206 protein-coding genes, 5 tRNA genes, 1 other RNA gene, 5 pseudogenes and 1 riboswitch (2 of these 218 only partly in view) are annotated in these 228,862 nt (G+C 65.1%); of the genes and pseudogenes, 84 read left to right on the forward strand and 133 right to left on the reverse strand.

The features are described 5' to 3' along the window. The 5 genes from ppk1 to lpxH all read left to right on the forward strand — a co-directional run. Nucleotides 1–1,735, forward strand: the 3' portion of a protein-coding gene (gene ppk1, locus AC1POX_RS16850; protein WP_008571427.1) for a polyphosphate kinase 1. The gene continues 368 nt to the left of window position 1, outside the view; the window shows 1,735 of its 2,103 coding nt (coding positions 369–2,103); its start codon lies off the left edge, out of view; it ends in the stop codon at nt 1,733–1,735. 177 nt (nt 1,736–1,912) lie between these two features. Continuing rightward, nucleotides 1,913–3,433: an exopolyphosphatase gene (ppx, locus tag AC1POX_RS16855; protein WP_008571425.1), complete on the forward strand. Its 1,521-nt coding sequence runs from the start codon at nt 1,913–1,915 to the stop codon at nt 3,431–3,433. Nucleotides 3,434–3,721: 288 nt separating this feature from the next. Next, nucleotides 3,722–4,858: a glycosyltransferase family 4 protein gene (locus AC1POX_RS16860; protein WP_372356412.1), complete on the forward strand. Its 1,137-nt coding sequence runs from the start codon at nt 3,722–3,724 to the stop codon at nt 4,856–4,858. Continuing rightward, a complete protein-coding gene (locus AC1POX_RS16865) occupies nt 4,839–5,381 on the forward strand; it encodes a phosphatase PAP2 family protein (protein ID WP_008571423.1) in 543 nt (180 codons plus the stop codon). Before AC1POX_RS16860 ends, AC1POX_RS16865 begins: the two co-directional genes overlap by 20 nt. Nucleotides 5,382–5,890: 509 nt before the next feature. Next, nucleotides 5,891–6,634 (forward strand): UDP-2,3-diacylglucosamine diphosphatase, encoded by a 744-nt coding sequence (lpxH, locus tag AC1POX_RS16870; protein WP_008571623.1) that lies wholly within the window; start codon nt 5,891–5,893, stop codon nt 6,632–6,634. A 182-nt stretch (nt 6,635–6,816) separates the two neighbouring features. On the opposite strand, the gene AC1POX_RS16875 is transcribed toward lpxH, so the two are convergent. The 10 genes from AC1POX_RS16875 to AC1POX_RS16920 form a co-directional block, all read right to left on the reverse strand. Further along, nucleotides 6,817–7,236: a hypothetical protein gene (locus AC1POX_RS16875; RefSeq protein WP_338334948.1), complete on the reverse strand. Its 420-nt coding sequence runs from the start codon at nt 7,234–7,236 to the stop codon at nt 6,817–6,819. 134 nt (nt 7,237–7,370) lie between these two features. Continuing rightward, nucleotides 7,371–8,624: a zinc-dependent metalloprotease gene (locus tag AC1POX_RS16880; RefSeq protein ID WP_008571625.1), complete on the reverse strand. Its 1,254-nt coding sequence runs from the start codon at nt 8,622–8,624 to the stop codon at nt 7,371–7,373. Nucleotides 8,625–9,189: 565 nt separating this feature from the next. Next, a complete protein-coding gene (locus AC1POX_RS16885) occupies nt 9,190–10,035 on the reverse strand; it encodes a ferritin-like domain-containing protein (protein WP_065628497.1) in 846 nt (281 codons plus the stop codon). A 174-nt stretch (nt 10,036–10,209) separates the two neighbouring features. Further along, nucleotides 10,210–11,676 carry an amidophosphoribosyltransferase gene (gene purF / locus AC1POX_RS16890; RefSeq protein ID WP_008571628.1) on the reverse strand — a complete coding sequence of 489 codons (1,467 nt, stop codon included), beginning with the start codon at nt 11,674–11,676 and terminating at the stop codon, nt 10,210–10,212. Nucleotides 11,677–11,706: 30 nt separating this feature from the next. Continuing rightward, nucleotides 11,707–12,453 carry a CvpA family protein gene (locus AC1POX_RS16895; RefSeq protein WP_372356413.1) on the reverse strand — a complete coding sequence of 249 codons (747 nt, stop codon included), beginning with the start codon at nt 12,451–12,453 and terminating at the stop codon, nt 11,707–11,709. Nucleotides 12,454–12,666: 213 nt separating this feature from the next. After that, a complete protein-coding gene (locus AC1POX_RS16900) occupies nt 12,667–13,701 on the reverse strand; it encodes an SPOR domain-containing protein (protein WP_372166387.1) in 1,035 nt (344 codons plus the stop codon). Between the two features lie 67 nt (nt 13,702–13,768). Continuing rightward, nucleotides 13,769–15,067, reverse strand: coding sequence for a bifunctional tetrahydrofolate synthase/dihydrofolate synthase (folC, locus tag AC1POX_RS16905; RefSeq protein WP_372356414.1), 1,299 nt, complete (start codon nt 15,065–15,067; stop codon nt 13,769–13,771). A 328-nt stretch (nt 15,068–15,395) separates the two neighbouring features. After that, nucleotides 15,396–16,040, reverse strand: a complete 645-nt coding sequence (locus AC1POX_RS16910) for a histidine phosphatase family protein (protein ID WP_029818786.1) — start codon at nt 16,038–16,040, stop codon at nt 15,396–15,398. A gap of 90 nt (nt 16,041–16,130) precedes the next feature. Further along, nucleotides 16,131–18,215, reverse strand: a complete 2,085-nt coding sequence (locus AC1POX_RS16915) for a S46 family peptidase (RefSeq protein WP_218496115.1) — start codon at nt 18,213–18,215, stop codon at nt 16,131–16,133. 236 nt (nt 18,216–18,451) lie between these two features. Further along, nucleotides 18,452–20,539: a phosphocholine-specific phospholipase C gene (locus AC1POX_RS16920; protein ID WP_372356415.1), complete on the reverse strand. Its 2,088-nt coding sequence runs from the start codon at nt 20,537–20,539 to the stop codon at nt 18,452–18,454. Between the two features lie 106 nt (nt 20,540–20,645). On the opposite strand from AC1POX_RS16920, the gene AC1POX_RS16925 reads away from it, so the two are divergent. Together AC1POX_RS16925 and tdh are read left to right on the forward strand one after the other, a co-directional pair. Further along, a complete protein-coding gene (locus AC1POX_RS16925) occupies nt 20,646–23,069 on the forward strand; it encodes a TonB-dependent receptor (protein ID WP_109291217.1) in 2,424 nt (807 codons plus the stop codon). A 272-nt stretch (nt 23,070–23,341) separates the two neighbouring features. Continuing rightward, entirely contained in the window at nt 23,342–24,376 is a 1,035-nt protein-coding gene (tdh, locus tag AC1POX_RS16930; protein ID WP_008571638.1) for an L-threonine 3-dehydrogenase, read from the forward strand. A 664-nt stretch (nt 24,377–25,040) separates the two neighbouring features. Here the strand turns inward: tdh and AC1POX_RS16935 are convergent. From AC1POX_RS16935 to AC1POX_RS16955, 5 genes are all read right to left on the reverse strand, one after another. Next, complete coding sequence (locus tag AC1POX_RS16935) at nt 25,041–25,757, reverse strand: TorF family putative porin (RefSeq protein ID WP_218541880.1); 717 nt, start codon at nt 25,755–25,757, stop codon at nt 25,041–25,043. Nucleotides 25,758–26,036: 279 nt separating this feature from the next. Next, nucleotides 26,037–27,068, reverse strand: a complete 1,032-nt coding sequence (locus tag AC1POX_RS16940) for a sulfate/molybdate ABC transporter ATP-binding protein (protein ID WP_372356416.1) — start codon at nt 27,066–27,068, stop codon at nt 26,037–26,039. Nucleotides 27,069–27,075: 7 nt separating this feature from the next. Continuing rightward, on the reverse strand, nt 27,076–28,029 hold the full coding sequence (cysW, locus tag AC1POX_RS16945) for a sulfate ABC transporter permease subunit CysW (RefSeq protein WP_029818781.1): 954 nt from the start codon (nt 28,027–28,029) through the stop codon (nt 27,076–27,078). After that, nucleotides 28,026–28,886, reverse strand: coding sequence for a sulfate ABC transporter permease subunit CysT (gene cysT, locus AC1POX_RS16950; protein WP_011346559.1), 861 nt, complete (start codon nt 28,884–28,886; stop codon nt 28,026–28,028). The genes cysW and cysT overlap by 4 nt, the downstream gene beginning before the upstream one ends. A 3-nt stretch (nt 28,887–28,889) precedes the next feature. After that, a complete protein-coding gene (locus AC1POX_RS16955; RefSeq protein WP_014089499.1) occupies nt 28,890–29,987 on the reverse strand; it encodes a sulfate ABC transporter substrate-binding protein in 1,098 nt (365 codons plus the stop codon). Between the two features lie 90 nt (nt 29,988–30,077). Here AC1POX_RS16955 and kbl point away from each other — a divergent pair, with 90 nt between their 5' ends. Together kbl and AC1POX_RS16965 are read left to right on the forward strand one after the other, a co-directional pair. After that, entirely contained in the window at nt 30,078–31,286 is a 1,209-nt protein-coding gene (kbl, locus tag AC1POX_RS16960; protein ID WP_031421297.1) for a glycine C-acetyltransferase, read from the forward strand. A 2-nt stretch (nt 31,287–31,288) separates the two neighbouring features. Continuing rightward, on the forward strand, nt 31,289–31,681 hold the full coding sequence (locus AC1POX_RS16965; RefSeq protein ID WP_122273214.1) for an HNH endonuclease: 393 nt from the start codon (nt 31,289–31,291) through the stop codon (nt 31,679–31,681). Here the strand turns inward: AC1POX_RS16965 and AC1POX_RS16970 are convergent. The 3 genes from AC1POX_RS16970 to AC1POX_RS16980 all read right to left on the reverse strand — a co-directional run bounded on the left by AC1POX_RS16970 (nt 31,632) and on the right by AC1POX_RS16980 (nt 34,317). Further along, nucleotides 31,632–32,492, reverse strand: a complete 861-nt coding sequence (locus AC1POX_RS16970) for a pseudouridine synthase (protein ID WP_014089496.1) — start codon at nt 32,490–32,492, stop codon at nt 31,632–31,634. The genes AC1POX_RS16965 and AC1POX_RS16970 overlap by 50 nt on opposite strands. 19 nt (nt 32,493–32,511) lie before the next feature. Further along, nucleotides 32,512–33,027, reverse strand: coding sequence for a hypothetical protein (locus tag AC1POX_RS16975; RefSeq protein ID WP_007968908.1), 516 nt, complete (start codon nt 33,025–33,027; stop codon nt 32,512–32,514). 192 nt (nt 33,028–33,219) lie between these two features. After that, nucleotides 33,220–34,317, reverse strand: coding sequence for an OmpA family protein (locus AC1POX_RS16980; protein ID WP_008571649.1), 1,098 nt, complete (start codon nt 34,315–34,317; stop codon nt 33,220–33,222). Between the two features lie 415 nt (nt 34,318–34,732). Between AC1POX_RS16980 and AC1POX_RS16985 the strand changes: the two genes are divergently transcribed. The 4 genes from AC1POX_RS16985 to AC1POX_RS17000 all read left to right on the forward strand — a co-directional run bounded on the left by AC1POX_RS16985 (nt 34,733) and on the right by AC1POX_RS17000 (nt 40,834). Beyond that, nucleotides 34,733–35,755 (forward strand): zinc-binding alcohol dehydrogenase family protein, encoded by a 1,023-nt coding sequence (locus AC1POX_RS16985; protein WP_014089494.1) that lies wholly within the window; start codon nt 34,733–34,735, stop codon nt 35,753–35,755. A 203-nt stretch (nt 35,756–35,958) separates the two neighbouring features. After that, nucleotides 35,959–37,998 carry an NADPH-dependent 2,4-dienoyl-CoA reductase gene (locus AC1POX_RS16990; RefSeq protein ID WP_057681047.1) on the forward strand — a complete coding sequence of 680 codons (2,040 nt, stop codon included), beginning with the start codon at nt 35,959–35,961 and terminating at the stop codon, nt 37,996–37,998. Between the two features lie 1,351 nt (nt 37,999–39,349). After that, entirely contained in the window at nt 39,350–39,811 is a 462-nt protein-coding gene (locus AC1POX_RS16995) for a cell wall hydrolase (RefSeq protein ID WP_005915848.1), read from the forward strand. Nucleotides 39,812–40,219: 408 nt separating this feature from the next. Then, complete coding sequence (locus AC1POX_RS17000) at nt 40,220–40,834, forward strand: glutathione binding-like protein (RefSeq protein ID WP_008571654.1); 615 nt, start codon at nt 40,220–40,222, stop codon at nt 40,832–40,834. Between the two features lie 83 nt (nt 40,835–40,917). Here AC1POX_RS17000 and AC1POX_RS17005 read toward each other — a convergent pair whose 3' ends face one another. Next, nucleotides 40,918–41,904: a malate dehydrogenase gene (locus tag AC1POX_RS17005; RefSeq protein WP_008571655.1), complete on the reverse strand. Its 987-nt coding sequence runs from the start codon at nt 41,902–41,904 to the stop codon at nt 40,918–40,920. A gap of 118 nt (nt 41,905–42,022) precedes the next feature. After that, nucleotides 42,023–42,517 carry a peptidylprolyl isomerase gene (locus AC1POX_RS17010; RefSeq protein WP_003486644.1) on the reverse strand — a complete coding sequence of 165 codons (495 nt, stop codon included), beginning with the start codon at nt 42,515–42,517 and terminating at the stop codon, nt 42,023–42,025. Nucleotides 42,518–42,758: 241 nt separating this feature from the next. Between AC1POX_RS17010 and typA the strand changes: the two genes are divergently transcribed. From typA to AC1POX_RS17025, 3 genes are all read left to right on the forward strand, one after another. Then, a complete protein-coding gene (gene typA / locus AC1POX_RS17015) occupies nt 42,759–44,588 on the forward strand; it encodes a translational GTPase TypA (protein WP_003486646.1) in 1,830 nt (609 codons plus the stop codon). Nucleotides 44,589–44,655: 67 nt separating this feature from the next. Continuing rightward, the gene (locus tag AC1POX_RS17020) at nt 44,656–45,075 is read left to right on the forward strand and encodes a DUF2127 domain-containing protein (RefSeq protein ID WP_008571656.1); all 420 of its coding nucleotides are present in this window, start codon (nt 44,656–44,658) and stop codon (nt 45,073–45,075) included. A 104-nt stretch (nt 45,076–45,179) separates the two neighbouring features. Then, a complete protein-coding gene (locus AC1POX_RS17025) occupies nt 45,180–46,829 on the forward strand; it encodes an amidase (RefSeq protein WP_218558628.1) in 1,650 nt (549 codons plus the stop codon). 240 nt (nt 46,830–47,069) lie between these two features. On the opposite strand, the gene AC1POX_RS17030 is transcribed toward AC1POX_RS17025, so the two are convergent. Next, on the reverse strand, nt 47,070–48,197 hold the full coding sequence (locus AC1POX_RS17030; RefSeq protein ID WP_008571659.1) for a mechanosensitive ion channel family protein: 1,128 nt from the start codon (nt 48,195–48,197) through the stop codon (nt 47,070–47,072). A gap of 85 nt (nt 48,198–48,282) precedes the next feature. Next, on the reverse strand, nt 48,283–49,680 hold the full coding sequence (locus AC1POX_RS17035) for a class II 3-deoxy-7-phosphoheptulonate synthase (protein WP_071118679.1): 1,398 nt from the start codon (nt 49,678–49,680) through the stop codon (nt 48,283–48,285). Between the two features lie 246 nt (nt 49,681–49,926). Here AC1POX_RS17035 and AC1POX_RS17040 point away from each other — a divergent pair, with 246 nt between their 5' ends. Continuing rightward, on the forward strand, nt 49,927–52,050 hold the full coding sequence (locus tag AC1POX_RS17040; RefSeq protein ID WP_372356417.1) for a TonB-dependent receptor: 2,124 nt from the start codon (nt 49,927–49,929) through the stop codon (nt 52,048–52,050). Between the two features lie 59 nt (nt 52,051–52,109). Beyond that, nucleotides 52,110–52,407 (forward strand): annotated as a pseudogene (locus tag AC1POX_RS17045) (hypothetical protein); the annotation flags it as partial. A gap of 148 nt (nt 52,408–52,555) precedes the next feature. Here the strand turns inward: AC1POX_RS17045 and AC1POX_RS17050 are convergent. The 28 genes from AC1POX_RS17050 to rpsJ all read right to left on the reverse strand — a co-directional run bounded on the left by AC1POX_RS17050 (nt 52,556) and on the right by rpsJ (nt 67,788). Further along, nucleotides 52,556–53,074 carry a disulfide bond formation protein B gene (locus AC1POX_RS17050; protein WP_008571663.1) on the reverse strand — a complete coding sequence of 173 codons (519 nt, stop codon included), beginning with the start codon at nt 53,072–53,074 and terminating at the stop codon, nt 52,556–52,558. 441 nt (nt 53,075–53,515) lie between these two features. Beyond that, nucleotides 53,516–53,899, reverse strand: a complete 384-nt coding sequence (gene rplQ / locus AC1POX_RS17055) for a 50S ribosomal protein L17 (RefSeq protein ID WP_003486665.1) — start codon at nt 53,897–53,899, stop codon at nt 53,516–53,518. Between the two features lie 180 nt (nt 53,900–54,079). Continuing rightward, complete coding sequence (locus AC1POX_RS17060; protein WP_002811635.1) at nt 54,080–55,078, reverse strand: DNA-directed RNA polymerase subunit alpha; 999 nt, start codon at nt 55,076–55,078, stop codon at nt 54,080–54,082. 53 nt (nt 55,079–55,131) lie between these two features. Then, complete coding sequence (gene rpsD / locus AC1POX_RS17065) at nt 55,132–55,758, reverse strand: 30S ribosomal protein S4 (protein WP_002811641.1); 627 nt, start codon at nt 55,756–55,758, stop codon at nt 55,132–55,134. A 15-nt stretch (nt 55,759–55,773) separates the two neighbouring features. Then, entirely contained in the window at nt 55,774–56,166 is a 393-nt protein-coding gene (rpsK, locus tag AC1POX_RS17070) for a 30S ribosomal protein S11 (RefSeq protein WP_003486671.1), read from the reverse strand. Between the two features lie 10 nt (nt 56,167–56,176). Beyond that, complete coding sequence (gene rpsM / locus AC1POX_RS17075; protein ID WP_003486672.1) at nt 56,177–56,533, reverse strand: 30S ribosomal protein S13; 357 nt, start codon at nt 56,531–56,533, stop codon at nt 56,177–56,179. 332 nt (nt 56,534–56,865) lie between these two features. Next, nucleotides 56,866–58,230 carry a preprotein translocase subunit SecY gene (gene secY, locus AC1POX_RS17080; RefSeq protein ID WP_008571664.1) on the reverse strand — a complete coding sequence of 455 codons (1,365 nt, stop codon included), beginning with the start codon at nt 58,228–58,230 and terminating at the stop codon, nt 56,866–56,868. A 7-nt stretch (nt 58,231–58,237) separates the two neighbouring features. Then, complete coding sequence (gene rplO, locus AC1POX_RS17085) at nt 58,238–58,681, reverse strand: 50S ribosomal protein L15 (protein WP_003486676.1); 444 nt, start codon at nt 58,679–58,681, stop codon at nt 58,238–58,240. 4 nt (nt 58,682–58,685) lie between these two features. Next, a complete protein-coding gene (rpmD, locus tag AC1POX_RS17090) occupies nt 58,686–58,877 on the reverse strand; it encodes a 50S ribosomal protein L30 (protein WP_003486678.1) in 192 nt (63 codons plus the stop codon). Next, nucleotides 58,870–59,412: a 30S ribosomal protein S5 gene (gene rpsE / locus AC1POX_RS17095; protein ID WP_003486682.1), complete on the reverse strand. Its 543-nt coding sequence runs from the start codon at nt 59,410–59,412 to the stop codon at nt 58,870–58,872. The genes rpmD and rpsE overlap by 8 nt, the downstream gene beginning before the upstream one ends. Nucleotides 59,413–59,570: 158 nt before the next feature. Next, nucleotides 59,571–59,930 (reverse strand): 50S ribosomal protein L18, encoded by a 360-nt coding sequence (rplR, locus tag AC1POX_RS17100; protein ID WP_003486684.1) that lies wholly within the window; start codon nt 59,928–59,930, stop codon nt 59,571–59,573. A 91-nt stretch (nt 59,931–60,021) separates the two neighbouring features. Further along, the gene (gene rplF, locus AC1POX_RS17105) at nt 60,022–60,549 is read right to left on the reverse strand and encodes a 50S ribosomal protein L6 (protein WP_031421274.1); all 528 of its coding nucleotides are present in this window, start codon (nt 60,547–60,549) and stop codon (nt 60,022–60,024) included. 15 nt (nt 60,550–60,564) lie between these two features. Beyond that, on the reverse strand, nt 60,565–60,963 hold the full coding sequence (rpsH, locus tag AC1POX_RS17110; RefSeq protein WP_003486688.1) for a 30S ribosomal protein S8: 399 nt from the start codon (nt 60,961–60,963) through the stop codon (nt 60,565–60,567). A 205-nt stretch (nt 60,964–61,168) separates the two neighbouring features. Then, nucleotides 61,169–61,474 (reverse strand): 30S ribosomal protein S14, encoded by a 306-nt coding sequence (rpsN, locus tag AC1POX_RS17115; protein WP_008571667.1) that lies wholly within the window; start codon nt 61,472–61,474, stop codon nt 61,169–61,171. Between the two features lie 18 nt (nt 61,475–61,492). Continuing rightward, on the reverse strand, nt 61,493–62,035 hold the full coding sequence (rplE, locus tag AC1POX_RS17120; RefSeq protein ID WP_008571668.1) for a 50S ribosomal protein L5: 543 nt from the start codon (nt 62,033–62,035) through the stop codon (nt 61,493–61,495). 11 nt (nt 62,036–62,046) lie between these two features. Continuing rightward, nucleotides 62,047–62,364: a 50S ribosomal protein L24 gene (gene rplX / locus AC1POX_RS17125; RefSeq protein WP_372356418.1), complete on the reverse strand. Its 318-nt coding sequence runs from the start codon at nt 62,362–62,364 to the stop codon at nt 62,047–62,049. Nucleotides 62,365–62,379: 15 nt separating this feature from the next. Then, nucleotides 62,380–62,748 (reverse strand): 50S ribosomal protein L14, encoded by a 369-nt coding sequence (gene rplN, locus AC1POX_RS17130; RefSeq protein ID WP_003486699.1) that lies wholly within the window; start codon nt 62,746–62,748, stop codon nt 62,380–62,382. A gap of 14 nt (nt 62,749–62,762) precedes the next feature. Next, on the reverse strand, nt 62,763–63,032 hold the full coding sequence (rpsQ, locus tag AC1POX_RS17135; RefSeq protein ID WP_003486701.1) for a 30S ribosomal protein S17: 270 nt from the start codon (nt 63,030–63,032) through the stop codon (nt 62,763–62,765). A gap of 11 nt (nt 63,033–63,043) precedes the next feature. After that, nucleotides 63,044–63,229 carry a 50S ribosomal protein L29 gene (gene rpmC / locus AC1POX_RS17140; RefSeq protein ID WP_003486703.1) on the reverse strand — a complete coding sequence of 62 codons (186 nt, stop codon included), beginning with the start codon at nt 63,227–63,229 and terminating at the stop codon, nt 63,044–63,046. After that, complete coding sequence (gene rplP / locus AC1POX_RS17145) at nt 63,229–63,642, reverse strand: 50S ribosomal protein L16 (protein ID WP_003486706.1); 414 nt, start codon at nt 63,640–63,642, stop codon at nt 63,229–63,231. The genes rpmC and rplP overlap by 1 nt, the downstream gene beginning before the upstream one ends. A 5-nt stretch (nt 63,643–63,647) precedes the next feature. Continuing rightward, on the reverse strand, nt 63,648–64,382 hold the full coding sequence (rpsC, locus tag AC1POX_RS17150) for a 30S ribosomal protein S3 (protein ID WP_008571670.1): 735 nt from the start codon (nt 64,380–64,382) through the stop codon (nt 63,648–63,650). A 17-nt stretch (nt 64,383–64,399) separates the two neighbouring features. After that, nucleotides 64,400–64,735: a 50S ribosomal protein L22 gene (gene rplV / locus AC1POX_RS17155; protein WP_003486710.1), complete on the reverse strand. Its 336-nt coding sequence runs from the start codon at nt 64,733–64,735 to the stop codon at nt 64,400–64,402. 12 nt (nt 64,736–64,747) lie between these two features. Continuing rightward, a complete protein-coding gene (rpsS, locus tag AC1POX_RS17160; protein ID WP_005917128.1) occupies nt 64,748–65,017 on the reverse strand; it encodes a 30S ribosomal protein S19 in 270 nt (89 codons plus the stop codon). Between the two features lie 6 nt (nt 65,018–65,023). After that, nucleotides 65,024–65,851, reverse strand: coding sequence for a 50S ribosomal protein L2 (gene rplB, locus AC1POX_RS17165; protein WP_003486715.1), 828 nt, complete (start codon nt 65,849–65,851; stop codon nt 65,024–65,026). A 10-nt stretch (nt 65,852–65,861) separates the two neighbouring features. After that, the gene (gene rplW / locus AC1POX_RS17170; RefSeq protein ID WP_014089487.1) at nt 65,862–66,176 is read right to left on the reverse strand and encodes a 50S ribosomal protein L23; all 315 of its coding nucleotides are present in this window, start codon (nt 66,174–66,176) and stop codon (nt 65,862–65,864) included. Continuing rightward, complete coding sequence (gene rplD, locus AC1POX_RS17175; RefSeq protein ID WP_005917124.1) at nt 66,173–66,778, reverse strand: 50S ribosomal protein L4; 606 nt, start codon at nt 66,776–66,778, stop codon at nt 66,173–66,175. Before rplD ends, rplW begins: the two co-directional genes overlap by 4 nt. 12 nt (nt 66,779–66,790) lie before the next feature. Further along, the gene (gene rplC / locus AC1POX_RS17180) at nt 66,791–67,441 is read right to left on the reverse strand and encodes a 50S ribosomal protein L3 (RefSeq protein ID WP_005917121.1); all 651 of its coding nucleotides are present in this window, start codon (nt 67,439–67,441) and stop codon (nt 66,791–66,793) included. Nucleotides 67,442–67,452: 11 nt separating this feature from the next. Then, nucleotides 67,453–67,788 (reverse strand): 30S ribosomal protein S10, encoded by a 336-nt coding sequence (gene rpsJ, locus AC1POX_RS17185; protein WP_008571672.1) that lies wholly within the window; start codon nt 67,786–67,788, stop codon nt 67,453–67,455. 1,008 nt (nt 67,789–68,796) lie between these two features. Between rpsJ and AC1POX_RS17190 the strand changes: the two genes are divergently transcribed. Further along, nucleotides 68,797–69,471, forward strand: coding sequence for a secreted signal peptide protein (locus AC1POX_RS17190; RefSeq protein ID WP_218501510.1), 675 nt, complete (start codon nt 68,797–68,799; stop codon nt 69,469–69,471). 287 nt (nt 69,472–69,758) lie between these two features. Here the strand turns inward: AC1POX_RS17190 and tuf (AC1POX_RS17195) are convergent, their stop codons facing one another. The 25 genes from tuf (AC1POX_RS17195) to AC1POX_RS17315 all read right to left on the reverse strand — a co-directional run bounded on the left by tuf (AC1POX_RS17195) (nt 69,759) and on the right by AC1POX_RS17315 (nt 95,766). Further along, nucleotides 69,759–70,949: an elongation factor Tu gene (gene tuf / locus AC1POX_RS17195; protein WP_003486726.1), complete on the reverse strand. Its 1,191-nt coding sequence runs from the start codon at nt 70,947–70,949 to the stop codon at nt 69,759–69,761. A gap of 48 nt (nt 70,950–70,997) precedes the next feature. Beyond that, nucleotides 70,998–73,115, reverse strand: coding sequence for an elongation factor G (fusA, locus tag AC1POX_RS17200; RefSeq protein ID WP_008574200.1), 2,118 nt, complete (start codon nt 73,113–73,115; stop codon nt 70,998–71,000). A gap of 137 nt (nt 73,116–73,252) precedes the next feature. Beyond that, entirely contained in the window at nt 73,253–73,720 is a 468-nt protein-coding gene (gene rpsG / locus AC1POX_RS17205) for a 30S ribosomal protein S7 (protein ID WP_005917592.1), read from the reverse strand. Between the two features lie 12 nt (nt 73,721–73,732). Beyond that, on the reverse strand, nt 73,733–74,107 hold the full coding sequence (gene rpsL, locus AC1POX_RS17210) for a 30S ribosomal protein S12 (protein ID WP_002811712.1): 375 nt from the start codon (nt 74,105–74,107) through the stop codon (nt 73,733–73,735). A gap of 218 nt (nt 74,108–74,325) precedes the next feature. Continuing rightward, the gene (gene rpoC / locus AC1POX_RS17215; RefSeq protein ID WP_011346539.1) at nt 74,326–78,540 is read right to left on the reverse strand and encodes a DNA-directed RNA polymerase subunit beta'; all 4,215 of its coding nucleotides are present in this window, start codon (nt 78,538–78,540) and stop codon (nt 74,326–74,328) included. A gap of 100 nt (nt 78,541–78,640) precedes the next feature. Further along, nucleotides 78,641–82,792, reverse strand: coding sequence for a DNA-directed RNA polymerase subunit beta (gene rpoB / locus AC1POX_RS17220; protein ID WP_029818764.1), 4,152 nt, complete (start codon nt 82,790–82,792; stop codon nt 78,641–78,643). 291 nt (nt 82,793–83,083) lie between these two features. Then, nucleotides 83,084–83,449 (reverse strand): 50S ribosomal protein L7/L12, encoded by a 366-nt coding sequence (gene rplL, locus AC1POX_RS17225; protein ID WP_008574194.1) that lies wholly within the window; start codon nt 83,447–83,449, stop codon nt 83,084–83,086. 54 nt (nt 83,450–83,503) lie between these two features. Next, nucleotides 83,504–84,037 carry a 50S ribosomal protein L10 gene (gene rplJ, locus AC1POX_RS17230; protein ID WP_005930748.1) on the reverse strand — a complete coding sequence of 178 codons (534 nt, stop codon included), beginning with the start codon at nt 84,035–84,037 and terminating at the stop codon, nt 83,504–83,506. Between the two features lie 542 nt (nt 84,038–84,579). Then, nucleotides 84,580–85,278, reverse strand: a complete 699-nt coding sequence (rplA, locus tag AC1POX_RS17235; RefSeq protein WP_003486747.1) for a 50S ribosomal protein L1 — start codon at nt 85,276–85,278, stop codon at nt 84,580–84,582. Between the two features lie 3 nt (nt 85,279–85,281). Beyond that, the gene (gene rplK / locus AC1POX_RS17240; RefSeq protein WP_372356419.1) at nt 85,282–85,710 is read right to left on the reverse strand and encodes a 50S ribosomal protein L11; all 429 of its coding nucleotides are present in this window, start codon (nt 85,708–85,710) and stop codon (nt 85,282–85,284) included. A gap of 198 nt (nt 85,711–85,908) precedes the next feature. Next, the gene (gene nusG / locus AC1POX_RS17245; protein WP_011346537.1) at nt 85,909–86,466 is read right to left on the reverse strand and encodes a transcription termination/antitermination protein NusG; all 558 of its coding nucleotides are present in this window, start codon (nt 86,464–86,466) and stop codon (nt 85,909–85,911) included. A gap of 13 nt (nt 86,467–86,479) precedes the next feature. Further along, the gene (gene secE, locus AC1POX_RS17250; protein WP_005917581.1) at nt 86,480–86,887 is read right to left on the reverse strand and encodes a preprotein translocase subunit SecE; all 408 of its coding nucleotides are present in this window, start codon (nt 86,885–86,887) and stop codon (nt 86,480–86,482) included. A gap of 49 nt (nt 86,888–86,936) precedes the next feature. After that, nucleotides 86,937–87,012 (reverse strand) — tRNA-Trp (locus AC1POX_RS17255). A gap of 106 nt (nt 87,013–87,118) precedes the next feature. Next, a complete protein-coding gene (tuf, locus tag AC1POX_RS17260; RefSeq protein ID WP_003486726.1) occupies nt 87,119–88,309 on the reverse strand; it encodes an elongation factor Tu in 1,191 nt (396 codons plus the stop codon). A 46-nt stretch (nt 88,310–88,355) separates the two neighbouring features. Then, nucleotides 88,356–88,431, reverse strand: a tRNA-Thr gene (locus tag AC1POX_RS17265). 33 nt (nt 88,432–88,464) lie between these two features. Next, nucleotides 88,465–88,538: transfer RNA gene (locus tag AC1POX_RS17270), tRNA-Gly, on the reverse strand. 29 nt (nt 88,539–88,567) lie between these two features. After that, nucleotides 88,568–88,653, reverse strand: a tRNA-Tyr gene (locus tag AC1POX_RS17275). Between the two features lie 154 nt (nt 88,654–88,807). After that, nucleotides 88,808–89,899: a redox-regulated ATPase YchF gene (gene ychF / locus AC1POX_RS17280; RefSeq protein WP_011346536.1), complete on the reverse strand. Its 1,092-nt coding sequence runs from the start codon at nt 89,897–89,899 to the stop codon at nt 88,808–88,810. 77 nt (nt 89,900–89,976) lie between these two features. Next, on the reverse strand, nt 89,977–90,558 hold the full coding sequence (pth, locus tag AC1POX_RS17285) for an aminoacyl-tRNA hydrolase (RefSeq protein WP_011346535.1): 582 nt from the start codon (nt 90,556–90,558) through the stop codon (nt 89,977–89,979). 51 nt (nt 90,559–90,609) lie between these two features. Further along, nucleotides 90,610–91,245, reverse strand: a complete 636-nt coding sequence (locus tag AC1POX_RS17290; RefSeq protein ID WP_003486759.1) for a 50S ribosomal protein L25/general stress protein Ctc — start codon at nt 91,243–91,245, stop codon at nt 90,610–90,612. Nucleotides 91,246–91,353: 108 nt separating this feature from the next. Continuing rightward, complete coding sequence (locus tag AC1POX_RS17295) at nt 91,354–92,313, reverse strand: ribose-phosphate diphosphokinase (protein ID WP_003486761.1); 960 nt, start codon at nt 92,311–92,313, stop codon at nt 91,354–91,356. A 165-nt stretch (nt 92,314–92,478) separates the two neighbouring features. Further along, a tRNA-Gln gene (locus AC1POX_RS17300) sits at nt 92,479–92,555 on the reverse strand. 3 nt (nt 92,556–92,558) lie between these two features. After that, nucleotides 92,559–93,446, reverse strand: coding sequence for a 4-(cytidine 5'-diphospho)-2-C-methyl-D-erythritol kinase (ispE, locus tag AC1POX_RS17305; protein ID WP_372356420.1), 888 nt, complete (start codon nt 93,444–93,446; stop codon nt 92,559–92,561). After that, a complete protein-coding gene (gene lolB, locus AC1POX_RS17310; protein ID WP_372356421.1) occupies nt 93,428–94,081 on the reverse strand; it encodes a lipoprotein insertase outer membrane protein LolB in 654 nt (217 codons plus the stop codon). Before lolB ends, ispE begins: the two co-directional genes overlap by 19 nt. Further along, complete coding sequence (locus AC1POX_RS17315) at nt 94,078–95,766, reverse strand: tetratricopeptide repeat protein (protein WP_014089481.1); 1,689 nt, start codon at nt 95,764–95,766, stop codon at nt 94,078–94,080. Before AC1POX_RS17315 ends, lolB begins: the two co-directional genes overlap by 4 nt. A gap of 65 nt (nt 95,767–95,831) precedes the next feature. On the opposite strand from AC1POX_RS17315, the gene hemA reads away from it, so the two are divergent. From hemA to ppk2, 5 genes are all read left to right on the forward strand, one after another. Then, nucleotides 95,832–97,130 carry a glutamyl-tRNA reductase gene (hemA, locus tag AC1POX_RS17320; RefSeq protein WP_122273222.1) on the forward strand — a complete coding sequence of 433 codons (1,299 nt, stop codon included), beginning with the start codon at nt 95,832–95,834 and terminating at the stop codon, nt 97,128–97,130. After that, nucleotides 97,108–98,193 carry a peptide chain release factor 1 gene (gene prfA / locus AC1POX_RS17325; RefSeq protein ID WP_008578155.1) on the forward strand — a complete coding sequence of 362 codons (1,086 nt, stop codon included), beginning with the start codon at nt 97,108–97,110 and terminating at the stop codon, nt 98,191–98,193. Before hemA ends, prfA begins: the two co-directional genes overlap by 23 nt. Then, on the forward strand, nt 98,190–99,896 hold the full coding sequence (locus AC1POX_RS17330) for an O-linked N-acetylglucosamine transferase, SPINDLY family protein (protein ID WP_031421251.1): 1,707 nt from the start codon (nt 98,190–98,192) through the stop codon (nt 99,894–99,896). Before prfA ends, AC1POX_RS17330 begins: the two co-directional genes overlap by 4 nt. 401 nt (nt 99,897–100,297) lie before the next feature. Next, nucleotides 100,298–100,816: a molybdenum cofactor biosynthesis protein B gene (gene moaB / locus AC1POX_RS17335; RefSeq protein ID WP_011346528.1), complete on the forward strand. Its 519-nt coding sequence runs from the start codon at nt 100,298–100,300 to the stop codon at nt 100,814–100,816. A 32-nt stretch (nt 100,817–100,848) separates the two neighbouring features. Then, the gene (gene ppk2, locus AC1POX_RS17340) at nt 100,849–101,631 is read left to right on the forward strand and encodes a polyphosphate kinase 2 (protein WP_008578152.1); all 783 of its coding nucleotides are present in this window, start codon (nt 100,849–100,851) and stop codon (nt 101,629–101,631) included. Here ppk2 and AC1POX_RS17345 read toward each other — a convergent pair. The 4 genes from AC1POX_RS17345 to AC1POX_RS17360 all read right to left on the reverse strand — a co-directional run bounded on the left by AC1POX_RS17345 (nt 101,613) and on the right by AC1POX_RS17360 (nt 105,079). Then, nucleotides 101,613–102,842, reverse strand: a complete 1,230-nt coding sequence (locus AC1POX_RS17345) for a hypothetical protein (protein ID WP_372356422.1) — start codon at nt 102,840–102,842, stop codon at nt 101,613–101,615. The two genes, ppk2 and AC1POX_RS17345, sit on opposite strands and share 19 nt — an antisense overlap. Before the next feature lie 85 nt (nt 102,843–102,927). Next, nucleotides 102,928–103,194: an acylphosphatase gene (locus AC1POX_RS17350; protein ID WP_008578150.1), complete on the reverse strand. Its 267-nt coding sequence runs from the start codon at nt 103,192–103,194 to the stop codon at nt 102,928–102,930. After that, nucleotides 103,194–103,805, reverse strand: coding sequence for a TlpA family protein disulfide reductase (locus AC1POX_RS17355; RefSeq protein ID WP_055026988.1), 612 nt, complete (start codon nt 103,803–103,805; stop codon nt 103,194–103,196). The genes AC1POX_RS17350 and AC1POX_RS17355 overlap by 1 nt, the downstream gene beginning before the upstream one ends. Further along, complete coding sequence (locus tag AC1POX_RS17360; RefSeq protein WP_008578148.1) at nt 103,802–105,079, reverse strand: YihY family inner membrane protein; 1,278 nt, start codon at nt 105,077–105,079, stop codon at nt 103,802–103,804. The genes AC1POX_RS17355 and AC1POX_RS17360 overlap by 4 nt, the downstream gene beginning before the upstream one ends. A gap of 111 nt (nt 105,080–105,190) precedes the next feature. Here AC1POX_RS17360 and wrbA point away from each other — a divergent pair, with 111 nt between their 5' ends. After that, a complete protein-coding gene (gene wrbA / locus AC1POX_RS17365; protein ID WP_033837399.1) occupies nt 105,191–105,787 on the forward strand; it encodes an NAD(P)H:quinone oxidoreductase in 597 nt (198 codons plus the stop codon). Further along, entirely contained in the window at nt 105,784–106,128 is a 345-nt protein-coding gene (locus tag AC1POX_RS17370; RefSeq protein WP_008578146.1) for a DUF2069 domain-containing protein, read from the forward strand. Before wrbA ends, AC1POX_RS17370 begins: the two co-directional genes overlap by 4 nt. Before the next feature lie 222 nt (nt 106,129–106,350). Here the strand turns inward: AC1POX_RS17370 and AC1POX_RS17375 are convergent, their stop codons facing one another. Next, entirely contained in the window at nt 106,351–107,571 is a 1,221-nt protein-coding gene (locus AC1POX_RS17375; protein ID WP_209261716.1) for a glycoside hydrolase family 30 beta sandwich domain-containing protein, read from the reverse strand. A 509-nt stretch (nt 107,572–108,080) separates the two neighbouring features. Here AC1POX_RS17375 and AC1POX_RS17380 point away from each other — a divergent pair. Then, complete coding sequence (locus tag AC1POX_RS17380; RefSeq protein WP_008578144.1) at nt 108,081–108,566, forward strand: asparaginase domain-containing protein; 486 nt, start codon at nt 108,081–108,083, stop codon at nt 108,564–108,566. Nucleotides 108,567–108,570: 4 nt separating this feature from the next. Next, a complete protein-coding gene (gene ybaK, locus AC1POX_RS17385) occupies nt 108,571–109,044 on the forward strand; it encodes a Cys-tRNA(Pro) deacylase (protein WP_014089474.1) in 474 nt (157 codons plus the stop codon). 198 nt (nt 109,045–109,242) lie between these two features. Here ybaK and AC1POX_RS17390 read toward each other — a convergent pair whose 3' ends face one another. From AC1POX_RS17390 to sufT, 5 genes are all read right to left on the reverse strand, one after another. Further along, nucleotides 109,243–110,940, reverse strand: a complete 1,698-nt coding sequence (locus AC1POX_RS17390) for a S8 family peptidase (RefSeq protein ID WP_372356423.1) — start codon at nt 110,938–110,940, stop codon at nt 109,243–109,245. Between the two features lie 342 nt (nt 110,941–111,282). After that, nucleotides 111,283–112,692 carry a S8 family peptidase gene (locus AC1POX_RS17395; protein WP_008578141.1) on the reverse strand — a complete coding sequence of 470 codons (1,410 nt, stop codon included), beginning with the start codon at nt 112,690–112,692 and terminating at the stop codon, nt 111,283–111,285. A 259-nt stretch (nt 112,693–112,951) separates the two neighbouring features. Continuing rightward, nucleotides 112,952–114,685: a S8 family peptidase gene (locus AC1POX_RS17400; RefSeq protein WP_014089471.1), complete on the reverse strand. Its 1,734-nt coding sequence runs from the start codon at nt 114,683–114,685 to the stop codon at nt 112,952–112,954. Between the two features lie 306 nt (nt 114,686–114,991). Further along, nucleotides 114,992–116,077: a branched-chain amino acid aminotransferase gene (locus AC1POX_RS17405; protein WP_014089470.1), complete on the reverse strand. Its 1,086-nt coding sequence runs from the start codon at nt 116,075–116,077 to the stop codon at nt 114,992–114,994. A 64-nt stretch (nt 116,078–116,141) separates the two neighbouring features. Further along, a complete protein-coding gene (gene sufT / locus AC1POX_RS17410) occupies nt 116,142–116,696 on the reverse strand; it encodes a putative Fe-S cluster assembly protein SufT (protein ID WP_003488784.1) in 555 nt (184 codons plus the stop codon). A 186-nt stretch (nt 116,697–116,882) separates the two neighbouring features. Here sufT and AC1POX_RS17415 point away from each other — a divergent pair, with 186 nt between their 5' ends. Continuing rightward, nucleotides 116,883–117,302 carry a hypothetical protein gene (locus AC1POX_RS17415; RefSeq protein WP_014089469.1) on the forward strand — a complete coding sequence of 140 codons (420 nt, stop codon included), beginning with the start codon at nt 116,883–116,885 and terminating at the stop codon, nt 117,300–117,302. Between the two features lie 565 nt (nt 117,303–117,867). Here AC1POX_RS17415 and AC1POX_RS17420 read toward each other — a convergent pair. After that, on the reverse strand, nt 117,868–119,325 hold the full coding sequence (locus tag AC1POX_RS17420) for an NAD(P)(+) transhydrogenase (Re/Si-specific) subunit beta (protein ID WP_071118843.1): 1,458 nt from the start codon (nt 119,323–119,325) through the stop codon (nt 117,868–117,870). Continuing rightward, nucleotides 119,322–119,627 (reverse strand): NAD(P) transhydrogenase subunit alpha part 2, encoded by a 306-nt coding sequence (locus AC1POX_RS17425; protein WP_008578134.1) that lies wholly within the window; start codon nt 119,625–119,627, stop codon nt 119,322–119,324. The genes AC1POX_RS17420 and AC1POX_RS17425 overlap by 4 nt, the downstream gene beginning before the upstream one ends. A 123-nt stretch (nt 119,628–119,750) precedes the next feature. Here AC1POX_RS17425 and AC1POX_RS17430 point away from each other — a divergent pair, with 123 nt between their 5' ends. Genes AC1POX_RS17430 through AC1POX_RS17440 form a run of 3 tightly spaced genes read left to right on the forward strand, consistent with a single transcriptional unit; the run spans nt 119,751 to nt 121,158 of the window. Then, nucleotides 119,751–120,314, forward strand: a complete 564-nt coding sequence (locus tag AC1POX_RS17430; protein ID WP_109291196.1) for an RNA polymerase sigma factor — start codon at nt 119,751–119,753, stop codon at nt 120,312–120,314. Then, the gene (locus AC1POX_RS17435) at nt 120,311–120,661 is read left to right on the forward strand and encodes a hypothetical protein (protein ID WP_008578132.1); all 351 of its coding nucleotides are present in this window, start codon (nt 120,311–120,313) and stop codon (nt 120,659–120,661) included. Before AC1POX_RS17430 ends, AC1POX_RS17435 begins: the two co-directional genes overlap by 4 nt. Before the next feature lie 5 nt (nt 120,662–120,666). Continuing rightward, nucleotides 120,667–121,158 carry a DUF3106 domain-containing protein gene (locus AC1POX_RS17440; RefSeq protein ID WP_372356424.1) on the forward strand — a complete coding sequence of 164 codons (492 nt, stop codon included), beginning with the start codon at nt 120,667–120,669 and terminating at the stop codon, nt 121,156–121,158. A gap of 410 nt (nt 121,159–121,568) precedes the next feature. On the opposite strand, the gene AC1POX_RS17445 is transcribed toward AC1POX_RS17440, so the two are convergent. The 3 genes and pseudogenes from AC1POX_RS17445 to AC1POX_RS17455 all read right to left on the reverse strand — a co-directional run. Beyond that, nucleotides 121,569–122,666: an NAD(P) transhydrogenase subunit alpha gene (locus tag AC1POX_RS17445; RefSeq protein WP_372356425.1), complete on the reverse strand. Its 1,098-nt coding sequence runs from the start codon at nt 122,664–122,666 to the stop codon at nt 121,569–121,571. Between the two features lie 146 nt (nt 122,667–122,812). Further along, on the reverse strand, nt 122,813–125,170 hold the full coding sequence (locus AC1POX_RS17450) for a DUF1631 domain-containing protein (protein WP_011346511.1): 2,358 nt from the start codon (nt 125,168–125,170) through the stop codon (nt 122,813–122,815). Between the two features lie 222 nt (nt 125,171–125,392). Next, nucleotides 125,393–125,648: pseudogene (locus tag AC1POX_RS17455) on the reverse strand (DUF1631 domain-containing protein); the annotation flags it as partial. A gap of 108 nt (nt 125,649–125,756) precedes the next feature. Here AC1POX_RS17455 and AC1POX_RS17460 point away from each other — a divergent pair. The 4 genes from AC1POX_RS17460 to AC1POX_RS17475 are packed head-to-tail and all read left to right on the forward strand — an operon-like array spanning nt 125,757 to nt 128,641. Further along, on the forward strand, nt 125,757–126,332 hold the full coding sequence (locus AC1POX_RS17460) for a nitroreductase family protein (RefSeq protein WP_008578127.1): 576 nt from the start codon (nt 125,757–125,759) through the stop codon (nt 126,330–126,332). Continuing rightward, entirely contained in the window at nt 126,329–127,315 is a 987-nt protein-coding gene (locus AC1POX_RS17465) for a 5'-3' exonuclease (RefSeq protein ID WP_218196063.1), read from the forward strand. The genes AC1POX_RS17460 and AC1POX_RS17465 overlap by 4 nt, the downstream gene beginning before the upstream one ends. Continuing rightward, nucleotides 127,312–127,863: an NUDIX hydrolase gene (locus tag AC1POX_RS17470; RefSeq protein ID WP_029818743.1), complete on the forward strand. Its 552-nt coding sequence runs from the start codon at nt 127,312–127,314 to the stop codon at nt 127,861–127,863. Before AC1POX_RS17465 ends, AC1POX_RS17470 begins: the two co-directional genes overlap by 4 nt. Next, a complete protein-coding gene (locus tag AC1POX_RS17475) occupies nt 127,856–128,641 on the forward strand; it encodes an N-formylglutamate amidohydrolase (protein WP_277573168.1) in 786 nt (261 codons plus the stop codon). The genes AC1POX_RS17470 and AC1POX_RS17475 overlap by 8 nt, the downstream gene beginning before the upstream one ends. Nucleotides 128,642–128,851: 210 nt before the next feature. Here AC1POX_RS17475 and pip read toward each other — a convergent pair whose 3' ends face one another. Both pip and prmC read right to left on the reverse strand, forming a co-directional pair. Further along, nucleotides 128,852–129,793 (reverse strand): prolyl aminopeptidase, encoded by a 942-nt coding sequence (pip, locus tag AC1POX_RS17480; protein ID WP_122273231.1) that lies wholly within the window; start codon nt 129,791–129,793, stop codon nt 128,852–128,854. Between the two features lie 234 nt (nt 129,794–130,027). Further along, complete coding sequence (prmC, locus tag AC1POX_RS17485) at nt 130,028–130,888, reverse strand: peptide chain release factor N(5)-glutamine methyltransferase (RefSeq protein ID WP_218556804.1); 861 nt, start codon at nt 130,886–130,888, stop codon at nt 130,028–130,030. Nucleotides 130,889–131,090: 202 nt separating this feature from the next. Between prmC and ahpC the strand changes: the two genes are divergently transcribed. From ahpC to AC1POX_RS17515, 6 genes are all read left to right on the forward strand, one after another. Then, entirely contained in the window at nt 131,091–131,654 is a 564-nt protein-coding gene (gene ahpC, locus AC1POX_RS17490) for an alkyl hydroperoxide reductase subunit C (protein ID WP_372356426.1), read from the forward strand. Nucleotides 131,655–131,840: 186 nt separating this feature from the next. Then, nucleotides 131,841–133,433 (forward strand): alkyl hydroperoxide reductase subunit F, encoded by a 1,593-nt coding sequence (gene ahpF / locus AC1POX_RS17495; RefSeq protein ID WP_372173334.1) that lies wholly within the window; start codon nt 131,841–131,843, stop codon nt 133,431–133,433. A gap of 91 nt (nt 133,434–133,524) precedes the next feature. Next, nucleotides 133,525–134,466 (forward strand): LysR substrate-binding domain-containing protein, encoded by a 942-nt coding sequence (locus AC1POX_RS17500; protein WP_372356427.1) that lies wholly within the window; start codon nt 133,525–133,527, stop codon nt 134,464–134,466. A gap of 468 nt (nt 134,467–134,934) precedes the next feature. After that, on the forward strand, nt 134,935–135,375 hold the full coding sequence (gene rnk / locus AC1POX_RS17505) for a nucleoside diphosphate kinase regulator (RefSeq protein WP_011346504.1): 441 nt from the start codon (nt 134,935–134,937) through the stop codon (nt 135,373–135,375). 51 nt (nt 135,376–135,426) lie between these two features. Next, nucleotides 135,427–136,395 (forward strand): transaldolase, encoded by a 969-nt coding sequence (gene tal / locus AC1POX_RS17510; RefSeq protein WP_031421219.1) that lies wholly within the window; start codon nt 135,427–135,429, stop codon nt 136,393–136,395. A gap of 355 nt (nt 136,396–136,750) precedes the next feature. Then, complete coding sequence (locus AC1POX_RS17515) at nt 136,751–137,320, forward strand: type 1 glutamine amidotransferase family protein (RefSeq protein WP_008576347.1); 570 nt, start codon at nt 136,751–136,753, stop codon at nt 137,318–137,320. Nucleotides 137,321–137,736: 416 nt separating this feature from the next. On the opposite strand, the gene msrA is transcribed toward AC1POX_RS17515, so the two are convergent. Together msrA and AC1POX_RS17525 are read right to left on the reverse strand one after the other, a co-directional pair. Further along, entirely contained in the window at nt 137,737–138,387 is a 651-nt protein-coding gene (msrA, locus tag AC1POX_RS17520; RefSeq protein WP_011346502.1) for a peptide-methionine (S)-S-oxide reductase MsrA, read from the reverse strand. A 95-nt stretch (nt 138,388–138,482) separates the two neighbouring features. Further along, nucleotides 138,483–138,998 carry an SgcJ/EcaC family oxidoreductase gene (locus AC1POX_RS17525; protein ID WP_011346501.1) on the reverse strand — a complete coding sequence of 172 codons (516 nt, stop codon included), beginning with the start codon at nt 138,996–138,998 and terminating at the stop codon, nt 138,483–138,485. Between the two features lie 124 nt (nt 138,999–139,122). On the opposite strand from AC1POX_RS17525, the gene AC1POX_RS17530 reads away from it, so the two are divergent. Genes AC1POX_RS17530 through AC1POX_RS17540 form a run of 3 tightly spaced genes read left to right on the forward strand, consistent with a single transcriptional unit; the run spans nt 139,123 to nt 142,198 of the window. After that, complete coding sequence (locus tag AC1POX_RS17530; RefSeq protein ID WP_109291192.1) at nt 139,123–139,830, forward strand: helix-turn-helix transcriptional regulator; 708 nt, start codon at nt 139,123–139,125, stop codon at nt 139,828–139,830. Further along, complete coding sequence (locus tag AC1POX_RS17535; RefSeq protein WP_008572609.1) at nt 139,827–141,737, forward strand: ATP-binding protein; 1,911 nt, start codon at nt 139,827–139,829, stop codon at nt 141,735–141,737. The genes AC1POX_RS17530 and AC1POX_RS17535 overlap by 4 nt, the downstream gene beginning before the upstream one ends. Then, nucleotides 141,734–142,198 carry a response regulator gene (locus AC1POX_RS17540; protein WP_003487509.1) on the forward strand — a complete coding sequence of 155 codons (465 nt, stop codon included), beginning with the start codon at nt 141,734–141,736 and terminating at the stop codon, nt 142,196–142,198. The genes AC1POX_RS17535 and AC1POX_RS17540 overlap by 4 nt, the downstream gene beginning before the upstream one ends. Before the next feature lie 93 nt (nt 142,199–142,291). Here the strand turns inward: AC1POX_RS17540 and AC1POX_RS17545 are convergent, their stop codons facing one another. Then, entirely contained in the window at nt 142,292–142,522 is a 231-nt protein-coding gene (locus tag AC1POX_RS17545; protein WP_029818734.1) for a putative signal transducing protein, read from the reverse strand. A gap of 1 nt (nt 142,523) precedes the next feature. Continuing rightward, complete coding sequence (locus AC1POX_RS17550; RefSeq protein WP_014089452.1) at nt 142,524–143,165, reverse strand: glutathione S-transferase family protein; 642 nt, start codon at nt 143,163–143,165, stop codon at nt 142,524–142,526. Between the two features lie 414 nt (nt 143,166–143,579). Between AC1POX_RS17550 and AC1POX_RS17555 the strand changes: the two genes are divergently transcribed. The 3 genes and pseudogenes from AC1POX_RS17555 to AC1POX_RS17565 all read left to right on the forward strand — a co-directional run bounded on the left by AC1POX_RS17555 (nt 143,580) and on the right by AC1POX_RS17565 (nt 146,632). Then, nucleotides 143,580–145,319: a glutamine--tRNA ligase/YqeY domain fusion protein gene (locus tag AC1POX_RS17555; RefSeq protein ID WP_011346499.1), complete on the forward strand. Its 1,740-nt coding sequence runs from the start codon at nt 143,580–143,582 to the stop codon at nt 145,317–145,319. Between the two features lie 123 nt (nt 145,320–145,442). Beyond that, a pseudogene (locus AC1POX_RS17560) lies at nt 145,443–145,691 on the forward strand (hypothetical protein). An 11-nt stretch (nt 145,692–145,702) separates the two neighbouring features. Beyond that, complete coding sequence (locus tag AC1POX_RS17565; protein WP_372356428.1) at nt 145,703–146,632, forward strand: DMT family transporter; 930 nt, start codon at nt 145,703–145,705, stop codon at nt 146,630–146,632. Between the two features lie 326 nt (nt 146,633–146,958). Here the strand turns inward: AC1POX_RS17565 and AC1POX_RS17570 are convergent. Beyond that, a non-coding RNA gene (locus tag AC1POX_RS17570) (sX9 sRNA) lies at nt 146,959–147,033 on the reverse strand. A 265-nt stretch (nt 147,034–147,298) separates the two neighbouring features. On the opposite strand from AC1POX_RS17570, the gene AC1POX_RS17575 reads away from it, so the two are divergent. The 3 genes from AC1POX_RS17575 to rlmM are packed head-to-tail and all read left to right on the forward strand — an operon-like array spanning nt 147,299 to nt 149,322. After that, nucleotides 147,299–147,679 carry a hypothetical protein gene (locus tag AC1POX_RS17575; protein ID WP_046932418.1) on the forward strand — a complete coding sequence of 127 codons (381 nt, stop codon included), beginning with the start codon at nt 147,299–147,301 and terminating at the stop codon, nt 147,677–147,679. Further along, on the forward strand, nt 147,679–148,239 hold the full coding sequence (locus AC1POX_RS17580; RefSeq protein ID WP_008572602.1) for a nucleoside deaminase: 561 nt from the start codon (nt 147,679–147,681) through the stop codon (nt 148,237–148,239). Before AC1POX_RS17575 ends, AC1POX_RS17580 begins: the two co-directional genes overlap by 1 nt. A gap of 39 nt (nt 148,240–148,278) precedes the next feature. Next, complete coding sequence (gene rlmM, locus AC1POX_RS17585) at nt 148,279–149,322, forward strand: 23S rRNA (cytidine(2498)-2'-O)-methyltransferase RlmM (protein WP_008572601.1); 1,044 nt, start codon at nt 148,279–148,281, stop codon at nt 149,320–149,322. A gap of 589 nt (nt 149,323–149,911) precedes the next feature. On the opposite strand, the gene AC1POX_RS17590 is transcribed toward rlmM, so the two are convergent. Beyond that, on the reverse strand, nt 149,912–151,021 hold the full coding sequence (locus AC1POX_RS17590; RefSeq protein WP_011346492.1) for a Gfo/Idh/MocA family protein: 1,110 nt from the start codon (nt 151,019–151,021) through the stop codon (nt 149,912–149,914). 123 nt (nt 151,022–151,144) lie between these two features. Here AC1POX_RS17590 and AC1POX_RS17595 point away from each other — a divergent pair, with 123 nt between their 5' ends. From AC1POX_RS17595 to AC1POX_RS17625, 7 genes are all read left to right on the forward strand, one after another. Next, nucleotides 151,145–152,050, forward strand: coding sequence for an SMP-30/gluconolactonase/LRE family protein (locus AC1POX_RS17595; protein ID WP_008572599.1), 906 nt, complete (start codon nt 151,145–151,147; stop codon nt 152,048–152,050). An 81-nt stretch (nt 152,051–152,131) separates the two neighbouring features. Beyond that, nucleotides 152,132–152,854 carry a hypothetical protein gene (locus AC1POX_RS17600; RefSeq protein WP_014089445.1) on the forward strand — a complete coding sequence of 241 codons (723 nt, stop codon included), beginning with the start codon at nt 152,132–152,134 and terminating at the stop codon, nt 152,852–152,854. A 200-nt stretch (nt 152,855–153,054) separates the two neighbouring features. Further along, nucleotides 153,055–153,456 carry an EF-hand domain-containing protein gene (locus tag AC1POX_RS17605; protein ID WP_031421198.1) on the forward strand — a complete coding sequence of 134 codons (402 nt, stop codon included), beginning with the start codon at nt 153,055–153,057 and terminating at the stop codon, nt 153,454–153,456. A 137-nt stretch (nt 153,457–153,593) separates the two neighbouring features. Continuing rightward, nucleotides 153,594–154,067 (forward strand): MarR family winged helix-turn-helix transcriptional regulator, encoded by a 474-nt coding sequence (locus tag AC1POX_RS17610; RefSeq protein ID WP_008572595.1) that lies wholly within the window; start codon nt 153,594–153,596, stop codon nt 154,065–154,067. Nucleotides 154,068–154,112: 45 nt separating this feature from the next. Then, complete coding sequence (locus tag AC1POX_RS17615; protein WP_008572593.1) at nt 154,113–154,940, forward strand: p-hydroxycinnamoyl CoA hydratase/lyase; 828 nt, start codon at nt 154,113–154,115, stop codon at nt 154,938–154,940. A gap of 83 nt (nt 154,941–155,023) precedes the next feature. After that, complete coding sequence (locus tag AC1POX_RS17620; protein WP_372356429.1) at nt 155,024–156,493, forward strand: aldehyde dehydrogenase; 1,470 nt, start codon at nt 155,024–155,026, stop codon at nt 156,491–156,493. A gap of 206 nt (nt 156,494–156,699) precedes the next feature. Then, nucleotides 156,700–158,178 (forward strand): AMP-binding protein, encoded by a 1,479-nt coding sequence (locus tag AC1POX_RS17625; protein WP_122273238.1) that lies wholly within the window; start codon nt 156,700–156,702, stop codon nt 158,176–158,178. Between the two features lie 177 nt (nt 158,179–158,355). Here AC1POX_RS17625 and AC1POX_RS17630 read toward each other — a convergent pair whose 3' ends face one another. From AC1POX_RS17630 to AC1POX_RS17640, 3 genes are all read right to left on the reverse strand, one after another. Then, a complete protein-coding gene (locus tag AC1POX_RS17630; RefSeq protein WP_008572588.1) occupies nt 158,356–159,357 on the reverse strand; it encodes a LysR substrate-binding domain-containing protein in 1,002 nt (333 codons plus the stop codon). A gap of 66 nt (nt 159,358–159,423) precedes the next feature. Further along, the gene (locus tag AC1POX_RS17635; protein WP_011346487.1) at nt 159,424–159,783 is read right to left on the reverse strand and encodes a protocatechuate 3,4-dioxygenase subunit alpha; all 360 of its coding nucleotides are present in this window, start codon (nt 159,781–159,783) and stop codon (nt 159,424–159,426) included. A gap of 10 nt (nt 159,784–159,793) precedes the next feature. Continuing rightward, complete coding sequence (locus tag AC1POX_RS17640) at nt 159,794–160,690, reverse strand: gallate dioxygenase (protein ID WP_011346486.1); 897 nt, start codon at nt 160,688–160,690, stop codon at nt 159,794–159,796. 233 nt (nt 160,691–160,923) lie between these two features. On the opposite strand from AC1POX_RS17640, the gene AC1POX_RS17645 reads away from it, so the two are divergent. After that, a complete protein-coding gene (locus tag AC1POX_RS17645; protein WP_005917283.1) occupies nt 160,924–161,598 on the forward strand; it encodes a GntR family transcriptional regulator in 675 nt (224 codons plus the stop codon). 166 nt (nt 161,599–161,764) lie between these two features. Here the strand turns inward: AC1POX_RS17645 and AC1POX_RS17650 are convergent, their stop codons facing one another. From AC1POX_RS17650 to ubiH, 5 genes are all read right to left on the reverse strand, one after another. Further along, nucleotides 161,765–162,796, reverse strand: a complete 1,032-nt coding sequence (locus AC1POX_RS17650) for a SphA family protein (protein ID WP_011346485.1) — start codon at nt 162,794–162,796, stop codon at nt 161,765–161,767. 150 nt (nt 162,797–162,946) lie between these two features. Then, complete coding sequence (locus AC1POX_RS17655) at nt 162,947–163,378, reverse strand: nuclear transport factor 2 family protein (RefSeq protein WP_008572574.1); 432 nt, start codon at nt 163,376–163,378, stop codon at nt 162,947–162,949. A 102-nt stretch (nt 163,379–163,480) separates the two neighbouring features. Continuing rightward, a complete protein-coding gene (locus tag AC1POX_RS17660) occupies nt 163,481–164,203 on the reverse strand; it encodes an alpha/beta fold hydrolase (RefSeq protein WP_029818728.1) in 723 nt (240 codons plus the stop codon). Nucleotides 164,204–164,330: 127 nt separating this feature from the next. Further along, a complete protein-coding gene (locus AC1POX_RS17665) occupies nt 164,331–165,512 on the reverse strand; it encodes a UbiH/UbiF family hydroxylase (protein WP_136733626.1) in 1,182 nt (393 codons plus the stop codon). Beyond that, on the reverse strand, nt 165,509–166,717 hold the full coding sequence (ubiH, locus tag AC1POX_RS17670) for a 2-octaprenyl-6-methoxyphenyl hydroxylase (RefSeq protein ID WP_008572568.1): 1,209 nt from the start codon (nt 166,715–166,717) through the stop codon (nt 165,509–165,511). Before ubiH ends, AC1POX_RS17665 begins: the two co-directional genes overlap by 4 nt. A gap of 340 nt (nt 166,718–167,057) precedes the next feature. Here ubiH and AC1POX_RS17675 point away from each other — a divergent pair, with 340 nt between their 5' ends. From AC1POX_RS17675 to AC1POX_RS17715, 9 genes are all read left to right on the forward strand, one after another. Next, nucleotides 167,058–167,636: a hypothetical protein gene (locus AC1POX_RS17675; protein WP_008576405.1), complete on the forward strand. Its 579-nt coding sequence runs from the start codon at nt 167,058–167,060 to the stop codon at nt 167,634–167,636. 3 nt (nt 167,637–167,639) lie between these two features. Next, entirely contained in the window at nt 167,640–168,197 is a 558-nt protein-coding gene (locus AC1POX_RS17680; RefSeq protein ID WP_008576403.1) for a cob(I)yrinic acid a,c-diamide adenosyltransferase, read from the forward strand. A gap of 37 nt (nt 168,198–168,234) precedes the next feature. After that, complete coding sequence (locus AC1POX_RS17685; protein WP_008576401.1) at nt 168,235–169,143, forward strand: histone deacetylase family protein; 909 nt, start codon at nt 168,235–168,237, stop codon at nt 169,141–169,143. Between the two features lie 128 nt (nt 169,144–169,271). After that, the gene (gene lptD, locus AC1POX_RS17690; RefSeq protein ID WP_074053464.1) at nt 169,272–171,695 is read left to right on the forward strand and encodes an LPS-assembly protein LptD; all 2,424 of its coding nucleotides are present in this window, start codon (nt 169,272–169,274) and stop codon (nt 171,693–171,695) included. Continuing rightward, entirely contained in the window at nt 171,692–173,083 is a 1,392-nt protein-coding gene (locus tag AC1POX_RS17695) for a peptidylprolyl isomerase (RefSeq protein ID WP_372356430.1), read from the forward strand. The genes lptD and AC1POX_RS17695 overlap by 4 nt, the downstream gene beginning before the upstream one ends. A 19-nt stretch (nt 173,084–173,102) precedes the next feature. Then, complete coding sequence (gene pdxA, locus AC1POX_RS17700; protein ID WP_014089436.1) at nt 173,103–174,074, forward strand: 4-hydroxythreonine-4-phosphate dehydrogenase PdxA; 972 nt, start codon at nt 173,103–173,105, stop codon at nt 174,072–174,074. Between the two features lie 118 nt (nt 174,075–174,192). Beyond that, on the forward strand, nt 174,193–174,981 hold the full coding sequence (rsmA, locus tag AC1POX_RS17705) for a 16S rRNA (adenine(1518)-N(6)/adenine(1519)-N(6))-dimethyltransferase RsmA (protein ID WP_008576393.1): 789 nt from the start codon (nt 174,193–174,195) through the stop codon (nt 174,979–174,981). Nucleotides 174,982–175,017: 36 nt separating this feature from the next. Then, complete coding sequence (gene apaG / locus AC1POX_RS17710; protein WP_007965232.1) at nt 175,018–175,401, forward strand: Co2+/Mg2+ efflux protein ApaG; 384 nt, start codon at nt 175,018–175,020, stop codon at nt 175,399–175,401. 28 nt (nt 175,402–175,429) lie between these two features. Continuing rightward, nucleotides 175,430–176,386 (forward strand): symmetrical bis(5'-nucleosyl)-tetraphosphatase, encoded by a 957-nt coding sequence (locus AC1POX_RS17715; protein ID WP_011346478.1) that lies wholly within the window; start codon nt 175,430–175,432, stop codon nt 176,384–176,386. Between the two features lie 51 nt (nt 176,387–176,437). Here the strand turns inward: AC1POX_RS17715 and AC1POX_RS17720 are convergent, their stop codons facing one another. The 8 genes from AC1POX_RS17720 to AC1POX_RS17755 form a co-directional block, all read right to left on the reverse strand. Continuing rightward, nucleotides 176,438–176,932: a dihydrofolate reductase gene (locus AC1POX_RS17720; protein ID WP_011346477.1), complete on the reverse strand. Its 495-nt coding sequence runs from the start codon at nt 176,930–176,932 to the stop codon at nt 176,438–176,440. Continuing rightward, entirely contained in the window at nt 176,929–177,216 is a 288-nt protein-coding gene (locus AC1POX_RS17725; protein WP_011346476.1) for a hypothetical protein, read from the reverse strand. The genes AC1POX_RS17720 and AC1POX_RS17725 overlap by 4 nt, the downstream gene beginning before the upstream one ends. Before the next feature lie 53 nt (nt 177,217–177,269). Then, nucleotides 177,270–178,064 carry a thymidylate synthase gene (locus AC1POX_RS17730; RefSeq protein WP_372356431.1) on the reverse strand — a complete coding sequence of 265 codons (795 nt, stop codon included), beginning with the start codon at nt 178,062–178,064 and terminating at the stop codon, nt 177,270–177,272. Further along, nucleotides 178,061–178,951: a prolipoprotein diacylglyceryl transferase gene (lgt, locus tag AC1POX_RS17735; RefSeq protein WP_008576385.1), complete on the reverse strand. Its 891-nt coding sequence runs from the start codon at nt 178,949–178,951 to the stop codon at nt 178,061–178,063. The genes AC1POX_RS17730 and lgt overlap by 4 nt, the downstream gene beginning before the upstream one ends. A 54-nt stretch (nt 178,952–179,005) precedes the next feature. Then, nucleotides 179,006–179,497: a TPM domain-containing protein gene (locus tag AC1POX_RS17740; RefSeq protein ID WP_011346473.1), complete on the reverse strand. Its 492-nt coding sequence runs from the start codon at nt 179,495–179,497 to the stop codon at nt 179,006–179,008. Next, a complete protein-coding gene (locus tag AC1POX_RS17745) occupies nt 179,497–180,393 on the reverse strand; it encodes a TPM domain-containing protein (RefSeq protein ID WP_372356432.1) in 897 nt (298 codons plus the stop codon). Before AC1POX_RS17745 ends, AC1POX_RS17740 begins: the two co-directional genes overlap by 1 nt. 340 nt (nt 180,394–180,733) lie before the next feature. After that, nucleotides 180,734–181,372: a LemA family protein gene (locus AC1POX_RS17750; RefSeq protein ID WP_008573598.1), complete on the reverse strand. Its 639-nt coding sequence runs from the start codon at nt 181,370–181,372 to the stop codon at nt 180,734–180,736. A gap of 96 nt (nt 181,373–181,468) precedes the next feature. Continuing rightward, nucleotides 181,469–181,849, reverse strand: coding sequence for a diacylglycerol kinase (locus tag AC1POX_RS17755; RefSeq protein WP_005910722.1), 381 nt, complete (start codon nt 181,847–181,849; stop codon nt 181,469–181,471). A gap of 181 nt (nt 181,850–182,030) precedes the next feature. Between AC1POX_RS17755 and AC1POX_RS17760 the strand changes: the two genes are divergently transcribed. After that, complete coding sequence (locus tag AC1POX_RS17760; protein ID WP_014089428.1) at nt 182,031–182,732, forward strand: SGNH/GDSL hydrolase family protein; 702 nt, start codon at nt 182,031–182,033, stop codon at nt 182,730–182,732. A gap of 418 nt (nt 182,733–183,150) precedes the next feature. On the opposite strand, the gene AC1POX_RS17765 is transcribed toward AC1POX_RS17760, so the two are convergent. The 3 genes from AC1POX_RS17765 to AC1POX_RS17775 form a co-directional block, all read right to left on the reverse strand. Next, nucleotides 183,151–184,422, reverse strand: coding sequence for a sensor histidine kinase (locus AC1POX_RS17765; protein ID WP_039417740.1), 1,272 nt, complete (start codon nt 184,420–184,422; stop codon nt 183,151–183,153). Nucleotides 184,423–184,564: 142 nt separating this feature from the next. After that, complete coding sequence (locus AC1POX_RS17770; protein WP_242898829.1) at nt 184,565–185,299, reverse strand: response regulator transcription factor; 735 nt, start codon at nt 185,297–185,299, stop codon at nt 184,565–184,567. A 91-nt stretch (nt 185,300–185,390) separates the two neighbouring features. Then, complete coding sequence (locus tag AC1POX_RS17775; protein WP_005910775.1) at nt 185,391–186,059, reverse strand: arylesterase; 669 nt, start codon at nt 186,057–186,059, stop codon at nt 185,391–185,393. Nucleotides 186,060–186,168: 109 nt separating this feature from the next. On the opposite strand from AC1POX_RS17775, the gene AC1POX_RS17780 reads away from it, so the two are divergent. The 7 genes from AC1POX_RS17780 to AC1POX_RS17810 all read left to right on the forward strand — a co-directional run bounded on the left by AC1POX_RS17780 (nt 186,169) and on the right by AC1POX_RS17810 (nt 193,652). Further along, a complete protein-coding gene (locus tag AC1POX_RS17780; protein ID WP_372356433.1) occupies nt 186,169–186,768 on the forward strand; it encodes an ABC transporter ATP-binding protein in 600 nt (199 codons plus the stop codon). Beyond that, nucleotides 186,765–189,248, forward strand: a complete 2,484-nt coding sequence (locus tag AC1POX_RS17785; RefSeq protein ID WP_372356434.1) for an ABC transporter permease — start codon at nt 186,765–186,767, stop codon at nt 189,246–189,248. Before AC1POX_RS17780 ends, AC1POX_RS17785 begins: the two co-directional genes overlap by 4 nt. Nucleotides 189,249–189,496: 248 nt before the next feature. Continuing rightward, on the forward strand, nt 189,497–190,414 hold the full coding sequence (locus AC1POX_RS17790; protein WP_338338763.1) for a TauD/TfdA dioxygenase family protein: 918 nt from the start codon (nt 189,497–189,499) through the stop codon (nt 190,412–190,414). A 40-nt stretch (nt 190,415–190,454) separates the two neighbouring features. Beyond that, nucleotides 190,455–191,501, forward strand: a complete 1,047-nt coding sequence (locus AC1POX_RS17795) for an ABC transporter substrate-binding protein (RefSeq protein WP_008573582.1) — start codon at nt 190,455–190,457, stop codon at nt 191,499–191,501. Nucleotides 191,502–191,504: 3 nt separating this feature from the next. Continuing rightward, nucleotides 191,505–192,338, forward strand: a complete 834-nt coding sequence (locus AC1POX_RS17800) for an ABC transporter ATP-binding protein (RefSeq protein ID WP_338334399.1) — start codon at nt 191,505–191,507, stop codon at nt 192,336–192,338. Further along, nucleotides 192,335–193,219 carry an ABC transporter permease gene (locus AC1POX_RS17805; protein ID WP_014089425.1) on the forward strand — a complete coding sequence of 295 codons (885 nt, stop codon included), beginning with the start codon at nt 192,335–192,337 and terminating at the stop codon, nt 193,217–193,219. The genes AC1POX_RS17800 and AC1POX_RS17805 overlap by 4 nt, the downstream gene beginning before the upstream one ends. A gap of 79 nt (nt 193,220–193,298) precedes the next feature. Continuing rightward, nucleotides 193,299–193,652, forward strand: coding sequence for a DMT family protein (locus AC1POX_RS17810; RefSeq protein WP_005910790.1), 354 nt, complete (start codon nt 193,299–193,301; stop codon nt 193,650–193,652). A gap of 127 nt (nt 193,653–193,779) precedes the next feature. Here AC1POX_RS17810 and AC1POX_RS17815 read toward each other — a convergent pair whose 3' ends face one another. From AC1POX_RS17815 to AC1POX_RS17835, 5 genes are all read right to left on the reverse strand, one after another. Next, nucleotides 193,780–194,703, reverse strand: coding sequence for a DUF6607 family protein (locus tag AC1POX_RS17815; RefSeq protein ID WP_029818711.1), 924 nt, complete (start codon nt 194,701–194,703; stop codon nt 193,780–193,782). A gap of 57 nt (nt 194,704–194,760) precedes the next feature. Next, nucleotides 194,761–195,363: a Hemin transport protein gene (locus tag AC1POX_RS17820; protein WP_338340101.1), complete on the reverse strand. Its 603-nt coding sequence runs from the start codon at nt 195,361–195,363 to the stop codon at nt 194,761–194,763. 5 nt (nt 195,364–195,368) lie between these two features. Continuing rightward, nucleotides 195,369–197,600 (reverse strand): TonB-dependent hemoglobin/transferrin/lactoferrin family receptor, encoded by a 2,232-nt coding sequence (locus AC1POX_RS17825; RefSeq protein ID WP_372356435.1) that lies wholly within the window; start codon nt 197,598–197,600, stop codon nt 195,369–195,371. A gap of 258 nt (nt 197,601–197,858) precedes the next feature. Further along, nucleotides 197,859–198,098, reverse strand: coding sequence for a hemin uptake protein HemP (gene hemP, locus AC1POX_RS17830; RefSeq protein ID WP_029818708.1), 240 nt, complete (start codon nt 198,096–198,098; stop codon nt 197,859–197,861). A gap of 162 nt (nt 198,099–198,260) precedes the next feature. Continuing rightward, nucleotides 198,261–199,229 (reverse strand): potassium channel beta subunit family protein, encoded by a 969-nt coding sequence (locus AC1POX_RS17835; protein ID WP_372356436.1) that lies wholly within the window; start codon nt 199,227–199,229, stop codon nt 198,261–198,263. Between the two features lie 909 nt (nt 199,230–200,138). Here AC1POX_RS17835 and AC1POX_RS17840 point away from each other — a divergent pair. The 5 genes from AC1POX_RS17840 to AC1POX_RS17860 all read left to right on the forward strand — a co-directional run bounded on the left by AC1POX_RS17840 (nt 200,139) and on the right by AC1POX_RS17860 (nt 207,310). Beyond that, the gene (locus AC1POX_RS17840; protein ID WP_372356437.1) at nt 200,139–201,437 is read left to right on the forward strand and encodes a NupC/NupG family nucleoside CNT transporter; all 1,299 of its coding nucleotides are present in this window, start codon (nt 200,139–200,141) and stop codon (nt 201,435–201,437) included. A 90-nt stretch (nt 201,438–201,527) separates the two neighbouring features. Then, complete coding sequence (locus tag AC1POX_RS17845) at nt 201,528–202,478, forward strand: ribokinase (protein WP_008573562.1); 951 nt, start codon at nt 201,528–201,530, stop codon at nt 202,476–202,478. A 526-nt stretch (nt 202,479–203,004) separates the two neighbouring features. Beyond that, nucleotides 203,005–205,347: a glycoside hydrolase family 98 domain-containing protein gene (locus AC1POX_RS17850; RefSeq protein ID WP_277574140.1), complete on the forward strand. Its 2,343-nt coding sequence runs from the start codon at nt 203,005–203,007 to the stop codon at nt 205,345–205,347. Nucleotides 205,348–205,455: 108 nt separating this feature from the next. Continuing rightward, nucleotides 205,456–206,454 carry a tRNA dihydrouridine synthase DusB gene (dusB, locus tag AC1POX_RS17855; RefSeq protein ID WP_008573556.1) on the forward strand — a complete coding sequence of 333 codons (999 nt, stop codon included), beginning with the start codon at nt 205,456–205,458 and terminating at the stop codon, nt 206,452–206,454. 28 nt (nt 206,455–206,482) lie between these two features. Further along, entirely contained in the window at nt 206,483–207,310 is an 828-nt protein-coding gene (locus AC1POX_RS17860; protein ID WP_065628434.1) for a class I SAM-dependent methyltransferase, read from the forward strand. On the opposite strand, the gene AC1POX_RS17865 is transcribed toward AC1POX_RS17860, so the two are convergent. Beyond that, on the reverse strand, nt 207,304–208,404 hold the full coding sequence (locus AC1POX_RS17865; protein ID WP_014089414.1) for a metal-dependent hydrolase: 1,101 nt from the start codon (nt 208,402–208,404) through the stop codon (nt 207,304–207,306). The genes AC1POX_RS17860 and AC1POX_RS17865 overlap by 7 nt on opposite strands. A gap of 244 nt (nt 208,405–208,648) precedes the next feature. Here AC1POX_RS17865 and metK point away from each other — a divergent pair, with 244 nt between their 5' ends. Then, nucleotides 208,649–209,860 carry a methionine adenosyltransferase gene (metK, locus tag AC1POX_RS17870; protein WP_005910819.1) on the forward strand — a complete coding sequence of 404 codons (1,212 nt, stop codon included), beginning with the start codon at nt 208,649–208,651 and terminating at the stop codon, nt 209,858–209,860. A 576-nt stretch (nt 209,861–210,436) separates the two neighbouring features. On the opposite strand, the gene AC1POX_RS17875 is transcribed toward metK, so the two are convergent. Together AC1POX_RS17875 and AC1POX_RS17880 are read right to left on the reverse strand one after the other, a co-directional pair. Beyond that, nucleotides 210,437–212,050: a histidine-type phosphatase gene (locus AC1POX_RS17875; protein ID WP_031421147.1), complete on the reverse strand. Its 1,614-nt coding sequence runs from the start codon at nt 212,048–212,050 to the stop codon at nt 210,437–210,439. Continuing rightward, nucleotides 212,040–214,811 (reverse strand): TonB-dependent receptor, encoded by a 2,772-nt coding sequence (locus tag AC1POX_RS17880; protein ID WP_127167635.1) that lies wholly within the window; start codon nt 214,809–214,811, stop codon nt 212,040–212,042. Before AC1POX_RS17880 ends, AC1POX_RS17875 begins: the two co-directional genes overlap by 11 nt. Here AC1POX_RS17880 and AC1POX_RS17885 point away from each other — a divergent pair. Continuing rightward, a pseudogene (locus AC1POX_RS17885) lies at nt 214,810–215,175 on the forward strand (hypothetical protein). The gene AC1POX_RS17880 and the pseudogene AC1POX_RS17885 sit on opposite strands and share 2 nt — an antisense overlap. 140 nt (nt 215,176–215,315) lie before the next feature. On the opposite strand, the gene AC1POX_RS17890 reads toward AC1POX_RS17885, so the two are convergent. The 6 genes and pseudogenes from AC1POX_RS17890 to AC1POX_RS17915 all read right to left on the reverse strand — a co-directional run bounded on the left by AC1POX_RS17890 (nt 215,316) and on the right by AC1POX_RS17915 (nt 225,997). Beyond that, entirely contained in the window at nt 215,316–216,518 is a 1,203-nt protein-coding gene (locus AC1POX_RS17890; protein ID WP_481108588.1) for an OmpA family protein, read from the reverse strand. 141 nt (nt 216,519–216,659) lie between these two features. After that, nucleotides 216,660–218,654 (reverse strand): annotated as a pseudogene (locus tag AC1POX_RS17895) (esterase/lipase family protein). Further along, complete coding sequence (locus tag AC1POX_RS17900) at nt 218,651–219,688, reverse strand: DUF4105 domain-containing protein (protein WP_057681865.1); 1,038 nt, start codon at nt 219,686–219,688, stop codon at nt 218,651–218,653. Before AC1POX_RS17900 ends, AC1POX_RS17895 begins: the two are co-directional and overlap by 4 nt. Then, the gene (locus AC1POX_RS17905; RefSeq protein WP_008573539.1) at nt 219,685–220,257 is read right to left on the reverse strand and encodes a TetR/AcrR family transcriptional regulator; all 573 of its coding nucleotides are present in this window, start codon (nt 220,255–220,257) and stop codon (nt 219,685–219,687) included. Before AC1POX_RS17905 ends, AC1POX_RS17900 begins: the two co-directional genes overlap by 4 nt. Nucleotides 220,258–220,393: 136 nt before the next feature. Further along, nucleotides 220,394–223,108: a phosphoenolpyruvate carboxylase gene (gene ppc / locus AC1POX_RS17910; protein ID WP_011346444.1), complete on the reverse strand. Its 2,715-nt coding sequence runs from the start codon at nt 223,106–223,108 to the stop codon at nt 220,394–220,396. A gap of 354 nt (nt 223,109–223,462) precedes the next feature. After that, on the reverse strand, nt 223,463–225,997 hold the full coding sequence (locus AC1POX_RS17915) for a S9 family peptidase (protein WP_338334393.1): 2,535 nt from the start codon (nt 225,995–225,997) through the stop codon (nt 223,463–223,465). A gap of 125 nt (nt 225,998–226,122) precedes the next feature. Next, nucleotides 226,123–226,235, forward strand: a riboswitch (S-adenosyl-L-homocysteine riboswitch). 31 nt (nt 226,236–226,266) lie between these two features. Between AC1POX_RS17915 and ahcY the strand changes: the two genes are divergently transcribed. Then, nucleotides 226,267–227,709: an adenosylhomocysteinase gene (gene ahcY, locus AC1POX_RS17920; RefSeq protein ID WP_057681862.1), complete on the forward strand. Its 1,443-nt coding sequence runs from the start codon at nt 226,267–226,269 to the stop codon at nt 227,707–227,709. 238 nt (nt 227,710–227,947) lie between these two features. Here the strand turns inward: ahcY and AC1POX_RS17925 are convergent, their stop codons facing one another. Both AC1POX_RS17925 and AC1POX_RS17930 read right to left on the reverse strand, forming a co-directional pair. Further along, the gene (locus AC1POX_RS17925) at nt 227,948–228,730 is read right to left on the reverse strand and encodes a class I SAM-dependent methyltransferase (protein WP_218532120.1); all 783 of its coding nucleotides are present in this window, start codon (nt 228,728–228,730) and stop codon (nt 227,948–227,950) included. A gap of 31 nt (nt 228,731–228,761) precedes the next feature. Beyond that, nucleotides 228,762–228,862, reverse strand: partial view of a sulfotransferase domain-containing protein gene (locus AC1POX_RS17930; protein ID WP_029818694.1) — the final stretch only. 832 nt of this gene lie beyond the right edge of the window; the window shows 101 of its 933 coding nt (coding positions 833–933); the start codon falls outside the window, past its right edge; it ends in the stop codon at nt 228,762–228,764.

Raw genomic sequence — 228,862 nt, forward strand, 5'->3', positions numbered from 1 at the left:
GATGGAAGACGCAGGCGTTGCCGTACTCAGCCGCTCGGCATGGACGGCGCGGCAGAAACGCTGGCTGCGTGCGTATTTCCGCAACGAGATCATGCCGGTGCTGTCGCCGCTGGGCCTGGACCCGGCGCACCCGTTCCCGAAGATCCTCAACAAGACCTTGAACATCGTGGTGGTGCTGGAAGGCCAGGACGCGTTCGGTCGCGCCGGGCATCTGGCCATCGTGCGCGCACCACGTTCGCTGCCGCGCATCATCCAGCTGCCGGCCAGCCTGTCGCCGGAGGGCACGCAGAGCTTCGTGTTCCTGTCGTCGGTGTTGTCCGAATTTGTCGACGAGCTGTTCCCGGGCATGCAGGTGATGGGCTCATACCAGTTCCGCGTCACCCGCAATTCCGAACTGGTGGTGGACGAGGAAGAAGTCGAAAACCTGGCACTGGCGCTGCGCGATGAGCTGGTCACGCGCGGCTACCGTCCGGCGGTGCGGCTGGAGATCGCGCACGATTGCCCGGCGCCGATCCTGCGCACCTTGTTGCAGAATTTCGGCCTGAACGAGAACGCGGTGTACCGCATCACCGGGCCGGTCAACCTGAGCCGCGTCACCCAGGTCTATGACCTGGTGCAGCGCCCCGAACTCAAGTATCCCTCGTTCAATCCGCGCACCTTGCGCGACAGCGAGGGCATCTTCGAGATCGTCAAAAAAGGCGATGTATTGCTGCATCACCCCTTCGATGCGTTTACCGCGGTGCTGGATGTCATCCGCCAGGCCGCGGTCGACCCGAACGTGCTGGCGATCAAGCAGACGCTGTACCGCACCGGCAAGGATTCGTTGATTGTCGATGCGCTGATTCTGGCCGCGCGCAACGGCAAGGACGTCACGGTGGTGGTGGAGTTGCGTGCGCGCTTCGATGAAGAAGCCAACCTGGGCCTGGCCGACAAACTGCAGGAAGCCGGCGTGCAGGTGGTCTACGGCGTGGTCGGCTTCAAGACCCACGCCAAGATGCTGCTGATCGTGCGCCGCGAGGGCCGCAAGCTCAAACGCTACGTGCACCTGGGCACCGGCAATTACCACAGCGGCACCGCGCGCCTGTATACCGACATCAGCCTGATCACCGCCGATGCCGAGATCGGCAACGACGTGCACATGCTTTTCCAGCAGTTGTCCGGACTTGCGCCGCGCATGAAGCTGGACCAGTTGCTGCAGTCGCCGTTTACGCTGCATGCGGGCGTGTTGAAGCGGATCGATCGCGAGACACGGCTGGCCCGCAAGGGTCGCCCGGGCCGCATCATCGCCAAGATGAACGCCCTCAACGAACCACAAGTGGTGCGTGCGTTGTACATGGCCTCGCAGGCAGGGGTTCAGATCGATCTGATCGTGCGCGGGGCCTGCACGCTGCGCCCCGGGGTGCCAGGCGTGTCCGACAACATCCGCGTGCGTTCGATCGTGGGCCGCTTTCTGGAACATAGCCGCGTGTACTGGTTCGGCAACGACGGGGCCGCCGAGTTGTACTGCGCCAGTGCCGACTGGCTGGAACGCAATCTGCTGCGGCGGGTGGAGACCTGCTTCCCGATCCTGGAACCGGACCTGGCCAAGCGCATCTACCGCGAAGTGCTGCAGAACTATCTGGACGACAACGTCAGCGCCTGGGAGCTGGACGCCGAGGGCGTGTACCACAAGCGCACGCCCGCTCCGGGCGAGCCGGCGCATTCGGCGCAGATGACCTTGCTCGAGCGGATCTGAGCGCGCACTGCCGCACGCCAGGTGCAAGCCGCTTGCGCAGGCATGCGGCATGCCCATCACGGCGATTGACCGCCCGCTTGCCGCGCTTGCGAATGCAGATCTGGTGCGCCTGCCGCTGGGCGCACGCATGGCCTCTCACGTGGCCAACAGCCCATCGGCTACCATGCGGCCATGCCAATGCCCTCCCCCACGATTCCGCCCCTGCGCGATGGCGATTTTCTTGCCGCCATCGACCTAGGCTCCAACAGTTTCCACATGGTCATTGCGCGCTACCTGATGGGTCAGCTGCGCGTCGTCGATCGCCTGCGCGAGACCGTGCGCATGGCCGATGGCCTGGATGGCAAAGGTGGGCTCTCCAATGAAGCGCGACAGCGCGCACTGGAATGCCTGGCGCGGTTCGGCCAGCGCATTCGCGACGTGCCTTCGCTGCGCGTGCGTGCGCTGGCGACCAACACGGTGCGTCAGCTGCGTTCGCCACAGGCGTTTTTGATGCCGGCCGAAACCGCGCTGGGCCATGCGATCGAAGTGGTCAGCGGGCGCGAGGAAGCGCGCCTGATCTATCTCGGTGTTGCGCATGCGCAACCGCCCAAGCCCGACCAACGCCGGCTGGTGATCGACATCGGCGGCGGCTCGACCGAGTTCATCATCGGCCGCGGGTTTCAGACACTGGAACGCGAAAGTCTGCAGGCCGGATGCATTGCCAGCACGCGGCGGTTTTTCCCCGGCGGCAAATTGTCCAAGAAGAAATGGAAGGACGCGCTGACCGAGATCGGCGCCGAGTTCCAGCAATTTGCCGGCCAGTACAAGGCACTGGGCTGGCACGAGGCGATCGGCTCGTCCGGCACGCACAAGGCCATCGGCGAGATGTGCGCTGCGATGAAGCTGACCAAGGGCGCGATCACGGCGCAGGCATTGCCGGCGCTGCGCGATGAGTTGCTCAAGGCCAAGCGCATCGAAGACATCCAGCTGCCCGGCCTGGCGGCCGAACGGCGGCCGATCATCGCTGGTGGCATCCTGGTGCTGGAAGCTGCATTCCAGGCGCTGGGGCTGGAGAAACTGATGGTCAGCAAGGCGGCGATGCGCGAAGGCATCCTGTACGACATGCTTGGCCGCGGCGGCGAGAACGACCCGCGCGACAGTTCGGTGACCTCGCTGATGCAGCGCTACGGCATCGACGAAGTGCAGGCGCAGCGCGTGGAAGCGACCGCCTGCCGCCTGTTCGACCAGGTCTGCGAATCCTGGCAACTGGATGGCGACGATGCGCAGGTGCTGCGCCGCGCCGCGCGCCTGCACGAGCTGGGGCTGATCATCGCGCACAGCCAGTACCACGTGCACGGCAGCTACATCCTGGAACATTCGGATATCGCGGGTTTTTCGCGACAGGAACAGCAGGTGCTGGCGGCGCTGGTACGCACGCACCGGCGCAATGTGCCCAAGACGGCCTTCGATGCGCTGCCCGACCGCCTGCTGCTGCCAACCCGACGCAAGGCTGCGCTGCTGCGACTGGCGGTGTTGCTGCACCGCGCGCATGAGTCCGACCCGATTCCGACCCTGGAACTCACCGCCGACGACACCCGGCTGTCGTTGATCCTGTCGCAAAGCTGGATCGACTCGCGCCCGCTGCTGCGCGCCGACCTGATCGGCGAAGTCGACAGCATGGCCGGGCTGGGAATTGCGTTCAAACCGTTTGTGACCTGAGGCCTGCGGCCGCAGGCGGGATTGGTGATTGGTGATTGGTGATTGGTGATTGGTGATTGGTGATTGGTGATTGGTGATTGGTGATTGGTGATTGGTGATTGGGGATTCGGGATTCGGGATTCGCTTAAAGCCAGAGCAGCATCGTTGTGGGGTACGTGCCGAAAAGATGAAATTCGCTGTTGCGAATCTCCAATCCCGAATCCCGTCACAGCTGTCACCGCCACGTCTTACTAGCGCAACATCAATGCCATCGCACTCCCGGAAGCTAGTCAAAACGGGAGAACGGGCATGCGCTACGCGATCGTTACCGAAACCTATCCCCCCGAGGTCAACGGTGTTGCGTTGACCGTGCATGGTCTGGAAACCGGTCTGCGCACGCGCGGACACCAGGTGGATGTGGTGCGGCCACGCCAGAGCGCCGATACCGCCCCGACCGATGCGCTGCTGGTGCGTGGCGCCTCGTTGCCGCGCTACCCGGGATTGAAATTCGGCCTGCCGGCGACGCAACGCCTCGTCCGTCATTGGCGCAGCACGCAGCCGGACGCGATCTATGTGGCCACGGAAGGCCCCCTGGGCTGGTCGGCAATGCGCGCAGCCCGCCGGCTCGGCATTCCGGTCGCCACCGGCTTCCACACCCGCTTCGACGAATACCTGCCCGACTACGGCGCTGCCTGGCTGCAGGGCACCGCGTTGCGCTGGATGCGGCGCTTCCACAACCAGGCCGATGCCACCCTGGTGCCCACGCGCGAGCTGCAGCAGTTCCTGCGCAACGATGGCTTTGAGCGTGTGCAATTGCTGGCGCGGGCAGTGGATAGCCAGCAATTCGATCCGAGCCGTCGCGATTGCGCATTGCGCGCCGATTGGGGCATCGAAGGCGAAGGCTTTGCCGCCATCTATGTGGGGCGCATCGCCAGCGAAAAGAATCTGCCGTTGGCCGTACGCGCCTTTCGCAAACTGCAGCAGATCCGCCCGAAGGCACGCTTCGTCTGGGTGGGCGATGGCCCGGCGCGCGAGAAGCTTGCGCACGACAATCCGGACTTCATCTTCTGCGGCGTCCAGCGTGGCGATGCATTGGCCCGTCACTTCGCCAGCGGCGATCTGTTCCTGTTTCCCAGCCGCAGCGAAACCTTCGGCAACGTGACGCTGGAAGCGATGGCCAGCGGCGTGGCGACGGTCGCTTTCGATTACGGCGCGGCCCGCGAATATCTGCGCAACGGCCATACCGGCGCGGCGGTGGACATCGACGAGGCCTTTATCCAGGCCGCCGTCGCGCTCACCGAAGACGACGCCCTGCGCCAGCGCATGGGCACGGCGGCGGCGCAGGCGATGAAAAAATTGCATCCGGACAATGTGGTCTGCGACTTCGAAGCCTTGTTGCTGGGGATCAGCGCTGCACGGGGGCGTTATGTCGTCAACGCGGCTTGAGGTCTTGCGCGGTCACGAAGCGCGCTGGTGCCGACGCGCCAATCTGTGGTGCCGACGCCACCCGGTACGGCGCGTCTTCGCCACTATCAGCCGCCTGGGCGACGGCGTGTTCTGGTACGCCTTGATGGGGTTGCTGGTGGTGCTCGACGGCATGGACGGTGTACGTGCATCGGCGCACATGGCTGCCACCGGCGTGCTTGCATTGACGCTCTACAAGGCGCTCAAACGCTGGACCCGGCGTCCGCGGCCATATGCGGCGGACGTGCGTATTCGCGCATGGGTGGCACCGCTGGACGAGTTCAGCTTTCCCTCCGGCCATACCTTGCACGCGGTGTCCTTCAGCATCGTGGCGCTGGCCTATTACCCCTGGCTGGCCCCCTTGCTGGTGCCGTTTTCGGCCGGCGTGGCGCTCTCGCGGGTGGTGCTGGGGCTGCATTATCCCAGCGACGTGCTGGCCGCCACGCTGATCGGCGTGCTGCTGGCCAGCCTGTCGCTGTGGGGCTTGCCGGTGGTGTTGGGATAAGCGCTAGGGGTTGCGTGATGGCGGCTCGCTGACAGGTAAGCGTAACGGCAAACGGACAGGTACCAAGACGCTGCCCAGTCAGCAACAAGGCCTCTTCGCCTCATCTTTCTCCCTTCGGGACATTGTCCTCCTTTATGGGGGAGAAGGGCCGATGAGGGTACGTGCGAAGCCTCATGCACTCGCCGTCGATGGGTGTTTTCGCTAAAGCCGAAAAGAGCCCCAGCGCAGCAATTGCGACTCCAGCGCGTGGCTTCGCCCCGTACCCTCCCCCCCCCACCCCTCTCCCGCAGGGAGAGGGGATCTTGCGCTGCCGGTACGCGGTGAACTGACGGCAGGTTGCCCACCCACGCGCATGTCCCACGGCGCGTGCGACCCGCAGGATGTCTGAATGGCGATCGCCAGCCTGCGGCGTCGTTGCAAGTTGGCACACCAATCGCCGCGAAGCTGCAATGCTTCTGCGATTCCCGATTCCCGATTCCCGCCCCGCTCTACCGCCGTACAATGGCGCAATGACGACCCTGTTCATTTCCGACCTGCATCTGGATCCGGCCCGGCCGGCAATCACCGAGTTGTTTCTGGAGTTCCTGCGCACGCAGGTTCCCGGCAGCGACGCGCTCTACATCCTGGGCGATCTGTTCGAAGCCTGGATCGGCGACGACACCCCATCCACCGCCGCCGATGCAGTGGCGGTGGCCCTGCATGCAGTGGCAGATTCCGGGGTGCCGGTGTTCTTCATGGCAGGCAACCGCGACTTCCTGGTAGGCGAAACCTATGCGCAGCGCGCGGGCTTCCGGATCCTGCCCGACCCCACCGTCATCGATCTGTACGGGCACACCACGCTGCTGATGCACGGCGATTTGCTGTGCACCGACGACACGGCCTACCAGGCCTTCCGCGCGCAGACGCGCGACCCGGTGTTCCAGGCGCAGTTCCTGGCCCAGCCGCTGGCTGCACGCGTCGCGTTCGCGCAGCAGGCGCGCGCTGCCAGCCAGGCGCGGCATGCAGAACTCAAGCAGGGCGACCAGTCGCGCTTCGAAACCGTCACCGATGTCTCGCCGGCCGAAGTGGAAGCCACCTTCGTGCGTTACGGGCTGGATCGGCTGATCCACGGCCACACCCATCGCCCTGCGATCCACACCTTGCAGGCCGGCGGCAACACCTGCACGCGCATCGTGCTGGGCGACTGGTACGAGCAAGGATCGGTCCTGCGCGTGGATGCCGATGGCGTGTCGCTGGAGCAGTTGGCGTTATAGCGCGGCAGATCCACGCGCCTGCCATGGCAGGCGCAGCGACGCGGTGCTGCATTCAAGGCACGCAGCACGATCGAAAGCGCGCCTGACGCCACAGACACGCGGCGATGCAACGATGGATCGGCAGCGCTTGCCGATCGAGGTACGCAGCATCGTCGAGCGTGCCAATCAATGACCGCACCGCATCACTGCAGGCTTCGCGCACGCTCGGCGTAGTCGACGAAATCGGCATTCACCACGTCGTACCACAGCAGCGTGCCATCGGCCTGTACGCGGAAACGGTCGCGTACCGGGCTGGTCTGCGGGTCGCCGGGGCAGCCGTCGCCATGGCGTTCGCGCACCGCAAAATCGAACGTGTCCGGCGCAGGCGCAACGCCGTCCTCGGCCATGATGCTGATGCAGTTATCCGGGTACACCTTGTCGCCCTGCAAGCGGCTTTCGAGCGCCTGCAGTGCGCGGGCCTGCGCGTCGCCGCCGGGGGGTGGCGCCGGTGCGCTCACGGCAGGTTTGGGTTGCGTGGCGACAGGGTCGGCCGGTTGCTGCTTGCATCCGGCAACCGTCAGCGCGGCCAGGAACACAAGCGCATGACGCAGAGACGTGGACATGAGGGCTCCGCTCGACAGGACAAGGCCGGCAGTCACCGGCGGTGCGCCTAGTCTGCGCGATCCATGCGCGCGGGTGTAGCCAAAACGCCCGGCACTTGCGGTGCCGGGCCGGGCTTGGATCGGTCAACAACCGCTCAACGGAAGGCCGCAATCGTGGCCTTGGTATTGACCAGCACGCGTTGGTTGTCGGCGGTGCTGGCATTGCCCATGGGCACGCCGTTGTAGCTGATGTTGGGGTTGGACCAGTAGTTCAGGCGTGGGCAACCGCTGGTGCAGTCGTAGGCCATGATGGTGCGCCAGCTGTTGCCGTAGCGGTAGCCGTGGCCATACGCATACGGGGAGGTGCTCGGGTCGTTGGTGGCGTCGTGGCGTGCGCTTTGCAGATGCCCGATTTCATGAGCGAAGCTGTAGTAGCCGGTGGCGCAATCCCAGTACACCGACGCAAATGCGCTCGCGGCGTTAGAGCCAATACCCGACGCCAGGCCGCAGTAGCTGCTGTTGTCCAGCACGATGACTCCCACATCGGCCGTGTAGGTGTTGCGGCTGGTGTGGATGCTGTCCATGTAGCCGTCGTTGGTCACGCGGAAACGCTGCAGGTCGGTCGTGAAGTTGCCGGTCTCGGTGTAGCTGGTGGTCTCGTAGCGCGCCAGCTGCAAGGTGATACCCACGTTGCTGTTGATGTAGCCCTGGTTGGCTTCGGCCACCGCCAGTTGCACCAGCGACTGCATGTTGCCGCCGTAAGCGGTCACGGCCTTGTTGGTGGCCACCACGAGCACGCGAATGGTGGCCGGGCTACCTGATGAGGCAGCAGCGGCAGTCACGCGTCCGTCGCCGGGCATGTCGAACTTCGGCAGCAGGCTGTATTCGGCCGGATGCTCCTGCGGCATGCGCTGCTCATCCACCTGCACCAGCACGTGGCGGCCATCGGCCAGCGGACGCAGGCGATAGAGCTTGCCGGCGTAGCGAATCGTGCCGGTCACGGTGTCGCCGCTGCGCACCAAGATGGCCGAGTTCAGCGGGTCCACGCCCGAGAGCGTGCGTGCGCGGGTGCCGGCACGCGGCCCGAGGTTACCGTACCAGACGCTGTCGCCACCCTCCAGGGCATCGACCTTGGCCTGGGTAGCGGTGATGGTCTGGCCATCCAGCTGTAGCTCCAGCAATTTTTCCGAGGCGGTTACCGCGCCGGCATCGAGCTGAACCACCTGCGCGTTGGCAGTGGACGGGGCGCTCAACAGGCGTTGCAGCGAAGGTTCGGCTGCAGCGGTGGCGGCGGCACTGCGGCTCAGCGCAGGGCCGGTTTGATACAACGGCTTGCCGGCAGCGGCGGCCGAGCCGGCCAGGCACATGGCAATCAGACCGACCGTGGTGCACATCGACTTCGACTTCATCGTCTTTCTCTCCTAAGACATGAAAGTTACGGATGTGAAACACCGGGCCCCTGTCCCCGGGACGCCATTAGGGCGCGTGGCACTGCACAGAATGCAAGTTGTTACAACGGAAAATTATGTTTCTGTGATGTTTACCAATCCCTGGATGCGATTCCAGCAGCTCTCGAACGGGAACCAGCGCACAGTCGTACTGAAAGAGCGCGTGCTGAAGGCGTGCGTCAAACGAGCACAAGCCGTCACGGACAATACGGCGATCCTGCATCGCCCTATGGATCGATGCACATGGACCGGATTGCGTCCGCCCAGCGATTGGCTGCGTCGATCCTCGCCTGTGTCGTGGACACCGCTGCGTCGGCGTCGGTGCAGATGGCGAGTGACGCCAGGTCGTCATGCATGGCATCGCGTGCATGGATGCCCGCCTCATCGGCCATGACGTGAAGGTGCGCTCCAAGCTGTGGCGCGTGACGCGGCGTGTGTGGCGTCATCGGAATCCGCGCACGCATGCGTCAGGTAGATTCACAGTACAGGTCACGAACGCAGATTCGCGGCTCCCGTGCAGGCACGCTCAGCCAGCCTGCTCCACCAGGTCGGCCAGCTCGTCCTCGTCGAAACCGGCAAGCAGGCGCGCCTGCAGATTGAACGGCCCATGCAGATACCCGCCAGCGTATTCGCGCAGCAGCGCCTTGAAGCGTGCGCGCGGCTCGACACCGGCCTGCTCGCAATACCACCGGTACCAACGCGAGCCGGCGGCCACGTGCGCCACCTCTTCGCGCAGGATGGTTTCGAGCACCTCGGCAGTGGCAGCGTCGCCGAGCGAACGAAGTTTGACGATCATCGCCGGTGTCACGTCCAGGCCGCGCGCTTCGAGCACGCGCGGCACCAGGGCCATGCGCGCCAGGCCGTCGTGTGCAGTCTTCTCGCACATTTCCCACAGCCCGTTGTGCGCGGCGAAATCGCCGTAGTCGTGGTCGTGCGCCTGCAATCGTGCGCGCAGCAGCATGAAGTGGCGCGATTCATCGTCGGCGACCGCGACCCAATCGGCATAGAACGCCGCGGGAAGCCCGCGAAAGCGATACACCGCATCCCAGGCCAGATCGATGGCGTTGAGTTCGATGTGCGCAATGGCATGGATAAACGCAGCGCGCCCTTCCGGCGTGCCCAGTCCACGGCGCGGCAAGTGGCGCGGATGCACCAGCATTGGCGTGGCCGGACGGCCTGGCATACGGATCGGCGCAGGCGCAGGCGCTGCCGGATCGAGCGTCAAGACGCCTTCGCGAAAGGCGGCCGCGTAGTGCTGGGTCAGCGCGACTTTCTGTCGCGGGTCGGCCTGGTCCAGGCACAGCCGCGCAGCGTCGAACAGATCCGCGCTTGCGAACGGATCGCTGCTCACGCCGTTGGCCGCACGGGGCACTGGCGCGCTGCAGAAACCCACTGCGCTTGCACACGTTCGGCCGCAGGTAGCTGCCCGTTGCGCAGGCGCGCTTCATCGAGCGTGTCGATAGCTGCGGTGTTTTGTTTGCCGCCCCTCGCCGACACTCTCCGCACGCCAACCAGCGCGGCCAATCGGCCGCCCTGGTTCGGCGACTCAGGCGCGGCGACGCTTCTTGGCATCGTCCGAACGCAGCTGCTGGATACGTTCGAAATACCCCGGCTCGATGCCGGTGATGTATTCGCCGTTGAAGCACGAGGAATCGAACTGCTTGATGTCCGGGTTGCCCTCGCGCACTGCCACTTCCAGGTCTTCCAGATCCTGGTAGATCAGCCAGTCGCAGCCCAGAAACTCCTGGATTTCCAGCTCGCTGCGGCCATGCGCGATGAGCTCTTCGGCCGCCGGCATGTCGATGCCGTAGATGTTGGGGTAACGCACCGGCGGCGCGGCCGAGGCCAGGTACACCTTGCGCGCACCGGCATCGCGCGCCATCTGCACGATCTGCCGGCTGGTGGTGCCGCGCACGATGGAATCGTCCACCAGCAGCACCACACGGTTACGGAATTCCAGGTGGATCGGATTGAGCTTGCGGCGCACCGATTTCTGCCGTTCGCCCTGCCCCGGCATGATGAAGGTGCGGCCCACGTAGCGATTCTTGACGAAGCCCTCGCGGTACTTCACGCCGAGCACATTGGACATCTCCAGCGCCACATCGCGCGAAGTGTCCGGGATCGGAATGATGGTGTCGATGTCATGGTCCGGTCGCAGGCGCAGGATCTTTTCGCCCAGCTTCAGGCCCATGCGCATGCGCGCCTTGTGCACCGAGATGTTGTCGATCATCGAATCGGGGCGCGCGAAATACACGTACTCGAAAATGCACGGCGCGTTGTTGGTCGGCGCGGCGCAGACTTCCGAGAACAGCTCGCCGCGCGCGGTGATCACCAGCGCTTCGCCCGGGCGCACATCGCGCATCCGCTGGTAGCCGAGGATATCCAGCGCTGCCGACTCGGAGGACACGATGTATTCGGTGCCTTCGGCGTGTTCGCGCTTGCCCAGCACCAGCGGGCGGATGCCGTGCGGGTCGCGGAACGCCACCAGGCCCAGGCCCAGCACCACGCTGACCACCGCATAACCGCCCTTGCAACGGCGGTGCACGCCGGCCACCGCGCGGATCGCCGCTTCGGGGGTGAGCATGCGCTGCGCGTCCAGCTCGTAGGCGAACACGTTCAACAGCACTTCGCTGTCCGAATCGGTATTGATGTTGCGGCGGTCGGCTTCGAACACCTGCTGGCGCAAGGCCTCGGTGTTGATCAGGTTGCCGTTGTGCGCCAGCGCGATGCCGTAGGGCGAGTTGACGTAGAACGGCTGCGCCTCGTCCATGCCTTCCGAGCCTGCGGTCGGGTAGCGGCAATGGGCGATGCCGACGCGCCCTTCCAGCACCGCCATCTTCTTTTCGTCGAAGACGTCGCGCACCAGGCCGTTGGCCTTCTGCACGCGCAGGCGCGTGCCATCTGCGGTCGCGATGCCCGCGGCGTCCTGCCCACGATGCTGCAGGACGGTCAGGCCGTCATATAGCTGCCCGGCGACGTTCTGGTTGCCGACAATACCGACGATGCCACACATGGTGCGCGTTCTCCGCTTCGGCTTGCGCCGTTACTGTGAAGGTGGCCGTGCCTGGCCTTGGGATTCGACCCGAGCCGGGTCGCTTTCTCCGCCGCGAACCTGCGCCGGATCGATGTTGGCCGGCATCGCCTGCGTCGGATCGCGTCCGTCGCCAGCCGTCTTGCCGGGGTTGCCAAGCGCACGGGTGATGGTGTCGCTCAGCCCGGAACCGCCAAGTGCCTTGCCCAGGTCCGTATTATCGCCTGCCGAAGGCAACTTCCCCAACTCCATGGGCAAGTTGCCGAGTTCCATTGATGGCATCTCCATCGATGGCATTCGCCAGGCCGGCAGTTGTGCCCGCATCCAGCCCGCGCCCGGCTGCAGCATGGGCAGCAGCACCGACTGGCGCCATGCCGGCTCGCGCGGCAGCGGGGTGAAGCCCATCAGCAGCACCAGCACGCTGGCCAGAAACGCACCGCGCACCACGCCCAGGCCGAACCCGAGCATGCGGTCGGTGCCGCCGAGCTTGATCGCATCCACGCCCGCGCGGATCACCATGCCAATCACCGCCACGCTGATCAGCACACCGACGAACACCATGGCGTAGCCGCCGAACGATTCGGTCGCAGACGGATGCTTGCCATCGGCCAGCCAGCGCGCGGCCGCGCCGCCGAACATGAAGGTGGCCCAGCCGGCCAGCAACCATGACAACGTACCCACCACGATGGCCACAAAGCCGCGCAACAAGCCCAACAGGGCTGACACCAGAATGATGACGCCCAGCACCATGTCGATCATGGGCAACCTCTCCGCGTGGCGCGCGCGCCGTGAATGCAATGGGGCTCGGTCGTCATTGCCCTCCCCTCCATGGGTGCGAGGCGTTGGAAAATCCAGCAGCTGCAGGCGCGCAGTGCAGGCAGTTGGCAGACACGTGACGGTCCGCCGGCAGTGCAGTGTACGAGCGGCTGCCACCTGCGCGGCGGCCGCGTTTGCTTGCGGCCGGCATGGCGGTTACGGATGCGGACGCACCATGCCGGAGATACCGACCTTGGCTGCCACCTGGGCACGCAACTGTTCGGCATCGCTGCGATTGGCGACCGGGCCGACGCGCACGCGGTTCAACGCGCCCTTGTCGGTCCGCACCTGTTCGACGAAGGCACTGAAGCCGGCGGCGCGCACGCGGTCGCGCAAGGCATCGGCATCTTCGGCACGACCGAACGCGCCCAGCTGCACTGCAAACCCGACCGCACTGGCCGCAGGCGCTGCCGGCGCGGTGGCCACCGGCTTGGCGGGGGCGGGCTTGGTGACCTCAGGCTTGGCCGGCACGGGCTTGGCCACCTCGGCCGGCTTGGGCGCGGCGACCACCGGTTTGGCGGGCTCCGGCGGCAGGCTTTCGGTCTTTGTCGGTGCGGTGGTGCTGGCGGCGGCGACGCTGCTACCGGGTTTGACGGCAGGCGCAGGCGCCGGTGCGCTGGCGACAGGCGCCGGCGCGGCGGCGTTGGCGTCCAACGTCACCACCTGGGCGTTGACGTCGCTGCGTACCTTCACTGCCTGCAGCCGGGCCGATTCGGCCTGCGCCTGGTCGGCATACGGCCCCACGCGCACGCGCCAGGCGGGGCGGCCGTTGATCTGGGTCTTTTCGCTGAAGCCGGGCAATTGCGCCTGCTTGAGCCGCGCAATCACCGCGTCGGCGTCGGCGCTGGTGGCGTATGCACCAAAATTCACTGCGTAGTTGCCGGCCGCCACTTCCGGAGCCGAGGGCGTGCTGGACGGAGCGGCCAGATCGGCGGCATCGGGGTTGTTCTGCACCGGCGCCGGCGCGCCGGCCATGCCTAGCGCCCCACCGGCCGGCGCATTGCCCGGGGTGACCAGCGGCAATTCGCGGGTTTCGAACTCGCCATTGGCGGGCGCTGCGGGCGCCTCGAGCGGTACATCGGCCACACCGCTCGACGGCGCGGGGCCCTTGACCAGCATCGGCAGGAAGATCACGGCAAGCGCCACCAGAACGATGGCGCCAATCAGTCGCTGTTTCAGAGCAGTATCCACGGAAGAGACGAGAGGCGGCGTGGCGGGGTGCCGCGGCGATTATAAGGCCGGCGCCACCCCGACGACCTCAGCGGGCTGAATGAAGTGCGTCGAGCGCGTCGGCCACGGTGTGAAACGAGCCGAACACCAGCACGCGGTCGCCGGGGCTGGCCCTGTCCAGGACCGCGCGCACTGCACTGGCAACATCGCGATGACACGGCGCCTGCGCGGCGGCACTGCCTTGCAGACGGGCATGCAATGCTTGCGCCGATTGGCCGCGCGCGCCTTCCAGCCCCGCCAGCGCCCAGTGGTCGATCTGCCCAGCCACTGCCTCCACCACGCCCAGCACATCCTTGTCGGCCAATGCGGCGTAGATCGCATAGGTGCGGCCGGCATGCGCCTGCGTACCGAGCACGGCGGCCAGCGCGCGTGCGGCCTGCGGGTTGTGTCCGACATCCAGCAGTACCTGTACGCCATTGACCTCAAGCCGCTGCAGTCGGCCAGCCACTTGCGCGTTGCCGATGCCCTGCGCCCAGGCCGCGTCGGGCACTTCCACCGGCAATGCCTGCAACGCGGCGATCGCGGCAGCGGCGTTGGCCAGCTGCACTGGCGCACGCAGTGCCGGCATCGGCAGTTCCAACGTCACTGCCACATCGCGCCAGCGCCAGCGCGGCGCGTCGGATTGCGGGCTCTCGGCGTGCCGTGTGTCGATCGGCTCGAAGAAATAATCGCTGCCGGCACGGATGGCATTGGCACCCAGCTGGTAGGCGCGACGCAGCACACTGGACGGCGGGTCGATCTCGCCCAGCACCACCGGCTTCCATGCGCGGATGATGCCGGCCTTCTCGGTGCCGATGGCCTCGCGGTCCTCGCCCAGCCAGTCGGTGTGGTCGAGATCGACCGTGGTGATCACCGCCACATCCGAATCGACGATGTTGACCGCATCCAGCCGTCCACCCAGGCCGATTTCCAGCACCGCCAACTCCAGCGCGGACTGCTGAAACAACCACAGCGCCGCCAGCGTACCGAACTCGAAATAGGTCAACGCGGTGTCGCCGCGTGCTGCTTCGACCGCTGCAAACGCGTCGACCAGCTGCGCGTCGCTGGCCTCTTCGCCATCGATGCGCACGCGCTCGTTGTAGCGCAGCAGATGCGGCGAGGTGTAGGCCCCCACCTTCCAGCCGGCAGCACGCCCGATCGCCTCGATGAAGGCCACCGTCGAGCCCTTGCCGTTGGTGCCGCCCACGACGATGACATGCGTGGCCGGCGCGGCGATCTGCAAGCGCGCCGCAACCGCGCGCACGCGCTCCAGGCCCATCGCAATGGCACTGGGATGCTGCTGCTCGATATAGGCGAGCCAGGCGGAGAGGGAGTCGGTTGCGTTCATGGGGAGGGCTGCGCAGAGAGGGGCACATTATCGCCATTTGCGCTTGCGCAACGCACGCCACGTCGGTGTTGGATGTATCGCGCGTGCTTGGTTAGTACGACGCAGCTCGGTTGATCGCGCATGGTGCGAACGCCGTCACCAGCGCATCCCAGGACGTTGAGCGATCACCCCAAGACGCAGCCCCGACACGGAGCGTTGACTACGCAACCGCACCGAGGCCTGTTCCACCAACTCACCCAGACCTGCAAGCGTGTATCAACGACGTTCGGCATTTTGGCACCTGCAACGACATGGCGTGTCATTGGCGATACAGCGTCCTTGCCTCGCCTTACAACGCCCGATGCTTTGCCTCACCAAAGAACGGTGTGTGGTGCGCACAGTCGTTGAGGCGCACCACTTCGAGATGCTCCACGTCATCGCCTTCGAGCAGGTTCAACGTGGTCGGGGCCTGGCGGAAGCTCCATAGCTTGGACAACGGCAGGCCCAGGATCTTGCACAGGATCACGCGATTGACCGCATCGTGTGCGACCACCAGCAAGGTGTCGCCGGCGCCCAGTCCATCGGTGGCGCGCACCAGGCCGCGCCAGCTGCGGTCCAGCACCTGACGCAACGATTCGCCCCCCGGCATCAACACGGTATCGGGCTCTTCGCGCCAGGCGCGTAGGCGTGCGGGGTCTTTGTCGTTGATCTCGCTGGCCAGCAGGCCCTCCCACTCGCCGTGCGCAATTTCCTGCAGATCGGCATCGGTCTGCAGCAGCGCTTGACGCGAAGCGCCCAGCGCGGCCTTGGCAGTGGCCTGCGCACGCGACAACGGCGATGCCACCGCGCGGTCGATCTGCAGCGTGTGCAGCCGTTCGCCCAATGCGCGCGCCTGGCCTTCGCCAACCGGCGAAAGCGGAATATCGATCTGGCCCTGGTAACGGCCTTCGGCGTTCCACGGCGTCTCGCCGTGACGAGCAAGCAGGATGCGCATGCGCTGGGAGTTCCTTGGGGGAGGGGGCCGCTCGCCGCAGCGAAAACGGGACCGCATGATAACCCCTGCCGCCCCCGCACCGGCGCCGCGTCAGCGCACGCCTAGCTCCTTCAACAGCTGTGGCGCCGGAGCGACCTCGGTCATGATCCAGCGCAGATAGCGGCTGTCCACGGCAATCATGCGGGTCATTGCCGGGTCGAAGATCCAGTTGCTGCTTACCGACTCCCAATTTCCGTCGAATGCCAGGCCGACCAGCTTGCCTTGCGCGTCCATCACCGGCGAACCGGAGTTGCCGCCGGTGATGTCCAGGTCAGACAGGAAATTGACCGGCACCGAGCCCAGGCGTTTGTCCTCCAGCCCGGCGTAGCGCTTGGCCTTGACCGCATCCAGCAGGGCCTTGGGCGAATCGAACGGATCGGCGCCGGTCTCCTTGGCGACCACCCCTTCCAGCGTGGTGAACGGTGTGTAGGCCACGCCATCTTTCGGGGCGTAGCCCTTGACGTTGCCGAAGGTGATGCGCAGCGACAGGTTGGCATCCGGATAGACCGATTCGCCCCGGCTCTTCCTGTAGTCGGCCAGGGCTTGCAGATACACCGGCCGCGCCTTGAGCTGCTCGCCGGTACGCAGTTTGTCCTCGCGCTCGATCTGCAACAGGGCCGGTGTCACCGCCACGGCGTACTGGATCGCCGGGTCGGTGCTGGCTTCGAAGGCGGCCCGGTCGGCGGCGAGCCACGTCAGCCGCGCTTGCGTGCTCCCCAACGCCGTGCCATCGAGCTTGCCCACGGCCGCCTGCACGGCCGCCGCATCGCGACCGCCCAACCACTGGTCCAGCGCGGCGATGCGCTGGTTGGCCGGCAGCTTCAGGTACTGGCTGAGCCAGTACTGCTGCAGCTGACGATCCATGGCCGGCACGTAACGGCGCTCCATCTGCTTCATCGTCGCTTCGATCGACGGCAGGTCGCGGTCCTGGTACCCGGATTCGCGTTGCGCATTGGGCTTGGCACGCTCCAGCGCCAGCCGGTACAGCGTCACCGCGGCACCCACCGTGCCGGTGGAGTCGAACTGGCGCAGCACGAAGTCGCGCTGTTGCGTGGCCTGGGTCTGCTTGAGCAGCTTGACCAAGGTGTCGTGCGCGGCAAGCGCATTACGCCCGCTCGCACCCCGCCCCTTGAGCCAGGCCAGCACGGCCGCTTCGTCGGCCTGCTTGGTGGCCTGCGCATTGATGCGCTTGAAACCTTCAAGTTGCCCGTCGAAGTTCTTGGCGGAGTTATTGAGGCTGGCGACGGTGCTGGCATATTTCACCTGGATGTCGGGATCCTGCTTGCCTGCCTGTTCGATCAGGCCGATCACGTCCTTCAATTGCTGGCCGACCACCGGGTAGGTCCAGCTAGCGGTGTTGTCGAATTCGGCAGCCAGCGCGTAGCGATTGGTGCGGCCCGGATAGCCGGCCACCATCACGAAGTCGCCGGCGCCCAGCGGCTGGTCGGCGAACTTCAGGAAGTGCTTGGGCTGGTAGGGCATATTGTCCTTGGCGTAGGCAGCAGGCGTGCCGTCCTTGCCGACATAGGCGCGATAGAACGAGAAATCGCCGGTGTGGCGCGGCCACATCCAGTTGTCGATGTCGCCGCCGAACTTGCCCACGCTGCCGGGCGGTGCATAGACCAGGCGCACATCCTTGATCTCCAGGTTCTTGAACAACCGGTAGGCGTTGCCCCCGGCAAAACTGAAGAACTGGCAGCGGTAACCCGGCTGCGCTTCGCAGGACGCGATCTGTTGCTTGCTGAAATCCTCAAGGGCCAGCGTGCGCTTGAGCGCATCGTCGCCTGCAGTGGCCATCGCTGCCCTTGCCGGTGCCGTGACGTCGGTAATGGCATCGAGCACGTAGATACGCGCACTGGGACCTGCGCTGAGCTCGTCGGCGGGACGTACAGCGTTGAACCCGTCCTTGATCAGGTTCTTTTGCGCGGTGGAGTTGAGTTGGATCGCGCCATAGGCACAGTGGTGGTTGGTGACGACCAGACCCTGCGGCGAGACGAAGCTGGCGGTGCAACCACCCAGGGCAACCACGGCGCCCATCGGATCGCCGGTCAGGTCGGCCAGCTGCTGCGGCGAAAGCCGCAAGCCTGCTTGCTGGAGGGGCCCGGCGATCTCGGGCAGCTGTTGTGGAACCCACATCCCCTCGCCCGCCTGTGCAGACGAAACGACAGCCAGCGTGGCCAGCACGGAAACAGCGAACAGGTTCGGACGCATCGACAGCCCCAAGGGTTATTGTCGTTACAGTGTAACGCCAACGTCTGCTGGCAAATCCACGACCGATGACAGGATCGGCGCGCGCCCTTTCCCCACGCACGCACGTATGCCGCGCAGCAGGCGCCCGCGGTTCGCCTGCAGCTCCGTGGCCGGGCGCCCGCCTAGACGCGGCCGAACGCGGGGTCGCTGCGGCTGGGCCTGCCGGTTTCCAGATGCCCGGCCAGCCGGCGGCGGAAAGCGCTGCCCGGCTGTTCCACCACCAGGTCGTACCAGTGATCGCTGGCGGCAAGCGCCAGGCGAATGGTCTCGCGCTGACCTGGGGCCAGCGGGAAGGTGCGCGCATCTGGGTCTGCGTAGTCCAGCGCACGCAGCTGCACGGTGCAGGCGCGCTGCCCGGCATTGCCGATTTCCAGCACCAAGGCGTCGCCCTCCTGCCGCGCCTCCACCCATGGCGCGGCCGATGGCGCAGAGGCACTTGGCACCTGCCCGGCGAACTCGCGCAAGAAACCATTCGGCCCGTGCACGCGCAAGGCGTATGCACCCGCGTGCGTGACCCCGACCGGCGCATCCTCCAGCTGCGTGCCGGGCAGCACCGTGTAATACCAGGGGCCGCCACTGGCCGCGCTGCTGTAGACGTTGAACGCCGCGGCCGCCGCGCCGCTGTTGACGAACTGCAACTGCACGGTGGCGCCCTCTTGCACGCGTGCATGCACCTGCAAGGCATACGGCAGTGCGCGCGCCGGCCGTTGCCCCGGTTCCTGGCGCGGCATCGCTGCGGCGGCAGGCACCGACGGTAGCGGTTTGTCGCGCACGGCAGCGGTACGTGCGCGATAGTCCTCGACCGACGGCAATGCGCTCAACGCCGAATCGTCCGGTTTGCGGAAGTCGAACACGCTGGTGAGATCGCCACTGACCGCACGCCGCCATGGGCTGATGTTCGGCTCGGCCACGCCGAAGCGGCGTTCCAGCAGACGCAGGACCGAGGTGTGATCGAACACCTGCGAGTTGACCCAGCCACCACGTGTCCACGGCGAGATCACCAGCATCGGCACGCGAATGCCCAGGCCGATCGGCACGCCATCGTAGACCTCGCCACGCGTGTCGACATTGCTGCGCCCCATGCGTGCGTCCACTGCCGGCAACGGCGCGGGCACGTGATCGAAGAAGCCGTCGTTCTCGTCGTAATTGATGATCAGTGCCGTCTTGGCCCACACCTCGGGATTGGCGGTGAGCGCATCGATCAGACGCGCCACCAGCGACTCGCCATAGGCAGGCGGCGCTTCGGGATGTTCGCAGTACGCGGTGGGCGGGATGACCCACGACACCTGCGGCAGGCGATTGGCCTGCACATCGGCAGCGATCGCGGCGACCAGATGCTCGGCCTGGGTGGTGGCGGCATTGTCCGCGGTTGACCCGGGCACGCACGCACGTGCACGCCGGTACCGTTCGTCGTCGGTGCGTAGATCGCGGTAGTGCGAGAAGTACGCCAGCGAGTTGCAGCCGAAGTTGTCGTATTCCTGATACACGCGCCAGTCCACGCCGGCAGCCTGCAAACGCTGCGCGTACGTGGTCCACTGCAGTGCTGCGTAGCCGGGCTTGTCGCGCGCCATGTCGGCGGTCCAGTTGCCATCGTCGGCATTGGTCACCGCCTGCGCGCCGACGTTGCCCACGCTTGGGCCGCTGGTACCGGTGAACAGATACATGCGGTTGGGATTGGTCGGCCCGTGCAGCGAGCAGTAATAGCCGTCGCAGATGGTGAACGCGTCGGCCAGCGCGTGGTAGTACGGGATGTCGTGACGCTGGAAGTATCCCATCGTCAATTCCCCCTTGTACGGCACCCACGCATCGTATTCGGCCCAGCGTGCCGGCTCCTGCCCGTGACCGGCCTTCCAGGAATGATCCAGGCTCTTGATCAAGGGCGCGCAGGTATTTTGCGAATCGAACGCGAACGGCAGCAAGCGTCGTCCATCGGACATGGGTTGACTCCATACCGGATGGCCATCGCGCAGTTGCAGCGCGCGCGGATCGCCAAAGCCACGCACGCCACGTAGCGCGCCGAAATAATGATCGAACGAGCGGTTTTCCTGCATCAGGATCACCACATGTTCGAGATCGCGCAACGTGCCGGTCCGCGCGTTGGCCGGCAGCGCGAGCGCACGGCCGATCGAAGACGGCAAGGCGCCGGCAGCAGTGAGCGCAGCGACGCGCTTGAGGAAATCGCGACGCGAAGAGGAAGAGGAAGAGGTCATGGCGGCAGAACCTGCAAAAAATGGTGCTTTTTTCACCGCGCAGCGCGGTTGGACACGACACGTATAGCGGGCGAGCGCGACAGTTTTGCGACAGCGACCGTCATCAATGTTTCATGAGCCGTTGACACCCTGCGTCGCGAAACGCCGGCTTTGCACCGTGCGTCCGCCCTCAGCCGTGGCCGAACAGGACTCCCCCATGACTTCCGCTCGTCGCTTTCATGTCACACCGCTGGCGCTTGCCCTGGCAACGCTGCTTCCCGTCGTTTCGCAGGCCGCGTCGCCGGCTGAGCCGGTTGCCGTTGCTCCGGCAGCGGAGGCAGCGACACCTGTGGCCGACGCCGCCAATGCAACGCAACTGGATGCAATCAATGTGGTGTCGCAAGGCAGCACGCGCCAGGTGCAACGCATCAGCCAGCAGGACATCGAGCAGCTGACGCCCGGCAGCAGCGCATTCAAGGCAGTGGAAAAACTGCCTGGCGTGCAGTTCCAGTCCGCCGATCCATTCGGCACCTACGAATGGTCCACGCAGGTGACCCTGCATGGCTTCGACCAAAGCCGCCTGGGTTACACGCTCGACGGCATTCCACTGGGCAACATGAGCTATGGCGTGACCAATGGCCTGCACATTACGCGCGCCATCATTTCGGAAAACCTCGGTTCGGTGGAAATTGCGCAAGGCGCCGGTGCACTAGGCACTGCGTCCAACACCAATCTCGGCGGCACCATGCAGTTCTACTCGGCCGACCCGCAGACCACGCCTGGCGCACGGTTGGTGCAGACGGTGGGCAGCGATGCAACGCGCCGCACCTTTGTGCGCGCCGACACCGGCGATCGCGATGGGTTGTCGGCGTATCTGTCGTATGCCAATGCCAGCACCGACAAATGGAAGGGCTATGGCGATCAGACATCCGAACAGGCCAATCTCAAGACGGTGTACCAATGGGGCGACGGCAACCGCCTGAGCCTGTTCGTCGATACCTCGCGGCGCAAGGAATACGACTACATGGATCTGTCGTTGACCAGCCAGCGCGCGCTCGGCTGGGACTACGATTACCTGCAGCCGGATTGGGCCACCGCCGTGCAGATGGCACGCGCGTATCAGAACACCGGGGCCACCAGCGGCGTGGCCAACGGCTACCCGCAATCGCTGGCCGGCCTGCCCAGCGACTACAGCTGGCTCGACGCCAGCTATTACGCTGGCGGCGGACTGCGTCGCGACAACCTGGCAGGCCTGTCGGGCACGTTCGTGTTCGGCGGCGCCACGCTCGATGCCAGCGGCTATTACCACGGCAATCGTGGCGAAGGCCAATGGGTGACACCGTATGTGCCCACCTCCGCGCAGATGCCGCTGTCGATGCGCACCACCGACTACGGCCTGGATCGCTTCGGCGGTACCAGCGCATTGAAGTGGTCATGGGGCAACCACGATCTGGAAGTGGGCGCATGGGCAGAAAACGCGCGCACCACGCAGGGCCGCAATTACTTCGCGCTTGGTAACGAAGGTTACACCTCGCTGTACAACGTATACGAGGCACAGACCCCGTTCCGTCGCGACTTCCTGCAGCGCTACACCACCCAGACCCGCATGCTGTATCTACAGGACACCGTGCGCCTGCTCGACGACCGTCTGACCCTCAACTACGGCGCAAAGGCGCTCAGCACCACCACGCGCGCACAATCGCTGGTGCCGACCACCGCACTGGCGCAAGGACGCATTCGCGCCGAAGATAATTTCCTGCCGCAGGTGGGCATCAACTACAAGCTCGACGAACGCCAGGACCTGTACGCGTCCTACAGCAAGAACATCGCGGCGTTCGGCTTCACCCCGTTCGCCACCTCGCAGGCGGCGTTCGACCGCAGCCGCTCCACGCTGGAACCGGAACAATCGCAGACCGTGCAGGTGGGTTACCGCGTGCAGGATGCGCAGTTCCAGCTCTCGGCCGACGCCTATTTCACCAAGTTCTCCAACCGCTTGCTGACCACCTCGCCGTGCACCGCGGTGCAGACCTGCGCTTCGATCCTGAGCAACGTCGGTGCGGTGCACAGCGCCGGCGCGGATCTGGCACTGATGTGGCGCCCGACCGAAGGAGTGAGCTGGTTGAACTCGTTGTCGTGGAATCGCTCGCGTTACCAGGACGATTACCTCAACAACGGCGTGGTCGCCACCTCCGGCAAGGACGTGGTGGGCATCCCGGCGTTGATGTTCTCTTCCAGCGCCAGCTACCAGATCGGCAACCTGCGCCTGGATCTGGACGGCAAGTACGTGGACAAGCGCTACATCACCTTCCTCAACGATTCGCAGGTGCCGTCCTACTGGCTGTTCAATGCCGGGGCACGTTACGACTTCGGCCGTGTCGGCGGGGTGGCCGATGTGGCGCTGGCGCTCAACATCAGCAATCTCACCGACAAGCGCTACTTCGCCAGCACCGGCACCAACGGCTATGTCGCCTCCGATCCGGATGGCTACAACCAGACCATGGTGGTCGGCGCACCGCGGCAGTACTTCATGAGCCTGGATGTGAAGTTCTAGGCGCGGCTGACAAGCATTGGAGCGGTGCTGGCGCCGATGACGCACGCCTGCCGTTTGGCCAACGCGCTAGCCCTGGCAGGCGGCGGCAGGTCTGGAGCGTGGTTCCCATCCTGGGCCGAGGCGCTAGCTTCGTCGCAACGGGCACGGGCCGGACCGGCCCTGCCCCACCGTGGATCCAGGGCCGCATCACGTCCATTCCCGCACCGCCGCATGGCATACAGGCCGCGACGCCTATAATCGCCGGCTTACTTTCACTCAGCAGGTTCCGCCAGATGGCGCAGACGATGAAGGCGCTGGTCAAGCGCGAAGCGAACAAGGGCATCTGGCTGGAACAGGTGCCAGTGCCGACGCCCGGCCCCAACGAGGTGCTGATCAAGCTGGAAAAGACCGCCATTTGCGGCACCGACCTGCACATCTACCTGTGGGACGAATGGAGCCAGCGCACGATCAGGCCGGGCCTGACCATCGGTCATGAATTCGTCGGCCGCGTGGCCGAGCTCGGTTCGGCCGTGACCGGCTATCAGGTCGGCCAGCGGGTGTCGGCCGAAGGCCACATCGTGTGCGGCCATTGCCGCAACTGCCGTGGCGGCCGTCCGCACCTGTGCCCCAACACGGTCGGGATCGGTGTCAACGTCAACGGCGCTTTCGCCGAATACATGGTGATGCCGGCCAGCAACCTGTGGCCGATCCCGGACCAGATTCCGTCCGAGCTTGCCGCGTTCTTCGACCCCTACGGCAACGCCGCGCACTGCGCGCTGGAATTCGACGTCATCGGCGAGGACGTACTGATCACCGGCGCCGGCCCGATCGGCATCATTGCCGCCGGCATCTGCAAGCACATCGGTGCGCGCAATGTGGTGGTCACCGACGTCAACGATTTCCGCCTCAAGCTGGCGGCCGACATGGGGGCCACGCGCGTGGTCAACGTCTCCAAGACCTCGCTCAAGGACGTCATGGCCGACCTGCACATGGAAGGCTTCGACGTGGGCCTGGAAATGAGCGGCAACCCACGTGCGTTCAACGACATGCTCGATTGCATGTACCACGGCGGCAAGATCGCCATGCTCGGCATCATGCCGCGTGGCGCCGGTTGCGACTGGGACAAGATCATCTTCAAGGGCCTCACCGTGCAGGGCATCTACGGCCGCAAGATGTACGAGACCTGGTACAAGATGACGCAGCTGGTGCTGTCGGGTTTTCCGCTGCACAAGGTGCTGACCCATCAGCTGCCGATCGACGATTTCCAGAAAGGCTTCGACCTGATGGAAGAAGGCAAGGCCGGCAAGGTCGTGCTGAGTTGGAATTGATCGGCTGACACTGCAGATCTGCGAAAGGCGCCGCGAGGCGCCTTTTGCGTTTTTAAGACATGCGCTTGCTGACGAATGCTGCGAGCGATTTTCAGGAGCTGGCGAAGCGTCTCAAGCAACGCGGGGTGGGCTAGGGTCTGGATAAACGCCTAGTGGGCCGATTGCGCGGTGCCCTCGCCGCTCGCGGGACACGCCGCAAGTACGTCCATGTAGGCGCGATGGCGGCATCCATGCCGCCAACGGTCCCGCAATCGGCAAGGACACCGCACCGGATAGTTTGCTGGTGGATTCATTGAAGAACGAACACACCGCAGCAGATCGTCCACTGAATGCCTCCTTGGAACTCGACGCACCGACCAGCTCAACTGATCCTTGCCCGCTCACCGTCGCGGGACCCGTGGCGACATGGACGACGCCACGGAGCTTGCACGGACGCACGTGTCGCGTGCTGCGCGATGGTGGGCGGGCAAGGCCCCTGCAGACGGTCCGCCGATCGGCAGCTCCACAAGTGATCGATCCACAAGCTGCAGTCATTCAAGAATCGAACCAGCCAAGCCTCGAGTCTTGACCGAGTTTGGACGCAGAGGCAGACAACCCAGTGCGTCGGCGCTTCCCGCATGACGACGACTCTGCACGTTGTCAGAGTCGCTTCAATCAGTCGCCATCACGGCCAGGTGACGGTCGCCGTTGCCACCAGATGGTTCTGCGAATTCTGACGACCGAAGCCGAATTCGGCGGCTTTGCTGGTGTCGTAATAACCCACACTCAAACCCAGCGGGCCGAACGTCTTGCCGACGTTGACGCCGAAATCATTGTAGTCGTGGTCCACCTGACTCAGCGACGAGGTGTAGACGCTGTGCCCTGCGTGCGCCCCGAGCGTAAAGTCGTACGGCAACGTCCAGTTGGCATCGAAGGCGTAGTAATAGCCATCGGTCTTGCTGCCGTACAGATCGTCGGTGTAGGCGACCGTCACGCTATAGGTCTTCAGGAACGTGGTCTTGGTGATCAACTCGGCGTAGTTGGATGCGCCCGCTCCCAGATACTGGTAACGGTTGATCATGACATCGAAGTTCCAGTGGGTGCCCAGGTCGGTGTTGTAGCCGACGAAACCATCCACTTCCCAATCCGGGTCGCCGGCGCCGAAATCGACGTTGGACGACCAGGTCCCCAGGTACAACCCGAATGGCGTCTTGTAGGTCAAACCGGCCTGAAACGCAGGCTCTTCATTTGTCTGCGAAATACCGCGGAACAGGTAATCGCTGGTCACCGCAAAGGTGCCACTGAACGGCGATGTAGACGCATCTTCTTCCTGCGCCTGCGCAAGCGGTGCAACGCCCAACAGGAGTAACGAAAGACAACAAGCGAGCGGGGACGACTTCATGGGCATCTCCTGGAGCGATGAACGGTGGGATGGCGCGAAGCGAGGCTGCAAGGACTTCTTAGTCCAACTGTCATTGCAGCGCAACATGAAAGTCGCGTTCGCTTGATCCAGCGCACACACTCAAGAGCCCATGCGCGAATCAGGTGTCGATGTCATCGACCGCTTGCGCCGAATCTTGATGTTCGGGGTTGAAATCGGGCAGCGGGAATTGGTCACAGCAAAGGCGAAACGCGCCTCGCACATCCATTCCCGCGCCCTGCGATCTCAGCCGGCGCCCGCTTACGCGGGAAATATCCCGTACTGCCGTGCTGCCAAGCGCACTTGCTGCCCTGGCTGGAAGCTACCGGCAGAGGCCGGCAGTTCCACCTCCACTTCGTTGCCCGCCGGTTCCAGCGTTGCGCGCAGCCGCAGGCGTGGCCCGCTGCGTTGCGACCACGCCACCGTCGCCGGCCAGCCCGCCTCGTCGGGCACCAGATCTTCCGGCCGCACATACACCTCCACCGGCCCTGCAGCCAGCGCGGCATTGGGCAGGGGAAGTGCGTGCCCAGCCACCTGGATCTGCCCCTGCGCCAGCACCCCGGGGATACGGTTCACCGCACCCACGAACGAATACACGAATGGCGAGGCCGGCTTGTCGTAGATCATGGCCGGCGTGTCGAGTTGCTCGATGCGGCCGCGGTTGAGGATGGCCACGCGGTCGGCCAGTTCCAGGGCTTCTTCCTGGTCATGGGTGACGAAGACCGTGGTCAGGCCGGTACGTTCGTGCAACTCGCGCAGCCAACGGCGCAGGTCGCGGCGCACCTGCGCATCCAGCGCCCCGAATGGCTCGTCCAGCAACAGCACGCGCGGCTCGATCGCCAGCGCGCGCGCCAGCGCCACGCGCTGCCGCTGGCCGCCGGAGAGCTGGGTGGGATAACGCTGTTCCAGGCCGTGCAGCTGCACCAGCGCCAGCAGTTCCTCCACGCGCGCACGGATGCGTGCTTCGGCCCAACGCGCGTTGCCGCGGCGCACGCGCAAGCCGAACGCGATGTTCTCGAACACGTCCATATGCTTGAACAATGCGTAGTGCTGGAACACGAAGCCGACCCGGCGCGATTGCACGCTCATGCGGGTGGCATCTTCATCGCCGAACAGCACCTGGCCGCCATCGGCATGCTCCAGCCCGGCCATGATCCGCAGCAGCGTGGTCTTGCCCGAGCCGGAGGGCCCAAGCAAGGCCAGCAACTCGCCCTGGCGCACTTCCAGATTGATGTCGTCCAGCGCGGTAAAGGTCTCGAACTGCTTGCGCAGGCGGTGAATGCGGATGCCCATGGTCACCTCAATGGCGGTGGTTGGCGGCCAGCGAATCGCCGTGTCGCCATTCCAGATACGTCTTCAGCGCCAACGTCAGCAGCGCGGTCAGTGCCAGCAGCGACGCGCAGGCAAATGCGGCGCTGTAGGCATATTCGTTGTAGAGAATTTCCACATGCAGCGGCAGCGTATTGGTGCGTCCACGGATATGCCCGGACACCACCGACACCGCCCCGAATTCGCCCATCGCGCGCGCCGCGCACAGCAGCACGCCGTACAGCAGGCCCCAACGGATATTGGGCAACGTCACCCGCCAGAACATCTGCCAGCCGTTCGCGCCCAGGCTTAGTGCCGCCAGTTCCTCGTCGCTGCCCTGCTGCTCCATCAGCGGCATCAGTTCGCGCGCGATGAAGGGGAATGTCACGAACGTGGTCGCCAGCACGATGCCCGGCAACGCGAACACGATCCGCGGCAGCTGAATCACCAACTCGCCCAGCACCGGCAGCTGCACATGCCAGCCTTCGTCGATCAGCGGCCAGGCCCAGCCGCTGCGGCCGAAGATCAGTACGAAGATCAAGCCCGCCACCACCGGCGACACCGAAAACGGCAGGTCGATCAGGCTGACCAGCAGACGTTTGCCCCAGAACTGATGCTTGCTGATGGCCCACGCCGCGGCCACGCCGAATACCAGATTCAACGGCAGCACGATCGCCGTCACCAGCAAGGTCAGCTTGATCGCCGACAACGCGTCCGGGTCGACCACCGCACGCAGGAAGGTTTCCCAACCGCCACGCAATGCCTCGGCGAACACCAGCACCAGCGGCAGCAGCAAGAACGCCAGCAGAAAGAGCACGGCCCCCAGGATCATCAGCCATTGCACCCAGCGCGGCTCATTGGTGGCCGAATCGCTGATGCGGCGCGCCTGCTTGGTCATGGCGTGGGTAGGCAACATGGAAGGCAGCGATGAAACGGCATTGTTCATACGGGCCTCCGTTGATAGCGCAGCAGCCGTGCCTGCAGCGTATTGACCACCAGCAGGATCACGAACGACAGCAACAACATGGCCGCGGCAATGGCAGTGGCGCCGGCGTAGTCGAATTCTTCCAGCCGGATGGTGATCAGTAGCGGGGCGATCTCGGTGGAATTGGGCAGGTTGCCGGCAATGAAGATCACCGAGCCGTACTCCCCCACGCCGCGCGCAAATGCCAGCGCAAACCCGGTCAGGACCGCTGGCCACAGCCCCGGCAGCACCACCCGCCATACCGTCTGCCAGCGCGAGGCACCCAGCGTGGCGGCGGCAGCCTCCATTTCACGATCGCTCTCTGCCAGTACCGGCTGCACCACCCGCACCACGAAAGGCAGGCCCACAAAGACCAACGCCAGCACGATGCCCAGCTGCGTGTAAGCCACCTTGATCCCGATCGCCTCCAGCCAGCGCCCCACCCACCCGTTGCCGCCGTACAGCGCGGTCAGCGCAATGCCGGCCACCGCGGTGGGCAACGCGAACGGCAGATCGATCACCGCATCGAAAAAGCGCTTGCCCGGGAACCTGTAACGCACGAAGACCCAGGCCACCCAGGTGCCCATCACCGCGTTGAAGGCACCGGCCGCAAACGCGGTGCCGAAGCTCACCCGCAGCGCCGACAGCACGCGCGGCTCGCTCCATACCCGCCACAGGCCCTCCCAGCCCAGACCGCTGGTCTTGATGAAGATGCCCAGCAGCGGGATCAGCACGATCAGGCCAAGCCAGGTCAGGGTGATGCCCAGACTCAGGCCCAGCCCCGGCATCACGCGTCGGCGCGATGACGGCGCTGGGTGGGGTGCAACCGACATCGACATCGCCTACTTGTTGGCCTGGATCTGGTCGAACACGCCACCGTCGGCGAAGTGCTCCTGCTGCGCCTTCTCCCATGAGCCGAACGCCTGCTGGATGGTCACCAGCTTGATGTCCGGAAACCGCGCCATGTCGGCCGGGTCGGCAAATTCGGGATGCCGCGGGCGATAGAAATGCTTGGCTGCCAGCTTCTGCCCTTCAGGCGCATACAGATCGCGCAGGTAGGCTTCGGCCACCTCGCGGGTGCCATGCTTGTCGACGTTCTTGTCCACCAGCGCCACCGACGGCTCGGCCAGGATCGACAACTTCGGCACCACGATCTCGAACTTGTCCTTGCCCAGTTCCTCGCGCGCCAGCAGCGCTTCGTTTTCCCAGGCCAGCAGCACATCGCCGATGCCGCGCTGCACGAACGTGGTGGTGGCACCGCGTGCGCCGGTATCCAGCACCGGCACGTTGCGGAACAGCGCCTGCATGTAGCGCAGGATGCGCTGGCGGTCGCCCTTGAAGATGTGGTCGGCATACGCCCAGGCGGCCAGATAGTTCCAGCGCGCGCCTCCGGAGGTCTTCGGGTTCGGCGTCACCACCGCTACGCCAGACCGCAGCAGGTCCGGCCAGTCGTGGATGTTCTTCGGGTTGCCCTTGCGCACCAGGAACACGATGGTCGAGGTATACGGCGCACTGTTGTCGGGCAGGCGCTTTTCCCAATCGGCATCGATCAGCTTGGCCTTCTGCGCGATGGCATCCACGTCGTAGGCCAGCGCCAGGGTCACCACGTCGGCCTCGATGCCATCGATCACCGCGCGCGCCTGCTTGCCAGAGCCGCCGTGCGAGGTTTCTACGGTCACCGTGTCCTGCGGGTGCTGCTGTTTCCACTGCGCGGCGAAGGCGGCGTTGTAGTCGCGGTAGAACTCGCGGGTGGGGTCGTAGCTTACGTTGAGCAGCCCGATCTCGCGCGCGCCAGCCGGCCCGGCCAGGACCAGCAAGGCGCAAAGAAGGGAGGCAAAACGGAAACGGGGGTATGTCACGACGATCTCCTGGCCGGTTGAGCACAGCTGAACAGCAAGCATGCCATGCTGCGCAGCGGCACGCAGGCGGTGAAATGACATCAGCGCCGCCTCTTATGCCGATTTTGCATGACGTAGTGGTATGCCACCGTGATCGTTAAAATTGCGCTTCTTTCTGCCACTGCGACCGCCATGACCACCGCTCCCGCCGCGCTGACTGCCCATTACGCCGCCGAACTGGATGCCATCCAGGCCCAAGGCCTGTTCAAGTCCGAGCGCATCATCACCGGTCCGCAGTCGGCCGAGATCACCCTGGCCGATGGCCGCCGCGTGCTGAACTTCTGTGCCAACAACTATCTGGGCCTGGCCGACCACCCGGACATCATCCAGGCCGCCAAGGACGCGCTGGACAGCCACGGCTTCGGCATGGCCTCGGTACGCTTCATCTGCGGCACCCAGGACCTGCACAAGCAACTGGAACGCAGCATCGCCGAGTTCTTCGGCACCGAAGACACCATCCTCTACGCGGCCTGCTTCGATGCCAACGGCGGCCTGTTCGAACCGCTGCTGGGCGAGCACGACGCCATCATTTCCGACGCGCTCAACCATGCCTCCATCATCGATGGTGTGCGCCTGTGCAAGGCCAAGCGCTTCCGCTACGCCAACTGCGACATGGCCGATCTGGAGGCGCAGCTGCAGGCCGCCGACGCCGCCGGTTGCAAGACCAAGCTGATCACCAGCGACGGCGTGTTCTCGATGGACGGCTTCATCGCCCCGCTCGACGAAATCACTGCCCTAGCCCGCAAGTACAACGCGCTGGTGCATATCGACGAATGCCACGCCACCGGCTTCCTCGGCGCCACCGGCCGCGGCTCGGCCGAGGTCAAGGGCGTCCTGGATCAGATCGATATTTTCACCGGCACCCTGGGCAAGGCCATGGGCGGCGCACTCGGCGGCTTCACCACCGCAAAGCGCGAAGTGATCGAGTTGCTGCGTCAGCGTTCGCGCCCCTACCTGTTCTCCAATTCATTGCCGCCGCACGTGGTGGCTGCCGGCATCAAGGCCTTCGACATGCTGGATGCCGCGGGCGAGCTGCGCACGCAGCTGGTCGAAAACACCACCTATTTCCGCGCCCGCATGACCGCCGCCGGTTTCGACGTCAAGCCGGGCGTGCATCCGATCAGCCCGGTGATGCTGTACGACGCACCGCTGGCGCAAAAATTCGCCGAGCGCTTGCTGGAAGAAGGCATCTACGCCATCGGCTTTTTCTTCCCGGTGGTTCCGAAAGGCCAGGCGCGCATTCGCACCCAGATCAGCGCAGCGCATACGCGCGAGCACCTGGATCAAGCGATCGAAGCGTTCATCAAGATCGGGCGCGAACTCAAGGTCATCGACGCCTGAGCATGCGCACGGTGCTGCGCCAACGGCTGCTGCTGGCGGCGCAGACCGATGCGCAGGCGCAGCTGCGCGACGGCCATTGGGAGACACGCTGCCTGCATTGCCGTCGGCATCTGCAAGTGCGCGCCGACGGCGAACCGCTTGGCCACACCACGCTGGAACACGTGGTGCCGCAGGCCTGGTTCGGTCGTCGCGCGGCGGCGGCGCTGTGCGCGCTGGTGGGCGGCGATGCCAACGATGCGCGCAATCTGGCGCTGGCCTGTGCCGGCTGCAATCACGCCAAGGGGCGCCGCCACGATGCCAACGGCGCCGGCGACGCACGCGCTTACGAAGTGGTGAGCGCCCTGCTCAGCGCGCGTCTGGCGCGCTGGCGCGCGCTGCCGGTACCAACGCCCTGACTTCCTCGGCGCTCAGCATCCGCCACGCGCCTTTGCCGAGCTCCCCCATCGCCAGCGGGCCGATCGCCACGCGCACCAGCCGCAGTACGCCGATATCGACTGCGGCCAACAGCCGGCGGATCTGCCGATTACGGCCTTCGTCCAGCACGATTTCCAGCCAGGCATTGCGCTCGCCTTCGCGCAGCACGCTGACCTGTTTGGCACGCAACAGCACGCCCTCGCCCTCAGGGTCGGCATCTGCCACACCGGCCTGCAGCTGCGCCAGTTGCGCGGCACTGGGGCGGCAATCGATCTGCACGTGGTACGTCTTGTCCGGCCCTCTCGCCGGGTCGGTCACCGTCGCCGCCCATTGGGGGTCGTTGCTGAAAAGCAGCAGGCCTTCGCTGGCCTTGTCCAGGCGCCCCACCGGCGCGATCCACGGTAGGCCGGCGCCATCGAAGCAACGGTAGACCGTGTCCCTGCCCTGCTCGTCGCGCACGGTGGTGACCACGCCACGCGGCTTGTTGAGCATCAGATAGCAACGTGCCGGCCCCGCAAGCGGCTGCCCATCGACAGTGATGGACGATTGCTGATCGCCGCGGATCGGAAATTCGGGGTCGCGCACCACACGCGCCGACACGCTGACGCGGCCATCGGCAATCCAGCGCGCTGCCTCGGTGCGCGAACACACGCCAAGCTTGGACAGCACACGCGCCAGCCCATGGCGTGGCGCGGCATTGGCGGATGCGGCAGCGGAGGTGCGCACTGCACCGGCCGCTCCCGGACCACGCTGACGCTGCCGGGACGTTGCCGGCGCAGGTCGCCGGGGCATGCCGTCCCGACCGCAGGGCTTACTTGTTTTCGACCGACTTGGCGTCGGCTGCAGGTGCTGCGGGCGCTGCCGCGGCAGGTGCCGCGCCAGCGGCCGGGCGTGCCTTGACCACGCGCACACCGCGGGCCTTCATCCAGGCATCGAATTCTTCTGCCGTCATGCGCTTGCCGTTCTGGCTCATGTCGAAGCGCCACGGGGTGTTGTCGAACGCGGTGGTCGCCTTGTAGGCCGCCGGGTCGTTCGGGTTGACGGTGCCGCCAGGCGGAATGACCTTGGCCAGATCCTGGCAGCCTTCCACGCGCAGGCGCAGCAGCACGCGATCCACCGACTGGTCGCTGCTATAGGGCTGTGCCAGCACGCCAGTGGGCATGCCCAGCTGCACGCTGCGGGTGTAGAACTCGGCAGCCGCCGGTGCAACCACGGTGGCGGGCAGCGGCAGTGGCTGGGACACCATGCTGCCGGCGCAGTTCGGAGCGGCGTAGGCGGCGGGGATCAGAGCGAGACAGAGCAGTCCTGCCGTAGCGGTACGCAGCATCGGGTTCTTCCAAGTATGAGTGTGGTATTGACGCGGCGAGTGTAGGCAGCGATGAACGCTGTTTCAACAGGAACCGTGCCTGGATGGCAACACAGACAGGATCGGCAGCGCCTGAGCGCGCTTTTCTAGGGCCTGCATAGACAAAACCCGGCGCAAGGCCGGGTTTTGTATGCAGCAAAGCTAGCGGTCCAATTAGTTCTGGACGTTCAGCTCGGTACGACGGTTCTTCGCACGACCTTCCGGATTGTCCGAACCATCCGGGTTGGTGTTCGGAGCAATCGGACGGCTCTCGCCGTAGCCGATCGGGCCGACCAGACGCGACGCATCGACGCCGTTCTTGGTCAGGTAGTCGTACACGGTGGTCGCACGACGCTCGGACAGCTTCTGGTTGTACGCGTCGGTACCCTTCGAGTCGGTGTGACCGGCAACCTCGACCTTCAGGTCGGGGTAACGTTTCAGGATTTCGGTCGCTTCGCTCAGGATCGAGACGGCATCCGGACGCAGGGTCGACTTGTTGAAGTCGAAGTTCACGCCCTTCAGGTCGATCGAGACAGGAACCGGGCAACCGTCCGGACCGATGGTCTGGCCAGGCTGCGAGTTCGGGCACTTGTCGTCGCAGTTGTTGACGCCGTCACCGTCGTCATCCAGATCGGCGCAGCTCGGAGCAACCGGAGCCGGAGCCGGCGGCGGAGCGGTCGACGGAGCCGGTCCCAACGGGATCACGACGCCGACCGAAGCCAGCACGTCACCGAACCAGTCTTCGCGCGGAGCGGCAACGCTCTGGTCGTTGAAGTCAGCGCGGTAGGCCAACTCGGCACGCACGGCGACGCGCTTGTCGAAGGTGGTCTGCAGACCGACACCAGCCTTGGCGGCAAAGTTGCCGTCCTTCTGCTGGCCCGGCGAAACCGGGTTCGGGGTCGCGTCGAATTCTTCTTCCGAACGCTGGTAGCCCAGGCCGAACAGCAGGTAGGGGTTCCAGCCGCGGCCTTCCTGGATGAAGTGGCGACGCAGGTCGAACGAGATGCCGTACTGGCTCCAGTTCAGATCCTGGTTGGCATCGAAGTTCGGGTTCTGATAGTTCAGCTCACCGTCGATCGACCAGTTCGGGCTGACGAACTTGCCCAGACCCAGGGTGACGAACGGGGCATCATTGGTCAGGCGATCGCTGTCCTGGAAGTTGAAGCCAGCGCTACCGGTCAGGTACCAACGGTCGTCGAACTCCTGCGCGGAAGCAGCCTGGGCAACTGCCAGACCGCCGAGCAACGCGGCAGTGAGAATTTTCTTGTTCATTTATACAGCTCCTTCTTTGGGAGATAAAACCGATAGAGGCGTTGTGCTTGGTAAAGATGCTCGTCACATCCAGAGCCATCGGGGCGCAGATTAAGCCGGCCTCGGTGAAGATCGCGTTAACGGTCATATAACATGTGAAAGCAATCACCGGGTCCCGCAACGCCAAGCAATACTACGTATACAGCTTCATGAAGGAAAGGACCGCGCGCCCAAATCGGATAACGCACCTGCATGAACCGCAGCCCAATTAAGTCACTTGAATACGCTTTCAGGCTGACTGGTTTTTAGCGTTCCAGGCGGCCTCGAAAACTACATTGGTGAACGCCAGGCCCCGTCCGAGCTGAATTGTGGGGTCGGTGGTTGCGGGCAACTTGCTCCACAACGCACCCTGAACCTCCCGCTCTGGAGCGCTCCAATGAAAGCTGTCGCCCTCACCCGCCATCTTCCGATCGACGATCCCGAATCGCTGCTTGATATGGAACTTCCGACACCTGCGGCGCCGTCGGGGTATGACTTATTGGTGCGGGTGGAAGCGATCTCGGTGAACCCGGTCGATACGAAGGTGCGCGCGCCCAAGCCGCAACCGCTGCACGCGCCGAAGATCCTGGGTTACGACGCCGCCGGGGTGATCGAGGCGGTCGGCCCGGAGGTCACCGCCTTTGCGGTCGGCGACGAGGTCTACTACGCCGGCGATATCGGGCGGCCGGGCAGCAATGCGCAGTACCAGCTGGTGGACGCCCGCATTGCCGGATGCAAACCGACCTCGCTCAGCTTCGCGCAGGCGGCCGCGTTGCCGCTGACCACCCTGACGGCATGGGAGTTGCTGTTCCAGCGCATGCCCTTTTCGTTCGACGGTGCACGCAATCGCGGCAGGCATCTGCTGATCATCGGCGGCGCTGGTGGCGTGGGCTCCATCGCGATCCAGCTGGCGCGGCATGCCGGATTCACGGTGATCGCCACCGCCTCGCGCCCGGAGAGCATCGAGTGGGTTCGCCAAATGGGCGCGCATCACGTGATCGATCATCACCAACCGCTGCAGCCGCAACTGCAGGCGCTGGGACTGGACACGGTGGACGCGGCGCTCAATCTGGCCGACACCGACCGCTACTGGCAGCCACTGGGCGAAGTGCTGGCGCCGCAGGGCCATGTGGGCCTGATCGTGGAGCCGCGCGGGCCGTTGTCGATCGGCGACCCCTACAAATCCAAGTGCATCGGCATCCATTGGGAGCTGATGTTCACGCGCGCGCGCTATGCGACTGAGGACATGGTCGAGCAGCACCGTATCCTCAACCGGGCAGCCAGCCTGATCGATGCCGGCGAACTGCGCACCACGCATACCGAGACGCTGTCGCCGATCAATGCGCAGCAGCTGCGCGAGGCGCATCGTCGCCTGGAAAGCGGCAGCACGATCGGCAAGCTGGTGCTGGCCGGCTGGTAAGGCGGCCGGCGGGCCACGGTCGCTGCCCCGATGCCCTGGTGCGAAAGGCGCCTGCGCATCGGGGCGCGCCTGTGCGGGCGGCAGCACAGGCGTGGTGCCGAACGGGCGTCTGCAGCATCGGCGCGCCGCTGCATGCACCAGGACTTGCCGCCAGGCCGGTTTGCCGGCATCGTGCGCAATCCGTACGCCAGCGTATCCACATCATGTCGCCCGCCACCGGCCCCTCCGCCTTGTCTTTCCCGCACCTGTTCACCCCGCTCGATCTGGGCTTCACGCAATTGCGTAATCGGGTCCTGATGGGCTCGATGCACACGGGCCTGGAAGACCGCGCGCGCGACTTCCCCAAGTTGGCGGCGTATTTCGCCGAGCGCGCCGCCGGTGGCGTGGGCCTGATCGTGACCGGTGGGTTTTCGCCCAATGTGGTGGGCTGGCTCAAGCCATTCGGCGGCAAGTTATCGTGGCCGTGGGAAGTACGCCCGCATCGCCAGGTCACCCGCGCAGTCCACGAACACGGCGCCAAGATCTGCCTGCAGCTGCTGCACGCCGGGCGCTATGCGTACCACCCGCTGTCGGTTGCGCCGTCCAGGCTCAAGGCACCGATCAACCCGTTCACTCCGCGTGCGTTGTCGGCCGGCGCGGTGGACCGGCAGATCGCCGCGTATGCGCGTGCCGCGCGGCTGGCGCGCGAGGCAGGCTACGACGGCGTCGAGGTCATGGGCTCGGAAGGCTATCTGATCAACGAATTCACCGCCGCGCGCACCAATCGGCGCAGCGACGCCTGGGGCGGCGATGCCAGCAAGCGCATGCGCTTTGCGGTGGAGATCGTGCGGCGCATCCGCGAGGCCTGCGGGCCGGACTTCATCATCATCTACCGGCTGTCGCTGGTGGATCTGGTCGAAGACGGCAACCAATGGCAGGAAATCCTGGCGCAGGCACAGGCGATCGAAGCGGCCGGCGCGACCATCATCAATTCCGGTATCGGCTGGCACGAAGCGCGCATTCCCACCATCGCCACCTCGGTGCCGCGCGCCGCGTTTGTCGGGGTCACCGCCAAGCTCAAACCGTATCTGCGCATTCCGGTGGTGGCCACCAACCGCATCAACATGCCGGAGGTGGCCGAGGGCATCCTGGCCGACGGTGCCGCAGACATGGTGTCGCTGGCGCGGCCGCTGCTGGCCGACCCGCAGTGGACCAATAAAGCGCGCGCCGGGCAGTCGCACACCATCAATACGTGTATCGCCTGTAATCAGGCCTGCCTGGATCATGTTTTCGACAACAAGCTGGCCAGCTGCCTGGTCAACCCACGTGCCGCACACGAGACCGAACTCAACTACACCCCGACTGCCACGCCCAAGCGCATCGCCGTGGTCGGGGCCGGCCCGGCCGGTCTGGCCTGCGCGACAGTGGCGGCAGAACGCGGGCACCGGGTGACCTTGTTCGATGCTAGCGATGCGATCGGGGGGCAATTCAATGTCGCCAGGCGCATTCCGGGCAAGGAAGAATTCAACGAGACCTTGCGTTACTTCGGCCATCGCATCGAAGCGACCGGCGTGCAGCTGCGTCTGAACACCCCGGTACAGGCGGCCGATCTGAAAGACTTTGACGAAGTCGTGCTGGCAACCGGCATCGAGCCGCGCAAGGTGGATTTCCCCGGTGCCGATCATCCGATGGTGGTGAGCTATCTCGACGTGGTGCTGGGCCGCCACGTGGCCGCCGACAAGGTGGCGATCATCGGTGCCGGCGGCATTGGCTTTGATGTCGGTGAGTTTCTGGTGCACACCGGCCAATCGCCTGCGCTGGATCCGCAGCGCTGGATGGCCGAATGGGGCGTAGACCCGAACTTCGAAGCGCGCGGTGCGTTGACCAAACCGCAACCCGAGCGCGCCGCCCGCCAGGTCTGGCTGTTGCAGCGCAGCCCCGGCAAGCCTGGTGCACGCCTGGGCAAGACCACCGGCTGGATCCACCGCGCGACGCTCAAGGCCAAGGGCGTCAAGATGCTCGGCGGCGTGGAATATCTGGGCGTGGACGATGCCGGCCTGCGCGTTCGCGTGGAAGGCAGCGAACAGCTGCTGGATGTCGGTACGGTGGTGGTGTGCGCCGGGCAGGAGCCGCGTCGCGAGTTGCTGGCTGCGCTGCAGGCCAATGGCCAGCAGCCGCATTTGATCGGTGGCGCGGACGTGGCGGCCGAACTGGATGCCAAGCGCGCGATCAACCAGGCAAGTCGGCTGGCCGCGACCCTGTAAGGGGTTTTCGAAGACGGCGTCACCACGACGCCGTCGTTGTGTTCGCGTCCTAGCTGCACTGCTGACGTGCATGCGGCGTTACCGACGCCGACATGCACGCGGATGTGGTGGTCTGCAACGCCCATTCTTTTTCTTGTCGTGCGGCTCGGCGATAAGTGCCAGATGCATCGTCACCGCGCGCACTGCCGCCTGCCATATTGCGTGCCTGCACGACAGCACATTTCGACACGCGCCTGCCTGGTAGACGGCCGGGCACTTCGCGCACCTGAAACGCGCTCGGGTCGATGCTTGTTTCTTGCGTTGTCGATTCGCAGTTACCGCGAGAGCATCAACGCGGTTATGGGATGCGAATACACCGCACGCTTTGTCACTTGGACAAGGAATTTCGAAAGCTGCATGCGCGCGCTGCCGACAGTGCGTGCTGCACTGACTGCAGCACCTGGCGCCTCATCGCCTCCTTCGCCTTGGCGTCCATTCGTTTTGAAACTTATGTGCCTGGCACTTCTGCACTTGAGCTTCTTCGTGCTCTTGCGCGCATAAGCAGGCGACCTCGGAACCCATCGCAACGCACTAGGGCGCATCCCTGGCGCATCGAATGATCGACGAGCTGTCGAAACATGGTCACGCATCCTCCGAACGTCATGCAGTGACGGAAATCGCGTCGTAATGGCAGATAGCTTTCGCTGCAGCGGATGGCGTCTGTGCTGCTTCCGATGGCGTTATCAGCAAGATGCGTCGAGACCGCGCATCTGTACGCATCCAAGATGATGTCTAAATCGCCAAGACTGCAGCACGACGATGTATCTCGGACACGTAGCACTTGCGCCATCGCTGGCGTCACCGCAACGCTCGTTTTTCTCGCGCATCCGTGGTCGATGTACGAAACCAATTGCGTAACTCAACTGGACAACACAACAACGCGTGACGAGCGCGTGTAAGAAAAATTCGCTTATGCGGAGGGTGCTTTTTTGGCCGCCAGGCGATCTTCCCAAACCAACGCGCAATGCCGCAGCGTGCGCGATGTGGCAAAAAATTCAGGCAACACAACAGTCGCTGCAACGATGCGACGCAGATGCGATGTTGCGATGCACGCGAGGCTTGTGTGCAGCGCCATGCGTTGCGGGCGGTTGCAGTCGTCAACCCCTCTCATTCAGCCGCGATTGTGTGATCGACGCCTACCTTGCGCCAACTTTTTGACCCACCGCATTTGGTGGGCGCCTTCGGCAGATGGTCTTTCGCCGAAGCATTTGGCGACCGGTGGCAGGTCGCCTCCCCATGACGCCAAGCCCTCTGCACTGGTGCATCCACATTGGATGCTCTGCGGACCGGCCCATACGGAGCAAGGAGTTCTATGAAACTTGTTTGGATACTCTGGCTGTCGCATGTGTTGCCGCAGCCAGCCGCAGATTCGCTGTGTTTGAGCACGACCGTCTATCTGGAAGCGCGCGACCAGACCTTGCGTGGCCAACAGGCCGTTGCAGAAGTTGCGTTGCGTCGCCTGGATAGTGGTTTGTGGGGCGATTCGATGTGTCAGGTGGTCACTGCACGCAAGCAGTTCGCGCCGACGATCGTCGCGCCAGGCACGCAGCTGAAGAACGACGATGCCTGGAACAAGGCATTGGGCGTGGCACTGGCGGCGCAGCGCAACTGGGCATTGCCGGTTGGCCAACGCAAGGAGATCGTGCCGGGCGCCAGCCACTTTGCCGCAAGCGCAATTGCGAGCCCCAGCTGGCGTAATGCCTATCAGGTGGCCACCATCGGCGACCACACGTTCTATCGCGTGCAATCGCTGCGCCCGCGCAACGCGTCCTGAGCGCGGACTGTCGCGGTATCTCTGAGCGTCATACGTCGCTGGGATCGTTGATCATCGAGACGCAGTGCCGCTGCGTTTGACGTGTTTCAAGCGCCTATCTGAAGACGCTCATGCGTCGCATACAACGGACACGCTGCACGCATGGCGATCGACCGGCGCGGCAGCAAGCCTTATCAGGCACCGACTCGCTTCCTGCGCCCGGACAGGTTGCAAAGAAGAGCCTGACCAGGCCGGAGCCGCCACGTGCGCGCTGCCAGTTCGGTGATGCCGTTCATATCGGCGCGACACCAGCGCGAGCGACCCATGGGCCAATGAGCGGCGCCCTGCTGAAGCACAATTCCCGCTGCGCGCTCCACACGGCATCGTCTGCCCGCTAAGCTCGGGTCTTCATTCCCGCGTGGATCGTCCATGAAGCTGTATACCAAGCCCGGCGCTTGTTCGCTGGCAGATCACATCGTGTTGCGTTGGTCGGGGCTGCCGTTCGACCTGAGTGTGGTCGATGCGGCAACGATGAAATCTCCCGAGTATCTGCGTCTGAATCCAGCAGGCTCGGTGCCATTGCTGATGGTCGACGATTGGGCACTGACCCAGAATGCAGCCATTCTCAATTACATCGCCGACATCGCACCACTCACCGGCCTATCCGGCGATGGCACCGCGCGCAGCCGTGCCGAGATCAATCGGTGGATCGCCTTCGTCAATGCCGACGTGCACCCCACCTTCAAGCCGATCTTCGGCAGCACCGCGTATCTGCAGGACCCGGCGCTGATTGCGCGCAGCCAGGACGATGCGCGCAGCAAATTGCGCACGCTGTACGAGCGCGTCGATGCGCATCTGCAAGGCCGCACCTGGCTCGCCAGCGACAGCCACACCGGTGCCGATGCGTATTTGTTCGTCACCTTGCTGTGGGCGCAGAAAGTTGCGGTGAATCTGGATGGATTGAATGCGCTGCAGGCGTTCGTGCAACGCATGCTGGCCGATGCCGATGTGCAGGCTGCACTCAAGGCCGAAGGCCTGGCCTGACCGCGCAGTCTCTGCCACGCGAGGCGCAATAAAAAAACGCCGGGCAATGCCCGGCGTTTTCATGACAGCAGTGACCGAATAACTCAGCCCAGCAGGTGCGCCACGCCGCTGCGCTCTTCTTCCAGCTCGGCCAGGGTCTTGTCGATGTACTTCTGGCTGAAGTCGTCGATCGGCAGATCCTTGACGATGGTGTACTTGCCATTTTCGGTGGTGACCGGGAAGCCGAACATCACGCCTTCCGGAATGCCGTAGGAGCCGTCCGACGGCACGCCCATCGTCACCCACTTGCCGTTGGTGCCCAGCACCCAGTCACGGATGTGGTCGATGGCGGCATTGGCGGCGGAGGCGGCCGAGGACAGGCCACGCGCTTCGATGATCGCTGCGCCGCGCTTGCCCACGGTCGGGATGAAGGTGGAAGCGTTCCACTCCTGGTCGTTGATCGCATCACCGACAGAGGCACCATCGGCGGTGGCGAAACGATAATCCGGGTACATGGTCGGGCTGTGGTTACCCCACACCGCCAGCTTCTCGATGCCGGCAACCGGCTTGCCGAGCTTGGCCGAGAGCTGGCTCAGCGCGCGGTTGTGGTCCAGGCGCAGCATGGCGGTGAAATTCTTCGGGTCCAGGTCCGGCGCCGACTTCATGGCGATGTAGGCGTTGGTGTTGGCCGGGTTGCCGACCACCAGCACCTTCACGTCGCGCTTGGCGACCTTGTTCAGGGCCGCGCCCTGTGCGGTGAAGATCTCCGCATTGGCCAGCAGCAGGTCCTTGCGCTCCATGCCCGGGCCGCGCGGACGCGAACCGACCAGCAGGGCGATATCAACGTCCTTGAAGGCCACTTCGGCGTCGTCGGTACCGACCATGCCGGCCAGCAGCGGAAACGCGCAGTCTTCCAGTTCCATCATCACGCCCTTGAGGGCGGCCTGGGCCTTCTCAATGGGCAGTTCAAGCAACTGCAGAATGACCGGCTGGTCCTTGCCCAGCATTTCGCCGGAAGCGATGCGGAACAGCAGGGCATAGCCGATCTGGCCGGCAGCGCCGGTCACAGCAACACGAACAGGTGCTTTCATGGGGTGTTTCCTCTGCTAAAAAACGTTGGTGGGGGTCGCACGCTGGCGGGGCGCAGGGCCTGGCGGCGCGCGTTGACAAGCGAACGGCCGCACATGGCGGCCGTTCGACGGGATGCGATCAGGCGGCGAGGATCTTGTTCCACTCCGCAACGCGGTCGGCCTTGGCGGCCAGCACGGCGTCGGTGTCGCCTTCGATGGTGAGCGTATTGATGGTGTCGCCCTGGGCAACGCTATCGACCACGTCCAGGCCCTGGGTGACCTTGCCGAATACGGTGTGCTTGCCGTCCAGCCACGGGGTGGCGGTGTGGGTAATGAAGAACTGGCTGCCGTTGGTGTTCGGGCCGGCATTGGCCATGGACAACACGCCGCGCTCGTGGCCCACGCCGTTGTTGGTCTCGTCTTCGAAACGGTAGCCCGGGCCGCCGCGGCCGGAACCTTCCGGACAACCGCCCTGGATCATGAAGTCGGCGATGACGCGATGGAAGCTCAGGCCGTTGTAGAAGCCGCGCTTGGCCAGGTTCACGAAGTTGGCAACCGTCAGCGGGGCCTTGTCCGGGTACAGCTCGACGACGATCGGGCCGCGGGAGGTGTCGAAAGTGGCGATCAGGGACATAGAAATCCTTGCAGGTTCTGGGGTGATCAATAGCCCGCTAGGATACACCCGGGTGCGTGGCCGGCCGCATGGGTACGACCATCGTTCAACGCTCCCGCCCGCCCGGCGCGCGGCCCGTCACGCTGGCTGAATGGGCGATCTGAATCGACTCCGGGCAATCGGCAACGGCAGCGCAACGAAACCGCTATAATGTCGGGCTTACCTCATCTCAAGACTGGCGCCAGACAGGGGCCCTTTCCGCATGTCTATCGAAAAACTCCGCAATATCGCCATCGTCGCGCACGTCGACCATGGCAAGACCACCCTCGTCGACTGCCTGCTGAAGCAGTCCGGCACCCTGTCCGAACGCACCGTGTTGGCTGAACGCGTGATGGACAGCAACGACCAGGAAAAGGAACGTGGCATCACGATCCTGGCCAAGAACACCGCCATCACCTGGCAGGGCAACCGCATCAACATCGTCGACACCCCCGGACACGCCGACTTCGGTGGCGAAGTCGAGCGCGTGCTGTCGATGGTGGACTCGGTGCTGATCCTGGTCGACGCGATGGACGGCCCGATGCCGCAGACCCGCTTCGTGACCCAGAAGGCCTTTGCGATGGGCTTCAAGCCGATCGTGGTGGTCAACAAGATCGACCGTCCCGGCGCACGCCCTGACTGGGTGATCGACCAGGTGTTCGACCTGTTCGACAAGCTCGGCGCCACCGACGAGCAGCTGGATTTCCCGATCGTCTACACCTCCGCACTGAACGGCTACGCCAGCCTGGATTCGGACGTGCGCGAAGGCGACATGACCCCGCTGTACGAAGCGATCATGCAGCACGTCTCGGCCCCGGACGTGGACCCGGACGGCCCGTTCCAGATGCGCATCAGCCAGCTGGACTACAACAACTTCGTCGGCGTGATCGGCATCGGCCGCATCCAGCGCGGCACGTTGAAGAAGAACATGCCGGTCAGCGTGATCGACCGCGAAGGCAAGAAGCGCCAGGGCAAGGTGCTGCAGGTGCTGGGCTTCCTGGGCCTGGAGCGTATTGAGCAGGACACCGCCGAGGCCGGCGACATCGTGGCCATCTCCGGCATCCAGGAACTGACCATCTCCGACACCGTGTGCGCGCTCGATCATCCCGAAGCGCTGCCGGCGCTGACCGTGGACGAACCGACCATCTCGATGACCTTCCAGGTCAACAACTCGCCGTTCGCCGGCAACAAGGACCTGTCCGGCGGCAAGTTCCTGACCAGCCGCCAGCTGCGCGACCGTCTGGACCGCGAGAAAGTGCACAACGTGGCGCTGAAGGTCGAGGAAGGCTCGGACGCCGACAAGTTCCTGGTCTCCGGCCGTGGCGAGCTGCACCTGTCGGTGCTGATCGAAAACATGCGTCGTGAAGGCTACGAGCTGGCCGTGTCGCGTCCGGAAGTGATCATCAAGGAAATCGACGGCAAGTTGATGGAGCCGATCGAGCAGCTGGTGGTGGACATCGAAGAACAGCACCAGGGCGGCGTGATGGAAAAGCTGGGCACCCGCAAGGGCCAGCTGAAGAACATGGAGCCCGACGGCAAGGGCCGCGTGCGTCTGGATTACATGATCCCGGCGCGTGGCCTGATCGGCTTCCAGAACGAATTCCGCACCCTGACCCAGGGCTCGGGCCTGCTGTTTCACGTATTCGACCACTACGGTCCGAAGGAACAGGGCGCCATCGCCAAGCGCCAGAACGGCGTGATGATTGCCAATGCACCGGGTGCGACCCCGGCATATGCCTTGGGGCCGCTGGAAGAGCGTGGCCGCCTGTTCGCCGCCGAAGGCGACAACGTGTACGAAGGCCAGCTGGTGGGTATCCACTCCAAGGACAACGACCTGACCGTCAACGCGATCAAGACCAAGCCGCTGACCAACATGCGCGCCTCGGGCAAGGACGATGCGATCAAGCTGACCCCAGCGATCAAGTACACGCTGGAACAGGCGCTGGACTTCATCGAGGACGACGAGCTGGTGGAAGTCACCCCGAAGGAAATCCGCCTGCGCAAGAAATTCCTGACCGAAAGCGACCGCAAGCGCGCTGGCCGTTCGGGCTGAGTTGTTGAGCTGACGCGTGAGTAACAAACCCTATAGCCCGGATCCGCGCGCGCATCCGGGACTGCATGTGATCGCCTTGCTTGAGGCGGTCAAGGGGACGCTTGCGCTGTTGGCGGCGACGGGCCTGGAAATTCTGGGCCCGCTCCCGCTGCAAAACGCGGTCATCACCCTGATCCGCCGCTTCAACCTGGACCCCGACCACGGCGCACTGCCGTCGTTGCTCAAGACCATCAGCCCCGATGCGGTGCATCTGGCCGCTGCCGCCATGCTGGCCTATGGCCTGCTGCATGTGGTGGAAGCCTGGGGTCTTTGGCGTGCCAAGGCCTGGGCCTCGGTGCTGGGCTGCCTGTCGGCGGCCATCTATCTGCCATTCGATATCTACGCCATCGTGCGTCATCCCGGCTGGACCGCCTGGGGCGTGCTGGCGATCAACCTGCTGGTGGTCGGCGTGCTGGCACGCGACCTGGTGCGACGCCGCCGTCGCTGAGCCTGCCTGCCCGTTGGCGGGCACGTCCTTACGTTGTCACCCCGACGCAGCGCCGTTAGCCTGCGACTTCTCCCCGGGGACGACCATCCATGCGATCCACCCTTTTGTCCTTCGCGCTGCTTGCCGCGCTGTGCGGCTGTGCGCATGCCGATGATCCGTCGCGTTCTGCGGCCAGCGCTGCCGACGCGTCCACCGCCCACCCTCTCGATCTGAGCGAGGCCGACGTGGCCGGCCTGCAGGCGCGCATGGCCAGCGGCCAGAGCAGCAGCCTGCAACTGACGCGCGCGTATCTGCAGCGTATTGCCGGCATCGATCGCGCCGGCCCCAGGCTCAACGCGGTGATCGAACTCAATCCACAGGCCGAAGCCGACGCACGCGCCCTGGATGCCGAACGCAAAGCCGGCCACGTGCGTGGGCCGCTGCACGGCATCCCGGTGCTGCTCAAGGACAATATCGACGCGCTGCCGATGGTCAACAGCGCCGGCTCCCTCGCCCTGGCCGAGTTCCGCCCCGCTCGCGATGCGTTTATGGTGCAGCGCCTGCGCACCGCCGGCGCGGTGATCCTGGGCAAGACCAACCTCAGCGAATGGGCCAATTTCCGCTCCACCCAATCCAGTTCCGGCTGGAGCGGACGCGGGGGGCTCACGCGCAATCCATATGCGCTGGATCGTAATCCCTGCGGCTCCAGTGCCGGCACCGGTGCGGCCATCGCGGCCAGCCTGGCCACCGTCGGCATCGGTACCGAAACCGACGGCAGCATCACCTGTCCGGCATCGGTCAACGGCCTGGTCGGGCTCAAGCCGACCGTTGGCCTGGTCAGTCGCGACGGCATCATCCCGATTTCCGCCAGCCAGGACACCGCCGGCCCGATGACCCGCAGCGTCGCCGATGCGGCTGCAGTGCTGCAGGCCATTGCCGCACCCGACCCGCAGGACCCCGCCACCGCCAAGGCGCCGGCGACCAGTGTCGATTATCTCGCCCACCTGAAACCCGACAGCCTGCGTGGCGCGCGCCTGGGCCTGTTGCGCAACCCGCTGCGCGAGGATCCGGCAATCGCCGCGGTGCTCGACCGCGCCGTGCGCACCCTGCGTGACGCAGGCGCCACCGTGGTCGAGACCGCCCTGGCCACGGATGGCAAGTGGGATGCTGCAGAGCAGATGGTCTTATTGGTCGAATTCAAGGCCGGCTTGAACGCGTATCTGCAGAACCACCACGCGCCTGTGGCGAACCTGGAGCAGTTGATTGCGTTCAATCGCAAGCACGCGCAGCGCGAAATGCCGTACTTCGGGCAGGAATTGTTCGAACAGGCGCAGGCAGCGCCCGGTCTCGACGATGCGGGGTATCTGAGCGCGCGCGCCAACGCCAAGCGATTGGCGGGGCCGGAAGGCATCGACGCAGCCTTGAAGGCAGATCGCCTGGATGCCTTGATCGTGCCCACGACGGGCGCGGCGTGGATCACCACACTCGGCAAGGGCGATACCTTCCCCGGCGCCGGCTATGGTGCCGCGGCGGTGGCCGGCTATCCAAGCCTGAGCGTGCCGATGGGACAGACCCAGGGCTTGCCACTGGGCCTGTTGTTCATGGGCACCGCCTGGAGCGAGCCGCGCCTGATCGAGCTGGCGTATGCATACGAGCAACGCAGCCATGCGCGCTTTACGCCTGGCTATGCGCCGAGTGCGCCGGCTGCGCCAGGTGGGGCCACGTCAGGCACGACACCCGTCGCGCCTGCGCCCGGTTCGCGCCAGCATGATTGACCGCCGCTATACCTGGCGCCCAAGAAGAATGCCCTGGCGGGTGCTTGTGCAACTGCCTGCCGAACACATTCGATGCCGGCAGTTGCGCAACACCACCCGATAAAAGCAGTCCCACAAACGCAACGAGCGTCGCCAGGCGGGCGTGGGCGGCGCGCAAGAACCGCCTGCCCGCGGAATACATGCCGGTTCCGGGCACCGGCCGCACGCGCCTGGCTGGGATGCCGTCGTTTTCTTGGCGCGCTAGATGCTGGCCGCAGGCTCGCCGTCTTCTGCGCCCGGCGAGCGCACGCTCTCCTGTGCAATCGGCTCGGCAGGGCGTGATGGCGTTCTTTCCTGCGTTGCGATTTCGGCGCGCAGCCTCGGCAAGGCATACGCATGCTCGCGGGTCAGGAAATCGATCATGCGTTCGCGCACCAGGCAGCGCAGATCGAAGGCATCGCCGGAATTGCGCGCGCTCACCAGCAGTCGCACCTGGATGGTGTTGTCGCTGGTGTCGGTAATCTGGGTCACGCACACGCGGCCGTCCCATAGCGGTTCGCTGTGGCAGATACGCTCCAGTTCCGCACGTACCGCTGCAATCGGCGTACGGTAATCCAGCCACAGGAACGCGGTGCCGAGCAGATCGGCACTGCTGCGCGTCCAGTTCTGAAATGGGTTTTCAATCCACCAGGTCAGCGGCACCACCATGCGGCGCTCGTCCCAGATCCGCACCACCACGTACGAGCTGCCGATCTCTTCGATGCGGCCCCACTCGCCTTCCACGATCACTACATCATCCAGGCGAATCGGCTGGGTCAGTGCAATCTGCAAACCGGCGATCAGGTTGCCGAACACCGGTTTGGCCGCGATACCGGCCACCAGCCCGATGATGCCGGCCGACGCCAGCAAGGTCTTGCCGATCTGGCGTACCTGCGGGAAGGTCAACAGCACCACCGAAATGCCGAGCAAGATCACCGTGCCCATCAGCACGCGGCTCAGCACCCGCGTCTGGGTCTGGATGCGCCGCGCGGTGAGGTTGTCCGACACCTCGATCGGATTGCTGCGCAAGATCGCCGCCTCGCCGGCGGCCACCGCGCGTACCAGCAACCAGGTGACGCAGCCGACGATTCCCAGGTGCAGCAGATGCTGCACCGCTGCCAGCGCCTTGCCGGCCAACGGGGTCGCTTCGGTGGCGACCCCCAGAAACAACAGCGGCAAGATAAACGCCGCCGGTAGCGTGATCACGCGAATGATGCGCGCACGGCGGTAGTCGCGACCCTGCATGCGGCGAAACAGCCACAGCATCAACGACCAGGTGACGATGCCCGCCAGCAGCGAGGCACCGAGCGGAATTGCATATTCGCGGATGACGTTCCAATCGGCAGTCAAACCGTTCCTCCTGTGGGGGGAAAGAGGGATGGCTGCCAGAGCATGCCGCACGCGGCATGAGCATCACGTCATGCGCACACGTTGATCATCCGCCCAGCGGCTGCGAAGCCACCTGTTGTTGCTTGCGCACGATCGCCATCGCAATTTCCAGCGACTGTTCGTAGTTCAGCCGCGGATCCACGCTGGAGCGATACGCCCGTTCCAGATCGCGCTCGGTGAGCTCGCGCGCACCGCCGGTGCATTCGGTGACATCTTCGCCGGTAAGTTCCAGATGCACGCCGCCCAGCCGCGTGCCGGCGGCCGCGTGCAGGTCGAAGGAGGTCTCCACTTCGTTGCGGATATTGTCGAAACGCCGCGTCTTATAGCCATTTCCGGTGCTTTCGGTATTGCCATGCATCGCATCGCACACCCACAGCACCCGCCGCCCGTCGCGCTTGACCGCATCCAGCAACGGCGGCAACTTGTCGGCGATCTGCGCCGCGCCCATGCGATGGATGAAGCTCAAACGCCCGGGCTCGTCCTCGGGATTGAGCACATCGATCAGGCGCAGCAGCTGGTCCGGCTGCACCGACGGCCCCACCTTGATCGCAATCGGGTTACGCACGCCGCGCAGGTATTCCACGTGCGCGCCATCCAGCGCGGCCGTCCGCATCCCGATCCACGGGTAGTGCGTGCTGAGATTGAACCAGCCCCACTGACGCGGCACCTGACGGGTCAGGCCTTCTTCGTACGGCAGCAACAACGCCTCGTGCGAGGTGTAGAAATCGATGCGATTGAGGTTGTACACCTCTGCCCCGGACAGCGTTTCCATGAAGCGCACGGCGTCGCCGATCGAGGCAACCATCTTCTGGTAGTCCGCCGCCAGCGGCGAATAGCCCACCCAGTCCAGATTCCAGTATTCGGGGTGATGCAGGTCGGCGAAGCCGCCGTCGATCAACGCGCGCACGAAGTTCATCGTCATCGCCGAGCGCGAATGTGCGGTGATCATGCGGCGCGGGTCGGGCACGCGCGCGGCCTCGGTGAAGGCCGGCGCATTGATCACATCGCCGCGATAGCTCGGCAAGGTCACGCCATCGCGCGTTTCGGTGTCGGCCGAGCGCGGCTTGGCGTATTGCCCGGCAAAGCGACCCACCCGCACCACTGGCAAATGCAGGCCGTGCACCAGCACCAGGCTCATTTGCAGCAGCACCTTCAAACGGTTGGAGATGGTGCCCGATTCGCAATCGCTGAAATTTTCAGCGCAATCGCCACCCTGCAGCAGGAAGCGCTTGCCTTCCTGCGCTTCGGCCAGCTGGCGCTTGAGCGCGAAGATTTCCCACGAGGTCACCAGCGGCGGCAGCCGCCCCAACTCGTGCATGGCCGCCTGCAGCGCGTTCTCATCCGGGTACACCGGCAGCTGCAATGCAGGCTTGCCGCGCCAGCTGTCCGGCGCCCACGCTGCGGCGGCCGAATCGGTAGCGGAAGTGGCAGCGGAAAGATTCATGAAAGGACTCCTAGGCAGCCTGCGATGTTGGCAGAGCCGGAACGCTACGCAAAGCGCCTGAAGGCCAATGGCACCGAATTGCCGCCGCGTCCGTCCGACGTGCGGTCGCGCGCCGGCCCTTTCGACCTGAACAGCAAACAACATCGCCCGTCGAGCCATGACTTTCGACCTACGCTAGCGCTCGCCAAAGCGCTCAACGTTACAAAATAACAACACCCTCCCCCTCACCCGCCTCGCGAAACTGCCATGACTCCTCGTCTTCTGTCTGCTGCCATCACCGTCGCCCTGCTGGCCGCCCCCATCGGTGCGGCGTTTGCCGCCGATGCCGACTCCGAACGCACGACCGATCTGGACACGGTCAACGTGATCGCCAAGCTCGAGGCGGCGCGCAATGCCCTGTCGCCGGACATCGGCAGCAGCCAATTTGCCATCACCGCTGACGATATCGATCGCCTGCCGCTCGGCGCGGCGACTCCACTCAATCAGGTCCTGCTGCAGGCGCCGGGCGTGGTACAGGATTCCTACGGCGGCATTCACGTCCGCGGCGACCACGCCAACCTGCAGTACCGCATCAACGGGGTGATGATTCCCGAATCCATCTCCGGTTTCGGCCAGAGTCTGGAGCCGCGCATCATCAAGAACCTCAAGCTGCTCGATGGTGCGTTGCCGGCGCAGTTCGGCGACCGCACCGCAGCCGTGGTCGACATCACCACCAAGAGCGGTGCCGAACTCGGCAATGGCGGCAGCTTCGGCATCACCGCCGGCTCATTCGGCACCATCAACCCCAACGCCTCGCTGTGGGGCAGCAGCGGGCGTTGGAGCTGGTTCGTCAGCGGCGATTACGACCAGAACAAGAATGGCCTGGAAAACCCGGTCGACAGCCTCAACCCCATCCACGACAAAACCCATCAGGGCAAGGGCTTCGCCGATCTGACCTACCTGGTCAACGAGAACACCCGTCTCAGCCTGCTGGTCGGCTACGCGAACAACCGCTTCCAGATCCCCAACAATCCGGGGCAGACGCCGGCCTTCGATTACCTGGGCACCACCGATTTCGACTCCTCGCGCCTGGACGAGAACCAGCGCGAAAACACCCGTTTCGGCACCCTGGCCCTGCAAGGCACGCTCGGCGACACCAACTATCAGCTTTCCGCCGGCCAGCGTTACAGCAGCGTCGCCTTCTCCCCCGACGTTGCCGGCGACCTGATCTTCAACGGCATCGCCTCGCAGGTGGACCGCAGCAACCGCGCCAATACCGTGCAGGCGGACTTCGCAACGCCATGGGGCGGCTCGCATACGCTGCGCTACGGCGTGTACGGCAATTTCGAACACGCCATCGCCAGCAACAATTCGTCTGTCTTCCCCGCCAACGACGACGGCAGCCAGAGCAGCAACGTGCCGCTGTTCATTCCCGACGGCAGCCGTTTCCATGCCAGCACCTACGCGCTCTACCTGCAGGACGAGTGGAAGATCGGCGAAGATTGGACCGTCAATTACGGGTTGCGCGGCGACAAGTACAAGGCCTTCGGCACGACCGAAGGTCAGCTCAGCCCGCGCCTGGGCGTCATCTGGCGCGCCACCGACAGCACCACCGTGCATGCCGGATACGCGCGTTACTTCACCCCGCCGGCCAGCGAGCTGATCTCCACCAGCGACATCGCGCTCTACGACGGCACCACCAACCAGCAGTCGGCCGGTGACGGCCCGACCACGCCACTGAGCGAACGTAGCGACTACTACGACCTGGGCATCTCGCAAGTGGTCACCGACCATCTGACGCTTGGCCTGGACACCTATTACCGCAAGGCCGACCGGCTGCAGGACGAAGGCCAGTTCGGTGCCGCCTATATCTATTCCACCTTCAATTACCGCTATGGCCGCATCCGCGGCGCCGAATTCAGCGCCGACTACACCAACGGGCCGGTGACGGCATATTTCAACCTCGCCTACAGCAAAGCCATGGGCAAGCGGGTCATGACCAGCCTGTACAACTTCGATCCGGATGCGCTGGCCTACACCTACGACAACTGGATCCACCTGGATCACGACCAGAAGCTGACCTCGTCCGGCGGCATCAACTACGCCTTCAGCGAAGGCAGCAAGGTCGGCCTCAACTATCTGTTCGGCAGCGGCTTGCGCACCGATACCGACACCGTGCCCAACGGCGCCTCGCTTCCGTCGTACTTCCAGTTGAATGCCAGCGTCGGCCACGACTTCGACGTCAATACGCATCCGCTGCATGTGCAACTGGCCGCGGTCAATGTCCTCAACCGCAGCTACCAGTTGCGCGATGGCGGCGGTATCGGCGTCTTCGCGCCGCAGTGGGCGCCGCGCCGCGGCGTCTATGTGAGCCTGCAGCAGGACTTCTGACGCGGTGCAAGGCAGCGAATGGACCGGAACAATACCGGCCCATTCGTTGCCGAAGTCCGATGACCAAGCCTGCAGCACGGCTGGCCACGCTGCGGACCGCCTGCATGGCTGATGCGCATCGTTTGGCAGACACGTAAATATCGGCTTATCGATTGAAGCAATGCCGCGATCCATCCGCGCTAGCCAGCGGAAAGAGCCAGGAATCAGTCACGTCTCCAATGTCGTTCTTGGCGCTCGCGGTCGACACGCCGCAGACGCATGCAAGCGGCAGCAACGGCATCCAGTATCAAGGCCAGGAAGCAGACGCGTCGAGCAAGCGCAGCGCAGGTCGGGCGCCTTGCGACGAATCAAGCCGCCCGACCTGCAGCGGATCAGGCGGCCCTTCAAACGCCAACCGCGCATCAGCCTCGCCTGAGCAGCGCACAGCGCCCGTTGCCCGTCACGATCCCACTGCACGCCTACAAGGCTGCCGCAGGGCTTTGCAAGGCGCTAGACCTGCCATGCGTCAGTGATGGACCGAGCTACGCCGCGCCTTGAAGCCCGCGTACAGCGCCCACAACGCCAACCCCACGAACCACACCATGCTCCACATGGGCATGCTCAACCCGAGGAAGCGCCAATCGATATTGCCGCAATCGCCGGTGCCGGTCAGCACGGTGCGGAACACCTCGAAGGGCCCCATGGTCTCGCTCAGAAAGCTCAACGGCGGCCCGCACGAAGACATCATGTCCTTGGGCCGGATCTGCACCCACACATGCCGCGCAGCGATGCCCATGCCCACGCCCGCGGCAATGAAACTCAAGACCCCATAGACCTTGCGCCCGGCGGCGGCACGCGGCCCATGCAGCGCGCCGAGCAGAAAAAACACGGCCAGCGCCGCGAAGGCGATCCGTTGGAAGATGCACAGCGGGCAAGGCTCCAGGCCCAGATGCAACTGCACATAGATCGCGTAAGCCAGCAATCCTGCGCATGCAAGAAAGCCCAGCAGAAACTGCGCCCGGAAACTCCAGCGAAATGGATTCATCGTCACTGCTTGCCTTGGGTCAAGTCGTCGATTATCAGCCATCGCCACGGCCGTGACCACGCATGACTGAGCGAGCGGTCCAATCGCGCGAGCGTCTGCTGCTTGTGCGCTGCAGCGCCGCCGCGGCACGGGGTGACACGCATGCGATGTCCGAAAGACCAGGGCCCACCGCACGCCCACCCGCGAGCGGCAATCCAGAGCCCGCAAGCCGTCGTCGACCAAGCGGAAGGAGATTGCAATTGGCCGAGCAAGCGGCAGCAGCTGCACTGGATCATAGGCTTTGGCGACGTCGCCCTGCTTGCTGCGTAACGCACACATCCACGCGCACGCACGCGTGCCCGTGCAGTCGACAGCCGTCGGCAGACAGGCAGTTTCAAGCATCCAACAAAAAAGCCCGGCGTCAGCCGGGCTTCTTCGAGAATCTGTGCAGCAGCGATCCGATTACTCGGCCACTTCTTCGGCAACGACCGGACGGTCGACCAGCTCGACATACGCCATCGGCGCATTGTCGCCGGCACGGAAGCCGGCCTTCAGGATGCGCAGGTAGCCGCCGGGACGGGTCGCGTAACGCGGGCCCAGTTCGACGAACAGCTTGCCCACGGCTTCCTTGTCGCGCAGGCGAGCGAACGCCAGACGACGATTGGCAACGCCATCGACCTTGCCGATGGTGATCAGCGGCTCGGCGACGCGACGCAGTTCCTTGGCCTTCGGCAAGGTGGTCTTGATCAGCTCGTGCTTGAACAGCGATGCGGCCATATTACGGAACATGGCTTCGCGATGCGCGCTGGTGCGGTTGAACTTACGGCCGGATTTCTGGTGACGCATGAGTATGGTTTCCTAGGGAATGTTGAGACTGCTTGAGAAACGTTGTCGCCATCCTGGCGCTGTTGAATGGACTGCGGTTGGTCCGAGCCGGCCGTCCTTGAACCGGATGTCATCGCAGGCTTTAACCCGTCGATGTAGAAAACAAACATGGGCGCCCGAAGACGCCCATGCCTTGATGCATTAACCAAGCATGCCGTGCTGGGCGACACCGGCCGGCGGCCAGTTCTCCAGCTTCATGCCCAGCGCAAGGCCGCGCTGTGCCAGCACTTCCTTGATTTCTGTCAGCGACTTCTTGCCCAGATTCGGGGTCTTGAGCAGCTCGACTTCGGTCTTCTGGATCAGATCGCCGATGTAGTAGATGCTCTCGGCCTTGAGGCAGTTGGCCGAACGCACGGTCAGCTCGAGGTCGTCGATCGGGCGCAGCAGCACCGGATCCACGCCGCTGGCAGCCGGCTTGGCCGCACCGCGATCGCGGTGGGTGAAATCGCCGAACACCGACAGCTGATCGCTGAGGATGTCCGCGGCGGTGCGCACAGCTTCCTCGGCATCGATCGTGCCGTTGGTTTCGATATCGATGACCAGCTTGTCGAGGTCGGTACGCTGTTCGACGCGCGCAGCTTCCACGGCGTAGGCAACGCGACGCACCGGCGAGAACGACGCATCCAGCATCAGACGACCAATGGTGCGGGTCTCTTCATCCGGGCGACGACGCGCAGCAGCCGGCTGGTAGCCAAAGCCACGCTCGATCTTCAGGCGCATGTTCAATGCGGTGTCTTTGGTCAGGTGGCAGATCACGTGGTCGCCGTTGATGATCTCAACGTTGTGATCGGTCCTGATGTCTGCCGCAGTGACCGTACCCGGACCCTGCTTGGACAACGACAGCGTGGCGCTGTCGCCACTGTGCATACGAATCGCCACGTCTTTCAGGTTCAGCAGGACGTCAAGCACGTCTTCCTGCAAACCTTCCACCGTGGTGTACTCGTGCAGCACGCCGTCGATCTCGACCTCGGTGATCGCAAAACCGGGGATCGACGACAACAACACACGACGCAGGGCATTGCCCAGCGTGTGCCCGTAACCGCGCTCCAAGGGTTCGATCACGACCTTGGCGCGGTTGTCGGTAAGACGTTCGATCTGCGGACCACGGGGGCGCAGAACCTGGTTGGCGGTAACCGTCATGTTGCGGGGTCTCCTGCGAACCTCCGGCAGTACCGGAGGTTCTCCAATGTGAATTACTTCGAATACAACTCGACGATCAGCGCTTCGTTGATATCCGAAGGCAGGTCAGCGCGATCCGGAACGGCCTTGAACACGCCGCTGAACTTCTTCGAATCGACTTCAACCCACGACGGCGTCATGTCGTGCTGCTCAGCCACGGTCAGGGCTTCCTGCACGCGGAGCTGCTTCTGTGCCTTTTCCGACAGCGTGATCGCATCGCCAGCCTTGATCTGGTACGAGGCCAGATTCACCGACTTGCCGTTGACCAGCACGCCACGGTGCGACACCAGCTGGCGCGCGGCCGGACGGGTGACGGCAAAGCCCATGCGGTAGCAGACGTTGTCCAGACGGGTTTCCAGCAACTGCAGCAGGTTCTCGCCGGTGTTGCCCTTCTTGGTCGAGGCCTTCTTGTAGTAGTTGCGGAACTGACGTTCCAGCAGACCGTAGATACGCTTGACCTTCTGCTTTTCGCGCAGCTGGGTGGCGTAGTCGGAGAGCTTGCCCTTGCGAGCAGCACCGTGCTGGCCGGGCTTCTGCTCAAGCTTGCACTTGGAGTCCAGCGCACGCGCCGGGCTCTTGAGGGAAAGGTCGGCGCCTTCGCGACGCGCGAGCTTACAGGTAGGACCGATATAACGAGCCATTTCTTATCGCTCCCTTTAGACGCGACGCTTCTTCGGCGGACGGCACCCGTTGTGCGGGATTGGCGTCACGTCGATGATGTTGGTGATCTTGTAGCCCACGTTGTTCAACGAACGCACGGCCGACTCACGGCCCGGACCCGGACCCTTGATACGCACTTCCAGCGACTTCACGCCGTAATCGAGCGCAGCGCGGCCAGCCTTCTCGGCGGCAACCTGGGCAGCGAACGGGGTCGACTTGCGCGAACCACGGAAACCGGCGCCGCCGGACGTAGCCCACGACAGCGCGTTGCCCTGGCGATCGGTGATGGTGACGATGGTGTTGTTGAACGAAGCGTGGACGTGAGCGACGCCGTCAGTGATGACGCGCTTGATCTTCTTCTTCGTTTTCTTTTCTGCTGGCTTGGCCATGATCTATCCCTTACTTCCTGATCGCCTTGCGCGGACCCTTACGGGTGCGGGCGTTGGTACGGGTGCGCTGACCACGCAGCGGGAGACCACGGCGATGACGCAGACCGCGATAGCAGCCCAGGTCCATCAGTCGCTTGATCGCGATACCGATTTCGCGGCGCAGGTCGCCTTCGACGACATACTTGCCGACTTCGGCGCGCAGGCGCTCGATTTCGGGTTCGGACAGATCACGAATCTTCGTGGTCGAGGTAACGCCTGCGGATTCGCAGAGCTTCTTCGAACGGGTACGGCCGATGCCGTAGATGCTTTGCAACCCGACCCAGACGTGCTTCTGGGCTGGCAGGTTGACGCCTGCAATACGCGCCATGACGCGATTCTCCAACTGAGTGATGGCCCGACAGCGCCCAGGCGCCATCCGGCAGGATGGATCAAAAGTGAACTCGGAATTATAGCAAGGCCTCGGATTGCTTTGAAGCCCGTGAAACCAGAGGTTCCATGGACCCGGCGTGGGGAGTGTGCCCTCGCTCCGGCGCCGGACGGTGTTGATCCAGAAAACTGCTCCGAATCGCCTGTGCTACTCCCGCACAGGACCACCCCGTCACACCCGCGCGCGAGACGTCGCGCGAGCCGCCCTTCTGATCGGAAGATCGTGGCCCGGGAACCAGGCCGTCTTCACGCAATGAAGATCTAGTGTACCACTTAACCGCGCGCAAGACCGCCGCGCGAGCCGCCCTTGAGGTTGGCCTTCTTCAGCAAGCTCTCATACTGGTGCGACATCAGATGCGCCTGGATCTGCGCAATGAAGTCCATCACCACGACCACTGCGATCAACAGCGAGGTGCCGCCGAAGTGGAACGAGGTGCCGAGCTGCGTGCGCATGATTTCCGGCAACAGGCACACGATCACCAGGTACAGCGAACCGGCCGCGGTCAGACGCGTCAGCACGCCATCGACGTAGTCGGCGGTGGCCTTGCCAGGACGGATGCCCGGAATCAGCGCGCCCGACTTCTTGAGGTTGTCGGCGGTTTCCTGCGAGTTGAACACCAGCGCAGTGTAGAAGAACGCAAAACCGATGATCAGCGCAGCGAAGACCAGCATGTGCACCGGCTCACCGGGCCCAAGCGCGTTGGCGATCTTCTGCAGCCAAGACCCCACCCCACCCGACGCCGCCTGGCCCGACCACATCGACAGTGTCGCCGGGAAAGCGAGGATGCTGGACGCAAAGATCGGCGGAATCACGCCGGCCATGTTGAGCTTGAGCGGCAGGAACGAGGTCTGGTTCATGTACGCATTGCGACCGCCCTGGCGGCGCGCGTAGTTGACCGTGATCCGGCGCTGCCCCCGTTCGACAAATACGACGAACAGCGTGAACGCCAGAATCGTGATGACGATCAACAGCAGCGAAATGAAGCTCAGATTGCCTTCGCGAAAAGCTTCGACCGTCTGGATGGCCGCCGACGGCAGGCCAGCCACGATGCCGGCAAAGATGATCAGCGACACGCCGTTACCGATGCCGCGCTCAGTGACCTGCTCGCCTACCCACATCAGGAAAATGGTGCCAGCGGTCAATGCGATCACCGCGGTGAGCACGAAGCCCATGCCCGGCGCATACACCACCGGAGCGCCACCGGGCGCGGTCTGGTTCTGCAGTGCCAGCGCGATACTGCCGCCCTGCACCACAGCCAGCAACACCGCACCGATGCGCGAATATTGGGTGATCTTGCGTCGACCCGACTCGCCTTCCTTCTGCATCGCCTTGAGGGCGGGAAAGATATGCGTGGCCAACTGGATCACGATCGACGCCGAGATGTACGGCATCACGTTCAACGCAAAAATACTGAAACGGTGCAGGGCGCCGCCCGAGAACATGTTGAACATGTCCACGATGCCGCCGCCCTGCGCCTGCATCAACGAAAGCATGGCATCGGGATTCACGCCCGGCACCGGCACATAGCAGCCGATGCGATAGACGATCAATGCCCCGAGGACGAACAGTAGCCGCTGGCGAAGTTCCGTGAACTTGCCGAGCCCGCCACCGAGGTTACCAATGCCAGCCTGCGCCATCTGCCGATTACTCCTCTACGCTGCCGCCGGCAGCTTCGATTGCCGCCTTGGCGCCTGCGGTTGCCGCAACGCCCTTCAGCACGAACTTCTTGCTCAGCTCGCCCTTCAGCACGATCTTCGCCTTCTTGGCGCGGCTCGGGACCAGATTGGCCGCACGCAGCGCTGCGAAGTCGACATCGCCGGCATCCAGCTTGTCCAGCTGGTAGGACAACACTTCTGCGGTATCGCGCGCCATCTTGGAGCGGAAACCGATCTTCGGCAGACGGCGCTGCATCGGGGTCTGGCCGCCTTCGAAGCCGGCCTTGATCTTGCCGCCGCCCTTACGAGCGAACGAACCCTTGTGACCGCGACCAGCGGTCTTGCCGAGGCCCGAACCGATACCACGACCGACGCGGGTGCGCTCGGTACGGGCGCCGTCGGCCGGCTTGAGGTCATTAAGACGCAGAGTCATGGGATTACTCCTCAACCTTGACGAGGTAATGAACCGTATTGATCAGGCCACGCACCTGCGGGCTGTCCTTCAGTTCACGCACATCGTTGAGCTTATTCAGGCCCAACGCACGCACCGACAGGCGGTGACGCGACTGGGTTCCACGCAGGCCACGCACCAGGCGCACCTTCACGGTCTTGTTGGTGTCCTTAGCCATGATTGAGCTCCTCCACCTTCTTGCCGCGCTTGGCCGCAACGCGTGCCGGCGACTGCACTTCCGACAGACCCTTCAGGGTCGCACGGACCAGGTTGATCGGATTACGCGAACCGACAGCCTTGGCCAGCACGTTCTTGACGCCAACCGCTTCCAGCACAGCGCGCATGGCGCCGCCTGCGATGACGCCCGTACCTTCCGAAGCCGGCTGCATGTAGACGCGTGCTGCGCCATGGCCCGACTTGACGGCATGCCACAAGGTGCCGTTGTTCAGATCGACAGTGGCCAGATTCTTGCGCGCCTGTTCCATCGACTTCTGGATGGCAACCGGCACTTCGCGCGCCTTGCCGTAACCGAAACCGACCTTGCCCAGACCATCGCCGACCACGGTCAGCGCGGTGAAGGTGAACTGGCGACCGCCCTTGACCGTCTTGCTGACGCGATTGACCGCGACCAGCTTTTCGATCATGCCATCGTCGACTTTCTCTTCGCGGTTACGGTCGCGATCACGACCCCGCGGTGCACGTTCTTCTGCCATCTTGATTCCTTGATTGATTGAGTATGTACGGCTCGAAGCCGCTTATGGTTGTGAAGTGAAGCGGTGTTCCCGGCACCGTTGCAAAAGAACGGGACGGTCCGGCATCTCCCTGCCGGCGGTATCGCGAAGGTGGTCGATGACCACCTCCGCAGCAGTGCTTAGAACTGCAGGCCGCCTTCGCGCGCAGCGTCGGCAAGCGCCTTGATGCGGCCGTGGTAGCGGTAGCCCGAGCGGTCGAATGCGACCTTCTCGATGCCCGCAGCCTTGGCGCGCTCGGCGATCAGCTTGCCGACCTTGGCGGCCGCATCGCTGTTCTTGCCGTTCTTCAGGCCATCCTTGACGTCGGCCTGCAGGGTGTTCGCAGCAGCGATCACCTTGGAGCCGTCGGCAGTGAAGACCTGCGCATACAGGTGTTGACCGGTGCGCAGCACCGACAGGCGGGCAACGCCGAGCTCACGGATGTGCGCACGGGTGGACTTGGCGCGACGCAGACGGGCGATGTTCTTGTTGATGCTCATGATATTTATCCTACGAAAGCTGAAGGAAAACAGGCTTGTACATTGAAAAGTCCGGCCATTGATGGCCGGGCTCCTCGCAGAGGGACCTGCCTTACGCCTTCTTGGCTTCCTTGCGAATGATGACTTCACCGGCGTACTTCACACCCTTGCCCTTGTAGGGCTCCGGCGGACGGAAACCGCGAATCTTGGCGGCAACTTCGCCGACGCGCTGCTTGTCGGCGCCCTGGACCACGATTTCGGTCTGGGTAGGAGTCGACAGCGTGATGCCTTCCGGCGCCACGAACACCAGCGGGTGCGAGAAACCGAGCGCCAGGCTCAGGTCCTTGCCCTGCATGGCAGCGCGGTAACCGACACCCACCAGCTCGAGCTTGCGCTCGAAGCCTTCGGAGACGCCCTTGACCATGTTGGCCAGGATGGCGCGCACGGTGCCGGTGAGGGCGATCTGCGACGGATCGTTAGCCGACAGCGTGGCAACGTCGCCATCGATGGCGATTTCGACACCAGCCGGCTTGGGCAGGGTCAACGTGCCCTTCGGGCCCTTGACGCTGACCAGCTCAGGCTGGACCTTGAGTTCAACACCCTTCGGGAGGGAGACAGGCTTCTTGGCTACACGGGACATGTTCGATTCCTTCCCTTAGGCCACGAAGCACAGAACTTCACCACCAACGCCGGCTTCGCGAGCCTGCGCATCGGTCATGATGCCCTTCGACGTGGAGATGATGGCGATACCCAGGCCACCGAGGACCTTGGGCAGCTCGGTCTTGCCGCGGTACTGGCGCAGACCCGAGCGCGAAAAACGCTTCAGGGTCTCGATGACCGGGCGGCCTTCGAAATACTTCAGCACGATTTCCAGTTCCGCCTTGTTGTTTTCGGTCTGGGTCACGCGCAGGTCGGTGATGTAACCCTCGTCCTTCAGGACCTGGGCGATCGCAACCTTAATCTTGGACGACGGCAATTTCACCGTCTGCTTACCAACCGCGGCCGCATTCTTGATGCGAACCAGCAGGTCGGCGATGGGATCAGTCATGCTCATGTGAGTACCTTTGAGTGCACCGATATCCGCTTTCGCGAAAATCTTGTGTTTTCCTGGGGACGGGCCAGGACCCTTGACGCCACGCCAGGCCCGAACGGGCAAGACAGAAGCGGAAGTATACGACAAAAGAGCCCGACTTGCGTCGGACTCTCTTGTTGAACAGAACCATCCTGTTCAAATCCGGCTGCGAACGGCCGGAATACTGTTACCAGCTCGCCTTACGCAGGCCCGGAACGTCGCCGTTCATCGTGGCCTTGCGCAGCATGTTGCGACCCAGACCGAACTTGCGGTAGACACCGCGCGGACGACCGGACAGCTCGCAACGGTTGCGGTAGCGGCTCGGCGACGAATCGCGCGGCAGCTTCTGCAACTTGGTCGACGCTTCGATTTTCTCTTCGTAGGACGCATCCTGACTGGAGAGGATCTTCTTCAGCGCATCACGCTTGCCGGCGAATTTCTTCGCCAGCTTTGCACGCTTGATGTCGCGGTGGATCATGGAGGTCTTTGCCATTTCGGATGTCCTCGACGGTCAGTTACGGAACGGGAACTTGAACGCTGCCAGCAGCGCCTTCGCTTCCGCATCCGTCTTGGCGGTGGTGGTGATGGCGATATCCATACCGCGAATCGCGTCGACGGCGTCGAAGTCGATTTCCGGGAAGATGATCTGTTCCTTCACACCCATGTTGAAGTTGCCACGACCGTCGAAGGAGCGACCGGACACACCACGGAAGTCGCGCACGCGCGGCAACGAGATGTTGATCAGGCGATCCAGGAACTCGTACATCTTGGCGCGACGCAAGGTGGTCTTGCAGCCGATCGGCCAACCGTCACGGATCTTGAAGGATGCGACCGAAACGCGCGACTTGGTGACCACCGGCTTTTGGCCGGAGATCTTGGCCATGTCGGCGACCGCATTTTCCAGAATCTTCTTGTTGGTAGCGGCTTCGCCCACGCCCATGTTGAGCGTGACCTTGACCAGCTTCGGCACTTCCATCGGATTGGTGTAGCCGAATTCCTTCATCAGGGCCGGCACCACGTTTTCCTTGTAAAACTTTTCGAGACGAGTGTTCATGATCTCATTCCTCAGGCGTCGAGCGCCTCACCGCTGGAGCGGAACACACGCAGTTTGCGTCCATCCTCCAGCACCTTGAAGCCAACGCGCTCGCCCTTGCCCGTTGCCGGGTTGACGATATTGACGTTGGAGATATGGATCGACGCTTCACGCTCGACCACGCCGCCGGCAACGCCTGCCTGCGGGTTCGGCTTGGTGTGGCGCTTGATGACGTTGGAGTTGGAGACGATCACGCGATCGCCGTCCACACGCACCACTTCACCCTGCTTACCCTTGTCCTTGCCGGTGTTGATGACGACCTGGTCGCCCTTCTTGATACGGTTAGCCATGTGTATGTCCTCCGCTCACAGCACTTCGGGAGCGAGCGAGACGATCTTCATGAACTTCTCGGAACGCAGCTCGCGCGTCACCGGCCCGAAGATGCGGGTCCCGATCGGCTCCTGCTTATTGTTCAACAGCACAGCGGCGTTGCCATCGAAGCGGATCAGCGAACCGTCGGGACGGCGCACACCCTTGCGGGTACGCACCACGACGGCGTCGTAGACTTCGCCCTTCTTGACCTTGCCACGCGGAATGGCGTCCTTGACGGTCACCTTGATGATGTCACCAATGTGTGCGTAACGGCGCTTGGAGCCGCCCAGCACCTTGATGCACATCACTTCCTTGGCACCCGAATTGTCGGCGACATCGAGGTAGCTCTGCATCTGGATCATGATTCAGATCTCCCTTATTCGGCCGAACGGGTGACGATTTCCACCACCCGCCAGTTCTTGGTCTTGGACATCGGAGCAATCTCGGTCACACGCACGACGTCGCCTTCGTTGCAGGCATTGTCGGCATCGTGTGCGTGCAGCTTGGTCGAGCGCTTGATGTACTTGCCGTACAGCGCATGCTTGACCTGGCGCTCCACCAACACGGTGACCGTCTTGTCCATCTTGTTGCTGACGACACGGCCTTCGACCGTGCGCAGCGTTTGCTTTTCGTTATTGTCGCTCATCGCGGCCGTCCTTACTTGGTGCTGCCGAGCAGGTGCTTGACGCGAGCAATCTCGCGGCGCACCCGGCGGGTTTCGTGGGTCTTCGGCAGCTGGCCGGTGACCTGCTGCATACGGAGCGAGAACTGCTCCTTACGCAGATCGGTCAGGTGGGCCTTCAATTCGTCAGCCGACTTCTCGCGGAGTTGTTTGATATCCATCAGCGCACCGTCCGGGTCACGAAAGTGGTGGTCACCGAGAGCTTGGCAGCGGCAAGGCGAAACGCCTCACGTGCGGTCTCTTCGGGGATTCCCTCGATTTCATAGATCATGCGGCCCGGCTGAATCTGCGCGACCCAGTACTCCACGTTGCCCTTACCGGAGCCCATGCGGACTTCGATCGGCTTCTTGGTGATCGGCTTGTCGGGGAACACACGGATCCACATCTTGCCGCCCTTCTTGACGTGGCGGCTGATCGTGCGGCGTGCTGCTTCAATCTGGCGTGCGGTCAGCTGACCGTGCGCCGTGGCCTTGAGGCCGTACTCGCCGAAGCTGACGGCGTTTCCGCTCCATGCCAGGCCGTCGTTACGGCCCTTGTGCATCTTGCGATATTTGGTTCGCTTGGGTTGCAACATTGCCGTTACCTCGCTTCACGAGCCGGGCGCGACGGGCGGTCACCACGGTCGCCGCGATCGTTACGATCGTTGCGCGGGCTGTCGTCCTGCTTTTCCTGGCCAACCTGAGAGAAGTCGAAGACTTCGCCCTTATAGATCCAGACCTTGATGCCGATGATGCCGTACGTCGTGGACGCCTCGGCAAAACCGTAATCAATGTCGGCACGTAGCGTGTGCAGCGGCACGCGGCCTTCGCGGTACCACTCCGAACGGGCAATTTCTGCACCGTTGAGGCGGCCAGCCACATTGACCTTGATGCCCAAGGCACCCAGGCGCATCGCGTTACCGACCGAGCGCTTCATTGCACGGCGGAACATGATGCGACGCTCAAGCTGCTGCGCGATCGACTCGGCGACCAGCTGCGCATCCAGCTCCGGCTTGCGCACTTCGGTGACGTTGATGTGCGCCGGAACGCCCATCAGCTGGCTCACTTCCTTGCGCAGCTTTTCGATGTCCTCGCCACGCTTGCCGATCACCACACCCGGACGGGCGGTGTGAATGGTCACGCGGGCGGTTTTGGCAGGGCGCTCGATCAAGATCTTGCTGACACCTGCCTGCGCGAGCTTCTTGCGCAGCATTTCACGCACTTTCAGGTCGGCTGCCAGATAGGAGGCGAACTCGGCCTTGTTTGCGTACCACTTGGAATTCCAGTCCTTGGCGATGCCGAGGCGGATTCCAGTCGGATGAACTTTATGACCCATGGTCTTTTCCTTTCCGCTTACTTGGCGGCGCCCACAACCACAGTGATGTGGCTGGTGCGCTTGAGGATGCGGGTACCGCGGCCTTTCGCCCGCGCCATGAAACGCTTCAGGGAGGGACCTTCATCAACCATGATGGTCTTGACCTTCAGCTCGTCGACATCCGCGCCCTGATTGTTCTCGGCATTGGCGATCGCCGACTCCACCACCTTTTTGATCAGGTGTGCAGCCTTCTTGTCCGAGAACTTCAGCAGATTGACCGCACGTTCGGCGGACAAACCACGCACCTGGTCAGCGACCAGGCGGGCCTTCTGCGGGGAGATGCGCGCGGTGCGCAGGATTGCTTTCGCTTCCATCGTCATCTCTCCTTACCTGCCCGACTTCTTGTCGCCACCGTGACCCTTGAAGGTCCGGGTGACGGCAAATTCGCCGAGCTTGTGGCCGACCATATTCTCGTTGACGAGCACCGGAATGTGGTTCTTGCCGTTATGCACGGCGATGGTGATGCCTACCATTTCAGGCAGGATCATCGAACGGCGCGACCAGGTCTTGATCGGCTTCTTGCTACCCGCAGCGGACTCCACCTTCTTTGCAAGGTGGTGATCGACGAACGGGCCCTTCTTAAGTGAACGTGCCATGGTCGATTAGCCCCTACGATCGCGGACGATGAACTGCTGGGTGCGCTTGTTCTTGCGCGTCTTGTAACCCTTGGTCGGAACACCCCACGGGGTGACCGGATGCGGATTACCCTGACCAGCCTTCGCTTCACCACCACCGTGCGGGTGATCGACCGGGTTCATGGCCGCACCGCGAACGGTCGGACGAACACCGCGCCAACGCTTGGCGCCGGCCTTGCCCAGCTTCTCAAGGTTGTGCTCGTCGTTGCCGACTTCGCCGATGGTGGCGCGGCACTCGACCGGCACCTTGCGCATTTCGCCCGAGCGCAGACGCAGCGTGGCATAGATGCCTTCGCGAGCGACCAGCTGGACGGCTGCACCGGCGGCACGTGCGATCTGAGCGCCCTTACCCGGCTTCAGCTCGATACCGTGAACCGTCGTACCGACCGGGATGTTGCGCAGCGGCAGCGTGTTGCCGGTCTTGATCGGTGCGTTGGCACCGGCAATGACCTGGTCGCCGGCCTTCAGGCCCTTGGGGGCGATGATGTAGCGGCGCTCGCCGTCGACGTAGCACAGCAGGGCGATATGAGCGGTACGGTTCGGATCGTATTCGATCCGCTCCACACGCGCCGGAATGCCTTCCTTGTTGCGCTTGAAGTCGATGATGCGGTAGTGCTGCTTGTGGCCACCACCGACGTGACGCACGGTGATGCGGCCGTGGTGGTTACGACCACCGGACTTGCTCTGCGAGTCGAGCAGCGCCGCGTGCGGTGCGCCCTTGTGCAGATCGGGAGTAACCACGCGCACGGCGGAACGACGGCCGGGAGAGGTGGGTTTGAACTTCATCAATGGCATGGGATGGACCTCAGGCCTTGGCCGTTACGTCGATGGACTGACCATCAACCAGGCGGACGTACGCCTTGCGCCAATTGCCGCGGCTGCCAGCACGGTTACGGAAGGACTTGCTCTTGCCCTTGACGTTGACCACGTTGACTGCCTTGACCTTGACGTCGAACAGCTGCTCAACCGCGGCCTTTACATCGGCCTTGGTGGCTTCGTTCGAAACTTCGAAGACATACTGGTTGGAAATTTCCTGCAGGCGCGCGGTCTTTTCGGAGACTCGCGGAGCACGCAGCACGCTGAAGATTTTTTCGTTGCTGCTTTTTTCGTTGCTGCTCATGCCAGCCACTCCTCGACCTTCTTGACCGCGTCGGCGGTGATCACGACCGTATCGGCCCCGACCAGAGCGACCGGATCCAGACCCTGCACGTCACGCACCTGCACATACGGCAGATTGCGAGCGGACAGATACAGGTGCTCGGAAGCCTCTTCGGTAACGATCAGCGGGCGCTTGCCCACTTCCAGCCCCTTGAGCTTTTCGATCAAGCCCTTGGTCTTGGTCGCTTCGAGGTCGAACGCGTCGACGATCATCAGACGACCCTGACGGTTCAGCTCGGAGAAGATCGCGCAGATGGCCGCACGGTACATCTTGCGGTTGACCTTCTGCTCGAAGCTGCGCGGCTTGGCCGCGAAGGTCACGCCACCGCCGACGAAGATCGGAGCCGTCAGCGCGCCATGACGCGCACCGCCGCCCTTCTGCTTTTTCGACTTCTTGGTCGTGCCCGCAACTTCCGAACGCGTCTTCTGTGCCTTGGTACCGGCGCGACCGGCATTGCGATAAGCGACAACGACCTGGTGAACCAGATCTTCGCTGAATTCGCGACCGAACACGGCATCGGAGACCGAGACCTTGTTGTTGCTACCCGTGATAACGAGTTCCATCGTCATCTCTCCTTATGCCTTGCTCGCCGGACGGACGATCACATCGCCACCAGCTGCGCCAGGCACGGCGCCGCGGATAGCAATCAGACCACGCTCGACGTCGACCTTGACCACTTCCAGGTTCTGCGTGCTTTGCTGCACTGCGCCCATGTGGCCCGACATCTTCTTGCCCGGGAAAACGCGACCCGGGGTCTGGCGCTGACCCAGCGAACCCGGCGCGCGATGCGACAGCGAGTTACCGTGGGTTGCATCGCCCATACGGAAGTTGTAGCGCTTGATGGTGCCCTGGAAACCCTTACCCTTGGTGACGCCCTGGACGTCGACCTTCTGGCCGACCTCGAAGATGTCCGCCTTGATTTCGCCACCGACGGCGAAATCGCCGAGCTGGGCATCTTCAACACGGAATTCCCACAGGCCGCGACCCGCTTCCACCTTCGCCTTGGCGAAGTGGCCTGCAGCCGGCTTGTTGACCAGCGCGGCACGACGGGCGCCAACGGTGACCTGCACGGCGCTGTAGCCGTCAACTTCGACGGTCTTGATCTGCGCGATGCGGTTAGGAGTTGCTTCGATCAGCGTGACCGGTACCGAGCGGCCATCTTCAGTGAAGACGCGGCTCATACCAGCCTTGCGGCCCACGAAGCCCAACGAATATTTCTTCGTCATGGTCGTAGTCCTCAGGTCAACTTGATCTGGACGTCGACGCCAGCCGCGAGCTCGAGCTTCATCAGCGCGTCCACGGTCTTGTCGTTCGGGTCGATGATATCGAGCACACGCTTGTGCGTGCGGGTTTCGTATTGGTCACGCGCATCTTTGTCAGCATGCGGGGATACGAGGATGGTGTAACGTTCGATCTTGGTCGGCAACGGGATCGGGCCACGCACTTGCGCGCCAGTCCGCTTAGCCGTTTCGACGATCTCGCTGGCCGAACGGTCAATCAAGCGATGATCGAACGCCTTCAGCCGGATACGGATCTTCTGATCCGCCTTCTGACCGGTCTTTTGCTCCGCCATGACGGTGGGTTCCTTCGTTAAAAGAGCGACGGGCAAGGCCTCTGGGATACCTGCCCCGATATTCCTGACGTTGATGAAATCGCCGCGCATCCTGCTGGCGAGGGCATTTCCTCCGCCCAAAAACTGAGGCAGCCCGGTGACCCGGCCTGCCCAGACGGAAAAGTATAATGCGCAACAAGAGCACGGTCAACAACGTGAGAGTTGTTGAGTGCTCCATGCAACGCGACCTTCCCGGTCTGGCGAACACGAGCGGCATCCTGCCGTTCTTTTCGCTGTAACTCAGCGCCCTACCCAGGGACACCGAGCCGCGCATTCTAGCGGCTCACCTCCGCTCCTGCAAGCGCGCTACTCTGATCCAGAGTTAGCCCGGTAGCAGCTGTGACGCATAAATCCGCCCCGGACACCACCTTTGTCGTGGCGCCAGTCCGGACTGACCAAACTCAGGGCCGGGAATCAAACACGGCGGGCATGGACAACGGCTGGAGTATAGCGACCCTGGTTCCAGGCAATATCGGACCCCAGCGGCGTTGCCGGGATACTGCAGTGATCGTTGCAGGGCTCTACTTTGCCAACGCGTTTGCATCACCGGTCTGCTGGTGCAGGCAAAGCCTGCCACGACTGCAGCAATGCGGCTTCCGAAGATGGCCCTGCAGATAACACCTAAGCAGCACGCCCCCGATCCGCCCGGTGGCAGGGTGTCGACCACCGGCAAGAATCCGCCCACTACACTGGGAACGCCATCCATATCGAACTCACCAAAGACGTCCGTATCCGCGCAAGCGGCGCGCCATTTGACGACGCTGATGCTAGACCGTATCGCGGTGAACGCTTCCGGTCTCAGCGACATCGACGGCCCCACCGGCGCTTATCGGGTCGACCTCCGTCGCGGACCGGATTACCGACAGCTGCAAAGGCGGCATAAGGTAGACGTATCAGCCAATACAAGTAACCAACCTTTCTTTCCCACCCGGCCTCGTCCTTGCAGGATTTCCCCACCGGACACCTCCTATGCCCCGGCACCCTCTCTTGTTTTGCGGCCTGCTACTCTTCGGACTCGTCGCCCCGCCTTCCCGCGCTGCCAGCAACGATGGCAAGGCCTGCTCGCGTGCGTTGCACCAGACGTTTACTATCTCCGCCAGCGCGACCACGTTGCCGGTGGCATGCGCGCACATCGGTCCGCTCGCACTTGGAATGCGCAAGCAACAGGTACTGGCCGCGCTAGGGCAGCCTGACGTTACCCACACCGATGCGGTGGATCCGAACAGACTCAGCCTGCTGTATCTATACCCGCGCGACATCAAAGCACAGCTGGCGCAGCATCCGCGTCGAGCTGGCACCCTCGTGCAAGGCGAGCTGGCGGTGGGATTGCGCAATGACCGTGTCAGCAACCTGATCGCCTTCGCCGATCAGAGGGCGCACCTGCCCTTCCATCTACTCGGCCATCCGGTCGGCACCCAGATCAACCGCATCCTCCAAACCATCGGCGGCAGCCCGCAATGGAATGCCAGCCGCGATTACGTCCAGTTCTCCGCCATGCCACTGGGCATTGACGTGGACCCGGACACTTTGGCCATCGTCGGGCTGAATATCGCAACCACCAAACAGGAGCTGGACAATTTCGACTTGCCCGGCCTGAATCTGCTCAAGAACCCGACAAGCGGCTTGATCAACGGCATTCGCTGACTGTTGCCGGCATCTGCGCGCCATGCCTCCTTACGTCATGACAGCCGGTTCACCAATCCGCAATCATGCCGCCGATGCGACTTGCGCACGCACCATCTGCCCACCGGACGCAGCGTTATGAGTGGGGCAGGCGCCTGTTTTCTTCATCTTTCTCTTTGCATCGGCAAGCGCATTCCCGCGCCAGGCAGGGTCCCGGCCAACACGCGGACAAAGAAAAAGGCCGGCTTTCGCCGACCTTTTCTTTTCCAGCGACACGGCAGCCGAAGCTGCCGTGCTGCAGGTGTTGCTTACTTGATGATCTTGGCAACCACGCCGGCGCCGACGGTACGACCGCCTTCACGGATGGCGAAGCGCAGACCTTCGTCCATCGCGACCGGGTTGATCAGGGTCACGACCATCTTCACGTTGTCGCCCGGCATCACCATCTCCACGCCTTCCGGCAGCTGGCAGGCGCCAGTGATGTCGGTGGTGCGGAAGTAGAACTGCGGACGGTAGCCCTTGAAGAACGGGGTATGACGGCCACCCTCGTCCTTGGACAGCACGTAGACTTCGGCTTCGAACTCGGTGTGCGGCTTGATCGAACCCGGCTTGCACAGCACCTGGCCGCGCTCGACGTCGTCACGCTTGGTGCCGCGCAGCAGCAGACCGGCGTTGTCGCCTGCCTGACCCTGGTCCAGCAGCTTGCGGAACATTTCCACACCGGTGACGGTGGTCTTCTGCGTGTCGCGGATACCGACGATTTCGATTTCGTCGCCCACCTTGATGATGCCGCGCTCGATACGACCGGTCACCACGGTGCCGCGGCCGGAGATCGAGAACACGTCTTCGACCGGCATCAGGAACGGACGGTCCACGTCGCGGGTCGGCTCCGGAATGAACGAATCCAGCGCCTCGACCAGCTTCAGGATCGCCGGCACGCCGATGTCGCTCTGATCGCCGTCCAGCGCCAGACGCGCCGAACCGTGGATGATCGGGGTGTCGTCGCCCGGGAAGTCGTACTTGCTCAGCAGTTCGCGCACTTCCATTTCGACCAGCTCGAGCAGCTCGGCGTCGTCGACCATGTCGGCCTTGTTCAGGAACACCACGATATGCGGCACACCGACCTGACGCGAGAGCAGGATGTGCTCACGGGTCTGCGGCATCGGGCCGTCAGCGGCCGAGCACACCAGGATCGCGCCGTCCATCTGCGCTGCACCGGTGATCATGTTCTTGACGTAGTCGGCGTGGCCGGGGCAGTCAACGTGCGCGTAGTGGCGGGTCGGGGATTCGTATTCGACGTGTGCGGTCGAAATCGTGATGCCGCGCGCCTTCTCTTCCGGCGCCGCGTCGATCGCGTCGTACGCCTTGAACTCACCACCGAAACGCTCGGCACCGATCTTGGTCAGCGCAGCGGTCAACGTGGTCTTGCCATGGTCAACGTGACCGATGGTGCCGACGTTCACGTGCGGCTTGGTGCGCTCGAATTTAGCTTTTGCCATGACTAACTACCTCTAATTGAAAAATTTGTGAGAAGCGGCTGAGCGAACTCAGCCCTTCTTGGTGACGGCGTCGGCGATGTTGGCCGGTGCCTCTTCGTAGTGGTCGAACTCCATCGAGAACGTCGCACGGCCCTGGCTCATCGAGCGCAGCGAAGTGGCGTAACCGAACATTTCACCCAACGGGATCATCGCGTTGATGATCTTGCCCGACGGGCTGTCGTCCTGACCCTGCAACACGCCACGACGGCGGCTCACGTCGCCCATCACGTCACCCAGGTAATCCTCCGGGCTGACGATTTCGACCTTCATGATCGGCTCCAGCAACACCGGGCTGGCTTTCGCGAAGCCCTGCTTGAACGCCATCGATGCAGCCAGCTTGAACGCCATTTCCGAGGAGTCGACGTCATGGTACGAGCCGAACACCAGCTTGACCTTCACGCCCACCACCGGGAAGCCGGCGATCGGACCACTGGTGATCGTTTCGCGCAGACCCTTTTCGACCGAGGGGATGAATTCCTTCGGAATGATGCCGCCGGTGATGTCGTTGATGAAGAGGAAATCGTCCTTGACGTTCTCGCTCTTGCGCTCTTCCTCGGTCATCGGCGACAGCTCGATCACGACGTGACCGTACTGACCCTTACCACCGGACTGCTTGGCGTGCTTATAGTCAGACTTGACGTCGGACTTGCGGATCGTTTCGCGGTAGGCCACCTGCGGCTTGCCGACGTTGGCCTCGACATTGAACTCGCGACGCATGCGGTCGACGATGATGTCCAGGTGCAACTCGCCCATGCCCGAGATGATGGTCTGGCCGGATTCTTCGTCGGTCTTGACGCGGAACGAGGGATCTTCCTGCGCCAGACGGCCCAGGGCCATGCCCATCTTTTCCTGGTCCGACTTGGTCTTCGGCTCCACCGCCATCGAGATCACCGGCTCCGGGAACACCATGCGCTCCAGGGTGATGATCTTGTCCTGCGCACACAGCGTGTCGCCGGTGGTGACATCCTTCAGACCCACGGCAGCGGCGATGTCGCCCGCGCGCACTTCCTTGATCTCTTCGCGATTGTTGGAGTGCATCTGCAGGATGCGGCCCACGCGCTCCTTCTTCGACTTGACCGGGTTGTAGACCTGGTCGCCGGAGTTCAGCGTGCCCGAATAGACACGGAAGAACGTCAGCGAGCCCACGAACGGGTCGGTCATGATCTTGAACGCCAACGCCGAGAACGGCGCGGTATCGGTGGCAGCGCGCGTGTCTTCCTTCTCGTCTTCGTCGATACCCTGCACCGGCGGACGGTCAGCCGGCGACGGCAGCAGGTGCACGACGCCGTCGAGCATGGCCTGCACGCCCTTGTTCTTGAACGCCGAGCCGCAGAACACCGGCACGATCTCCACCTTCAAGGTGCGCTCGCGCAGACCCGACAGGATCTCCTGTTCGCTCAGGTCGCCCTCGTTGAGGTACTTGTCCATGAGGTCTTCGCTGGCTTCTGCAGCCGCTTCGACCATGAACGAGCGTGCCTCGGTCGCGACATCGACCAGGTCGGCCGGAATATCGCGGTATTCGAAGGTGGTGCCCTGCGATGCGGTATCCCAATGGATCGCCTTCATCTTCAGCAGGTCGACCACGCCCTCAAAGCCGTCTTCGGCGCCGATCGGCACCTGCATCGGCACGGCGTACGCACCCAGACGGGCCTTCAGCTGCTCAACGACCTTGTCGAAGTTGGCACCGGTACGGTCCATCTTGTTGACGAAGGCCATGCGCGGCACGGAATACTTGTTGGCCTGGCGCCACACGGTCTCGGACTGCGGCTGCACGCCACCGACGGCGCACAGCACGAACACCGCACCGTCGAGCACGCGCAAGGAGCGCTCCACTTCGATGGTGAAGTCGACGTGCCCGGGGGTGTCGATGATGTTGAAGCGGTGCTGCGGCATGGACTTGTCCATACCCGACCAGAACGCGGTAGTCGCAGCGGAGGTGATGGTGATACCACGCTCCTGCTCCTGCTCCATCCAGTCCATCACTGCAGCGCCGTCATGGACTTCGCCGATCTTGTGACTCACACCGGTGTAGAACAGGATGCGTTCGGAAGTGGTGGTCTTGCCGGCATCGATGTGGGCCATGATGCCGAAGTTGCGGTAACGCTCGATAGGGGTGGTGCGGGCCACGGGGAGCCTCTCAATTTCTTGGATTTCGGATGGCCGAACGCCGCCTTTCGGCGGCCTTCGGATTGGATGCGACGCAACATGCGTCGCAAACAGCACTCATATGGTGCTGAAGGGCCCCGTTACCAAGGCCCCCGAGGTCACCAGCGGTAATGTGCGAACGCCTTGTTCGCCTCCGCCATACGGTGGGTCTCTTCGCGCTTCTTGATCGCGCCGCCGCGGCTTTCCGAGGCGTCCAACAGTTCTGCAGCCAGCTTACGCGGCATGGTGTTCTCGCCACGCTTGCGCGCGGAATCGATCAACCAGCGCATTGCCAGCGCCATGCGACGGGAGGAACGCACTTCGACGGGCACCTGATAGGTAGCACCACCGACGCGACGCGATTTAACTTCGACAGCCGGGGCCACGTTGTCCAGTGCCTTCTGCACCAGTTCGATGGCATTCGGATTCTTTTCGCCAATGACGTCCATTGCGCCATAGACAATTTTCTCAGCAACCGACTTCTTGCCACTCTGCATCACCATATTGATGAAGCGGGCAATGGTTTCGCTGCCATGCTTTGGATCTGGCAGGACGGTGCGCTGCGGAGTAGAACCTTTACGGGACATTTGAGTATTTCCTTAGCTCTTCGGGCGCTTGGCGCCGTACTTGGAACGGCCTTGACGACGCTTGGCGACGCCGGCGGCGTCCAGCGAACCACGGACGGTGTGATAACGCACACCGGGAAGATCCTTGACGCGGCCACCGCGAATCAGGACCACGGAGTGCTCCTGCAGGTTGTGGCCTTCACCACCGATGTAGCTGATGACCTCTTCCTGGTTGGTCAGGCGCACCTTGGCGACTTTACGCAGGGCCGAGTTCGGCTTCTTCGGGGTAGTGGTGTAGACGCGTGTGCAGACGCCACGGCGCTGCGGACACTTGTCCAGTGCCGGAGAGGCACTCTTGTAGGTGGTCGCTTGCCGAGGCTTGCGGACCAGCTGGTTGATCGTCGTCATCAGTTGATTCTTCTGATTGATAGGCCGAGACGGCCTGCACGAAAACGAAGGCAGGCCGAGACCGGCCCACCGAGACAGAGAAGTATAGCTGGCAGGACGAAACTCCGTCAACTTCACGGAATCTGAACCTGCTGGCCCATCCAAGGCCGGAAAACGGAGGGCGTCCTGCCCTCCTTTTCGCCTGGCTTACGGCGGTCTTGCGACCGCCGTCGGAGCGCTTACTCCTCGTCCGCGCCAGCGTCGGCCACTGCAGCGACCGGTTCGGCGGCTGCCGGCTTGCCCGACAGCGTTTCCATTTCCGAGTCGGTCAGACCCGAGGCCTTGCGACGTCCGGCGTGATACGCCAAACCCGTACCGGCCGGGATCAGGCGACCCACGATCACGTTTTCCTTCAGACCGCGCAGGTTGTCGCGGGTGCCGCGGACGGCCGCCTCGGTCAACACGCGGGTGGTTTCCTGGAACGATGCCGCCGAGATGAACGACTCAGTGGCCAGCGACGCCTTGGTGATACCCAGCAACACCGGATCGTACTTGGCCGGCAGTTCGTTGCGCTTGACCAGGCGGGCATTTTCCTCGATGACGCGCTGGCGCTCGACCTGCTCGCCGTTGAGGAACTTGCTGTTGCCCTGGTCAACGATCTCGACCTTACGCAGCATCTGGCGCGTGATCACCTCGATGTGCTTGTCGTTGATCTTCACGCCCTGCAGGCGGTACACGTCCTGGATTTCCTTGACCAGGTATGCGGCCAGCGGTTCGACACCCAGCAGGCGCAGGATGTCTTGCGGACTCGGCTCGCCGTCCACCACGGTCTCGCCCTTGGTCACGTGTTCGCCTTCGAACACGATGATCTGGCGGTACTTGGGAATCAGCTCTTCGTGTTCCGAACCATCGGTGTCCTTGATGATCAGGCGCTGCTTGCCCTTGGTGTCCTTACCGAAGCTGATGATGCCCGAGCGTTCGGCCAGGATCGCCGGATCCTTCGGCTTGCGTGCTTCGAACAAGTCGGCAACGCGCGGCAGACCACCGGTGATGTCGCGGGTCTTGGACGCTTCCTGCGGGATCTTGGCCACCACGTCGCCCACGCCGACGGCAGCGCCGTCCTGCAGGTTGACGATGGAGCGCGGCGGCAGCAGGTACTGGGCCGGCAGATCCGTATTCGGAATCGTCAGGTCGTTGCCCTTGGCATCGACGATGCGCACGATCGGGCGCAGTTCCTTGGCCTGTGCACCGCGACGCTTCGGGTCGGTGATTTCGCGCGACGCCAGACCGGTCAGCTCGTCGGTCTTCTCGATCACGGTGACGCCGTCGACGAAGTCGATGAAGCGGATGAAACCGGCCACTTCCGACACGATCGGGTGGTTATGCGGATCCCAGTTGGCAACGCTCTGCCCGGCCTTGACCGCATCGCCGTCTTTGGCGGTGATGGTCGCGCCGTACGGCAGCTTGTAACGCTCGCGCTCGCGGCCATGGCCGTCGAGCACGGACAGTTCGCCAGAACGCGAGACCGCAACCAGCGAACCGCTGGCATGCGCCACCGACTTGAGGTTGTTGAACTTCACCGAACCGGTGGTCTTGACGGTGATGTTGTCCACCGCAGCCGCACGCGATGCCGCACCACCGATGTGGAACGTACGCATGGTCAGCTGGGTACCCGGCTCGCCGATCGACTGCGCGGCGATGACGCCGACCGCTTCGCCGATGTTGACCTGGTGACCACGTGCGAGGTCGCGGCCGTAGCAGCGTGCGCACACGCCGAACGAGGATTCGCAGCTGATGGTCGAACGCACCTTCACCGACTGCACGCTGGCATCTTCGAGCTTGGCCACCCAGGCTTCGTCGAGCAGCGTGTTGCGGGTGACGATCGGCTCTTCGTCGTTGCCCGGCAGGTACACGTCCTCGGCCACCACGCGGCCCAGCACGCGCTCGCGCAACGGCTCCACCACGTCGCCGCCTTCCACGATCGGGGTCATGATCAACCCTTCGGTGGTGCCGCAATCGATTTCGGTGATCACCACGTCCTGCGCCACGTCGACCAGGCGGCGGGTCAGGTAACCGGAGTTCGCCGTCTTCAGCGCGGTATCGGCCAGACCCTTACGGGCACCGTGGGTGGAGTTGAAGTACTCCTGCACGTTCAGACCTTCGCGGAAGTTCGCCTTGATGGGCGTCTCGATGATCGAGCCGTCCGGACGCGCCATCAGGCCGCGCATGCCGGCCAGCTGACGGATCTGCGCCTGGCTACCACGGGCACCGGAGTCGGCCATGATGTACAGCGAGTTCATCGACTTCTGGTCGATGGTCTCGCCCTTGGCGTTCTCGACCTTTTCGGTACCGATGGTGTCCATCATCGCCTTGGCGATGCGCTCGCTGGTACGCGACCAGATGTCCACGACCTTGTTGTAGCGCTCGCCGGCGGTGACCAGGCCCGACTGGTACTGCTCCTGGATTTCCAGCACTTCGGCTTCTGCCTCGGTGAGGATGCCCTTCTTCTCGTCGGGGATCAGCATGTCGTCGATACCGATCGACACGCCGGCGCGGGTTGCGTAGGCGTAGCCGGTGTACATCAGCTTGTCGGCGAACACGACGGTGTCCTTCAAGCCCAGCAGACGGTAGCTGGAGTTGATCAGACGCGAGATGTTCTTCTTGGTCATCTCGGTGTTTGCCAGCTGGAACGGCAGGCCTTCAGGCAGGATTTCGCTCAGCAGCGCACGGCCGACCGTGGTGTCCACGATCGAGGTGCCGCTGCTGCGCTTGCCGCCGGCTTCCACGTCCACCTGGGTGATGCGCACCTTGACCTTGGCGTGCAGTTCGACCACGCGGTTGTCGTAGGCGCGCTTCACTTCGCTGGTGTTGGCGAACACCATGCCCTCGCCCTTCTTGTTCTCCAGGGCGCGGCTCATGTAGTACAGGCCCAACACCACGTCCTGCGACGGCACGATGATCGGCTCGCCGTTGGCCGGCGACAGGATGTTGTTGGTGGACATCATCAACGCACGCGCTTCCAGCTGGGCTTCCAGCGAGAGCGGCACGTGGACGGCCATCTGGTCGCCGTCGAAGTCGGCGTTGAAGGCAGTACACACCAGCGGATGCAGCTGGATGGCCTTGCCTTCGATCAACACCGGTTCGAACGCCTGGATGCCCAGACGGTGCAGGGTCGGCGCACGGTTCAACAGCACCGGATGCTCGCGAATCACCTCTTCCAGGATGTCCCAGACTTCGGCTTCTTCGCGCTCGACCAGCTTCTTGGCGGCCTTGATGGTGGTGGCCAGGCCACGACGCTGCAGCTTGGCGAACACGAACGGCTTGAACAGCTCGAGCGCCATCTTCTTCGGCAGGCCGCACTGGTGCAGCTTCAGGTACGGACCGACGGTGATGACCGAACGACCGGAGTAGTCCACGCGCTTGCCGAGCAGGTTCTGACGGAACCGGCCCTGCTTGCCCTTGATCATGTCGGCCAGCGACTTCAGCGGACGCTTGTTGGTGCCGGTGATGGCACGGCCGCGACGGCCGTTGTCCAGCAGCGCATCGACCGATTCCTGCAGCATGCGCTTTTCGTTGCGCACGATGATGTCCGGCGCATTGAGCTCGAGCAGGCGACGCAGACGGTTGTTGCGGTTGATCACGCGGCGGTACAGATCATTCAGATCCGAGGTCGCGAAGCGGCCGCCATCCAGCGGCACCAGCGGACGCAGGTCCGGCGGCAGCACGGGAAGCACGGTCATGACCATCCACTCCGGACGGTTGCCCGATTCCAGGAAGGCTTCGATCAGCTTGATGCGCTTGGTGAGGCGCTTGAGCTTGGTTTCCGAACCGGTGCTGGCGATTTCTTCGCGCAGGCGGGTCATTTCCGACTGCAGGTCGATCGTGCGCAGCAGCTCGTACACCGCCTCGGCGCCCATGGCGGCGTCGAAGTCGTCGTTGTACTCCTGGCGTGCGGTCAGGTACTGCTCTTCGGTCAGCAGCTGGCGGCGCTCGAGCGGGGTCAGGCCCGGCTCGGTGACGACATAGGCTTCGAAGTACAGCACGCGCTCGATGTCACGCAGGGTCATGTCCAGCATCAGGCCGATGCGCGACGGCAGCGACTTGAGGAACCAGATGTGCGCGACCGGCGAGGCCAGGTCGATGTGACCCATGCGCTCGCGACGCACCTTGGCCAGGGTGACTTCGGTGCCGCACTTTTCGCAGACCACGCCACGGTGCTTCATGCGCTTGTACTTGCCGCACAGGCACTCGTAGTCCTTGATCGGTCCGAAGATGGCGGCGCAGAACAGGCCGTCACGCTCGGGCTTGAAGGTACGGTAGTTGATGGTTTCGGGCTTCTTCACTTCGCCGTAGGACCACGAACGGATCAGGTCCGGCGACGCCAGCGCGATCTTGATCGCGTCGAAATCCAGCGTCTGGCGCTGCTGATTGAAGAGGTTGAGCAGGTCTTTCATTTGATATCTCCGGGTCGGAGGAATTTCGTATCTGAGATGAAACCGAGGGCGTTACGTTCCGGATCCCGGCAGCGCATTGCGGCGCCGGGATCCGTCTCGATCACTCTTCCAGTTCCATGTTGATCGCCAGCGAGCGGATTTCCTTCACCAACACGTTGAAGGATTCCGGCATGCCCGCGACCATCTCGTGCTCACCATCGACGATGTTCTTGTACATCTGGTTGCGGCCCTGCACGTCGTCGGACTTCACCGTCAGCATTTCCTGCAGGGTGTAGGCCGCGCCGTAGGCTTCCAGAGCCCAGACTTCCATCTCACCGAAGCGCTGACCACCGAACTGTGCCTTGCCGCCCAGCGGCTGCTGGGTCACGAGCGAGTACGGGCCAGTCGAGCGCGCATGCATCTTGTCGTCGACCAAGTGGTTCAACTTCAGGTAGTGCATGTAGCCGACCGTGGTCTTGCGATCGAACGCTTCGCCAGTGCGACCGTCGTACAGCTGGGTCTGACCGCTCTGCGGCAGGTCGGCCAGTTCCAGCATGCGCTTGATTTCCGCTTCGCTGGCGCCGTCGAACACCGGGGTCGCCATCGGCACGCCGTCGATCAGGTTCTTGCCCAGGTTGAGCAATTCCTCATCGCTGAACTGCGACAGGTCCACGCGCTGTGCATTGATCGCGTTGTCGTGGTTGTAGATGTCGTTGAGGAACTTGCGCAGCTCGCTGACGGCGGCCTGGGCTTCCAGCATGCGCTGGATCTTGCGACCCAGGCCCTTGGCGGCCCAACCCAGATGCACTTCCAGAATCTGGCCGATGTTCATACGCGACGGCACGCCGAGCGGGTTCAACACGATGTCGACCGACTCGCCGGTGGCCATGTACGGCATGTCTTCCACGGGCACCACGTTGGAGACCACACCCTTGTTGCCGTGGCGGCCTGCCATCTTGTCGCCCGGCTGGATACGGCGCTTCACGGCCAGGAACACCTTGACCATCTTCAGCACGCCCGGTGCGAGGTCGTCGCCCTGGGTGATCTTGCCGCGCTTGTCGGCAAAACGTGCTTCGAATTCCTTCTCGTGCGCCTGGATCTGCTTCTGCGCACGCTCGATGGCGTCGGCAGCGTCTTCGTCCTTCATGCGCAGCTGGAACCAATCGGACTTCTTCAGCCCGTCCAGGTACGCGTCGGTGACGGTGTCGCCCTTCTTCAGGTTGGCGCCGCCGTTGGCGACCTTACCCACGATCTGCGAGCGCAGACGTGCGTAGATGGCCGCTTCCAGGATGCGGAACTGGTCGTCGAAGTCCTTCTTGACCCGCTTGATCTCGTTTTCCTCGATCTGGCGGGCGCGCTTGTCCTTCTCGATGCCGTCGCGGGTGAAGACCTGCACGTCGATGACGGTGCCGTCCATGCCCGGGGGCACGCGCAGCGAGCTGTCCTTCACGTCGGACGCCTTTTCGCCGAAGATCGCACGCAGCAGCTTTTCTTCCGGGGTCAGCTGGCTCTCGCCCTTCGGCGTGACCTTGCCGACCATGATGTCGCCGGCGCGCACTTCCGCACCGATGTACACCACGCCGCTTTCGTCCAGACGGTTCAAGGCCTGCTCGGACACGTTCGGGATGTCGGCGGAAATTTCCTCCGGCCCCAGCTTGGTGTCGCGCGCAACGCAGGTCAGTTCCTCGATGTGGATCGTGGTGTAACGATCCTCTTCCACCACGCGCTCGGAGAGCAGGATGGAGTCTTCGAAGTTGTAGCCGTTCCAAGGCATGAAGGCGATCAGCATGTTCTGGCCCAGCGCCAGTTCACCGATGTCGGTGGACGGGCCGTCGGCCAGCACGTCGCCGCGCGCGATCACGTCGCCCACATTCACCAGCGGGCGCTGGTTGATGCAGGTGTTCTGATTGGAGCGGGTGTACTTGATCAGGTTGTAGATATCCACGCCGGCATCGGTGCCGCCGCCGATTTCTGCCTCGTTGACCTTGACCACGATGCGGGCTGCGTCGATCTGCTCGATCACGCCACCACGCAGCGCATTGACGGTCACACCCGAGTCGCGCGCAACCGCACGCTCGATGCCGGTACCGACCAGCGGCTTCTGCGAACGCAGCGTCGGCACGGCCTGGCGCTGCATGTTGGCGCCCATCAGTGCGCGGTTGGCGTCGTCGTGCTCCAGGAACGGCACCAGCGCCGCTGCGACCGACACGGTCTGCATCGGCGAGACGTCCATGAAATGCACTTCGGACGGCGGCTTCAACAGCGATTCGCCCTGGAACCGGCACGGCACGAACTGCTCGGTGAGCATGTTCTTGGCATCGGTCAGCGCGTTCGCCTGGGCGATCACGTACTCGTTTTCTTCGATCGCCGACAGGTATTCGACGTCGTCGGAGACCTTGCCGTCCAGCACCTTACGGTACGGCGTCTCGAGGAAGCCGTACTGGTTGGTGCGGGCGAACACGGCCAGCGAGTTGATCAGGCCGATGTTCGGGCCTTCCGGCGTTTCGATGGTGCAGACGCGGCCGTAATGGGTCGGGTGCACGTCGCGCACTTCGAAACCGGCGCGTTCGCGGGTCAGGCCGCCCGGACCCAGCGCGGAGACGCGACGCTTGTGCGTCACTTCCGACAGCGGATTGTTCTGGTCCATGAACTGCGACAGCTGCGAGGAGCCGAAGAATTCCTTGATCGCAGCAGCCACCGGCTTGGCATTGATCAGTTCCTGCGGGGTCAGGCCTTCGGACTCGGCCATCGACAGGCGTTCCTTGACCGCGCGCTCGACGCGGACCAGGCCCACGCGGAACACGTTCTCGGCCATTTCGCCGACCGAACGCACGCGACGGTTGCCCAGGTGATCGATGTCATCGACCACGCCGCGACCGTTGCGGATTTCGGTGAGCACCTTGATCACTTCCAGGATGTCGGAGGTGTCGGCGTGCTCGGCGACCAGGCGCTTGGATTCTTCGTCGTTACGCTCGGCAAAATACTTCTTGTCGTACAGCACCGACTCGCCCAGCACGTCCTTGCGGCCGACGCGACGGTTGAACTTCATGCGGCCGACCGTGGACAGGTCGTAGCGCTCGAAGGTGAAGAACAGGTTGTGGAACAGGTTCTGCGCCGCTTCCTTGGTCGGCGGCTCGCCCGGACGCATCATGCGGTAGATTTCGACCAGCGCTTCCAGCTGCGTCTTGGTCGGGTCGATGCGCAAGGTGTTGGACAGGTACGGACCACGATCCAGATCGTTCACCCACAGGGTGCCGACCGCGTCGACGCCGGCCTTGCGGAAGGCAGCCAGCTGGTCTTCGTTGATCTCGTCGTTGGCATTGGCCAGCAGTTCGCCGGTGGAGCCATCGACCACGTCGTGCGACAGGATGCGACCGACCAGGTAGTCGTCCGGCACGGCCAGCGCGGCAACGCCGGCAGCTTCCAGTTGCTTGACGTGGCGCGCAGTGATGCGCTTGCCCGCTTCCACGATGACCTTGTCGCCGTCGGCCAGGTCGAAGTTCAGCGTTTCACCACGCAGGCGCTCCGGCACCAGCTCCAGCTGGACGCCCTCGTCCGGGTTGATGTGGAAGGTGTTGATCTCGAAGAACTCGGCCAGCATTTCTTCGTTGCTGTAGCCAAGCGCACGCAGCAGGATCGACACCGGCAGCTTGCGGCGACGGTCGATACGGGTGAACAGCGCATCCTTCGGGTCGAACTCGAAGTCCAACCACGAGCCACGGTAAGGAATGATGCGGGCGCTGTACAGCAGCTTGCCCGAGCTGTGGGTCTTGCCACGATCGTGGTCGAAGAACACGCCCGGCGAGCGATGCAGCTGCGAAACGATCACGCGCTCGGTGCCGTTGACGATGAAGGTACCGTTGCCGGTCATCAGCGGAATTTCGCCGAGATAGACCTCCTGCTCCTTCACGTACTTGATCGCCTTGGTCGACGACTCGCGGTCGTAGATCACCAGGCGCACGGTCACGCGCAGCGGCGCGCCATAGCTCATGCCGCGCTGACGGCATTCACGCTCGTCAAACACCGGCTGACCCAACTTGTAACCGACATACTCCAGCGCAGCGTTGCCGCTGTAGCTGGAAATCGGGAACACCGACTTCAATGCCGCGTGCAGACCGAGGTCCTTACGCTTGTTCGGCTCCACGTCTTCCTGCAGGAATTCGCGGTAGGAATCCACCTGGATGGCAAGCAGGAACGGCACTTCGAGGATCGAGCGCTGCTTACCGAAGTCCTTGCGGATACGCTTTTTTTCGGTGAACGAATAAGACGTCATGAGGTCTTCACCCTAGGCTGCGGGGGCCACATCGCGGCGGCCCTGAAATAACAAAATTGTCAGTTGGAAGTCGCTGGTATTGCCGGCACCAGCACGCCTTCTCCCGCTACTTCCAACTACCAACTCGGTGAGGCCGGGATCGGGAATCGAGAAATGGGAATCGGATGATCGCGCGATGCTGCACTGCGATTGTCCAATCCCGATTCCCCTCCGAAACGGCCAAAGGCCGGGAGCTTTACGCTCCCAGCCTTCAGTGCATCACCATGAAACGCTGGCGATGCAAGGTGCTGCTTACTTGATTTCGACAGTCGCGCCAGCTTCGGTCAGTTCCTTCTTGATCTTCTCGGCTTCGTCCTTCGAAGCGCCTTCCTTCAGCATGCCACCGGCTTCGGTCAGATCCTTGGCTTCCTTCAGACCCAGGCCGGTCACGGCGCGCACGGCCTTAATGACGCCAACCTTGTTGGCGCCACAGTTGGTCAGCACCACGTTGAACTCGGTCTGCTCTTCAACCACGGCGGCCGGGCCAGCTGCAGCAGCAGCGACCGGGGCAGCGGCGGAGACGCCGAACTTTTCTTCGATGGCCTTGACCAGCTCCATCACTTCCATCAGGGACTTCTCGGCGATGGCGTCGACGATCTGTTCGTTGGTAAGGGACATTGTGATTACCTTTAAATGATTTTCTGGATTGGGGTTCTAGCGAACGCTAGGACATCAAGCTTCGGCAGTCTCGGCAACCGGCGCGGCGGCTTCGTCGCCACCACCCTGCTTGTCGCCAACGGCCTTGACGGCACGGGCGAACATGGCAGCCGGTTCGGACAGCACGCGGGCCAGCATGGCCAGGGCCTGGTCACGGGTCGGCAGCGAGGCCAACACGTCGACGTGTCCCGCCGGGAACAGTTCCCCGCCGATGGACACGACCTTGGCCTGCAGCTTGTCGTTGCTCTTGGCAAATTCCTTGATCAGGCGACCGGCTGCGCCGGGCTCCTCCATCGAAAACGCATACAGCAAAGGACCGACCAGCTTGTCAGCAGCGACAGCGAAATCAGTACCTTCAACGGCGCGCGCGGCCAGGGTGTTCTTGACAACTTTCAAGAACACGCCGGTTTCGCGGGCCTGCTTACGCATCGCGGTCATCTGGGAGACCGTGGTGCCAGCGTATTCGGCGGCGATCAGGGAGTGGGCCTTGGCGGCGATGTCTGCCAGCTCGGCGACTACTTCTTGCTTCTGGGACAGATTGAGAGCCATTGCACTCCTCCGTTAAAGCCGGGATTCGGGATTGGTACTTCGGGATCCGTCACAGCGATCACGCCGTTGCCAGATCTCACATGCCGAATCGTCATCCCCGCTTCAAACTACTCCGCTCGCGGCTCCTGCCGGTTGCGGTCCAGGGCAGCCTCCTTCCTGGAAGCCGGGAACATCGACCGATGTTCCTTTGGTGGCCGTTCTAGACCTGGAGTGGACTCGATCCGGGATGTCCCAGACGCGCGTAAACCAGAAAGCTCCAGAAGGGCGACACCATCTACGCCGGCCGGTTCGACACGAACCAATTAAGCGATCCCGCTGCATCGACGGCGACTCCTTGCCAGTGCGAGCATCCGTGCCCGTCGTCGATCTGCGCTGACCGCGCCTGCGGTCTTTGACGGCTACCGCCGGACGTGCCGGCGATCGCCTTCAAAATGTCCGTTGCCCCAAAGGAGGGAACGGACTCCCAGCACACGGTGACCCGGGCCGGAAAAACAATGCTGTACTGCCAAATACGTCAGGCGCATGACGCCGGACGCATTCGCTTACTTCAACGACAGGCTCGACTGATCCACCGTCACGCCCGGACCCATGGTCGAGCTGACCGACACCTTCTGCAGGTAGGTACCCTTGGAGGTGGCCGGCTTGGCCTTGACCAGATCCAGCAACAGCGCCTGCAGGTTCGACTTCAGCGCTTCGTCGTCGAAGCTGGCCTTGCCGATCGTGCAGTGGATGATGCCGGCCTTGTCAGTGCGGTAGCGCACCTGGCCCGACTTGGCATTCTTGACCGCTTCGCCCGGATTGGCCGACACGGTGCCGACCTTCGGGTTCGGCATCAAGCCGCGCGGACCCAGCAGGGTGCCCAGCTTACCGACGACGCGCATGGCGTCCGGGGTCGCGATGACCACGTCATAGTTCAGATCGCCGGCCTGCATCTTCTCGGCCAGGTCGTCCATGCCCACCGCCTCGGCGCCCGCAGCCAGGGCTTCGTCGGCCTTGGCGCCTGCCGGTGCGAACACTGCAACGCGCACGCTCTTGCCGGTACCGGCCGGCAGCACGGTGGAACCGCGCACCTGCTGGTCGGACTTCTTGGCGTCCACGCCCAGGCGCACGGCGACGTCGATCGACTCGACGAACTTGGCCTTGGTGGCAGTCTTCAGGATCTTGATTGCGTCTTCGAAGGCATAGGTCTTGCCCGGAACGACAGCGGCCGTGATGGCCTTAACGCGCTTGCTCTGTGCCATGTCTTAGCCCTCCACCGTCAAACCCATGCTGCGGGCAGAACCCGCAATCGTGCGCACCGCCGCTTCCAGCTCGGCTGCCGTCAAATCGGCTTCCTTGACCTTGGCGATTTCTTCCAGCTGCTTGCGCGTCACCTTGCCCACCTTGTCGGTGTTGGGACGCTTCGAGCCGGAGGTCACGCCTGCGGCCTTCTTGAGCAGCACGCTGGCCGGAGTGCTCTTGGTGACGAACGTGAAGGTACGGTCGGAATACGCGATGATGATCACCGGCGTCGGCAGACCCGGCTCCAGCTTCGACGTCGCGGCGTTGAATGCCTTGCAGAATTCCATGATGTTCAGACCGCGCTGACCCAGTGCAGGGCCGACCGGCGGTGCAGGGTTGGCCTGACCGGCCTTGACCTGCAACTTGATGAAAGCAGTAATCTTCTTAGCCATTTCAATACTCTCCGGGTGCTAGCGCCTGACCTGCAGGCTCCCCATCGGACCGGGATTCACGTGTCCCGGCTTCACGTTGTTGACCACACACGCAGATGGCCGCCATGCGGCAGCCATTGGTTCCAGGCGGTTCGCCAGGACAGCGAGCCGCGCACTATAGCAGCATTTGGGGCGAGCGCCTAGCTGGCGCCCGCAGGGTCAGCCCTTCTCGACCTGACCGAATTCGAGCTCGACCGGCGTGGAGCGGCCGAAGATGAGCACGGCAACCCGCAGCCTGCTCTTTTCGTAATTGACTTCCTCGACAACGCCATTGAAGTCGTTGAACGGACCCTCGGTGACGCGCACCATCTGGCCCGGCTCGAACAACACCTTCGGACGCGGCTTTTCGACGCCATCCTGCACTCGCTGCAGGATCGCATCCGCTTCTTCGTCGCGAATCGGCAGAGGACGGTCGGCGGTACCGCCGATGAAACCCATCACCTTCGAAGTCTCCTTCACCAGGTGCCAGCTTTCGTTGTCGATGCGCGGAATACCGCCCTCTTCATGCGTTTCGATCTGCACCAGCACGTAGCCGGGGAAGAACTTGCGCTCGGACCGACGCTTCTGGCCGGCGCGCATTTCGATGACCTCTTCGGTCGGCACCAGCACGTCGCCGAAACGGTCTTCCATTTCGGCGCGCGCGATACGGTCACGCAATGCCTGCGCAACGGATTTTTCGAAGCCTGAATAGGCGTGAACGACATACCAACGCTTCACTGCTTGATTCTCCTCAACGAGCCAGGAACCACTGCGTGAGCTTCTGGATGACAAAGTCGAAGCCGCCCAACAGCAAACTCAGAATGATTACAACCACAATCACGACCCAGGTGGTGCGGATAGCTTCCTGGCGCGTCGGCCAGACAACCTTACGCAACTCGAACCTGGATTCGGACAGGAATTCGCGGGTCTCCCGGCCCTTGCCGGTACCCAAAAACACAAATGCGCCCGCCACCAACCCAACGATGACAGCCAACGCACGCAACTGCGGCGTCCACGCGCCCAGCTGGGTCGCGCGCTCGGGAGCGGAGAACCAGAACCACACAAAAAGCCCCGCAACCACCAGGGCAGCGGAGACAACGTACTTAACGACATCAGCGCTAGAGGACGCGCTCTTGGAAGGCTCGATTTTGCTATTCATCCGGCTCTAGTTACCGATCTGACCCGAATCGCTGGGCCGGAAAGAGGAGTGGCACGCCAGGAGGGACTCGAACCCCCAACCTGCGGTTTTGGAGACCGCTGCTCTGCCAATTGAGCTACTGGCGTATGTACTCGTTTACCGCAAACCCCAAGACAACGAAGGCGGACCGCGGTTCAGCCGGCCCGCCATTCGTTTGAATCCAGCCGCCCATAGGCAGCTGGATACAGGCACTTACTTGATGATCTTGGCAACCACGCCGGCGCCGACGGTACGACCGCCTTCACGGATGGCGAAGCGTAGACCTTCGTCCATTGCGACCGGGTTGATCAGGGTCACGACCATCTTCACGTTGTCGCCCGGCATCACCATCTCCACGCCTTCCGGCAGCTGGCAGGCGCCAGTGATGTCGGTGGTGCGGAAGTAGAACTGCGGACGGTAGCCCTTGAAGAACGGGGTATGACGGCCACCCTCGTCCTTGGACAGCACGTAGACTTCGGCTTCGAACTCGGTGTGCGGCTTGATCGAACCCGGCTTGCACAGCACCTGGCCGCGCTCGACGTCGTCACGCTTGGTGCCGCGCAGCAGCAGACCGGCGTTGTCGCCTGCCTGACCCTGGTCCAGCAGCTTGCGGAACATTTCCACGCCGGTGACGGTGGTCTTCTGCGTGTCGCGGATACCGACGATTTCGATTTCGTCGCCCACCTTGATGATGCCGCGCTCGATACGACCGGTCACCACGGTGCCGCGGCCGGAGATCGAGAACACGTCTTCGACCGGCATCAGGAACGGACGGTCCACGTCGCGGGTCGGCTCCGGAATGAACGAATCCAACGCCTCGACCAGCTTCAGGATCGCCGGCACGCCGATGTCGCTCTGATCGCCGTCCAGCGCCAGACGCGCCGAACCGTGGATGATCGGGGTGTCGTCGCCCGGGAAGTCGTACTTGCTCAGCAGTTCGCGCACTTCCATTTCGACCAGCTCGAGCAGCTCGGCGTCGTCGACCATGTCAGCCTTGTTCAGGAACACCACGATGTGCGGCACACCGACCTGACGCGAGAGCAGGATGTGCTCACGGGTCTGCGGCATCGGGCCGTCAGCGGCCGAGCACACCAGGATCGCGCCGTCCATCTGCGCTGCGCCGGTGATCATGTTCTTGACGTAGTCGGCGTGGCCGGGGCAGTCAACGTGCGCGTAGTGGCGGGTCGGGGATTCATATTCGACGTGTGCGGTCGAAATCGTGATGCCGCGCGCCTTCTCTTCCGGCGCCGCGTCGATCGCGTCGTACGCCTTGAACTCACCACCGAAACGCTCGGCACCGATCTTGGTCAGCGCAGCGGTCAACGTGGTCTTGCCATGGTCAACGTGACCGATGGTGCCGACGTTCACGTGCGGCTTGGTGCGCTCGAATTTAGCTTTTGCCATGGGTGCGTGTCTCGGTAATCGTTTGGAGTTGAAGACGATTGAGTAATGGTGCTCACGAAAGGAATCGAACCTTCGACCTCCTCCTTACCAAGGAGGTGCTCTACCGACTGAGCTACGTGAGCGAGTTTTGCATTATGCCATGCATTTGCGTTCAATGGAGCGGGAGACGGGAATCGAACCCGCACCATCAGCTTGGAAGGCTGAGGTTCTACCGTTGAACTACTCCCGCGCCGGGAACTGCATGCCACAACGTGAAACTGGTGGAGGGAGGTGGATTCGAACCACCGAAGGCGTAAGCCAGCAGATTTACAGTCTGCCCCCGTTGGCCGCTTGGGTATCCCTCCAGCTTTTACTACCGGACCGGTGCGCCGCAAGGCATATTCGGTCCGGGGTGAAGCAGCCCGTTATTTTGTTGTGGGACGCATGCAGTGTCAACAAAAATTTTGAGCAATTCTTCACTCTCAACGATACGCGGCGTCAGGTGCCACGCACAGCCGATCACACGTTGAAGCGGAAGTGCAGCACGTCGCCTTCCTGGACGCGGTATTCCTTGCCTTCCAGGCGCAGGCGCCCGGCATCGCGGGCACCGGCTTCGCCGCGGTACTTGATGAAGTCGTCGAAACCGATCGTTTCGGCGCGAATGAAGCCCTTCTCGAAATCGGTGTGGATCACGGCTGCAGCCTGCGGCGCAGTCGAACCGGCCTTGACCGTCCAGGCACGCACTTCCTTGACGCCTGCGGTGAAATAGGTCTGCAGGCCCAACAGCGTATAGGCCGCACGGATGACGCGATTCAAGCCTGGCTCTTCCAGGCCGAGATCGGCCAGGAAGCTGTCGCGATCGGCATCGTCCAGCTGCGAGAGCTCCTCTTCGATGGCCGCCGAGACCGGCACCACTTCGGCACCTTCGACAGCCGCATGCGCACGCACCGCATCCAGGTGCGGATTGTTCTCGAAGCCGTCTTCCAGCACGTTGGCGATGTACAGCACCGGCTTGAGCGTCAGCAGGAACAGATCGCGCACCAGTGCCTTTTCTTCATCGTCCAGACCGGCGGCACGCCCCGCCTTGCCGTCGGCCAGCGCGGCCTGCAACTTGGCCAGCACCGGCTTGCGCGCCGCTGCATCCTTGTCGCCGCCCTTGGCGCTGCGTTCGGCACGGTTGAGGGCCTTTTCCACGCTATCCAGATCGGCCAGCGCCAGCTCGGTATCGATGGTTTCGATATCGGCGATCGGGTCGACCTTGTTGTTGACGTGGATGACGTCGTCGTTCTCGAAGCAACGCACCACGTGGGTGATCGCATCGACTTCGCGGATGTGCGCCAGGAACTTGTTGCCTAGGCCTTCGCCACTCGCCGCACCAGCCACCAGACCGGCGATATCGACGAACTCGACCGCAGTAGGAATCAGCTTTTGCGGCTTGACGATGTCAGCCAGCTGATTGAGACGCGGATCCGGCACCGGCACGATACCGACGTTCGGCTCGATGGTGCAGAACGGGAAGTTGGCCGCAGCGATGCCCGCCTTGGTCAGCGCGTTGAACAGGGTCGACTTGCCGACATTGGGCAGGCCGACGATGCCGCATTTGATACCCATGGGTTTTCCAGTGAATGGAGAATCGGGAATGGAGAATGGCAGGAGCAGCGCCCTGTCCATTCCCTATTCCCCATTCTCTATTTTTTTTCGGTATGCAGGCGTTTCATCGCCTCGTTGAAATTGCCTTCCATCGCCAGCGGCAGCACATCGATGGCGGCATCCACCGCAGCGCCGATCGCTGCGTCGTCCTCGCGCCCTGCCCGTCCCAGCACCCAGGGCACCACGCGGTCCTTGTGACCGGGATGACCGATGCCAACGCGTAGACGGTGAAATTTACCGTGCCCGAGCAGGCGAATGGTGTCGCGCAAGCCGTTTTGCCCGCCGTGACCGCCATCGAACTTGAGCCGCGCCGTGCCGGGCGCCAGATCCAGTTCGTCGTGGGCGACCAGCAGGTGTTCGGGCTCGATCTTCCAGAATCGCAATGCGGCGGTGATCGACTTGCCGCTGAGATTCATGAAGGTGGCCGGCTTGAGCAGCCAGACCGGTTGTCCTGCGACCTCGACCTTGGCGGTCTCGCCGAACAACTTGCTGTCCAATGCCCAGCGGGCGCCACTGCGCTCGATGAGGGCATCGACGAAACGAAACCCGGCGTTATGCCGGGTTTGCGCGTGTTCCGGGCCGGGGTTTCCCAGCCCGACGATCAGACGAAGTGCAGACATGCCAGTGACCGCAGCCGATCCCGCGCGCAATGCAGGGGACCGGCCGACGGATTACTTGGTCTCGGCGCCTTCGCTGCCTTCTTCGCCGGCAGCGTCGTCTTCTTCGATCCGTACGTGCTTGGCAGCCACCACGGCAACGTCGTGTTCCTTGCCCAGCTTCAGTTCCGGAATTTCAACACCGGCCGGCAGCTTGATTTCGGACAGGTGGATCACGTTGCCCACTTCCAGTGCACCGAGGTCCACTTCGATGAACTCCGGCAGATCCTTCGGCAGGCAGACCACCTGGACTTCGTTGAGTTCGTGGGTGACGACCACTTCGCTCGACTTGCCAGCCGGCGAAGACGCTTCGTTGATGAAGTGCAGCGGCACGGCAGCACTGAGCTTCTCGTTGGCGCTGACGCGCTGGAAGTCGATGTGCATGATCAGCTGCTTGAACGGATGGCGCTGCATGTCACGCAGCAGCACCTGCTGCACGTCGCCATTGAGGTTCAGGTCCAGGATGGAAGAGTAGAACCACTCGTTCTGCTGGGCGAGCCAGATCTGCTCGTGGTTGAGCTGGATGCTGACCGGCTCGAGTTCGCCACCGTAGACGATGGCCGGGATGACGCCAGCGTGACGCAGGCGGCGGCTCGCACCCTTCCCCTCGTCAGCGCGGCGCTCGACCTTGATTTCATGAGTCTTTGCCATTGGATTTCACTACCTAGTTGGAACACCGCCTCGCGGCGATGAAGCGTCTCACCCGCGACCAGGTGAGACGTGTGGCGGCACCCGGGAATCCGGGCACCGAATGGGGTATCAGTCGACGTAGAGCGAGCTGACCGATTCGCCGAAGGCGATACGGCGGATGGTCTCGGCCAGCAGTTCGGCCACGCTCAGCTGACGAATCTTGGCGCAGGTACGCGCCGCTTCGCTCAGCGGAATCGTGTCGGTGACCACCAGTTCGTCGAGCTGCGAATTGTTGATGTTGTCCACCGCCGGACCCGACAGCACCGGATGGGTGATGTAGGCCACGACCTTGAGCGCGCCGCGCTGCTTCAGCGCTGCGGCAGCTGCGCACAAGGTACCGGCGGTGTCGACCAGGTCGTCGACCAGCACGCAGGTCTTGCCCTGCACGTCGCCGATGATGTTCATCACGGTGGCCACATTGGCGCGCGGACGACGCTTGTCGATGATGGCCAGATCGGCGTCGTCCAGGCGCTTGGCGACGGCGCGTGCGCGCACCACGCCGCCAACGTCCGGCGACACCACGATCAGGTTGTCGGTGCCGTAGGCGCGCCAGATGTCGGCCAGCAGCAGCGGCGAGGCATAGACGTTGTCGACCGGCACATCGAAGAAGCCCTGGATCTGGTCGGCGTGCAGGTCGACCGTCAGCACGCGGTCCGCCTCCATGGCGCAGATCATCTTGGCAGCCACCTTGGCAGTGATCGGCACGCGCGAGGAGCGCATGCGACGGTCCTGGCGCGAATAACCGAAGTACGGGATCACCGCGGTCACCGACTGGGCGCTGGCGCGCTTGAGCGCATCGATCAGCACCAGCAGTTCCATCAGGTTCTCGGCACTGGGCGCGCAGGTGGGCTGGATGACGAACACTTCCTGCCGACGCACGCTCTCTTCGATCTCCACCTGCACTTCGCCGTCGGAAAAGCGCGTGACCAACGCCTTGCCCATGCGAACGCCGAGTTCCTTGCAGATGCTCTGGGCAAGCGGCTTGTTGGCATTGCCGGAGAACACCAGCAGATTACGTTGGTCTTGCATGAGATCTCTCGGGCGGCGGCGAAGAGCGTGCGGATCGATGGTGGAGCAGGACAAAGCCGAACCAATGCCGGGCTTTCGTTCGATTCCCGCGCAAGGATGCGCGAGGTATTGCAGAAGGATCTGCAGTGAAACCTGGTGCAGGCGGACCTGCCTTTCTCGACAAACTGGCAGGGGCGGTAGGATTCGAACCTACGAATGCCAGGATCAAAACCTGGTGCCTTGGGCCTCTTGGCGACGCCCCTGCATCAAACCTGTGTCGCGTCCAGCGCATCGAGCAATGGCGAGTGCGCTGCACCCTCCACCACCCACGCCCGCAGGCTGCCCGGCAACTGCGCCAGCGCCTGCTCTGCAGCAGCGCGCGTGGCGAACTCGACGAAACAGCCACTTCCCGACCCGGTCAAACGCGGTGTACCGACCCTGGAAAGCGCCTGGAACACGGCCTCGACGGCGGGTTCGCGGCGCCGCAGGACCGGCTCGAACGCATTGTCGAGCAGGGAACCGGAAGCGAAGTCCGCTATTTTCGCGGGCGCAGCATCCCGCGTCAATTCCTGTGATCGAAATAACGCCGGGGTCGGTACATGAACGCCGGGATCGACCAGCAGATACGCCGCTTCCGGCAGGGAAATCGGGGTCAGTTGTTCGCCCACGCCTTCGGCCCAGGCATTGCGGCCGCGCACGAAGACCGGCACGTCCGCACCCAGCTGCAGGCCCAGCTCGGCCAGCACATCGGCCGCCAGGCCCAAGCCCCACAAGGCGTTGAGCGCCACCAGCACGGTCGCCGCGTCCGAGGAACCGCCGCCGAAACCGCCGCCGGCGGGGATGCGCTTGTCGACCCGAATCTCCGCGCCCGCCTCGGTGCCGGCTGCCGATTGCAGCAGGCGCGCAGCGCGGATCACCAGGTCATCGTCTTCGGATACGCCGGGCAGACTCTCGCCCAGGCGGCGGATCTGGCCGTCACGACGCACGCGAAGATGAACGGTGTCCCCCCAGTCCAGCAGCCGGAACACGGTCTGCAGCAGGTGGTAGCCGTCGGCACGGCGCCCGGTGATCTGCAAAAACAGATTGAGCTTGGCCGGCGCAGGCCACGCCGACCAATCAGTGCCCGGCGCGTCCATCAGGGCGACACGGTCCATTGGTCGACCAACAGGCGCACCTTTGCCTCGCCGTTGCGGGCTTCGATCCGCCGCGGCAGCTCGGGCTGGTCGGCGCCGGCTGGTGTCCAGGCCAAAAATTCGATCGTCCAGCCATCCTGCTGCACGGTGCGCGGGCGCCCGGCGGCATCCAGGTCGACGCGTGCGGCACCGGCGTCGGCGATGCGCAGCGCGCGCACCCAGTCAGGCATCTGGTTGACCGGGATGGTCCAGCCGGTTGCTTCCAGCAGCACCTGCTCGGCATCAGGACCACTGCGCGGACCGCCGTCCAGCCCTTCCAGCCGGCCGGCGCCGCTGGTGGTGTCGCCGGTGAGCACCCAGCTTTGCCGGGTGACCGGCGCACTGAGTTGCACGCGGTAGCGTGGGCCATCCTGCTGCCAGTCGATGCGGCCGCTGCCGCCATTGCGGTCCTTGCTGATCGCCACCCGGCCCTGGAAGGACCAATTGGGGTGCGCCTGCAACCAGGCCTGGCGAGCGGCTTCGGCCTGGCGCGCACTGTCGGAGACGTGATCGGCCACGGCCGCCCCACTGCCCTGCCCGCGCGGCACGCTGACGCAGGCCGACAGCCCGACCAGCACCAGCCCGCCCAGGGCCAGCGTTCGAACCGCCCTGCTCATAGCCCGAACTTTTCCACGGCGCGCTGCAGCGCACGGTTGTCCGGGTCGAGGCGGCGCGCTTCATCGAAGTAGCGACGCGCTTCGTCCTGCTTGCCGCTGACCCACAGCACTTCGCCCACGTGGGCCGCGATTTCCGGGTCTTTGACCAGCGCCCAGGCGCGGCGCAGCTGCACCAACGCTTCCTTGGTGCGGCCCATCCGGTACAGCACCCAGCCATAACTGTCGACAATGGCCGGGTTGTCCGGGTCGGCGGTGCGGGCACGGTCGATCAGCGCCAATGCTTCCTTGTAGCGGGTGGTGCGGTCGGCCAGGGTGTAGCCCAGCGCGTTCAGGGCCGCGACGTTTTCCGGCTCGGTCACCAGGATCTTGCGCAGATCGGCCTCGGCACGCGGGACATCGTCGCGCCGCTCCCAGGCCAGCCCGCGGGCGTACAGCAACGCGCTATCGTCCGGGTAGGCGGCCAGGCCACGTTCGAAGGCGTCCAGTTCGCCCGGCGCATCGTCGGCCCGCTGATGCAGCTCGGCTTCGAGCACGTAGGCGTCGCGGCGCGCGTCATCGTCGGCACTGGCGTCGCCCTGCAGGGCGCGGGCTTCGGCAAGCGCTTCGGGCTTGCGGCCCAGTTCGTACAAGGCACTGGCGGTGCGCAGACGCGCCTCGCTGACCTGCGGACCACCCGGCACGCCGCGATACCACTCCACCGCCTCGTCGTAGCGCTTGAGGAATTCGGCGATCTTGCCCAGCAGCAGACGGCGGTCCGGATCGGGCTTGGTGGCGTTGCTCTTGAGCTCGGCGTACAGCGCCTCCAGCGAGCTGCGGTCTTTCTCCTTGGCCAGCATCGAGGCACGCAAGCCGTAGGTCTGGGTGTCCTGCGGCCCGGTCGAAAGCACGCGTGCAGCAGCTTCGGTCTGGCCCATGGCGTCGTAGGCAAACGCCAGCGCGCCGCGCAGCTCGGAGTCCTTGACCGCCTGCGGTTCGATATTCTTCAGCAGCGCCAGCGCTTCGTCGTTCTTGCCTTCCTGCTGCAACTGGGTGGCATGCAGCAAGGCCACGCGCGGCTCTTCGGGGAAGCGTCGTACCACCTCGTCGACGATGCGCTTGGCCAGCGCGGGGCGCTCCATGCGCAGCGCGAGCCGGCCGAATTCCTGCCAGGCTTCGATCTGATTCGGGATGGCGCCGGCCTTGACCAGGTCTTCGAGCACGTCGGCCGAGGCTTCCGGCTCGCGGCCGCCGTTGGCCAGGGCGATCAGCGCAAAGCGCCAGCCACGCGGATCGGGCTCCTTGAGCAAGCCGAGCAAATCGCGGCGCGCGGTGCGCAGGTCGTTGCGGCGCAGGGCCAGCGAGGCCTCGGTGCTGCGCATGGACATCGACGACGGCGCGCGGGCGCGCCACAACGCCAGCGCTTCGATCGCGCGCGGGTCGTCGTTGGCCAACATGGAGATACGGGCGGCGCGCTCGGCCAGCCCGGCATCGCCGGCTTCGGCCTTGGCGGCGTCCAGGTAGGCGCGCGCGGCATCGTCCAGTTGCCCGGCCTGCAAGGCGAATTCGCCGGCCAGCACGGGTTCCAGCGACGAGGTGCCGGCATTGCCTGGGGGCGGAGCGGGCAGTGCTTTCTTGGGTGCTGCAGTGGCGCTGGCGGAGACTGCGACCAGCAAAAGAACACTCAGGATGCGAATCGGTACAGGCATCGGGGGCAACCGGGCCGTAAAATGGGGCCCTGAATGGCCGCCAGCTTATCGCAAGCAACTGAACAATGACGTTGTGGGTGCTCGGACTGAATCACCAGACCGCACCTGTGGACCTGCGCGAACGCGCGGCGTTCGCAGGTGATGCGCTGCCGCGCGCGCTCGAATCGCTGCGTGCGCTGCCCCAGGTAAGCGAGGCTGCGCTGTTGTCCACCTGCAACCGTACCGAGTTGTATGCGATGGCCGACGAGGCGCACAGCCTGGTCAACTGGCTGGAAACGCACGCGCCCGGGCTGAGCGGTCATCTGTACCAGCACCGGGAAGCCGAGGCGGTGCGCCACCTGTTCCGCGTCGCCACCGGGCTGGATTCGATGGTGCTGGGGGAACCGCAGATCCTGGGCCAGGTGAAGGACGCCTGGGCGGTGGCGCGGGCGCACGGCGCGCTGGGCAGCGGGTTGGACCGGCTGTTCCAACAGACTTTTTCGGTGGCCAAGCGCGCGCGTACCGACACCCGTGTCGGCGCAAATCCGGTTTCGGTCGCATCCACGGCGGTGCGGCTGGCACAGGACTCCTTTGCCCGGCTCAACGAGTCGACGGTGTTGCTGATCGGTGCCGGCGAAACCATCGAACTGGCGGCCAAGCATCTGAGCGAAGGCCGCGTGCGCCGCCTGCTGATCGCCAACCGCACCCTGGCCCATGCCCAGACACTGGCCAGCCAACACGGCGGCTTCGCCTTGCCGCTGACCGATCTGGAACGCCACCTGGCCGAGGCGGATGTGGTGTTTTCGGCCACCGCTGCGCGTGAGCCGCTGGTGACCCGCGCACAGGTGGAACAGGCGTTGCGCACGCGCAAGCGCAAGCCGATGCTGCTGTTCGACCTGGCGGTGCCGCGCGATATCGAGGCCTCGGTAGGCGAGTTGAGCGACGCCTACCTGTACACGGTGGACGACCTGGAACGCGCAGTCGAAGACAACCGCCGTGGCCGCCGCGAAGCGGCCGACCAGGCCGAAGCCATCATCGACCTGCAAGTGGCGCGGTATGTCGAAACGCTGCAGGCCACTGCGCGCCAGGCACCCCTCAAGCGGCTGCGCGCCTTTGGCGATAGCACCCGCGACGAGCTGCTGGCCAAGGCACGCCAGCAGTTGCACAACGGCAAGCCGGCCGACGAAGTGCTGGAACAGTTGGCGCATGCGCTGACCAACCGTTTGCTGCATCCGCCCACGGCCGCATTGCGCAATGCGGCGCTCAACAACGACCTGGAATTGACCACTGCGGCCGACCGGCTGTTTCCGGAAAAGCCGGGTTACCAACACCCCCCCATAGCTACCCCGATCGTGAGGACCGATGACGCCGACCCTGCGCCGTAAGCTCGAAGCGCTGGCCGAGCGCCGCGAAGAACTGCAGCACCTGCTCTCCGACCCCGACGTGGTGGGCAACAACGACACGTTCCGTACTCTCTCGCGCGAACTGTCGCAACTGGAGCCGGTGGCGGTGGCGCTGGAAGAGGAGGCGCGCGCCAAGGCCGACCTGGCCACGGCCGAAGCGCTGCGCAACGACCCGGAGATGCGCGAACTGGCCGAAGAGGAAATCGCCGCTGCACAGGCGCGCCTGGAACAACTCGATGCACAACTTGCATCGCTGCTGGTACCGCGCGATCCGCGCGACGACGGCAACCTGTTTCTGGAAGTGCGCGCCGGCACTGGCGGTGACGAAGCGGCGATCTTTGCCGGCGACCTGTTCCGCATGTACGCACGCTACGCCGAGCGCCAGGGCTGGAAGGTGGAAATCGAATCCGACAGCCCCGGCGAGCATGGCGGCTACAAGGAAGTGGTGGCGCGGGTGGTCGGGCGCGGTGCGTATTCGCGCCTGAAATTCGAATCCGGCACCCATCGCGTGCAACGCGTGCCGGCAACCGAATCGCAAGGCCGTATCCACACCTCGGCTGCCACGGTGGCGATCATTCCCGAAGCCGACGACGTGGAAGAGATCACGATCAATCCGGCCGATCTGAAGGTGGACACGTTCCGCTCGTCCGGTGCGGGCGGCCAGCACGTCAACAAGACCGAATCGGCAATCCGCATCACCCACGTGCCCAGCGGGGTGGTGGTGGAATGCCAGACCGAGCGCAGCCAGCATGCCAATCGCGACAAGGCGATGAAGCGGTTGAAGGCGCAGCTGCTGGACGCCGAACGCAGCAAGGCGGCAGCGGCCGAAGCGCAGACGCGCAAGTTGCAGGTGGGCAGCGGCGACCGCAGCCAGCGCATCCGCACCTATAGTTTTCCGCAGGGTCGCATCACCGACCATCGCGTCGAAGGGCTGACCTTGTACGACCTGCCCAACATCATCGAAGGCGATCTGGATGCATTGATCGGCCGGCTGCTGCACGAACATCAAGCCGACGAACTGGCACGGTTGAGCGATAGTCCGTGAGTGCGCAAGTCCCGCGCGAGCTGCTGCAGCTGCGCGAGCAAGTGCGACGCCAGCCCGGCGATTTCGTCGCCTGGTTGATGCTGGCCGATGCCGAGCTGGGCATGGGCGTCACCGCTGCCGGCGAGGCGGCCGTGCAGCGCGCGCTGGCGCTGCATCCGGGTCATCCGGAAGCGGTGGCGCGGCTGGGACGGGTGCGCTGGGCGCAGCAGCGCCATGCAGAAGCGGCCACGCTGCTCCAACAGGCCTCGGACCTGGTACCGCAGCATCCGGGGATCGCCCTGTGGCTTGGGCACGCGCTCGAAGATGCACTCCAACCGGAACAGGCCGCGGCCGCCTATACGCGCGCCCACAAGCTGCTGCCCGACGAGCCCTACATCACCGCACAACTGCTCAACTGGCGACGCCGCCTATGCGATTGGCGCGAGCTGGACTCACTGGCTGCACAGGTGCGCGCCGCAGTCACACAAGGCGAGGCGGCCGTGGAGCCTTTCGCGTTCCTGAGCGAGGACGCCAGCGCCGCGGAGCAACTGGCGTGCGCCCGTACCCGTGCGCAGGCCATTGCCTCCTCGGTGCGCCCGCTGCCAGCGTCCACGCTGCGCAGCCGCGGCCCGCTGCAACTCGGGTTCGTGTCCAACGGCTTTGGCGCCCACCCGACGGGCTTACTGACGGTGGCCTTGTTCGAAGCGTTGCAGCAACGCCAACCGGATCTGCACGTGCAGCTGTTTGCAACCAGCCCGGACGATGGCAGCGACATTCGCGCGCGCCTGGCGCAGGCAACGCGCATGCACGAGGTCACTGCGCTGGGGCATCTGGCAACCGCGCAACATATCCGCGACCAGGGCATCGATCTGTTGTTCGACCTGCGCGGCTGGGGCGGTGGCGGACGGCCGGAAGTCTTCGCATTGCGGCCGGCGCCGGTGCAGCTCAACTGGCTGGCGTATCCGGGCACCTCGGGCGCGCCGTGGATGGATTATGTGCTTGGCGATACCGTTGCATTGCCGACGTCGCTTGAGCCGTTCTACAGCGAACAGGTGCTGCGCCTGCCGCGCGCCTTCCAGCCATCGGACACCTCGCGCACGGTAGCCGAACCGCCATCGCGTGCGCAGTGCGGGCTGCCTGAGCACGCTGTGGTGCTGTGCTGCTTCAACAACAGTTACAAGCTCAATCCACGCAGCATGGCGCGCATGCTGGCGGTGTTGCGCGCGGTGCCTGGCAGCGTGCTGTGGCTGCTGTCCGGCCCGGGTGAGGCGGATGCGCGATTGCGTGCAGCAGCGCAGGCACAGGGCGTGCACGCGCAGCGTTTGGTCTTCATGCCCAAACTGCCGCACCCGCAGTATCTGGCGCGCTATCGACATGCGGATCTGTTTCTGGATACGCACCCCTACAACGCGCACACCACCGCCTCCGATGCGTTATGGGCAGGTTGCCCGGTCTTGACCACACCTGGCCAGACGTTTGCCGCGCGTGTGGCCGGCAGCCTGAATCATCATCTGGGGCTGGATGAAATGAATGTGGCCGATGACGCTGCGTTCGTGGCCACGGCGGTGGCGTTGGCGAGCGATCCAGCGGCACTGGGTGCGTTGCGTGCTCGGGTGGCGGAGCGTCGGCGCGAATCGGACCTGTTCAATATGGACGGGTTTGCGGATGCGTTTGGAGAATTGGTGCGTGGGGTCGCGGGAAAGCATGGCTGGTTAGGGGTTTAGCAACGGCCGCTACGTGATGGATCGCTGTCTGCCGCCGCACCCTGCCCCCAACCTCCGCGCCCCGCCGTGGCCGGCGCTTGCAGCGCGGGCGCTCCGGGGCACGTGCACCCAGGGCGCGCAGCCGTCCTTCCCACCCCGGGCCGGAGAGGATTGAAAGGGCCATCAAGTTTCGTCGAGACCTTTTCAGGCCATGGAAGCCACGCGCCGAGTCGGCAGCGTGGCCGGGGATTGGCGGAAAGCGGCACACGGATGTGCCGCGACGGCGAGCCAGACAGGATGTGTGCCGGGCCGAGGAGCCGATCCGCGGCCGCGCTGTCGCCCTGACCGACGCCAGCAGCTGCGTTGTGCGGCTTCACGCCGTGGTGCTGTACCCGGTCGTCCCGGCTCGCTAGGCTTGTGGCATGCCTTCCACTCTCGACTTCATTCCCTTGCGCCTGTGCGTGCTGACGGTGTCCGACAGCCGCACGCTGGCCGATGATCGCTCCGGCGATTACCTGGCCGATGCCCTCACCCACGAAGGCCATGTGCTGCACGAACGTGCACTGTGCCCGGACGACCGTTACCGCATGCGTGCGATCGTGTCGCGCTGGATTGCCGATGCGCAGGTCGACGGCATCCTGATCACCGGCGGCACCGGCTTCACCGGACGCGACAGCACCCCGGAAGCGATCACCCCGTTGCTGGACAAGGTCATGCCTGGCTTCGGCGAGATGTTCCGCGCGATCAGCGTGGAAGAAATCGGTACCTCCTCGCTGCAGTCGCGCGCCTTTGCCGGGCTGGCCAATCACAGCTTCGTGTTCTGCCTGCCCGGCTCCACCTCGGCCTGCCGCACGGCCTGGGAGAAGATCGTGCGCGCGCAGCTGGATGCGCGCACCAGGCCCTGCAATCTGGCGACATTGCGTCCACGCCTGGGGCAATAGCCTGCGCGCTCTCCACTGTTGCTGGAACGCGCATGTCGCATCTGAAACGCAAGGCCTATAAAAAGTTGCTGGCGCCGATGCAGCTGGAACTGGTGGACATGGCGCGCTGGTTGCGCCACACCAACCAGCGCGCCCTGGTGCTGGTGGAAGGCCGCGACACCGCCGGCAAGGGCGGCGTGATCCAGACCATCGCCAGCCATCTCAACCCACGCCAGTGTCGCGTGGTGGCGCTGCCCAAGCCCAACGACCGCGAAAGCACGCAGTGGTATTTCCAGCGCTATGTGACGCACCTGCCGGCGGGCGGCGAACTGGTGCTGATGGACCGCAGCTGGTACAACCGCGCCGGCGTCGAGAAGGTGATGGGCTATTGCACCGACGCGCAATACGACCTGTTCCTGGAGCAGGCGCCACGTTTCGAACAGATGCTGGTCGACGACGGCATCCTGCTGTTCAAGTACTGGTTGTGCGTGGACCAGGCCGAGCAGGAAAAGCGCTTTGCCGAACGCCGCGAAGACCCACTCAAGGGCTGGAAGCTCTCGCCGGTGGACCTGCAGTCACGCACCAAGTACGACGACTACACCGCCGCGCGCGAACGCATGCTGGAGGCGACGCATACGCCCGATGCACCGTGGACGCTGGTGGATTTCAACGACCAGAAGCGTGGCCGCCTGAGCCTGATCCGCGATCTGCTGGACCGGCTACCGGACACCGCAGTGCCCGACGAGCTGGTGCAGCTGCCGCCATTGCCCGGCAAGCTGCACAAGGAACGCTATGGCGTGCTGGAGCCGATCGACGATTACGCCGCCCAGTCTTGAGAGATTTCGTCGCTGGCCGCGGTGGCACGCGGTAGCGGGTGCAGGCCGGCCTGACGTTCGGCCTGCTCGGCCTGCAGCACCAGCTGGCTCAGGCGCTGACTGAACAATTGCATGAAACCGCGATGCAGCGGGCGCATCGCTTCCATGTAGTCCACATCGTCGGCCTGCGCGCCGAGCGGGCTACAGGACGACAGCAGCACTTCGTCCAGACGCAGCGCGCTGTCGGGCAGGCGCACCAGCGCGGCGCGGCGCAGCCAGTCGCGCATGCCTTCGCGGTATTCGGCGGCCAGGATGTAGGCCACTTCGACCTGGTCCAGGTCCACATCCGGGTTCCATGCCAGCACCTGGATCACCTGCGAACGCTCGTCCAGCATGCGACCTTCGGCGACCAGCGCATGCAATTGCTGCAGCAGGCGCCATTGCACGCCGGCGGCCTCGCGCTGGGCGGTCGGCATGGCCTCGATGGCCAGTGCCAGGCGCCGTGCAAACAATGCCGGCACCTCGGACAGCACGATCGGGCCGGCATCGGCGCCCAGCAGGAAACGTTCGGTACGCAGCGCGGCGGTGTCGGGAAGGTAGCCGTCCTGCAGCGGGCGCATCACGCCGTGGTCGAGCAGCGACAACACCACATCCAGCCAGTAACGGCGCTCCTGCTGCAGCGTGCGGTTGGCGGCAGCGTTGTGCCAGGACTGACGCACATCGTCCAGACGCAGGATGCAGGACTGCGCATCCAGTCCGTCCCACGGCGCACGGGTGGCGTCGTTCGGGTCGAAGGTTTCCGCGCTGAGCATGCCGCCGCCGAAGCGATGCCAGGCTGCGCCACGCTGGGCGCCGGCCGGGTCCGGCCGGGCCGCGGCCATCGGAGCTACCGTGGCCGGGCGCAGGAGTGCGGCGTAGGCATCAGCCCACGAGTCGGGCAAGCGCGCCGACAGCGGGTAGCTTGCCGAGGGCTGACCCAGCCCCTGGCGTGCCAGACGCAGGCTCCACACCACTGCGCCGATCACGATGCCGCCAAAGATCCAGGCCAGCAGCCAGCTGGTTGCCGCCTGTCCGGTTGCTAGCACGCGGGTTTGCGGGTGCAGGAACAACAACCAGCCGCTGCCCAGCAGGACACCGAGATACAACCACGGCGCCAGCTGCGCCATCTGGCGGTGGCGGCGATGCGCGGGCAGGTCGTGCCCGTCGTTGCGGTCTTGAGATGGAGCGGCCATTACATTCCCCGTGCACGCCTGATCGCGTTGACAAGGTTATCGGCGAGGCAACCCAACTCTGTTGCCCCGCTTCAGTGGCGCACGCTCACCCAGTTACAAAGTCTTCAGTCGGCGGAACCGCGCAGGCAGTGCGCGTGACCGCCGCGACCGTGGCGGCCGGCGGGCCCTGCCATAGCCATGCTTCCAAGGCGTCCAGCGCCGCCGCGCTACCGGCGGCGACCACTTCCACGCTGCCGTCGGCCTGGTTGCGGGCATGCCCGACCAGGCCGAGTGCGACTGCGCGCTGGCGGGTGGACGCGCGGTACCACACGCCCTGCACCACCCCGCTCACCACGAAACGCGCCGCCTGCATCAACCCGCCTTGCCGGTGATGCCGACGGCGGCCTCGATATCGCGTGCGGTCACCGGGCCAAGGAATTGCTTGGCGACCTTGCCGTCCGGGCCGATCAGGTAGGTCATCGGCAGGCCGCGCGGGGTGGCGAAGTCCTGTGGCGGCTGGTACGGGTCGAGGATGGCGATCGGGTACGACACCGGGTGGTCCTTCAAGAACGCCTGCATGTCGGCGCTGGTGATGTCTTCGTAGGCCAGACCCACCACCTCGACGGTGTCGCGCATGGTGTGCAGCGCCGACAGTTCGGGCATTTCCTTCAGGCACGGCGCACACCAGGTGGCCCAGAAATTCACCACCACCCATTTGCCGCGGTGCGCGGCCAGGTCGTAGGTCTCGCCGGTCACGGTCGGCAGCGAGAGCCTGGGCATCTGGGCGGTCTGCTGCACCACCGAGCTGTTGGGCGGTGCAGCCGGGTCGGCCGGGGTGGCTGGCGTGGCTGGCGCCTGGGGCGTGGCGGCAGGCGCAGCGCCGTTGCCGGCAGCGGGAGTGGCCTCGCTGGCCGGCTTGCAGGCGGTCAGCAACAGCAGTGGCAACAGCAGCGCACAGGCGCTGCGGACAAGACGCACGGTCATGGAGGATCTCCGGGAAGGTGGGTGTAGAGGTCGCCGACCGGCTGCGCCAGCACGCTGCGCAAGGGTTGGCGCAGCTGTTCCAGCGCGGCGGCGGCGGCCTGGCCGTAGGCATCGTCGCGGCACGGCAACGGGCGGTCTTCGATCGGCACGCGCAGCTGGCAGTTTTCGTAGAGTTCGGCCAGCGGCACCACGTCAAGATCGCGCGCCAGCAGCCACTGCCCGCGCTCGTCGCGACGCAGCAGGCGGATGCGTTTGAGCTCGCACAGCAGTTCCTGCATCAGCGTGTCGGTGAGCATCGGCTCCAGCGCCAGGATGCGGTCTTCGTCCAGGCCATCGCCGTGGACGCGCGCCTGGCGGAACCGGCCGAGCAGACGCAGCAGGCCGTAAATCTCAAAGCCCGGCGGCAGCCGCATGGCCTCGGGCTGGTAGCGGAAGGCGGACATCGAGGAGGCCAGCGAGGCGCCCAGCAACACCGACACCCAGCTCAGGTAGATCCACAACAGCAGGATCGGCAGTGCCGACAGCGCGCCGTAGATGCGTTGGTAGGTCTGGAAATTACCCAGGTAAAAGCCAAACCCCCATTTGACGATTTCCATCAGGATCACCGCCAGCAGCGCGCCCGGCAGCGCATGCCGCAGCCGCACCACGTGCTGCGGCACCACCCGGTAGATCAGCACGATGCACACGAACTCCACCGCCATCGGCGCCAGCCGCCAGGCGAATTCGGCCAGCCACTGGCCCTCGGTGGTGCGGAACAGCGGCAGCGCGAACACGTAGGCCGCCATCGCCATGGAGGCGGCAGCCAGCATCGTGCCCAGCGTCAGCACCGTCCAGTAGATCAGGAAGCGCGTCACCTTGGGACGGGCGGCGGCAACCCGCCAGATGCTGTTGAAGGTTTGTTCGATGCTGTGCAGGGTGATCAGCAACGAGGCCACCAGCGCGACCATGCCGGCCACGGTGAACTTGCCCAGGTCTTCCAGCGAGCGATTGAGATAGTTCTGTACCGAGCGCGCCGCGCCTGGCACGAAATTGTTGAAGATGAAGTCGGTCAGCGCGTCCTTCCACTCGTTGAAGGCCGGAAACGCCGACAGCACGCCGAATACCACGATCGCCAATGGCACCAGCGCGAACACGGTGGTGTAGGCCAGCGAGGCGGCGGCCTGGAACAGCCGGTCGTCCAGGAAGCGGCGCCACAGAAAGCGCCCGAAACTCACCGTCCGCGCGCGGTCGCGCAGACGTTCTTTCCATTGGTGGAGTTTGTTCACGCGCGACATCGCGCAAGGGTACCCGATGCGCCGTCATCGCGGCCTTGCCGCAGCTGCGGCGTGCAGCAACAGGCTGGCTTGGCCGATACTGCGGCAACTCACACAGGCGGCAACGACACGATGGCGGAGATTCTGGTGCTGTATTACAGCCGGGGCGGTTCGGTGGCGCGGCTGGCGCGGCAGATCGCACGCGGCATCGGCGAAGTGCCCGGCATGAGCGCGCGGCTGCGCACCGTCCCACCGGTGGCTGCGGTCACCCAGACCAGCGCCCCGCCGGTCCCGGACGAAGGCGCGCCCTATGTAGACCGCGCCGATCTGGCCGACTGCAGCGGCCTGCTGCTGGGCAGCCCCACCCGCTTCGGCAACATGGCCGCACCGATGAAGCATTTCCTCGACAGCCTGGGCGCCGAATGGGCCAGTGGCACCCTGGCCGGCAAACCGGCTGGCGTGTTCACCTCTACCGCGTCGATGCATGGCGGACAGGAATCCACCTTGCTGTCGATGCACCTGCCGCTGCTGCATCACGGTTGCCTGATCGTGGGGATTCCGTTTACCGAAGCTGCGCTCAGCCATACCACCAGTGGCGGCACGCCCTATGGCGCCAGCCATGTCTCCGGCGCTGGCGGCGACCCGCAACCGAGCGAGGACGAAGCGCTGCTGGCGCGTGCGCTGGGCCGCCGGGTGGCCGATGTCGCACGGCGGCTGGCAACCCCGTGAGCGTGCGCGCCACGCACTGGCTGCTGAGCGCTGCGCTGCTGGCGCTGGCGGCGTTGTTTGCGGTGTGGTTCCACGACGACCCGCGCCCACTGGCCGCGCTCATCGTGTTCGTGCTGCCGGCCGCGCTGACCGGTGTACTGGCAGTGCGCAGCGCGCGTGCGCGCTTCTGGGCCGGTGTGTTTGCGCTGGGCTGGTTCAGCCACGGCGTCATGGCCGCCTGGAGCCAGCCGCAGGCACGTGGAATGGCGTGGATGGAACTACTGCTCGCCCTGGCCGTGGTGGGCCTGGTAGGTGGTCCCGGCATGGCGGCGCGCTTGGGCAGGAAGCGCCCGCCACGTTGATCGGCGAGCCGATCAAACCGTAGGCGCAGCTGCGCGATGCAGCTGCGCATGCAGCTAGCCGAGGTGGTCAGCCGCGACTACCCCAAGGCAACCACGACACCAACTTCGATCATCGTCAGGCGAACGCGGCCGGCGATCAGGTGGCATGCACAGCCTGCACTCTGGCCCGAGCGCGCCGTCCACGCCACCTGACGAGGACGTGCGGCGTTTCGGCGGCCGCTGTCAGTTTCCGACCAGCGTGGCCACGCTCTGCGGGTCGACATACAGCGAGGTCTTGCCGTTGACCACGCTGTAGTTGCCGCCGAACCCGACATTGAGCGTGCTCGAGGTGCTGTATTTGGCGAACTGCGTGGCAGTGCCGGAGGGCAGCGTCAGGTCCAGCCGCTGGTGGCCGGTGCCGGTGTTGACCGCCACCACCACCAGCTTGTTGTCCGGCGTGCGGTAGGCGGTCACCGAGACATCGCTGTACGGGTGTTCGGTGGCGCCCACGCGCACCGACCCTGGCCGCACGAAGCGTGCGAACTGCGACATCGCATAGCCGCGTTTGCTCACCGCGCCGTTTTCGCTGATGAGCCCGTAGCTGCGCCGGATGTACCACCAGATGTAGGCGTTGAAATTGGCCGCCATGCTGGCGTGCAGTTCGCTGGCCACTCCCAGTGCCGACGGCCATGCGTTGCCATCGGTGTTGTCGGTGTAATGCTCGGTCATCCACACCTGCTTGCCCTTGCTACGCGCCAAGGCATAGTCGCGCGGCTTTGCGCCATACAGATGGCCGGCCACGATGGAGGTGGCCTGACTGGCAGTGGCGTTGTTGAGGACCGGGTCGGTGATGGAGAAGTTGAACCCCACCGATTCGCCGACGATGACCTTGAGGCTGCCGAACCTGCTGCCTTGGCTCACGAGATAGTTGACGAAGTCGCTGCTGCTCCAGTCGGCCGATTCGTAATCCGGGTGCCAATCCGGCTCGTTTTGCAGGGAAATCGCATACAGCGGCGCGCCCTTGCCCGACATGTAATTGGCGAAATCCAGCAGGTGCTGGGTGTAGGCGCCGTAATAGTTCGTCAGCAGCTTGCCGCCATTGGTCAGGCTGTTGTTGGACTTCATGTAAGCCGGCGGGGTCCAGGGGGTTGCGAACACCAGCCCGCCCAGCGCATGCACGCGCGTTGCCGTCGGCACCTGGGTGGCCCAGCCGGAGCTGGAGGGGTCGATGCGCATGCGCAGGATCGACAACCCGATCTGCCCGGTGCCGCTGCCATAAGCCAGATCCACCTGCGCCGGTGTCAGGTCGTTGATCCAGCCGGCGCCATTCATGCCGCCGAACCCGCGCACCGTCTGGTAGGTCTGCGTGGGCGTGATCGTCACCGTCTGCGCAGCGGCATGACCCGCCAGCAGCACAGCCATCGCGCAGGTAAGTGCGCGTAACATCGACAAGGACTTGTTCATGAGGCTCTCCGGGAAGGGAATGCCGACGGCATGCGTACCGACGGCTCGCCGACTATCGACCGCACAAATGTCAAGTCAATTTCCGTAATGTCTCTTTATTGAGTTCGTGACGTAGCACACGCACCCGGCGCAGCGGAGCGGTGCGTGGATCACACTGCGTTTTGCGCTGCGGCATGTGGAGGCTGGGCACGGGCAACGCTGAAGCAACGCGTTCAGTGGCAACTCCAGTTGCACGCTGACTTGGCGCAAGCACGCCATGGGCAGGGCTACGCCAGCCTGCACGACACCCGCTGCCCTCGAACATGCAGGCACCCTTAGGCATGTCGGCGTGCGCCTGCGCCAGGCCATCTCAATCGGATGCAGCGCCGCCACATAGTCGGCAGCCAGGCGCCGGTCTTGCCCCCGCTGGTCTATCGCGATGGCTACCGTACTGCCAGCCCCTTGGCCGGGCGGTATCATGGCGGCCCGCGCGCGGCCTGCGCCGCGTTAGCCCTACAGGATCCGCAGCAATGGAAGACCTCCTGATCGTCACCACCGGTGGCACGATCGACAAGATCTACTTCGACGACAAATCGGACTACCAGATCGGCGACCCGCAGATCGGACAGATTCTGAAAGAACTGGGCGTGACGTTTCGTTTTTCGGTGATTCCGATCATCCGCAAGGATTCGCTGCACATCACCGATGCCGACCGCGAACTGATCCGCGCCACCATCGCCGCCCAGCCCACCCGCCACGTGTTGATCACCCACGGCACCGATTCGATGGTGGAAACCGGCAAGGTGCTGCAGACGATCGCCGACAAGACCATCGTGATGACCGGTGCCTTGAATCCGGCGCGCTTTCGCGGCTCGGATGCCGAATTCAATATCGGTTGCGCGGTGGGCGCAGTGCAATCGCTGCCGTCGGGTGTTTATATCGCCATGAACGGCCGCATCTGGAATCCGCAAAAAGTGCGCAAGAACGTGGCCGCCAACCGCTTCGAATCGGTCTGAGTGCATGAGCAAGGCCACCCGCGCCACCAAGGCACTGGACGCGGCCGGCGTGGGTTATGTGCTGCATCCTTACGACTATCAGGCCGATGCCGATGCGAAGGGATTGCAGGCCGCACATGCGTTGGGCCTGCCGCCGCATACCGTGTTGAAGACACTGATGGCATGGGTCGACGACAAGGCGGTGTGCGTGGTGATTCCATGCGACCGCCGGGTGTCGTTGAAAAAACTGGCCAGCGCCTACGGTGGCAAGTCGGCACGCATGATGGACGTGGCCGATGCCGAACGGCGAACCGGCTACAAGGTCGGCGGTATCAGCCCGCTCGGCCAGCAACGGCAGGCGCCGGTGCTGGTCGAAATCACCGCGCTGGACGCACCGGCGCTGTGGATCAACGCCGGCCAGCGGGGACTGCTGCTGGAATTGCCCGGTACCCAGCTGGTGCATGCACTCGCCGCACGCGCTTGCGCGCTGTGCGAGTGAACGCGTAGACGCAATGCGCGCATGCCGCTTGGCATGCGCGTGACGCGTTTGGGACTTAACTCACGCGATGCCTCTCGACGGACCGCTTGCGTATTTCGATCTTCCGCCAGTGTCTTCGCACTTCACCCATGCACCACTGCCGCACCACAACACCATGTCGCGTGTTTCGGCACGGCAACGACGCCGCGCCGGCACCACTCAATACGCTGCCGTGACACTGACGCCGGAAAAGCCCAGCGTTGCCTTCAAGCGCACGTAATAGACGCCCGCGGCCGGCGCGGCCAGCCTGCAGCTGTCGCCATTGCCCGGCAACATGCTGCGGCAGTTGTACGCCGCGTCGGTCGGTAACGCACCGGCCCGTACCGAAAGGTCGGCATTGCCGCTGCCACCGGCAAGCGCGACCTTGAGCGAACGAGCGCCGGCCGGCACATTGACCTGGTAATACAGCGAGTCGGAAAGCGCTGCGCTCAGCCCGGTGCGTGCCACATTCCTGGCCAAAGTGGTCGACTCGATCACCGCCGCCACCGCGCCATCGGCATTCACCAGCCCTGCCCCGCAGCCCTGCGTGCAGGCGACCGGCATGGGCCGCGCGCTGGCCTTGAGCAGGGCTTTCACCGTTGCCGGCGGCAGCGGATTCAGGGCCACCGACTGCATCAACGCCACCACGCCAGCCACATGCGGCGCCGCCATCGAGGTGCCGCTGTACACCGCATATGCCGCATTGCCCGGTGCCGTGGTGCCGGTATTGAGCGTGGACACGATGGATTGCCCGGGCGCGGCGATATCCACGCCCTTGCCGAAGTTGGAGAAGCCGGCCTTGGCGCCGGCCGAGGTGGTGGCCGCCACGGCGATCACGTTGGCGCAATTGGCCGGCACGCTGGTGGAGACGTCCATATTGCTGTTGCCGGCGGCCACGACCACCGCGCTGCCGCGCGTGACCGCTGCGGCGATGGCGTTGTTCAACGTCGCCGAGCAGGTGCCCGTACCGCCCAAGGACAGATTGATCACCGTGGCCGGATTGGGGTTGGTCGGCACGCCGGAGACCTTGCCGCCGGACGCCCACACGATCGCATCGGCGATATCGGACATGTAGCCGCCGCAGCGGCCCAGCACCCGCAACGGCAGGATCCTGGCGTTGAACGCGGTACCGACCACGCCCACCGCGTTGTTGCCCACCGCCGCCACGATGCCGGCCACATGCGTGCCATGCCAACTGGAATTGGACGCCGACGCTCCGGGCCCGCATTCGTTGGCCGCGGCCCAGTCGCCCTGGTCGGCCGCGTTCGCATCGCGCGCCGTGCCATCGCGCGCCGTGGCCGGATCAACGATGAAGTCGTAGCCGGGCAGCACATTGGCTGCCAGGTCCGGATGATTGGTGATGCCGGTGTCGATCACCGCCACCACGATGCCCTTGCCGGTGGAACGGTCCCAGGCCGGACGGATGTTGAGGCTGGCGGCGGTCGCGCCCATCGCCCACTGCTGCGGCACGCCGGGGTCGTTGGGAACCAGCAGTGGCCGCATCAGGATGTCCACTTCCACGCGTTTGACCGCCGGGTCGGCGGCCAGGCGCCGCATCAGGCTTTCCGAATCCACGCGGTCCAGCTTGCGGTCGGCCACCAGCAACATCGGCCCGCCACTGAGCCGGCGCGTGGCCGACAGGCCCAGCGCCTTCCCGCGCGCTTGCGGCACGGCACGCGCGATGTCGCCCCATGGCGCAGACAACCCGGTCGCCCGGCCGCTGCCGACGCTGTTCTTGTAGCTGACGATGAAGCGCTGATGGGTGCTGCTGGAATTCAATCCTTGCAGACTGACCTCGCCAGCGGCGGCATGAAACGTGCATGACAACGCACAGACGAATGCAACGCGGCGCAGTGCGCCCACTGAGTGATACGGCATGACTTCATCCCTCCCCAAGGATCTTGCAACCCGGTTGGCAACGCATTGAAGCCACTGCGCTGCGCCGTTCCCGTTGCGCGTGCATGCAGATGTTGCATGCCTCACGTGGGCTGGCTATCGGCGTGCTACCGGGCGCACTGAAGGCAGCCATGCCGTGCTGGCACGCGCTTCATTCAGCCAGCGCTGGCGGCCCTGGCCGGCGGTGCGGCCATTACCGCTTCCCGAACGCACACTGCCCCGCGTAGAGCGGGGCAGTGCAGGTTTCAAAGCACCGACACCGGCGTCGGAAAAGACCCGACGCATTGCCGGCATCGCGCCGGCATCGCGGTCGTCGGCGCAGGTTTACGGGGTCTGGCTGACCGCGCCGGCCGCGTTGACGATGCCCGCGCCGCAGCCGCCCGAGCAGGCGCCCGGCAGCGGACGTGCAGTGTTCTTCAGCAGCGTTTCCACCGCCGCAGGCGTCAGCGGACGACTGGCGACCGACTGCACCAGCGCCACCACGCCGGCCACGTGCGGGGCCGCCATCGAGGTGCCGTTGTAGCTGGCGTAGCTGGCCGAACCCGGCGTGGTGGTGCCGCTGTTCAAGGTCGACAGGATCGCCGAACCCGGCGCGGAGATATCGATGCCGGTGCCGTAGTTGGAGAAGCTCGAACGCGCGCCGGCCGAGGTGATCGATGCCACCGAAATCACGTTGGCGCAGCTGGCCGGGGTGAAGTTGGCCACGTTGGCATTACTGTTGCCGGCCGCCACCACCACGGTGGTGCCGCGCGACACCGCGCTGTTGATGGCGTTCTGGTAACTGCTCGAGCAGCTGCCGCTGCCGCCCAGCGACATGTTGATCACTTCGGCCGGGTTGGCATTGGCCGGCACGCCGGACACGGTGCCACCCGAGGCCCACACGATCGCATCGACGATATCGGAGGTCGCGCCGCCGCAGGCGCCCAGCGCACGAATCGGCACGATGCGCGCGTTGAACGCGGTACCGGCCACGCCGGTGCTGTTGTTGGTGACCGCCGCGATGGTACCGGCCACATGGGTGCCGTGCCAGCTGGAATTGGCGGCCGACGTACCGCTGCCGCACTGGCCGGCCGTGGTCCAGTCACCCTGGTCGGCCGGATTGCTGTCACGCCCGTTGTTGTCGCGTGCACGCGTGGCATCGCTGATGAAGTCGTAACCCGGCAGCACGTTGGCGTTGAGGTCCGGATGGCTGGTGATGCCGGTGTCGATCACGGCCACCACCACGCCGGTGCCGGTGGCGGTATCCCAGGCCGGGCGCACGTTGATGCTGGAGGAAGAGGTACCGAAGCCCCACTGCTCGGACAGGCGCGTGTCGTTGGGAGTCAGCACCGGGTACATGATCTGGTCCACTTCCACGTAGTCCACGCTGGGGTCGGCGGCGATGCGGCGCATCAGGGTTTCGGCGTCGGCGCGGTCCAGGCCACGATCGGTCTTGAGCACTTCCGAACCCAGCGCCGTGCGGCGCACGTGGTTCAGGCCCAGCGCACGGCCGGCGCGTGCCGGCATCGCGCCGGCAACCGAATTGAGCGATGCGCGCATCGAGGTCGGGCTGACCGCCGCACTGGAACCGTCTTTGTATTTGACGATGAAGCGGTCCAGGGTGGGCTGCGAGTCCAACCCGGACAGATTGACCTGACCGGCAAACGCCGGCACGGCCAGCAGCGAGGTCAGCGCGGAAACACCCAGGACTACCAGCGCGCGCGTGGGCGCACGACGTTGCGACACATTGGACATCGATCGTTCCTTATTGGAGAGGTACCGCAGCTGCGGCGAGAGGGCCGGCCCGTTGCCGCACGCTGCGGTTCGGAGCCGGAAACTGCACGGGCGCCAGGCCCGTCGGGGCGACTGGCCGGTGTCCATTCCGGCCAAGCGGCAACACGTCGCCTGCGCCTGCCGAAACGGCAGACCTGGGCGAGGTATCGCAGATGGGGTTGAAGCGAGGAAGGCGCGTTCCCTGGCGGTCATGCCAGGGAACGCGTGCAGCGATCCAGCGTCAGTAGCTGGCGGTCAGGGTCACGCCGGAGAACGTGCTGTAAGCCTTGATCCGCACGTAATAGGTTCCCGACGGCGAAGTGATGTTGCAGGTTTCGGCATTGCCATCGAGATACGGACGGCAGGCATAGACGGTGTCGGTGGGCGCGCTACCGGCCCGCACGTACAGGTCTGCATCGCCGCTGCCGCCGCTGGTGGTCACCGTCAGCGTGCCGCTGCCGGCCGGCACCGTGATGGTGTAGTTCAACTCCGCGCCCGTGGCTGCACCCAGGCCGGTCACCGGCGTGCCGTTGGTCAAGGTGTTGCCGGTTCCGCCACCACCACCGCCACTGCTGCCGGCGATGGCCGCCGTCACCGCCGCATCGGCATCGACGATGCCCGCACCGCAACCGCCCGAACAGGCGCCCGGCAAGGCGCGTGCGGTGTTCTTCAGCAGTGTTTCCACTGCGGCAGGCGTCAACGTGGTGGGCGCCACCGACTGCACCAGGGCAACAACGCCGGCCACATGCGGCGCCGCCATCGAGGTGCCGTTGTACGAAGCGTAGCTGGCGTTGCCCGGCGTGGTGGTACCGCTGTTGAGCGTGGACAGGATCCCCGACCCTGGCGCGGAGACGTCGATCCCGCTGCCGTAGTTGGAATAGCTGGCCTTGGCACCGGCCGAGGTCGTGGCCGCCACTGCGATCACGTTGGCGCAGTTGGCCGGCAACGAACCGGACACGTTGGCGGCACTGTTGCCGGCCGCCACCACCACCGTGGTACCGCGCGAGACGGCGCCGTTGATTGCGCTCTGCATCGTGGACGAACAGGTGCCACCGCCGCCCAGCGACATGTTGATGACTTCGGCCGCGTTGGGATTGGCCGGCACACCGCTGACGGTGCCGCCGGAGGCCCAAATGATGGCATCGGCGATGTCCGACAGCGAACCGCCGCAACGGCCCAGCACGCGGACCGGCACCACCTTGGCGTTGAACGCGGTACCGGCCACGCCGGTGGTGTTGTTGGTCACCGCCGCCACCGTGCCGGCGACATGGGTGCCGTGCCAGCTGGAATTGGACGTGGCGCACCCACTGGTCGAGTTCCAGTCGCCTTCGTCGGCAGGATTGTTGTCGCGCCCATTGCCGTCGCGCGCGGCGGTGGCATCGCTGATGAAGTCATAGCCGGGCAGGATGTTGGCGTCCAGGTCGGGGTGGCTGACGATGCCGGTGTCGATCACCGCAACCACGACGTTGGCACCGGTGGCCTTGTCCCAGGCCGGGCGGATGTTGAGCCCGGCGTTGGTGGTGCCGAAGGCCCATTGCTCGGACAGGCGGCTGTCGTTGGGGGTCAGCGTGGGGTACAGCATCTGGTCCACTTCCACGCTTTGCACGTTGGGGTCGGCGGCCAGCTGGCGCATCAGGGTTTCGGCTTCGGCGCGATCCAGCGCGCGGTCGGCCTGAATCAGCTCCGGTCCCACGGCCAGACGACGCACGCTGTTCAGGCCCAGCGGCTTGCCGGCCTTGGCCGGCAACGCACGTGCAGCGGTGCGCAACGAGGTGGTCAACACACTGGGGCTGCTCAGGGCGCTACTGCCGTCCTTGTAGGTCACGATGAACTTCTGGTGGGTCTGCGCGGTGGCCAGGCCACCCAGGTAGACATCGCCGGCAAATGCCGGCGTTGCCAGCAACAGCGAGGTAAGTGCCGAAGCACCCAGGATGCAGAGCGCACGGTGGCGCGGACGAAACGACGCGTTAGACATCGAATTCCCTTCCAGTCAAGAGAACCGCCGAAGCGGTAGTTCCGAAACCGTCGCGATGGCGACTGGCCCAGTGCCCCGGACCGCCCCTGTTATCGATCCGTTCAGCGAACCTATCCCAAAGAAACCGAACTGGACAATACGGAGTTGGTAATTTTCGAAATCAAAATGTCATTGCGTGACTTCAATCACACTTGACTCATGCTGAATTCGACCGGTTCCCAGGCGAAAAAGGGTCTTTTTGCTGTTACGCAAACAAAAGGCCCCCGTGCTGACACACGGAGGCCCTTGTTTGACGAATATGTCTGCTTACGACAAACGCACCAACCACCCGTGGCGGTCCGGCACGCGGCCGTACTGGATATCGGTCAGTTCCTGGCGCAGCGACATGGTCACCTCGCCCGCCGGCGCGGACAGATCGCCCACCGCGAACCCCTCGCCCTTCAGCTCGCCGATGGGGGTCACCACCGCCGCGGTACCGCAGGCAAACACCTCGGTGATCTCGCCCGAGGCCACGCCCTGCTTCCATTCGTCGATGGCGACCTTGCGCTCGATCACCTGCATGCCACGGTCGCGGGCCAGTTGCAGGATGCTGTCGCGGGTGATGCCTTCCAGGATGCTGCCGGACAGTTCCGGGGTCACCAACGTGCCGTCCTTGTAGACCAGGAACACGTTCATGCCACCGAGTTCTTCGATGTACTTGCCTTCCACCGGGTCCAGGAACAACACCTGCGAGCAGCCCTGGGCATAGGCCTTCTGCTGCGGCAACAGCGAGGCGGCGTAGTTGCCGCCGCACTTGGCCGCACCGGTGCCGCCCTTGGCCGCACGTGCGTACTCGGTGGACAACCAGATCGATACCGGTGCCACGCCCTTGGCGAAATACGGGCCGGCGGGGCTGGCGATCACGTAATACGACGCCTTGTGCGCCGCACGCACGCCCAGGAAGGCCTCATCGGCAATCATGAACGGGCGGAAATACAGGCTGGTCTCCGGCGCCGACGGCACCCAATTGCCGTCCACGGCGACCAGCTGGCGCAACGATTCGACGAACAGGTCCACCGGCAATTCCGGCAGCGCCAGACGGCGCGCCGACCGCTGCAGGCGCTCGCCGTTGGCCTGCGGACGGAAGGTCCAGATCGAGCCGTCGGCGTGCCGGTAGGCCTTGATGCCTTCGAAGATCTCCTGGCCGTAATGCAGCACCGACGCTGCCGGATCCAGCTGCAGCGGGCCGTACGCGCGCACTTGCGCGTCGTGCCAGCCCTGCTCGTTGTTCCAGGAGATGGCGACCATGTGGTCGGTGAAATGCAGCCCGAAACCGGGTGCGGCCAGGATCACGGACAATTCGTCGGCGCTGCGCGGCGACGGAGAACGGGTGGAAGCGAAGGACACGGACACCGGGAGATTCCTGTATGGCGGGCGAAAGGACGCAGCGCCACATCGTGGACATGGCGCGTGACGATCAGAGCATGCCGGTCTCGAGACGGGCCGCTTCGGACATCATATGCCGGCCCCACGGCGGGTCGAACACCAGCTCGACGTCGGCCTCGGCGATGGTCGGGATCATCTCGACCTTGCTGCGCACATCGTCGACCAGGATTTCGCCCATCCCGCAACCGGGCGCGGTCAGGGTCATCTTGACGTCGACCCGGCGCTGGTCGTCTTCCTCGCGATGGCTGACCACCGCCTCGTAGACCAGGCCCAGATCGACGATATTAAAGGGAATTTCCGGGTCGAAACAGGTGCGCAGCTGCTGCCACACCAGCGCTTCCACCTCTTCGTCGCTGGCATTGGCGGGCAGTTCCAGCCCCGGCGGCGGCTCCTTGCCGATCGCATCGCCGTCCTTGCCGGCAATGCGGAACAGATTGCCTTCGACAAAGACGGTATAGCTGCCACCCAGCGCCTGGGTGATATAGCCGTAACTGCCTGCGGGCAGGGTCACCGAATCGCCCTGCGGCACCATGACGGCATCGCAATCGCGTTCGAACTGGACGGGTTCGCTGCTACGGGAATACATGGGCTGGATATGGGGCCGCGCAGGTCGCGCGCAAGTCGGCCATTCTAGCCGACCACGACGCCACCGCCGCCGGCCACCGCGCCAGCCGGGAACGACGCTGCATTCCATCAGCCGCACTGTCGTGGCGTGGCGTGCGTCGCAAAGGCCGGCGCGCGCTCTATCATGTGCGCACTGTCAGGAGCTCCAATGCCGCCCACCACCGCGTCCGCCAGAACGGCCCACTGGCTCTGGCCCCCGCTCCTGTTGCTGGGATGCGTCACCGCCCTCATCGCCTGGCTGCTCATCGCCCTGGCCCTGGGCAACCAGGCCGGCTGGATGGCCGTGGTCGCAGCACTGGAGATCGTCTGGATGCTGCGCCTGGGCACCCTGCATGCAGGCCGCCTGCGCATCGGCGTGGCCATGGTGGCGACGGCGCTGATCATCGCGGGCGCCAACTGGGGCATCGCCTCGGCGCAACTGGGCGGACCGCTGGGCCTGGACCCGTGGACCTCGGCACAGAAGATGGGCACCGGCCTGGCCTGGACGCTGCTGCAACTGGCCAACAACGGCTTCGACTTGCTGTGCTACGCCGCCGCACTGTTGGTGGCGTGGTGGGCGGCGCGTTGAGCCAGGCGCGATTGTTTCAGTAGCCAACATCGCACGTCGTTGAAGCTGATGCGTCAGCTGCACAGATTCGAGCGCCGGTGCTCGTCAAGCGCCATCGCTCCCATCAGAGATACATCGGAAAGCGCTGCGCGTTTGCCGCAGGATCCGTGCCCGCCCACCATCGCGAGCCACGCTGCAAGTACGTCCTTGTAAGCTCCTTGGCGGCATCCATGCCGCCGGGGGTTCCGCGACGGTGGGCGGGCAAGGACCAGTCACGTTGGTCGGGTGCGTAGCGTTCAAAAGAGCAGCAAGCAAAACTGCCCCGGTGCCTTTGTTCTTGAACAAGGCAATCAGCAAACTGTCTGGCGCGGTGCCCTTGCCGATTGCGGGACCGTTGGCGGCATCGATGCCGCCATCGAGCCTCCAGGCACGGATTGACGGCGTGTCCCGCGAGCGGTGAGGGCGCCGCGCCTTCGACTAACCCTGGCGTTGATCCGCGCGTGTAAGCGTCACCTGTAACGCAACAAGACACGACCGACCGTGCGTTGCCTCAAGCATCCGAGCGCGCCTGACGACACACCAGCACTCAATGCCCGCCGCCATCCAGCGCTTTCAATTCACTCACCAGCGCACCAGCGGCTTCTGCTCCATCGCCGTACAACATGCGCGTGTTGTCGGCGTAGAACAGCGCATTCTCGATGCCTGCAAAGCCCGTCCCCTTGCCGCGCTTGATCACCACCGTGTTGCGCGAATTGACCACGTCCAGAATCGGCATGCCGTAGATCGGGCTGGCCGGATCGGTTTTGGCAACCGGATTGACCACGTCATTGGCACCGATCACCAACGACACGTCGGTGCTGGCAAATTCCGGATTGATGTCGTCCATGTCGGCGATCAGATCGTAGGGCACACCTGCCTCGGCCAGCAGCACGTTCATGTGCCCGGGCATGCGCCCGGCGACCGGATGGATCGCAAACTTCACCTTGACCCCGCGCGCCATCAAGCGCTGCGCCAGCTCCCAGATCTTGTGCTGTGCCTGCGCCACTGCCATGCCATAGCCGGGCACGATCACCACCCGCTCGGCAAAGGCCATCATCGCCGCCACATCGCCGGCCTCGATCGGCTTCTGCACACCGCTGATTTCCTGCGCCTGCCCGCCACCGCCGAAGTTGGAAAACAGCACGCCGCCGATCGGCCGATTCATCGCCTTGGCCATCAACCGCGTCAGCAAGATGCCGGCGGCGCCGACCATCATGCCGGCGATGATCAATGCCTCATTGCCGAGCACATAGCCCTCGAACGCCACCGCCAGCCCGGTAAACGCGTTGTAGAGCGAAATCACCACCGGCATGTCGGCACCGCCGATCGGTAGCGTCATCAGCACGCCCAAGGCCAACGCCACCACGAAGAACGCAATGATCGCCAACGGCTGCAGACTGCTCGCCGCCCAGACGGCCAGGGCCAGCACCGCCACGGCCACCACCAGATTGAACACCTGTTGACCGGGGAAGGTCACCCGCCGGTCCAGCCGGCCGTCGAGCTTGGCCCACGCGATGACCGACCCCGACAGCGACACCGCCCCGATCGCCGAACCGATCACCGCCAGCACCACCGTGGTGGTGTCCGGCTGCCGCGCCGCCAGCTGCGCAATCGCCTGCGCGCTCCAGTGCGCCGTGTCGCGATTGGCGAAGAACGAAAACCGCAGCAGCTCCACTGCACCGATCGCCGCCGCCGAGCCGCCGCCCATGCCGTTGTACAGCGCCACCATCTGCGGCATGTCGGTGATGGCGACCTTCCTGGCCGACCCCCACGCCACGCCGGTGCCGATCGCCAATGCCGCCAGGATCAGCGGCACGTTGTGCAGCTCGGGCAGGAAGAACGTGGCCACGGTAGCGATCAACATGCCCAGCCCGGCCCAGCGGATGCCGCTGCGCGCGCTCAATGGAGACGCCATGCGCTGCAGGCCGAGCAGGAACAAGGTCGCTGCCACCAGATAGCTCGACTTCACCAGCCACGACAGCAATTCGGCAATAGACACGTTCATGGCGCATCCCCGCCCGGCGGCTTCTTGCTGGACTTGAACATCTCCAGCATTCGCTCGGTCACCACATAACCGCCCGCTGCGTTGCCCGCGCCCAGCGCCACTGCGACAAATCCCAGCGCTTTTTCCAGTGTGGTGTCGGCATGCCCCAGCACCACCATCGCCCCGATCAACACGATGCCGTGGATGAAGTTGGAACCGGACATCAGCGGCGTATGCAGGATCACCGGCACCCGCGAGATGATCACATGGCCGGCGATGGCCGCCAGCATGAAGATGTACAGCGCTACGAATCCGTCGCTCATCGTCTCTGGCTCCACTGGCCGGTGCGGCCCGCCGATCATACCCACGCCACGCCCGTGCGGGCGCCTGTCAACCGAATCCGCGCTCGCTCGTTGACGTCGTATCGTCTCCGCGGAAGCTACGCTGTGCTGGTGGGAACTCCTTTCGATCCGCAAGCTACCGCACCGGCCGCCACCACACCGGTGTCGCTGGATGCATTTCTGGCCGGCATCGGGCCGCGTGCCTTCCGTTTTGCCGAGGCCGGCTTGCGGCACCGCGAAGATGCGCTGGACGCCGTGCAGGACGCCATGGTGAAGCTGCTGGGCTATCGAGAGCGGCCAGCGGAGGAATGGACGCCGCTGTTCTGGAGCATCCTGCGCAGCCGCATCATCGACCTGCAGCGGCGACGCAGCTTTCGTCTGAAGTTCTGGGCACCGGCCGAGCGCGCCGACGACGAAGGTCCGATCGACTGGGCCGACCCCGGCACCGGACCGGTCGACGAACAACAGCATCGACAGGCCTACCAACGGCTGGTCGATGCATTGCGCACATTGCCGGCGCGCCAGCGCGAAGCCTTCACTCTGCGCGTGCTCGAAGACCTGGACGTGGCCACCACTGCCAAGGCGATGGGCTGCTCCGAAGGCTCGGTCAAAACCCACCTGTCGCGCGCGCGCGACGCGTTGCAAAAACAGTTCGAGGATTTCCTGTGAACCGCTCCCACGACCCCGCCCGGCTGGATGCGCAGCTGCGCCAGCTGCACGCCACCGCGCTGACCAGCCTGCCGCCGCAAACCCTGGCGCGCCTGCGCCAGGCCCGCCACGCCGCGGCCCCGACGCGCAGCCGACGTGGCTACTGGTTGCTGGCCACCGCGTGCTCGGGCCTGCTGGCGATCGGCATCGGCCTGCAGCTGCATCCGAGCCAAAGCGTCTCGTCTGGCACCGCGCCGACCTCGCCGGTTGCCAGCACCAGCGCCACCACCGAGACAGACGACCTGCTGGCCCAGAACCCGGACCTGTATGTCTGGCTCGGCTCCGACACCGCCCTGGCCATGGAATAAGCACGATGACCCACACCACCCGCCTGCTGTTGACCCTGTTGCTGTGCACCAGGCCATGCGCCTCCACGCTGGCTCAGGACGGCCCACCCGGACCTCCTCCCCCGGGTCCGCCCATGGACGCGCCTGGCCCACGCGGCCAAGGTCCGCGTGACGAGACGCCCATGCCCGAGTGGGACCAACTGACCAAGCAGCAGCGCCAGGTCATGATCGATGCGCTGCGCGAGCGCTGGAACGACGTGCCCGAAGAACGTCCCAGGATGTACCGGCACGCCCGCCGCTGGCTGGACATGACGCCCGAGCAGCGCAAGCAGGCCAAGGCCGGCATGGACCGCTTCCGCAACATGAGTCCGGAGCAACGCCGCGAGGCCAAGGCCTTGTTCGACCGCATGCGCACGCTCAACCCGCAGCAGCGCAACGAACTGCAGCAACGCTGGCAGAAGATGAGCCCGGCCGAGCGCAGCGCTTGGTTGCGCGAGCATCCGCCGGTCGAGGACTGACGTTTCCCAGGACTGCGCAGCGGACGCGGCGGCGGATTGCGTTTGCTCAGGCGCCGCGCAGGGTTGCGATGGGCGGTGGATATGATCCAGCCGTCGCGCTTGGCATCTTGCAGCATGCCAGGGCCAGTCGCTGCAGCGACGCGCACCCTGCGCACCCCGCGCGCGCGGCCGCGTAAGTGTGTGTAGCGCACGCAGCTGCATGACGTCGCGGCAACCAGATGCATGCCAGCACCCGTGCTGGCATCGGTGGCGTCGCTGCGTCGCTGGTTGCAAGGACAACCACGAAATCCCTGACCGCGCCAAATCTCAACCTGCCCGAAAGAGCGCTCTTCAGCGCCGGACCGACGACGGCTCGCGATGCGCAGCGTGCTGCCCTTGCCGCATTGCACGCACCGAACTTTCTGCGATGCCTACGCGTTGGTCGGCGCCGGCGCCGACCAACGCGTCTTCGCCAGCAACTCATCGTCCCAGTCGAGCGTCAACGCACGGTCCTTGATCAACAAGGCGGCGAAGGCGTACACGTTGCGCGCGAACATCTCGCTGGCTTGCACTGCGCCCTGGCTGGCCAGATTGAGCGGGCCAGCGATGACCACGCCGTCGAGCTCATACGTTTCGCCCGGGCGGGTGGCCGCGCAATTGCCGCCGGTTTCCGCCGCCAGATCTACGATCACGCTGCCGGCGCGCATGCCACGCGCCATCTCGGTGGTCACGATCTTCGGCGCCGGCCGGCCCGGAACCGCTGCGGTGCACACCACCACATCCACACCTGTGAGATGTTCGGCCAAACGGCGCTGCTGTTCGGCGCGTTCGTCGTCGCTGAGCTGGCGCGCGTAGCCGCCTTCGCCGGCAGCGCTCACGCCCAGGTCCAGAAATCGCGCACTCAGCGAGGCGATCTGCTCACGCGTTTCCGGCCGCACATCGAAGCCTTCCACCTGCGCGCCCAGCCGTTTGGCCGTTGCGATCGCCTGCAGGCCGGCCACGCCCGCACCGATCACCAACACCTTGCACGGGCGCATGGTGCCGGCCGCAGTGGTCAGCATCGGAAAAAAGCGCGGCGCCAGTTGCGCGGCAATCAGCACCGCCTTGTAGCCGGCCATGCCGGCCTGCGAGCTCAACACATCCATCGATTGCGCGCGCGTGGTGCGCGGCAGGCGCTCCAGTGGAAACGCGATCAATTGCCGCGCGGCAAATGCCTGCGCGCGCGCCGGATCCGTGTCCGGCGCCAGCATGCCGATCACCACCGTGTGCGGTTTGCAGCCAAGCAAGGTCCCGGTAGAGGGCGCCTGCACGCACAGCACCATCTCGGCCTGTGCCACGGCGTCGGCGCCGGCAAGCTGCGCACCGGCCTGCAGATACGCGGCATCGTCCATGCTGCTGGCCCGGCCGGCCCCCGGCTCGATCCACACGCCGGCACCGAGCGCGACCAGTTTCTTGACCGTTTCCGGCGTCGCGGCCACGCGGCGTTCGCCAGCGGCCCGTTCTTTCAGCACCAGCACCTGCACAGCCATGCGTTGCTCCGGTCTTGCGCCCAGTCGCGGCGATGCTAGCAGAGCGCGGCGCCACTGCCGGCGGTACCGGCAACGACGCCAGTGCAGCACGCGCGTGCCACATGTCTACGGGAAGCCGCAGCGGCTACCCGTGCGCGTGGGACCGCTCAGTGCACCGTGCTGTTGTTCTGCAACGGATCCAGACGATCGATCACACCCTGCATGGCGCTGTCGAAAGCGCCATCGTTGATGTGCTCGCGCAGGCGGCCCAGGCGCACCATTACCGCCAGTTCTTCCGGCGAGGCGACGCAGAAACGCACGCCACGTCGATTGACGAACAGCAGGCGCTGCGAAATCGGGCTCACCCACGACAGCTTGCCGGCCTGCACCTTGCCATCCTTGTCGACAAAATCCAGCCACGTGCCGATATCCATCGCGCGGAAACGTTCGGCGTCGGCACTGTCGATGCTCTGCGCGACCGCTTCGGCACCCAGCACCACGCTGACGCTTTCGGCGGCCGGTGGCGGCAGATTGACCTGCGGCAGTTCCGGCAGGGCTTTTTCCAGTTCCGGGCGCGCTTCGGCGATCGCCTGCAGGGTGTCGTGCAAGGCGGTGATCGCCACCACCACCGCATCCCCGTGCAGGCCTACGCTGGCGAACACGCGGTGCAGCGCCGGCTGCCACACCTGCAGCCATGGCTTGCCGACGATATGGCGGCGCGCTTCGGCCAGTTCTTCCAGCACGCCGTCGGCCAGCGCCAGGGCCTCGATGGTGCCGGGACCTTCCTCGCCGTCGCGCAGGATCGCCATGGTCAGGTGATGCAGCCACGGCTGGCGCAGGAAGTCGTCCACCGCCTTGGGCAGGCCCGCGTCTTCGGGGGCACGCTGCTCCAGTTCCGACAGCGCGCGGCTGCGCGCCAGTTCGAGCTTTTCCTGCCCGCGCTGGGTCTCGGTAGCACGACGCTCGGCAATTTCCACCCGGCGCCGGTGCTGCGACAGGAAGTCGCGGAATTCTTCCTCCAGGGTGAGAAAGATCGCCAGGTTCTCGTTGAATTCGGCCACCAGGCGGTCGACGATCTCTTCGACCTTGCCCATCAGCACGCGCTCGGCAGCGCTGTCGCCGTTGTTGCCTTCGCAGGCCTCGGCCAGCGAGTTGAGCAGGCGCCGCGCGGGGTGGGTCTTCTGCACGAACATCTTGCGGTCCAGCAGCGCGACCTTGACGAACGGCACCACCAGGCGGCCGATCATTTCGCGCGAGCGATTTTCCAGATCGCGCTCGTCCAGCATCACATCGAACAGCATGCCGACCAGGTCGATGGCGTCTTCGTCCATCGGGTCGAGCTTTGCAGTGGCCGGGTCCACGCCCAGCCGCGTGGCGCTGGAAAGCACCTCGTTCTTCAATCGCTGCGCAAGCGATTCGGTGTCGTCGCCGATGGCCGCCTGCAGCGTCGCGCTGGGGGTGGCCTGCAACAGCGACAGCACCGACATCATTTCGCGCTGGCTCAACGGGCGTTGCTGCCCCACCGCGACGGTGGCGGCAGAAGCGGCGGTGTCGCGCACGCTGCGGGTCTGTTGCAGCAACTCGTGCAGCGCCTCGAGCAGCATGCCCTGGCTACCGCCAGGATGGTCGGCCTCACCGTCCATGCCGCCAGCCCCGCCACCATCGGCATGCCCGCGCTGCGTCGCAGCCTGCATGCGGCCGCGGCTATGCGCCCAACGGTCAAGGAAACGGTTGGCCCAGGCCGGTGCGTACTGATCACCCTGATCGTCGCCACCTACCTCGGCGTGACCGCCCTGCGCCTCGACCTGGGCGCGCTCTTCCGGCGTTTCGCCACGCGGCTGCATGCGCGGCGGCGCGCGCTTGGCCTGTGAAATTTCCGGCATCACCCCGGCCTTGGCCAGGGTTTCGTCCAGGCGTGCGTACAACTTGCCGATCGGCTCGGCCAGATCGCGCTCGCACAGCTTGATCAGCACCAGTCGCACTTCCGGCGCCAGATCGCAGGTGGCGAAGGCTTCGTGGATCGCCACACCCAGATGTTCGGGGCCAATCGGGTTGGTGTCGGCCATCAGCTCCAGCCCGCCGGCGATCCAGCCCAGGCGGCGGTCCACCCGTGCCAGCACCTGTTTGAAATCGCGCAACAGCACCGTGGCCAGATTGCGCACAGCCAGCCGCGATTCGAGCACGTGCTCGGGCACCAGGCTCAGCGGGCCGCTGCCCATGTCGCCGGCCAGCACCACTTCGGCCGACAACGGCGTGCCGAGCACCAACGCCTGCCAGCCGTCTTCCAGCTGCTGGCGGAACTGGCGGGCGACCTCTTCGCGCTTGCGGCGCAATTCGCGCATGCCATCGAGAAACAGCAACTGCGACGCGCCAGCGGATTCGGCACGGTCGAACAGCACATCGTCGAAATGCGCAACTGCAGCAGCAAAAACCTGCGCGAGCGCCGGCACGAACACGTCGTGGGCCTGCTCGAGCAAGCGTTGGTCACGGCCCGGGTGTCCCGACGGACTGGGCTGAAAAGTCATGCGCAAAGGCTCCCCGCCTCTGCAGGCGTGAAAATTTTCGAACGAGAAAAAACAGACGCGGCCCCAAATTCCGCCCGTGCATGGTAGGCGGTTCGCGCATCCGTTAAGTGTGACATGTTACTCACTTTACTCGTGACCGCCCAGGGTTTGCGTGTCAAGCGGCCATCCTAGCTCGCCACGTCGCGGTGGAGCTTGCCGGCAGTCATTCTGCGCCTGCGGGTGTTAAGCCTTCAGCTTCGCGGGCGCTTCCGGACCATCAGCCACGCCTTGCATCGCGCCGCAGCGGCAGCGGCAGCGGCATCGCAGTGCAGGCGCAGGCCGTCCAGCAACGCCGTCATCGCCAGCTCCTCCGGTGAAGCGAGGCACAGCTGCCACCACGCCGGTTGGCGAACATCAGGCGCCCGGAGATCGGGCTGATCCACGACAGCGTGCCTACTTGTCCGAGAACGTCGCGGCCAATGAAATCCAGGTGGGTGCCATTACATGAGGTCGATCGCGGCGGCCACGGCCCCCACCGGCCATGCTGCGGCGAGCGTTGGGAAGCGGCCGTCTATAATTCAATGCCTCGTTGCCCCGACCCGGATTTATGCACGCACCGTATTCGCTCCAGGCGCTGGACGCGCGCCGTTCGGTTCCCTCCAAACAACTCGGCGCGCCCGGGCCGGATGAAGACACCTTGCTGCGCATGCTCACCTCGGCGGTGCGCGTGCCCGACCACGGCAAGCTGGTGCCGTTCCGTTTTCTGCGCATCAGCGGCGCCGCGCGCGCTGCGCTGGGGGATTTCCTCGCCGAGCGCACCCTGGCCGCCGACCCGCTGGCATCGCCGGCCACCCTTGCCAAGGAACGTGGACGCTTCAGCGACGCACCGGTGGTGATCGTGGTGATCGCCTCGCTGCGCCCCGAGCACAAGGTGCCCGTGCAGGAGCAACTGCTCACCGCCGGCTGCGTCTGTTTCGCGCTGCTGCAGGCCGCGCAGGCGCACGGCTTCGGCGCGCAGTGGTTGAGCGCGTGGATGGCCTACGACCCGGCGGTGACGGGCTACCTGGGCCTGGAAGACAACGAACGCATCGCCGGCTTCATCCACATCGGCACGCCACGCATGCAGGTGCCCGAACGCGAGCGCCCGGACCCGCGTGCCTTGCTGCGCGACTGGACCCCGTGACCACACCGACCGACCCGCTCGACGCTGCGCCGCTGGCCATCCGGCGCCCGACCCCGCTGTATCTGGTGGATGCCAGCCTGTACGTGTTCCGCGCCTGGCATTCCATCCCGGACGAATTTCAGGATGCGCAGGGCTGGCCGACCAATGCGGTGCACGGGTTTGCGCGGTTTCTGCTGGACCTGCTCGAACGCGAGGATCCGCAGCACATCACCATTGCCTTTGACGAAGCCCTGGACAGCTGCTTCCGGCATGCGATCTACCCGGCCTACAAAGGCAACCGCACGCCTGCGCCGGATGCGTTGCGCCGCCAGTTCGCGCATTGCAAGGCGCTGTGCGCAGCGCTCGGGCTGAGCGTGCTGGCCCACCGCGATTACGAGGCCGACGACCTGATCGGCAGCGCGCTGCACAGCGCGCGGGCGCACGGCTTGCGCGGAGTGATCGTGTCGGCCGACAAGGACCTGTCGCAGTTATTGCTCGAGCATGACGAGCAATGGGACTACGCGCGCAACCAGCGCTGGGGCATCGACGGGGTGAAGGCGCGCCATGGCGTGCATGCGCACCAGATCGCCGACTACCTGGCGTTATGCGGCGATGCCATCGACAACATCCCCGGCGTGACCGGCATCGGCGCCAAATCGGCGGCGGTGCTGCTGGCGCACTTCGGCAGCCTGGATGCGCTGTTGGAACGCATCGACGAGATTCCCTTCCTGCGCCTGCGCGGCGCGGCGCAAATGGCGGTGCGGCTGCGCGAACAGCGCGAACACGCATTGCTGTGGCGTCAGCTCACCACCATCGCGCTCGACGCGCCGCTGGCGCTGACCGAAACCGGCTTCACGCGTGCCCACGCCGATGCGGACATGCTCACAGGGTTGTGCGAGAGCCTGCGCTTCGGCCCGCTCACCCGGCGCCGTCTGTTGGCCGCCAGCACCGGCGCCGCCGCACCGTTTCCTCCCGTTTCCCTGGCACAAGGTCCCCGCCCATGAACCGACACGACACCCCGCCCACCGTGGTCTACGAAGGCAAGTACCAGCGCATGGTCGTGCGTGGCACCTGGGAGTATTCCGAGCGTGTGCATGCCGGCGGCCTGGCCGCGATCATCGTGGCGGTGACGCCGGACGATGCGATGTTGTTCGTCGAACAGTTCCGCGTGCCGCTGCAGGCGCGCACCATCGAAATGCCGGCCGGACTGGTAGGCGATGTGCATGCCGATGAGTCGATCGAACTGTCGGCCATTCGCGAACTGGAAGAAGAAACCGGCTGGACCGCCGAGCATGCCGAAGTGTTGATGATCGGCCCCACTTCGGCCGGCGCCAGCAGCGAGAAGATCGCCTTCGTGCGCGCCACCGGTCTGCGCAAGGTCGGTGACGGCGGCGGCGATGCTAGCGAAGACATCACCGTGCACGAAATTCCACGCGCGCAGGTCGGCGCCTGGCTGGTGCAGAAGATGGCCGAGGGCTATCAGATGGACCCCAAACTGTGGGCCGGCCTGTATCTGGCCGATCACGCATTGGACGGCACCCCGCGTGGCTGACGCAGCCATCGAACCCTTGCTCGGCGCCGACGATCCGGCGCCGTTCACCGTGCACAACGCGCAGGCCGCATCGCCGTGGCTGTTGATCGCCGACCACGCCGGCCAGCGCGTGCCGGCGCGGCTGGCCGACCTGGGCCTGCCGCAGGCTGAGCTGGATCGCCATATCGGCTGGGATATCGGCATTGCGCAGGTCACGCAGCGGCTGGCCGAGGCGCTGGATGCGTTGGCCATCGCGCAGACGTATTCGCGCCTGGTGATCGACTGCAACCGCCCGCACGACGCACCCAGCCTGATGCCGGCGGTCAGCGACGGCACCTTGGTTCCGGGCAACCAGCACCTGACCGACAGCGACCGGCAGCAGCGCATCGCTGCGATCTTCGCGCCGTATCACGCACGCATCGCCGCCGAACTGGATGCGCGTGCACAGCGCAGTCAGCCGACAATATTGGTGTCGATGCACAGCTTCACCCCGGTCATGGCCGGCAACGCGCGGCCCTGGCATGCCGGCGTGCTCTACCACCGCGATACGCGGCTGGCGCATCGCCTGTTGCAGGCGCTGCGTGCCGAACCCGACCTGGTGGTGGGCGACAACCAGCCGTATGCGGTCAGCGATGCCACCGATTACGCCATCCCGGTGTATGGCGAGGGCCGCGGCCTGCTGCATGTGGAACTGGAAATCCGCCAGGACCTGATTGCCGACGCGGCCGGGCAACAGGCCTGGGCAGCGCGCCTGGCGCGCATCCTGCCGCCGTTGGCAGATGCCTTGCTGGCGCCTTGAGCAGCAGCGTTTGGCGCCTGCATGCAGGCACGTTGAACATCTGCAATCTGTAGGAGCGCGCTTGCGCGCGATGGAGCGTTACCGGTAACGCCGCAGTGTGCGCAAGCGCGCTCCTACACGTCATGCGTATGTCATCGCACCTCAGCGCGTGCCGCGGAGTGATCATGCACATCGACCAAAGCGAACTCTGATCGATGTGCATGCATTCGCTCACGCAAACCCGTCGGTGGCACACACCAAGGCATCGACGTTTTCCGGCTCGAACGCCGAATGCCCGGAAGCCGGGCTGATCTGCAACTGCGCCTTCGGCCACACCTTGTGCAGGTCCCACGCGCTTTGCAGCGGGCAGACCACATCGTAGCGGCCGTGCACGATCACGCCGGGAATGTCGGCAATGCGATGCGCGTCGCGCAGCAACTGGTCTTCGACCTCGAAGAAACCGCCGTTGACGAAGTAATGGTTTTCGATGCGTGCGAACGCCAGGGCAAAGTGCGCGTCTTCATGCCCGGTGACGAAGTCCTCGTCCACATGCAGGAAGCTGGTGGCGCCTTCCCACACGCTCCAGGCCTTGGCCGCGGCCAGGCGCGTGGCCTCGTCATCGCTGGTGAGGCGGCGATGGAAGGCAGCGATCAGGTCGCCGCGCTCGTCCTGTGCAATCGCGTTGATGTAGTGCTCCCAGGCATCCGGGAACAGCCGGCTGGCGCCTTCCTGGTAGAACCATTCCAGTTCGAAGCGGCGCAGCAGAAAGATGCCGCGCAGCACCAGCTCGGTGACCTGCTGCGGGTGGGTCTGCGCATAGGCCAGCGCCAGCGTGGAGCCCCAGCTGCCCCCGAACACCTGCCAGCGGTCGATGCCCAGATGCGTGCGCAGCCGTTCGATATCGGCCACCAGATCCCAGGTGGTGTTGTCCACCAGATCGGCATGCGGCGTGGACCTGCCGGAACCGCGCTGATCGAACAACACGATGCGGTACTTGGCCGGGTCGTGGAAGCGCCGCATCTTGTCGTTGCATCCGCCGCCAGGGCCGCCATGCAACATCACCACCGGCTTGCCCTGCGGATTGCCGCACTGCTCGAAATACAGCGTGTGGCGGTCGTCGACCTTCAGGCTGCCCTGCTGGTAGGGCGTGATCTCGGGATAGAGCGTGCGCATGCGTCGGTCCTGCGGGAAACCGCTAGTGTATCGGCTGCTGCGGGCGCACACGGGCAACGCCATGTGATCGAAAAGACCGGTGCGCGGTGATGGGCGAGGCGCTGAAGAGCACATCGACCTTGCGCGCTTGCCGGCAGGCGGGCGCACTCGGTGCGCACGACCGCTCGATCGAACGCGCGTGCTCCGCTTCGGAACGCGCGGCCAGTCTGCCGACAATGACGCTGCGGCAATTGCTCAGCCGGCCTGGCCCGCAGTTGGCGACCAGCGCCCCAAGGTCACGCGATCGCGCCGCTCCAGATCCTGATGCGTGGCCACCGCAGCGAAGCCGCGCGCGGCCAGCAGTTCGGACACCGCCGCTCCCTGGTCCCAGCCATGCTCCAGCAGCAACCAGCCGCCGGGCAGCAGATGCGCAGGCGCATCGGCCACGATCAGGCGAATATCGTCCAGCCCGTCGCTGCCCGAGGCCAGGGCACTGGCCGGTTCGTAGCGCAGATCGCCCTGCTGCAGGTGCGGGTCGTGGGCAGCGATATACGGCGGGTTGCTGGCGATCAGGTCGAAGGCCTCGCCAGCCAGCGGCGCAAACCAGCTCCCCTGCCGGCAGTCGACATTGCGCAGCCCATGGCTGTCTGCATTGCGCCGGGCCATCGCCAGCGCCGCGGCGCTGGCATCGGTGGCGATCACCTGCGCCTGCGGACGTTCACTGGCGATGGCCAGCGCGATCGCGCCGCTGCCGGTCCCCAGATCGGCGACACGACGGCCTGGCACGGTGTCCAGGCGCTCCAGCGCGAGCTCGACCAGCACCTCGGTATCGGCGCGCGGGATCAGCGTGGCCGGCGAGACCGCCAGGTCCAGCGTCCAGAATCCGCGCGAGCCGGTCAGATAGGCCACCGGCTCGCCGGCCTCACGGCGCTGCACCAAGGCATCGAAGGCCTGCGCGACCGATAGAGGCACCGCATCGCGCCCGTGCATGAACAACCAGGCACGATCACGGCCCAGCGCGTGCAGCATCAGCGCTTCGGCATCGCCACGCTCGACCCGCCCGGCAACGCGGCGAAGCAGCTGATCGGCGGGAATGGCGGCGAGATCGTCGGACATACGGGCTGTTCACCTACACGCAACATTGGCTGACCATTATCGACCATGGCGTGCACCGCGATTGCGCTAGATGCCATCTGACGAGTCGATAGCCTAAGACTATCTATGCAATTCCATCAATCGATTTGAGGAATCTATCGATCCTGCCTACCATGGCGCCTGTTCCATCCCCCGCCCCCTTTTCACCGCACGAGGAAACTCAATGTCTCTCATCAACACTCAGGTCCAGCCGTTCAAGGCGAATGCGTACCACAACGGCAACTTCATCGAAGTCACCGAAGCCAGCCTGAAGGGCAAGTGGTCGGTGCTGATCTTCATGCCGGCCGCGTTCACCTTCAACTGCCCGACCGAAGTGGAAGACGCCGCCGACAACTATGCCGCCTTCCAGAGGGCTGGCGCCGAGGTCTACATCGTCACCACCGACACGCATTTCTCGCACAAGGTGTGGCACGAAACCTCGCCGGCCGTGGGCAAGGCGCAGTTCCCGTTGATCGGCGACCCGACCCACAAGCTGACCCGCGCGTTCGGCGTGCATATCGAAGAAGAAGGCCTGGCGCTGCGCGGCACCTTCATCATCAATCCGGAAGGCGTGATCAAGACCCTGGAAATCCACGACAACTCCATCGCTCGCGACGTCACCGAGACGCTGCGCAAGCTGACCGCGGCACAGTTCGTGGCCAACAATCCTGGCCAGGTCTGCCCGGCCAAGTGGAAGGAAGGCGCCAAGACCCTGGCTCCGTCGCTGGACCTGGTCGGCAAGATCTAAGCCGGCTGTCACTTCCGGCCCGATAAGGGCCGGGGGTGAACCGGAGCCGGTGCCGGGCTGCCCGCCAGCCGCCGCCAGCACGCATCCCGACCTCGCGCCGGCTGCGGTTCACTCCCTTCCTTCCCGGCGACCTGCCTCAGCGCAGCGACGCCACGCCCTCCCCTTGCCCATTCCCAGGAGTTCTCCATGTTGGATGCCAATCTCAAGACCCAGCTGACCGCCTACCTGGAACGGGTGACGCGGCCGATTCAAATCAACGCCTCGATCGACGACAGTGCCGGCTCGCGCGAAATGCTCGACCTGCTGGAAGAGTTGGTCCTGCTCTCGGACAAGATCAGCCTGGACATCCACCGCGACGACAACCAGCGCAAGCCGTCGTTCGCACTGACCACGCCGGGCCAGGACATTTCGCTGCGCTTTGCCGGGCTGCCGATGGGCCACGAGTTCACGTCGCTGGTGCTGGCGCTGCTGCAGGTGGGCGGCCACCCGTCCAAGGCGGCTGCCGAACTGATCGAGCAGGTGCAGCACCTGGAGGGCGACTACCAGTTCGAAACCTATTTCTCGCTGTCGTGCCAGAACTGCCCGGACGTGGTGCAGGCGCTGAACCTGGCGGCCGTGCTCAACCCGCGCATCAAGCACGTGGCCATCGACGGTGCCTGGTTCCAGGACGAAGTGGAGGCCCGCCAGATCATGTCGGTGCCCACCGTGTACTTGAACGGCGAGCTGTTCGACCAGGGCCGCATGACGCTGGAGCAGATTGTCGCCAAGCTCGACACCAATGCCGCCAAGCGCGACGCAGCGAAAATCGCCGCGAAAGAAGCGTTCGACGTTTTGGTGGTGGGCGGTGGCCCAGCCGGTTCGGCGGCGGCGGTGTATGCCGCACGCAAGGGCATCCGCACCGGCGTGGCGGCCGAGCGTTTCGGTGGCCAGGTGCTGGACACCATGTCGATCGAAAACTTCATCTCCGTGCCGGAAACCGAAGGCCCGAAGATGGCCGCCGCGCTCGAGCAGCACGTGCGCCAATACGACGTGGACATCATGAACCTGCAGCGTGCCGAGCAGCTGATTCCGGCCGGTGCCGACGGCCTGATCGAAATCAGGCTAGCTAACGGTGCCTCGCTCAAGAGCAAGACCGTGATCCTGTCCACCGGCGCGCGCTGGAGGCAGATGAACGTGCCCGGCGAAGACCAGTACAAGAACAAGGGCGTGGCGTACTGCCCGCACTGCGACGGCCCGCTGTTCAAGGGCAAGCGCGTGGCGGTGATCGGCGGAGGCAACTCCGGCGTGGAAGCGGCGATCGATCTGGCCGGCATTGTGGCGCATGTCACGCTGGTGGAATTTGACGACAAGCTGCGCGCCGACGAAGTGTTGCAACGCAAGCTGCGCAGCCTGCACAACGTGCGCATCATCACCAGCGCGCAGACCACTGAGGTGCTGGGCGACGGGCAGAAGGTGACTGGCCTGGTCTACAAGGACCGCACCGGCGGCGATATCCAGCACATCGAGCTGGAAGGTGTGTTCGTGCAGATCGGCCTGCTGCCCAACACCGAGTTCCTGCGCGGCACGGTGGCGCTGTCGCCGCGCGGCGAAATCATCGTCGACGACCGTGGCCAGACCGATGTGCCCGGCGTGTTCGCCGCGGGCGACGCCACCACGGTGCCGTACAAGCAGATCGTGATCGCGATGGGCGAAGGTTCCAAGGCCGCGTTGAGCGCATTCGACCATCTGATCCGCACCAGCGCACCGGCCACTGCCGACAGCGTGGCCCAGGCGGCATAAGCGAGCGCCTGCTTAGCGCCCGGCCGACCCGGGCGCTAAGCTTGCAACACGCGCCAGTCGTTCCCCGTCACCGCAATGAAGGCTGCTGCACATGAATCTGCGTGACCTGAAATATCTGGTAGCCCTGGCCGACCACAAGCATTTCGGCCGCGCTGCGTCGGCCTGCTTTGTCAGCCAGCCGACGCTGTCCACCCAGATCAAGAAACTCGAAGACGAACTCGGCGTGTCGCTGGTGGAGCGTGCGCCGCGCAAGGTCATGCTGACCCCGGCCGGCCGCGAAGCTGCCGTGCGTGCGCGCAGCATCGTGGCCGAGGTGGAACAGATGAAGGAAGCCGCACGCCGCAGCCAGGACCCGGAAGCGGGCACGGTACGTCTGGGCATCTTTCCCACCCTGGCACCGTATTTGTTGCCGCACGTGGTACCGCGCATCCGCGAGCGTTTTCCGCGTCTGGAATTGCTGCTGATCGAAGAAAAGAGCGACCAGCTGATGCACCAGTTGCGCGAAGGCCGGCTGGATGCCGCGCTGCTTGCATTGCCATTGCAGGACGACCAACTGCATGCCGAATTCCTGTTCGAAGAACCCTTCGTGCTGGCCGTGCCGGAAGGCCACCCGCTGTCGCGACACGACAGCTTGACCCTGGACGACTTGTCCGAGCAGCGCCTGTTGCTGCTGGAAGATGGCCACTGCTTGCGCGACCAAGCACTGGATGTCTGCCACCTGGCCGGGGCGATGGAAAAATCCGAATTTCAGGCCACCAGTTTGGAAACCCTGCGCCAGATGGTCGCGGCGAATGTCGGCGTGACCTTGCTGCCGCTGCTGGCGGTCAAGCCTCCGGTTGCGCGCTCGGAAAACATCCGCCTGATCCGCTTCCGTGAAGACAAGCAGCCCAGCCGCCGCATTGCGATGGCGTGGCGGCGCAGTTCGGCCATGACCGCGTTTCTGGAGCAGTTGTCGCAACTGTTCAAGGAATTGCCCGAGAGCCTGTTCACCCTGGATCAGCCTGCGATGGGACCGAAGGCGGTTGCGGCTTAGGGAATCGGGAATCGGGAATCGGGAATCGTAAAAGCGTATCGCGGTTGCGGTCGCTTTGGCTGCGGTTGGAGGTTTGGAATTGGGCGGCGCGCGAGCGTCGCTTTTTGTTTGTGTGCAGCACTCTTGCCCAAGGTCGGCGGCGCATCAATCCGCCGCTGTCCGCGCGACGCGGCTGGCGGGCGGCACACTGCCCACGCGACCATGCGATTTATTCCCTTGCTTGAGACCGATGGCGCGGCGTTTGCGGCACGCGGTGGGCGCAGGCTCGTTTGCAGCGGCTGTATGCCTTCCCCCTCCGGTTGTCTCAACCGCAGCGCTTGCTCGCCGCACCAGGCCCGCAGCGACTGCCTGGCGTCCCTGCCGATGTCTTGGCTTCGCACCATCCATGCATTGCGATCAGCCGCCGGCGCCCTCATCTTGTCAGTGCTGCTTGCCATGTCGGCGAGCCGTTTCTATGAGGAGATTGCCATGACTTCGCAACACCACAGCGGCTTGCCGCCATCCATCCTGGTGTCCAGCCACGACCTTGCCCGGCTTGAGGCATTGCTCGATTCGCCAGCCTTCAACAAGCATCCCGCCGCCACTGCGCTGAGCGACGAACTGGGCCGCGCCCGCGTGCTGCCGCCCGACCAGATTCCCGGCGATGTTGTCACCATGCACTCACGCATCGAATGCGAGGACCAACTGCATGGCGAACGGCATACGCTCACCCTTGTGTACCCGCATGAGGCCGATGTGCAGCACGGCCGCATCTCGGTGCTCGCGCCGGTCGGCAGCGCATTGCTCGGCCTGTCGGTCGGCCAGAGCATCGATTGGCGTACGCCCGACGGACGCGACCTGCGCCTGCGCGTGACTGCCGTGCACGACCAACCCGCAGCGGCGGGCGACTTCCGGCGCGCGGCGCGCTAACGTAACGCGCTGCGCCATCCCCGACCCGTTCCACGATTCGAGAGAACCCGCATGACTGCATCCCCCTCCAAGCTCGCCCAGCTGCGTGAACTGTCCGTTGTCGTTGCCGATACCGGCGATTACGACGCCATCAAGCGCCTGAAGCCGGTCGACTGCACCACCAATCCCACCCTGGTCAAAAAGGCATTGGATCTGCCGGTGTATGCCGACCTGATCGAGCGCGAACTGGCCTGGGGCCGCGAACACGGTGGCGAAGACCGCACCAGCACCGTCAACGAAGTGGCCGACCGCCTCACCGTCGGCGTCGGCGTCAAGCTGGCCGAGCTGGTCCCGGGCCGTGTCTCCACCGAAGTCGATGCCGACCTGGCGTACGACACCCAGGCCACCATCGCCAAGGCGCGCAAGTTCGTTGCGATGTACGCCGAGCGCGGCGTGTCCAAGGACAAGATCCTGATCAAGATTGCAGCGACCTGGGAAGGCATCGAAGCCGCGCGCCAGCTGCAGCGCGAAGGCATCGACTGCAACCTGACATTGATCTTCAACCGCGCGCAGGCGCTGGCCTGTGCGGAAGCCGGCGTGTTCCTGATCTCGCCGTTCGTCGGCCGCATCCTGGACTACTACGTCGCCCAGGGGCAGACCCCGGCCAGCATCGACGAAGACCCGGGCGTGGTCTTCGTGCGCACCGTCTACAACGAGTTCAAGCAGCGCGGCTCGTCCACCGTGGTCATGGGCGCCTCGTTCCGCTCCACCGCGCAGATCGAAGCGTTGGCAGGTTGCGACCGCCTGACTATTTCGCCGGACCTGCTGGAAAAGCTCGACGCCGAGCACGGCGAATTGCCGCGCAAGCTCTCGCCGGCCAAGGCCGACAATGCCCAGTTCACCCCGATCGACAGCGACAGCTTCGCTTCGGGCCTGGCCGCCGACCCGATGGCCACCGAGAAGCTGGCCGGCGGTATCGACACGTTCGCCAAGGACTTGCACGCACTGCGCAAGACCATCGCCGACAAGCTCGCTGGCTGATCACCCAGCGAGCCTGTTCTGCATACAACGCCTGCAGCTGCCTGGCTGCGGGCGTTGTCGTTTTTGAGTCTGGTTTAGAGATGTGCGGCCAAGCCGGTCTGCATCGCGATGACGGGTAAGGATGCGGGCAGCTCGTGGACGTGGGCGTTACCGCTTCCGCAGCCGGCATTGCCGGGGATCGACAGCGGCCGCCTATCAGCACCTCTGCACGACAGACAGAAGACCGCGCGGCACAGTACAGCCATGCCTGCGCCGTGTACCGCTTGGACCAACCCCCCTGCTCTCCACATATCGCTTACACCCGCTGCACGCGCACTGCCTAGAATTCGGATTCACTCAACTGGCGTAACGGACAATGGCAAACATTGCAGTGGTGATGGTCGATGGCGTGGCCGATTGGGAAATCGGCGTGGTGCTGCCGGCAGCACGCGAATGGTTCGGCGACCAGGTCGCCATCGCCAGTATCGACGGGCAACCGCTGCAGTCCATCGGCGGGGTGCGCATCACGCCAGAATTCGCCCTCTCCGATCTGGCGCCACTGCAGGCCGATCTGTGGATCCTGCCCGGCAGCGAACGCTGGCAAGCCGGCGAAATTCCCGGGCTGAGCGGCTTGCTGGTCGAGCGCGTGCAGCAGCAGCGCCCGGTCGCGGCGATTTGCGGCGCCACCCTCGCCTTCGCCTATGCCGGCCTGCTCGATGAGCGCGCGCACACCAGCAACGCGTTGGCCTTCTTGCAGGAGCACGTGGTGCCGTACGCAGGCGCCGCGCACTATCGCCACGAAAAGGTCGTCAGCGCCGATGGCGTCATCACCGCACCTGGCACCAGCCCGGTGAATTTTGCATTGGCATGCATGCGGCAATTGCATCCGGAGCGCACCGATACGCTTGCCCAGTTGCGCGGCATGTTTGCCGGAGAATTCGTTTAATCCAACGGATTTAAGCCGGTAAGCTGATGCCCGCCCTGGCTCACCGTGCTGATTGCTTGTATCGAGTCTGCATACCGTTCGCGGCCAATCACCAGGAGTATTTGCCCGCGCTGAGCAGCCTCCGATGATGTGCTGCCCGGCCCTCTGCGGCGCTCGCCGCAACAACTCACACCACCGATTCGCTGTACAGCGTCGCCGAGCCGGTTCACCTTACAGACATATCGTCCCATCGCCAGCGTGTGCTGCGATCTCCGTTAAAAAAAATGGCCGCGCCGTCTCCGACGCAGCCATTCAAGTTGCCTAGCACGCACTCCCATGCAGTGCCTGATCGTGATAACGCTGCCGGTCACTGTCGGCCATCGGCACGCTGCCACGATCATGTGGACGACAGCGTTTCAATCCGGCCCGCCTTTCCGTCAGGCATCCAGCCCGATCGGGCAGCTCACTCCCGTGCCGCCAAGCCCGCAATAACCATTGGGGTGCTTGGCCAGATATTGCTGATGATCGTCTTCGGCGTAATAGAACGTGGGCGCCGGGAAACGGATCTCCGTGGTGATTGCGCCGTACCCGGCTGCAGTCAGTTGTTGCTGATACGCATCGCGGCTGGCAAGCGCGGCGTCGTACTGCGCCTGCGTGGTGCAGTAAATCGCCGAACGGTATTGCGTGCCGACATCGTTACCCTGCTGCATGCCCTGGGTGGGGTCGTGGCTTTCCCAGAAGGTGCGCAGCAATTGTGCGAACGACACCGCTTGTTCGTCGAACACCACCAGCACCGCTTCGGTGTGGCCGGTCTGCCCTGAACACACTTCCGAGTAGGTCGCGTTCGGCGTCTGCCCGCCGGCGTAACCCACCGCTGTGGTGTAGACCCCTGGCACGTTCCAGAACTTGCGTTCCGCGCCCCAGAAACAGCCGAGCCCGAATTGCACCTGGGCCAGACCGATGAACTCTCCGCGCAACGGATGGCCGTTGACCAGGTGCGTGTTATGCAGCGGCAGCGCTTGCTCGCGCCCGGGTAGTGCCTCGCCCGGGCGTGGCATACGTTGTTTGAAGGCGCCGATTCCCAGCATGGTGCAACTCCGCAATCGTGAGGATTGCCTGTTGGATGGCGCCGGCCAGAGCCACTTTCAAGCCTGCCCGGCCAGCGCCTGTCGCCCGCGCCGCATTACTTCGCCTTGGCAACCGCCGCGCGCGTGTCCACTTCCGGCATCGCCGAGCTGTGGTGGTTGATGATCAACCACTTGCCGTCGCGCTTTTCGTACACGAAGGTGTAGCGGGCCTGCACGTTGCTCTTGTTGCCGTGCTTGTCGGTCAGCGTGAAGGTGTACACCCCGGCATCCACGGCGCTGTCGTCGTCGAGCACGCGCACGGTGCGGTAATTGACCACGCCCTGCGGCTTCTTGGTCAGGAACATCGCGAAGTAGTTTTCGATCTGCTCGCGCGAGGCGCGCACTTCGTTGGAGACCGTCGGCAGCAGCACGCCGTCCGGTGCGTACAGGTCGGCCACCTTGTGCGGATTGCCCGTGGCCAACGCCGCATTCCAGGTGTCGAACAGCGCAGCGACTTCGCGTTCCTCGCCGCCGGCCGGCAGCTTGGCCTTGTCGGTGTAATGCATCACGCCGCCAGCCAGCGCCGGGGTGGCAGCCAGAGCCAGTACCAGAGAGAAGAGGGTGCGACGCATGGGAAATCTCCGTGTGATTGATGGGGGTGCCTCAGCGGGCAGGGCCAGTATCGAAATCAAGCAGCCCCAACAATTCTGCCGGGTGGCATATACTCAAATATGCTGATCGGCCTAGAGCGAGCCTATGGAAACTCCCACCAATGCTGGCGATTGGCGCCTAGCCTTGCGCCGCGAGGCCTCCGATAGCGCGCGTTGGCAGGCGCTGTGGGAAGCTGCCGTTGCACTGCGCCAGGTGCACAGCCCCGAGCAGGCCTGCGATGCGGTCCTTGGGCGGGTGCTGCTGCTGCTGGGCCTGGAACACGGCGCGGTACTGGCGCAGCGCGGCCCGCGCGCGCAAGTGTTGGCCAGCCGCGGCCGTGCATTGCCGCCCGGTGCCAGCGCCGCTGGCGACGGCCAGGAAGCGGCCTGGTTGATGCCACCGCGCCCGTCCGACATCCGCGAAGCCAGGGTGCCGATCCACGCGCTGGGCACCACGCACGGCATGCTCTGCGTGGCCTGGAGCGAAGGCCGCCCGGCCCCCGGCAATGACGACGTGCAGGCGCTGCAGGCGTTCGCGCTGCTGCTGCCGGCGATGGTGGCGGAGCCGGCCAAACCGGTTGCCACGCGGCGGCGCAAACCACTGCAGGACGACCGTCTGGGCGCGTTGAGCAAGCGCGAAAAACAGGTGTTGTCGTTGCTCCCGCGCGGACTCACCAACGCGACCCTCGCAGCTGAACTGGGGATTTCTCCCGGCACGGTGAAGGTGCACGTGGAGCGAATCCTGCAGAAACTTGAGGTAAAAGATCGCACCCAGGCCGCGGTGTACGCGGTCCAATCCGGACTTGCGCTATGAATGCATTGGCGGTGCGTTGGAACGATTGGCCGATTACCCGCAAAAGCCTGGCGGTGGTCACCCTGCCGCTGCTGTTGCTGGCCGTTGCGTTGATGGCGATCTACAGCGTGGAACGGCAGAACATCGCCGCCGAAAACGACGTGCGGCAGACCCTGGAAGTGCTCAGCGATCTGTATGAAGCGCACGCACTGTTGGCCGAAACCGCGGCCGGCGTGCGCGGATATCGTCTGGTGCGGCGCGATGAATTCCTGACCCCGTATCGCGATGCCGAGCCGCGGCTGCAGCGCGTGGCCGACCGTCTTTCGCAACGCATCACCGATCCCAGCCAAGCGCGGCGCTTTGCGCGCATCAAGCCGCTTTTTGCGGAAAAAATGCAGGGTTGGCGCCGATTGCTGGCACCGGATCTGAGCCGCGAAGAAGAGATCCGGCAACTGTGGGATGGCAAGTACAAACTCGACATCCTGCGTGCGGAACTGCGCGAGTTGCGCAACTACGAAACCGCGCAGTTGCAGGTACGTACCGCCAAGGCGCAAGGGCTGCGCCAGCGCAACCTCATCATCACCTTGAGCGCGGCGATGCTGGGCGGGCTGGGCGCGGTATTTGCCGTGGCATGGTTCGCCTCGGCATTGTCCGGGCGCCTGCGCACCCTGGCCGCCAACGCCGACCGGCTGGGCGAAGGCCTGCCGCTGGCACCGCAGCCGCGTGCCGGCGACGAACTGGGCCAGGTCGGCCAGCGTCTGGCGCAAGCCAGCGAATTGTTGGCCGCACGCGCAGCCGAAGCGCAACTGGCGCGGCGCGAGGCCGAAACCGCCAACCGCGCAAAAACCGAATTTCTCTCGCGCAGCAGCCATGAACTGCGGACTCCGCTCAATGCGATCCTGGGCTATGCGCAGGTGCTGGAAATGGATCTGCCCGAGCCGGGTCATCGGCGGCATCTGCAGCACATTCTGGGTGCCGGCAGGCACTTGCTCGGGTTGATCACCGAGCTGCTGGACATCGCGCGTATCGAAGCCGATCAACTTGATCTGAGCCCGGAGCCGGTCTCGGTACGCGCGGCCGTGCACGAAGCCCTGGGACTGATCGCACCGGATGCCGACAAGCATGGCATTGCGCTGCAACCGGCCTCCATCGACGGACCGTGGACGGTGCGCGCCGATGCGCAGCGGCTGCGCCAGGTGCTGCTCAATCTGCTGTCGAACGCGGTCAAGTTCAATCGTACTGGCGGGCAGGTGCAGGTGAGCGCGCAGGCCGATGGCGAACAGGTGCGTATTACGGTTGCCGACCAGGGCGCGGGGCTGACCCCGGCGCAGATCGACCGCCTGTTTACACCGTTCGAGCGCTTGGGCGCCGAGCGCTCTGCGGTGGAAGGCACCGGGCTGGGGTTGGCGCTGAGCAAGCGCTTGATCGAGGCGATGGGTGGACAGATCGGCGTGCACAGCAGCAGCGATGGCGCGCGGTTCTGGATTTCGCTGCCGCAGGGCGAGCATCGGCACAGTGAACCGGCGCGGCCGCTGGTACCTCCAAGCAGTGCCGGCAGCGGCGTGTGCCGGCTGTTGAGCATCGAAGACAATCCATCCAATCAGGCGTTGATCCGCACGCTCACCGAGCGTCGCCCGCAGTGGCAGCTGCTCGAGGCGGCCAGCCTGGCGCAGGCGCGTGCGCTATTGCAGCACGGCGCGCCGGATTTGATTCTGCTGGACCTGCACCTGAGCGATGGCAACGGCGAAGAGCTGTTGCGCGAATTGCAGGCGCAGCCGGCGCTGGCGGCCATCCCGGTGGTGGTGATCAGTGCCGATGCCACCACCGCCACACTGGCGCGCGTGGGCAATCAAGGCGTGCGCGCCTATCTGACCAAGCCGCTCGACGTGGCGGAATTCTTCACCGTGATCGACGGGTTGCTGGCATGACACGCGACGAAATTCTCGGTTCCCGCATCCTCATCGTCGACGACGAGCCGGCCAACGTGCGGTTGCTCGAAGACCTGCTGCAACGCGAAGGTTTCCAGCAAGTGATCGCCACCACCGATCCGCTCCGGGTCATGGGCCTGGTCTCGGCATTTGCCCCGGACCTGATCCTGCTGGATCTGAAGATGCCCGAGTTGGACGGCTACGCGCTGCTGGAACAGCTGGCGCGGCTGTCAGACCCTGGCCAGTTCCTGCCCGTGATCGTGCTCACCGCCGACCCCAGCCGCAGCGCGCGCCACCGCGCCCTGGGCCTGGGCGCCAAGGACTTTTTGACCAAGCCGCTGGATACCTTCGAAGTCGCACTGCGGGTCTGGAACGTGGCCGAAACCACCGTGTTGTTCAAGCGTCTGCGCGCATTGGCCGCGCCGGATGCAGCGCCGCCGGGGTGGCGTCAGCAGGAATGACGCGCATACATCGTAGGAGCGCACCTGGGCGCGACGTGGCGTTTATCGGCAGAGCCTCCTCGGCCCGGGTGCGCTCCTACGACCGGCGCTGCGCTACAGCGCCCGCGTGACCTGCCCGCACAAGCCGATCTCCGCCAGCACCGCCTGGGCCTGAGTCAAATGCATATCTGCCACGCAGACCTGCAGCACGCCGAAGGCGGGCAGCTCGCCGGCACCGCCCAGCAGCGATTCGCCGAAGACAAACGCGGTGATGCCGGCATCTTCCAGCGCGTGCTTGGCCAGATGCGCATCGATGAGGTAACTGGCGCGGTAGGCGATCTGCATCTCAGCTGCGCTCTGCACGTTCGCGCTGCGCGCCATTGCGCCAGTCGCGTAGCGCCGGCAATGCATCCAGCGCCGCCACATAATCTCCGGCCGCTTCAAATAGCGGCACGCCGTAGCTGGAAAAACGCAGCGCCACCGGCGCATACATCGCATCGACAATGCCGAACTGCCCGCACAGGAACTGCCCGGCATGGCCGTGCTCGGCGCGCAGGCTGGCCCACAGCGCCTGGATGCGCGTGATGTCGCGCTCGGCCGCGGCATCCCACTGGGCAGGGCCCGGCGCGCGGGCCAGATTCATCGGCAATTGGCTGCGCAAGGCCGCAAAGCCTGAATGCATCTCTGCCGCGGCCGCGCGCGCCTGTGCACGCACGGCCAGGTCGGCCGGCCAGCCGCGGCCGTCCAACCAGCGCTCGTTGATGTATTCGCAGATCGCCAGCGAATCCCACACATGCAGGGCGTCGTCCCACAGCACCGGCACCTGGCGGGTCGGCGAATACCCGGCAATGCGCGCCTGGAATTCGGGCGTCGCCAGCGGCAGCGCGACTTCCTCGAACGGCACCTTGAAGTGTCGCAACAGCAGCCACGGCCGCAACGACCAGGAAGACAAGGTCTTGTCGCCGATCACCAGACGGGGCAGTGGCATGGACAGGAGGCTTCAACGGGGTCGGCGCAGCGTACGCGTCGCGGCCGATACCCGCCAGCCATGCCCGGCCGCAGGCACGCCTGGTCCTGCAGCACGCGCGCAAGGCCGCGCGTGCGGGCCAACAACGTGAAAAGGCCAAGCGCGAGGTGAGAGGGGCCTTGCACCGTGGTTGCTGCGCAATGGGCACGCCGACCGCGCCTGCTCGCCAGGTCCGTCGGCGCCGCCTGGCGTGCCGTGGGTTGCATCGTGAAGCCGGCGACGACAGATCCGCGCATCGCCGGCACGGCCTGCAGGGGCTATCCGGGACCCAACCCCGCGCAAACCAACGCCCGGAAGCCGCCCCGCCGCGCCGCGCGCCTACCCCTAACCGGTGCCACCGCCTAAACTTGCGGTTTACCCATTGCTGATGCGCGCATGTCCGAGACCCTAGCCACCGACGCCACCGCCCCGGCGGAGAAGAAAGACTTCATCCGCCAGATCGTCCGCGAGGATCTGGCCAGCGGCAAGCACACGGTCATCCGCACCCGCTTCCCGCCCGAGCCCAACGGCTACCTGCATATTGGCCATGCCAAGGCGATCTGCCTGGATTTCGGCCTGGCGGCCGAGTTCGGCGGGCTGTGCAACCTGCGCCTGGACGATACCAACCCGGCCAAGGAAGACCCCGAGTTCGTGGTGGCCATCCAGGACGACGTGCGCTGGCTGGGCTATGAGTGGGCACAACTGCGCCACGCCTCGGATTATTTCCAGGTGTATTACCTGGCCGCGCAGAAGCTGATTCGCGATGGCCATGCGTTCGTGTGCGACCTGTCCGCAGAACAGGTGCGCCAATACCGTGGCACGCTGACCGAGCCCGGCCGCAATTCGCCGTTCCGCGAGCGCAGCGTCGAAGAAAACCTGGAGCTGTTCGCACGCATGCGTGCCGGCGAATTCCCGGACGGCGCGCGCACGCTGCGCGCCAAGATCGACATGGCCAGCGGCAACATCAACCTGCGCGACCCGGCGCTATACCGCATCAAGCATGTGGAGCACCAGAACACCGGCAATGCGTGGCCGATCTACCCCATGTACGACTTCGCGCATTCGCTCGGCGATGCGGTGGAAGGCATCACCCACTCGCTGTGCACGCTGGAATTTGAAGACCACCGCCCGCTGTACGACTGGTGCGTGGACAAGGTGGACCTGGCCGGTCACCCGGAACTGCTGCAGCCGCTGCTGGACAAGGGCTTACCGCGCGAAGCGGCCAAGCCGCGTCAGATCGAGTTTTCGCGCCTCAACATCAACTACACGGTGATGAGCAAGCGCAAGCTCACCGCGCTGGTGGAAGAGCAGCTGGTGGACGGTTGGGACGACCCGCGCATGTACACGCTGCAGGGCCTGCGCCGGCGTGGCTATACGCCGGCGGCGATGCGGTTGTTCGTGGACCGCGTGGGCATCAGCAAGCAGAACTCGCTGATCGATTTCTCGGTGCTGGAAGGTTGCCTGCGCGAGGATCTGGACGCTGCGGCGCCGCGCCGCATGGCGGTGATCGACCCGCTCAAGCTGGTGCTGACCAACCTGCCGGAAGGCCACACCGAAACGCTGCAGTTTTCCAACCACCCCAAGGACGAGAGCTTCGGCACACGCGAAGTACCGTTTGCGCGCGAGCTGTGGATCGAACGCGAGGATTTTGCCGAGGTTCCGCCCAAGGGCTGGAAGCGCCTGGTGCCGGGCGGCGAAATCCGCTTGCGCGGCGCAGGCATTGCGCGCGTGGACGAGGTGATCAAGAACGCTGACGGCGAGATCGTCGAACTGCGCGGCTGGCTCGATCCGGAATCGCGTCCGGGCATGGAAGGCGCCAACCGCAAGGTCAAGGGCACCATCCACTGGGTCAGCGCCGTACACGCGGTGGAAGCGGAAATCCGCCTGTACGACCGCCTGTTTTCGGTGGAAAAGCCCGACGACGAATCCGAAGGCAAGACCTACCGCGATTATCTGAACCCCGAGTCCAAGCGCAACGTGCGCGGCTACGTGGAGCCGAGCGCTGCGATGGCTGCGCCGGAGCAGGCGTTCCAGTTCGAACGCAGCGGTTACTTCGTTGCCGACCGTCGCGACCATAGCGCGGCCACGCCGGTCTTCAATCGCAGCGTGACCTTGCGCGATACCTGGGCCAAGTAACAACGCAGGACAGACAGCGGCGCTCTTGCAAGGCGGGCGTCGCTGCTCCCTAGGTTGGGCGGCGGCTGCACGGCTGCAGAGGCGGCACCTGCGTCGTCACGCACCCTCTTGGCCGCAACGCCGATGCGCAGCAAGCGGCTGCCACGCCGTGGACCGCTTCAGGCCATCACGATCGTGGCGGTGGCGCATGCGCTGCGATGGCATCCCATTGATTTGCGCAGCGCCATCGCACGCACGCGGCGCCATGCGTGTGACCGACGACATCACAGAAGCTGGAACAGCGCACTGATGCAGCGTGCGGCGTTGCATCCGTCTGCAGCGCCCGCCTTGATCAACGCCCTGCCGCACGGCACGCTGCAATGCATGCCCTGAGGAACAGCACGATGCGTGAACGCTTGATGGTGGGTGTCGCCTGCGGAATCGGTGCGGGCGCGCTGTGGGGGCTGGTGTTTCTGGCGCCGCAATTGCTGGGCGCTTTTACGCCGCTGCAATTGGCGGTGGCGCGGTATCTCTCGTATGGCGCCGTGGCGACCTTGCTGCTGGCGCCACGCGCGCGGCAGACCGCTGCCCGGCTGGGCGCTGCCGAATGGTGGGCGTTGGTGCGCTTGAGCCTGATGGGAAACCTGATGTATTACGTGCTGCTTGGCAGCGCCGTGCAGTGGGCAGGCAGCGCGGCAACGGCGTTGATCATCGGGCTGTTGCCGGTGGTGGTCACCGTGATCGGGACGCGTGCCGCCGGTGCGGTGCAATTGCGACGTCTGGCCGCGCCCTGCGTCTTGTGCGTGATCGGCGTGACATTGGTGGCAGTGGATACCGTGCAGGACGACTCCGGCCAGCAGGCAAGCGATCGCCTGACCCGGATCGCCGGCCTGCTGTGCGCGGCGGGTGCGCTGGTGTCGTGGTCGGCCTATTCGATCGCCAATGCACGCTGGTTGCGGCGGCGCCCGGATCTGTCCGGCGGCGACTGGTCGCTGCTGATCGGCGTGGTCACCGGCGCACTGGCGTTGTTGCTGGCGCCGGCGGCCCTGATCGGCAGTGCCGCGCATGCACCGCTCGAGTGGGCCAGTTTCTGGGGCGTGTCGCTGTTGCTGGGCATCCTGGCCTCGATCATCGGCAATGCGCTGTGGAATCATGCCAGCCGCGTGCTGCCGCTGACCCTGGTCGGGCAGATGATCGTGTTCGAGACGGTGTTTGCGCTGCTGTACGGCTTCGCCTGGGAAATGCGCCTGCCCACGCCATTGGAGCTGGCCGCCATCGCCTGCCTGCTGGTCGGCGTGCTGTGGTGCGCAGCACTGCATGCGGAAGCGAAATGACCCCGGTACCTGATGCACGCAGCGGCCTAGATTGCAGGCTGTATCAGCCAGCGATGCCGCCATGTGCCTCCCGCGACCATGCTTACGCCCACCTGCAAATACCTTGCGCGGCGCGGTGTTTTCGCTGTCGATCGGCCTGGCGGCCTGCTCGCCGCAGCCGCCCGTCTCGAACGCGGCCACTCCGGCCGAGGTGTTCTGTACGCTGCTCCCGGGTCGGCCGGATGACGATCTGCCTAGCGATCGCCGCGACGAAAGCATGCAGCAACTGGACCTTGCCACGCGCTGCCACCGGTCACTGCGCAGACGGCGTTGACTTCACCAAGAGCAGCTGACAACACCTAGCAGGCAGTCGTCAGGCGAATACGACGGCGCGGAGCAACCGGAGTGGACGCGTGGTACATGCCGATTCCGGGCAGCGGCCGCGCCCGCCTGGCGGCTGCACAGTCGTTTCGTTAGCTGCTCCAAGGCTGCAGGCGTGTTTCGGTCACACGCGACGCCGTCGCCAGCGTCATCAGCCACAACGCGCGCACGATCTGGATTGCGGAATTTTCTAGCTGATCCTGCGCGTGCCACATTCCGCGCACCCGGGGCTTACCATGGCCGCTCACCTATCCTGATCGGAGCGGCCGCATGTCCCGTCTTTTGTCCCGGTGTCTGAGCACGCTGTTGCTGCTGGCCTGTCTTGGGTCGATTGGCTGCGTGGCCGCACCACCGACCGATACCGCCACGCCACCTCCGGCGACCGGCTCGACACGCGGCCCGGCAGCCGGCAAAGCGGTCGTCGTCACCACCACTTGCCGCACCGATGCCGATTGCACGGTGAAGAACGTCGGCAACTGTTGCGGTGCGTTTCCGGCCTGCGTCAACGTCAACAGCGCCACCGACCCCAACGGCGTACTGGCGCAATGCCAGGCTGGCGGCATGATGAGCGTGTGCGGCTTCCGCGAGATCAGCGCCTGCCAGTGCGTGGCCGGTCAATGTGCCGCAAAGGACGCGCAGGCCGATACACTGCGCCCCGCCACTCCCCCTACAGAAACGGTCCACTGATGCTTTACGCGCACATCCACCTCACCCTGCCCGACTGGATCCACGCGCATGTCGACGACAGCCGCGCCTATCCCAGCGATGAGGACAAGGTGGCCCTGGCGATCGAGCTGTCGCGGATGAATGTGCGCGAACGCAGCGGCGGCCCGTTCGGCGCGGTGGTGTTCGGCCCGGACCATCGCATCATCGCCGCCGCAGTGAACCGCGTGGTGCCGCAGACCACCTCGCTGGCGCATGCCGAAAACATGGCTTACATGCTGGCGCAACAGCGCCTGCAGACGCCACGCTTGAACGATGTGCTGTCGCCGGTGACGCTGGCCACCTCCGCGCAGCCGTGCTGCCAGTGCTACGGCGCGACCGTATGGGCCGGCATCGACCGCCTGCTGATCGGCGCGCGCGCCGACGACGTGATGGCGCTGACGCAATTCGACGAAGGCCCGTTGCCGGCCGACTGGGTGGGTGAACTGAGCCGCCGCGGCATCGAGGTGGTGCGCGACGTACTGCGCGACCAGGCGTGTGCAGTGCTGCGCAACTATGGCGAGGGCGGCGGTGACCATTACTGATGTCGCCGGCGCAGCGGGCGCCCTCCTGCAGGTGCAGCGATGAGCGGCCTGCTGTGTTATTGCCGGCAGGGTTTCGAACCTGAGCTGGCCGCAGAACTGAGCGCGCGCGCTGCATTCGTCGGCATCGCCGGGTATGCGCGCACCCAACGCAACGACGGCTATGTGCTGTTCGTCTGCGACGAGGCTGCGCAACTTGCAGCAAAACTGCAGTGGCGCGAGTTGATCTTCGCCCGGCAAAAGCTGGTAGTGATTGCCGAGCTGAAAGGTATCGACCCCAAGGACCGCATCACGCCGATCCTGGCCGCGTTGGACGGGCAGCAGCGGTTTGGCGATCTGTGGGTGGAACACCCGGATTCGGACGCTGGCAAGCCGCTTGCAGGCCTGGCGCGCAGCTTCGGCAATGCACTGCGACCGGCCCTGCGCAAGGCCGGCCTGCTCACCGACAAGCCGCAGCCGCGCCAACCGCGGTTGCACGTCTGTTTTCTCGACGGCGACCACGCCTTGCTGGCGGTGGCCGACAACGCCGACAGCGCGCCGTGGCCGCTGGGCATTCCACGCCTGAAATTGCTGCCGGAAGCGCCTTCGCGCTCTGCCCTCAAGCTCGACGAGGCCCTGCTGACGCTGCTCACGCCCGAAGAACGCGACGCACTGGTCAAGCCGGGCATGCGCGCGGCCGATCTGGGCGCTGCGCCCGGCGGCTGGACCTGGGTACTGACGCGGCAGCACGTGCACGTCACCAGCGTGGACAACGGCCCGCTGCGCGAGCATGTGCTGGAGACCGGGCTGGTGGAGCACCTGCGCGCCGACGGCTTCCACTGGAAGCCCGCGCAGCCGCTGGACTGGATGGTCTGCGACATGGTGGAGCAACCGCGCCGCGTGGCCGAACGCATGGCCACCTGGGTGCGCGAAGGCTGGTGCCGCAACACCATCTTCAACCTCAAGCTGCCGATGAAAAAGCGCTGGGACGAGACCCGCCTGTGCCTGGACCTGTTCGAGCAACAGGCAGAAAAATCATTGATCGTGCGCGCCAAGCAGCTGTATCACGATCGCGAGGAGATCACGGTACTGGCGATGCGGGAGTGAGGCTGGGATTCGGGATTCGGGATTTGGGATTCGGGATTTGGGATTCGGGATTCGGGATTCGGGATTCGGGATTCGGGATTCGGGATTCGGGAATCGGGAATCGGGAATCGGGAATCGGGAATCGGGAATCGTAAAAGCGGTTGGCCGGTTCGGCTGTATATGCTGTCGTCGATTCCTTCGACCACCGCGCGACGTTCACGGAGCGTTTTGAATCATTCCTGCACAGCGATGCTCTGAGCGTTTGAAGCGCGCCTGAGGCGTGCAACGGGAATCCTCGTGATGGTTGGTCCCGTGCCTTGTAGTAGAAATTGCTTCCCGACTGGCGCGACTCGCTTTTGCGAAATTGACGCTTGCTCTTCTCACTGAATCAACATTTCTGCGGCCGCTGGTTGCCGCTGGTGTGCTGCTTGCAGCTGTCGGCCATTGATTGCGGGCGTGACGCACCGCGGCCGGTTGGTCGGTTGGCCGCTTGCTCGCTCCATAGTCAGGATGTGTGTTGGCCGCTGTGTGCTGCCATGCCTGGCGGCCCTGGGCCGCTGCTTGCTATTGCGGTGGCCCCGGCGGCACTTGGCCGCCGGAACCAGCTCATTTACAGCACGATGCGCTTGCTGCCCTCGCGCGCCGAGCGGTAGATCGCATCGACGATGCGGATGTCGCGCAGGCCTTCTTCGCCCGGCGCACGTAATGGCGTGCCGTTCATGATGGCCAGCGCGTCTTCGTCCATCTGCAGCGCTTGCTGATGCGGCACCTTGGCGTCGAACACGCGGCCATCGCTGGCCTTGCCGGTCACGCCCTGGTAGCTCTGGAACGGCGACAACTCGTACCAACCGCGCTCGCATTCGGCGCGCAGCACATTCATGTTCTTGCCGAAGCTGGTCTTGCACTCGGCGCGCACCGCATTGGGAAACTCCAGGGTGAAGTCCATGTGCTCGTCGACTTCATCGAACAGATCGGGTCGGTCGGTCCAGCGCTTGGCCGTTACTGCCAGCGGCTCGGTGCCCACGGTGTAACGCGCGGCATTGAGCGGATACACGCCCATGTCGTACATCGCGCCGCCACCGAACTGCGAGCGCAACCGCCACGGGCGGTCGGCCTTGGCGGTGCCTTGATAGCCGTTGTACCCGGCCTCGGCACGCACGCGTTGCATCGCGCCGAACGGTTTTTCGCTGGCCATCGCAATCACGCGCCGCGTGTTGGGCTCATGCTGCATGCGGTAGCCGATCGTCAGCGCCACCTTGTTGCGTTTGCAGGCAGCAATCATGGCCTCGCATTCACCGGCGTGCATCGCCATCGGCTTCTCGCACCACACATGCTTGCCCGCGGCAGCCGCACGCAGGGTCAGTGGCGCATGCAGATGCGTTGGCGTGACGATGTACACCACATCGATGTCGTCGTTGTCGGCGATACGATCGAAGTTCTCGTAGTTGTAGACATTGCGGTCGGCGATGCCGTACTTGGACTGCCACTGCGGAATCTTCGACGGCGTGCCGGTGACGATCCCGGCAAGCTTGCAATGCTTGGTCAGCGCCAGGCCGGGCGCGAGCTGTTCGCTGGCATAACTACCCAACCCGACCAACGCGACATTGAGCGGTTTTCCGGGCTTTTTCTTCGGCACTGCCCACGTCGGTGCAGCCAGCAGGATGCCTGCACCGCCAAAGGCGGCAAGCAAGCGGCGACGTGTGATCGATTCCACGGACATGCAAACCTCCTTCGCGAGTGTGGGCGTACTGCTCGCGCACCTTACTTGATCGGGTGTGATCACCGCCATGGTCGCGCTGCACGTTCTGGCACACTGCTGGCGATCACATCCGGAGCATTGCGCATGACCGTCGTTGCCCATCTTCGCTATCTGCCGCTGGCGCTCCTGTTGTCCAGTTCGCTCGCCAGCGCTGCCGACACTCCCTTCGTTGCGCGCGATCTGATCGGCGATGGCGCATTCACACACAATGCCGAAGGCCCGGCGACCGGTCCGGATGGCGCGCTGTACGCGGTGAACCTGGGCAAGGACGGCACCATCGCGCGCATCGCGCTGCAGGCCGACGGCGGCGCACGTGCCGAGGTGTTCGTCACCTTGCCCGAGGGAAGCACCGGCAATGGCATCCGCTTTCGCGACGGCACCATGTATGTCGCCGATTACACCGGCCACAAGATCCTGCAGGTCAACATGCAGACGCGTGCGGTCAGCACGTTCGCGGCATTGCCCGAGGCAGATGGCCCCAACGATCTGGCGCTGGCGCCCGATGGCAGCTTCTACGCCAGCGACCCGAACTGGAAGGACAATGGCGGGCGCTTGTGGCACATCGGCCGCGACGGCGCGGTGCGGCTGCTGGAGGCAGGGATGACCACGCCCAACGGCCTGGATGTCAGCCCCGACGGCAAACAGCTGTATGTCAATGAAAGCATGTCGCGCAAGGTGTGGGCCTACGACCGTGGCAGCGACGGCAGCCTGCGCAACAAACGGCTGCTGATCAGCTTCCCCGATTTCGGCATGGACGGCATGCGCTGCGATGCCGACGGCAATCTGTACATCGCCCGCTACGATGCCGGGCAGATTGCAGTGGTGTCGCCGCAGGGCAAGCTGCTGCGCACGGTTGCATTGAAGGGGCGCAAGGCCAGCAACGTGGCCTTCGGCGGCGCCGATGGCAAGCAGGTGTTCGTCACCTTGCAGGACCGCGGCGCAGTTGAAACGTTCAGGTCCGATCGTCGCGGGCGCGAAACCGGACACTGAAACTGGCGTGTGCGTCGCATTGGTTCTCAGGCCGCGCAACAGCGTCCTGGCATGCTGCAGGTCACCTGTGGAGGACTCCCCATGCAACCGATCGAATTGAAGGACGCGGCCGCCTTCGGCAGCGAATTTCTGCGCCTGACCCTGTTGCAGGGGTTCCAGTCGCTGACCAAGCGTGACCTGGAATTGTTGATCTTCGTGCTGCTCGAACGCGATGGCGCCATCTCGCGCAACAGCTCCAACGCTGCGGTCGCATTGCAGTTGCGGGTGACCTCGGCCAAGGTCAAGGCGCTGCGGCGCGATGGCTATGCGCGTTGGCGCTCGCTGGTGCCCGAAGAGGGCGACGCCGCGATGCAGCGCATCGTTGCCAACGTGCTCACCGAAGACAATCTGCGCTCGGGTGCAAAACATGTCAGCGAACGCAGCCGCAAGGAAGGCTTTTTGGCGGTGCGCATCGAACATCCCGACGACGCGCAACAGTTCGAGCAAGCCATTCTCGATGTCGGTGCGCTGCCGGTGTACGAACGCAACCGCGAAGTGGTCGCGGTGCGCTTCGACACGCTGCTGAAAATCGCCGAGCGCTGGGGCTACCTGCAACCGGACCCGCACGCCACTGTGCGCGCATTGCAGAAGCTCACGCCCACCGCAGAAGAGGTGTCGGATCTGCTCAAGAAGGACATTGCGCAGTTGCGCTGGGACGACGTGCGCCGCGCACTCAACAGCCTGGGTGCCAAGGCGGTGACAAGCACGGCGGAGGGCGGCCTGAAGGGACTACTGAAGATCGTCTTCCCCTTCATTCCCGGCTGAGTGGCGCCAACCAGAGCACTGCGCGATGCAATGCGCAGTGCTCGCTCAGGGCAACGATGCAGCAGCGCGACAAGACCCGTTCGCCGCCTCTGACACTCCAACAGCGTATCCCCATCGCCAAGCGGCGCGCCACCGTCACGCACAGCGCAAAAGGCCGCCAGGCTCTATGCTTGTGGGCTGTTCCGCATCAGGGGGATCTGATGACCAACCGCAGTCTTGCCACACTCGTCTCCACGCTGTCGCTATTGCTCTGCACTGCCGCACAGGCGCAGCAGGCGCCCACGCCGGCCAGCAGCATGCCGCTGATCGACGTGCCCAGTGCCATCCGCACCCAGCCGCTGTCCAGTGGCGAGGTCACCCATCAAACCGAACTGGAGCGCCCGCGCGGCGAATCCAGCGTGATCGTGCGTTCGATCCAGCCCAATAGCGTGGTCGGCAGCTACCGCATCGATTTTGAAGCCATGGATACCGATGGCGATGGCCGCATCAGCCGTGCAGAGGCGCAGGCCAACCCTGCCCTGGCCGATGAATTCGACGCGCTCGACACCCGTCACAGCGGTTACCTGACCCGCGAACAGCTCGCTGGCTGGCTGATCCGCTGATCCGCTGATCGTCGTACGGCGGGCGCGGCTGTACTACGCAGCCGCGCACTGTGCTTCGCATCACGCCATCGCCCCCTCTTGCAGGGCCCGCTTCGGTCGGCTAGATTGTATTTAACGGATACAATCTGGACGGACCGATGACTGCTCGCCTTTCACTTGCCGCCGATCTTGGCTACCAGCTGCAACTCGCCGCCCTGGCCTCCAGCCACGCCGCGCGCCAGGAATTGGCCGAGCTACAGCTCACCCCGGCGCGCGTGACCGCGTTGATCCACATCCGCGATCAACCCGGCTGCGACCAGACCGAGCTGGGCAACCGTCTGCTGGTCAACCGCGCCGCCGGCATGAAGATCGCCAATGCGCTGGCCGAGCAAGGGCTGATCGAACGCCTCGCTGGCCGCGACCGTCGCAGCAAGGGCCTGTACCTCACCGACTCGGGCGAGCGCACGCTGCTGGTTGCGCAGGGCTGCCTGGCGCGTGCGGGCGAACGCACCTGCACCGGCCTGCAGGCTAGCGAACAACAGACCCTGCTGCGCCTGCTCTGCAAGTTAAACGCCAGCGCTGCACTGGAGCGCGCCGCCGCGCCAGACACGGCGCTGGCCGAAGCACTCTGAGCCCATCAACACACCAGCACTCTCACGACTCGAAGGAGACGCCGCTTGAACGAGCATGACGTGGTATCGGTTCGCATCGAAAACCGCATCGCCTGGGTGAAGTTCGCGCGCCCCGACAAGCGCAACGCGATGAGCCCGGCGCTCAACCGCCGCATGATGGACGTGCTGGACGAGCTGGAGTTCGACGACAACGTCGGCGTGCTGGTGCTCGGCGGCGAAGGCACCGCCTGGTCGGCGGGCATGGACCTGAAGGAATATTTCCGCGAAACCGAAGCGCAGGGCCTGCGTGGCGTGCGGCGCTCGCAGCGCGAATCGTATGGCTGGTTCCGTCGTCTGCGCTGGTATCAGAAGCCGACCATCGCCATGGTCAACGGCTGGTGTTTCGGCGGTGGCTTCGGCCCGCTGTTTGCCTGCGACCTGGCGATTGCCGCCGATGAGGCGCAGTTTGGCCTGTCGGAAATCAACTGGGGCATCCTGCCCGGCGGTGGCGTCACCAAGGTCGCGGTGGAACTGCTGTCGATGCGCGATGCGATGTGGATGACGCTGACTGGCGAAATGGTGGATGGCAAGAAGGCTGCCGAATGGCGCCTGGTCAACGAAAGCGTGCCGTTGGAACGCCTGGAGGCACGCACCCGCGAAGTGGCCGAACTGTTGCTGCGCAAGAACCCGGTCGCGCTCAAGTACGCCAAGGATGCGGTGCGCCGCGTCGGCACCATGACCTACGACGAAGCCGAGGATTACCTGGTACGCATGCAGGAAGCGGCCAACTCGTTCGACAACAACGCCCGCAAGGAAGGCATCCGTCAGTTCATCGACGAGAAGAGCTACAAGCCCGGCCTGGGCGAGTACGACCTCAGCAAACACCGAGCGTAAGCGCGTCCTACGGCGTCCGAAGCGGTGCGCGTTGTGCGTGCATCGCTGGCGCTGCCAGTGGTTTTCTGCACCGAGGAGGGAGTATGGAAGCCTTATTCGAAACGCTGCGCGGCATCGCCGCGCGAGGTCCCCTGGGTCTGTTCATCGACGGGCAATGGCGCGCAAGCACCGGCGATCGCTCGGTCGATGTGATCGCGCCGCATACCGAAGAACGGCTGCTGCGCTACACCGAACCCTCGCACGCAGATACCGAAGCGGCCATCGCAGCTGCACGCCGCGCCTTCGACCACGGCCCCTGGCCGCAGCTCTCCCCGCAAGCGCGCAGCGTGGCACTCAAGCGGGTGGCCGACCACTTGCGTGCACGCATGCCGGAGTTGGCCGAAGCATGGACGGGCCAGGTCGGCGCGACCCTTGGCTTCAGCAAGCGCGCCTCGCAGCAGGCGCCGGATTTATTCGACTACTACGCCGACCTGATTGCCACCCACGCATTCGTCGAACCACGTGTGCGCCCCAACGGTGGCCGCGTGCATGTGGTGCAGGAGCCGGTCGGCGTGGTCGCCGCGATCACGCCCTGGAACGCGCCGCTGGTATTGCTGTGCTACAAGGTCGCCGCCGCGCTGGCTGCCGGCTGCACGGTGGTGGCCAAGCCCTCGCCGGAAACGCCGATCGATGCCTATATCCTGGCCGAGTGCATCAGCGCCGCCGGCGTGCCCGATGGCGTGTTCAACCTGCTCCCCGCCGGCCGCGAGGTGGGCGAGCAATTGATCCGCCACCCGCACGTGGACAAGGTCAGCTTCACCGGCTCCACCCAGGCCGGCCGCTCGATCGGCATCGCCTGCGCCGAGCGCCTGGCACGGGTTGGGCTGGAGCTGGGCGGCAAATCGGCAGCAATCGTGCTGGAGGACGCCGACATCGCCAAGGTGCTGCCCACCCTGGTGCCCTACTCCATGCCGATCGCCGGACAGGTGTGCTTCTCGTTGACGCGCGTCCTGGTGCCGGCGCAGCGCCGCGAAGAAGTCCTGCAGGCATATTGCGCGGCACTGAGCGCAGTGAAGCTGGGCGACCCGTTTGCGGCAGACACCGGGATGGGCCCGTTGGCCCTGGGCCGCCAGCTCGAGCGTGTGCAGTCCTACATCGCCAAAGGCAAGGCGCAGGGCGCACGCCTGGCCATGGGGGGAGGCCGCCCGGCACACCTGTCGCGCGGCTTCTTCGTCGAACCGACGGTGTTTGCCGAGGTAACGCCGGACATGACCATTGCGCGCGAGGAAATCTTCGGACCGGTGGTGAGCTTCATCGACTACCACGACGAAGCCGACCTCATCGCCAAGGTCAATGCCAGCGACTACGGCCTGCACGGCACCATCTACAGCGAAGACGCCGAACGCGCCTATCGCATCGCGCGCCGCGTGCGCAGCGGCAGTCATGCGATCAACGGCATGTGGGTCGATATCAGCATGCCGTTTGGTGGCTTCAAGCATTCGGGTATCGGCCGCGAAGGCGGTATCGAAGGTCTGCATGCCTTCCTCGAAACCAAAACCCTCTACCTGAGCTAGCGCACAGTCGAAACAACGCGCGCCTGCGTGCGGACTGGCATGCACACATCGCCAACCGATAGCGCATTGCGTGCCTGCTATGCGCAGGCGCACGCGTGGGCTGCATCCGCCACGTGCGCATCACGTTCTCCGGGACGTCTAAACCTTTCGCACGCAGCACTCGCACTCACACCCAGTCACTTCCCACTCTTCCAGAAGACCGCGCCATGGCCATGCCGACCGACTCGATCGCCTTCCACGCCCGTCTCTCGCCGCAACAGTTTGCCGCACGCGACCTAGTGCTGGGCCTGAAATGGACCTATGCCGAACTGGACGCCTTGGTGGGCCGCCTGGCGGCCTTGTTGCGCCGGCGTGGCTGCGTCGATGGAGAGCGGCTCGCCGTGCTGGCGCGCAATTCGGTGTGGCAGGTGGCCTTGCACTTCGCCTGCGGGCGGGTCGGCGCGATCTATGTACCGCTCAACTGGCGGTTGAGCGCGAGCGAGCTCGATGCGCTCCTGCAACGCGCAGAGCCACGCGTATTGCTGGGCGACGATGTCGCTGCCGGTCGCACGGACATGGAAGCCTTGGCAGGCTTTATCGCGAGCGCCGATGCACTGGAGCCTGCCGACACGCCATCGATTCCGCCGGATCGTGTCAGCCTGATCCTGTTTACCTCCGGCACCTCGGGTCAGCCCAAGGGCGTGATGCTCAGCGAGCAGAACCTGCAGCATGCCGCGCATAACTTCGGCGTCACCACACGCGTGGACGCACGCAGCAGCTTTCTGTGCGAAGCACCGATGTTCCACATCATCGGCCTGGTCACCAATGTGCGCTCGGCGCTGGCGGTGGGCGGTTCGATCCAGGTCTCCAATGGCTTCGATCCCAAACGCTCGTTGGGCTGGCTTGCCGATCCATCGCTGGGAATCACGCATTACGTCGGCGTGCCGCAGATGATGCAGGCATTTCGCAATCAGCCCGGCTTCGATGCGGCAGCGCTGCGCCACCTCACCGCATTGGTCAGCGGCGGCGCGCCGCACGCCAGCGACGATCTGCTTGGCTGGCTGGACGATGGCATCCCGATGGTCTGCGGCTTCGGCATGAGCGAAGCCGGCACGGTGTTCGGCATGTCGGTGGACTGCGATGTGATCCGCAACAAGCTGGGCGCGGCCGGCATCGCAACGCCATCGGTGCAGACGCGCGTGGTCGATGACCACGGCAACGACTGCCCGGCGGGCGTTCCCGGTGAATTGCTCTTGCGCGGTCCCAACCTCAGCCCCGGTTACTGGCGCGACCCGCACGCGAGCGCCGACGTGCTCGATGGGCAGGGCTGGTTCCGTACCGGCGATATCGTGCAGCGCGATGCCGACGGCTTCTTCTGGGTCGTCGACCGCAAGAAGGACATGTTCATTTCCGGCGGCGAGAACGTGTACCCGGCAGAGATCGAAGCGTTGCTCGCAGACCATCCGGACATCCGCGAGTGCGCAGTGGTCGGCCTGGCCGACCCGCAGTGGGGCGAGGTGGGCTATCTGGCGATCGTGCCGGCCGCTGCGGCGCCGGACCTGGAGGAGATCCGCACCTATCTGACCGCACGGCTGGCCAAGTACAAGGTGCCCAAGCATCTGCGGTTGGTGGATGCCTTGCCGCGCACGGCGACCGGCAAATTACAAAAAGCGCGCTTGAAGGACACCTTGGCCAGTGACACCTGAGGTGCCGTCGCATCGGGCGCGCATGCGCACCGCCAACTGCAACGGGCAGCCTGGGCTGCCCGTTGCTGTGGCGCGGCGCACGACCCGCCGTGTGCAGCCGCGCGCGACAACCCGTTGCGCGTTGATGCAGCTCAGCAGGAATCGCGAAGCGCCGCGCGTTGCGCCGGCCTTACGCGATCACGCAGAGGCATCCAGCAGCACATCGTCTTCGCCAACGCGGTCGTCCACCCACACCGCGCCCTGTTCGGCCATGAGGGCCAGCTGGTGCTCCAGCTCGCGCATCAGCAAGCGCACGCCCGGCTTGTGGATTGCGGCGCCATCGCGATAGATCACCCCGCCTGCGCGCGCCTGCGAGGGCTGCTGCAGCTGGAAGGCACGCAACTCGCCGCGTGCGATGTCGCCGGCCACCATCATGCTCGGCATCACCGCAATGCTGTCGGTGCCGAGCAGGATCTCGCGCGTGAAACTGGCCGAGCTGGAACGCAACTGGTCGCGCGTTGCAAGACCGTGCTCGCGCATGACCTGCGCCACGTCGCGTTCGACATGCTGGCTCAGGGTCGGCAGCACCTGCCGGTACGCGACCGCCTCGGCAACGCGCACCGGCCCATTGGCGAACAGCGGGTGGTCGCTGCGCGCCACCAGCGCAATCGGGTCCTGGTACAACACCTTGCGAATCAGTGCGTCGTAGCGGGCCAGCGGATACAACCGCCCGACCACCAGATCGATCTCGTTACCGGCCAGTTTGGGCAACAGCTCATCGGTGCGCCCGTGCAGCAGGCGCACCCGCAGCGTGGGCTCGGTGCGATACAGCGCGGCCAGCACCGCCGGCAGCAGACCGCTGGCCGCCACCGGCAAGGCACCCACGGTGATCGTGAGCGCATCGTCCTGCAGAAGCCCTTCGAAGGTGTCCTGGGCGCGTCGCAGCTGCCCAAGTACCACATGCGCCGTCTGCACCAGCACCTCGCCCATCGCGTTGGGGCGAACGCCGCGCGAATGCCGCTCGAACAGCGGCGCACCGACGATCTCTTCGATCTCCTGCAAGGCGCGCGTGAGCGCAGGCTGGGTGACATTCAAGACGCGTGAGGCGCGCAACAGGCTTTTCTGTCGGTCCAGCGCCTCGATGACACGCAGGTGCCGCACCTTGATGCGGTGTTCGAAGAACACGGAGGACATGGTCATTGGGGGAGACCTTGGGTTGGGAAGTCGGGTAACGCGACGATGCGGCGCTGAGCCGATACGCCCGGCTCAGCGCGCATGGGGCACACGCCGTGTCTGCATGAAGTCTTCGAACGATTCGCCGCGCATGATGGCGTAGACCTGCAGATTGGTCATGCGCACCACGCGCGCAAATTTTTCGATGACGAAGAAGTTGGCGCCGTACTGCACTAGGCCCAGCCAGTCGCGTGCACGGATCAGCGCCTTCTCCTGCTCGGTGAGTTCGGCTTCCTGCATCAATGCTTCTGCATCCTGCAAGAAACGATCGCGCCACGGGGCGCGGATCATGTGCCAGAAAAAGCGGTTCAGGCGCAGCGCGCGATTGCTGGTGCGCAGATCGAACAGGTACGTGCCGCCGATCTGCTCCATGCCATGGGTTTGCGGATTCATCAGCACCTCCTCAGGCCGCAGCGGCAGTGCGCGCAAGCAGCTCGGCCGAACGCGGCGCGCCGGCCGCTTCTTCGCCCGGCTCGTACAGCACCACGGTCATCGCCGTGGTGGTCATCAGGTAGTAGTTCTGATGCAGCTTGCGGATCGGCCCATCTAGCGCGCCGCGCATCGCCAGCCACATGATCTGCTCCACGCTCTCCGCACCGCCCAGGCGCACGTAATCGGTGTGGGTGAGATCGGTGAGTGTCTCGGGCGCATGCTGGAACCGGTCCAGAAATTCCATGTCCCATTCGGTGTTGTTGAAGCCCGTGCGCTCGCCATGGATCTGGTGCGATAGCCCACCGGTGCCCACCACCACCACCCGAAGATCTTCCGGATACGATTCGATCGCGCGGCGCACTGCCTGGCCCAGGCGATAGCAGCGCCGCGCCGTCGGCAGCGGGTACTGCAGCACGTTGATGGCGATCGGCACCACCGTGCCCGGCCAGTCCGGCACATGCGGCCACAGCAGCGGCAGCGGCGCTGCGCAGCCGTGGTCGATCGGCTTGTCCTGGAACACGGTCAGGTCGAATTCGTCATTGACCAGGCATTCGGCGATATGCGCCTGCAACTGCACGTCGCCGCGGATCGGCGGCAGCTCGCGCAGCCCCGCGCCTTCGTCGGCAACCGGAAAGCGTTCGCCCACGCCCAGCGCGAAGGTGGGATACAGATCGAAGAAGAACGTCGTGCAGTGGTCGTTGTAGAAGAACACCAGCACGTCGGCCCGTTGCTCGGCCAGCCACGCGGCCACTGGCGTGTAGCCGTCGAACAACGGTTTCCATACCGGGTCCTGCTGCTTGCCCTTGTCGTAGGCCACCCCGATGGTGGGAACGTGCGAGGTCCCGATACCGCCGATGATGCTTGCCATGTTGTGCTCCTGCGACGCGGGCCGGGCCCGGTCGGGGCAGGCGCGCATCAGTGGGTGATTGGGATCTGCAACGCAATGGATCCCAACAAAGGACGACCAACGACTTCGGATCGCCAAAACGGTATCCTTGGGATCCAAATTGCCATCAAGCGATCTCATCCGCAAGGTTTTTATACACGTAAGTGCGAGTTTTCCCTGTCGAAGGAACGTGCGCTGCGGTATGGCGCGAGAGAATGGAGCCAATGGCGAACAACCACCGATTGCAAGCGATTCAGCAGCTACGCGAATTGATCCTGTGCGGCACCTTCGCGCCGGGCGAGCGCCTCACCGAGGCGGCACTGGCCGAGCGCCTGGCACTTTCGCGCACGCCGATCCGCCAGGCCCTACCGGCGTTGTGCCAGGAAGGCCTGCTGGTGCAGGCAGGCAACCGTGGTTACGCCGTGCGGCGCTTCAGCCAGCAGGAAAGCCTGGATGCACTAGCGGTGCGCGCAGTGATGGAAGGCATGGCCGCGCGCACCGTCGCCGAACGGGGCGCCCCCGCCGAGTTGCTCGCCACCTTGTACGCCTGCCTGGGCGAAGGCGACCGCATCCTGGCCAGCCGCAATCTCCGTGCCGACGACGAGCAGGCATATGGCGCAATGAATGCCCGTTTCCATCGCGCCATCGTGGAGGCGGCCAACAAGCCGATCCTGACCGAAACGGTGGAGCGCTGCACTTTGGTGCCGTTCGTCAGCCCGGTCAACGTCGTGTTCGGCCAACGCACTGCCGCGCTTGCCTACGACGATCTGTTTTACGGACACAGGCAACACGGCGCGATCGTCTCGGCCATCGAGCAACGCGATGGCGCACGCGCGGAATTGCTGTTCCGCGAACACGCCAACACGCAACGGCACAGCATGGGACTGTGAGACGAGCGCTTTGCTCGTCGATACCCCTGCGCGCCAAGCACCCGGCTTGAGCGATAAGGCCGGCCCCCCTGCGCAAGCAGGTTCGCGTGACGGATCGCATCGCATCAGCATCGTCCACATGCCGGCACCGCGGCACAGGCAATGCAGGACACATGACCCGCACACGTTACAGCGAGTGCACAATCATCAGGTTGTAGCTATTGCCCGCCACCGAGTTCTCGACCTCGATGGGGAGGTAAACGTTGAAGTTGAGAAGGTTCTTTTCGTCGAACCGCCAGGACAACCCGGGACCAACGTAGAACTGCCTGCGCTTGCTGTCGGGAATGCTCTGGTCGTTGGTGCGGTTGTTCTTTAACTGCTGCAGGTAATACCCATTGATGCCCAGACGCAATTGTTCGGTGACCTTGACCGAGCTGGCGAAGTTTGCCCACAGCACATCGCCGGCCTGGCCGTTGCGAAAACGGAACCCGGGAATCGGCGGCACACCGCCGGCGCGGCTGGTGCGGAAGTTGTAGAGGTAATTCAGCCGCCCGCTGATTTCCCAGTTGTCGCTGGGTTGCACGGTGAAGGCCCAATGCGGTGCGACCGACCAGAAACCGGTGCTCTGGTTGATGGCGACATCGCGATCGAACTTGCCCACGGGCGCGAAGGCGTCGATGGCAAATCGCTGGAAGAACAGCACCCGCCCATCGCGCATCACCGGCGGCATCTGCAGCGCCGGCCCGAACGAGATATCGCCCAGACCCAAGCCATTGCTGCTCAAGCGCACCGGGCTATCGGCAGCGACGGAGGTGTCGTAATTGACCAGCGGCACGATCGCATTGAAGCTCAACGAACCGCCCTTCCAGGTGTAGGGCGTGACGTAGATGAGCTGGGTCAACGCGACGCTGACCCCGACGTTGGGGTCGCGGAACGCCGGCGAATTATCGCCGTTGGCATTTTTGATCGCATCGAAATCGTAGTACCGCAGATACTCGATGGCCGTCCATCCAGGCTTCATGGAACTGAAGCCATCTAGAAAACTGGTGCCACCCAAATTGATGCCTTGCGGTGGCGCCGCGGTTTCCGGCACGGCCTGCGCCCACGCTGCTGGCGACGCTGCGGCCAGCAAGGCAGCGATGATCAGCGCAGGTTGACGAGGCGACAGCGCATGCGGCAACACCGAACCACAACGAACAGACGAACGGACGCGTTCCACTAGGCGAATCTCCGATGCAAAGGGAATGGATGACTGCGATGCGACGCGACGGGGAGGGGGAGAAAACAGGACTCAAAGACGGCGGCACGCGACATGCGCCATCGGGACAGCGATGGGTAACGGTGTTGTCTGCAGCCCGGATGCGCCGACTCAGCCGGTGCCGACCCGCAGCAGCAGCGACCCGAGCCGTTGCTGGAACAACCAGCGCCCCTGCTCGAGCACCAGCACATCCTCGAAGCTGCCCAGCAATGCCGGCGATTGCGCCGTCCACGGCGGCGCTGCGGAGGTATCGCCGGCGGTGTAGAGCAGGACATGGCTGTGCGCGTGCGCCAGCGTGTGCGACTGGACGCTGACCAAGGTATTGAGCATCAGGTGGCACGTGGTGCGCGGCGCACGCTCGCGAAACGACTGCAAGATGGCCTCGCGCCCCCGCACGGGCGCATCCGGTGCACTGGGACGCGCGAACACACCATCGTCGGTGAACAACGCGGCCAGGCCGGCATGATCATGGCGGTCGTTGCACAGCGCGAACCGGCGGATCGCTTGCTCGCAGGCAATGATGATCGAGACGTCGTCGTGCATGCAGCGTTCCTCAAGGCGTGACCAAGGCAATCTCGACACCCGGCGAACTGCGTGTTTCGGCAGCAGTGGCCCCGTAGTCCCATGCGTTCGGCGGGCGCGCCATCACGCGGCCTGCAACCAGTCGCGCAGCGCGTCGCTGACGGCGGCAGGTGCTTCCACCGGCGCCATGTGCCCGCAGTGTTCGAAAATCGCCAGCCGCGCCTGCGGAATGTGTCGTGCCATGTCCTGATGCCGCGCCAATGGGCTCCACGCGTCCTGTCGCCCGACTCCCAACAACGTCGGGCATGTGATGTGCGCGAGCACCGGTGCCGCATCGGGGCGTTCCAGCAGGGCATTGGTCTGCCCAGCAAAACTTTGCGCGCTTTGCCGTTGCACCATGGCCATCAAGCCATCCATCAACGCGCCATCGGCGCGGTGATCGGGGTGCAGCATCGGCGGCAACCAGCGCTGAGCCAGCGCCTGCATTCCCTGGGCATGCGCCAGTCGCACCAATGCAAGCCGCTCTTCGCGTTCGCCGTCGCGGCGCGGCGCGATGCCTGTATCGAGCAGGGCCAGCCGCAGCACGCGCGCTGGCGCCTGGCGCATGATTTCCAGCGCGACCCGCCCGCCCATCGAATGTCCCGCCAGCGCAAAGTGCGGCGGCGCAACGTCCAATACATGCGCGGCCATCTGCGCGATGCTGTCGAAGCCGGCGAAATCCATCACCTGCACATCGGCCAGATCGCGCAGCGCGACGCGCTGCGATTGCCAGATGGCGGCGTCGCACAGCAGGCCGCACAACAACAGCACTGCCGGCTTGGACGATGGAGGCGCAGACGAGGTCATGGCGCGACTGTAGCCATGGCAGCCACGCACGTCGTATGGAACCTGCTGCCTTCGCTATAGCATCAAAGGCATATCAAGGCATGACAGACAGCCGCCGACGCCGATTCCGGCGACGGGTGCGATTGGCTCATGCGCCGCCGGAGGCGCGCTTCCACAGCGCATCGACCAACGGCGGCAACGTGCCGGCCAGGCCCAATACCGATCCGCGCAACAAGGTCAGGTGCATTTCGTCGTTGGAAAACACCGTATTGATCGCATCGAAGCCGTAGGCGGCCACGGTGTTCTCGCTGCGCCGGGTACGTGCCCAGCGTTGCAGGCGATGCGGCGCGGCCCAATCGGCACGTTTGGCCATCGCCTCGCGCACGCTCTGCCGCAATGCCGCCACATCGCGCAGGCCCAGGTTGACGCCCTGCCCGGCCAGCGGATGCACCACATGCGCGGCATCGCCCAGGGTCAGCACGCGGCCGCTGACGTACTGCTGCACCAGCTGCCGTTGCAGCGGGAAGGCAGTGCGTGCCGACACCACGCGCACCTCGCCCAGGCGCGCGGCAAAGGCCTGGGTCAACTCGCGCGAGAAATCGGCATCGTCCAGCGCCAGCACGCGCTCGGCGTCGGCATCCGGCAAGGTCCACACGATCGAACTGCGGCCATCGGCGAACGGCAGGAAGGCCAGCGGCCCGGTGGTCAGAAAGCGCTGCCAGGCGGTGGCCTGATGCGGGTGCTCGGTTTCCACGAAGGCAACCACGCCGCGCTGTGCGTAGGCATGCCGGGAGACCGGCAGCCCGGCGAGTTCACGCAGGGTGGAGGCTGCACCATCGGCGGCAATGGCCATTGCCGCTTCCAGCCGGCTGCCATCGTCCAGGCGCAGGCGCACGCTGGCGGTGTCCTGCTCCAGTTCGACCACGCGTGCCGGGCAATGCACTTCGATGCCGGCCGCATGCACGGCGGCCCACAAGCGGTCCACCAGCACGTCGTTTTCGATGATCCATCCCAGTTGCTCGCGTCCCAGCGTGTCCGCGTCGAAGCCCAGCTCGCCACCGCCACCGGCATCCCAGACCCGCATGCGCCGGTAAGGCTGCACACGCGCGGCACGCACCGCATTCCACACGCCCAGGCTGTCGAGCAACGCAGCGTTGTCGGCGGCGAAGGCATAGACACGCAGATCGGGGAGATCGGCGTGCCAGCGGACAGGCTCACGCCCTTCGACCAGGGCAACGCTCAGGCCGGCATCGTTCAACGCCAGCGCGCAGGCGGCGCCGACGACGCCACCGCCGACGATCACCGCATCACGCGTGCTGCGCCGGCTCATGCGCTGCTCCGGCACAGCTGCGGCACATCGCCACGAAAGCCCATGGCACCGCCCACCAGCATCGATTGCAGCGGGGCCGCCTGCGACGTGGCAAACAAGCCCAGGCTACGCAACGGCCGCAGCAACGGCGCCGGGTTGCCGGTGAGCCGCGCCAGACCGCTGGAAAACCCGATGGTGTGCTCGCGGTCCACCCGCCGCCGCGCCAGATACTCGGCCAGCAACGCACCGGCACCGGCATCGCTGCGATCGTGCTCGATCAATTCGGCCAGCGTCAGCGCATCGCGCAGCCCCAGGTTGAAGCCCTGCGCACCGATCGGATGCAGCGTCTGCGCGGCATTGCCCAACAGCACCACGCGCTCGGCGATGAGGCTGTTGGCCAGCACCTGCACCAGCGGATAGGCACTGCGCTCGCCGGTGGCGACGAAGCGCCCGGCACGCCAGCCGGCGGCACGCTGCAGGCGCGCCAGCCAGCCGGCGTCATCGAGCGCAGCCACGGCCTCGGCCTCGGCGCGCGCCACGCAGTGGATCGCACCGTAATGGCGGTCGCCGCGTGGCAACAGCGCAGTTGGCCCATGTTCGCCAAAACGCTCCCAGGCCGTGCCATCGGGCGGTCGTGACGCACGCACGCGCGCCACGAACAGGGTCTGCAGGAAATCGTGGGCATCGGTACCGATGTGCAGCAGCTCGCGCACCGCGCTATGGCTGCCATCGGCGCCGACCACCAGTCTGGCCTGCACACGTTGCTCGCCCGCATCGGTGGCCAGGCGCACCGCGCGCACGTCGTCCTGCACCGGCTCTATGCCGATGCACCGCGCAGGCCGGTAACGCCGCAGATGGGTCAGTTCGTCCAGACGGGTCTGCAAGGCATCGCCGAAGTCGCGTGCCACCACCACCTGGCCGAAGGCGTCGCGGCCGTAATCGGCCGCGTCCAGTTGCACGCGGCCGAAGTCCCCGGCGCGGCTGACATGGATGCGCCGGATCGGCCCGGGCGGGCTGCGCAGCTTGGCCATCACCCCGAGCGCACCCAGCGCGTTCACCGTGGCCGCGGCGAAACTGAGGTTGCGTTGATCAAACACTGCCGGCGGCGTGCCGGCCGGGGTGGCCTCCACCAGCCCGACATCCAGGCCGAGGCGGTCCAGCGCAATCGCAAGGCTGGAGCCGACCAGGCCGCCGCCAACGATCAGAACGTCATGGGGATGTGTCATTCCCACATGATAAGCCTTCGCCCCCTGCGCGTTGCCGCCAAAGGGCGGGACATCTGCCGCGCCCGCTGCCCACCTGCGCCTTGCCCGGCTCGCACGCAGCGCAGCGCGTCACGCGCTCCCCAAAACGCATGCAGCGGCTGGCACAGCGTGGCGGGCAGTCGCAGGGCGGGCGCGGACGGCGCACCCGGACGCGGCGATCTAGGCGTGGTGCAGGCCGATTCCGGGCGCCGCCCACGCGCGCCTGGCACTGCGCACTCGTTCTGCAGCTGCCGTGCCCAAGCCGCGGGCAGCACCACTTCCACGCTACACTCCAGGGCCTGTAATCCGGCCCGCTCCGCGCATGACTTCTCGCTCGCACGACACCCTGATTCTGAGTCTGCTCGCCGTATTGATGGCAGCCACGCGGATCAATCACTTCGCGCCGGTTCCGGATGCGTCCTGGGCGGTGTTCTTCATCGGCGGATTTCATCTGGCTGCGCGCACCAAGCTGGCATTTCCACTGCTGATGCTGCTGGCCGTGGCGGTGGACTGGCTGGTGATCACCGGCCAGGGCCTGAGCTTCTGGCAGCACTACTGCGTGTCGCCGGCCTACTGGTGCCTGATCCCGGCGTATTTCGCGCTGTGGGCCGGCGGCATGTGGCTGCGCCGGCACTATCATGGCGCACAGTGGAGCGCGCTGGCGCGGCTGGTGCCGGCCCTGCTGATCGCCGTGGCGTTGTGCCAGCTGATCGCCCAGGGCAGCTTCTACTGGATCAGCGCCAGCGTGGCCGACCCGACCGTGGCCGGCTGGTTCAAGAATTACACCGACTGGCTGGGGCCCTATCTGCGCAGTGCCGCGCTGTACGTGGCGGCCGCCGCGGTGATCCAGGTGGCTGCCGAGCGCCTGTCCGCACCGCGTCGCCAGCCCTACGCCGGCTAAGCCATGGGCAATCGACTCTCTCGTATCTATACGCGGACCGGCGACGACGGCAGCACCGGCCTGGGCGACGGCAGCCGGACCGGCAAGGATGCGTTGCGCGTCAATGCCTACGGCACCGTGGACGAAGCCAATTCGGCCATCGGCGTGCTGCTGGCCGCCCCCGGTGTGCCGGAGCCGATCGCCGCACTGCTGACCACCGTGCAGCACCAGTTGTTCGACCTGGGCGGCGAGCTCTGCATCCCCGGCCACGCGGCCATCGACGCGGCCGACATCCAGGCGCTGGAGACGCAGCTGGACGCCTTCAACCAGACGCTGCCCGCACTGCAGGAATTCATCTTGCCGGCCGGCGGTGAGGCCGCCGCGCGCTGCCATCTGGCCCGCACCATCGTGCGCCGGGCCGAGCGCGAGACCGTTGCGCTGTCGCGCCAGGAAGCGGTACGCAGCGAGGCGATCGGCTATCTCAACCGCTTGTCCGACCTGCTGTTCGTGTTGGCGCGCGTGCTGGCGCGTGCCGATGGTCGGCAGGAAGTCCTGTGGCGGCACGACCGCCGACGCGGTTGAGCATGTGCCCGGGTCGGCACAGAGGCTAGAGTTGCCCATGTTGGTCTTTACCCATCCCGCCTGCCTCGGTCACGACGCCGGCCCTGAGCACCCGGAGAGCCCCGCCCGCCTGGAAGCGGTCGTCCAGGCCCTGCGCGGCGCATTCCCAGATCTGGACTGGCGCGAAGCGCCGTTGGCCAAGCTGGGCGACCTGTGCCGCGTGCACGAGCGCGAGCAGGTGGATGCGGTGCTGGAAACCGCCTTCGACGGCTATCGTCAGCTGGACGTGGATACACGCATGGTGCCGGCCTCGCGCGCGGCCGCCTTGCGCGCCGCAGGCGCCGGCATCGCCGCGGTCGATGCGGTGATGCAGGACCAGGCCCGCACCGCCTTCTGCGCCGTGCGTCCGCCCGGTCACCACGCCACCGCACAGGTGTCGATGGGATTTTGCCTGTTCAACAACATCGCCGTGGCCGCCGCCCACGCCCGCGACCGGCATGGGCTGGAACGCATCACCATCGTGGATTTCGACGTCCATCACGGTAACGGCACCCAGGCGATCTTCGAACGCGACCCCACCGTGCAGTACCTGAGCACCCACCAGTCCGGGCTGTATCCGCATTCGGGCAGCGTGTACGAGCGCGGCGTCGGCAATATCCACAACCTGCTGCTGCCACCGGGCAGCGACGGGCTGCGCTTCCGTAATGTCTGGGAAGACGAGATGCTGCCGCTCGTCGATGCCTTCCGCCCGCAATTGATCCTGATCTCCGCCGGCTTCGATGCGCATCTGCGCGACCCACTGGCCGACCTGATGCTGGACGACGACGATTTCGCCTGGCTCACCGGCGCGCTGCGCACACTCGCCGACCGCCATGCACGCGGCCGCGTGGTCTCGATGCTGGAAGGCGGCTACGACCTGCAGGCGCTGCGCGAAAGCAGCGTGGCGCACGTGGCAGCGCTGCGCTGAACCCCGGCCAGGGCGCCGGTCGCGTCACCGAGTGCGATGAACCTCGCCCTCCCGGCGCCGGCGCTCTTCATTGCCCCTATGCGGGGTATGCGGCAAGCTAGTCGCCATTTTATTGGTTGAACCCACGCGTGCGCCGAGCTCTCCGCCTGCTGCCCCTGCCTTTGAGCATCGCCATCTGCCTCCCGGCCATGGCTGCCGACAAGCCGTTGAACTGGGGACTGTGCCCGGCCGTAGACCCGCTACCCGGCTTCGACGGCGCCCCCGCCGCCGACCCCAAGGCCGCAGAAATGCGCCAGCAGTTGCCGACCGACATCGAAGGCGACCAACTCTCCGGCACCAGCACCACCCCGCAATACCAAGGCAATGTTGCGTTGAAGCGCGGCGACCAGTTCCTGGGTGCCGACAACCTGCGCATGGACACCGAAACCGGCAACTACATCGCCGAAGGCAATGTCCGCTACCAGGACACCTCTTTCCGCATGGTCGCCGACCGCGCCGAGGGCAATCAGGACACCGACACCCACAAGGTCACCAACATCCAGTACCAGTTGGTGGAGCGCCGCGGCAATGGCGACGCCGAATCGGTGGACCTGCAGGGCCAGGTCGGGCAGATGCATCGGTCCACGTACACCACCTGCGACCCCTCGCAGCCGATCTGGCGCGTTCGCGCGCCGGAGATCGACGTCGACAACGAGGAAGGTTTCGGTACCGCGCGCAACGCGGTGCTGCAGATCGGCAAGGTGCCGGTGCTGTACTTCCCGTGGTTCAAGTTCCCGATCGACGACCGCCGCCAGACCGGCCTGCTGTTTCCGCAATTCGGTCTGTCCGGCCGTAACGGCTTCGACTACCTGCAGCCGATCTATCTGAACCTGGCGCCGAACTACGACGCCACGTTGTTGCCGCGCTACATGAGCAAGCGCGGTTTCATGTTCGGCACCGAATTCCGGTACCTGTACGAGGGCGGTCGCGGCGAAGTCACCGGCAACTACCTGCCCAACGACAAGTTGCGCGACAAGGACCGTGGCAGCGTGTTCTACAGCGGCTACCACAACGTCAACAGCAATTGGCAGGCGCGCAGCAGCATCTCCTGGGTCAGCGACACGCGCTACGTGGAAGATTTCACCAGCCGCATCAACGGCATGGGCTCGGCCTCCAGCCTGCAGAGCACCGTGGGCATCTACGGCACCGGCGAGACCTGGACCGCGGGCCTGATGGCCGACCGTTGGCAGCTCACCGACTACACGCTGGACGAGCAGGCCCTGCCCTATAACCGGCAGCCGCGCGCGTATTTCACCTGGGAAAAGCCGCTGGGCATTTTCGAGGCCGGTATCTATGCCGAGGCAGTGCGCTTCACCCACGACGATTCGTACCAGGTGAATTTCATCCCGAACGCCAACAACAACAATGGCGACGAGTACGTCCGTACCAATATCCGCAACAAGCAATACGGCAGCGGCGCGCGCCTGGACGTCAAGCCCTACATCTCGATGCCGCTGTCGGGCGCAGCATGGTTCCTGACGCCTACCGTGGCGTGGCGCTACACCGCGTACCAGCTGGATTCCACGCTGGCCGATACCGCACCGCTGACCGGCAACCGCACGCCCACGCGCAGCCTGCCGATCGCCTCGCTGGACGCCGGCCTGTACTTCGATCGCGAAACCTCGCTGTTTGGCACCAACTATCTCAATACGTTGGAGCCGCGCATGTACTACCTGTACGTGCCGTACCGCGACCAGGACGATCTGCCGGTGTTCGACACCCGTCCGTTCACCTTCAGCTACGGGCAGCTGTTCCGCGACACCCGCTACACCGGCGCCGACCGCCAGAACGATGCCAACCAGCTGACCCTGGCAGTGACCTCGCGCTGGCTGCGCCAGGACGACGGCCGCGAAAAGCTCTCGCTGAGCGCGGGCCAGATCCTGTACTTCAGCGACTCGCTGGTCACCATCAACAACAGCAACAATTCGGCAGCCGGCAGCGAGCAGACCGTCGAACAGGGCAAGTCTGCCTGGGTGGCTGACGCCAACTACATGATCAACGACCGCTGGTCGATGGGCGCCACCTACCAGTGGAACCCGAACTCACGCAAGGAAGATCTGGCCAGCCTGCGCACGCGCTACCTGCTCAACAACGACGGCATCATCAACCTGGCGTATCGCTACCGTCGCAACCTCACCGACAACAGCGACCAGCTCAAGCAGGCCGATTTCTCCTTCCTGTACCCGATCAACCCCAGCTGGAGCGCGGTCGGTCGGTACTACTACTCGCTGCTGGACCGCAAGCCGCTGGAAATCATCGGTGGCGTGCAATGGGACAGCTGCTGCCTGGCGGTGCGCGGGCTGGTGCGCCGGTTCGTGCGCAACCGCGATGGCGAGATGGACAACTCGATCCAGATTGAGTTCGTGCTGAAGGGCTTGAGCTCGTTCGGGCAGAACACGGACCGCACTTTGCGCCGTGCTATTCTCGGCTATTACCGCGACGACCTCTACCTGGTCCCGCCCAGCAACACCACGACCAATCCGGACGATTACGATCCGAACCTGATTCCATGACCAAGCCTTTCTCTGTTGTTCTTGCCTCGCTGCTGGCCATCACCAGCACGGTTTCGCCGTTGGCCTCGGCACAGCAATCCCAGCCGCTGGATCGCATCGCTGCCATCGTCGACGAAGACGTGGTGCTGCAGAGCGAGCTCGATCGCGCCGTACGCAACGTCAAGTCGCAGTATGCCGGTCGCGAAAACCAGCTGCCGCCAGACGATGTGCTGCAGCGGCAGGTGCTTGAGCGCCTGGTGCTGGTCAAGCTGCAGGTCAGCCGTGCCGATGGCAACGGTATCCGCGTCAGCGACGAAGAACTCAACCGCGCCATCGCCAGCATCGCCCAGCAGAACGGCACGACCGTGGACGGCCTGCGCCAGAAGCTGGCAGCCGACGGGATGGGCTACGCCGATTTCCGCGCATCGGTGCGCGACGAGATCATCGTGCAGCGCCTGCGCCAGAGCTTTGCGCAGAGCCGCATCAGCGTGAGCGAAGGCGAAGTGGATACCGCACTGGCCCAACAGGCCGCCACCGGTAGCCAGTACCACCTGGCGCACATCCTGATCGGCTTGCCGGAAGGGGCAACTGCCGAGCAGATCGCCACCGGCCAGAAGAAGGTCGATGGCGTCAAAGCCTTGATCGACAAGGGCGAGCTGGATTTTTCGGCCGCTGCGGTGCGTTATTCCGATAGCCCCAACGCGCTGGAAGGCGGCGATCTGGGCTGGCGCAGCCTGGATGAAATCCCGAACGCATTTGCGCAGCTGATCCGCGACATGCAGCCCGGCCAGGTGGCCGGACCGCTGCGCGGCCCGAGCGGCTTCCAGTTGCTCAAGCTGGTGGAAATGCGCGACGCCAATGCCGGCGGCGAAAAGAAGATGGTCACCGAGTACCACGCACGCCACATCCTGGTGCGGATCGGCGAGAACCAGACCGAGGCGCAGGCCAAGGCCAAGATCGATACGATTCGCGCACGCATCGTTGGTGGTGCCGATTTCCAGGCGACGGCCAAGGAGTCTTCCGAGGACACCAACAGCCGCGGTCAGGGTGGCGATCTGGGCTGGTTCCCCGCCGATGCGTTCGGCCCGGACTTCGGCAAGCAGGTCGAAAGCCTGACCGACGGCGCAGTCTCCGAACCGTTCCGGACCCAGGCGGGCTGGCACATCGTGCAGCGCGTCGGCAGCCGCCAGACCGACGTCAGCGCCGAGAACCAGCGCGCGCAGGTGCGTGAAACCATCGGTCGCCGCAAGCTGGAAGAAGAGTACAACCGCTATCTGCAGGAACTGCGTGGCGAAGTGTACGTGAGCTACCGCACCGGCGACCGCGCCGATGACAATGCCACTGCCGCTCCGGCCAAATCGGCAGACCCGGCAGCGCCTTCGCCGCCGCCGGCAAAGCCGACGCGCTGAGACCGGGCAGCCGGATAGCATGATGGTCCCGTCGCTCGCGCTGGTGCCAGGCGAGCCGGCCGGAATCGGGCCGGAGCTATGCATCCGGCTTGCGCAGCAGCCGCGCTCGGACGCGCATCTGATTGCCTACGCCGACCCAGACACCCTGCACAGCGCCGCAACGGCGCTGTCGTTGCCTGTACGGCTGCTCGATCCCGACCAGCCGGCACGTGCGCCCGGCGACCTGCCGCTGCATCCCGTTCGCCAGGCCGTGACCACGCGTTTGGGCGCACCCGACCCGGCCAATGCGGCAGCAGTGATCGCCGGCCTGCGCAGCGCCGCGGGTGACTGCCTCGCCGGCCGCCTGCAGGGAATCGTCACTGGCCCGGTGCACAAGGCAGTGATCAACGCCGGCGGCATTGCTTACACCGGCACCACCGAACTGCTGGCCGAACAAGCCGGTTGCCCGGTGGTGATGATGCTGGCCAACAGCATCGTGCGCGTTGCGCTGGTGACAACCCATCTGCCGCTGCGTGCGGTGGCCGATGCGATCACCGCCGATGCGCTGCTGCAATGCCTGCGCATTACCCATGCAGCGATGCAGCGCGACTTCGGCCTGGAGCACCCGCGCATCGCCGTGCTCGGCCTCAACCCGCATGCCGGCGAAGACGGTCACCTGGGCCGCGAGGAACTGGATATCGTCATTCCGCTGCTGGAGCAGCTGCGCGGCGAGGGCATGCAGCTGATCGGCCCGCTGCCGGCGGACACCGCGTTCTTGCCGCAGAAACTGCGCGGTTTCGACGCGGTGGTGGCGATGTATCACGACCAGGGCCTGCCGGTGCTCAAGTACAGCGGCTTCGAGCAGGCTGTAAATATCACCCTGGGCCTGCCCTACCCGCGCGTGGCGGTGGATCACGGTACTGCGCTGGAACTGGCCGGCCGCGGAATCGCAGACCCCTCCAGCCTGATGGCAGCCACTGCGTTGTGCGCCCGATTGGCGGCGCGCCGCTAACACCACGCGTGCTTGGCTCGGCGCGGGGATGCCGCATGGCGCACGCCGCCGATCCGCCAGGCCAGGCGGGCACGCGAACGACACCGCGTGCAGGCGCGGCCTCCGTTAAACTGCGCAGATGAATTCTTCTTTCAGCGCACCGGCCAAGAAGTCGCTTGGCCAGCACTTTCTTGCCGACCGGTATTACATCGACCGCATCGTGCAGGCGGTAGACCCGCGCGCCGGCCAGCATCTGGTCGAGATCGGCCCGGGCCAGGGTGCCATCACCTTTCCGTTGCTGCGCAGGCATGGCGCGCTGACCGTGATCGAATTCGATCGCGACCTGATCGCGCCGTTGACCGAAGCGGCGGCCCCGATCGGCGCGCTGAGCATCATCCACCGCGATGTGCTCAGCGTGGATTTCACTGCACTGGCCGATGGCACGCCAATCCGCCTGGTCGGCAACCTGCCCTACAACATCTCCTCGCCGATCCTGTTCCATGCGCTGGACCATGCCGCTGCCGTGACCGACATGCATTTCATGCTGCAAAAGGAAGTGGTCGACCGCATGGCCGCCGGCCCCGGCAGCAAGGTGTACGGACGGCTCAGCGTGATGCTGCAGGCGTATTGCGAGGTGACTGCGCTGTTCGTGGTGCCGCCGGGCGCATTCCGGCCGCCGCCGAAGGTGGACTCGGCCGTGGTGCGGCTGGTGCCGCGCGACCCGGCCACGGTGCAGATCAACGACCGCCGCCGCTTCGCCGATGTGGTGCGCGCCGGGTTCGGGCAGCGCCGCAAGACCCTGCGCAATGCCTTGTCCACCATTTGCGAACCGGCCCATTTCGACGCCGCGCAGGTGCGCCCGGATGCACGCGCCGAACAACTGGAGGTCGCGGATTTCATCCGGCTGGCCAATGTCGAGCTGGCTTGAGCGCCGCTCCCACACCGTTTTATTTAGACTTTCGCCATGCAAGATGATCCGCGCTACCGCGTCGAGGTCGAGGTATCGCCCCGCTTCCTCGCCCATCAATCCACCCCGGACGAAGGCCGCTACGCCTTTGCCTACAGCATCCGCATCCAGAATGCGGGCGCGGTGCCTGCGCGCCTGATCGCGCGTCATTGGCAGATCACCGATGGCAACGGGCGCACCGAGCAGGTGGATGGCGAAGGCGTGGTCGGCGAACAGCCGTGGCTGCGACCGGGCGAAGCTTTCCATTACACCTCCGGCGTACTGCTGGAGACCGAGCAGGGACAGATGCAGGGCCACTACGACATGGTGGCCGACGATGGCACCGAATTTATCGCTCCGATCGCCGCCTTCGTGCTGAGCGTGCCCAGGACGCTGCACTGATGAATACCGGAGTAAGGGAGCGCGCGCAATGAGCGTCTGGGCCATCGGCGACCTGCAAGGGTGCTACGACATCACCCAGCGGTTGCTGGAGAAGATCAATTTCGACCCCGCCCAGGACACGCTGTGGTTCTGCGGCGATCTGGTCAACCGCGGCGGGCAATCGCTGGAAACGCTGCGCCTGGTGCATTCCCTGCGCGCGCACAGCGTAGTGGTGCTGGGCAATCACGACCTGTCGCTGCTGGCGATCGGTGCGCGTTCGGAAGAAGAGCAGCGCAAGGTCAACCCGGATCTGCTGCGCATCGTGATGGCCGAAGATCGCGATGCGTTGCTGGACTGGCTACGCATGCAGAAGCTGGCGCACGTGGACCGCACCCTGGGCTGGATGATGATCCATGCCGGGCTGGCGCCGAAGTGGACCACGCAGATGGCCGAAAAGCATGCACGCGAGGTCGAGCAGCAACTGCAGGGCGGCGGCTATCGCAAGCTGCTGCGCAATATGTACGGCGACCAGCCGGGCTGGTCGCCGGGCCTGAGCGGCTACGACCGCAGCCGGGCCATCATCAACCTGTTCACCCGCATGCGCTACTGCACCCCGCGTGGGCGCATCGCCACCGACGACAAGGGCACGCCGGGGACGCAGGCACAGGGCCTGTATCCCTGGTTCGAAGTGCCGGGACGGGTCGAGCGCGACCTGAAGATCGTCTGCGGGCATTGGTCCGCACTGGGCCTGACGATCACCCAGGGTGTGCATGCGATCGATACCGGCGCGGTCTGGGGCGGCAAGCTCACGGCGTTGCAGCTGGATAGCGAGGAGCTGCGCGTGGTGCAGGTGCCCGGACGGGAAGTGACCGGGCCGGCACCGGTCGCACGCGCACCGCGGCGTCCACGTGAGCGTCAGGGGCGTCAGCGCTCGCGCGGCAACCGCGGCAATGCGGGGAACGCAGCGGCCGGCCCCAAGCCGTCAGTCGATACGCCACAGGACTGAGCGCGCGAGGCGCCCGTCGCCATCGCGGTGCCGGGCGCGACCCTGCATCGCTCAGCGGCGTTCGTAATCCACGAACGAAAACGCATGGGCATGCCGGGCGTCGGCAGCATGTAACTCGCGCCTCGCCGGCGACCACACCGCAGGGTCGATCGGCGGGAAGTGCGTATCGGCGCCATCCACCGCGGTGTCCACTTCGGTCACGGCCAGCAGATCGGCGCGTTCCATGGTCAGGCGATACACCTCCCCGCCACCGATCACGCACAGCTCCTGCGCCCCCTCCTGCACGGCGCGTTCGATCGCCTGCTCCACCGATGCGACCGCCTGCATGCCGTCGAACGGCACCTGCCCCGAGCGGGTCAGCACCAGATTCAACCGCCCCGGCAATGCACGCCCCAGCGATTGCGCCGTCTTGCGCCCCATCAGGATCGGCTTGCCCAGCGTCAGCGCCTTGAAGCGCTTGAGATCATCGGGCAGCTTCCACGGCAGCTCGTTATCGCGACCGATGGCGTTGTTGCGGTCGAAGGCCACGATCAGGGTCAGTTTCATCGGTCCGGATACAGCGTGTCGTAGATTTTCATCGCGGCGTGCCGGCCCATCATTCCAAGGCAGAAAGCCGCAAGGTACAACACGGCAATCACCGCCAGCGCCGCCGAAGACTGCCCGCCGAAGACGTTCGTCAGCTGCAGGGGTTCACCCTTGTACAAGGCAATACCGAAAAAGCCGATCGGTGCGATGAGCAGGATGCTCGTGAGATTCACAAACAGGCTGGCCTGCATTGCCATAAGCGAATCAGCCAGTTTTTCCCGTGCCTTGATCGAATGCTTGGCCATCACAGTGCTGCCGTCTCAAGTGGATACCGGCGGACAATGCCGCAACTCGCTCGTCACACCGCCACCGGCGCCTTGATCGCCGGATGCGGGTCATAACCTTCGATGGCGATGTCTTCGAAGCGGAACCCGAACAGGTCGGTGACCTCGGGATTCAAACGCAAGGTGGGCAGCGCGCGCGGCGTGCGCGTCAGTTGCTCGCGTGCCTGCTCGAAATGATTGGAATACAAGTGCGCATCGCCCAGCGTGTGCACGAAATCGCCAACGCCCAGGCCGGTGGCCTGCGCCACCATATGCGTCAGCAGCGCATAGCTGGCGATATTGAACGGCACGCCCAGGAAGATGTCGCCGCTGCGCTGATAGAGCTGGCAACTGAGCCTGCCGTTCACCACATAGAACTGGAACAGGCTGTGGCACGGCATCAGCGCCATCTGCGGCAGCTCGCCGACATTCCAGGCGCTGATCACCAGCCGACGCGAATCCGGATTGCGCTTGATTTCATCCACCAGCCACTGCACCTGGTCGATTTCGACACCGTCCGGGCCGGTCCAGCGCCGCCACTGTTTGCCGTACACCGGACCGAGATCGCCGTTGTCGTCGGCCCACTCGTCCCAGATGCGTACCTGGTTGTCGCTGAGGTAGCCGATATTGGTGTCGCCCTTCAGGAACCACAGCAACTCATGGATGATCGAGCGCAGGTGCAGTTTCTTGGTGGTCACCAACGGGAAGCCGTCGTTGAGATCGAAGCGCATCTGCCAGCCGAACACGCTGCGCGTGCCGGTACCGGTGCGGTCGGACTTTTCTGCGCCGTGTTGCAGCACGTGCTGCAACAACTCCAGGTACGGCTTCACTTGGCAGCCTCCACGCCTGCGGGCGCCGGCAGCACCGGCTGCAACACCGGCGCGCGGCGCGACATCGCCAGCAGCACCAGGCCAACCGCAATCAACGGCAGGCTCAGAATCTGGCCCATCGTCAGCCAATTGAAGGCCAGGTAGCCGATCGGCGCGTCGGGCACGCGCACGAATTCGACGATGAAACGGAACACGCCATACAGCAACGCAAACAGGCCAGAGACCGCATACCGTGAGCGCGGCTTCATGGAGAACGTCCACAACACCACGAACATCACCACGCCTTCCAGTGCAGCTTCATAGAGCTGCGATGGGTGGCGTGCGAACTGGTTCAACGCGCCGGCGGCGTACTGCGCCTGGATCTGCGCGGGCAACCGGTCCGCCAGTTCCGGCGCGTGCGGAAAGATCACGCCCCAGCCGGCCTGGGTGAATTTTCCCCACAATTCGCCGCCGACGAAATTGCCGAGCCTCCCGAAACCAAGACCCAGCGGCACCAGCGGGGCGACAAAGTCCATCACATCGAAGAAGTGCAACCGGTGCTTGCGCGCCCACAGCCAGCAGGCGATCAACACGCCAAGCAGGCCGCCGTGGAAGCTCATGCCGCCTTCCCAGACCTTGAACAGGATCAGCGGGTTGGCCAGGAAGGTCTCGAACGCATAGAACAGCATGTAGCCGATGCGCCCCCCCAACACCACGCCGAGCATGCCGTAGAACAGCAGGTCGGAAAAACCATCCATGTCTACCCCGGGCAGGCGACCGCGCAGGATGCGCGAACGGCCCAGCGCCCAGGCCGAGAAAAACGCCGCCAAATACATCAAGCCGTACCAGTGCACCTGCACCGGGCCGAGCGAGAAGGCGATGGGGTCGATGGCGTGCAGATAGATCATGCGGACCGCGTATCACAAACAAGCGAGGCCGCTATTCTGACACCTCGGACGCGCTCAGCCTAAAATCCGCGGCCGGTCAGGTAGCTCGTCTTCATGCTGCGCGCCGTCTGTGGCCGGGAACTGCTCGGCCAACAGTTCAGTCACCGCCTCGATGCCGGCCAGGACAGCCGCTTCGTGCTGGCCTTCGCGCAGGAATTGCTGCATGCGCCGGCACACCTCTGCCCAGCGCGCTTCCGGCACCCGGCTGCGCAGACCGCGGTCTGCCACCACCTCGATGGCGTGGTCGGCCAGCAGCAGGTAAATCAGCACCCCGTTGTTGGCTTCGGTATCCCAGGTCCGCAGCTGGGCGAAAGCCTGCTCGGCGCGCTGCCGCGCGCTGTGCCCGCGCCACAACGCCTCCAGCGGCAGGTCGGCCTCGACCGCGACCATGATCTGGCCGGTGTGCGAGCGCTCGCTCGCGGTCACCGCCGCCGCAATGGCGTCCATGCATGCGGCTGGAAAAGTGCGCTGCGCCGAGGGCGCGAAGATATGCCTGAGCCACCGCATTACCAGCTCCCCGAGGCGCCACCGCCTCCTGATGACCCGCCGCCACCGCCCCAGCCACCACCGCCGCCGAAACCGCCGCGGCCGCCGCCGCCAAATCCACCGAAGCCGCCGAAGCCGCCGCCCCAGCCTCCGCCACCGACAAAGCGGCCGGGCGAGCCGGAGGACAGGCCGGCCAGCAGGCCGATCAGCGCCGCGCCCGCACTGGCCAGCAGCAACGACGTCAACAGCAACGCCGCACCGCCGGCGGCAACGCCGGTCAGCACGGCGCGCAGCGGGCGCGGTAGCGCGCCCAGGATGCCTCGCGCCACCATGGCCACCACGAAGCCGATGAACAGCGCCATGATCCAGCCACCGCCGCCCGCGCCGTTGCCGCCCTCGGCATGCCCGCTGACCGGCGCCGGCAGGGCCTCGCCCTCGATCAGGCCGGCCAGGGTTGCGGTCGCCGCCGTGATGCCGCCAGCGTAATCGCCCTCACGGAAGCGCGGCGCCAGATACTCCTGGATGATGCGGTTGGCGGTGATGTCCGGAATGGCGCCTTCCAGGCCGTAACCCGGCTGGATGCGGACGCGGCGGTCGTCCTTGGCCACCAGCAGCAGCACGCCGTCGTCCACGCCCTTGCGACCGATCTTCCATTGGTCGAACACGCGCTGGGTGTATTGCTCGATCGCTTCCGGCTGCGTGGTCGGCACGATCAAAATCTGCAACTGCGCGCCCTTGCGCTGCTGCAAGGCCAGCGCCTGTTGCTTGAGTTGCTGGATCTGCGCCGCATCCAGGGTGCCGGTGACGTCGACCACCGGCGAGCGCAGCGGCGGGATGGCAGCCAACTCCTGCGCCAGCAGCGATGCCGGCAGCAGCAACGCCATCATCCACACCACTCGCAAACACATTCGTCGCATTGCCAACTCCTACCTGATGCGCGCCGATCGTCCATCAGCGCGGGGTTTTGCGATTGCTTCTTCCCTGCGGGAGATTGCCTCTTACAGAGAACGTGTGCGCCTGAAGCGAATCCGCGGCTGGTCGAACGACTGCAAAGCCTGGCGACCTACCCTCACCAAGCCCTTCCCCGATGGGAGAGCTAGCTCTCGCCTCGACACGGTCTGTTGGCTTGGTCGCAGATTCGGGCTGATGTGCGGCTCGGCGCGCATCACCTGGCGCGTGCCCGTACGTTGCTCGACAGCGCGCGTACTGCGCTTGCTAGCGACCACTGCACAAGCGCCGTGCACGCACAGCAACTGATTACTGCACAGGCTGCGGCGCGGGCTGTTGCTGCGGTGCCTGCTGCGGCGTCTGCTGATTACCGAAATCCACCTGCGGGGCGCGCGAGATCTGCGCTTCGTTTTCCACGCTGAAATTGGGCTTGGGCTGGTAGCCGAAGATCTTGGCCGTGATCACCTGCGGAAACGAGCGGATGTAGGTGTTGTAGTCCTGCACGGTCTGGATATAGCGGCCACGTGCCACGGTGATGCGGTTTTCGGTGCCTTCCAGCTGCACCTGCAGATCGCGGAACGACTGGTCCGACTTGAGCTGCGGATAGTTCTCGCTGACCACCAACAACCGCGACAGCGCGCTACCCAACTCGCCTTGCGCCTGCTGGAATTGCTTCAACGACGCTTCGTCATCGGCGTTGACCTGGATCTGGCCGACGCGCGCACGCGCATTGGTCACTTCGGTCAGGACCTGGCGTTCCTGCTGGGCGTAGCCCTGCACGGTGCGTACCAGGTTGGGAATCAGATCGGCGCGGCGCTGATACTGATTGAGCACCTCCGACCAACCGGCCTTGACGCCCTCTTCCTTCTGCTGGATCGCGTTGTAGCCGCAACCGGACAGCGACGCGGTCAGGATCAGCAACACCAAGGCGCGAATCAGGACAGGCATGCAGGCGATTCCATTGGAAGAGAGCCCGAGCATGCCACGTGCCAGGTCAAGCCCGCATGCACACGCCCCTGCCCGGCTCTCCCAGCCTGCCGCGCGTCACCACAGCCGCGGCAACAGGATCAATCCCCAGCACAGCAGCACATTGATCAGCAGCACGAACACCGCCGCCGAGCCCATGTCCTTGGCACGCCCGGCCAATACGTGATGTTCCGGGCCGTAGCGTTCGATCACCGCTTCGATGGCCGAGTTCAACAGTTCGGCCGCCAGCACGATCAACAGTGGTGCAATCAGTGCAATGCGCTCGAGTCCCGACTGCCCGAGCCACAGACCGAGCGGCACCAGCACTGCCGCCAGACAGACCTCCAGGCGGAACGAGGATTCGTGCAGCCACGCCGCGCGCAATCCCTGCCATGACCAGATCGCCGCCTTGAGCATGCGACGCGGGCCGCGCGGGACGTGCCCCAATTGATCGGCCATGCGTCAGTGCGTCCTGCCGCATGGGCGAAGAGGGGAACAAATCAAACGCATGGCATGGTCGCTGCTGGGGAAAGTGCGAATCTTGCACCGTGGCGCCCCGCCCCGCCAGCTACCGGCAGGTTTGCCCTCAGCTTCCAGCCTGGCGCACCATGGCAGCCCGCTTCACTTTGAAGGTTCCTGCATGACCATCCATCGCCTGCGCAGCGTGCTGTGCGCCCTAGTCCTCCTGTCCGGCCATGCGTATGCCGACGCCCTGCACACCGCTCCGGCGGTGCCGGCGCAGGTTTCCAATGCCGCTTGGGAACAAGACATGCAACGCTTCGCCGAGAGCGACGCGCGTCAGCCGCCGCCCAAGCACGGCATCGTGTTCGTCGGCAGTTCATCGATCCGGTTCTGGGAGACATTGGCCCAGGATTTCCCGGGCAAACCGGTGATCAATCGCGGCTTTGGCGGCTCGGAAGTGCGCGACAGCACCTGGTACGCAGACCGCATCGTGATTCCATACGCGCCACGCCAGGTCGTGCTGTACGCCGGCGACAACGACCTCAACAGTGGCCGCACACCCGAACAGGTGCGCGATGATGTGCTGGCATTCGTGGCACGTGTACGCCGCGACCTGCCCGAGGCACGCATCAGCTATCTGTCGATCAAGCCCAGCCCGTCGCGCGCGCAACTGCTGCCGGCCGTGATCAAGGCCAACCGCCTGATCAAGGACGCGCTAGCCCCGCTGCCGCGTGTGGACTTCGTCGACATCTACACCCCGATGCTCGATGCCAGCGGCAAACCGCGCGCAGAACTGTTCCGCGCCGACAGGCTGCATATGACGGCCGATGGCTACGCGATCTGGCGCAAGGTCGTGGCACCGGTATTGGAACAACGCTAGAACGCAACCGAGCCGATCCGGCGCGCCTGTCGCCGGATCGGCCGGCCTGCAGGCGAGACGTTGGCTGCCGCTCCATGCCAGCGCGTTTTTTCGTGGCGGCAGCCTGCCGGCCCTGTTCCCACACACAACTGACGTAGGGGTCTGCGATTTGGGCACGTGGCGACCGCATTGGCGGTGTGGGCAAGAAATACCGGCAATGCCAAGCACCTGCAACGTCGCTAAAGGCACTGCAAACGTCCACGCGCCGGTACACTGTTGGCACCACGTTGAGCGTTCCGGCTGCCGAGCGGTAAATAGGGTGATCGAAGCGGTTAGCCGAGCGCGTGCAGCAGCCGGTCGTCGTCTTCCTGCCATGCCGCGTGACTGTTGAGCGGCAGCAAGGCGTCATCAGCAAGCGCCAGGACCACAAAGTGACGCCTCAGGCGACGACCACCGCCACGGACGTGCCGACGCCGGCTTGGCTCTGCAGTTCGATACGCCAGCCGAAGCGATCGCATAGCCGACGGACGATCGACAGGCCGAGCCCAGTGCCTTGCGGGCGGGTGGGGTCGGCGCGGAAGAACGGTTCGAACGCGCGGGCACGCGCCTCTTCGCTCATGCCAATGCCGGTATCGCGGACCACGATGCGGTCGTGGGTCACCTCGACCTCGATGCTGCCGGTATCGGTGTAAGCGCAGGCGTTACGCAACAGGTTGCTGAGCACCACCCGCATGACCCTGGGCGGGGCGAACATCTGCAGGCTGCGGTCGCCGACCATGCGCAACGACACCGGTTTGTCGCCAAGCAATTCGCGCGCACTTTCCAGCTCTTCGCTGGCAAGCTCGGCCACATCGAAATTTTCGCTCTGCGGGTCGATCTCGGCTTCGCGCGCCAGGATCAGGAAGGCATCGATCACCGCTTCCATATCGTGGCCGGCGCGCTGGATGCGACGCAGGCTGCGCTGCGTGCGCGCCGACAACTCGTCGTCGGCCAAGGCCATGTCGCTGGCCACGCGGATCACCGTGAGCGGAGTGCGCAATTCATGGCTGGCATCGCGGGTGAAATTGCGTTCGCGCGCGACATGCTCGCTGACGCGCAGCCCCAGCGCATGCAGCGCGGCGGCCAGCTGGCGCGTTTCGCCCTGCAATTCGGCAGGCAGCCGCTCCGGAGCCAGTTCGTCCACATCCGGGTTGCGTGGGTCCCAATGCGAGACGCGCCGGGCCAGCCAGCTGATCGGCGAGACCAGCCGCTTGGAAACCCGATAGGTGAACCAGGACACGCCATAGATCGCCACCAACACCACGATTGCCGGCACCACACCGAACCACAGCGTCAGATGCGCCGCACGCGAGCGCGGAAACACCAGATACAGCCGCCCCTCCGGGCGTTGATCGACATACACCAGCGCATCGGCGGCAGCCACTTCGCTGAAACCCGGAGACAGGTTGCGCAGTGCGGCCGGTGCAGCCTCGGCGGCGGTACCGGCGGGCGAAAAATACCCTTGGATATTGCGAGTATTGGGCGGCCGGTTGTCCGGCACGCTCTTTTGCATCTGCCAGAAATGCACGGCCTCGTCGGCGAGCACGGTGCGCACCAGGCTGTATTTGATGACGAACGACACCAGATACCCGGCCAGCACCAGCGCCAGGCTCGCCAGCGCGACCTGCAACAGGAAGGCGAGACGTATTTTTCTCGGAAGCCCGTGTGGCATTACTGCATCCAGGGAAGAGCGCCGGAGTATAGGCAACGCTTCCGTGAGTCCTTCGTGCAACCAGCCGGCAGCACAGGAGATCGAGCGGCGCATGAGCGCCTATACAGCGGCCGGCCGCCAGAACGGCGGCCGGCGCGTGACATCACGCCATCGGTTGGGCGATGTCGGCGATGCGATAGCCGGCGCTCTGCACGGTGTGCAGCAGCGGACGGTCGAACGGCTTGTCGATGATCTTGCGCAGGTTGTACAGATGGCTGCGCAGGTTGTACAGATGGCTGCGCAGGGTGTCCGAATCGGGCAAACCGTTGCCCCAGATTTCGCGCTCGATTTCCTGGCGGGTGACCACACGCGGCGATTCGCGCATCAGGATGGTCAAAAGGCGCAGGCCGATCGGCGAGAGCTGCAGCTCGGTGCCGGCACGGGTGGCGCGCATGCTCACCGGGTCCAGCACCAGGTCGGCGACCTTGAGCACTTCCGAGCCCACCTGGCGACGCTCGCGGCGGATCAGGGCACGCAGGCGCGCCTCCAGTTCCTGAATCGCAAACGGCTTGGTCAGGTAGTCATCGGCGCCAAAGCCCAGGCCGGTGAGCTTGTCGTCCAGCGTGTCGCGGGCGGTCAGCATCAACACCGGTGTGGACTTGCGTGCGTCGTTACGCAGGCGGCGACACACTTCGATGCCGTCCAGGCGTGGCAGCATGAGATCCAGCACGACCACGTCGTAGCTGTTCTCCGCGGCAAGACGGTAGCCGTCCAGGCCGTCCTGCGCGTAGTCGACCTCGAAGCCACGGCCTTCCAGGTACTCGCCGATCATTTCGGAGATATTGCGGTTGTCTTCGACGACCAGCACGAGGCCGGACGTTTCCTTGGTCTGACGCATGGACTTTCCTCGGTCTTCAGCTTTGTGAAACATGCCGGATCGACGGTGGAAAGAGCGTGAAGACCGGATAACGTTTCGTGTTCCGCGGCATTTAGCGGCCGAGCAGCGGGCGCAATGCCGGCCATACCGTCTCCAGCACCTTCGGTTGCGCGGCGGCGGTGGGGTGCAGACCGTCCGCCTGCATCAGGCCGGGCTGCAGCGCGACCTTTTCCAGGAAGAACGGCACCAGCGCGGTCTTGTACTGTGTGGAGAGGTCCGCATAGGTCGCCTTGAGCCGCTCGCGGTAGGCTGGGCCGTAATTGGGCGGCACGTCGATCCCGAGCAGCAGCACCTTGGCGCCGGCGTGCTGGCTGAGCTGGATCATCTTTTCCAGGTTGCCCTTGAGCTGGGCCGGGGTCAGCCCGCGCAGCGCGTCGTTGCCGCCGAGCTCGATGACCACCACGCCGGGGCGGTGTTTTTCCAGCAGGCCCGGCAGCCGGGTCAGCGCGCCGGAGGTGGTTTCGCCGCTGATGCTGGCATTGACGACTGCCGGTGGCGTCGCCATGTCACGCTTCAGGCGCTGGTCCAGCAGGGTCACCCAGCCGGACTGCACCGGGATGTTGTGCGCAGCGCTCAGGCTGTCGCCCACCACCAGGACCGGCGCAGTGGCGACCGGACTTTTGGCAGAGGCAATCCCCGGCGCAAGCAGGGAGAGTGTCAGCAGCCACAGGGCCAGCACGCCATATCGCAGTGTTCTTTCACGCATTCGGAGATTCCTCATCGACAGTCTGGCCCCCCGCTCCAGCACCCGCACCGCCATCGACGTTCGCGAGGTCGGCAAGTCCGTCAGTGGCCCGGAGGGAACGCTCCACATCCTCGACAACGTGAGCTTGACGGTCAGTGAAGGCGACAGCATCGCCATCGTCGGCGCGTCCGGCTCGGGCAAGACCACCCTGCTCGGCCTGCTGGCCGGGCTGGACCTGCCCAGCCGCGGCAGCATTGCGCTGGCGGGCCAGGACCTGGGCCAGCTCGACGAAGAAGCGCGCGCCGCGCTACGCGCCCGCGATGTCGGCTTCGTGTTCCAGAGTTTTCACCTGCTGCCGGCGCTGACTGCCGAAGAAAACATCGCACTGCCGCTGGAACTGGCCGGGCGCGAGGATCCGGCGCGGGTGCGCGAAGTGCTGGAGGCCGTGGGCCTGAGTGCACGTGCGCGGCATTACCCGCGCCAGCTGTCCGGTGGCGAGCAGCAACGCGTGGCGTTGGCGCGCGCCTTCGTGGCCCGCCCGCGCATCCTGTTCGCCGATGAGCCCACCGGCAGCCTCGACCAGGCCACCGGCGCGCAGATCAGCGACCTGTTGTTCGCGCTCAATGCCACCAGCGACACCACCCTGGTGCTGGTCACCCACGACATGAGCCTGGCGCAGCGCTGCAGGCACATCTACCGCATCGACAGCGGCCGCCTGCACGCACACACCGGTCCGGCGGCATGAACGTCGTGCGCCAAGCCGCGCGCGCCGTGCGCCGCGAATTCCTGGCCGGCGATCTGCTGACGGTGTTCGCCGCGCTGGTGCTGGGCGTGGCGGTGATGACCGCGGTGGGCACCCTGGTCGACCGGGTGACGCTCGCGCTGACCTCCAGCGCGGCCGAAGTGCTCGGCGGCGATCTGGGCGTGACCGGGCGGCAGGAGATCCCGGCCGACTTCGCCGCAGAAGCCCAGCGACGCGGCCTGCAGAGCACGCGCATGGTCAGCTTTCCCAGCGTGCTGTTCCATGGCGATGCCAGCCAGATGGCCAATATCCGCGGCGTCGGCCCCGGCTACCCGCTGCGCGGGCAGTTGCTGGTGTCCAAGGACGGCACCGGGACGGAAGGCAGCGTCGCCAGCGCACCGCCGCCGGGCCAGGCCTATGCCGATCCGCGCCTGCTCGAAGCGCTGGGCCTGCACGTGGGCGAGCAACTGGAATTCGGTGCCGGCCATCTGACCATCACCGGCGTGTTGCGCGCCGAGCCCGATGCCTCCGGGGAGCTGATGCAGCTCTCGCCGCCGCTGCTGGTCAATCGCGCCGATATCGACGGCGCCGGCCTGCTCGGCCCGGGCAGCCGCGCCTCCTATCGGTTGATGTTCGCCGGCGCACCGGATGCCATCGCCGACTTGCGCGCCTGGCTCAAGCCACGCGCCAGCGAGTATCGCCTGGTGGGTATCGAAGACACCCAACGCGGCATGCGTGCAGCGTTTGATCGCGCCGGCCGCTTCCTGGCCTTGTCGGCGTTGCTGGCGGTGCTGTTGTCCGGCGTGGCCACGGCCCTGGCAGCGAACCGGTTTGCGATGCGACGCATCGACACCGTGGCGGTCTTGCGCTGCCTGGGCGCCCGCCAGCGCGACATCCTGGCAATGCTGTCGCTGCAGTTGCTGCTGACGGCGATTCCGGCCTGCCTGGTCGGTATCGGGCTTGGCATGCTTGCGCAGGAAGGCCTGGTGCAGGCGCTGGGCAGCCTGATCCCGAACCGGTTGCCGCTGCCGCAGGCCACCCCGGCCCTGGCCGGTGCGGGCATCGGCCTGGTGCTGTTGCTGGGCTTCGGCCTGCCGCCGCTGCTGCGGCTGCGCAACGTGCCACCGATGCGCGTGCTCAACCGCAGCTTTGCTGCAGTGCCGCCCAGCTCGTTGCTGGTGTATGGCGCCGCCCTGGCCGCCACGCTGGCGCTCACCGTCTATGCCACCGGCAACCTGGTATTGGCCGGCTGGGTGCTGGGCGGCCTGGCCGCGCTGGCACTGGTGGCGATGTTGCTGGGGCTGGGCCTGCTCGCGTTGCTGCGACCGATTCAGCACCGCCTGCGCGGTGCCTGGAAACTTGGCCTGGCCTCGCTGACACGGCGCCGCGGCTTGAGCGTGGTGCAACTGGTCGGGCTGTCGCTGTCGTTGTGCGCGCTGTTGCTGCTGGCGGTGGTCGGCCCGGGCTTGCTCGGCCAATGGCGCGACCGCCTACCGGCCGATACGCCCAACTACTTCCTGATGAACATCCAGCCCGAACAAACCCAGCCGGTGCTGCAGACGCTGCGCGGTCTGGGGGTGAAGGATGCGGCCGTGGAGCCGTTTTCCACCGGGCGCCTGGTGGCCATCAACGACAAACCGCCGGTGCGTGGCGACCGCGACCCGGCCGACGATGGCGACGGCGACAACCGCCCGGTGAATTTTTCCTGGCGTCACGCGTTCCCGCCGGCAAATACGCTGCTGCAGGGCAAGTTCTGGGCGGCCGGCAGCACCGCGGCGGAAGCCTCGGTGGAAGAAGGCTGGGCGCAGCGCTACCAGCTCAAACTGGGCGATCGCATCACCCTGCTGCTGGGCGAACAGCAACGCACGTTCACCGTGACCAGCATCCGCAAGGCCGATTGGGATTCGTTCCGGGTCAACTTCTTCCTGCTGCTCAATCAAGGATCGGTCGGCGATGCACCGTACAACCTGATTTCCGCCTTCCACCTGCCGCCGGGCAATGCGTCCAAGCTGGCGGCGCTGAGTCGCGACTATCCGAACATTTCGTTGCTGGATATCGATGCCATCCTGGGCCGCGTGCGCGAGGTCATCGACCAGGTGGCACAGGCGGTGCAACTGGTGATGGGCTTCAGCCTGCTGGCCGGCGTGCTGGTGTTGCTGGCCGCATTGCAGGCCACCGCGGGCGAACGCCGTTACGACAGCGCAGTGTTGCGCACCCTGGGCGCACGCCGTGGCCAGCTACGCGGTGCGGTGCTGGTGGAATTCGGCGCGCTTGGCTTGCTGGCGGCGACGCTGGCGGTGACCGCTGCGGCCGTGATCGGCGCGGTCGTGGGGAAGCAGGCGTTCGAGATGGCGTTGACACCGGATTGGCCGCGCCTGCTGCTCGGCGGCGCATTCGGGCTGGCCTTGAGTCTGTTGGCGGGTTGGTCGGGCACGCGGCGCATCCTGTCCACGCCGCCGGCGTTGGCATTGCGGAGCGAATAAGCGCGGGTAAAACGCGTCGCATGCGGGCAACGGCATGCGACGCGCGGCCCGGTGGCTGTGCTGCAGGCCAGCTCACGGACGCTGTGGCGCGCAGCGTGAGGGGCCTTGCTCTTCTGTGAGTGCTGCATATGTCTGCAGCGCATAAGCACCTTGCAAATCGTACGTTCGCAGCGGTGGCACGACTGCCTAGAGTGGTATGTCCGGCCGCCGGCCCAGGCGGCCTTTCGTTGCCGTCGAGGTGCCACGTCATGGCCAGCATCACTTCCGCAGCGCGTGTGCACACGCCGCGCGATGCGTCTTCCCCCGTGCAGAGCTCCAGCGTCAGGATCGTGCCATTCGACGCTCCGCTGGGCGCCGAAGTGATCGGGCTGGACCTTGCGCAACCGCTGGACGCCGCCACCTTCGCGCGTATCCATCGCGCGCACCTGGATCACCACGTGCTGGTGTTTCGCGATCAACGCATCACACCGGCCCAGCAGGTGGAATTCAGCCGCCGCTTCGGGCCGCTGCAGATTCACGTGCTGCGCAACTTTCAACTGCGCGGGCACCCGGAAGTGCTGGTGGTGTCCAACATCAAGGAGAACGGCGAGCCGATCGGCCTGGGCGATGCCGGGCATTACTGGCACTCGGATCTGTCGTACAAGCAAACACCGAGCCTGGGGTCGCTGCTGCATGCGCAGGAGCTGCCCAGCGAAGGCGGCGACACCCTCTTTGCCAACCAGCACCTGGCATGGCAAACGCTGCCCGAATCGCTCAAACGCGCCGTGCAGGACCTGCGTGCCGAACACAGTTATCTGGCCAAGTACGAGGAGTTGCGCGCCCGCAATCCGTGGCGGCCGGCACTGACGCCGGAGCAGATTGCCGAAGTGACACCGGTGCAGCACCCGGTGGTGCGCACGCATCCGGAGACGGGCCGCAAGGCGCTGTTCGTCAGCGAGCATTTCACCACGCGCATCGTCGGCTTGCCCGAGGACGAAAGCCGCGCGCTGTTGCAGAGGTTGTTCGAACACTCCACGCATGCTGGGCTGGTGTATCGGCATCGCTGGCAGCCGCACGACATGGTGTTCTGGGACAACCGTTCGGTGATGCATCTGGCTGCAGGCACGCCGGATCATCTGCGCCGTCGGCTCAACCGCACCACCATCGAAGGCGATGCACCGTTCTGAGCCTGCACCTGTTCCCTCCCCTTCCCGACTGGAGCGCCGCATGCGTTTGACCGTCACTTCCCACGCTCCTGCGCCGCGCCGGCGTTTTTCGCGGCGCATCGCGCTGCTGGTGTTGGCCGCGCTGCCGCTGTTGCACAGCGCGCATGCGCAGGCCGAAGGCAAGCTGCGGATCGCCAAGCAATTCGGCATCGTTTACCTGCTGCTGGACGTGGCGCAGGACCAGAAGTTGATCGAACAGCAGGGCAAGGCCGCCGGTGTGGACATCGACGTGCAATTCCTGCAGCTCTCCGGTGGGGCGGCAGTCAACGATGCGTTGTTGACCGGTTCGATCGATATCGCCGGTGCCGGTGTCGGGCCGCTGTTCACCATCTGGGACCGCACGCGCGGCCGCCAGAATGTCCGCGGCGTCGCATCGCTGGGCAATTTCCCGTACTACCTGATCAGCAACACTCCGCGCATCAAGTCCATCGGCGATTTCACGCCAAAGGACCGTATTGCGGTGCCGGCGACGGGTGTCTCCGTGCAATCACGTTTCTTGCAACACGCCTCGCAACAACGTTGGGGCGACAAGGGCACCCATCAGCTCGACGCGCTACAAGTCGCCTTGCCGCATCCGGATGCCGCCGCGGCGATCATCCGTGGGCGTACCGAAATCACCGCGCATTTTGCCAGCCCGCCGTTTCAGGAGCAGGAACTGGCGCGCAACCCGGCCGCGCATATCGTCACCAGTTCCTACGAGATCGAAGGCGGCCCGTCGTCGGCAACGGTGTTGTACGCCACCGAAAAATTCCGCAAGGACAATCCCAAGACCTACCGCGCGTTTGTCGCCGCACTGGACCAGGCGGCGAAGTTCGTTACGGCCCATCCGGAGCAGGCGGCCGATATCTTCCTGCGCCGTAATGGCTCGGGCATCGACCGCGCGCTGGTGCTGCAGATCCTCAAGGACCCGAAAGTGCAGTTCACCGTGGCACCGCAGAACACGCTGGGGCTGGGCAAGTTCATGCAGCACAGCGGGGCGATCAAGCAGGCGCCGGGCAAGGTGGGCGATTACTTTTTCGACGACCCGCTGATTGCGGGCGGGAGCTGAGCGATGAGCACGCCCCTGCTGCAGGTCGATCATGTCAGCCTGGAATATGCCTCGGCCCAGCGCGTGGTGCGCGCGACCCATCGCGTGCGCTTCGATGTGCACGAAGCCGACCGCTTCGTGCTGCTGGGGCCCTCAGGCTGCGGTAAATCCACATTGCTCAAGGCGGTTGCCGGTTTTGTTGCGCCGCGCGAAGGACAGATCCGCCTGGAGGGTCATGCGGTCACCGGTCCCGGGCCGGACCGGGTGGTGGTGTTCCAGGAATTCGACCAGTTGGCACCATGGAAAACCGTGCGCGAGAACGTGGTGTTCGGGCTGCGTGCGGCGCGCAAACTCGGCCGTGCCGAGGCGCGCGAGCGGGCAGACGACAGTCTGGCCCAGGTCGGGCTGAGCGGATTTGCAGATGCTTACCCGCACACCTTGTCCGGCGGCATGAAGCAGCGTGTAGCCATCGCACGCGCCCTGGCGATGCGCCCGCGTGTCCTGCTGATGGATGAACCGTTCGCGGCACTGGATGCGCTGACGCGTTCGCGCATGCAGGAGCAGGTGCTGGAATTGTGGGAACAATTGCGCTTCACGCTGTTGTTCGTCACCCATTCCATCGAAGAAGCATTGGTGGTCGGCAATCGCGTGCTGCTGTTGTCGCCGCACCCGGGCCAGGTGCGCGCCGAACTCAACGCGCATGCCTTCGGCCCGCACAGTGCCGGCAGCGTGGCCTTCCAGCAGACCGCGCAACGCATTCACCGGCTGCTGTTCGATCTGCCCGATGACACGCTGGACGACGACAAGGTGGCACCGCTGCGTCGCCCGTCCCTGCGCCAACGCCAGGCGCTGACATGAGCCGCAGCACCGCAAGCGCAGTGCCGCCGATTCCACCGGTGCGGCCCGAGTACGAAGTGGCACTGACCCCGCTGGACCCTGCCCTGGGCGCCGCGACCACGCCCACGCGTTGGCACGCACCGCCCTGGCTGCGCAAGGCATGGGTGCTGGTGGTCTTGGTCGCGGCATGGGAAATCGCCGCGCGGCTGGTCGGCGACGATCTGATGCTGCCCGGCGCAGTGCAGACCGCGCGCGCGTTCTACGACGGGCTGCTGTCGGGCGAACTGCTGCGCCGGGTCGGTGCGTCGTTGCGTGTGCTGGCGCAAGGTTATGCGCTGGGCGTGCTGCTGGCGTTCGTACTGACCGCGCTGGCCGCTTCCACGCGCTGGGGCCGCGATGTGCTCGGCACGCTGACCGCCATGTTCAACCCGCTGCCGGCCATTGCGCTGTTGCCGCTGGCCTTGCTGTGGTTCGGGCTGGGCACCGGCAGCCTAGTGTTTGTGCTGGTGCACTCGGTGCTGTGGCCGCTGGCGCTGACCACCTACGCCGGCTTCCAGGCGGTACCGGACACGCTGCGCATGGCCGGGCGCAACTACGGCCTGCGCGGCCCGCGCTATGTGGTGCAACTGCTGGTTCCGGCGGCGCTGCCGGCGATCCTGTCCGGGCTGAAGATCGGCTGGGCATTCGCCTGGCGCACCCTGATCGCCGCCGAACTGGTGTTCGGCGCCACCTCCGGCCAGGGCGGCCTGGGCTGGTACATCTTCCAGAACCGCAATGAGCTTTACACCGACAAGGTCTTCGCGGGGCTGGCGATGGTGATCGTGCTGGGGCTGCTGGTGGAGGGCGTGGTGTTCCAGGCGATCGAGCGGCTCACGGTGCGTCGCTGGGGCATGCAGCGCTAGCGCGGCCCCGGCGGCACGGTCGCGTGCGCTTAACGAAGTTGGCTTATGCTTCGGCCCCCATTCTCTGCCGCTCGCCGCCATGCCCACTGCCCCCTTCACCGCCTACCTGTACCCGGTCCTGCTGCTGATCGCCAGCAACGTGTTCATGACCTTCGCCTGGTACGGGCACCTGAAGTACAAGACCACGCCGCTGATGATCGCCATCCTGGTCAGCTGGGGCATCGCGTTCTTCGAATACTGCCTGCAGGTGCCAGGCAACCGTCTGGGCAGCGCGGTGTATTCGGCGCCGCAGCTCAAGGGCATGCAGGAAGTGATCACGCTGCTGGTCTTTGCCGGTTTCTCCACCTTCTACCTGGGGCAGTCGCTGAAGTGGAACCATTGGGCCGCGTTCGGCCTGATCCTGGTGGCCGCGTTCCTGATGTTCAAGGAATAAAGGCAAAGCACCCTCTCGCTCGTAGGAGCGCACCCGGGCGCGACCTCGCAAGAGCCCCCTGCGGTGTGATTGGCCTTACCGGGAATGCCATATCGCGCTCGGATGCGCTCCTACGGCGTCAGGGTGCCTAGTTCGCCGGTTCGACCCACCGTGCGAACACCGCATCGATTTGCGCGTCCTTGACCGGCTTGCCCTTCTGCGCTGACTCAGCCTGCTCGAACATCGGCACGATCATCGCCATGCCGTCCGGCTTGGTTTTCAGATGCAGGCCCGGTGGCGTTTGCAGGAATGCGGCCCAGCGCGCGCGCACCTTGGCCCAATACCCCTGTGTGCCTTTCCAGTACGCATAGGCCGGGGCGAAGTCCACCTCGGTGGTCTTGCGGTAATCGTTGAAGCCGAACTCGCGTGCAATCGCTTCCTGGGTGCCGTCGGGCTTGCGCAGCACCTTGGTATTGAATTGTTCGTGGGTCCAGCCGTTCGGCGTCAGCGTGTGCCGGTTGATCACCGATAGCGCATTGTAGTCGCTGCGCCTGGTGTACTCGCGCCGCGGCAACGGGCGCCAGCTGGGATCGCTGGTCCAGGTGGGGTGGCCATCGGCGTAGTCCCAGCGGCCGGTGCCGCAATAACGCGGCGCGTCGCTGACTTCGTACACACATTGCGTCCAGGTGCCGCTGGTGATGGCCGGCGCCAGCGCATGCACCGTCCAGGTCTGCTCGGCGGTGAATTCAAACCGTTGCGGTGCCTCGAAGGTCCAGTCCTGCCGCCAATGCTTGGTCACGTGCCCGGTCTTTTCGTCGACCAGCACGTGCTGCAGCACCAGCCTGCGCGGCGAATCCTCCACCACGATGACCACTTCGCTGGCGCCGCTGCGCATCGCCGAAGCGCGCTCGTAGCCGGGCTTGAGCAGCACGGTTTCGTCGAACGCGAAATCCACCGCGTATTCGCCCTGCATCGCCAGGATGCTCTGCCGATCGCGCTGAGCATCGGCGGCGGCAATCAACGGCAACAGGCTCAGTGTGGCGGCGACACAGCGGGAGAACAATCGGCTCATCGGCACTCTCGGTAGTCATTGGGGAACATCAGGGACGCGCGCGCAGCAGCGACATCGTCATGACACGGGGTCGGCACCGCGGGCATTCACCGCGGCAGTACGCAGCACTGCAGCGCGCGCGCAGCAACAATCGTCCACGACCACGCGGCCGTCGATGCCCTCGTCGCGCGCCAACCGTGCAGCAACCTCAGCGCCCAGCGCAGAGACGGTGGCCAGGCTGGCGGTGATGGGGTGATCGTGGCTGGCCGCAGGCTGCAAGCGCAGTGCGCTCAAGCGCCATGCATCGCCGCGCATGCGTCCGGCCAGGCGGCGCCATAGCCGTTCGCCGACGCCCAGTTCATGCGTGTCCATCGGCAGTGGCGGCAGCCGAGAGACCAGGCGGTCCCAGCTCAGGAAATCGCTGTCGGGCAACAGGCAGAGCCGCCAGCAGCACTGTCCTGCCGCATCGAAGAACCAGATGCCCTCGTGCACGCCGTCGCTGTCCACCCGACGGGACGCGGCTGCAGCGACCGCGTGCTGCCAACCATCCAGTTCGTTGCCCAACGCAGGCCGATACAGGCAAAGCACCGTCCCTAGCGCCGCCAACTGCCGTGGTCGCGGCAGTGCCGCGCGGGTAGCGCGTGCATGCAGGGGCAACGGGATGGCGCAGAGGTTGGGCATGGCCGCTACCAGCTCACAGCCAGGCTGAGCGAGGCAGTGCGCCCGGCGCCAGTGAAGCGGTCCAGCACCGTGCTGCTGGCCAGCGTGCCGTTGGGCAGCGCGTTCCAGTCCACGTAACGGCGATCGGCCAGGTTAAACACGCCTGCGGTGAGCTTGGCGCCGGGCGCGAATTCCCAATGCCCCATCAGATCCAGCGTGGCGTAGCCGGCCGGCACGTAATAGCTGTCCAGCTGCGGGCGATGTTTGCGGGCCACAAAGGTACCGATCACTTCTGCGCCCCAGCGATCACTGTCGAAGGCCAGGCCAAGCGTGCCGCGCAACGGGTCGATCGAATTGAGCGGCGTGCCGTCGGTGAGGTTGTCGCCTTCCGCATAGGCAACGGCACTGTTCAACGACCAGCCTTGCCAACCCGCCAGCATGCCCAGATCGATGCCCGCGCGCGCCTCTGCGCCCTTGATCACCACATCGTCCACGTTGCGCGACTGGAACAGCGCCAGCCCGTCGGCATTCACGCCAGCCGGCGCATACGATTCGATGAAGTTGCGGTAGTCGGTGTAGTACACGGCGAGCCCGAAATAGCCGACCGCATCGTTGAAACGCAGGCCCAGTTCGCCACCGCGGCTGGTCTCCGATTTCAGATCCGGATTGGCGATGGCGGTGTAGCGCGCCTGCAGATTGGTGAAACCGATATTGACGTCGTTGTACGGCGGCGCGCGGAAGCCATGCGCGTAATTGGCATACGCCGACCAGGCGTCCGAAAACCGCCACACCGCACCGAACTTGGGAGACACCTGGGTCTCGTCGATGGTCTCGGCGGCAACGCCGGGATTGTCTTCGCGGAAGATGTCGTCCACCTGCGGCGACAGCCGGAAATAATCCACGCGCACGCCCGGCGTCAGCGACAGCTGGCCATCGAGCAGGCCGATCTCGTCCTGCGCATACAACCCGAGCTTGGTGGTTTCGCTCATCGGGAAATCGCGCACCGGAAACACGTCCTGACCGACGCGATTGCTCACCACGCCATTGGCCAGATTGACCGAATAGCCGTCGCGCTTGGCGCGCGTATCGGTCCAGGTGCCATCCAGCCCATAGGTGATTTCGTGGCTGAGGGTGCCGGTTTCGATGGACTTATGCGCGTTGACCAGCAGGCCGTAAACACGCTGATCGAAATTATGTTCGTTATGCCGGCGCGTGGTGTTGCCGCGCAGTTCGTTGGTGCGTTGCAGGCTCTCGCTGTCCTGGCGATACAGCTGCCACTGCAGATCGTCGGTCCACACGGAATCCAGCGCATCGACTTCATGCCGCAGCGAGACCCGCGCACGTGTCTGATGATCGCGTCCTTGCTGCGACAGGATGCGTAGCGACGCCGTCGGACTCCGCGTATCGACGCCGGTCAATGCATCGATGCTGCCGTAGTCTTCGTTGCCTTCGACCGTGAGTTTGAAGCGCTGTTGTGCGCTTGGGGCGTACACCAGTTTGGCGAGCACACTGCGCCCATCGATGCGCTGCGGATTGGCCGCAGTGCGGGTGAAATCGCGGCTGCGGTCATCGCCCTGGTTTTGCGCCTCCTGGCCCTGGCGATGACTCACCGCCACCAAGCCGCTCCAGCGTTCGCCACCGAACGCGCCGGTGGCACCGGCAAACAGGCCGTTCCAGTCGCCTTCGTAGCCGAACTTCAGGCCGACGTAGCTGTGCTTGTCTGCGCTCAGATAGTCCGACGGATCCTTGGTGACGAAAGCGACCACGCCGCCCAATGCATCCGAGCCATACAACGAGCTGGCCGGCCCGCGTACCACTTCCACGCGCTTGAGCGTTTCCAGGTCGACGAAGTTACGGTTGGCGTTGAGATAGCTGCCGAAGCTGAAGGTGTCCGACACCGGCACGTTATCCACCAGCATCGCCACGCGGTTGCCATCCAGCCCGCGGATGCGGATGCCGTTGGCACCGGTGAAGCGGCCGCTGGTGCTGGTGACCGACACGCCCGGCGTGTAGCGGAACAGATCCTTGAGTTCGCGCACCAGTTGGTTGTCGAGCTGTTCGCGGTCGATCACATCCACCGTGCTGGGCACATCCACCAGTGCGCGCTGGGTGCGCGTGGCGGTGACCTGGAGCCGGTCGAAGTCGTGCACCTCACGCGCACCCTCCGCTCCGGCATCGCGTTCGGCAGCACGGGCACACAAGGAAATAGCGGGCAGCGCCAGCGACAGCGCGACCACCAGCGGATGCAGGCGGATCATCAGGAACCTTTACGCGTCCCCCGGCGGCGCGTGCGGCATAAGCCAAACGCGGCAGGGAAGATGGAGTTGAGTGGCGGGCGGCGGCGGCAGCGCCCGCTACGATCTTGCGCACATGCGTCGAGCGAGTACGCAAAGATGGGATGCCATGGCAATCGAGCGTTGCGCGCAGAGCAGGATCGCGTCATCGGCACTGACGGCGCACGACGATCGTTGCGGCAGCGGCTGCGCACAGTGGCTGTGCGCAGCCCAGTGGCTGGATTATTTGGTCAGGATCAGCTTGTCGTTGCTGGTGTGGCGCAGGCGATAGACGCGATCGCCGTGCTGGATCAGCACTTCACGCCGGCCCTTGAGCAGCGCTTGGCTGCTGATGAGGTCTTCGGCGGGCACGGCGCGCGGCGTGGCGCGGTCGCGCAGATTGACCGGTTCGGAGCGAAGCAGCACGGGGTGGGCGGTCATGATCTGGTTCTCCAGTCGGTTGGCCAGACAAATAATAACCATTCTCATTTAATGATCAAGAGTCATTCTCATTTGCCAGGCGGGATGTTTAAATCGCTCCTTGATTTTCGATTGACCACACCAATCGAACGGATGGTGTGTCGCTGCCCTCAGCTGCGGTGACTGCTACAAGCATCGACCGCAGCACTCGATCGACCCAATGGCTCAGCGCGTGCTCGACTCCACCCGCGCCCAGCCGGCGTCATCGACCTGATCCAGGGTGTTCAAGGCACCAAGGTTTTCTTCCAACTGTGTGACCCGGCTCGCGCCTAGGATCACGCTGGACACATGTGGATTGCGCAGGCACCAGGCGATGGCCAACTGCGCCGGCGACTGGCCAAGCTCGGCCGCCACCGCGCAGAACGCGCGGGCGCGCTCCAGCCGGCGCGCTTCCGGCGCGCCCAGCACTTCGTCCTGCAACCATTGGTTGCCCGGCTGGCCCAGACGGCTGTCGGCCTCCACGCCCGCGTTGTACTTGCCGGTCAGCAGGCCCGAGGCCAGCGGCGACCAGATCGTGGTGCCCAGCCCGTTCTCGCACAGTGGCGCGTATTCGCGCTCCAGCCGCTCGCGATGCAGCAGGTTGTATTGCGGCTGTTCCATCGCCGGCGCATGCAGATGTTCGCGTTCGGCAATCGCGATGGCCTCGCGCAACTGCGCGGCGCTCCATTCGGATGTGCCCCAGTACAGCACCTTGCCCTGGCGGATCAGCGCATCCATGGCGCGTACGGTTTCCTGGACCGGGGTGTCCGGATCGGGCCGATGGCAGTAATAGAGGTCCAGGTACTCCACGCGCAGGCGCTTGAGCGCGGCGTGGCAGGCATCGGTGACATGCTTGCGCGAGAGCCCGCGCTGGGTCGGCCGCGGGCTGTCGACCGCACCGAAAAATACCTTGCTCGACACGCAAAAGCCATCGCGCGGCAAACGCAGATCGGCGATCACATCGCCCATCACTTCCTCGGCGCGGCCGCGCGCGTAGACCTCGGCGTTATCGAAAAAATTGATGCCGTTGTCCCAGGCGGCGGCAATCAGATTGCGCGCTTCGCTGCGCCCGATCTGTTTGCCGAAGGTGACCCAGGCCCCGAACGACAAGGCCGATAGCTGCAGCCCGGTGGAACCCAGACGACGGTAAAGCATGGCGAACTCCCGCAACCTCCAGGGCACCTGCCCTGGACCGGCGTGCGCAGTGTAGGCCGTGGCGTCGGGCAGGCACAGCGCGCGGCGTGTGCGGCGCCGTGCATCGACCTGTTCCCGGCTCGACTGCGTGTTCGCAGCACCGCCTGCACTGCGCATGCATCGTGATCGACGCTTTTGTCGGTGTTGGTCTGCCGTTGGTGGTTATCTGCACCGAATGCTTCGGCTTGCATGGGCGTTTCCACGCCTACATGCGCAATGCGTCACCATCAATCCACACGTGACAGACGCGAGACCTTGCTGCAGCGACTGCTTGCCGATCAACAGGCAATCGCCGGCGTGTGGCGTCGCAACCAGGGTGGGGCCATTGGTGGCATGCATGCGCCAACCAGCCGCATGCACGGATTGACGGCGTGCCCCGACACCGGATGCGGCACCGTGCCTGGAGACACCAGCGCATGACGCCGGCGGACATGCGTGCAACGGTCAGCAGCACTCGCGCACAAACGCCAACTGTCCCAGGCCATCTGCGCCAAAGACACCGCGCCCGATGAAGCGGATGCAGCAACGACAGCCGTAGCAGTCGCAGCAGTAGATCCAATCACGCGCCTCAGCCACTCCAGGCTGCGCGGCAGTTTCCCGAACGCTGACGCATGACGGTGAACACCGCATCCGGGCGGGCGCCACGACCGCCACCAGCCGCGCCGCCACGCGATGGACACCGCCCACCTCGCCCATGCGAACTCCCGACTTTGCGCAAGCACGGTCCCACAGCGCGCCAGCGTGGGCCTGCCGGTGCCCGCCGCCTCTCGTCTGTGGGCCGACCGAGGCCATCTGAATGCCCCTCGCCTTGCCCCCTGTCACCCCCTGCTCTAGGCTTCCCGTTTTGCCGTCAGCAGCCCGGGGATTGGAATGGTCGAAGGTTTGGAAAGGATCGGTTTCGGCCTGTTCGGTCTGGCAGTGCTCATCGGCATCACCTGGCTGTTTTCGAGCAACCGCCGCGCGATCGACTGGAAGCTGGTCGCCACCGGTCTGGCCCTGCAGATCTCGTTCGCCGCACTGGTGTTGCTGGTGCCGGGCGGGCGCGACGTGTTCGACGCGCTGGGCAAGGGCTTCGTCAAGGTGCTGAGTTTCGTCAATGAAGGGTCCACCTTCATTTTCGGCAACCTGATGAACATCGACAGCTACGGCTTCATCTTTGCGTTCCAGGTGCTGCCCACCATCATCTTCTTCTCGGCGCTGATGGGCGTGCTTTATCACCTGGGCGTGATGCAGATGGTGGTGCGTGCGATGGCGTGGGCGATCACCAAGGTGATGCGCGTTTCCGGTGCGGAAACCACCAGCGTGTGCGCCAGCGTGTTCATCGGCCAGACCGAAGCGCCGCTGACCGTGCGCCCGTATATCCCGAAGATGACCCAGTCCGAGCTGCTGACGATGATGATCGGCGGCATGGCGCATATCGCCGGTGGCGTGCTGGCTGCATACGTCGGCATGCTCGGCGGCAGCGATCCGGCGCAACAGGCGTTCTATGCCAAGCACCTGCTGGCCGCCAGCATCATGGCCGCGCCCGCCACGCTGGTGGTCGCCAAGCTGCTGGTGCCGGAAACCGGCACCCCGCTGACCCGCGGCACCGTCAAGATGGAAGTGGAAAAAACCACCAGCAATGTCATCGATGCGGCCGCGGCCGGTGCCGGCGACGGCCTGCGCCTGGCGCTGAATATCGGCGCGATGCTGCTGGCCTTCATCGCGCTGATCGCGCTGATCAACGCACCGCTGACCTGGCTGGGCGAGGTCACCGGCGCCGCCGCGCTGCTGGGCCGCCCGACCAACCTGTCGACGATCTTCGGCTACGTGCTGGCGCCGATCGCCTGGGTGATCGGTACCCCGTGGGTGGATGCGACCACGGTCGGGTCGTTGATCGGCCAGAAGGTGGTGATCAACGAGTTCGTCGCTTACAGCGAGTTGTCGCGCATCGTCAAGGGCGAAGTGCCGGGCGTAGGCCTGAGCGCAGAAGGTCGCCTGATCGCCACCTACGCGCTGTGCGGCTTCGCCAATTTCAGCTCGATCGCGATCCAGATCGGCGGGATCGGCGGGCTGGCGCCGGAACGTCGTCACGATCTGGCCAAGTTCGGCCTGCGTGCGGTGCTCGGCGGTTCGATCGCCACCTTCATGACCGCTACCATTGCCGGTGTGCTGTCGCATTTCGGTTGAGGCGGTGCGGGTTCATCGGCGTGACGGTCTAATCACTGCACGCCGCGTTTCATCCAGTCTTTCAAGTCAGTCATTCAAGGCAAGGTATTTATGAGTTCGGTCGTCGTTGTCGGGTCCTTCAATGTCGATCACGTGTGGCGCTGCGATGCCTTGCCGGTGCCGGGCGCGACCATCGCCGGGCGCTACAGCACCGGCCCGGGCGGCAAGGGCTTCAATCAGGCGGTTGCGGCCGCACGCGCTGGCGCCAAGACGCATTTCTTGTGCGCGCTGGGCGACGACGCAGGTGGTGCGCTGGCACGCTCGCTGGCCGCGCAGGACGGCTTTTCGCTGATCGCCGAGCCCAGCAATGAACCGACCGGCACCGGCGGCATCTATGTCGACGGCCACGGCCGCAACACCATCGTGATCGGCGCCGGCGCCAACGCCGTGTTGAGCCCCGCCTTCATCGAGAACCAACGCCCGCTGGTGGCTGCGGCAAAGGTGTTGCTGGCGCAGCTGGAATCCCCGGCCGAGACGATCGAGTCCGCACTGGCGCTGGCGCACGAATGTGGCGTGCTGACCGTGCTCAATGCCGCGCCGGCCAATGCACCGACCTCGATTGGCCTGCTCAAGCTCTCGGATGTGCTGACGCCCAACGAAACCGAATTCGCCGCACTGCTCGGTCGCCATGTCGGCGAGCGCATCAATGCCGACGACGTCGCCGCGCTGGACGGCAATACGTTGCATTCGTTGTGCCGCAAGCTGCTGCCGGGCGGTACCGTAGTGGTGACCCTGGGCGCGGTGGGCGCCTTCATTTCGCACGCCGAAGAACAGCTGCGCGGCGATAGCCAGGCGCATTACCGCGTGGGCGCGGAAAGCGCGCAGACCATCGACACCACCGGCGCGGGCGATGCCTTCAACGGTGCGCTGGTTGCCTCGCTGGCGCAGGTGCCGGCTGCGAGCTTCGCAACCCACGTGCGCTTTGCCACCCGTTATGCGGCGCGCTCCACCGAGGTGGAAGGTGCGGCGGTGTCGATGCCGCGGCTGCGCGCGGACGACTGAGACCACGGTTCACTGCCATTGGCGTGCGCCACGCGCGCATGCCCTCGACACCGCACCCACGCAGGCGCCCAGGTTTTTTCCAGGAATGCGCGTGCATGTCCCGCGCCCAATGACGATCGCGACAAGCGGTTGGCCGCGTCGCTGCGCATCGCGCCGAACGATGTGACGCTGCAACGAGCGCATGTCTGCTTTCGCCACGCTGCGCACGCTCTGCTGCCAACGTCACACCACCGGCTGCGCCATCGCGACGCCACGTGACCCAGCGCTGTTTTGGGTGCTCGAAAAACGAAAGCGCATCGCATAAAGCGTGCTGATCGGCTGCACGCGCTAGCGCGCTATCTGCGCTTGCCTACTATCGCCGCACCACCGGGCGTACCACGACCATTGCCTGTTGTCATGCGAGGACGCTCCTGGCGGCGCGGCTTACCGAGATGCGTCTGCATCGTCGACTGGCGCATTACCGCCTCACGCAATGGCAGTGACGCGGTATGCCTGGCCCTGCCCCCCAAGCTCAACGGAACTACCGATGATCCTGCGTCGATCGCGCACGCCATTCCTGCTGCCCTGCGTCCTACTTCCCTGCCTGCTCAGCTCCTGTGGCGGCGACGCCGCCGATGCCGGCACCGCTGCGACCCCATCGCCGGCGGCGACGGTCACCGTGAGCGCCCCGCGCGCCATGGCGCCAACCTCTACGCAGGCGTCCACGGCAACGGCGAGCGCCAGCACCGACCCGGCATTCCGGCGCAGCCTCGCGCCCGATAAGCCGATGTTCGTGATCCATGCCGACACCTGGAACGCCGCCGATCCGCAGAAGATCATCGACCTGATTCCTGCAGACCTGCGCCCCTACACGGTTCTGCTGATCTCGCTCTCGATCAGTCACAAAGGCGCCACCGACAATCAGTGCAACTGGAACCAGGTGGCGAACGGGATCGAGACGGCACGCTCGTGGATCAAGACAGCTGCGGCCAACGGTGTCTGGGCGATGGTGCAACCGTCCAGCGGCGGCTTCAGCCACTTCCCCGACTATCCCAACGGCACCGATCTGGAATCGACGGTCTACGGTGAGTTCTTCCGCGACTACCCGAACTTCCTCGGTTTCAACTACGCCGAGCAGTTCTGGGGATTCGACGAAGCCTGCTCGGTCTCGGCAGCGCAGCGCTGGGAGCACTGGGCCAACCTGCTCAAGCTGACCAACAAGTACGGCGGCTATCTGGCGGTGAGCTTCACCGGCGGCTTCTGGGGCGCAAACATCAACCCGCTGGCAATGGTCAAGCGCAACGAGGCCTTACGCACCGCCCTGGGCAGCTATGCCAAGAATTTCATCATCCAAGAAAAGTTCACGATGAACTACGGCTACCACGACATCGAAAGCGTCAGCCTGGGCATGTTTCTGTCGGGATTTGCGGGCCATTACGGCATCCGTCCTGACAGCAGCGGCTGGTACGCCGCCGATGGCAGCGCCTATCCTCTGGCCGCGGGCGCCCCGCATCTGATCGAGCACCTGACGCTGACCGGCGAAACCTATTTCGATGGCCCGGAACTGATCTGGACCGATACCGTTCAAAGCCTGCCAAACGGGACCACCGCCGACGGCTACAACACGCGGCGCTGGCAGTTCTTCCCGCAGTTCAAAAACATCCATATGGATGTCTACCGCAAGATTCTCGACGGCACCTTGCACATCCTCGATCGCCAGCAGGTGATCGACCGCACCAAGCTGGTAGTGGTCGACGACACCACCAGCGGCAACGATCAGAGTCTGTATGCATCGCCGGAAACGCTGTTCTCCGGCCTGTATCTGATGGACGACGACGGCACCTATCTCAACCAGCACAGCTGGTACAAGAAGACCGGGCGCTACCCCGCCATCCCGACCGTATGGCAGTTGAGCGATGACCTTGCAAAGTCCTTCCCCGTACAGGTCAAGCGCAGCGCGTACGCCACCCGCTGGCCCTCCATCGCCGCCAAGACCCAGGAACTGAATGCCTTGTTCCCGCAGGAATCCACCGGCGATCTCTATGTGGCACGTCAAGACAACACCTGGGTCACCTACAACCCCTACAAGACCAACAAGACCGCCAGCGGCGGGTTCAACCTCAAGTACAACAGTTGCGCCGCGCTCAACATGACCTACGGCCCCTACACGACGGGCGTGGTCAAGGAGTTCGCCGACGCGGTGTCGGTCTACCTGACCAATTTCGATTCGGAAACCGGCCCGCTCAAGACCGACACCATCACCATCCGCGGCGCCAGCGCCACGCCGACCTATACCTTTGCCGATCGCGGCGAGCACCAGGCCAGTACCGTCACCGCCACGCCCAGCGGCGATGGCCTGACCTTGAACGTCGCCCACAACGGGCCGCTGGACATCACCATCCAGTGCTCCGGCTCGGCCACCGGACGCGCTAGCGCCGCGGCGGTCACACCACTGCAGGCACCGGCCGCGCCACCCGCCTATACCGGCGTGCGGCAATACGAAGCGGAGAACTTCGACTTCCTGCGCATCGGCAGCCTTGTCGCCAATGGCGTCTCCGGCGCAGTGCACAACTACCAGGGGCTGGGCTATGTCGACTTCGGCGGCAACCCCGGCGCGCGTTTGCGGACCACCATCAACGTGCCGCAGGCGGGAAGCTATACGCTGGCCACGCGCTATTCCGCACCGGGCACAAGCGTCGGTAGCGTAGACCTGTACGTCAATGGCGTGCGTGTCGGCACCCCGGCCTTCGCCCAGACCAGTTCGGCCAGCGACTGGGCCAGCAGTCCGCTGACGGCAACCTTGCGTGCCGGCAACAACATCGTCGAATACCGCGCCAGTGCAGGCACCCAGGCCAAGCTGTACCTGGATAATCTGGCCGTCTGGCAGTAGGCGATACCACAGCGGCGGTGCCGGCCATGCCGGCCCGCCTGCTGCCGGCCCGGCCGCCGCAGGATTGGCAGCACGAAGGGCCGTCACCGCTGAAGTTACACTAGCGCCATGCAGATCGGCCCCTACTCCATCGCTCCCAAGGTGATCCTCGCGCCCATGGCGGGCGTCACCGACAAACCGTTCCGGCTGCTGTGCAAGCGGCTGGGCGCGGGCCTGGCGGTGTCGGAAATGACCATTTCCGACCCGCGCTTCTGGGGCACGCGCAAATCGCTGCACCGCATGGACCATGCCGGCGAGCCGGACCCGATCAGCGTGCAGATCGCCGGCACCGAGCCGCAGCAACTGGCCGAGGCGGCGCGCTACAACGTCGACCACGGTGCGCAGTTGATCGACATCAACATGGGCTGCCCGGCCAAGAAGGTCTGCAACGCGTGGGCCGGCTCGGCGCTGATGCGCGACGAAGACCTGGTGGCACGCATCCTGACCGCGGTGGTACAGGCAGTGAACGTGCCGGTGACGTTGAAGATCCGCACCGGTTGGGATTGCGACCACCGCAACGGCCCGACGATCGCGCGGATCGCGCAGGACTGCGGCATCGCCGCGCTCGCCGTACACGGGCGCACCCGCGACCAGCATTACACCGGCAGCGCCGAGTACGCGACGATTGCGCAGATCAAGGCCGCGCTGCAGATCCCGGTGGTTGCCAATGGCGATATCGACTCGCCGCAGAAAGCCGCTCAGGTGCTGCGCGAGACCGGCGCCGATGCCGTGATGATCGGCCGCGCCGCACAAGGCCGCCCGTGGATCTTCGGCGAAGTGGCACATTTTTTGTCCACCGGCGAGGTATTGCCGCCGCCGTCGTTGGCGTTCGTGCGCGATACCTTGCTCGGCCACCTGGAAGCGCTGCACGCGTTTTATGGCCAACCGCAGGGCGTGCGCATCGCACGCAAGCATCTGGGTTGGTATGCCAAGGACCACCCGCAAAGCGCCGACTTCCGGGCGGTGGTCAATCGCGCCGAAACGCCCGAAGCCCAGTTGGCCCTGACGCGTGATTACTTCGATGCCTTGATCGCCGGCGTGCCGCCCGCACTATCGGACGCTGCCTGAGTTTTCCTGCCTTGCTGGAGCCGCACGCATGAGCGCACCGAGCGACACCCCCACCTATCTGCACGGCTTTTCCGCCACCGAACAGGCGCGTCTGCTCAAACAGGCGCGCTTGCTGGAAACCACGCTGTTCAATCAGATCGACTACAGCGGCGCGCGGCGCCTGCTGGAAGTGGGCAGCGGCGTCGGCGCGCAGACTGAAATCCTGTTGCGCCGTTTTCCCGAACTGCATGTCACCGGCGTGGATCTGAGCGAGGCGCAGCTGGGCGCGGCGCGGGCAAATCTCGAACGGCTGGCGTGGTGCCGCGCGCGCTACACACTGCAGCAGGCCGATGCGAGCGATTTGCCGTTCGAGGCGCGTCAGTTCGATGCGGCGTTTCTGTGCTGGGTGCTCGAACACGTGCCCTCGCCTGCGCGCGTGCTCAACGAAGTGCGGCGCGTGCTGCTGCCCGGCTCGCCGGTGTACGTGACCGAGGTGATGAATGCTTCGTTCCTGCTGCATCCGTATTCGCCCAACCTGTGGCGCTACTGGATGGCATTCAACGATTTCCAGCACGACCAGGGCGGCGACCCGTTCGTCGGTGCCAAGCTGGGCAACCTGCTGCTGGCCGGGGGCTTTCGCGACGTGCACACGCAGATCAAGACGCTGCATCTGGACAACCGCGAACCGGGCCGGCGCAAGACCATGATCGGGTTCTGGGAAGAAGTGCTGCTCTCGGCGGCCGATCAATTGCTGCAGGCCGGCGCGGTCGAGGCCGCCACCGTGGATGGCATGCACCGTGAGCTGGCGCAGGTGCACAGCGACCCGGACGCCGTGTTCTTCTATTCGTTCGTGCAGGCGCGCGCCACGGTTTATTGAGTTGCCGATGCGGGCGCGACGACCGGAGCGCCGACAGCTTCCAGGTCGCCGGTCAGCACGGTGCTGCGGGGCTCGTGCCAGATGCGGTGCCACATCTGCCCCAGCACTGCACCGATCTGGTCGCGTGCCACCGGCGCACGATATGCCGCCTGCACCTGCCGCGGCACGATCGGCTGCCACGTCCCGTTGTCGCGATGGGCCACCACGAAGTTGAAGTTGTAGTCCGGCTCCAGGCCCATGCGCAGGTCGCTGAGCATCAGGTCATCGTCGACCAGGCGCGCGCGCATGAAGCCGCGATTGAACCAGGTCAGCCGACGCACCGAATCGAACCTGGCCACTTCGCCCAACGCCTGGGTGTTGCTGGAAAACCCACGGAAGTGCATCGGGCCGGTGTCGGCCACGAGAGAGCGCTCGCCGATGACATAGCCGTTGGGCGTCATCGCCACCACGCGCCACAGCAAGGTGTTGAGCGGCATCGGCACCGAGAACCGCCGCGCATCGGCCAGGCCCATCGCCGCCAGCGCACGATCGGCCTGGCGGTCGACCAGTTGCTTGGCAATCAATGACCAGCCCAGATACGCGGTGCTCGCCACCAACCCGATCACCAGCACGTGTTGCGCAAACGGGCGCGCGCGCGCAAACCAGGCCACCACGCAGGCGAGCAACAGCCACACCGTGTATGCCGGGTCGATGATGAACACGCTCGACCACATCGTCGGATGCGGCTGCAACGGCCACCACAGCTGGGTGCCGTAGACGGTGAACGCATCCAGCAGCGGATGCGTGATCAAGGCCAGCTGGATCGCCCAGAACCAGCGCGTGGGTGCGCTGGCCACGCGTCCATTGCCGTAGCGGCGGAACAGCCACCAGATCAACCAACCCACCAGCGGCAGCACGAACAACGAATGGCTGACGCTGCGGTGCACGGTCATCAGGGTGACCGGGTCGTCGGTGAGCGGCAGCAATGCCAGCGAGTCGAGGTCGGGCAAGGTGCCCAGTGCCGCGCCGGCCAACAAGGCGGCACGCCGCTGTCCGGGCGGCGCGATGGCGGCAGCGATGGCGCCGCCGAGAACGATCTGGGTCAATGAATCCATCGGCCGATGCTAGCAGGCCGGACATGCACGGATCGGGATGTTTGAGGCGGGGTGCGGCCGGCCGGCACCGTTGCGTCACCGGGCAGTTAATCGTCACGGGCAACGCACAGGCGCGTGCGCCCGGGCGGCGGACCGACGTCGGCTTAACCCCAAACCGATCCATTCAGGCGCACAATGCAACCGACACACGGGGCGTGTATCATCCGCACCCATCTTTTCATCCGAATCAAGGGATATAAGCCTGATGTCCAGCTACCTGTTCACCTCCGAATCGGTCTCCGAAGGCCATCCGGACAAGATCGCCGACCAGATCTCCGACGCAGTGCTGGACGCCATCCTGGCCCAGGACAAGCGCGCCCGCGTGGCTTGCGAGACGATGGTCAAGACCGGCGTTGCGATCGTGGCCGGCGAAGTGACCACCAGTGCCTGGATCGATCTGGAAGCGCTGACCCGCAAGGTCATCCTGGACATCGGCTACAACAGCTCCGACGTCGGCTTCGACGGCGAGACCTGTGGCGTGCTCAACCTGATCGGCAAGCAGTCGCCGGACATCAACCAGGGCGTGGATCGCAAGAATCCCGAGCAGCAGGGTGCGGGCGACCAGGGCCTGATGTTCGGCTATGCCACCAACGAAACCGACAGCTTTATGCCGGCGGCGATCCACCTCTCGCACCGCCTGGTCGAGCAGCAGGCCAAGATCCGCAAGAAGAAGAACTCGGCGCTGTCGTGGCTGCGTCCAGACGCCAAGTCGCAGGTCACCCTGCGCTATGAAGATGGCGTGGCGACGGCGATCGATGCAGTGGTGCTGTCGACCCAGCACGACCCGGGCGTGAAGCAGAAGGACCTGATTGAAGCGGTGCGCGAGGAAATCCTCAAGCCGGTGCTGCCGGCCAAGTGGCTGCACAAGGGCACCAAGTTCCACATCAACCCGACCGGCAAGTTCGTGATCGGCGGCCCGGTGGGCGATTGCGGCCTGACCGGCCGCAAGATCATCGTCGACACCTACGGCGGCTGGGCGCGTCACGGTGGTGGTGCGTTCTCCGGCAAGGATCCGTCCAAGGTGGACCGTTCGGCTGCCTATGCCGCGCGTTATGTCGCCAAGAACGTGGTGGCCGCCGGTCTGGCCGACCGTTGCGAAGTGCAGGTCTCCTATGCCATCGGCGTGGCCGAGCCGACCTCGATTTCGGTCACCACCTTCGGCACCGGCAAGATCGCCGACGAGCAGATCGAAAAGCTGATCCGCAAGCATTTCGACCTGCGTCCGTTCGGCATCATCCAGATGCTCGACCTGATCCACCCGATGTATCAGCAGACCGCATCTTACGGCCACTTCGGCCGCAAGCCGAAGGACTTCACCTACACCGACGGCACTGGCGCGCAGCACAGCGCGACCTCGTTCTCGTGGGAAAAGACCGACCGCGCCGACGCACTGCGTGCCGCCGCCAAGCTGAAATAATCGCCCCGCTTTTGCGAGAGCTAGGTAGACGCATAACGACTGGGCCGCTGATGCGGCCCAGTTGCGGTTTTGGGGTCGTCGGTGGGTTACCCACGCCAGGAAGTGGCAGGTTGCGAAGGCTTCGGCTAACGGCGGTCCCGCACGCGTACGGGCGTGACGAAATAGAGTCTCTTTCCCCGCATGAGAGAGATTGGGGTGAGGATAAGGGGCGAAGCCACTCACCTGCCGGATAGCACGTGGCTGCGCACGTGCCCTCATCCGCCCCTACGGGGCACCTTCTCCCGCCTTGCGGGAGAAGGGACAACGACGCCAACCGCCGCTCAAGCCCCTCTCCCCGCGGGAGAGGGGTTGGGGTGAGGGTACGGGGCGAAGCCACTCACCTGCCGGATAGCACGTGGCTGCGTACGCGCCCTCATCCGCCCCTACGGGGCACCTTCTCCCGCCTTGCGGGAGAAGGGACAACGACGCCGCCGCCGCTCAAGCCCCTCTCCCCGCGGGAGAGGGGTTGGGGTGAGGGTACGGGGCGAAGCCACATGCCATGTGGACCACCGCAGAACAGCGGTCGCGAACCTGTTGCTACCGATCGAGCTGTAACTGCTGTTCGAGCGCCATCGCAAAATCCGCCAATGGGCAGGCCATGCGTTGCTCCGGAGCGCACAAGCCCAGCGATAGTTCCTGCTGCAGCGGCGGATGGGCCAGATCCAGCGGTACCAGCGTGCGCAGTTGATCCAGCGATTGCGCCAGGTAACGGGCGCGCACGAGCTGGCGGCCGTCGCTCTCGCGCCAAAGGCCGAGCAGCAACGCGCCGCCCGGCGGTGGATCGTCGGCGCCGTAGCCGGGCAGATGAAAGTGCACGCCCAGCAAACTGCTCAACGCGGCGATATGCGTGTCACTGCCGACGAACACCGAGACCTTCGGCGCCTGCGCGTCACCGAAGCGTTGCAAGACCTCGCGCGCCAGCGGTGCGCCAGAACGCGAGGCCATGTAGTGCGGCCGTGCGTAAATATCGAACAGCAATGCATGCAGGCGTGAGACCTGGGCCAGGCGCTCGGGCGTCGCACGGCCCCAACCGACCTGCGACAGCGGCAGGCCTTCTGCGTATTGCAGCAGCAACACCTCGCCGGTGCCGGAGGTCAGGTCAATTGGCCCACCTAACTTGAGCCCGCGCCCGTTGGCCGACGGCGCCAGCGTCGAAGGCATCTGCGCGAACTCGCACGGCGTCCGCGTGCAGCCCAGAATCTGCTGCAATGCCTGCAGCTCGGCAGCATGGCCTTGCAGCAAGGCGGCAGGGCCTCCGGTCTGTTGCTGGATCGATGCGACCGCTGCCGCCGCATCGAACGGCACCGTGCCGGCCTCGATCGGTCGAAACAGCGGATCGTTGCTGCCAGCCTCCCGATGCCCGGCAAGAATGCCGCAGCCGGGTGCAAGCGCGTCGGCCAGCAGTGCGCCGCTATCGATGGTGCGTTGATCGGTATTGGCCCACACCGACACACTGCCGGTTACCGGGCAACCGTTGCTCGGCAACAACGCCTGCTGCACCAGCCACTGACGCAGGTACTCGCCACTCAAGCGCACGCCTTGGCGACCATGCGGAGTGAGCAGGCTGGCGGGCGTGGACCATTGCGGCCAGGGTTGGTCGGCATAGTGCGCGGCGGCGGCCTCGCCTTGCAGCGGTGCGCGCACGCCATGCCGGAACACCACCACCACGCGCTCCAATTGCGCGGCCTGCGTCGATGGCGGCGCTCCGGTGCCCACCTGTTTGCCGGCGGTGCCTGTCGCTTGATCGCCACCGTGCGCTGTGGAGCCGCGCGCGGTGGACACGCTCGGGATCGACGTGGTGCAGCCGCCCAACGCCAGCGCAGCCGTCAGTACCAGGCACAGCACGCTGCCGGTTGCCACTGGCGTGCTACGGGGCGTGCCAGACCTCGGTGCAATGCCGACGCACTGCCTGCGCCTGGCCTGCCGCGCAGGTGCCGCGATCCCCATCGCGGCACCTGCGCTCGCGACAACGCGGGCGGCCCATCGCGGCTCCCCACCGCTGGCCGACGGCGCGCGTTGCAATGCCCACTGCTCCGTTCCACCGCAGGCGCGTGCACGGCCTGCGCTATGCATCGCGTCCGTCATGACATCTGCATCCTGCTGCGCACCTGGAAGGTCGTCGGATGCGAATCGTGCGCGATCAGAACACATACTTGGCGGTCAACAGGCTGGTCATACCGGAATCGACGATGTCGGAAATCGCATCGGTGTCATGGCCAACGTGCGCCCAGTAGCTGTGCTGTTTGGTGAGGTTGGCCACCGACAGATCCACGCGCAGGTGATCGTTCGGTGCATAGCCCAGATGCAGGTCCACGCGGGTGATCGGCTTGATCCACAGGTTGTCCCAATTTGCGCCCTGGTTGAGATAGTCGTACACCGACACGTATTCGCCGGAGTAGTGATAGCTCAGGTTGACCGACCACGGCCCCTTTTCGTAGAACAGCTCCGCATTGGCGAGCAGGTTCGGCGCGTTCTGGATACGTTCGTGTGCGAAGCCTTCTTCTCCCAGGTCCACGCGCGTGGTCTGGCGGGTGATGTTGGCACCGATGCCGAAGCCGTCCAGCGGAGCGGGCAGGCCCTGGAAGGTTTGCCGCACGGCCGCTTCCATGCCCAGCACGCGACCGTCGCCACCGTTTTGAGGACGCACGAAGCGGATATTGCCGCTTTCGCTTTCGCCGGCATTGGCGGCATTCGAACCGCTTTCATAGATGTAATCGGTGAGGCGCTTGTAATAGCCGGCCAGCATGGCGTGGCCGCCGCTGTCGTTCTGCCATTCGCCCGACAGGTCTACGTTGAGCGACTTGATCGGTTTCAGATCCGGGTTGCCTTCGGTGATGGTGGTCTGGCCATCGCTGGAGATGTCGGTGGAGCGGCCGCCGCCCAGCTGCACGAAGGCCGGGCGCGTGTAGCTGGTCCACACCGAGCCGCGATACACCGCGCCATCGCCATCGGGCCGGTAATTGACGAACACGCTGGGCAAGGCGACGTTGTAGCGCGTGTGGTTGTTGGCGAATGCGCCGACCTGCTCGGCACCGTTGATGGCGGCCGGCTGCGCCCAGAACGTGTTGGTGATGGCGGTATGTTCGAAGCGCACGCCCGGCAGGATTTCCCAGTTGCCGGTGCGCAAGGTGGCCATTGCATAGGCGGCGCTCACCGCTTCGGTCGCGCGCATAGTGTTGCAGTTGAGATTGTTGATGGCCAACTGGCCGCAACTGTCGAAACTGGCAGGGGTGAGCGTGCGTGCGATCAGGTCGTTGAGCGCTGCATTGCTCAGGCGCACGGTGGGAAACGCGTATTGGCCTGGATAGACCGCATCATAGCGCTGCGCGATCAGGCCGGTATCGCGCAACAAGGTGCCGTCGGTGTACTTGGCATTGGTCCAATCGCGATCGGTGAAGCTGCGCGAGCTGTCGACATACTTCACGCCAAAGGCAATGCGGCTGAGCAGCCCCGCATCGAAGTCATAGGCCACGTCGAACTTGCCGCCGCCCTTGTCCTGGCCGCTGTATTGCTTGGAAATCTGCCCGGTGCGCCGTGCATACAGGCTACCCACGTCCGAGGCCTGCGCCTGCATGGCCGGGGTGAGCAAGGGAACCGGGAAACCGTCGCCGTCGTAGCTGATGAAACGGTTGGCGCCATAGGCAAAGTTGGTCGAACTGTACTGGTCGTTGCGCGCGGAGATTTCCACGTGATCCGGCCGGTCGTTATTGCCGGTGCCGTAGAAGATGTTGGGCGCGAACGTCCAATGGCCGAGCTGCTTTTCTGCGCCGAACTGCACGGTGGCAAGGTCGGCCTCTTCCGGGTTGGTTTCGTACCAGTAACGCACCGCAACGCGGTTGATCTGCGGCTGATACACGCCGCTGCTGCCGATTTGCGTGAAGCTGACATTGGCCGGCACGAACTGCGTGTAGCCGGTGTTCTGCTCGGTCTTGGCGAAGGCGTAGGTCATGCGTGCATACAGATGCAAACTGGGATCCACACGCCAGTCGAAGGCCGCGTTGCCGCCGTAGCGTCGGGTCTGCCCCTGCGAGTAGCCGATATTGACGCCGGTGCTCTGCAGGACCTCTTGCGGGTCGGCGCCTGCGGCCAGATTGCCGCTGGCGTCGGCACGTGCGAATTTCCATGCGCCATCGTTGCGTGCAGCCGAGGCAGAGGCCACTTCGCTGTTCACGAAATGGCGCTCGTCGTAATACGCACTGACCGACACACCGAACTGCCCGGCATCGCCGAAACGCGCATGCCAATCGCCGGCTGCGCCGCTGCCCAGCCCGGAATCGCCGTAGTCGCGTGCACGGCTTTCCAGGCGTCCACTCAAGGTCACGCTGCCGCCCTGGCGATCGGGCGAATCGAATGCGCTGGGCGTGCGGTAATCGATGGTGCCGCCGATCGCATCGCCGTCCATGTCGGCGGTGGAGGTCTTGTTCAACACGATGGTCTGCAGGCCCGACGGCGGCAGCAGGCTCAATTGCACGCCGCGGCTGTACGGCATGCCTTGCGCGACGTTGATGCCGTTGATCAGGTTGACGTTGTATTCGGCATTGAGGCCGCGCACCGATGAAAACATGCCTTCGCCGCGCGCGGCGCCGTCGATGCCGCCGAAATACGACTGCCCGGTATTGATCACGTTGACGCCCGGCATCAGGCCCAGCGCTTCGGCGACGTTGTGCACGGCAGTGGTCTTGAGATCGTCGGCCGACAACACGTTGACGGTATTGGTGGCGGCCATCTGCATGTCGGTCGCGTTATAGCGCGTGGCAGCGACAGTGACCTTGTCCAACGTGGCCATATCGCCCTGTGCGGGCGTGGTGGCCTGCGTCTCCTGGGCCGCGGCATGGCCGCACAGGGCGCACAACGACAAACACAGCGCCTGCGACAACCGCGAAGGACGCAACAGCGAGCAACGAACGATCATGATCCAATCCGATGAATGCAGCAGCGCGCCATGGACACGCGCCAAGGCTGCGCCGCCGCGAATGTGGGGAAGCGAGGCAGCCCGCGCAGGCGGAACTGCATCACACCTGCAAGCAGGCGCCGCGCATGGTGGTGATGCGGTATGTCAGTTTGGTGACCGTGGTTGCGAACATGACAAATGCGCGCAACGCATGCGCAAGTCGGCACAGTCATTGCCGTATGGAGGCAAACATTGTCGACGCTGTGCGCTGCCTGCCTGGCGCATGCATCCACCGACAGCAGGGCATGCGCGCCGGCGAGGCGATGCATGGACCCTGGATGCACGGGGCCAGGTGGTGGCGCAGACACACACCTCAATCATCTGACGGTTGCGCACGCGCCAACGGCAGGTGTGGCCGACTGCCTTCGGCCGCCCGCCAGCCTGCGATCGACACGCATTGCGATGGCATGCGAGGCAGTCCGCACCAGCGCGCGGTCAAGCGCTCCCCCCGCCCGTCACGCTGCGTCAGGTACGCAGGAAGATCTCCACCCGTCGATTGAGCTGCCGCCCGCCCGGATTGTCCTGGCCGTTGAGAGTATTGGGCGCCACCGGCTGCGATTCGCCATAGCCCTGCGCATTGGCCGACTGCGCGGCACCACGGGCGCGCAAGGCCGCCAGCACGGCATTGGCGCGTCGCTCGGACAGCGCCTGGTTGTAATCGTCGCTGCCCTTGGCATCGGTGTGCCCGCGCACCTGCATGTCTTTTGCCGTGACCTTGGTCAGTGCGGCGCCCAGGGTGTCGAGCACGCGCGCCGCGTCGGGGCGGATGTCGGACTTATCGAAGTCGAACAGGATGCGGTCGTTCAAGGTGATCAGGTAACCGCAGGGTGCGCCGGACGGTGCGAACTTTTGCAGCGGCGGGAAGCGGCCTGCTGGCGGCACTTTCGGTAGTGGCGGCATGCGCACTTCGCGCGGCGGCGTACCGACCGTGCCGGTGCCGTCGCCGTGGTTCTGCACCAGGCCATCGGGACCGTTCCAGGTGCCCGAGCCATCGGCGTTGATGGTGACCAGCCCGCGTGGCCCGTTCCAGGTGCCGCTGCCATCGCCGCGATTGTCGACAAGCCCGCTTTTTTCGCTGTTCCAGGTTCCGGCGCCCTTGCCGTCCAGACTGATCAAGCCGGCCGGGCCGTTGTAGGTGCCGCCACCATCGGACTGCACATCGATGAGCGCCCCACCGGACCCGCCTTCGCCGATCGCATTGATGGTACCGCTGCCGTCGGCATTGACGTTGACCAGCCCGCCCTCGAAGTTGGCGGTGCCACTGCCGTCGGCCTTGAGATCGAACAGACCGCCCTCGCCATTGCGCAACAGGTTGCCGTTGGCGTCGACGCTGGTGATGCCGGCATCGGTGATCAGGGCACCGCCATCGCCGCAGCGTGCCGGGGCGACGCTGACGCCTTGGATCGGGTCGAGAATGTCCTGCAGCGATGCTTCCAGTGCACGTTGCGCGGGAGTGACGCCGACGATCTCCGGCACCACGATGGTGGGGATGGCCGGAAATTCCGGTGCGGCCTGGTCGACGGCCGCTGCAGCGTTGGAGGTGCCTGCAGGCTGCATCGGCGCAGCACCCGTGGCACCGGCAGCAGTGGTTGCATCCTTTGGAGCTTCGCCACGCCCGCATCCGACCAACAACACCGGTACCCACAACATCGCCGACACCTTGCGCATCGCCTCTTCCCTGTTCGAGCCTGTACGAGACCCGCCTGATAGCACGGTCGCGGTCAACATGGCGCTAAGACCGGCAGCTTTCACGCTGCATGCCGGTGCCGCCAGTGGAGCACGCGAAACGGCAGCCGCCCCAACGGCAGGCTAGCGATCCGGCGCGTGCGAGGCCTGCTGCTCTGCCTGCAACTGCACATGCAGGATGCGACGAATTTCCAGAATGGCCTGCGGCGTTTCCTGCACGCTGTGCCAGGAGGTCACCACCAGCTCCGAGGCCGCGCCGTCCAGATGCGCGCTGCGATACGGCACCAGGCCGTCGTCGGAATCGGCCAGCGGCACCTGCGGTTTCTCGCGCCCGATGATGGTGTGGTACTGCACGTTTGGAGAGATCGGCAGATCCATCGTGGCACGCACGAACGGATCGGTGTCGCGCAGGTTGTCGATGCTGGTGGGCACCAACGCGCGGCCCTTGCGGCGGGGAGCGCCGCCCGGATCGTCGCGTTCGCTGTTGGCCAGGTCCTGCATCACATCGCCGAAGCGATCCAGCAACGCGCCCGGCAAACGGACCAGCTTGCTCACAAACCGCCCCAGCCCGCCCTCGGCCAACGGCGTACCGCGATGCGGCGCGGCGATGAAGATGGCGCGGTCCACTTGCGGCATCGGCGAAAAGTGCAGCAACGGCCACAATTTGGCGCGGATGCGCGCGCCGCGTTCGCCGTCCAGCCGGTAGTTCTGCAGCAGGGAATCCCACAATTGCTCGCCAGAGGACGACACCAGCAGCCGCCCGATCACCCCGCCCATGCTGTGCCCGACCAACACCATGTCGTGCGACGCGATCGCACTGCCGGACGGATCGAAGTGCTGCAGGCTGCGTTCCACCAGCGACTGGATTTCCGCACGGTTGATCGCCATCGGCGCGTTGGTCGGGTAATACACCTGCCAGATCTGGTAGCGCTGGCGCAGCGTTTCATCACCCATCACTTCATTGGCCACGTTGACCCAGGCCTCCGGGCTGCTGGCCAGACCGTGCAGCATCAGCAGCACGCGTCGGTTGGGATCATAGGGCTGCATCAGATACAGGTGCGGACGATCGATACCGCGTGCGCTGCCCAGCATCGACCGCAGCGACTGCTCCGCAAATCCGGATTTGGCCAGCCACAATCCATACGCAGCAGTGAAGTTGCCTGCCAGCGGCACGCGTTGGCCATGCAGCACCACTTCGTTCTGGCGATACGGGTCGTACGGCACCAAGGTGACCAGGTGGCTGCGCAACACCTCAGCAAGCGTCTCGCCCTCGAAACGCAGCAAGATCGTTGCCGGCGCGTACGGCATTTCGCTGAACGTCGGCAACGGGCGATCGGGCGCCGCACCCGCCGCGACGGCCTGCTGCAATGCCAGCCCGGCGGGGTCGCCAACCACTTGCGGGTCCACTTCCGCGACCAGCTCGGCGCCGAATCCATCGCGCCGGTAGGTGCTGCGCAGGCCATTGAAGCGCAGCGCCGAGGCGGCGAAGATCGCACGTGGCGTATTGCCGTCGCCCGGCAGCCGGTAGGCGGACAGATCGACGTCGAGCTGCCAGCGCCCGACCGTGGTGGATGCCGGAGTGGTTTCGCCGGCTTGCTGCGATCGTGCGAACAGGCGCTCCACCACCTGCTGCACGGCGTAATTGTAGTAATCGCGCACCTGCGACTGGCGATTCTCGAACGCCCGCGCACTGGGCGCACGCGCGGTGAAGAACAGGTACGCATACGCATGCCGCGCGGCCTCCAACCAGGCCTCCACCGCGGCATCGCTCATCGTGGTGGGGTTGCGCCCGCTCAGCGCGATGGCACGCGCGGTCCACAGTTCTGCCTGCGTGGCCAAGCGCCGCTCATCGCCGATACCGGCCTCGCTGGTGAGCTGCTACAGGCACGGCAGCGGCGCAGCGCGGCAGGCCTTGGGTTGCAGGCCGGCAACCTGCAAGGTTTCGCTGCCGGACTGACTCAATTCACCGGTGCTCAGCACATCGCCACGCGTTTGCGCGATGTAGTCGCCGCTGTTGCGCGACTGCACCGTCACCATGGCGCAGCCGCTCAACCACATAGTTGCCAGCACTCCCGCCAGGAATGCAGCGGCACGCGCTCGGGGCATGCGCGGCCTCATCGCGGCGTGGTCGCAGTTGTGCCTGGCGCCGGCGCCAGCGGCATGCCGGCACGGATGCGCGCAGAAAAATCCGTGGCCTTGTCGGCGGCGATCGCACGCGCGGTGAAATGCCCGCGCTGCTTCAAGGTGGCGAAGGGATAACCGGGCATCAGGCCGTGATGGTCGTAGGCGTATTGGTCGACATAGCCGGACAGCAGCAGGCGATGATCCAGCGGCAGTGTGGGCTGCAGTTGCCGCACCAGCGCGAACACAATGGTGGTGCAGTTGCTGGTAAGCGTGTTGTAGAACGCCGGCTTGCGATCGAGTTCGTTGGCCAGTTCCACATATCCCATGAACATGCGGCGCAGCCCGGCCTTGGGAATCGCCAGGCGATACAGGTACATGTCTTCGCCACGCACGTTGGTGCGCACGCGCAGAATGTCGCGTTCGTCGGCGGCGACCAGGGTTTCTTCGAAACTGCGAAAGAATCCGCCCAACGCGGAAAACGCTTCGCCACGTTCCTTGCGGATTTCCAGCGAGAACACCACGTGCGAACCATCGTCGAAGCCGAACGACACCAGCGTGTGCGCGATCGCCGGGCCCATCCAGTACGAGAGCGCAAGATCTGCGCTGACCAGGCGGTTCAGATCGTATTGGCGCGTCTCCCAACGCGGCACATAGTCGGTCTCGCTGCGCCAATCGAAGTTGCGCACGTTGTGCAGGGTGACGATGTCGCCGTGCACCTGCGGCTGCAGACGCTGGGCGACATCGTCGGCCCAGTCGCGGTCCTGGCTGGGCTGCATCAGCCACCACGACACCGCCAGCACCACGAACGCGGCACTGAAGATGCCCACCAGGGCCCAGTTCTCGCGGCCACGACGTACCCCCCACAACGCTGCCACCGCCATCGCACACCACGAGGCCACCCACCCGGCGCGTACGAGGGCGTTGCCGGTCAGTGCGTAATAAATCGCCAGGGCGCCCCATCCGGCGGCCAGCACCAGCGCAATGCGCAGGGCCCAGCGACCGATGCGGGCGCGTGTGGCCGGTGTCATCGCGTGCCGCCTTCGGGTACCCGCATGCCCAGCGCATGCATCAACAGATCGGCCGAGCGATGCGCAAGCCGTTTGCGTTCGGCCTCATCGTTACCGCGCAGACAGCTGCCCAGCATGTCGATCACCAACAGCACCTGTTCCTCGTCGACATCGGCGCGGCACAGCCCGGCGTCGCGGGCGCGATGGACGAACGGCAGGAAGATGCCGACCGCCCGCCGATCTGCCGCCTCCACCGCCGGATGCGCGCGTTCGATCGAGCGCCAGAAATCCACCAGCGGCGAAGACTGGGCGATGTGCTCGGCGACATCGTGCAGCAGCACCGCCAGGCCATCCGGACGGTCGGCGAGGTCGGCGGCAAGGCGCTCCAGCCCATCCAGGCCACGCGCCATCAATGCAGTCATCAGTGCCAGCCGGTCGGGGAAATTGCGATACAGCGTGGCGCGCCCCAGACCGGCGCGCTCCACCACCAGCTCCAGCGGGGCATTGACGCCGTGTTCGCTGAACACCTCGTCGGCGGCATCGAGAATCTGCCGGCGGCGCAGCGCGGCATCGGGGCGGGAGGTCATCATGCCGGCATTATCGGACAGATTTGTCCGGTTACGCCAGAGTCCGCTTGCCGTTTGTGCACGCTCCCCGACCAACGGCGTGTGTGCCGTTGGCTTGCGGTGGTCTGTTGCCTATCCGCCCCTGCAGCCGGCCATGCAATCAGCCGGTGTTCTGCACGCCCTGCGAGACGCCATTGACGCAGGCCACCAGCGCACGCAGCAGCGCTTCGTCTTCGCCATCGGTGGCGCGCCAGCGTTGCAGCAGATCCACCTGCAGCACGCTGATCGGGTCGATATAGGGATTGCGCAGACGGATCGACAACGCCAGCCGCGGGTCGTGCTGCAACAGCGACTGTTGTTGCAGCAGCGCCTTCACCCAGGCCTTGGTCAAGGCAAGTTCGTCGCGAATCAGCGGGAAAAACCGCGTGTGCAGGTCGCCGGACAAGCGCGAGAACAACTCGGCGATATTCAGGTCGCCCTTGGACAACACCATGGCGATGTCGTCCAGAAAGGTGCGGAAGAACGGCCAGTCCTGCGCCATTTCGCGCAAGGTGTCTTCATGCCCGGCATCCACCGCCGCCTGCAGGCCGCTGCCCACGCCGTACCAGCCGGGAATCACCGCACGCGCCTGGCTCCACGCAAACACCCAGGGAATCGCACGCAGGTTGGACAAGGCCGCGTCCTGGCCCAGCCGCCGCGACGGACGCGAGCCCAGCGTCATGCGCTCGATCACATCGATCGGCGTGGCCAGGCGGAAGTACTGCATGAACTCCGGCGCGCCGACGAAGGCGCGATACGCAACCGTGCTGCGTTCGGCCACCAGGTCCATCACCGGGCGCCAATGCGCCTCGCGCGGCTCGGGCGCACGCGGGCGCAGGCTCGAGAGCAGCACCGCGCCGGTCATCTGCTCCAGCGAGCGCAACGCCAGAGCGCGGATGCCGTACTTGCGGTGGATCACCTCGCCCTGCTCGGTGACGCGCAGGCGGCCATCCACGCTGCCGCGCGGTGCGGCATCCAGCGCGCGGCTGGTCTTGCCGCCGCCGCGCGCGATCGAGCCGCCACGGCCGTGGAAGAAGGTCAGCCGCACGCCCAATTCGGCGGCCGCTTCCAGCAACTCGACCTGCGCACGTTGCAGGCCCCAGCGCGAGGCGGCGATGCCGCCGTCCTTGCCACTGTCCGAATAGCCCAGCATCACCATTTGCGTATCGCCGCGCGCGGCCAGATGCTGGCGATACACCGGGTCGGCGAGCAGGTCCTGCACGGTGCCGGTGCCGCCGCGCAGATCGTCCACGGTTTCGAACAGCGGCACGATATCCAGCGGCACCGCGCCGGCATCGTCGACCAAGCCGCCACGCCGGGCCAGTGCCAGCACGGTCAACACGTCGGCGCGGTTATGCGCCATCGAGATGATGTAGCTGCCCAATGCATCGGCGCCATGGCGGGTGCGCGCATCGGCAAGCGCGGCGAATACCGCATCCAACCGTGCATTGCCTTCATCGTCCACGCGCGGCAAAGGTTCCTGCCCTGCGGCATACGGGCCGAGCACCGCAGCGCGCTGGGTGGCGTCCTGCGCATCCCAATCGGTCTGGCCCAAGGCATCGGCCACCGCGCGCGCATGCACGCTCGATTCCTGGCGCACGTCCAGCCGCGCCAGATGGAAACCGAAGCTGCGCACGCGCCACAGCAGACGCCGCACCGCGAACCACCCGGCATGCAGGCCCTTGTTGGCCTGCAGGCTGTCCAGGATCAATTGCAGGTCGTGCTCGAGCTCCGAAGGCGCGCTGTAAGCGCCCTCGGCATCGTCCAGTGTGGCCTGCAGGCGCGCGCGCATCAGGTCGTTGAGCAGGCGGTACGGCATGTCGCCATGGCGCGGGCGCGAACGCGCGGCAGCATCGGGGAGCAGCGCGCGGTAGCGCTCCAGCTGTGCGGTGAGTTCGGCGCTCACCTGCACCAGCGTGGTCGATTGACTGAGCAGGCTGGCCAACTGCCAGAGTTCTTTCTGATAGCGGTCCAGCACCGCGCGCCGCTGCGCGTCCAGCGTCCCGGCGATGGTCTTGGCATCCACATTGGGATTGCCGTCCATGTCGCCGCCCACCCAGGTGCCGAAGCGCAGCAAACGCGGCAATGCCGGCACGCTGCCGTAGGTTTCTTCGATGGCGTGTTCGAGCGTTTCGTACATTACCGGGATGACGCGATAGAGCACCTGGGTGAGGTAGAAGCCCACGTGCTCGCGCTCGTCGTCCACGGTGGGGCGCACCGGCGAGGAATCGGCAGTCTGCCACGACGCGGTCAGGGCCATGCGGAAGCGCGCGGCGTCGCTGGCGCGTTCGTTGGGCGTGCGCATGCCGTCCAGGTTGTCGACCAGGCTGGCGACCATCAGCTGTTCTTTTTCCAGCAGCGCGCGCCGCACCGCCTCGGTGGGATGCGCGGTGAACACCGGCTCCACATCGATGCGCGGCAACCATTGGCTGAGTTCGTCCAGGGTCACGCCCTGCGCCTTGAGGCGGCGCAATGCGTCATGCAGGCCATCGGGCTGCGGCGTATCGGTGCCGCTGCGCTGGTATTCGCGGCGGCGGCGGATGCGGTGCACGCGCTCGGCGATGTTGACCACCTGGAAATAGGTGCTGAACGCCCGGACCAACGCTTCGGCGTCACGCGGCTGCCGACCGGTGAGTTGTTCGCTCAGCGTGGAAGGTGGGGCATCGCTTTCGCGCCGCGAGATGGCGGTGGTGCGCACGCGTTCGATTTCATCGAGAAATTCCGCAGACACCTGCTCGGCGAGCAGATCACCCACCAGTGCACCCAGCCGACGCACATCGTCGCGCAAGGGAAGATCGGGGGTAGCGAACACAAGACTGCTGCGGTACTCGTTCATCGGAAACGCACACCCTCTTCAAGCGCAAAGTCGTCGAAGACTAACCCAAAAGGATTAGATGATCGCGACCGGCACGACGGTTTCAACACCAACCATCGTGTGCTGGCGCACGTGGCGATGAATCTCGTCGTGGCGCGCTCGCGCGCGATGGGGCGTTACCGGTAATGCCCCATCGCGGGCAGGCCCGCTCCTACAGGTGATCGCGGCACCCATCTATACGGCTCGGCAGCCGTTGCCGGCACCACATCGGCCACATCCTCATCCGCTGTAGGAGCGCATCCGGGCGCGACGAAGCTTCATCGGTAACGGCGCATCGCGCGCGAGCGCGCTCCTACCGTGCCAGCGCGCCACCGATCAACGCGTGCGCATAGCGCCGGTCTCCTTTACCGGCTCGCCGACATTGGTCTTCAACCACTGCTCGCTCTCGGCCAGCATCTGCATGATCGATTGCCGCGCGCGGTAAGCATGCGATTCGTTGGGCAGCATCACCAGCCGCGCAGTGCCACCCAGGCCCTTGATCGCGGCGAACATGCGCTCGCTCTGGATCGGGAAGGTGCCGGTGTTGTTGTCGTCCTGGCCGTGGATCAGCAGCAGCGGGTCCTTGATCTTGTCGGCGTAATTGAATGGCGACATCGCCTGGTACACCGATTGCGCCTGCCAGTAATTGCGCTCTTCGGCCTGGAAACCGAACGGGGTGAGCGTGCGGTTGTAGGCGCCGCTGCGTGCGATGCCGGCCTTGAACAAGCGCGTGTGTGCGAGCAGGTTGGCGGTCATGAAGGCACCGTAGGAATGCCCGCCGATGGCGATGTGCTCGCGGTCGGTGACGCCACGCCGCACCACTTCGTCCACCGCGGCCTGCGCATCGGCGATCAGCTGCGGCACATAGGTGTCGTTGGGTTCGGCATTGCCTTCGCCCACGATCGGCATGCTCGGGTTGTTGAGCACCACATAGCCGATCGCCAGAAACGCCTGCGGCCCCCAGTAGCTGATCGCGTTGAAACGGTACGGCGAATCGGTGACCTGGCTGGCGGTGTCGGCGCTTTTGAATTCGCCCGGGTAGGCCCACATCAGCAACGGCCGTGGCCCGTCGCGCTTGGGGTCGTAACCGGGCGGCAGCAAGAGCGTGGCGGTGAGGTCCACGCCGTCGGCACGCTTGTAGCGGATCTGCTCCTTCTGCACGCCGCGCAATTGCGGCAGCGGGTGCGCGAAGTGCGTCAACGCGCGCGCCGCGGTGCCATCGCCCAGCGACTGCACGACATAGTTGGCCGGTTCTTCCGGCGATTCGCGGCTGAGCAGCAGTTGCGTGGCCTGCGCGTCCAGCAAGGCCAGCGGCGCCGAATAGGTCGGCGCCTGCGAATGGAACAGCCGCGTGGCCTGCTTGCTGCGCAGATCGAATCGATCGACGAACGGGCGGTCGCCCTCCGGCGAAGCACCTTTGCCGAACAGGAACAGGCTGTTGCCATCGCTGCTGGTCTGCAGCAGCGGGCGGCCCTTGCCGTCGGCCACCGTCGCCGGCGTGCCCGGGTCCTTGTAGCGGTCCTGCGAGGAGCGGTCCCACAACAGTTCGGGCGCGCGTTGCGGTTGATCCGGTGCGATGCGCCATTGCTTGGTGCGGCGGGTCTTCCACCAGCTTTCGCTCAAGATCGCCAGATCGCCGCGGCCCCACTGGATGCCTTCGAATCGGCTGCCCAATTGCGCCAGCGTGACCGGCGCGCGGTTGAACGGCGCGGCCTGCATCCGCACCGCGTCGCGGACCTTGCTCTCGCGTGCCGGGTCGCCACCGTCCTGCGCTTCGGCCCACACCAGCGTGGCCGGTGCATCGTGCCGCCAGGCGATGTCGCGCACGCCGGTCGGCACCGCATCGTTTCCGGTCGGCAGACCTTCCACCAATGGCAGCTGCGCGATCTGACGCACCGGTTTGCCCTGCAGGTCCAGCACCTGGATGCGGCGCGGGAAGTTGTCCACCGGCACCAGATACGAAAACGGCCGCTCGCTGCGTTCGCTCAGGATGTAACGGCCATCCGGCGACACCGACAGGTTGAGATAGATGCCTGGCGTGGCGATCGGGCGCACCTGCCCGGCCACCGTGACGATGATCGGCTGGCCGGTGGCGTAGTACTCGAACACGCGCGCATCGGCTTCGTTGCGCAGCAGGTCCTGATACGTGGGCAGCGAGCGCACCCCGGCAGCCGCACTGGTCTGCTGGGTCGCCGGCCCGGTCGGGATCGCATCGCGGGTCGGCGGTGCGCCCTGTCGTGCAACCTGTTGCTGCAACAGCAAACCACTGCCATCGGGCAACCAACGCAAGTCGTCGTTGACGCTGGTGTTCAAGCCGGCCAGCAGCCGCCGCGCTTGCCCGGCCGCCACGTCCACCAGCCACAGTTCGTTGGCGCCGCTGGCGGCATCTTCGCGGCGGAACGCCAGATGGCGTTGGTCGGGCGACCAGCTCAGATCGGCCAGCGACAACGGGGAGGGCAACCCGGCGATCTGCCGCTCGCTGCCGTCGGCCACCGACAGCAGCCACAGCTTGCTGGCGAACGAAAAGCGGCTGGCCGCAAAGGTCTTCGGATGGATGCGCAGGCCGGCCAGCTTCAGCTCCGGCTGGGCCACCTCGGCGATGTCCGGCAGTGCGGGCATTTGCAGCATCGCAGCCAGATCGCGCCTGGGCGAGAGCTGCAGCAGCGGCGCACGCGGGGCATCCACCACCGCCTGCAGTGCCTTGGACGGCAGTTGGTAACTGCTGCCTGGCGCAGGGCCTGGTGGAGCAACTGCCGCGTTGGTCGCTGCCGGGCGAGCCGTCCCGGCCATCACCGGTGCGCTCAATGCCAGCACCCCTGCCAACGCCCATGTGTGCTGCCGCCAGCCTTGCGCATGCCGTTTCGCCCGCATCGTCCGTCCCCGCTGATGATCGACTCCGGACCATAGCAGCCGCCTGTCGGCCGCTCCCCTGCCGTTGGTAGGGGGTCGGCCGCAATTCATGCCGCGCGAGGGTGCTGCCGATATAATCGGGCACTCTCGTCGAGGGGCGCTGCGACCGGTAGAGCGGACTGATCCGCTCACTGCACCACAGGTGCAGGTACACGGCCAGGCTCGACCAGCAGTTACCGTTCAACGGCGCCCGGCATTGCAGACATTCGTTTGCCTACCGGAGCCATTGCATGAACGCTGTCACAAAGATCACCCCGCATACCGACTACAAGATTGCCGACATCTCCCTGGCCGATTGGGGCCGCAAGGAGCTGGACATCGCCGAGCACGAAATGCCGGGCCTGATGTCGATCCGCCGCAAGCATGCGCAGACCAAGCCGCTGAAGAACGTCCGCATCACCGGCTCGCTGCACATGACGATCCAGACCGCGGTGCTGATCGAAACGCTCAAGGACATCGGCGCCAATGTGCGCTGGGCCTCGTGCAACATCTTCTCCACCCAGGACCACGCCGCCGCTGCGATCGCTGCGACCGGCACCCCGGTGTTCGCCTGGAAGGGCGAGACGCTGGAAGAGTACTGGGACTGCACCCTGGACGCGCTGACCTTCACCCTGCCCGACGGCACGCTCACCGGCCCGGAGCTGGTGGTGGACGACGGCGGCGACGTCACCCTGCTGATCCACAAGGGCTATGAGCTCGAGAACGGCAGCACCTGGGTGGACGAGCCGGCCTCCTCGCACGAAGAGGGCGTCATCAAGGCGTTGCTCAAGCGCGTGGCCGTCGAGCGCCCGGGCTACTGGGGCCGCGTGGTCAAGGACTGGAAGGGCGTCTCCGAGGAAACCACCACCGGCGTGCACCGCCTGTACCAGATCGCCGAAGCCGGCAAGCTGCTGATCCCGGCCATCAACGTCAACGACTCGGTCACCAAGAGCAAGTTCGACAACCTCTACGGCTGCCGCGAGTCGCTGGCCGATGGCCTCAAGCGCGCGATGGACGTGATGCTGGCCGGCAAGGTTGCCGTGGTCTGCGGCTACGGCGATGTCGGCAAGGGCAGCGCCGCCTCGCTGCGCGCCTATGGCGCTCGCGTGATCGTCACCGAAATCGACCCGATCTGCGCATTGCAGGCGTCGATGGAAGGCTTCGAAGTCAACACCATCGAATCCACCCTGGGCCGGGCCGACATCTATGTCACCACCACCGGCAACAAGGACATCATCACCGTCGAGCACCTGCAGGCGATGAAGGACCAGGCCATCGTCTGCAACATCGGCCACTTCGACAACGAGATCCAGGTCGATGCGCTCAAGGCGCTGAAGGACGTGCAGAAGATCAACATCAAGCCGCAGGTGGACAAGTACGTGTTCCCCAACGGCAACGCGATCTTCCTGCTGGCCGATGGCCGCCTGGTGAACCTGGGCTGCGCCACCGGCCACCCGAGCTTCGTGATGTCCAACTCGTTCGCCAACCAGACCCTGGCTCAGATCGACCTGTGGGAAAAGCGCGACACCTACGAGAAGAAGGTCTACATCCTGCCCAAGCACCTGGATGAAGAAGTTGCGCGTCTGCACCTGGAAAAGATCGGCGTGAAGCTGACCACCCTCACCAAGGACCAGGCCGACTACCTCGGCGTGCCGGTGGAAGGCCCGTTCAAGCCGGATCATTACCGCTACTGAGACGTGGGCGCATGTTCGCCCATCCTCGACAGTGTCAATCAACGGGCGCCGCAAGGCGCCCGTTGTGCTTCAAGGCCATGATCGGCACGACGTCGAAGCTGAATCTGCGCACGCGTTGCACTACGCGTTCTCGCCTGCGCTGTGGTCGGCCGAACGTGACAGACCGCGCGGCGGCCAGGGCCACGACACGCCGACATTTGCTGCAGCCGCTATTGACCGATCTTCGCCGATGGCACTGTCAGCCGCGTGCGCTCGCCTCGTCCGTATCCATCGCAGCAGGCTCATACACGGAGATCTGGCTACGGCTGCGCGCAGTGTAGGGCTGCCCGCTCCAATCGCCCCATCTGGCCCGCAAGCGCAAGCCGGCGATCCGTGCCATCAGATCCAACTCGGAAGGCCAGAGGTAGCGATAGCGATCGTTGAAGACGCGGGTCGCCGACTCACCGATCATCACGATGCGCTGCTGGATCAGCTGCCGGGCCGGATCGGAGCTGGAGCACATCAGCATCACCGGCACGTCGCCCTCGTCCAGGGCCGGCGCCTCCAACGACCTCACCTTGCCGTCCGCCAGCAAGGTCTCCGCCTGCGGCACCATCGTCTGCAGGACGAACACGCCGGACGTTGCCAGGCGCTCGCGCACCGCGCGCAGGCAACGCAATTGGTCGTCCTGCGTCAACAGATAGCCGAGCGAATACACCGAATAGATCAGGTCGAACGGCCCGGCGACCGGGACATCGACAAAATCGGCGCAGACCAGGGTCAGTCGCTCTGCACCGGGCTTGGCACGCAGCATGTCCAACATGCCAGGCGAGTTGTCGATGCCGCAGACCGCCGCGCCGCCAGCCGCCAGCGGCAGCGCGATACGGCCGGTGCCGATCCCCAACTCCAGCGCCGTGCCACTGCCGACCAGTGCCGCCAATGCCTGCGCACACTGCGCTGCACTGGCAGCGGCCCAGTGGTCCCTCAGGCGATCGTAGTATTGCGACACCTGATCGTAGGCGTGCGCCGACGATGCATCCATGCCCCTCTCCGCGAAAGAGTCGCTGGCCACCCTAAGCAACCATCCCGGTCGTCGCATGCGCCGCCGACGCAACATCGCCGGTGGCGAGCCAATGCGCGCACTCGGTGCCAAGCTCGGCGACAACACGCTGGC

This window comes from Xanthomonas sp. NCPPB 3442, from assembly GCF_056725145.1.

Coding starts and splice junctions, on each gene's coding strand:
- AC1POX_RS16895 (WP_372356413.1), bottom strand. CDS start 12,453: ATGATCGACATGGTGCTGGGCGTCATCATTCTGGTGTCAGCCCTGTTG.
- rpsE (WP_003486682.1), bottom strand. CDS start 59,412: ATGGCAGAAGAACGTGCACCGCGGGGTCGTGATCGCGACCGTAACCGC.
- typA (WP_003486646.1), top strand. CDS start 42,759: ATGTCTATCGAAAAACTCCGCAATATCGCCATCGTCGCGCACGTCGAC.
- ppx (WP_008571425.1), top strand. CDS start 1,913: ATGCCCTCCCCCACGATTCCGCCCCTGCGCGATGGCGATTTTCTTGCC.
- hemA (WP_122273222.1), top strand. CDS start 95,832: ATGACGTTGTGGGTGCTCGGACTGAATCACCAGACCGCACCTGTGGAC.
- rplA (WP_003486747.1), bottom strand. CDS start 85,278: ATGGCACAGAGCAAGCGCGTTAAGGCCATCACGGCCGCTGTCGTTCCG.
- rpsL (WP_002811712.1), bottom strand. CDS start 74,107: ATGACGACGATCAACCAGCTGGTCCGCAAGCCTCGGCAAGCGACCACC.
- AC1POX_RS16985 (WP_014089494.1), top strand. CDS start 34,733: ATGAAAGCTGTCGCCCTCACCCGCCATCTTCCGATCGACGATCCCGAA.
- metK (WP_005910819.1), top strand. CDS start 208,649: ATGTCCAGCTACCTGTTCACCTCCGAATCGGTCTCCGAAGGCCATCCG.
- AC1POX_RS16995 (WP_005915848.1), top strand. CDS start 39,350: ATGAAACTTGTTTGGATACTCTGGCTGTCGCATGTGTTGCCGCAGCCA.
- AC1POX_RS17395 (WP_008578141.1), bottom strand. CDS start 112,692: ATGTCCAATGTGTCGCAACGTCGTGCGCCCACGCGCGCGCTGGTAGTC.
- rplK (WP_372356419.1), bottom strand. CDS start 85,710: ATGGCTAAGAAGATTACTGCTTTCATCAAGTTGCAGGTCAAGGCCGGT.
- AC1POX_RS17420 (WP_071118843.1), bottom strand. CDS start 119,325: ATGAACGTGTCTATTGCCGAATTGCTGTCGTGGCTGGTGAAGTCGAGC.
- AC1POX_RS16880 (WP_008571625.1), bottom strand. CDS start 8,624: ATGAAGTCGAAGTCGATGTGCACCACGGTCGGTCTGATTGCCATGTGC.
- moaB (WP_011346528.1), top strand. CDS start 100,298: ATGCCTTCCACTCTCGACTTCATTCCCTTGCGCCTGTGCGTGCTGACG.
- ychF (WP_011346536.1), bottom strand. CDS start 89,899: ATGGGTATCAAATGCGGCATCGTCGGCCTGCCCAATGTCGGCAAGTCG.
- AC1POX_RS17630 (WP_008572588.1), bottom strand. CDS start 159,357: ATGACCATGTCCTCCGTGTTCTTCGAACACCGCATCAAGGTGCGGCAC.
- AC1POX_RS17595 (WP_008572599.1), top strand. CDS start 151,145: ATGACCGTCGTTGCCCATCTTCGCTATCTGCCGCTGGCGCTCCTGTTG.
- AC1POX_RS17590 (WP_011346492.1), bottom strand. CDS start 151,021: ATGTCCGTGGAATCGATCACACGTCGCCGCTTGCTTGCCGCCTTTGGC.
- AC1POX_RS17445 (WP_372356425.1), bottom strand. CDS start 122,666: ATGGCTGTGCAGGTGCTGGTGCTGAAAGAACGGGCCGCTGGCGAACGC.
- rplJ (WP_005930748.1), bottom strand. CDS start 84,037: ATGGCTCTCAATCTGTCCCAGAAGCAAGAAGTAGTCGCCGAGCTGGCA.
- rplV (WP_003486710.1), bottom strand. CDS start 64,735: ATGGAAGCGAAAGCAATCCTGCGCACCGCGCGCATCTCCCCGCAGAAG.
- AC1POX_RS17375 (WP_209261716.1), bottom strand. CDS start 107,571: ATGAACAAGTCCTTGTCGATGTTACGCGCACTTACCTGCGCGATGGCT.
- ubiH (WP_008572568.1), bottom strand. CDS start 166,717: ATGACACATCCCCATGACGTTCTGATCGTTGGCGGCGGCCTGGTCGGC.
- AC1POX_RS17770 (WP_242898829.1), bottom strand. CDS start 185,299: ATGCGTCAGACCAAGGAAACGTCCGGCCTCGTGCTGGTCGTCGAAGAC.
- AC1POX_RS17680 (WP_008576403.1), top strand. CDS start 167,640: ATGGGCAATCGACTCTCTCGTATCTATACGCGGACCGGCGACGACGGC.
- AC1POX_RS17795 (WP_008573582.1), top strand. CDS start 190,455: ATGCGTTTGACCGTCACTTCCCACGCTCCTGCGCCGCGCCGGCGTTTT.
- ispE (WP_372356420.1), bottom strand. CDS start 93,446: ATGGACCGTGTCGCCCTGATGGACGCGCCGGGCACTGATTGGTCGGCG.
- AC1POX_RS17900 (WP_057681865.1), bottom strand. CDS start 219,688: ATGACACCGGCCACACGCGCCCGCATCGGTCGCTGGGCCCTGCGCATT.
- rpsJ (WP_008571672.1), bottom strand. CDS start 67,788: ATGGCGGAGCAAAAGACCGGTCAGAAGGCGGATCAGAAGATCCGTATC.
- rplW (WP_014089487.1), bottom strand. CDS start 66,176: ATGAGCAGCAACGAAAAAAGCAGCAACGAAAAAATCTTCAGCGTGCTG.
- AC1POX_RS16935 (WP_218541880.1), bottom strand. CDS start 25,757: ATGAAGTCGTCCCCGCTCGCTTGTTGTCTTTCGTTACTCCTGTTGGGC.
- AC1POX_RS17295 (WP_003486761.1), bottom strand. CDS start 92,313: ATGCAAGACCAACGTAATCTGCTGGTGTTCTCCGGCAATGCCAACAAG.
- rpoB (WP_029818764.1), bottom strand. CDS start 82,792: ATGACGTCTTATTCGTTCACCGAAAAAAAGCGTATCCGCAAGGACTTC.
- cysW (WP_029818781.1), bottom strand. CDS start 28,029: ATGAACAATGCCGTTTCATCGCTGCCTTCCATGTTGCCTACCCACGCC.
- AC1POX_RS17530 (WP_109291192.1), top strand. CDS start 139,123: ATGGAAACTCCCACCAATGCTGGCGATTGGCGCCTAGCCTTGCGCCGC.
- AC1POX_RS17750 (WP_008573598.1), bottom strand. CDS start 181,372: ATGCCTGTCCTGATTCGCGCCTTGGTGTTGCTGATCCTGACCGCGTCG.
- AC1POX_RS17440 (WP_372356424.1), top strand. CDS start 120,667: ATGACCCACACCACCCGCCTGCTGTTGACCCTGTTGCTGTGCACCAGG.
- AC1POX_RS17790 (WP_338338763.1), top strand. CDS start 189,497: ATGGCCAGCATCACTTCCGCAGCGCGTGTGCACACGCCGCGCGATGCG.
- AC1POX_RS17660 (WP_029818728.1), bottom strand. CDS start 164,203: ATGACCTCGTCTGCGCCTCCATCGTCCAAGCCGGCAGTGCTGTTGTTG.
- lgt (WP_008576385.1), bottom strand. CDS start 178,951: ATGATCTATCTGCACGCCATCGACCCCATCGCCTTCTCGCTCGGCCCG.
- AC1POX_RS17810 (WP_005910790.1), top strand. CDS start 193,299: ATGCCCACTGCCCCCTTCACCGCCTACCTGTACCCGGTCCTGCTGCTG.
- AC1POX_RS17785 (WP_372356434.1), top strand. CDS start 186,765: ATGAACGTCGTGCGCCAAGCCGCGCGCGCCGTGCGCCGCGAATTCCTG.
- rpmD (WP_003486678.1), bottom strand. CDS start 58,877: ATGGCTAAGGACACCAACAAGACCGTGAAGGTGCGCCTGGTGCGTGGC.
- AC1POX_RS17925 (WP_218532120.1), bottom strand. CDS start 228,730: ATGGATGCATCGTCGGCGCACGCCTACGATCAGGTGTCGCAATACTAC.
- lolB (WP_372356421.1), bottom strand. CDS start 94,081: ATGAGCAGGGCGGTTCGAACGCTGGCCCTGGGCGGGCTGGTGCTGGTC.
- AC1POX_RS17825 (WP_372356435.1), bottom strand. CDS start 197,600: ATGATCCGCCTGCATCCGCTGGTGGTCGCGCTGTCGCTGGCGCTGCCC.
- AC1POX_RS17645 (WP_005917283.1), top strand. CDS start 160,924: ATGGAGCCAATGGCGAACAACCACCGATTGCAAGCGATTCAGCAGCTA.
- ahpC (WP_372356426.1), top strand. CDS start 131,091: ATGTCTCTCATCAACACTCAGGTCCAGCCGTTCAAGGCGAATGCGTAC.
- AC1POX_RS17555 (WP_011346499.1), top strand. CDS start 143,580: ATGTCCGAGACCCTAGCCACCGACGCCACCGCCCCGGCGGAGAAGAAA.
- AC1POX_RS17425 (WP_008578134.1), bottom strand. CDS start 119,627: ATGAGCGACGGATTCGTAGCGCTGTACATCTTCATGCTGGCGGCCATC.
- AC1POX_RS17605 (WP_031421198.1), top strand. CDS start 153,055: ATGACCAACCGCAGTCTTGCCACACTCGTCTCCACGCTGTCGCTATTG.
- AC1POX_RS17580 (WP_008572602.1), top strand. CDS start 147,679: ATGCTTTACGCGCACATCCACCTCACCCTGCCCGACTGGATCCACGCG.
- rnk (WP_011346504.1), top strand. CDS start 134,935: ATGACTTCGCAACACCACAGCGGCTTGCCGCCATCCATCCTGGTGTCC.
- tal (WP_031421219.1), top strand. CDS start 135,427: ATGACTGCATCCCCCTCCAAGCTCGCCCAGCTGCGTGAACTGTCCGTT.
- AC1POX_RS17620 (WP_372356429.1), top strand. CDS start 155,024: ATGGAAGCCTTATTCGAAACGCTGCGCGGCATCGCCGCGCGAGGTCCC.
- AC1POX_RS16875 (WP_338334948.1), bottom strand. CDS start 7,236: ATGTCCACGTCTCTGCGTCATGCGCTTGTGTTCCTGGCCGCGCTGACG.
- AC1POX_RS17000 (WP_008571654.1), top strand. CDS start 40,220: ATGAAGCTGTATACCAAGCCCGGCGCTTGTTCGCTGGCAGATCACATC.
- AC1POX_RS17665 (WP_136733626.1), bottom strand. CDS start 165,512: ATGAGCCGGCGCAGCACGCGTGATGCGGTGATCGTCGGCGGTGGCGTC.
- AC1POX_RS17845 (WP_008573562.1), top strand. CDS start 201,528: ATGAGTTCGGTCGTCGTTGTCGGGTCCTTCAATGTCGATCACGTGTGG.
- dusB (WP_008573556.1), top strand. CDS start 205,456: ATGCAGATCGGCCCCTACTCCATCGCTCCCAAGGTGATCCTCGCGCCC.
- rpsK (WP_003486671.1), bottom strand. CDS start 56,166: ATGGCCAAGCCAGCAGAAAAGAAAACGAAGAAGAAGATCAAGCGCGTC.
- AC1POX_RS17800 (WP_338334399.1), top strand. CDS start 191,505: ATGAGCACGCCCCTGCTGCAGGTCGATCATGTCAGCCTGGAATATGCC.
- AC1POX_RS17775 (WP_005910775.1), bottom strand. CDS start 186,059: ATGAGGAATCTCCGAATGCGTGAAAGAACACTGCGATATGGCGTGCTG.
- AC1POX_RS17190 (WP_218501510.1), top strand. CDS start 68,797: ATGCCCCGGCACCCTCTCTTGTTTTGCGGCCTGCTACTCTTCGGACTC.
- AC1POX_RS17875 (WP_031421147.1), bottom strand. CDS start 212,050: ATGTGTTCTGATCGCGCACGATTCGCATCCGACGACCTTCCAGGTGCG.
- cysT (WP_011346559.1), bottom strand. CDS start 28,886: ATGTCGATGTCGGTTGCACCCCACCCAGCGCCGTCATCGCGCCGACGC.
- AC1POX_RS17415 (WP_014089469.1), top strand. CDS start 116,883: ATGCCGCCCACCACCGCGTCCGCCAGAACGGCCCACTGGCTCTGGCCC.
- AC1POX_RS17865 (WP_014089414.1), bottom strand. CDS start 208,404: ATGGATTCATTGACCCAGATCGTTCTCGGCGGCGCCATCGCTGCCGCC.
- apaG (WP_007965232.1), top strand. CDS start 175,018: ATGCAAGATGATCCGCGCTACCGCGTCGAGGTCGAGGTATCGCCCCGC.
- rplP (WP_003486706.1), bottom strand. CDS start 63,642: ATGTTGCAACCCAAGCGAACCAAATATCGCAAGATGCACAAGGGCCGT.
- secY (WP_008571664.1), bottom strand. CDS start 58,230: ATGGCGCAGGCTGGCATTGGTAACCTCGGTGGCGGGCTCGGCAAGTTC.
- AC1POX_RS17860 (WP_065628434.1), top strand. CDS start 206,483: ATGAGCGCACCGAGCGACACCCCCACCTATCTGCACGGCTTTTCCGCC.
- AC1POX_RS16970 (WP_014089496.1), bottom strand. CDS start 32,492: ATGCCCCGGCGACCTGCGCCGGCAACGTCCCGGCAGCGTCAGCGTGGT.
- AC1POX_RS17640 (WP_011346486.1), bottom strand. CDS start 160,690: ATGGCAAGCATCATCGGCGGTATCGGGACCTCGCACGTTCCCACCATC.
- AC1POX_RS17350 (WP_008578150.1), bottom strand. CDS start 103,194: ATGCAGGCGGCGCGTTTCGTGGTGAGCGGGGTGGTGCAGGGCGTGTGG.
- rplD (WP_005917124.1), bottom strand. CDS start 66,778: ATGGAACTCGTTATCACGGGTAGCAACAACAAGGTCTCGGTCTCCGAT.
- AC1POX_RS17755 (WP_005910722.1), bottom strand. CDS start 181,849: ATGGCCGATCAATTGGGGCACGTCCCGCGCGGCCCGCGTCGCATGCTC.
- AC1POX_RS17050 (WP_008571663.1), bottom strand. CDS start 53,074: ATGAATCCATTTCGCTGGAGTTTCCGGGCGCAGTTTCTGCTGGGCTTT.
- AC1POX_RS16925 (WP_109291217.1), top strand. CDS start 20,646: ATGTTTCATGAGCCGTTGACACCCTGCGTCGCGAAACGCCGGCTTTGC.
- AC1POX_RS17550 (WP_014089452.1), bottom strand. CDS start 143,165: ATGCCACTGCCCCGTCTGGTGATCGGCGACAAGACCTTGTCTTCCTGG.
- rplN (WP_003486699.1), bottom strand. CDS start 62,748: ATGATCCAGATGCAGAGCTACCTCGATGTCGCCGACAATTCGGGTGCC.
- rplL (WP_008574194.1), bottom strand. CDS start 83,449: ATGTCCCTTACCAACGAACAGATCGTCGACGCCATCGCCGAGAAGTCC.
- AC1POX_RS17450 (WP_011346511.1), bottom strand. CDS start 125,170: ATGACTTTTCAGCCCAGTCCGTCGGGACACCCGGGCCGTGACCAACGC.
- AC1POX_RS17820 (WP_338340101.1), bottom strand. CDS start 195,363: ATGCCCAACCTCTGCGCCATCCCGTTGCCCCTGCATGCACGCGCTACC.
- sufT (WP_003488784.1), bottom strand. CDS start 116,696: ATGTATTCCCGTAGCAGCGAACCCGTCCAGTTCGAACGCGATTGCGAT.
- AC1POX_RS17610 (WP_008572595.1), top strand. CDS start 153,594: ATGACTGCTCGCCTTTCACTTGCCGCCGATCTTGGCTACCAGCTGCAA.
- rpmC (WP_003486703.1), bottom strand. CDS start 63,229: ATGGATATCAAACAACTCCGCGAGAAGTCGGCTGACGAATTGAAGGCC.
- rpsD (WP_002811641.1), bottom strand. CDS start 55,758: ATGGCTCGTTATATCGGTCCTACCTGTAAGCTCGCGCGTCGCGAAGGC.
- kbl (WP_031421297.1), top strand. CDS start 30,078: ATGACCACCGCTCCCGCCGCGCTGACTGCCCATTACGCCGCCGAACTG.
- rplE (WP_008571668.1), bottom strand. CDS start 62,035: ATGAACACTCGTCTCGAAAAGTTTTACAAGGAAAACGTGGTGCCGGCC.
- AC1POX_RS17880 (WP_127167635.1), bottom strand. CDS start 214,811: ATGATCGTTCGTTGCTCGCTGTTGCGTCCTTCGCGGTTGTCGCAGGCG.
- rpsM (WP_003486672.1), bottom strand. CDS start 56,533: ATGGCGCGTATTGCAGGCGTCAACCTGCCAGCCCAGAAGCACGTCTGG.
- AC1POX_RS17815 (WP_029818711.1), bottom strand. CDS start 194,703: ATGAGCCGATTGTTCTCCCGCTGTGTCGCCGCCACACTGAGCCTGTTG.
- rplQ (WP_003486665.1), bottom strand. CDS start 53,899: ATGCGTCACCAGAAATCCGGCCGTAAGTTCAACCGCACCAGCGCGCAT.
- rplR (WP_003486684.1), bottom strand. CDS start 59,930: ATGAGCATCAACAAGAACATCGCCCGTCTGCGTCGCGCCAAGTCCACC.
- purF (WP_008571628.1), bottom strand. CDS start 11,676: ATGTGTGGCATCGTCGGTATTGTCGGCAACCAGAACGTCGCCGGGCAG.
- ybaK (WP_014089474.1), top strand. CDS start 108,571: ATGAGCAAGGCCACCCGCGCCACCAAGGCACTGGACGCGGCCGGCGTG.
- rplX (WP_372356418.1), bottom strand. CDS start 62,364: ATGGCTAACCGTATCAAGAAGGGCGACCAGGTCGTCATCAACACCGGC.
- AC1POX_RS16915 (WP_218496115.1), bottom strand. CDS start 18,215: ATGTGGGTTCCACAACAGCTGCCCGAGATCGCCGGGCCCCTCCAGCAA.
- AC1POX_RS17400 (WP_014089471.1), bottom strand. CDS start 114,685: ATGTCTAACGCGTCGTTTCGTCCGCGCCACCGTGCGCTCTGCATCCTG.
- ppc (WP_011346444.1), bottom strand. CDS start 223,108: ATGAACGAGTACCGCAGCAGTCTTGTGTTCGCTACCCCCGATCTTCCC.
- AC1POX_RS17675 (WP_008576405.1), top strand. CDS start 167,058: ATGACTTCTCGCTCGCACGACACCCTGATTCTGAGTCTGCTCGCCGTA.
- AC1POX_RS16920 (WP_372356415.1), bottom strand. CDS start 20,539: ATGACCTCTTCCTCTTCCTCTTCGCGTCGCGATTTCCTCAAGCGCGTC.
- AC1POX_RS16865 (WP_008571423.1), top strand. CDS start 4,839: ATGTCGTCAACGCGGCTTGAGGTCTTGCGCGGTCACGAAGCGCGCTGG.
- tdh (WP_008571638.1), top strand. CDS start 23,342: ATGGCGCAGACGATGAAGGCGCTGGTCAAGCGCGAAGCGAACAAGGGC.
- AC1POX_RS16910 (WP_029818786.1), bottom strand. CDS start 16,040: ATGCGCATCCTGCTTGCTCGTCACGGCGAGACGCCGTGGAACGCCGAA.
- pip (WP_122273231.1), bottom strand. CDS start 129,793: ATGCGCACGCTCTATCCCGAGATCACGCCCTACCAGCAGGGCAGCCTG.
- AC1POX_RS17840 (WP_372356437.1), top strand. CDS start 200,139: ATGGTCGAAGGTTTGGAAAGGATCGGTTTCGGCCTGTTCGGTCTGGCA.
- rsmA (WP_008576393.1), top strand. CDS start 174,193: ATGAATTCTTCTTTCAGCGCACCGGCCAAGAAGTCGCTTGGCCAGCAC.
- rpsC (WP_008571670.1), bottom strand. CDS start 64,382: ATGGGTCATAAAGTTCATCCGACTGGAATCCGCCTCGGCATCGCCAAG.
- tuf (WP_003486726.1), bottom strand. CDS start 70,949: ATGGCAAAAGCTAAATTCGAGCGCACCAAGCCGCACGTGAACGTCGGC.
- rpsQ (WP_003486701.1), bottom strand. CDS start 63,032: ATGAGCGACAATAACGAAAAGCAAACGCTGCGCACGGTCGAAGGCCGT.
- AC1POX_RS16965 (WP_122273214.1), top strand. CDS start 31,289: ATGCGCACGGTGCTGCGCCAACGGCTGCTGCTGGCGGCGCAGACCGAT.
- AC1POX_RS17915 (WP_338334393.1), bottom strand. CDS start 225,997: ATGCGGGCGAAACGGCATGCGCAAGGCTGGCGGCAGCACACATGGGCG.
- AC1POX_RS16975 (WP_007968908.1), bottom strand. CDS start 33,027: ATGCTGCGTACCGCTACGGCAGGACTGCTCTGTCTCGCTCTGATCCCC.
- AC1POX_RS17360 (WP_008578148.1), bottom strand. CDS start 105,079: ATGTCGCGCGTGAACAAACTCCACCAATGGAAAGAACGTCTGCGCGAC.
- rplF (WP_031421274.1), bottom strand. CDS start 60,549: ATGTCCCGTGTAGCCAAGAAGCCTGTCTCCCTCCCGAAGGGTGTTGAA.
- AC1POX_RS17470 (WP_029818743.1), top strand. CDS start 127,312: ATGAACCGACACGACACCCCGCCCACCGTGGTCTACGAAGGCAAGTAC.
- hemP (WP_029818708.1), bottom strand. CDS start 198,098: ATGGTTATTATTTGTCTGGCCAACCGACTGGAGAACCAGATCATGACC.
- rplO (WP_003486676.1), bottom strand. CDS start 58,681: ATGACTCTGCGTCTTAATGACCTCAAGCCGGCCGACGGCGCCCGTACC.
- AC1POX_RS17715 (WP_011346478.1), top strand. CDS start 175,430: ATGAGCGTCTGGGCCATCGGCGACCTGCAAGGGTGCTACGACATCACC.
- AC1POX_RS16990 (WP_057681047.1), top strand. CDS start 35,959: ATGTCGCCCGCCACCGGCCCCTCCGCCTTGTCTTTCCCGCACCTGTTC.
- AC1POX_RS17905 (WP_008573539.1), bottom strand. CDS start 220,257: ATGATGACCTCCCGCCCCGATGCCGCGCTGCGCCGCCGGCAGATTCTC.
- AC1POX_RS17720 (WP_011346477.1), bottom strand. CDS start 176,932: ATGAAACTGACCCTGATCGTGGCCTTCGACCGCAACAACGCCATCGGT.
- AC1POX_RS17835 (WP_372356436.1), bottom strand. CDS start 199,229: ATGCTTTACCGTCGTCTGGGTTCCACCGGGCTGCAGCTATCGGCCTTG.
- rpoC (WP_011346539.1), bottom strand. CDS start 78,540: ATGAAAGACCTGCTCAACCTCTTCAATCAGCAGCGCCAGACGCTGGAT.
- AC1POX_RS17725 (WP_011346476.1), bottom strand. CDS start 177,216: ATGGCCAAGCATTCGATCAAGGCACGGGAAAAACTGGCTGATTCGCTT.
- rpsN (WP_008571667.1), bottom strand. CDS start 61,474: ATGGCAAAGACCTCCATGATCCACCGCGACATCAAGCGTGCAAAGCTG.
- AC1POX_RS16940 (WP_372356416.1), bottom strand. CDS start 27,068: ATGGGCATCCGCATTCACCGCCTGCGCAAGCAGTTCGAGACCTTTACC.
- AC1POX_RS17565 (WP_372356428.1), top strand. CDS start 145,703: ATGCGTGAACGCTTGATGGTGGGTGTCGCCTGCGGAATCGGTGCGGGC.
- AC1POX_RS17010 (WP_003486644.1), bottom strand. CDS start 42,517: ATGTCCCTGATCGCCACTTTCGACACCTCCCGCGGCCCGATCGTCGTC.
- rlmM (WP_008572601.1), top strand. CDS start 148,279: ATGAGCGGCCTGCTGTGTTATTGCCGGCAGGGTTTCGAACCTGAGCTG.
- AC1POX_RS17525 (WP_011346501.1), bottom strand. CDS start 138,998: ATGCGTCGCACCCTCTTCTCTCTGGTACTGGCTCTGGCTGCCACCCCG.
- AC1POX_RS17740 (WP_011346473.1), bottom strand. CDS start 179,497: ATGCGGTGGCTCAGGCATATCTTCGCGCCCTCGGCGCAGCGCACTTTT.
- rplC (WP_005917121.1), bottom strand. CDS start 67,441: ATGACGAAGAAATATTCGTTGGGCTTCGTGGGCCGCAAGGCTGGTATG.
- AC1POX_RS17890 (WP_481108588.1), bottom strand. CDS start 216,518: ATGCGCAAGGTGTCGGCGATGTTGTGGGTACCGGTGTTGTTGGTCGGA.
- msrA (WP_011346502.1), bottom strand. CDS start 138,387: ATGCTGGGAATCGGCGCCTTCAAACAACGTATGCCACGCCCGGGCGAG.
- AC1POX_RS17545 (WP_029818734.1), bottom strand. CDS start 142,522: ATGCAGATCGCCTACCGCGCCAGTTACCTCATCGATGCGCATCTGGCC.
- prmC (WP_218556804.1), bottom strand. CDS start 130,888: ATGTCCGACGATCTCGCCGCCATTCCCGCCGATCAGCTGCTTCGCCGC.
- AC1POX_RS17390 (WP_372356423.1), bottom strand. CDS start 110,940: ATGCCGTATCACTCAGTGGGCGCACTGCGCCGCGTTGCATTCGTCTGT.
- AC1POX_RS17035 (WP_071118679.1), bottom strand. CDS start 49,680: ATGAATCTTTCCGCTGCCACTTCCGCTACCGATTCGGCCGCCGCAGCG.
- rpsG (WP_005917592.1), bottom strand. CDS start 73,720: ATGTCCCGTAAAGGTTCTACTCCGCAGCGCACCGTCCTGCCAGATCCA.
- AC1POX_RS17600 (WP_014089445.1), top strand. CDS start 152,132: ATGCAACCGATCGAATTGAAGGACGCGGCCGCCTTCGGCAGCGAATTT.
- AC1POX_RS17765 (WP_039417740.1), bottom strand. CDS start 184,422: ATGCCACACGGGCTTCCGAGAAAAATACGTCTCGCCTTCCTGTTGCAG.
- prfA (WP_008578155.1), top strand. CDS start 97,108: ATGACGCCGACCCTGCGCCGTAAGCTCGAAGCGCTGGCCGAGCGCCGC.
- AC1POX_RS17315 (WP_014089481.1), bottom strand. CDS start 95,766: ATGCCTGTACCGATTCGCATCCTGAGTGTTCTTTTGCTGGTCGCAGTC.
- AC1POX_RS17655 (WP_008572574.1), bottom strand. CDS start 163,378: ATGCACGACGACGTCTCGATCATCATTGCCTGCGAGCAAGCGATCCGC.
- folC (WP_372356414.1), bottom strand. CDS start 15,067: ATGAACGCAACCGACTCCCTCTCCGCCTGGCTCGCCTATATCGAGCAG.
- AC1POX_RS17850 (WP_277574140.1), top strand. CDS start 203,005: ATGATCCTGCGTCGATCGCGCACGCCATTCCTGCTGCCCTGCGTCCTA.
- AC1POX_RS17355 (WP_055026988.1), bottom strand. CDS start 103,805: ATGACCGTGCGTCTTGTCCGCAGCGCCTGTGCGCTGCTGTTGCCACTG.
- AC1POX_RS17500 (WP_372356427.1), top strand. CDS start 133,525: ATGAATCTGCGTGACCTGAAATATCTGGTAGCCCTGGCCGACCACAAG.
- lpxH (WP_008571623.1), top strand. CDS start 5,891: ATGACGACCCTGTTCATTTCCGACCTGCATCTGGATCCGGCCCGGCCG.
- ahpF (WP_372173334.1), top strand. CDS start 131,841: ATGTTGGATGCCAATCTCAAGACCCAGCTGACCGCCTACCTGGAACGG.
- AC1POX_RS17625 (WP_122273238.1), top strand. CDS start 156,700: ATGGCCATGCCGACCGACTCGATCGCCTTCCACGCCCGTCTCTCGCCG.
- rpsH (WP_003486688.1), bottom strand. CDS start 60,963: ATGAGCATGACTGATCCCATCGCCGACCTGCTGGTTCGCATCAAGAAT.
- rpsS (WP_005917128.1), bottom strand. CDS start 65,017: ATGGCACGTTCACTTAAGAAGGGCCCGTTCGTCGATCACCACCTTGCA.
- AC1POX_RS17345 (WP_372356422.1), bottom strand. CDS start 102,842: ATGGCCGCTCCATCTCAAGACCGCAACGACGGGCACGACCTGCCCGCG.
- pth (WP_011346535.1), bottom strand. CDS start 90,558: ATGTCTGCACTTCGTCTGATCGTCGGGCTGGGAAACCCCGGCCCGGAA.
- AC1POX_RS17515 (WP_008576347.1), top strand. CDS start 136,751: ATGGCAAACATTGCAGTGGTGATGGTCGATGGCGTGGCCGATTGGGAA.
- pdxA (WP_014089436.1), top strand. CDS start 173,103: ATGATGGTCCCGTCGCTCGCGCTGGTGCCAGGCGAGCCGGCCGGAATC.
- AC1POX_RS17745 (WP_372356432.1), bottom strand. CDS start 180,393: ATGCGACGAATGTGTTTGCGAGTGGTGTGGATGATGGCGTTGCTGCTG.
- AC1POX_RS17805 (WP_014089425.1), top strand. CDS start 192,335: ATGAGCCGCAGCACCGCAAGCGCAGTGCCGCCGATTCCACCGGTGCGG.
- tuf (WP_003486726.1), bottom strand. CDS start 88,309: ATGGCAAAAGCTAAATTCGAGCGCACCAAGCCGCACGTGAACGTCGGC.
- AC1POX_RS16860 (WP_372356412.1), top strand. CDS start 3,722: ATGCGCTACGCGATCGTTACCGAAACCTATCCCCCCGAGGTCAACGGT.
- AC1POX_RS17460 (WP_008578127.1), top strand. CDS start 125,757: ATGCACGCACCGTATTCGCTCCAGGCGCTGGACGCGCGCCGTTCGGTT.
- AC1POX_RS17535 (WP_008572609.1), top strand. CDS start 139,827: ATGAATGCATTGGCGGTGCGTTGGAACGATTGGCCGATTACCCGCAAA.
- AC1POX_RS17005 (WP_008571655.1), bottom strand. CDS start 41,904: ATGAAAGCACCTGTTCGTGTTGCTGTGACCGGCGCTGCCGGCCAGATC.
- AC1POX_RS17635 (WP_011346487.1), bottom strand. CDS start 159,783: ATGAATCCGCAAACCCATGGCATGGAGCAGATCGGCGGCACGTACCTG.
- AC1POX_RS17695 (WP_372356430.1), top strand. CDS start 171,692: ATGACCAAGCCTTTCTCTGTTGTTCTTGCCTCGCTGCTGGCCATCACC.
- AC1POX_RS16955 (WP_014089499.1), bottom strand. CDS start 29,987: ATGTCATTTCACCGCCTGCGTGCCGCTGCGCAGCATGGCATGCTTGCT.
- ahcY (WP_057681862.1), top strand. CDS start 226,267: ATGAACGCTGTCACAAAGATCACCCCGCATACCGACTACAAGATTGCC.
- wrbA (WP_033837399.1), top strand. CDS start 105,191: ATGGCGGAGATTCTGGTGCTGTATTACAGCCGGGGCGGTTCGGTGGCG.
- AC1POX_RS17290 (WP_003486759.1), bottom strand. CDS start 91,245: ATGGCAAAGACTCATGAAATCAAGGTCGAGCGCCGCGCTGACGAGGGG.
- AC1POX_RS17685 (WP_008576401.1), top strand. CDS start 168,235: ATGTTGGTCTTTACCCATCCCGCCTGCCTCGGTCACGACGCCGGCCCT.
- AC1POX_RS17040 (WP_372356417.1), top strand. CDS start 49,927: ATGACTCCTCGTCTTCTGTCTGCTGCCATCACCGTCGCCCTGCTGGCC.
- AC1POX_RS17060 (WP_002811635.1), bottom strand. CDS start 55,078: ATGACGGTTACCGCCAACCAGGTTCTGCGCCCCCGTGGTCCGCAGATC.
- AC1POX_RS17760 (WP_014089428.1), top strand. CDS start 182,031: ATGACCATCCATCGCCTGCGCAGCGTGCTGTGCGCCCTAGTCCTCCTG.
- AC1POX_RS16980 (WP_008571649.1), bottom strand. CDS start 34,317: ATGAACAAGAAAATTCTCACTGCCGCGTTGCTCGGCGGTCTGGCAGTT.
- AC1POX_RS17380 (WP_008578144.1), top strand. CDS start 108,081: ATGGAAGACCTCCTGATCGTCACCACCGGTGGCACGATCGACAAGATC.
- rplB (WP_003486715.1), bottom strand. CDS start 65,851: ATGCCATTGATGAAGTTCAAACCCACCTCTCCCGGCCGTCGTTCCGCC.
- ppk2 (WP_008578152.1), top strand. CDS start 100,849: ATGTCGCATCTGAAACGCAAGGCCTATAAAAAGTTGCTGGCGCCGATG.
- secE (WP_005917581.1), bottom strand. CDS start 86,887: ATGAATAGCAAAATCGAGCCTTCCAAGAGCGCGTCCTCTAGCGCTGAT.
- AC1POX_RS17540 (WP_003487509.1), top strand. CDS start 141,734: ATGACACGCGACGAAATTCTCGGTTCCCGCATCCTCATCGTCGACGAC.